General features: G+C 44.1%; 212 protein-coding genes and 1 pseudogene (2 of these 213 only partly in view). 53 read left to right on the top strand and 160 right to left on the bottom strand.

What is annotated here, in order from left to right; genetic code table 11:
- Both gpmA and ACI3E5_RS01335 read left to right on the top strand, forming a co-directional pair.
- Positions 1–233, top strand: partial view of a 2,3-diphosphoglycerate-dependent phosphoglycerate mutase gene (gpmA, locus tag ACI3E5_RS01340; protein WP_005226871.1) — the 3' end only. It extends 454 nt beyond the left edge of the window; 233 of the gene's 687 nt are visible here — the last part of the coding sequence; its start codon lies off the left edge, out of view; it ends in the stop codon at positions 231–233.
- Positions 234–334: 101 nt separating this feature from the next.
- The gene (locus ACI3E5_RS01335; RefSeq protein ID WP_086293742.1) at positions 335–982 is read left to right on the top strand and encodes an SGNH/GDSL hydrolase family protein; all 648 of its coding nucleotides are present in this window, start codon (positions 335–337) and stop codon (positions 980–982) included.
- Between the two features lie 52 nt (positions 983–1,034).
- On the opposite strand, the gene ACI3E5_RS01330 is transcribed toward ACI3E5_RS01335, so the two are convergent.
- From ACI3E5_RS01330 to ACI3E5_RS01270, 13 genes are all read right to left on the bottom strand, one after another.
- Entirely contained in the window at positions 1,035–2,222 is a 1,188-nt protein-coding gene (locus ACI3E5_RS01330; protein WP_086293740.1) for an iron-containing alcohol dehydrogenase, read from the bottom strand.
- A 198-nt stretch (positions 2,223–2,420) separates the two neighbouring features.
- Positions 2,421–3,125 (bottom strand): purine-nucleoside phosphorylase, encoded by a 705-nt coding sequence (gene deoD, locus ACI3E5_RS01325; protein ID WP_086293738.1) that lies wholly within the window; start codon positions 3,123–3,125, stop codon positions 2,421–2,423.
- Positions 3,126–3,150: 25 nt separating this feature from the next.
- Positions 3,151–3,969 (bottom strand): purine-nucleoside phosphorylase, encoded by an 819-nt coding sequence (locus tag ACI3E5_RS01320; protein WP_005226849.1) that lies wholly within the window; start codon positions 3,967–3,969, stop codon positions 3,151–3,153.
- Positions 3,970–3,979: 10 nt separating this feature from the next.
- On the bottom strand, positions 3,980–5,146 hold the full coding sequence (deoB, locus tag ACI3E5_RS01315) for a phosphopentomutase (protein WP_005232555.1): 1,167 nt from the start codon (positions 5,144–5,146) through the stop codon (positions 3,980–3,982).
- Between the two features lie 194 nt (positions 5,147–5,340).
- A complete protein-coding gene (locus tag ACI3E5_RS01310) occupies positions 5,341–6,294 on the bottom strand; it encodes an ABC transporter permease (protein WP_005232556.1) in 954 nt (317 codons plus the stop codon).
- Positions 6,294–7,445, bottom strand: coding sequence for an ABC transporter permease (locus ACI3E5_RS01305; protein WP_242596025.1), 1,152 nt, complete (start codon positions 7,443–7,445; stop codon positions 6,294–6,296). The genes ACI3E5_RS01310 and ACI3E5_RS01305 overlap by 1 nt, the downstream gene beginning before the upstream one ends.
- A complete protein-coding gene (locus ACI3E5_RS01300) occupies positions 7,438–9,048 on the bottom strand; it encodes an ABC transporter ATP-binding protein (protein ID WP_005232559.1) in 1,611 nt (536 codons plus the stop codon). The genes ACI3E5_RS01305 and ACI3E5_RS01300 overlap by 8 nt, the downstream gene beginning before the upstream one ends.
- 136 nt (positions 9,049–9,184) lie before the next feature.
- Positions 9,185–10,303, bottom strand: a complete 1,119-nt coding sequence (locus tag ACI3E5_RS01295; protein ID WP_086293734.1) for a BMP family lipoprotein — start codon at positions 10,301–10,303, stop codon at positions 9,185–9,187.
- Positions 10,304–10,366: 63 nt separating this feature from the next.
- The gene (locus tag ACI3E5_RS01290; protein WP_081118824.1) at positions 10,367–10,765 is read right to left on the bottom strand and encodes a cytidine deaminase; all 399 of its coding nucleotides are present in this window, start codon (positions 10,763–10,765) and stop codon (positions 10,367–10,369) included.
- A gap of 52 nt (positions 10,766–10,817) precedes the next feature.
- Positions 10,818–11,480: a deoxyribose-phosphate aldolase gene (gene deoC / locus ACI3E5_RS01285; RefSeq protein ID WP_005226835.1), complete on the bottom strand. Its 663-nt coding sequence runs from the start codon at positions 11,478–11,480 to the stop codon at positions 10,818–10,820.
- A gap of 13 nt (positions 11,481–11,493) precedes the next feature.
- Positions 11,494–12,795, bottom strand: a complete 1,302-nt coding sequence (locus ACI3E5_RS01280; RefSeq protein ID WP_034878152.1) for a pyrimidine-nucleoside phosphorylase — start codon at positions 12,793–12,795, stop codon at positions 11,494–11,496.
- Positions 12,796–12,918: 123 nt separating this feature from the next.
- Positions 12,919–13,938, bottom strand: a complete 1,020-nt coding sequence (locus ACI3E5_RS01275; RefSeq protein ID WP_005226832.1) for a LacI family DNA-binding transcriptional regulator — start codon at positions 13,936–13,938, stop codon at positions 12,919–12,921.
- Positions 13,939–14,187: 249 nt separating this feature from the next.
- Positions 14,188–14,793 carry a class I SAM-dependent methyltransferase gene (locus ACI3E5_RS01270; RefSeq protein ID WP_086293730.1) on the bottom strand — a complete coding sequence of 202 codons (606 nt, stop codon included), beginning with the start codon at positions 14,791–14,793 and terminating at the stop codon, positions 14,188–14,190.
- Positions 14,794–15,129: 336 nt separating this feature from the next.
- Between ACI3E5_RS01270 and coaA the strand changes: the two genes are divergently transcribed.
- From coaA to ACI3E5_RS01245, 5 genes are all read left to right on the top strand, one after another.
- Positions 15,130–16,053 (top strand): type I pantothenate kinase, encoded by a 924-nt coding sequence (coaA, locus tag ACI3E5_RS01265; protein WP_086293728.1) that lies wholly within the window; start codon positions 15,130–15,132, stop codon positions 16,051–16,053.
- 80 nt (positions 16,054–16,133) lie between these two features.
- A complete protein-coding gene (gene guaA / locus ACI3E5_RS01260) occupies positions 16,134–17,699 on the top strand; it encodes a glutamine-hydrolyzing GMP synthase (RefSeq protein WP_074934454.1) in 1,566 nt (521 codons plus the stop codon).
- A gap of 1,481 nt (positions 17,700–19,180) precedes the next feature.
- Entirely contained in the window at positions 19,181–19,816 is a 636-nt protein-coding gene (locus ACI3E5_RS01255) for an SHOCT domain-containing protein (protein ID WP_498820722.1), read from the top strand.
- A gap of 34 nt (positions 19,817–19,850) precedes the next feature.
- Entirely contained in the window at positions 19,851–20,198 is a 348-nt protein-coding gene (locus ACI3E5_RS01250) for a DUF6176 family protein (RefSeq protein ID WP_498820721.1), read from the top strand.
- Positions 20,199–20,225: 27 nt separating this feature from the next.
- Positions 20,226–20,543: a MazG nucleotide pyrophosphohydrolase domain-containing protein gene (locus ACI3E5_RS01245; protein ID WP_368264357.1), complete on the top strand. Its 318-nt coding sequence runs from the start codon at positions 20,226–20,228 to the stop codon at positions 20,541–20,543.
- A 2,613-nt stretch (positions 20,544–23,156) separates the two neighbouring features.
- Here the strand turns inward: ACI3E5_RS01245 and ACI3E5_RS01240 are convergent.
- Both ACI3E5_RS01240 and ACI3E5_RS01235 read right to left on the bottom strand, forming a co-directional pair.
- Positions 23,157–23,901, bottom strand: a pseudogene (locus ACI3E5_RS01240) (phage antirepressor KilAC domain-containing protein).
- Positions 23,902–23,933: 32 nt separating this feature from the next.
- Positions 23,934–24,401 (bottom strand): hypothetical protein, encoded by a 468-nt coding sequence (locus ACI3E5_RS01235; protein ID WP_498820718.1) that lies wholly within the window; start codon positions 24,399–24,401, stop codon positions 23,934–23,936.
- Between the two features lie 550 nt (positions 24,402–24,951).
- Between ACI3E5_RS01235 and ACI3E5_RS01230 the strand changes: the two genes are divergently transcribed.
- Positions 24,952–25,260 carry a hypothetical protein gene (locus tag ACI3E5_RS01230; protein WP_368265116.1) on the top strand — a complete coding sequence of 103 codons (309 nt, stop codon included), beginning with the start codon at positions 24,952–24,954 and terminating at the stop codon, positions 25,258–25,260.
- Positions 25,261–25,545: 285 nt separating this feature from the next.
- On the opposite strand, the gene ACI3E5_RS01225 is transcribed toward ACI3E5_RS01230, so the two are convergent.
- Both ACI3E5_RS01225 and ACI3E5_RS01220 read right to left on the bottom strand, forming a co-directional pair.
- A complete protein-coding gene (locus ACI3E5_RS01225) occupies positions 25,546–25,872 on the bottom strand; it encodes a hypothetical protein (RefSeq protein WP_498820717.1) in 327 nt (108 codons plus the stop codon).
- A 197-nt stretch (positions 25,873–26,069) separates the two neighbouring features.
- Complete coding sequence (locus tag ACI3E5_RS01220; RefSeq protein WP_498820716.1) at positions 26,070–26,354, bottom strand: hypothetical protein; 285 nt, start codon at positions 26,352–26,354, stop codon at positions 26,070–26,072.
- Between the two features lie 1,488 nt (positions 26,355–27,842).
- Between ACI3E5_RS01220 and ACI3E5_RS01215 the strand changes: the two genes are divergently transcribed.
- Positions 27,843–27,998 (top strand): hypothetical protein, encoded by a 156-nt coding sequence (locus ACI3E5_RS01215; protein WP_498820715.1) that lies wholly within the window; start codon positions 27,843–27,845, stop codon positions 27,996–27,998.
- Between the two features lie 251 nt (positions 27,999–28,249).
- On the opposite strand, the gene ACI3E5_RS01210 is transcribed toward ACI3E5_RS01215, so the two are convergent.
- The 3 genes from ACI3E5_RS01210 to ACI3E5_RS01200 all read right to left on the bottom strand — a co-directional run bounded on the left by ACI3E5_RS01210 (position 28,250) and on the right by ACI3E5_RS01200 (position 33,144).
- A complete protein-coding gene (locus ACI3E5_RS01210) occupies positions 28,250–28,762 on the bottom strand; it encodes a hypothetical protein (protein WP_368265107.1) in 513 nt (170 codons plus the stop codon).
- Positions 28,763–28,780: 18 nt separating this feature from the next.
- Positions 28,781–31,753 (bottom strand): LysM peptidoglycan-binding domain-containing protein, encoded by a 2,973-nt coding sequence (locus tag ACI3E5_RS01205; protein ID WP_498820714.1) that lies wholly within the window; start codon positions 31,751–31,753, stop codon positions 28,781–28,783.
- 527 nt (positions 31,754–32,280) lie between these two features.
- Positions 32,281–33,144, bottom strand: coding sequence for a helix-turn-helix domain-containing protein (locus tag ACI3E5_RS01200; RefSeq protein ID WP_498820713.1), 864 nt, complete (start codon positions 33,142–33,144; stop codon positions 32,281–32,283).
- Between the two features lie 177 nt (positions 33,145–33,321).
- On the opposite strand from ACI3E5_RS01200, the gene ACI3E5_RS01195 reads away from it, so the two are divergent.
- The 4 genes from ACI3E5_RS01195 (at position 33,322) to ACI3E5_RS01180 (ending at position 36,165) form a co-directional block, all read left to right on the top strand.
- A complete protein-coding gene (locus ACI3E5_RS01195; RefSeq protein WP_498820712.1) occupies positions 33,322–33,672 on the top strand; it encodes a hypothetical protein in 351 nt (116 codons plus the stop codon).
- A 205-nt stretch (positions 33,673–33,877) separates the two neighbouring features.
- Complete coding sequence (locus ACI3E5_RS01190) at positions 33,878–34,720, top strand: rolling circle replication-associated protein (RefSeq protein WP_498820711.1); 843 nt, start codon at positions 33,878–33,880, stop codon at positions 34,718–34,720.
- Positions 34,721–34,765: 45 nt separating this feature from the next.
- Complete coding sequence (locus tag ACI3E5_RS01185) at positions 34,766–34,960, top strand: DUF3173 domain-containing protein (protein WP_252704852.1); 195 nt, start codon at positions 34,766–34,768, stop codon at positions 34,958–34,960.
- 2 nt (positions 34,961–34,962) lie between these two features.
- Positions 34,963–36,165: a tyrosine-type recombinase/integrase gene (locus ACI3E5_RS01180; RefSeq protein ID WP_368264840.1), complete on the top strand. Its 1,203-nt coding sequence runs from the start codon at positions 34,963–34,965 to the stop codon at positions 36,163–36,165.
- Positions 36,166–36,524: 359 nt separating this feature from the next.
- Here the strand turns inward: ACI3E5_RS01180 and ACI3E5_RS01175 are convergent, their stop codons facing one another.
- From ACI3E5_RS01175 to ACI3E5_RS01165, 3 genes are all read right to left on the bottom strand, one after another.
- Entirely contained in the window at positions 36,525–37,334 is an 810-nt protein-coding gene (locus ACI3E5_RS01175; RefSeq protein WP_005226799.1) for a PTS system mannose/fructose/sorbose family transporter subunit IID, read from the bottom strand.
- Positions 37,318–38,106: a PTS mannose/fructose/sorbose/N-acetylgalactosamine transporter subunit IIC gene (locus ACI3E5_RS01170; protein WP_005226797.1), complete on the bottom strand. Its 789-nt coding sequence runs from the start codon at positions 38,104–38,106 to the stop codon at positions 37,318–37,320. Before ACI3E5_RS01170 ends, ACI3E5_RS01175 begins: the two co-directional genes overlap by 17 nt.
- A gap of 140 nt (positions 38,107–38,246) precedes the next feature.
- Positions 38,247–39,170 (bottom strand): PTS sugar transporter subunit IIAB, encoded by a 924-nt coding sequence (locus ACI3E5_RS01165; RefSeq protein ID WP_086293705.1) that lies wholly within the window; start codon positions 39,168–39,170, stop codon positions 38,247–38,249.
- A 229-nt stretch (positions 39,171–39,399) separates the two neighbouring features.
- Here ACI3E5_RS01165 and ACI3E5_RS01160 point away from each other — a divergent pair, with 229 nt between their 5' ends.
- The gene (locus ACI3E5_RS01160) at positions 39,400–40,107 is read left to right on the top strand and encodes a GntR family transcriptional regulator (RefSeq protein WP_060791605.1); all 708 of its coding nucleotides are present in this window, start codon (positions 39,400–39,402) and stop codon (positions 40,105–40,107) included.
- A 24-nt stretch (positions 40,108–40,131) separates the two neighbouring features.
- Here the strand turns inward: ACI3E5_RS01160 and ACI3E5_RS01155 are convergent, their stop codons facing one another.
- From ACI3E5_RS01155 to ACI3E5_RS01050, 22 genes are all read right to left on the bottom strand, one after another.
- Complete coding sequence (locus tag ACI3E5_RS01155) at positions 40,132–41,907, bottom strand: glycoside hydrolase family 35 protein (RefSeq protein WP_086293702.1); 1,776 nt, start codon at positions 41,905–41,907, stop codon at positions 40,132–40,134.
- 13 nt (positions 41,908–41,920) lie between these two features.
- Positions 41,921–43,084 carry a glycoside hydrolase family 88 protein gene (locus tag ACI3E5_RS01150; RefSeq protein WP_151195432.1) on the bottom strand — a complete coding sequence of 388 codons (1,164 nt, stop codon included), beginning with the start codon at positions 43,082–43,084 and terminating at the stop codon, positions 41,921–41,923.
- A gap of 149 nt (positions 43,085–43,233) precedes the next feature.
- Positions 43,234–44,061, bottom strand: a complete 828-nt coding sequence (locus ACI3E5_RS01145) for a hypothetical protein (protein ID WP_086293698.1) — start codon at positions 44,059–44,061, stop codon at positions 43,234–43,236.
- Complete coding sequence (locus ACI3E5_RS01140; RefSeq protein ID WP_086293696.1) at positions 44,036–45,802, bottom strand: DUF2264 domain-containing protein; 1,767 nt, start codon at positions 45,800–45,802, stop codon at positions 44,036–44,038. The genes ACI3E5_RS01145 and ACI3E5_RS01140 overlap by 26 nt, the downstream gene beginning before the upstream one ends.
- A gap of 417 nt (positions 45,803–46,219) precedes the next feature.
- On the bottom strand, positions 46,220–47,215 hold the full coding sequence (gene lacD / locus ACI3E5_RS01135; protein ID WP_288307807.1) for a tagatose-bisphosphate aldolase: 996 nt from the start codon (positions 47,213–47,215) through the stop codon (positions 46,220–46,222).
- A gap of 185 nt (positions 47,216–47,400) precedes the next feature.
- Positions 47,401–48,570: an SIS domain-containing protein gene (locus ACI3E5_RS01130; RefSeq protein ID WP_086293693.1), complete on the bottom strand. Its 1,170-nt coding sequence runs from the start codon at positions 48,568–48,570 to the stop codon at positions 47,401–47,403.
- A 179-nt stretch (positions 48,571–48,749) separates the two neighbouring features.
- Positions 48,750–49,484, bottom strand: coding sequence for a GntR family transcriptional regulator (locus tag ACI3E5_RS01125; RefSeq protein ID WP_005226773.1), 735 nt, complete (start codon positions 49,482–49,484; stop codon positions 48,750–48,752).
- A 214-nt stretch (positions 49,485–49,698) separates the two neighbouring features.
- Positions 49,699–50,727 carry a PTS system mannose/fructose/sorbose family transporter subunit IID gene (locus tag ACI3E5_RS01120; protein WP_077453025.1) on the bottom strand — a complete coding sequence of 343 codons (1,029 nt, stop codon included), beginning with the start codon at positions 50,725–50,727 and terminating at the stop codon, positions 49,699–49,701.
- Positions 50,717–51,523, bottom strand: coding sequence for a PTS mannose/fructose/sorbose/N-acetylgalactosamine transporter subunit IIC (locus tag ACI3E5_RS01115; protein ID WP_005226770.1), 807 nt, complete (start codon positions 51,521–51,523; stop codon positions 50,717–50,719). The genes ACI3E5_RS01120 and ACI3E5_RS01115 overlap by 11 nt, the downstream gene beginning before the upstream one ends.
- 26 nt (positions 51,524–51,549) lie before the next feature.
- Complete coding sequence (gene agaV / locus ACI3E5_RS01110; RefSeq protein WP_096742084.1) at positions 51,550–52,032, bottom strand: PTS N-acetylgalactosamine transporter subunit IIB; 483 nt, start codon at positions 52,030–52,032, stop codon at positions 51,550–51,552.
- 19 nt (positions 52,033–52,051) lie between these two features.
- Positions 52,052–52,327, bottom strand: a complete 276-nt coding sequence (gene yajC, locus ACI3E5_RS01105) for a preprotein translocase subunit YajC (RefSeq protein ID WP_194194983.1) — start codon at positions 52,325–52,327, stop codon at positions 52,052–52,054.
- A 2-nt stretch (positions 52,328–52,329) separates the two neighbouring features.
- Entirely contained in the window at positions 52,330–52,761 is a 432-nt protein-coding gene (locus tag ACI3E5_RS01100) for a PTS sugar transporter subunit IIA (protein ID WP_194194984.1), read from the bottom strand.
- A 644-nt stretch (positions 52,762–53,405) separates the two neighbouring features.
- A complete protein-coding gene (locus ACI3E5_RS01095) occupies positions 53,406–54,002 on the bottom strand; it encodes an alpha/beta hydrolase (RefSeq protein WP_086293683.1) in 597 nt (198 codons plus the stop codon).
- A gap of 13 nt (positions 54,003–54,015) precedes the next feature.
- Positions 54,016–54,624 carry a flavin reductase family protein gene (locus tag ACI3E5_RS01090; RefSeq protein WP_081117711.1) on the bottom strand — a complete coding sequence of 203 codons (609 nt, stop codon included), beginning with the start codon at positions 54,622–54,624 and terminating at the stop codon, positions 54,016–54,018.
- Positions 54,625–54,641: 17 nt separating this feature from the next.
- Positions 54,642–55,535 (bottom strand): VOC family protein, encoded by an 894-nt coding sequence (locus ACI3E5_RS01085; protein WP_194194985.1) that lies wholly within the window; start codon positions 55,533–55,535, stop codon positions 54,642–54,644.
- Positions 55,536–55,548: 13 nt separating this feature from the next.
- Positions 55,549–56,511: a ring-cleaving dioxygenase gene (locus ACI3E5_RS01080; protein ID WP_081117709.1), complete on the bottom strand. Its 963-nt coding sequence runs from the start codon at positions 56,509–56,511 to the stop codon at positions 55,549–55,551.
- 10 nt (positions 56,512–56,521) lie between these two features.
- A complete protein-coding gene (locus tag ACI3E5_RS01075) occupies positions 56,522–56,950 on the bottom strand; it encodes a MarR family winged helix-turn-helix transcriptional regulator (protein ID WP_016611544.1) in 429 nt (142 codons plus the stop codon).
- 296 nt (positions 56,951–57,246) lie between these two features.
- The gene (locus tag ACI3E5_RS01070) at positions 57,247–58,311 is read right to left on the bottom strand and encodes a bifunctional transcriptional activator/DNA repair enzyme AdaA (protein ID WP_086293677.1); all 1,065 of its coding nucleotides are present in this window, start codon (positions 58,309–58,311) and stop codon (positions 57,247–57,249) included.
- Between the two features lie 220 nt (positions 58,312–58,531).
- Complete coding sequence (locus ACI3E5_RS01065) at positions 58,532–59,770, bottom strand: PDDEXK-like family protein (RefSeq protein WP_252704672.1); 1,239 nt, start codon at positions 59,768–59,770, stop codon at positions 58,532–58,534.
- Positions 59,771–59,924: 154 nt separating this feature from the next.
- Entirely contained in the window at positions 59,925–60,419 is a 495-nt protein-coding gene (locus ACI3E5_RS01060; protein WP_242596020.1) for a glycosyl-4,4'-diaponeurosporenoate acyltransferase CrtO family protein, read from the bottom strand.
- Between the two features lie 12 nt (positions 60,420–60,431).
- Positions 60,432–61,538: a glycosyltransferase gene (locus ACI3E5_RS01055; RefSeq protein ID WP_270272980.1), complete on the bottom strand. Its 1,107-nt coding sequence runs from the start codon at positions 61,536–61,538 to the stop codon at positions 60,432–60,434.
- A gap of 11 nt (positions 61,539–61,549) precedes the next feature.
- A complete protein-coding gene (locus ACI3E5_RS01050; protein ID WP_081117704.1) occupies positions 61,550–63,037 on the bottom strand; it encodes a phytoene desaturase family protein in 1,488 nt (495 codons plus the stop codon).
- A 310-nt stretch (positions 63,038–63,347) separates the two neighbouring features.
- On the opposite strand from ACI3E5_RS01050, the gene ACI3E5_RS01045 reads away from it, so the two are divergent.
- The 5 genes from ACI3E5_RS01045 to ACI3E5_RS01025 all read left to right on the top strand — a co-directional run bounded on the left by ACI3E5_RS01045 (position 63,348) and on the right by ACI3E5_RS01025 (position 68,135).
- Complete coding sequence (locus tag ACI3E5_RS01045) at positions 63,348–64,754, top strand: ABC transporter permease (RefSeq protein ID WP_086293670.1); 1,407 nt, start codon at positions 63,348–63,350, stop codon at positions 64,752–64,754.
- Positions 64,755–64,837: 83 nt separating this feature from the next.
- Positions 64,838–65,467, top strand: coding sequence for an ABC transporter ATP-binding protein (locus tag ACI3E5_RS01040; RefSeq protein WP_185932300.1), 630 nt, complete (start codon positions 64,838–64,840; stop codon positions 65,465–65,467).
- A gap of 19 nt (positions 65,468–65,486) precedes the next feature.
- A complete protein-coding gene (locus tag ACI3E5_RS01035) occupies positions 65,487–66,155 on the top strand; it encodes a response regulator transcription factor (protein ID WP_081117700.1) in 669 nt (222 codons plus the stop codon).
- A complete protein-coding gene (locus ACI3E5_RS01030) occupies positions 66,136–67,461 on the top strand; it encodes a sensor histidine kinase (RefSeq protein ID WP_081117699.1) in 1,326 nt (441 codons plus the stop codon). The genes ACI3E5_RS01035 and ACI3E5_RS01030 overlap by 20 nt, the downstream gene beginning before the upstream one ends.
- Before the next feature lie 296 nt (positions 67,462–67,757).
- Positions 67,758–68,135, top strand: a complete 378-nt coding sequence (locus ACI3E5_RS01025) for a DUF7006 family protein (RefSeq protein WP_081117698.1) — start codon at positions 67,758–67,760, stop codon at positions 68,133–68,135.
- A gap of 234 nt (positions 68,136–68,369) precedes the next feature.
- Here ACI3E5_RS01025 and ACI3E5_RS01020 read toward each other — a convergent pair whose 3' ends face one another.
- On the bottom strand, positions 68,370–69,863 hold the full coding sequence (locus ACI3E5_RS01020; RefSeq protein ID WP_142962308.1) for an AcpB/EbpR/MafR family transcriptional regulator: 1,494 nt from the start codon (positions 69,861–69,863) through the stop codon (positions 68,370–68,372).
- 452 nt (positions 69,864–70,315) lie between these two features.
- On the opposite strand from ACI3E5_RS01020, the gene ACI3E5_RS01015 reads away from it, so the two are divergent.
- Positions 70,316–71,803: an AcpB/EbpR/MafR family transcriptional regulator gene (locus ACI3E5_RS01015; RefSeq protein ID WP_086293664.1), complete on the top strand. Its 1,488-nt coding sequence runs from the start codon at positions 70,316–70,318 to the stop codon at positions 71,801–71,803.
- 143 nt (positions 71,804–71,946) lie between these two features.
- Here ACI3E5_RS01015 and budA read toward each other — a convergent pair whose 3' ends face one another.
- The 3 genes from budA to ACI3E5_RS01000 form a co-directional block, all read right to left on the bottom strand.
- Positions 71,947–72,663, bottom strand: a complete 717-nt coding sequence (gene budA, locus ACI3E5_RS01010) for an acetolactate decarboxylase (protein ID WP_086293662.1) — start codon at positions 72,661–72,663, stop codon at positions 71,947–71,949.
- Positions 72,664–72,681: 18 nt separating this feature from the next.
- The gene (gene alsS / locus ACI3E5_RS01005) at positions 72,682–74,334 is read right to left on the bottom strand and encodes an acetolactate synthase AlsS (protein ID WP_086293660.1); all 1,653 of its coding nucleotides are present in this window, start codon (positions 74,332–74,334) and stop codon (positions 72,682–72,684) included.
- A gap of 253 nt (positions 74,335–74,587) precedes the next feature.
- On the bottom strand, positions 74,588–75,547 hold the full coding sequence (locus tag ACI3E5_RS01000; protein WP_086293658.1) for an alpha/beta hydrolase: 960 nt from the start codon (positions 75,545–75,547) through the stop codon (positions 74,588–74,590).
- Between the two features lie 217 nt (positions 75,548–75,764).
- On the opposite strand from ACI3E5_RS01000, the gene ACI3E5_RS00995 reads away from it, so the two are divergent.
- A complete protein-coding gene (locus ACI3E5_RS00995; RefSeq protein WP_086293656.1) occupies positions 75,765–76,691 on the top strand; it encodes a methyl-accepting chemotaxis protein in 927 nt (308 codons plus the stop codon).
- A 101-nt stretch (positions 76,692–76,792) separates the two neighbouring features.
- Here the strand turns inward: ACI3E5_RS00995 and ACI3E5_RS00990 are convergent, their stop codons facing one another.
- Together ACI3E5_RS00990 and ACI3E5_RS00985 are read right to left on the bottom strand one after the other, a co-directional pair.
- A complete protein-coding gene (locus ACI3E5_RS00990) occupies positions 76,793–77,545 on the bottom strand; it encodes a hypothetical protein (protein WP_170924055.1) in 753 nt (250 codons plus the stop codon).
- Between the two features lie 4 nt (positions 77,546–77,549).
- Positions 77,550–78,935: a hypothetical protein gene (locus ACI3E5_RS00985; protein WP_086293654.1), complete on the bottom strand. Its 1,386-nt coding sequence runs from the start codon at positions 78,933–78,935 to the stop codon at positions 77,550–77,552.
- Positions 78,936–79,356: 421 nt separating this feature from the next.
- On the opposite strand from ACI3E5_RS00985, the gene ACI3E5_RS00980 reads away from it, so the two are divergent.
- Complete coding sequence (locus tag ACI3E5_RS00980; RefSeq protein WP_086293652.1) at positions 79,357–80,493, top strand: serine protease; 1,137 nt, start codon at positions 79,357–79,359, stop codon at positions 80,491–80,493.
- 109 nt (positions 80,494–80,602) lie between these two features.
- Here the strand turns inward: ACI3E5_RS00980 and ACI3E5_RS00975 are convergent, their stop codons facing one another.
- From ACI3E5_RS00975 to ACI3E5_RS00960, 4 genes are all read right to left on the bottom strand, one after another.
- Positions 80,603–81,103, bottom strand: a complete 501-nt coding sequence (locus ACI3E5_RS00975; protein ID WP_086293650.1) for a hypothetical protein — start codon at positions 81,101–81,103, stop codon at positions 80,603–80,605.
- Positions 81,104–81,346: 243 nt separating this feature from the next.
- Positions 81,347–81,775 (bottom strand): DUF1761 domain-containing protein, encoded by a 429-nt coding sequence (locus tag ACI3E5_RS00970; RefSeq protein ID WP_086293648.1) that lies wholly within the window; start codon positions 81,773–81,775, stop codon positions 81,347–81,349.
- A gap of 107 nt (positions 81,776–81,882) precedes the next feature.
- Positions 81,883–83,229: an amino acid permease gene (locus ACI3E5_RS00965; RefSeq protein WP_086293646.1), complete on the bottom strand. Its 1,347-nt coding sequence runs from the start codon at positions 83,227–83,229 to the stop codon at positions 81,883–81,885.
- Between the two features lie 295 nt (positions 83,230–83,524).
- Positions 83,525–83,893 (bottom strand): YxeA family protein, encoded by a 369-nt coding sequence (locus ACI3E5_RS00960; protein ID WP_016609076.1) that lies wholly within the window; start codon positions 83,891–83,893, stop codon positions 83,525–83,527.
- 320 nt (positions 83,894–84,213) lie between these two features.
- Between ACI3E5_RS00960 and ACI3E5_RS00955 the strand changes: the two genes are divergently transcribed.
- The 6 genes from ACI3E5_RS00955 to ACI3E5_RS00930 all read left to right on the top strand — a co-directional run bounded on the left by ACI3E5_RS00955 (position 84,214) and on the right by ACI3E5_RS00930 (position 90,288).
- Positions 84,214–84,831, top strand: coding sequence for a GNAT family N-acetyltransferase (locus ACI3E5_RS00955; RefSeq protein WP_498820709.1), 618 nt, complete (start codon positions 84,214–84,216; stop codon positions 84,829–84,831).
- 9 nt (positions 84,832–84,840) lie between these two features.
- The gene (locus tag ACI3E5_RS00950; protein ID WP_086293642.1) at positions 84,841–85,767 is read left to right on the top strand and encodes an ROK family protein; all 927 of its coding nucleotides are present in this window, start codon (positions 84,841–84,843) and stop codon (positions 85,765–85,767) included.
- A gap of 57 nt (positions 85,768–85,824) precedes the next feature.
- Complete coding sequence (locus tag ACI3E5_RS00945; RefSeq protein WP_081117684.1) at positions 85,825–86,583, top strand: MurR/RpiR family transcriptional regulator; 759 nt, start codon at positions 85,825–85,827, stop codon at positions 86,581–86,583.
- A gap of 159 nt (positions 86,584–86,742) precedes the next feature.
- Positions 86,743–88,053 (top strand): PTS sugar transporter subunit IIC, encoded by a 1,311-nt coding sequence (locus tag ACI3E5_RS00940; RefSeq protein WP_086293639.1) that lies wholly within the window; start codon positions 86,743–86,745, stop codon positions 88,051–88,053.
- Positions 88,054–88,085: 32 nt separating this feature from the next.
- Positions 88,086–89,525: a 6-phospho-beta-glucosidase gene (locus tag ACI3E5_RS00935; RefSeq protein ID WP_498820708.1), complete on the top strand. Its 1,440-nt coding sequence runs from the start codon at positions 88,086–88,088 to the stop codon at positions 89,523–89,525.
- Between the two features lie 205 nt (positions 89,526–89,730).
- A complete protein-coding gene (locus tag ACI3E5_RS00930; RefSeq protein WP_498820707.1) occupies positions 89,731–90,288 on the top strand; it encodes a GNAT family N-acetyltransferase in 558 nt (185 codons plus the stop codon).
- On the opposite strand, the gene ACI3E5_RS00925 is transcribed toward ACI3E5_RS00930, so the two are convergent.
- Entirely contained in the window at positions 90,214–91,236 is a 1,023-nt protein-coding gene (locus tag ACI3E5_RS00925) for a YeiH family protein (RefSeq protein WP_431394992.1), read from the bottom strand. The two genes, ACI3E5_RS00930 and ACI3E5_RS00925, sit on opposite strands and share 75 nt — an antisense overlap.
- A 65-nt stretch (positions 91,237–91,301) precedes the next feature.
- On the opposite strand from ACI3E5_RS00925, the gene ACI3E5_RS00920 reads away from it, so the two are divergent.
- Together ACI3E5_RS00920 and uvrC are read left to right on the top strand one after the other, a co-directional pair.
- Positions 91,302–92,153, top strand: a complete 852-nt coding sequence (locus ACI3E5_RS00920) for a LysR substrate-binding domain-containing protein (protein WP_142965130.1) — start codon at positions 91,302–91,304, stop codon at positions 92,151–92,153.
- A gap of 231 nt (positions 92,154–92,384) precedes the next feature.
- Entirely contained in the window at positions 92,385–94,175 is a 1,791-nt protein-coding gene (gene uvrC / locus ACI3E5_RS00915) for an excinuclease ABC subunit UvrC (RefSeq protein ID WP_060791643.1), read from the top strand.
- A gap of 74 nt (positions 94,176–94,249) precedes the next feature.
- On the opposite strand, the gene ACI3E5_RS00910 is transcribed toward uvrC, so the two are convergent.
- The 3 genes from ACI3E5_RS00910 to ACI3E5_RS00900 all read right to left on the bottom strand — a co-directional run bounded on the left by ACI3E5_RS00910 (position 94,250) and on the right by ACI3E5_RS00900 (position 98,098).
- Positions 94,250–94,990 (bottom strand): GntR family transcriptional regulator, encoded by a 741-nt coding sequence (locus tag ACI3E5_RS00910; protein WP_008376546.1) that lies wholly within the window; start codon positions 94,988–94,990, stop codon positions 94,250–94,252.
- Positions 94,991–95,181: 191 nt separating this feature from the next.
- On the bottom strand, positions 95,182–96,462 hold the full coding sequence (locus ACI3E5_RS00905) for a PTS sugar transporter subunit IIC (protein ID WP_005232725.1): 1,281 nt from the start codon (positions 96,460–96,462) through the stop codon (positions 95,182–95,184).
- A 247-nt stretch (positions 96,463–96,709) separates the two neighbouring features.
- The gene (locus ACI3E5_RS00900; RefSeq protein ID WP_010748556.1) at positions 96,710–98,098 is read right to left on the bottom strand and encodes a glycoside hydrolase family 1 protein; all 1,389 of its coding nucleotides are present in this window, start codon (positions 98,096–98,098) and stop codon (positions 96,710–96,712) included.
- A 159-nt stretch (positions 98,099–98,257) separates the two neighbouring features.
- On the opposite strand from ACI3E5_RS00900, the gene celB reads away from it, so the two are divergent.
- Both celB and ACI3E5_RS00890 read left to right on the top strand, forming a co-directional pair.
- Positions 98,258–99,529, top strand: a complete 1,272-nt coding sequence (celB, locus tag ACI3E5_RS00895) for a PTS cellobiose transporter subunit IIC (RefSeq protein ID WP_142973439.1) — start codon at positions 98,258–98,260, stop codon at positions 99,527–99,529.
- 108 nt (positions 99,530–99,637) lie between these two features.
- Positions 99,638–100,354 carry a GntR family transcriptional regulator gene (locus ACI3E5_RS00890; protein ID WP_005226669.1) on the top strand — a complete coding sequence of 239 codons (717 nt, stop codon included), beginning with the start codon at positions 99,638–99,640 and terminating at the stop codon, positions 100,352–100,354.
- A gap of 73 nt (positions 100,355–100,427) precedes the next feature.
- Here ACI3E5_RS00890 and ACI3E5_RS00885 read toward each other — a convergent pair whose 3' ends face one another.
- The 50 genes from ACI3E5_RS00885 to flgB form a co-directional block, all read right to left on the bottom strand.
- Entirely contained in the window at positions 100,428–102,890 is a 2,463-nt protein-coding gene (locus ACI3E5_RS00885) for a heavy metal translocating P-type ATPase (protein WP_498820704.1), read from the bottom strand.
- A 262-nt stretch (positions 102,891–103,152) separates the two neighbouring features.
- The gene (locus tag ACI3E5_RS00880) at positions 103,153–104,589 is read right to left on the bottom strand and encodes a glycoside hydrolase family 1 protein (protein WP_431394988.1); all 1,437 of its coding nucleotides are present in this window, start codon (positions 104,587–104,589) and stop codon (positions 103,153–103,155) included.
- 167 nt (positions 104,590–104,756) lie between these two features.
- Positions 104,757–106,523: an ABC transporter ATP-binding protein gene (locus ACI3E5_RS00875; RefSeq protein WP_431394987.1), complete on the bottom strand. Its 1,767-nt coding sequence runs from the start codon at positions 106,521–106,523 to the stop codon at positions 104,757–104,759.
- Positions 106,489–108,231, bottom strand: a complete 1,743-nt coding sequence (locus ACI3E5_RS00870; protein WP_431394986.1) for an ABC transporter ATP-binding protein — start codon at positions 108,229–108,231, stop codon at positions 106,489–106,491. The genes ACI3E5_RS00875 and ACI3E5_RS00870 overlap by 35 nt, the downstream gene beginning before the upstream one ends.
- On the bottom strand, positions 108,228–108,668 hold the full coding sequence (locus ACI3E5_RS00865) for a MarR family winged helix-turn-helix transcriptional regulator (RefSeq protein ID WP_142966969.1): 441 nt from the start codon (positions 108,666–108,668) through the stop codon (positions 108,228–108,230). Before ACI3E5_RS00865 ends, ACI3E5_RS00870 begins: the two co-directional genes overlap by 4 nt.
- Positions 108,669–108,834: 166 nt before the next feature.
- Positions 108,835–110,586, bottom strand: a complete 1,752-nt coding sequence (locus tag ACI3E5_RS00860; RefSeq protein ID WP_081343868.1) for a glycosyltransferase family protein — start codon at positions 110,584–110,586, stop codon at positions 108,835–108,837.
- A 165-nt stretch (positions 110,587–110,751) separates the two neighbouring features.
- Positions 110,752–111,120: a flagellar export chaperone FliS gene (fliS, locus tag ACI3E5_RS00855; RefSeq protein WP_034859136.1), complete on the bottom strand. Its 369-nt coding sequence runs from the start codon at positions 111,118–111,120 to the stop codon at positions 110,752–110,754.
- Positions 111,121–111,133: 13 nt separating this feature from the next.
- On the bottom strand, positions 111,134–111,463 hold the full coding sequence (locus ACI3E5_RS00850; RefSeq protein WP_005232745.1) for a hypothetical protein: 330 nt from the start codon (positions 111,461–111,463) through the stop codon (positions 111,134–111,136).
- 74 nt (positions 111,464–111,537) lie between these two features.
- Positions 111,538–112,959, bottom strand: a complete 1,422-nt coding sequence (gene fliD / locus ACI3E5_RS00845) for a flagellar filament capping protein FliD (protein WP_005226644.1) — start codon at positions 112,957–112,959, stop codon at positions 111,538–111,540.
- 4 nt (positions 112,960–112,963) lie between these two features.
- Positions 112,964–113,377 (bottom strand): flagellar protein FlaG, encoded by a 414-nt coding sequence (locus ACI3E5_RS00840; RefSeq protein ID WP_005226643.1) that lies wholly within the window; start codon positions 113,375–113,377, stop codon positions 112,964–112,966.
- Between the two features lie 102 nt (positions 113,378–113,479).
- The gene (locus ACI3E5_RS00835; RefSeq protein ID WP_005226642.1) at positions 113,480–114,562 is read right to left on the bottom strand and encodes a flagellin N-terminal helical domain-containing protein; all 1,083 of its coding nucleotides are present in this window, start codon (positions 114,560–114,562) and stop codon (positions 113,480–113,482) included.
- Between the two features lie 137 nt (positions 114,563–114,699).
- Positions 114,700–115,620 (bottom strand): flagellar hook-associated protein FlgL, encoded by a 921-nt coding sequence (gene flgL / locus ACI3E5_RS00830; protein ID WP_347482980.1) that lies wholly within the window; start codon positions 115,618–115,620, stop codon positions 114,700–114,702.
- 3 nt (positions 115,621–115,623) lie between these two features.
- Entirely contained in the window at positions 115,624–117,147 is a 1,524-nt protein-coding gene (gene flgK / locus ACI3E5_RS00825; RefSeq protein ID WP_156235318.1) for a flagellar hook-associated protein FlgK, read from the bottom strand.
- 11 nt (positions 117,148–117,158) lie between these two features.
- The gene (locus ACI3E5_RS00820) at positions 117,159–117,515 is read right to left on the bottom strand and encodes a hypothetical protein (protein ID WP_016609029.1); all 357 of its coding nucleotides are present in this window, start codon (positions 117,513–117,515) and stop codon (positions 117,159–117,161) included.
- Positions 117,516–117,791, bottom strand: a complete 276-nt coding sequence (flgM, locus tag ACI3E5_RS00815) for a flagellar biosynthesis anti-sigma factor FlgM (RefSeq protein WP_005226638.1) — start codon at positions 117,789–117,791, stop codon at positions 117,516–117,518.
- 95 nt (positions 117,792–117,886) lie between these two features.
- Positions 117,887–118,945: a flagellar motor switch phosphatase FliY gene (fliY, locus tag ACI3E5_RS00810; protein WP_005226637.1), complete on the bottom strand. Its 1,059-nt coding sequence runs from the start codon at positions 118,943–118,945 to the stop codon at positions 117,887–117,889.
- Complete coding sequence (fliM, locus tag ACI3E5_RS00805) at positions 118,942–119,952, bottom strand: flagellar motor switch protein FliM (protein WP_005232756.1); 1,011 nt, start codon at positions 119,950–119,952, stop codon at positions 118,942–118,944. Before fliM ends, fliY begins: the two co-directional genes overlap by 4 nt.
- Positions 119,953–119,969: 17 nt before the next feature.
- Positions 119,970–120,359 (bottom strand): chemotaxis protein CheW, encoded by a 390-nt coding sequence (locus tag ACI3E5_RS00800; RefSeq protein WP_005226635.1) that lies wholly within the window; start codon positions 120,357–120,359, stop codon positions 119,970–119,972.
- Between the two features lie 19 nt (positions 120,360–120,378).
- Positions 120,379–120,741, bottom strand: coding sequence for a response regulator (locus ACI3E5_RS00795; protein WP_003129084.1), 363 nt, complete (start codon positions 120,739–120,741; stop codon positions 120,379–120,381).
- Between the two features lie 14 nt (positions 120,742–120,755).
- Positions 120,756–121,343: a chemotaxis protein CheC gene (locus ACI3E5_RS00790; RefSeq protein WP_005226634.1), complete on the bottom strand. Its 588-nt coding sequence runs from the start codon at positions 121,341–121,343 to the stop codon at positions 120,756–120,758.
- On the bottom strand, positions 121,340–123,391 hold the full coding sequence (locus ACI3E5_RS00785; protein ID WP_347482977.1) for a chemotaxis protein CheW: 2,052 nt from the start codon (positions 123,389–123,391) through the stop codon (positions 121,340–121,342). The genes ACI3E5_RS00790 and ACI3E5_RS00785 overlap by 4 nt, the downstream gene beginning before the upstream one ends.
- A gap of 21 nt (positions 123,392–123,412) precedes the next feature.
- Positions 123,413–124,186 carry a CheR family methyltransferase gene (locus tag ACI3E5_RS00780; protein ID WP_074934306.1) on the bottom strand — a complete coding sequence of 258 codons (774 nt, stop codon included), beginning with the start codon at positions 124,184–124,186 and terminating at the stop codon, positions 123,413–123,415.
- Positions 124,187–124,191: 5 nt separating this feature from the next.
- A complete protein-coding gene (locus ACI3E5_RS00775; RefSeq protein WP_086338888.1) occupies positions 124,192–125,202 on the bottom strand; it encodes a protein-glutamate methylesterase/protein-glutamine glutaminase in 1,011 nt (336 codons plus the stop codon).
- A 15-nt stretch (positions 125,203–125,217) separates the two neighbouring features.
- Positions 125,218–125,727: a chemotaxis protein CheD gene (locus ACI3E5_RS00770; RefSeq protein WP_005226629.1), complete on the bottom strand. Its 510-nt coding sequence runs from the start codon at positions 125,725–125,727 to the stop codon at positions 125,218–125,220.
- On the bottom strand, positions 125,699–126,202 hold the full coding sequence (locus tag ACI3E5_RS00765; RefSeq protein ID WP_010748543.1) for a chemotaxis protein CheW: 504 nt from the start codon (positions 126,200–126,202) through the stop codon (positions 125,699–125,701). The genes ACI3E5_RS00770 and ACI3E5_RS00765 overlap by 29 nt, the downstream gene beginning before the upstream one ends.
- Positions 126,203–126,220: 18 nt before the next feature.
- A complete protein-coding gene (locus ACI3E5_RS00760) occupies positions 126,221–127,516 on the bottom strand; it encodes a methyl-accepting chemotaxis protein (RefSeq protein WP_005226627.1) in 1,296 nt (431 codons plus the stop codon).
- Between the two features lie 154 nt (positions 127,517–127,670).
- The gene (locus ACI3E5_RS00755; protein ID WP_005226626.1) at positions 127,671–128,381 is read right to left on the bottom strand and encodes a cell division ATP-binding protein FtsE; all 711 of its coding nucleotides are present in this window, start codon (positions 128,379–128,381) and stop codon (positions 127,671–127,673) included.
- A gap of 12 nt (positions 128,382–128,393) precedes the next feature.
- Entirely contained in the window at positions 128,394–129,176 is a 783-nt protein-coding gene (locus tag ACI3E5_RS00750) for a flagellar hook-basal body protein (RefSeq protein ID WP_167822244.1), read from the bottom strand.
- Positions 129,177–129,186: 10 nt separating this feature from the next.
- A complete protein-coding gene (locus ACI3E5_RS00745; RefSeq protein WP_431394984.1) occupies positions 129,187–129,888 on the bottom strand; it encodes a flagellar hook-basal body protein in 702 nt (233 codons plus the stop codon).
- The gene (locus ACI3E5_RS00740) at positions 129,885–130,592 is read right to left on the bottom strand and encodes a sigma-70 family RNA polymerase sigma factor (RefSeq protein WP_005226623.1); all 708 of its coding nucleotides are present in this window, start codon (positions 130,590–130,592) and stop codon (positions 129,885–129,887) included. Before ACI3E5_RS00740 ends, ACI3E5_RS00745 begins: the two co-directional genes overlap by 4 nt.
- Before the next feature lie 30 nt (positions 130,593–130,622).
- Entirely contained in the window at positions 130,623–132,698 is a 2,076-nt protein-coding gene (gene flhA, locus ACI3E5_RS00735) for a flagellar biosynthesis protein FlhA (RefSeq protein ID WP_194187811.1), read from the bottom strand.
- Between the two features lie 19 nt (positions 132,699–132,717).
- Entirely contained in the window at positions 132,718–133,785 is a 1,068-nt protein-coding gene (locus ACI3E5_RS00730) for an EscU/YscU/HrcU family type III secretion system export apparatus switch protein (RefSeq protein ID WP_005232780.1), read from the bottom strand.
- A gap of 30 nt (positions 133,786–133,815) precedes the next feature.
- Positions 133,816–134,565 (bottom strand): flagellar biosynthetic protein FliR, encoded by a 750-nt coding sequence (fliR, locus tag ACI3E5_RS00725; RefSeq protein ID WP_016619533.1) that lies wholly within the window; start codon positions 134,563–134,565, stop codon positions 133,816–133,818.
- A gap of 12 nt (positions 134,566–134,577) precedes the next feature.
- A complete protein-coding gene (gene fliQ, locus ACI3E5_RS00720; protein ID WP_005232782.1) occupies positions 134,578–134,841 on the bottom strand; it encodes a flagellar biosynthesis protein FliQ in 264 nt (87 codons plus the stop codon).
- Between the two features lie 25 nt (positions 134,842–134,866).
- Positions 134,867–135,631: a flagellar type III secretion system pore protein FliP gene (fliP, locus tag ACI3E5_RS00715; protein ID WP_005232783.1), complete on the bottom strand. Its 765-nt coding sequence runs from the start codon at positions 135,629–135,631 to the stop codon at positions 134,867–134,869.
- Complete coding sequence (locus ACI3E5_RS00710; protein ID WP_008376622.1) at positions 135,628–135,993, bottom strand: flagellar biosynthetic protein FliO; 366 nt, start codon at positions 135,991–135,993, stop codon at positions 135,628–135,630. The genes fliP and ACI3E5_RS00710 overlap by 4 nt, the downstream gene beginning before the upstream one ends.
- A 14-nt stretch (positions 135,994–136,007) precedes the next feature.
- On the bottom strand, positions 136,008–136,511 hold the full coding sequence (locus tag ACI3E5_RS00705) for a flagellar basal body-associated FliL family protein (RefSeq protein ID WP_431394983.1): 504 nt from the start codon (positions 136,509–136,511) through the stop codon (positions 136,008–136,010).
- A gap of 11 nt (positions 136,512–136,522) precedes the next feature.
- A complete protein-coding gene (locus ACI3E5_RS00700) occupies positions 136,523–136,720 on the bottom strand; it encodes a flagellar FlbD family protein (protein WP_005226609.1) in 198 nt (65 codons plus the stop codon).
- 35 nt (positions 136,721–136,755) lie between these two features.
- A complete protein-coding gene (locus ACI3E5_RS00695; RefSeq protein ID WP_005232786.1) occupies positions 136,756–137,652 on the bottom strand; it encodes a flagellar hook-basal body complex protein in 897 nt (298 codons plus the stop codon).
- A gap of 78 nt (positions 137,653–137,730) precedes the next feature.
- Positions 137,731–138,093 carry a hypothetical protein gene (locus ACI3E5_RS00690; protein WP_005232787.1) on the bottom strand — a complete coding sequence of 121 codons (363 nt, stop codon included), beginning with the start codon at positions 138,091–138,093 and terminating at the stop codon, positions 137,731–137,733.
- On the bottom strand, positions 138,090–138,521 hold the full coding sequence (locus tag ACI3E5_RS00685; protein ID WP_061053553.1) for a flagellar hook capping FlgD N-terminal domain-containing protein: 432 nt from the start codon (positions 138,519–138,521) through the stop codon (positions 138,090–138,092). Before ACI3E5_RS00685 ends, ACI3E5_RS00690 begins: the two co-directional genes overlap by 4 nt.
- A 12-nt stretch (positions 138,522–138,533) precedes the next feature.
- Positions 138,534–139,871 carry a flagellar hook-length control protein FliK gene (locus ACI3E5_RS00680; protein WP_431394982.1) on the bottom strand — a complete coding sequence of 446 codons (1,338 nt, stop codon included), beginning with the start codon at positions 139,869–139,871 and terminating at the stop codon, positions 138,534–138,536.
- Positions 139,872–139,935: 64 nt separating this feature from the next.
- A complete protein-coding gene (fliJ, locus tag ACI3E5_RS00675; RefSeq protein WP_005232789.1) occupies positions 139,936–140,355 on the bottom strand; it encodes a flagellar export protein FliJ in 420 nt (139 codons plus the stop codon).
- A 22-nt stretch (positions 140,356–140,377) separates the two neighbouring features.
- On the bottom strand, positions 140,378–141,730 hold the full coding sequence (gene fliI, locus ACI3E5_RS00670) for a flagellar protein export ATPase FliI (protein WP_008376625.1): 1,353 nt from the start codon (positions 141,728–141,730) through the stop codon (positions 140,378–140,380).
- Positions 141,727–142,485 carry a FliH/SctL family protein gene (locus tag ACI3E5_RS00665; protein ID WP_005232791.1) on the bottom strand — a complete coding sequence of 253 codons (759 nt, stop codon included), beginning with the start codon at positions 142,483–142,485 and terminating at the stop codon, positions 141,727–141,729. The genes fliI and ACI3E5_RS00665 overlap by 4 nt, the downstream gene beginning before the upstream one ends.
- Positions 142,469–143,473, bottom strand: coding sequence for a flagellar motor switch protein FliG (gene fliG, locus ACI3E5_RS00660; RefSeq protein ID WP_005226586.1), 1,005 nt, complete (start codon positions 143,471–143,473; stop codon positions 142,469–142,471). The genes ACI3E5_RS00665 and fliG overlap by 17 nt, the downstream gene beginning before the upstream one ends.
- 10 nt (positions 143,474–143,483) lie before the next feature.
- Positions 143,484–145,106: a flagellar basal-body MS-ring/collar protein FliF gene (gene fliF / locus ACI3E5_RS00655; protein ID WP_050790974.1), complete on the bottom strand. Its 1,623-nt coding sequence runs from the start codon at positions 145,104–145,106 to the stop codon at positions 143,484–143,486.
- 27 nt (positions 145,107–145,133) lie between these two features.
- Positions 145,134–145,457 carry a flagellar hook-basal body complex protein FliE gene (gene fliE, locus ACI3E5_RS00650; protein ID WP_005232801.1) on the bottom strand — a complete coding sequence of 108 codons (324 nt, stop codon included), beginning with the start codon at positions 145,455–145,457 and terminating at the stop codon, positions 145,134–145,136.
- Between the two features lie 7 nt (positions 145,458–145,464).
- Positions 145,465–145,881: a flagellar basal body rod protein FlgC gene (gene flgC, locus ACI3E5_RS00645; RefSeq protein ID WP_005232807.1), complete on the bottom strand. Its 417-nt coding sequence runs from the start codon at positions 145,879–145,881 to the stop codon at positions 145,465–145,467.
- 21 nt (positions 145,882–145,902) lie between these two features.
- Positions 145,903–146,262, bottom strand: coding sequence for a flagellar basal body rod protein FlgB (gene flgB / locus ACI3E5_RS00640; protein ID WP_034872092.1), 360 nt, complete (start codon positions 146,260–146,262; stop codon positions 145,903–145,905).
- A gap of 620 nt (positions 146,263–146,882) precedes the next feature.
- Here flgB and motA point away from each other — a divergent pair.
- The gene (gene motA / locus ACI3E5_RS00635) at positions 146,883–147,647 is read left to right on the top strand and encodes a flagellar motor stator protein MotA (protein WP_005232810.1); all 765 of its coding nucleotides are present in this window, start codon (positions 146,883–146,885) and stop codon (positions 147,645–147,647) included.
- A 13-nt stretch (positions 147,648–147,660) separates the two neighbouring features.
- Positions 147,661–148,425 carry an OmpA/MotB family protein gene (locus ACI3E5_RS00630; protein WP_008376629.1) on the top strand — a complete coding sequence of 255 codons (765 nt, stop codon included), beginning with the start codon at positions 147,661–147,663 and terminating at the stop codon, positions 148,423–148,425.
- 146 nt (positions 148,426–148,571) lie between these two features.
- Here ACI3E5_RS00630 and ACI3E5_RS00625 read toward each other — a convergent pair whose 3' ends face one another.
- Both ACI3E5_RS00625 and ACI3E5_RS00620 read right to left on the bottom strand, forming a co-directional pair.
- On the bottom strand, positions 148,572–150,617 hold the full coding sequence (locus ACI3E5_RS00625) for a methyl-accepting chemotaxis protein (RefSeq protein WP_005226571.1): 2,046 nt from the start codon (positions 150,615–150,617) through the stop codon (positions 148,572–148,574).
- A gap of 284 nt (positions 150,618–150,901) precedes the next feature.
- On the bottom strand, positions 150,902–151,711 hold the full coding sequence (locus tag ACI3E5_RS00620; RefSeq protein WP_270289968.1) for an aldo/keto reductase family protein: 810 nt from the start codon (positions 151,709–151,711) through the stop codon (positions 150,902–150,904).
- Between the two features lie 172 nt (positions 151,712–151,883).
- Between ACI3E5_RS00620 and ACI3E5_RS00615 the strand changes: the two genes are divergently transcribed.
- Positions 151,884–152,276, top strand: coding sequence for a YbaN family protein (locus ACI3E5_RS00615; RefSeq protein ID WP_005232815.1), 393 nt, complete (start codon positions 151,884–151,886; stop codon positions 152,274–152,276).
- Positions 152,277–152,358: 82 nt separating this feature from the next.
- Here ACI3E5_RS00615 and ppdK read toward each other — a convergent pair whose 3' ends face one another.
- Complete coding sequence (gene ppdK / locus ACI3E5_RS00610) at positions 152,359–154,992, bottom strand: pyruvate, phosphate dikinase (RefSeq protein WP_498820703.1); 2,634 nt, start codon at positions 154,990–154,992, stop codon at positions 152,359–152,361.
- 190 nt (positions 154,993–155,182) lie between these two features.
- Here ppdK and ccpN point away from each other — a divergent pair, with 190 nt between their 5' ends.
- The 3 genes from ccpN to ACI3E5_RS00595 are packed head-to-tail and all read left to right on the top strand — an operon-like array spanning position 155,183 to position 158,510.
- On the top strand, positions 155,183–155,818 hold the full coding sequence (gene ccpN, locus ACI3E5_RS00605) for a transcriptional regulator CcpN (RefSeq protein WP_060791660.1): 636 nt from the start codon (positions 155,183–155,185) through the stop codon (positions 155,816–155,818).
- A 12-nt stretch (positions 155,819–155,830) separates the two neighbouring features.
- Entirely contained in the window at positions 155,831–156,649 is an 819-nt protein-coding gene (locus tag ACI3E5_RS00600) for a pyruvate, water dikinase regulatory protein (protein WP_005226564.1), read from the top strand.
- The gene (locus ACI3E5_RS00595) at positions 156,639–158,510 is read left to right on the top strand and encodes a fructose-1,6-bisphosphatase (RefSeq protein WP_156235304.1); all 1,872 of its coding nucleotides are present in this window, start codon (positions 156,639–156,641) and stop codon (positions 158,508–158,510) included. Before ACI3E5_RS00600 ends, ACI3E5_RS00595 begins: the two co-directional genes overlap by 11 nt.
- 33 nt (positions 158,511–158,543) lie before the next feature.
- On the opposite strand, the gene ACI3E5_RS00590 is transcribed toward ACI3E5_RS00595, so the two are convergent.
- The 7 genes from ACI3E5_RS00590 to ACI3E5_RS00560 all read right to left on the bottom strand — a co-directional run bounded on the left by ACI3E5_RS00590 (position 158,544) and on the right by ACI3E5_RS00560 (position 167,532).
- Complete coding sequence (locus ACI3E5_RS00590; protein ID WP_010748527.1) at positions 158,544–158,957, bottom strand: phosphate-starvation-inducible PsiE family protein; 414 nt, start codon at positions 158,955–158,957, stop codon at positions 158,544–158,546.
- A 300-nt stretch (positions 158,958–159,257) separates the two neighbouring features.
- Complete coding sequence (locus ACI3E5_RS00585) at positions 159,258–159,824, bottom strand: hypothetical protein (RefSeq protein ID WP_015508723.1); 567 nt, start codon at positions 159,822–159,824, stop codon at positions 159,258–159,260.
- 268 nt (positions 159,825–160,092) lie between these two features.
- Positions 160,093–160,596 carry a general stress protein gene (locus ACI3E5_RS00580; RefSeq protein ID WP_005226556.1) on the bottom strand — a complete coding sequence of 168 codons (504 nt, stop codon included), beginning with the start codon at positions 160,594–160,596 and terminating at the stop codon, positions 160,093–160,095.
- Between the two features lie 241 nt (positions 160,597–160,837).
- Positions 160,838–162,940 carry an SH3 domain-containing protein gene (locus ACI3E5_RS00575; RefSeq protein ID WP_431394979.1) on the bottom strand — a complete coding sequence of 701 codons (2,103 nt, stop codon included), beginning with the start codon at positions 162,938–162,940 and terminating at the stop codon, positions 160,838–160,840.
- A gap of 221 nt (positions 162,941–163,161) precedes the next feature.
- Positions 163,162–164,391, bottom strand: coding sequence for an L-lactate MFS transporter (locus ACI3E5_RS00570; protein ID WP_005226552.1), 1,230 nt, complete (start codon positions 164,389–164,391; stop codon positions 163,162–163,164).
- Between the two features lie 90 nt (positions 164,392–164,481).
- Positions 164,482–166,908: a flavocytochrome c gene (locus ACI3E5_RS00565; protein ID WP_275853385.1), complete on the bottom strand. Its 2,427-nt coding sequence runs from the start codon at positions 166,906–166,908 to the stop codon at positions 164,482–164,484.
- A gap of 18 nt (positions 166,909–166,926) precedes the next feature.
- Positions 166,927–167,532, bottom strand: coding sequence for an NADPH-dependent FMN reductase (locus ACI3E5_RS00560; protein ID WP_005226550.1), 606 nt, complete (start codon positions 167,530–167,532; stop codon positions 166,927–166,929).
- Positions 167,533–167,795: 263 nt separating this feature from the next.
- Here ACI3E5_RS00560 and ACI3E5_RS00555 point away from each other — a divergent pair, with 263 nt between their 5' ends.
- Positions 167,796–168,710 carry a LysR family transcriptional regulator gene (locus tag ACI3E5_RS00555; RefSeq protein WP_498820702.1) on the top strand — a complete coding sequence of 305 codons (915 nt, stop codon included), beginning with the start codon at positions 167,796–167,798 and terminating at the stop codon, positions 168,708–168,710.
- 62 nt (positions 168,711–168,772) lie between these two features.
- On the opposite strand, the gene ACI3E5_RS00550 is transcribed toward ACI3E5_RS00555, so the two are convergent.
- The 3 genes from ACI3E5_RS00550 to ACI3E5_RS00540 form a co-directional block, all read right to left on the bottom strand.
- Positions 168,773–169,714: an FAD:protein FMN transferase gene (locus tag ACI3E5_RS00550; RefSeq protein WP_156235301.1), complete on the bottom strand. Its 942-nt coding sequence runs from the start codon at positions 169,712–169,714 to the stop codon at positions 168,773–168,775.
- Positions 169,715–169,850: 136 nt separating this feature from the next.
- Complete coding sequence (locus tag ACI3E5_RS00545) at positions 169,851–171,059, bottom strand: NAD(P)/FAD-dependent oxidoreductase (protein ID WP_005226547.1); 1,209 nt, start codon at positions 171,057–171,059, stop codon at positions 169,851–169,853.
- Positions 171,060–171,090: 31 nt separating this feature from the next.
- On the bottom strand, positions 171,091–171,993 hold the full coding sequence (locus tag ACI3E5_RS00540) for a prenyltransferase (RefSeq protein ID WP_431394978.1): 903 nt from the start codon (positions 171,991–171,993) through the stop codon (positions 171,091–171,093).
- Positions 171,994–172,086: 93 nt separating this feature from the next.
- On the opposite strand from ACI3E5_RS00540, the gene ACI3E5_RS00535 reads away from it, so the two are divergent.
- Positions 172,087–173,067 (top strand): polyprenyl synthetase family protein, encoded by a 981-nt coding sequence (locus tag ACI3E5_RS00535; protein ID WP_005226544.1) that lies wholly within the window; start codon positions 172,087–172,089, stop codon positions 173,065–173,067.
- 54 nt (positions 173,068–173,121) lie between these two features.
- Here the strand turns inward: ACI3E5_RS00535 and cydC are convergent, their stop codons facing one another.
- The 5 genes from cydC to ACI3E5_RS00510 form a co-directional block, all read right to left on the bottom strand.
- Positions 173,122–174,879, bottom strand: a complete 1,758-nt coding sequence (cydC, locus tag ACI3E5_RS00530; protein ID WP_010748518.1) for a thiol reductant ABC exporter subunit CydC — start codon at positions 174,877–174,879, stop codon at positions 173,122–173,124.
- On the bottom strand, positions 174,872–176,593 hold the full coding sequence (cydD, locus tag ACI3E5_RS00525; protein ID WP_498820701.1) for a thiol reductant ABC exporter subunit CydD: 1,722 nt from the start codon (positions 176,591–176,593) through the stop codon (positions 174,872–174,874). The genes cydC and cydD overlap by 8 nt, the downstream gene beginning before the upstream one ends.
- Entirely contained in the window at positions 176,590–177,609 is a 1,020-nt protein-coding gene (gene cydB, locus ACI3E5_RS00520; RefSeq protein ID WP_005226530.1) for a cytochrome d ubiquinol oxidase subunit II, read from the bottom strand. The genes cydD and cydB overlap by 4 nt, the downstream gene beginning before the upstream one ends.
- Positions 177,606–179,036 (bottom strand): cytochrome ubiquinol oxidase subunit I, encoded by a 1,431-nt coding sequence (locus ACI3E5_RS00515; protein ID WP_005226527.1) that lies wholly within the window; start codon positions 179,034–179,036, stop codon positions 177,606–177,608. Before ACI3E5_RS00515 ends, cydB begins: the two co-directional genes overlap by 4 nt.
- Before the next feature lie 182 nt (positions 179,037–179,218).
- The gene (locus ACI3E5_RS00510) at positions 179,219–180,184 is read right to left on the bottom strand and encodes a helix-turn-helix domain-containing protein (protein WP_431394976.1); all 966 of its coding nucleotides are present in this window, start codon (positions 180,182–180,184) and stop codon (positions 179,219–179,221) included.
- Between the two features lie 95 nt (positions 180,185–180,279).
- On the opposite strand from ACI3E5_RS00510, the gene ACI3E5_RS00505 reads away from it, so the two are divergent.
- The 3 genes from ACI3E5_RS00505 to ACI3E5_RS00495 are packed head-to-tail and all read left to right on the top strand — an operon-like array spanning position 180,280 to position 182,387.
- Positions 180,280–181,221, top strand: coding sequence for an ABC transporter ATP-binding protein (locus tag ACI3E5_RS00505; RefSeq protein ID WP_431394975.1), 942 nt, complete (start codon positions 180,280–180,282; stop codon positions 181,219–181,221).
- The gene (locus ACI3E5_RS00500) at positions 181,218–181,970 is read left to right on the top strand and encodes an ABC transporter permease (RefSeq protein ID WP_498820700.1); all 753 of its coding nucleotides are present in this window, start codon (positions 181,218–181,220) and stop codon (positions 181,968–181,970) included. The genes ACI3E5_RS00505 and ACI3E5_RS00500 overlap by 4 nt, the downstream gene beginning before the upstream one ends.
- 60 nt (positions 181,971–182,030) lie before the next feature.
- Positions 182,031–182,387 carry an MmcQ/YjbR family DNA-binding protein gene (locus ACI3E5_RS00495; RefSeq protein WP_010748512.1) on the top strand — a complete coding sequence of 119 codons (357 nt, stop codon included), beginning with the start codon at positions 182,031–182,033 and terminating at the stop codon, positions 182,385–182,387.
- A gap of 108 nt (positions 182,388–182,495) precedes the next feature.
- Here the strand turns inward: ACI3E5_RS00495 and ACI3E5_RS00490 are convergent, their stop codons facing one another.
- The 16 genes from ACI3E5_RS00490 to ACI3E5_RS00415 form a co-directional block, all read right to left on the bottom strand.
- Complete coding sequence (locus ACI3E5_RS00490; RefSeq protein ID WP_005226517.1) at positions 182,496–183,938, bottom strand: glycoside hydrolase family 1 protein; 1,443 nt, start codon at positions 183,936–183,938, stop codon at positions 182,496–182,498.
- 381 nt (positions 183,939–184,319) lie between these two features.
- On the bottom strand, positions 184,320–185,627 hold the full coding sequence (locus ACI3E5_RS00485; RefSeq protein WP_123833485.1) for a PTS sugar transporter subunit IIC: 1,308 nt from the start codon (positions 185,625–185,627) through the stop codon (positions 184,320–184,322).
- A 326-nt stretch (positions 185,628–185,953) separates the two neighbouring features.
- Positions 185,954–187,267 (bottom strand): PTS sugar transporter subunit IIC, encoded by a 1,314-nt coding sequence (locus tag ACI3E5_RS00480; RefSeq protein WP_016608973.1) that lies wholly within the window; start codon positions 187,265–187,267, stop codon positions 185,954–185,956.
- 7 nt (positions 187,268–187,274) lie between these two features.
- Positions 187,275–188,555, bottom strand: a complete 1,281-nt coding sequence (locus ACI3E5_RS00475; RefSeq protein ID WP_010748509.1) for a glycoside hydrolase family 140 protein — start codon at positions 188,553–188,555, stop codon at positions 187,275–187,277.
- Between the two features lie 46 nt (positions 188,556–188,601).
- Positions 188,602–189,459 (bottom strand): alpha/beta hydrolase, encoded by an 858-nt coding sequence (locus ACI3E5_RS00470; protein WP_123833483.1) that lies wholly within the window; start codon positions 189,457–189,459, stop codon positions 188,602–188,604.
- Positions 189,460–189,471: 12 nt separating this feature from the next.
- Positions 189,472–190,920: an FGGY-family carbohydrate kinase gene (locus ACI3E5_RS00465; RefSeq protein WP_428208005.1), complete on the bottom strand. Its 1,449-nt coding sequence runs from the start codon at positions 190,918–190,920 to the stop codon at positions 189,472–189,474.
- A gap of 1 nt (position 190,921) precedes the next feature.
- A complete protein-coding gene (locus tag ACI3E5_RS00460) occupies positions 190,922–191,863 on the bottom strand; it encodes a transketolase family protein (protein ID WP_123833481.1) in 942 nt (313 codons plus the stop codon).
- Positions 191,850–192,686 carry a transketolase gene (locus ACI3E5_RS00455; RefSeq protein ID WP_005231740.1) on the bottom strand — a complete coding sequence of 279 codons (837 nt, stop codon included), beginning with the start codon at positions 192,684–192,686 and terminating at the stop codon, positions 191,850–191,852. The genes ACI3E5_RS00460 and ACI3E5_RS00455 overlap by 14 nt, the downstream gene beginning before the upstream one ends.
- Complete coding sequence (locus ACI3E5_RS00450) at positions 192,677–194,095, bottom strand: L-fucose/L-arabinose isomerase family protein (protein ID WP_010748503.1); 1,419 nt, start codon at positions 194,093–194,095, stop codon at positions 192,677–192,679. The genes ACI3E5_RS00455 and ACI3E5_RS00450 overlap by 10 nt, the downstream gene beginning before the upstream one ends.
- Positions 194,096–194,126: 31 nt before the next feature.
- Positions 194,127–194,414 (bottom strand): hypothetical protein, encoded by a 288-nt coding sequence (locus ACI3E5_RS00445; RefSeq protein WP_498820699.1) that lies wholly within the window; start codon positions 194,412–194,414, stop codon positions 194,127–194,129.
- 169 nt (positions 194,415–194,583) lie between these two features.
- Complete coding sequence (locus tag ACI3E5_RS00440) at positions 194,584–195,591, bottom strand: LacI family DNA-binding transcriptional regulator (protein ID WP_428208003.1); 1,008 nt, start codon at positions 195,589–195,591, stop codon at positions 194,584–194,586.
- Between the two features lie 117 nt (positions 195,592–195,708).
- Positions 195,709–197,730, bottom strand: coding sequence for a type I pullulanase (gene pulA, locus ACI3E5_RS00435; protein ID WP_347482862.1), 2,022 nt, complete (start codon positions 197,728–197,730; stop codon positions 195,709–195,711).
- Between the two features lie 40 nt (positions 197,731–197,770).
- On the bottom strand, positions 197,771–198,409 hold the full coding sequence (locus ACI3E5_RS00430) for a DUF624 domain-containing protein (RefSeq protein WP_142965160.1): 639 nt from the start codon (positions 198,407–198,409) through the stop codon (positions 197,771–197,773).
- 6 nt (positions 198,410–198,415) lie between these two features.
- The gene (locus tag ACI3E5_RS00425) at positions 198,416–199,303 is read right to left on the bottom strand and encodes a carbohydrate ABC transporter permease (RefSeq protein WP_015508704.1); all 888 of its coding nucleotides are present in this window, start codon (positions 199,301–199,303) and stop codon (positions 198,416–198,418) included.
- Between the two features lie 16 nt (positions 199,304–199,319).
- Complete coding sequence (locus ACI3E5_RS00420) at positions 199,320–200,252, bottom strand: ABC transporter permease (protein ID WP_005232878.1); 933 nt, start codon at positions 200,250–200,252, stop codon at positions 199,320–199,322.
- A gap of 148 nt (positions 200,253–200,400) precedes the next feature.
- Complete coding sequence (locus ACI3E5_RS00415; protein ID WP_123833475.1) at positions 200,401–202,071, bottom strand: extracellular solute-binding protein; 1,671 nt, start codon at positions 202,069–202,071, stop codon at positions 200,401–200,403.
- Between the two features lie 204 nt (positions 202,072–202,275).
- On the opposite strand from ACI3E5_RS00415, the gene ACI3E5_RS00410 reads away from it, so the two are divergent.
- The gene (locus ACI3E5_RS00410; protein ID WP_123833474.1) at positions 202,276–203,781 is read left to right on the top strand and encodes a response regulator transcription factor; all 1,506 of its coding nucleotides are present in this window, start codon (positions 202,276–202,278) and stop codon (positions 203,779–203,781) included.
- Positions 203,775–205,490: a sensor histidine kinase gene (locus ACI3E5_RS00405; RefSeq protein ID WP_015508701.1), complete on the top strand. Its 1,716-nt coding sequence runs from the start codon at positions 203,775–203,777 to the stop codon at positions 205,488–205,490. The genes ACI3E5_RS00410 and ACI3E5_RS00405 overlap by 7 nt, the downstream gene beginning before the upstream one ends.
- A gap of 63 nt (positions 205,491–205,553) precedes the next feature.
- Here the strand turns inward: ACI3E5_RS00405 and ACI3E5_RS00400 are convergent, their stop codons facing one another.
- Positions 205,554–206,168, bottom strand: a complete 615-nt coding sequence (locus tag ACI3E5_RS00400; RefSeq protein WP_185953965.1) for a TetR/AcrR family transcriptional regulator — start codon at positions 206,166–206,168, stop codon at positions 205,554–205,556.
- Positions 206,169–206,487: 319 nt separating this feature from the next.
- Here ACI3E5_RS00400 and ACI3E5_RS00395 point away from each other — a divergent pair, with 319 nt between their 5' ends.
- From ACI3E5_RS00395 to ACI3E5_RS00385, 3 genes are read left to right on the top strand one after another with little or no spacing between them, the layout of a single operon-like run.
- Positions 206,488–206,814: a PadR family transcriptional regulator gene (locus ACI3E5_RS00395; protein ID WP_005226473.1), complete on the top strand. Its 327-nt coding sequence runs from the start codon at positions 206,488–206,490 to the stop codon at positions 206,812–206,814.
- Entirely contained in the window at positions 206,801–207,391 is a 591-nt protein-coding gene (locus ACI3E5_RS00390; protein ID WP_010748498.1) for a DUF1700 domain-containing protein, read from the top strand. The genes ACI3E5_RS00395 and ACI3E5_RS00390 overlap by 14 nt, the downstream gene beginning before the upstream one ends.
- Complete coding sequence (locus ACI3E5_RS00385; protein WP_005226470.1) at positions 207,388–207,552, top strand: hypothetical protein; 165 nt, start codon at positions 207,388–207,390, stop codon at positions 207,550–207,552. Before ACI3E5_RS00390 ends, ACI3E5_RS00385 begins: the two co-directional genes overlap by 4 nt.
- A gap of 292 nt (positions 207,553–207,844) precedes the next feature.
- Here the strand turns inward: ACI3E5_RS00385 and ACI3E5_RS00380 are convergent, their stop codons facing one another.
- Positions 207,845–208,330: a DUF2798 domain-containing protein gene (locus ACI3E5_RS00380; protein WP_005226468.1), complete on the bottom strand. Its 486-nt coding sequence runs from the start codon at positions 208,328–208,330 to the stop codon at positions 207,845–207,847.
- Between the two features lie 258 nt (positions 208,331–208,588).
- On the opposite strand from ACI3E5_RS00380, the gene ACI3E5_RS00375 reads away from it, so the two are divergent.
- Positions 208,589–209,962 carry an MFS transporter gene (locus ACI3E5_RS00375; protein ID WP_074934334.1) on the top strand — a complete coding sequence of 458 codons (1,374 nt, stop codon included), beginning with the start codon at positions 208,589–208,591 and terminating at the stop codon, positions 209,960–209,962.
- A gap of 121 nt (positions 209,963–210,083) precedes the next feature.
- Here ACI3E5_RS00375 and treP read toward each other — a convergent pair whose 3' ends face one another.
- Positions 210,084–212,063, bottom strand: coding sequence for a PTS system trehalose-specific EIIBC component (gene treP, locus ACI3E5_RS00370; RefSeq protein ID WP_074934335.1), 1,980 nt, complete (start codon positions 212,061–212,063; stop codon positions 210,084–210,086).
- Positions 212,064–212,399: 336 nt separating this feature from the next.
- Between treP and ACI3E5_RS00365 the strand changes: the two genes are divergently transcribed.
- Genes ACI3E5_RS00365 through treR form a run of 3 tightly spaced genes read left to right on the top strand, consistent with a single transcriptional unit; the run spans position 212,400 to position 216,463 of the window.
- A complete protein-coding gene (locus ACI3E5_RS00365) occupies positions 212,400–215,027 on the top strand; it encodes a glycoside hydrolase family 65 protein (RefSeq protein ID WP_498820698.1) in 2,628 nt (875 codons plus the stop codon).
- 14 nt (positions 215,028–215,041) lie between these two features.
- Positions 215,042–215,692: a beta-phosphoglucomutase gene (pgmB, locus tag ACI3E5_RS00360; protein ID WP_347482858.1), complete on the top strand. Its 651-nt coding sequence runs from the start codon at positions 215,042–215,044 to the stop codon at positions 215,690–215,692.
- A gap of 54 nt (positions 215,693–215,746) precedes the next feature.
- Complete coding sequence (gene treR, locus ACI3E5_RS00355) at positions 215,747–216,463, top strand: trehalose operon repressor (protein WP_005226457.1); 717 nt, start codon at positions 215,747–215,749, stop codon at positions 216,461–216,463.
- Positions 216,464–216,761: 298 nt separating this feature from the next.
- Here treR and rny read toward each other — a convergent pair whose 3' ends face one another.
- The 7 genes from rny to yfmF all read right to left on the bottom strand — a co-directional run bounded on the left by rny (position 216,762) and on the right by yfmF (position 225,747).
- The gene (gene rny, locus ACI3E5_RS00350; RefSeq protein ID WP_005232891.1) at positions 216,762–218,336 is read right to left on the bottom strand and encodes a ribonuclease Y; all 1,575 of its coding nucleotides are present in this window, start codon (positions 218,334–218,336) and stop codon (positions 216,762–216,764) included.
- Positions 218,337–218,579: 243 nt separating this feature from the next.
- Positions 218,580–219,623 carry a recombinase RecA gene (gene recA / locus ACI3E5_RS00345; protein ID WP_005226448.1) on the bottom strand — a complete coding sequence of 348 codons (1,044 nt, stop codon included), beginning with the start codon at positions 219,621–219,623 and terminating at the stop codon, positions 218,580–218,582.
- 102 nt (positions 219,624–219,725) lie between these two features.
- Complete coding sequence (locus ACI3E5_RS00340; RefSeq protein WP_347482857.1) at positions 219,726–220,964, bottom strand: competence/damage-inducible protein A; 1,239 nt, start codon at positions 220,962–220,964, stop codon at positions 219,726–219,728.
- 142 nt (positions 220,965–221,106) lie between these two features.
- Positions 221,107–221,688: a CDP-diacylglycerol--glycerol-3-phosphate 3-phosphatidyltransferase gene (pgsA, locus tag ACI3E5_RS00335; protein WP_034859101.1), complete on the bottom strand. Its 582-nt coding sequence runs from the start codon at positions 221,686–221,688 to the stop codon at positions 221,107–221,109.
- 132 nt (positions 221,689–221,820) lie between these two features.
- Positions 221,821–222,723: a helix-turn-helix domain-containing protein gene (locus tag ACI3E5_RS00330; RefSeq protein ID WP_325844871.1), complete on the bottom strand. Its 903-nt coding sequence runs from the start codon at positions 222,721–222,723 to the stop codon at positions 221,821–221,823.
- Positions 222,724–223,187: 464 nt separating this feature from the next.
- Entirely contained in the window at positions 223,188–224,486 is a 1,299-nt protein-coding gene (gene yfmH, locus ACI3E5_RS00325; RefSeq protein WP_015508691.1) for an EF-P 5-aminopentanol modification-associated protein YfmH, read from the bottom strand.
- Positions 224,479–225,747: an EF-P 5-aminopentanol modification-associated protein YfmF gene (yfmF, locus tag ACI3E5_RS00320; protein ID WP_325844872.1), complete on the bottom strand. Its 1,269-nt coding sequence runs from the start codon at positions 225,745–225,747 to the stop codon at positions 224,479–224,481. Before yfmF ends, yfmH begins: the two co-directional genes overlap by 8 nt.
- Positions 225,748–225,908: 161 nt before the next feature.
- On the opposite strand from yfmF, the gene mscL reads away from it, so the two are divergent.
- Positions 225,909–226,355 carry a large conductance mechanosensitive channel protein MscL gene (mscL, locus tag ACI3E5_RS00315; protein WP_005226421.1) on the top strand — a complete coding sequence of 149 codons (447 nt, stop codon included), beginning with the start codon at positions 225,909–225,911 and terminating at the stop codon, positions 226,353–226,355.
- 95 nt (positions 226,356–226,450) lie between these two features.
- Here the strand turns inward: mscL and ACI3E5_RS00310 are convergent, their stop codons facing one another.
- From ACI3E5_RS00310 to cysS, 7 genes are all read right to left on the bottom strand, one after another.
- On the bottom strand, positions 226,451–226,903 hold the full coding sequence (locus ACI3E5_RS00310; RefSeq protein WP_498820697.1) for a GNAT family N-acetyltransferase: 453 nt from the start codon (positions 226,901–226,903) through the stop codon (positions 226,451–226,453).
- Between the two features lie 61 nt (positions 226,904–226,964).
- Positions 226,965–227,210 (bottom strand): Veg family protein, encoded by a 246-nt coding sequence (locus ACI3E5_RS00305; RefSeq protein WP_005226417.1) that lies wholly within the window; start codon positions 227,208–227,210, stop codon positions 226,965–226,967.
- A gap of 87 nt (positions 227,211–227,297) precedes the next feature.
- A complete protein-coding gene (locus ACI3E5_RS00300; protein ID WP_115231489.1) occupies positions 227,298–227,861 on the bottom strand; it encodes a sigma-70 family RNA polymerase sigma factor in 564 nt (187 codons plus the stop codon).
- A gap of 95 nt (positions 227,862–227,956) precedes the next feature.
- Complete coding sequence (locus ACI3E5_RS00295; RefSeq protein WP_010748486.1) at positions 227,957–228,475, bottom strand: NYN domain-containing protein; 519 nt, start codon at positions 228,473–228,475, stop codon at positions 227,957–227,959.
- Positions 228,472–229,311, bottom strand: a complete 840-nt coding sequence (gene rlmB / locus ACI3E5_RS00290; protein ID WP_325844873.1) for a 23S rRNA (guanosine(2251)-2'-O)-methyltransferase RlmB — start codon at positions 229,309–229,311, stop codon at positions 228,472–228,474. The genes ACI3E5_RS00295 and rlmB overlap by 4 nt, the downstream gene beginning before the upstream one ends.
- Positions 229,277–229,699, bottom strand: coding sequence for a Mini-ribonuclease 3 (locus ACI3E5_RS00285; RefSeq protein ID WP_015508687.1), 423 nt, complete (start codon positions 229,697–229,699; stop codon positions 229,277–229,279). Before ACI3E5_RS00285 ends, rlmB begins: the two co-directional genes overlap by 35 nt.
- Positions 229,696–230,686, bottom strand: the 3' portion of a protein-coding gene (gene cysS / locus ACI3E5_RS00280; RefSeq protein WP_015508686.1) for a cysteine--tRNA ligase. 422 nt of this gene lie beyond the right edge of the window; 991 of the gene's 1,413 nt are visible here — the last part of the coding sequence; its start codon lies beyond the right edge, outside the window; the stop codon is at positions 229,696–229,698. The genes ACI3E5_RS00285 and cysS overlap by 4 nt, the downstream gene beginning before the upstream one ends.

Raw genomic sequence — 230,686 nt, 5'->3', positions numbered from 1 at the left:
TAAAAGTTACTTTAGAACGTGCATTGCCTTTCTGGCAAGATGAAATCGCCCCAGCATTAAAAGACGACAAAACTGTCTTAGTTGCGGCTCACGGAAACTCTCTACGTGCATTAGCAAAACATATCGAAGGTATTTCAGACGAAGATATCATGGATCTTGAGATCCCAACTGGTCAACCACTTGTTTATGAATTGAACGATGATTTGACTGTTGCGAAAAAATACTACTTATAAGCCTCGCTTATCGCTGCCCTTTTTTAAAAAAGGGCAGTTTTTTTATTGGCATTTCCTCCCCCCTCTTTTATAATTGAGGGTGTACTCGAAAGGAGCTTATTATGAAACTAGTCAAAAATGATACCGTTTTATTTTTAGGTGACAGCATCACAGATTGCGATCGTGATCGCCAAGATCCCCACGATTTAGGACATGGGTTTGCCCGTCTCGTTGCCGATCAGCTGGCAGAAACATTCCCCACTGCAGGATTTACCTTTTATAATCGGGGGATCGGCGGCAACAAAGCTGCCGACGTCTTAGCCCGTCTCCAAGAAGATTGCCTTCAATTAGCACCTGACGTCTTGATCTTTATGATTGGGATCAACGACACGTGGCACAATGTCGGTGGTCCCGATTTTGGTTCAGAAGAGGCCGCAACGTCCTTTGAGGCAACCTACCGTAAAATTCTGGAACAAGTGACCCAACAGGGGATCACGCGTATTTTCTTGCTGGAACCTTTTGTTTTGCCATATCCTGAGGATCGCCAAACTTGGCGGATCGATCTTGATCCGAAAATCCAAATCGTTCGTCGCTTAGCTGCCGCCTTTCATTGTCAGCTGCTGTCGCTGGATGGCTTGTTTGCCGAAGCTGCCGTTGCTAGCTCCCCACAGGCACTGACAGGCGATGACGGGGTGCACCCCACTCCTGCTGGACACGCCTTGATTGCGAATCAGCTAATGGCCCGTTTGGCTTTTTCTTCTGAAGGGTAAATAAACAGACCGCTCCGCGACAACCAAGTCGCAGGAACGGTCTGTTTTATGATTAGAGATAGGTTGAAGGAGTTAATGAATCTTGGTAGATTGCAATCACGTCTTCTTCTTGCAGCGGTACATACGCATTTGTTGCAATAGAGCTGAATTGAACTGCTTGAGCCGCCATTTCAGCAAAATGGGTGTCATCGGCGATCCCTACTTCTGGCAAAGTCATCGGAATATCGCAAGAAGCAAAAAAGTCATACAGTTTTTGAATCCCCATTCGGGCAGCTAATTCTGGCACTGCTTCTTGGACACCAAAGACTTCTCTGGCAAACCGCGCAAATTTCGGCGCCGTTTCTTCATTCAATACATGAAGCATCCAGCGTGGGGTCAGAATCGCTAAGCCGATGCCATGGGTAATGTCATAAAACGCACTCAACTCATGCTCCATCGCATGACAAGACCAAGCACCACCCTTGCCGCTTCCAGTCAAACCATTTAAGGCTAAGGTGCTCGCCCACATCAAATTCGCCCGTGCATCATAGTCTGTGGGGTCCTTTAATGCGATGGGCAGATTTTTAATGACTGCTTTTAGCAATCCTTCTGCTACACCGTCTTGGACATCTGTTCCTTCTGTTTTACTGAAATAATTTTCAATCAGATGGCTCATGATATCCGCTGAACCGGCAGCCGTTTGATAGCGACTGACACTAAAGGTCGTTGTTGGATCTAAAAAGGATACTTTCGGTAAAAATTCGGGTCCGTGAACGCCAAGTTTTTGTTTCGTTTCTAGATTAGAGATCACCGCGCCACGATTCATTTCACTACCGGTAGCCGCAAGGGTCAGGATCGTCACTAATGGAATCGCTGGTCCTTGATAGCTTCTGGAAAGTACTAAGTCCCAAGGCTCTTGCTCACTACAAGCTGCCCCAGCGATCACTTTGCTGCAATCAATTACAGAACCGCCGCCAACAGCTAAAATGACGTCGATCTTTTCTGAACGACAAAGAGCGGCTCCTTGACGAACGGTTTCGATTCGTGGATTTGGATCGACACCAGTCAATTCAGTGACTTGATTGCCGTTGGCAGTCAATTGCGCCATGACTGCATCGTACAAACCGTTTGTCTTGATACTGCCGCCACCATAGACTAGCAAGACGTTTTTTCCAAATGTATTCAGTACTTCTGGCAGCTCGTTCAGACGGTCTTTCCCAAAACGAATGTCCGTCGTTACATGAAATGTAAAATTATTCATTGTCTCGTCTCCTTTTTACACCTTTTCTTTTCATTAAACCATTTTCTGGCAAAAGTGCAACGCTTCTTCGTGGCTTTTTGCCAACAAAAAAAGATAACACATTCTCGGTTGCATGCAAACCAATACGATTTGGCTGCTTGCTCTATCAAAAGCAAGCAGCCTTCGCATCGTTCATGCACCGATCCTGCGGTATCGTTTTTACGCGATCGCTGTTTCTAAGCCAACTTTGATCATGTCGTTAAATGTCGTTTGTCTTTCTTCTGGCGTTGTTTCTTCTCCAGTGATGATGTGGTCGCTGACGGTACAGATCGCTAAGGTTTGAACGTGGAATTTCGCCCCTAAATAGTATAAGGCTGCGGCTTCCATCTCAACACCCATCACTCCAAGGTCTGCCAACTGTAAGGTTTCCGTTATGTCATCTTTGTAGAAGGTATCTTCAGATAAGATGTTGCCGACGTGGGTGGTAAATCCTGATTCAATCGCTGTATCATAGGCTTTACGCAGCAGTGCAAAGTCAGCGATTGGTGGGAAATGGAAACTTTGGAAGTTTTTTGCCACCATCGATGAACTTGTTGCTGCTGCTTGGGCAATCACAAGATCACGTACGTGGACATCTTTTGAGATGGCACCACACGTACCGACCCGAATCAATTTCTTCACGCCGTAAGAGTTGATCAATTCATGGGCATAGATGCTCGCTGAAGGCATGCCCATGCCAGTTCCTTGGACAGAGACCCGCTCGCCCTTATAAACGCCTGTATAGCCCAACATCCCCCGAACATTGTTGTAACAGATCGGGTCTTCTAAAAATGTTTCAGCAATATATTTTGCCCGCAGTGGATCACCTGGTAACAAGATTTTGTCTGCGATCTCGCCTGCTTTTGCTTCGATATGAACGCTCATTCGTTTTTCTCCTTTGGTCTGCTTTTTATAGTACTGCTAACGTTTCTTTGATCAACGCTTTAAATTCTGCCTTGACCCGTTCCGTCGTTTCCACGACTTCTTCATGATTCAAGCTCGCTTGCATACCAGCAGCCAAGTTTGTGATGCAAGAAACACCTAAGACTTTCAAGCCACTGTGAACCGCAACGATCACTTCTGGGACAGTCGACATACCGACAGCATCGGCACCGATCGTCCGAGCAAAGCGAATCTCTGCTGGCGTTTCATACGTAGGACCTGAGAAGCCCATATAGACGCCTTCTTTTAAGTGCAATCCTTTTGATGCACCAACTTTTTGTGCCGCTTCCCGGTAAGGCAGATGGTAGGCTTGGCTCATATCTGGGAAACGCGGACCCATTTCTTCTTCGTTTTCACCAATCAGTGGGTTGTCCCCCATAAAGTTGATTTGATCGGTGATCAACATCAAGTCTCCCGGCTGGAAGCTTTCGTTTACGCCGCCACAGGCATTGGTCACGACTAAAGAATGAGCTTTCAATGCCGCCATCACACGGACGGGGTAAGTGACCGTCTGCATCGAATGGCCTTCATAATAATGGAATCGTCCTTGCATCGCTAAGACTTTTTTCCCAGCTAGTGTTCCATAGACCAATTGTCCTGCATGACCGACCACTGTCGAAACAGGAAAATGCGGGATATCGTTGTAAGGCAACACGATTGGATTTTCGATCTCATCGGCTAATTCACCTAAGCCAGAACCTAAAATCAAGCCAAATTCCACTTCACCGACGCCGCTTTCTTGGATAAATGCCGTTGTTTCTTGTAATTTCTCATGTAACGTTGTCATTTCATCACCTCTAGTTTAAATGTTTTAAAAAGCTAGTTCCGTTTTCTGTAGCTGAAACACCAAAGTTTTCAGCGATCGTTGCGGAAATATCTGCATAATAGCCTTGTGGCAATTTACCTTGGCCTTGGAATTTCTTGCTGTAGGCTAGTAATGGCACATATTCTCTCGTGTGATCCGTTCCCGTAAAGGTTGGGTCATTGCCGTGGTCAGCTGTGATCAATAACAGATCCTCATCTCCCATTGCTTCTAAGAGTTCTGGAATACGCAAATCAAAATCTTCAATGGCGTGGGCATACCCTACGACATCGCGACGGTGACCATAAAGCGCATCGAAGTCGACCAAGTTCGTAAAGCTTAGACCCGTAAAGTCTTGTTTCATCACCTTCAGTAATTGATCCACACCGTCCATATTGCTCTTCGTCCGTACAGAATCAGTGATTCCTTGCCCGTTGAAGATATCATTGATCTTCCCAACGGCGATCACGTCTTTTCCAGCTTCTTTCAATGAATCTAACACTGTATGGCCAAATGGATCGAGTGCGTAGTCATGACGATTGCTCGTACGAGTAAAGTTTCCAGGCTCACCGACATACGGACGCGCGATGATGCGGCCGATCATATACGGCTCATCTTTCGTGATATCCCGAACGTACTGACAAATACGATACAATTCTTCTAATGGAATGATTTCCTCATGTGCGGCAATCTGCAACACTGGGTCAGCCGAAGTGTAAACGATCAGATCGCCGGTCTTCATTTGATGTTCGCCGAAGTCATCAATGACTGCTGTCCCTGAGTACGGCGCATTGCAGACGATTTTACGTCCAGAGAACGCTTCGATCTGTTGCAACAATTCATCGGGAAACCCATCGGGAAATACGCGGAAAGGTTTTTGAATATTCAAGCCCATGATCTCCCAGTGCCCTGTCATCGTATCTTTCCCAACGGAAACTTCTTCCAATTTGGTTGCATACCCATCATGGTCAGCTACCGCCTTCACGCCTTCTAAAGGACGGATCGTCCCTAGGCCTAATTGTTCCAAGTGAGGGATCGTTAAGCCTGCTTCTTTTGCAATATGGCCTAATGTATCTGAACCGACATCACCAAAAGCTGCCGCATCAGGTGCTTCACCAATTCCGACTGAATCCATCACGATCAAGTGTACACGTTTAAACATTCTATTCCCTACTTTCTTTATTTTATGCTTTTACAAGCGGATCTACTACCTCTATCATACTAAACTTAAGCAAAAATTGCGCTGGGTTGCTTCGGAAATTTCCTGATGCGTTCCTTTCACCCAGAGGATAGAAAAAGGGCAGGACACAGCAACACATTCATGTCCCATAGCCCCACCCTTTCATACTGAAAAAATTATTTAGATTTAATGTAGTTCTTCCCGTTAGCTTTCGGACCAGCAGCTTTTCCAAGGAAAAGGACAAGCACGATGATCGTCAAGGCATAAGGCGCAGCTTGTAAGTAAACCGCTGGAATCGAAGAGATGATTGGCAGCTGGCCACCTACGATACTGATGTTTTGCGCGAAACCGAAGAAAATCGCTGCTCCCATCGCACCAAGTGGATTCCATTTACCAAAGATCATCGCAGCCATCGAGATAAATCCTTGACCGGCGATCGTTGTCACGGCAAAGCGACCCGCGATCGATTGAGCAAACAAGGCACCGCCCATCCCACCAAGGAATCCAGAGATCAAGACGCCTGAGTAACGCATCACGTAAACATTGATCCCTAAGGTATCCGCTGCTTGAGGATGCTCACCGACAGAACGAAGACGCAACCCAAAGCGTGTTTTGAAAATCACGAACCACGCGATCACTGAGATCAAAATGGCGAAGTACGCCGGTAAGAACGTTTGATTAAAGAAAATCGGGCCAATGATAGGAATATCTTTAAGGATCGGAAAATTGAAATACCCCAATGTCCGTTGGATGTTATCCGTTTGCCCTTTGTTGTAGATCGCTTTGACTAAGAACACGGCCAAAGCTGGTGCCATCAAGTTCATCACCGTACCACTGATGATATGGTCTGCACGGAAGTTGATGGTTGCCACCGCATGCAGCAAGGAGAAAACCACACCGACAAGTCCGCCGACGAGCATCCCTAACCACGGTGTCCACGCACCGAATTGTGACGCAAATTCAATATTGAAAACAATCGAGCTAAAAGCACCCATAACCATGATTCCTTCAAGACCCACGTTAACGATCCCACTGCGCTCTGAGAACACGCCACCTAGCGCCGTCAAAATCAGAGGAGACGCATAAATCAATGTTTGAGTGACGATCGAAGAAATTAAACTAATATCCATTAGATGGTTCCTCCTTCCTGATCTTGATCGTTTGGTTGGGCTTCAATCTCCTGTACGACCAGCGCTTCTTTTTTGCCGTCAAAGATTTTTGCCAACAAGAAACGAATCACAAAACTGATCGCTACGAAGAAAATAATAATTGCGATATTAACATCAACTAATTCAGATGGAATACCTGCAAACTGCATGCCTTGTCCACCTAATTTCAAAATACTGAACAAGAGGGCTGAAAGCAAGATTCCGATCGATGAGCCGCTTCCTAACAAGGATACAGCCATACCGTCAAACCCGATGCTTAATGATGACCCTTGAACGAAGAAGTTTTCAAACGTTCCTAGTCCTTGAACGACTCCACCTAATCCAGCAAGCGTTCCAGAGATGATCATTGAGATAATGATCGTCCGTTTGCTGCTCATCCCCGCATATTCAGAAGCGCATGGGTTCAAGCCCACCGCGCGAATCTCATAACCAAGAGTGGTTTTTTTCATCAAGAACCAAACCAAAACTAAGAAGATCAAGGCTAAGAAGATCCCTAAGTTCAAGCGAGAGTTGCTCGTGATGCTTGCTAGAAACGGCGTCTGCATGGAGGCATTTTCCCCCACCATTTTTGTGACCCCTTTTGTCGTGATCATGGATTCGCTCATCACATTATTGACTAAATGGTTCCCCGTATAAAGCAAGATATAGTTCATCATGATCGTCACGATGACTTCACTTGTTCCAAAGAATGCCCGTAGGAAACCAGGAATCGCAGCTGCGATCGCCCCGCATAAAGCCCCTACGATCACAGCTAATGGCAAGACCACCAACCGAGGCGCATCTGGCATCGCTAGTGCGACCCAGATACTGGCAACCCAACCTGCTAACGCTTGACCAGAAAGACCGATATTGAAGAATCCGGCTGAGTTTGCAACGGCAAACCCCAGAGCGGTAAAGATCAATGGTCCTGCTGTAACAAAAATCTCACCAATGTTGCGGGCATTTAACCCACCTGTTTGTCCGTTGATAAAAACGGTCCGAAACATTTGTGTATACCCTGTGATTGGGCTGTAGCCGAAGGCCGCCATGATGATCCCGCCAAGGACGAATCCCAACAAGACAGCGATGATCGGCACTAATATATTGCGGATCTTTTCTTTGCGGTTATTCAACCGAACCACCTACTTCCTCCATTTGCAGCTCTCGTCTTGCTTCCTCCAAGGAGTACCCTGCCATCAACAAGCCAAGCTCTTTCTCTGATGTTTCTTTCGGATCAACGACCCCAACGATCTCACCAGCATGAATAACAGCAATGCGGTCTGATACATTCAAAATTTCATCTAATTCAAAGCTGACTAACAACACCGCTTTGAATTTATCCCGCTGTTCAATCAAGCGTTTGTGGATAAATTCGATCGCTCCAACATCCAACCCACGGGTCGGATTGGCAACGATCAATAGATCAGGATCGCGGCTGATTTCTCGTGCGATGATCGCTTTTTGTTGATTCCCGCCGGACAATGCCCGTGCTGGTACGATCTCGTTGACTGTTCGTACGTCAAATTCTTGAATCAAGTCACGAGCAAACTCGTTGATCTCTCCGTAATCCAAGACACCTGCATTACTCAAAGGTTTTTTGTAGTAGGTTTGCAAGGCGATGTTTTCTGATAACATCATATCCAAGACAAGTCCGTATTTATGGCGGTCTTCTGGCACATGACCAACGCCGGCTTCGGTGACTTTCCGAGGCTTGAAGTTAGTGATGTCATCACCATTCAGCAAGACCTTGCCGCTTTCGACTTTCCGTAAACCAGTGATGGCTTGTAACAGCTCTGATTGCCCATTGCCATCGATCCCAGCAATCCCCAATACTTCACCTGCACGTACTTCTAAGCTTAAGTTTTTGACTGCTTCTAAGCCACGGTTTTCTTTTACGACTAAGTTTTCAACAGAAAGCACGACTTCTTTTGGTGACGCTTCTTTCTTCGGTGTCTTGAAGGACACAGAACGACCAACCATCATATCGGCCAACTGTTGCGAGCTGACGTCTTTGACATTGACAGTGCCGATCCCTTGTCCCCGACGGATAACTGTACAACGGTCTGCCACCGCTTTGATCTCATCCAGTTTGTGGGTGATCAAGATGATCGATTTGCCTTCACGCACCAATCCGCGCATGATCTCGATCAGCTCTTCGATTTCTTGCGGTGTCAAAACTGCCGTTGGTTCATCAAAAATCAGTACATCTGCGCCGCGGTAAAGAGTCTTCAAGATCTCTACCCGTTGTTCCATCCCGACAGAGATGTCACGCACATAAGCATCTGGATCAACCGATAAACCATATTGTTCAGAAACTTTTTTGATTTCTTTGCGGGCTTTCTTGCGATCTAACACACCGAGATGATGGGGTTCGCTCCCCAAAATGATATTTTCTGTTACAGTAAAGGCGTCTACCAGCATGAAATGCTGATGCACCATCCCGATCCCCAATTTGTTTGCTGCGGTCGGACTCGTGATATTCACTTTTTCACCATTCATCCAGATTTCACCAGATGTTGGTTCCAATAATCCTGACAGCATATTCATCAAGGTCGACTTACCCGCTCCATTTTCACCAAGCAATGCGTGGATTTCTCCTGGCCTTACTTGCAAGTTGACATCGTCATTGGCTTTGAACGTTCCAAACTCTTTGGTGATATGACGCATTTCTACAACATATTTTTCCTCAGCCAAATTACTCACATCCTTACTTTCTAATTCGCTTATACAAACCATTCGTCATGTCAAAAAAATAATTGCTATTGCTTAGGATGATTACTATCCTCATGAAAACCCGTAGCTTTCATCAACATAGTAATCCAACAACGATCATCTTGCCCTAAACTAGGGCAAGATAACCGAAAAAACAACTTTATTTTTCAGGTGTTTCTGGTACTTCTACTTTGCCGTCGATCACGTCTTGTTTCGCTGTTTCGATCGCTGCTTTGGCATCATCTGAAAGGAACCCTTCAGTAATGTCTACACCGCCATCTTTCAAGCCGTAAACAATGTGTTCGCCGCCAGGGAAGTTGTCTTCTAACGCACGAGTTGAGATATCTTGTACCGCTGCGCCAACACCTTTCAATGTTGAAGCCAATGTGAAGTTATCTTCTTTGCCGTCAGCAGTTGTGAATTTTCCTTCGTCTTGTTGATCGCTATCCACACCGATGACCCAAACTTTTTTGTCTTCTAGGTCTGCTTCGTTCAATTGTTCATTGATTGCTTTTGCTTCTTGGAAGACACCTGCACCAGTACCACCAGATGCGTGGAAGATTACGTCAGCGCCGCCTTGATACATTGAAGCTGCCAATGCTTTCCCTTTGGCAGGATCACCAAATGATGCTGCATATTGAGAATCAATTGTAATTTCTTTACCTAATTTTTCAGCTGCGTCTTGAACACCCTTCGTGAAACCAGCTTCGAAACGGTCGATAACGACGCCTTCTTCACCACCGATGAAGCCGACTTTGTTTGTTTTGGTTGTATACGCTGCTGCAACACCAGCTAAGTAAGCTGCTTCATTATCTTTAAATGTTGCTGAAACAACGTTGTCTTTGCCTTCGATCACATCATCGATGATCCCGAATTGTGTATCAGGGTTTTGGTCAGCTGCTGCTGCGATTGAATCTTTCAATAAGTAACCCACACCGAAAATCGTTTTGAAACCATTTTGAACGGCACCATTTACGTTTGTTGTGTATTCTGATGCTTCATTTGATTGCACGTAGTCATAACCACCAGCACCGCGAGCGATCCCGTGTTCTTCACCCCATGCTTCTAAGCCTTCCCACGCTGACTGGTTGAATGAGCGGTCATCCACCCCACCGATATCGGTAACGATTGCGACACTATGCGCTGCATCAGTCGTACCGTCTGCAGAACCGCCGCCTGTTGAATCAGTTGAGCCTGAATTTCCTCCGCCACAAGCACCAAGTAAAGTCAACCCAGCTACTGCAACAATACCGAAACTAAATAATTTTGCTTTTTTCATTGCTGTAAAGCCCCCTAAAAATATAGTTTTTTTCAACAGCCGCATCGACTGAATGAACATGGTTTATAAATCTTTGTTCGTGAAGTAATAAGGCAATAGGCCTTCTACCGTGGTTTCTTTGATGACACCATCATCGCCGACTAAGGTCACCGGCATATCTGGCGCACAAAATTCCACCATGACCTGGCGGCAAGCACCGCAAGGAGAGATCGGTTCTGGCGTATGACCCGCCACAACCAAATGTTGAAACTCTTTTTCGCCTTCAGAAACGGCTTTGAAAAAAGCCGTTCGTTCTGCGCAATTTGTTAAGCCATATGAGGCATTTTCAATGTTGATCCCTTGATATATCGTACCATTTTTGGAAACGAGACAAGCACCGACCGGAAACTTAGAGTACGGCACATATGCTTTATCTAAGGCGGAAACGGCGGTGTCGATCCACTCTTTTTTCGCTATTGTCATTGTCTTCCCCGCTCTTGTATTTAATTTTTGCTACTTTAACTTAATGCTAGGCTTAGTAGCCAGCACCTGTTGAGCCAGTCACGATGGCAACACTCGCGCTTGTTCCTAAGCGGTTTGCGCCCGCTTCGACCATAGCTGCCGCTTCTGCTTCGTTGTGGATACCACCGGAAGCTTTGACACCCATTTCTGGTCCTACTGTTTCACGCATCAAGCGAACATCTTCAACGACTGCCCCACCAGTTGAAAAGCCAGTTGAGGTTTTCACGAAATCTGCACCGGCTGCTTTGGCTAATTCACAGGCTTTGACGATTTCTTCGTTGTCTAATAACGCTGTTTCAATGATTACTTTGACAAGCGCTTTGTCTTTGGCCGCTTCAACGACTGCTTCGATGTCTGCTTGAACTTTTTTGTATTGTTTTGACTTCAAGGCACCTACGTTGATCACCATATCGACTTCATCTGCGCCATTTTTGATCGCATCTGTTGTTTCATAAGCTTTGACCTCAGATGTGTTTGCCCCTAAAGGAAAGCCGATCACGGTACAAACAGCCGTTGGTTCGCCTTGTAATTTTTCTGCTGCCAATGAAACCCACGTTGGATTGATGCAGACAGAATAGAAGTGATAGGTTTTTGCCTCTTCGATGATTCGTAAAACATCTTCCTCCGTTGCGTCTGCTTTCAAAATCGTGTGATCGATCATGCGATTCAATTCCATTTTTATTCGCTCCTTATTCTGTAATAATGTCATGGATCAATGGCGGTTCTGCGCCATCTTCCCCAATTTCAATATTTTGGTCGATCAATGCTTTGACATCCTCGATTGCTTCGGTATTGCTATAGATCGTCAACAGCGATTCTCCTTCAGTTACGGATTCGCCAACTTTCTTATGCAATTTAATACCCACTGCATGGTCGATGTCTTCGTCTTTGGTCTTACGACCCGCTCCTAACATCATCGCCGCGATCCCTAGCTCATTGGCAACTAATTTCGTCACCACGCCACTAGTTTTCGCTGGGACTTCCACTTCATATTTCGCTGTCAAAATCTTGCTCGGGTCATCGATCACTGAAGCGTCTCCACCTTGATCTGTGATCATCTGTCTGAATTTTTCTAACGCTTTGCCTGAATGCAAGGCTTCTTCCAACAGTTGGCGTGCTTCTTCCAATGAATCAGCTTTTTTCGCTAAAACCACCATTTGGCTGCCCAGTGCATAGCACATTTCTTCCAAGTCTTTCGGTCCTTTTCCTTGCAGTGTCTCAATAGCTTCCACCACTTCCAAACTGTTGCCGATCGCTTCCCCTAGAGGCTGTGACATATCAGAAATGACTGCCATCGTTTGGCGATTTGCCAATTTTCCGATGCGGACCATCGTTTGGGCTAAGCGTTTGGCATCCTCCAAGTTTTTCATAAAGGCGCCATCGCCTGTGGTTACATCTAACACGATCGCATCGGCACCTGCCGCGATTTTTTTACTCATGATCGAGCTGGCAATCAATGGGATCGAACTAACCGTTGCCGTCACATCTCGTAAGGCATACAGTTTTTTGTCTGCAGGAGCTAAATCTCCTGATTGACCGATCACGGCCACTTTGCTTTCATTGACTAATCGGATAAAGTCAGCTTCAGAAAGCTCGATTTTAAATCCAGGGATCGCTTCAAGCTTGTCTAACGTCCCACCGGTATAGCCTAAGCCGCGGCCAGACATTTTCGCAACCGGTACACCAACACTAGCTACTAATGGCGCTAAGATCAATGTGGTCGTATCACCAACACCGCCAGTCGAATGCTTATCGACTTTGATTCCTTCAATTGAGGATAGATCGATCACTTCACCAGAATTTGCCATTGCTAGCGTTAAGTTCGTGATCTCTTCATCTGTCATATCTACATAAAAAATAGCCATCAACAAGGCACTCATTTGATAATCTGGAATACTTCCTTCAGTATACGCAGTTACAATGTAGTCAATTTCTTCCTTCGTCAATGACTTGCCGTCACGTTTCTTTTCAATTAAATCCACCATTCGCATCGAAATGACCCTCGCTTCCTTTAACATTATACAATAATTTTTCGTAGGGTAAACCACTTTAGTAAAACAGTTTACTAAATATCGCGAAACTATGAAAACACTTACAAGAAGAAATATACCGCATTATTTCTCGCTTGTCAATGTCTTCACGCTCTCACGAATAATTAATTTTGTATCAAAAATCTTATTTGGAATTCGCCGTGTCGGAAACTCAATGGCGTCCACTAAAAACTTCGCTGCGGTAAAACCGATCTCAAAGGTCGGCTGCATGACCGTGGTAAGCGGTGGTGTGATGTATTCCGATAATTTCAAGGCATCAAAGCCGATCACCGAGTAGTCTTCTGGTACTTTTTTACCAGCCTCATAAATCGCTTGATAACAGCCGATCGCCATGGCGTCGTTGCCGCAGAAAAACGCTGTGATCTCTTTGTACTTCAATAATTCTTTCGTTGCTTCGTACCCGCCGGTAACCGTTAATTCAGCATTTTCTACATATCGGCCTTTAAAAGGGATCTGATGATCCTTTAAGGCATGGCGATAGCCATTGAACCGTTCCTCTAATTGATAGTAGCCGGTGATTTCTTTGAGCATCGCAATATTGCGGTGACCATTTTTGATCAAATAGCTGACGGCTTGGTAGGCGCCTTCGTATTCTTTCACGATCAAACGACCATTGTCCCGCTGATTGATCCCACGATCGACTAAAATAATTGGTCGGTCATCAAAGAACCCGCTCTTCAAGGAATAATCCTCTGGCAGCAAATGCGGCGTCGCTAATAAGATGCCATCTACCGAACGATGAGACAGTTCATTCAAATATTGAACTTCTTTTTCTTGGCTGTGGCGCGAATTGCATAACACTAGCATGTAACCTAGTGGATTGAAATAACTTTCCGCCCCTTCAATGACTTTAGAGAAAAAGAAATCCGTCACATCAGGCACGATCATTCCGATCGTTTTTGAATGGCGGTTGATAAGATTCGAAGCAAAAAAATCCGGCTTATAGTGATATTTATTTACGATATCTAAGACCCGCTTTCGGGTTTCTTCACTAAAACGGCTGCCTTTATTGTTTAGGATCTGCGACACGGTCGTGACAGAGACGCCAGCCATTTCAGCAATCTGTTTAATCGTCAATTTCATCTGCTTCTCTCCTCTCTTGCCTAAAGTGTAGCAAATTTTTCTCAAAAAAAATAGCACACTTTCAACAAGTGTGCGACTTTCTTTTTCGTTGATCAAAAATAGCCCGATGATACAGCCAGCTGTTTTAACGGAGCTGTGATCGTTTGAAAGGCTGCTGGCAATAGGCTTTTTGAGAAACCAACTGCCCAGTTGCTGCTAACCAGCATTTGCCTTGGCGATGCCTTTGATCTGTTGAGAATCAAAGAGCAGCTACGCTTCTTTTACGCTTTGAATGATGTAATAGCCTTTGTCTTTTTTGATGATTTCGGCATTGCCAAAGGTCTCTTGCATTTTCTTTTGAGCACTCGGCGCCCCTTGTTTCTTTTGGATTACGATCGTTAAGGTCCCCCCTGCTTTTAGCAGCGGAAACGCCCCTGTCAAAATCTCATGGACGACTTCTTTTCCTGCCCGAATCGGTGGATTGCTGAGGATCGCCGCATAAGCAGGTTGATTTAATTGGGCATAGATATTGGATTGATGGATATCTACCTGTTCAATGCCGTTACGCTGGGCATTGCCTTTTGCCAAATCCACTGCCCGCTGATTGATATCGATCATCTCGACAGGCCGCTGACTTGCATAAGCCAACGCTAAACCAACAGGACCATAGCCACACCCAACGTCTAGCAGGCTTCCTTCTGGCAGCTCCGCCCACTCAAACGCATCGATCAGCACCCGCGAGCCGTAGTCCACCGTGTCACGGGAAAACACCCCGCTATCTGTCACAAAATGAAACTTCTTTCCTCTTAATTCAAACGACCACTGTTCAAAATCATGGGCCGTATCAGGATTTTCTGTATAGTAATGATTACTCATGTTTATGCTCCTTTCTTCTATTTCCTCTTCGCCTGTTTTTTCTACTGGCTTCTACTGGTTTTTCCTTGTTTCTTCTACTAGAACGAGTGAACGTAGTGAAAACACCAGTAAAAAAGCCGTGCAAGATTTGCCTGCTGTTTCTTTCTAATCATACCGAAAAACAGCCAGAAGTAAACGCCCAGCAAAAAAAACAACGAAAAAACAGTTTTTTGTTGTTTCTGCAAAGGAAATCATGTCTTTTTTCCAAGTTCCGCAGGTTTCTATGGTAAAATACTTTCGAACAGTGGCCTATCGCTTCTAAGAGAAACCGATGATGCCGCAAAAAAGGAGCCTACTATGCAAGAAACCATGAATTTTTATCAAATTCCTCGTGAGCAATGGCAAGGGTTTTATACGAACGGCATGATGCCTTTCACTCAAGAAGAATTGGATAATATCAAAAGTTTGAACGACCGGATCTCGGTCCAAGATGTGGAAGATGTTTACGTGCCTTTGTGCCATCTGATCCATCTTTATATGAAAGAGTTTGAATCATTGACCCTCAGCAAGGGACTCTTTTTACACCGCTACGTCAAAATGCCGCCTTTTATCATCGGCATCGCCGGAAGTGTCGCCGTCGGCAAAAGCACCACCGCACGACTCGTCCAAAATTTGTTGGCCCGTTTGTTTCCCCGTAGAACTGTCCAACTAATCACCACTGACGGCTTTTTGTACCCGAACGAAGTCTTGGAAGAACGTGGCAGCTTGAATCGCAAAGGATTTCCAGAAAGTTATGACATGGAAGCCTTGATCAACTTTTTGAATGCGGTCAAATCAGGAGAACCAGACATTCAGATCCCCGTCTACTCCCATGAAGTCTACAATATTATTTCTGATACGTATGAAACGATCAGTCAACCAGATATCTTGATCGTGGAAGGCATCAATACCCTGCAGCTGCCTGCCAACCAACAAATCTATATCAGTGACTTTTTTGATTTTTCAATTTTCGTGGATGCCCAACCAGCACTGATCGAAAAATGGTATTTGGAACGATTTGAATCATTACTAGACACTGCCTTTCAAGATCCCAGCAATTATTATTACCAATATGCGATTGGGGATCGCAAGGAAGCGATTAAAATGGCAAAAGAAGTATGGAAAAATGTGAATTTAAAGAATTTACACGAGTATATCTTGCCTACACGCAGCAGAGCCGATATAATTCTTCATAAAACAAAGCACCATTTGATCGATGAAGTGTTCTTGCGCAAGTATTGACCGCTTCATTTTTATAATTATGCTGTTGAAAAGGCCCAGCCTTTTTTCAATAAAAACTAAAAGAATTGAGGTAATTTATTGTGACAAACGTTGACACTTTGCCAAACGTCGAAAAAATTATCGTACTTGATTACGGTAGTCAGTATAACCAGCTGATTACACGCCGTATTCGTGAGTTCGGTGTTTTCTCAGAATTATTGAGCCACCGCATTACCGCTGAAGAAGTAAAAGCGATGAATCCAAAAGGGATCATCTTATCTGGCGGACCAAACAGCGTCTACGACGAGAACTCTTTCGGCATCGACGAGAAAATTTTTGATTTAGGCATCCCAGTTTTAGGGATCTGTTACGGCATGCAGTTGATTACTTATAAATTAGGCGGAACAGTTGAACCAGCCAAAAACCGTGAATACGGCAAAGCAGAATTGGAAGTCACTTCTGATGCAGCGGCCCTTTTCCAAAACACGCCCGCAACCCAAACCGTGTGGATGAGCCACGGGGATTTGGTCACTCAAGCACCTGCAGGCTTCGACGTTGTGGCGACGAGCAAAGATTGCCCGATTGCTTCTATCCAAGATGCCGAACGCAAAATGTACGGTATCCAATTCCACGCAGAAGTTCGCCATTCAGAATACGGCAACGACTTATTGCGTCACTTTGCCATTGACGTTTGTCAATGTACAGGTGATTGGACAATGGACAACTTCATCGATATGGAAATCGCAAAAATCCGCGAACAAGTGGGCGACAAAAAAGTCTTGCTTGGTCTTTCCGGCGGGGTCGATTCTTCTGTCGTTGGTGTTCTTTTACAAAAAGCGATTGGCGATCAACTGACTTGTATTTTTGTTGACCACGGTCTCTTGCGTAAAGGCGAAGCCGAGCAAGTAATGGAAAGCTTAGGTGGCAAATTCGGCTTGAACATCATCAAAGTTGATGCCAAAGAACGTTTCCTATCAAAACTTGCTGGGGTATCTGATCCTGAAGAAAAACGCAAGATTATCGGAAATGAATTCGTTTATGTCTTCGATGATGAAGCAACGAAACTAGCTGGCGAAGAAGGCGTTTCTTTCCTTGCCCAAGGAACCCTTTATACCGACGTCATCGAATCAGGAACCGAGACTGCTCAAACCATCAAATCTCACCACAATGTAGGTGGTTTACCTGAAGACATGCAATTCAAATTGATCGAACCATTGAACACCTTGTTCAAAGACGAAGTCCGTGAATTAGGGACCCAGCTTGGTATGCCAGACAGCATCGTATGGCGCCAACCATTTCCTGGACCAGGTCTAGGCATTCGTGTCCTTGGCGAATTAACAGAAGAAAAACTAACGATCGTCCGCGACTCGGACGCAATCTTGCGGGAAGAAATCGCAAATGCCGGCTTAGACCGCGACATTTGGCAGTATTTCACCGTCTTACCAGGCATCCGCTCCGTCGGTGTCATGGGTGATGGCCGGACCTACGATTATACCGTCGGCATCCGTGCAGTCACTTCAATCGATGGCATGACTGCTGACTTTGCCCGCATCCCATGGGAAGTCCTACAAAAAATCAGCGTCCGCATCGTCAACGAAGTCGCACACGTCAATCGGATCGTGTATGATATTACGAGCAAACCACCTGCTACTGTGGAGTGGGAATAAAGAGCCAACATAATATGGATGGGGAATGCCTATAAATCAACATTCTTCAGTTGCTAAAAAGCTTAATTTTCATTAAAAATGATATCATTCCCTACCATTTTCCCTACCAAAAATCCCTTGTCAGATTAACGTTTGACAAGGGATTTTTCTTTTTTCACTACTTTTTTTAAATGGATTCTATACTCCACAAATTTATTCGAATACTTTTCCATACCTTTCAACGTATCTTTTTTCTAATTCATCTTCCAGTACGTACATCTGCTAATTCCATATTTACTAATCACTACGTTTTCAAAATTCTTCATATTGTGGATCATTTTACATTTTTTTCAATTACACCACCATACATATGGCAAGATGTAGACCAGAATGGTGTCAACAAATAAAGACGCTTCACATACAGTGTTGTGAAACGTCCGAAACATTGATATATAGAAGATATTAACGGTTGAACTGAGAATCCTTACGGGCCTTTTTGAGACCTGATTAGCCCAACTATTTTTTTCAATCAGCTCAAAATACTTTACTAATAACAATTTAAAGAGTTTAAAAATGAAAAATTTTATTGACTTTCAATTTATTTGAAAGCAATAGTGTCAATTACTTGCAAGCCCAAACCGATACTGTTGAATACATACACATAAAGCATTGACTGGGAATAAAGAGCTAACATATTATGAATGGAGAACCCCTATAAGCCAGTATTGAGTGGCTCTTTTAAATTCGATGGTATCTGATTTAACACAAAACGCTTTACATCAGTATTTTTGAGTTTGTTAAAAAGCTGATAATTGTTAATTAAACTTGTTCGAGAAGGTCAAAAGTATGGTCAAAAAAATACTTGCCAGTGTATCATCTCTCAATAATCATCACTTCTATAGTTCATCGTTACTTTCTAAATTAGTAGAATAGACATATACTGACCATCTTAACGCAAAACATAGCATTGCATTTTCTAATGAAATTTGCTTATTGACATACACTATGGGTGGCTCACTTGGATTAATATCACTTCTTTTTAGGAGGTGATTTGAATGACAGATAAAATCAAAGGCAAAGCGAAAAAAGTTGCTGGTGATGAAAAAAAACAAAAGAAGTAGTTGAAGACATAAAAGATAAACTAGACAAAAATAGTTTATAGTAGTCCTATTCTTAAGGGTAGGACTTTCATTATCAATAATTGTGTTTAAACTGAATAAAGTATAACCACATTGAACCTCACGTGACTTTAGTCATGTGAGGTTCAATAAAATGAATTAAACGAACACATTAAAACATAATGCTCTATAGATAAGTTTCATTAAACACAACTTACCTATCTACAAAAAATAAAGATATTTGATAAGATAAAAGAAACAAAGAAACGAGGGGTTACGATGGGATAGTTTGATAAGGCAAAAGACAAAGCTACAAAGGTTGTATCTGAACAATTTGACAACCTAAAAACAAAAGATATTGCTGGTAAAAACATTGGGAATATGATGAAGCCAATTGAAAATGTAGCTAATACCGCTCTTTCTAATTACCAAGAAAATAAAAAAGAACAAAAGATAATCCTGCCTGTGAAGAAATCTTTTACAATACAATTAGATTCAATCACTTTAAGACGAGATGGTAATGATTATTTTTATGTTTCCAAAAAATATGATCCAAATCCCATCAAATACAAATTCGAACGATTGGAATGGGGGAGTACAATTGTCCAAAAAACAAAAACTACGGGGAATATAAATACAAAAGGTCGAACAGGAAAAACTATTGCCGGGGCGGCACTATTAGGGCCTACAGGAGCCATTATTAGCAGTTCTGGAAAACGGAAAAGTAAAGTTAATACTAAATCAATCACAACGACAAAAGACATCGGTAGCGAGGGAAAATTATTTTTACGAAATTTAGAAGATAACTCTATAAAAGAAGTAAAAATCTTTCTTTATTCTTCACAAGTAAGCAATCTAGAACGTTTTATTGCAAATGTAAATTACAGAGAAGATACTACTGTCGGAAGATCAAATGAACATTCTTCTACACAACAATTAAAAGAACTGAAAGAATTACTTGATTTAGGGATTATTACACAAGAAGAATTTGAATCAAAGAAAAAAATTTTAGGAATTTAACTATATCCTAAAATGATGAAAGAGAAGTGACATAATGATCCAAACCGAACTTACAAGATTCAAAGTAAAAACAGGAAAAACTGCTACAGTTGATGAATGGATGACTTTTTTAAATGATCATATGAAAGAAACTCTGTTAACATTAGAGAATGAAAAAATGTTTATTGAAACTGTCTTTAGAGAGCAACTTGATGGCATAGAATATCTTTACTGGTATTCAGTTCAAAGAAATGGCGGAAATCGTGTTGAGAATTCAGAAAATTGGATTGATAAAAAACATTTAGAGTATTGGGACGAGTGTATAGATTCATCATATAAACCAATTGACTTGACTGCAGAAGTTGTAATGATACCTGATAAAATACGTATTAATATGAACTAAAAATTTAAACTTAAAGAGGAGACTTTTATGGTAAAGTTGGCAATAGAAGATATTCAAGATTATCTATTCAATAAATATAAAGATAAAGTGTCACCCGAGAGTCTATTCATGAAATTAGTCGAAGAGATTGGAGAAGTAGCTGAAGCACTAAATCAGTTAAATGGAAGAAAAAATGGAAATAATACATCTCTCGAGAAAGAACTTGCTGATGTTGTTCACTACACTATCGCTATTGCAAGTGTTAGTAACATAGATTTATCAGCAGTAATCTTAGAAAAAGACAAGAAAGCAGCTATAAAATATGACAGCACAAGCAATCTTGAAGATTTTATTTCAAACAAATAAAACAACCACTCCCGGGGAGGAGTGGCATAGTTAAATGAAAAAGTTTTTATAAAGTAGTTTAATTATATTAACTAATTGCAAATCATTCAAATCATTTGGTCAAAAATAACCCACCCTCAAGGAGGGTGAGCCTGAAAAAAAGATATAAAATGAAATAGCCCCGGTCAAGGCTATGCTTCTATTCTACAAAATATCTTTTATTAATTCAACAAAAAGCCACCCTACTACTAAAACATAAAAATGAAACAAAAAATATTGATCGGGTATGAACCCACACTGCACCTTTTATTAACCAAACCCAACCGATTATGACGATTTTCTAATCAATAATATCTATTGAATAAAAATGATGATAAAATAAATAGGAAGAGTATCAGGCACACTTCCCCAAGCTTCCCCCACCTGATACTCTTCATTGACGATATAATATCGCCATAAAAATTTTATAATAGAAGCTTTTTATAAGCAAGTAAAGAGAATACTCGTATATATTATGTATAAGCCCGCAGAAGTGGGCTATTTATATATACCCAAACTACCCACTCCAAAGAGTGGGAGATTTTGAAAGAAGAATAAAGTTTTTGGATGTCATTATTTTAAAATACAAAATAAATTTTTTAATAGAAACTGGAATCGTTTTTATATTTTTTAGTTTCATTGAAAGGGAATTCATAAAATCAGTTATTAGGTGTATAATATAAAATATTTTAAATTAATTAAAAAATTAAAGGTGGCATAATATGTTAGAGTTAACAAAGTCAGAATATTAAATCTTATCTTATTTTTTCAAATTTGACCAGACATTAACTAAGACAGAATTAGTAGAAAAAGCACCTAATTTAAACGTCAATACCACTGCTATTATACTTTCTAGTCTATTAAAAAAAGGATATTTAGAGGTAAAGAAAGTAAAGTACTCTCACACGGTTTTAGCTAGAGCTTATACACCTAGTATTTCTCTTGTTGAATTTTTAAAAGATCATTATGGAGAAAAAGCACTAAAAAATTTAATCACTTTTACGATAAACTCGATAGAAGATAAAGAATGTTTAGATCAATTTCTGCAGCTTATAAAAGAAAGAAAAAGTATTGTTAAAAAATATTAGATCTCATCATAAATAAGCAAATACCGTTTATCTCAATCATTTAGAAAAGTTATAAATAGAAAGAACCCCACCCGTTCAAAGGGTAGGGTTCTTTCATATGAAAAAAATTAAAAAATATTAATATTTCGGTAAACTAATTTTAACAAAGCTTCCCCAACAGTCAACTCGTCTTCCATCAGATACCTTTTCATATTCTTTTTATTTTTTTGACTTTGATACAACTTGGAGTTGTATTAAAGTTACAATAACTAATCCTAGCAATCCTTCAAAACGAATATTCTTATTGACTAAATACTCAATTGATATTCCTAAAACACTACCAAGTACCACAGCAATCAAAATGCTGACAATTGGATGTTCTCATGTATAAGTAACCCATTTTCTATACAATAGTCTTCCCCTACTTGCTATTTGGTTTTATATTCTGTTGCCACATGCTTACCGTTAGCATTGTAACCTTTTCTCATATAGAAACCAACCCATCGTTTTTGTTCATATCCCATTTTTTGGCAATTTCTCTTCCTGGAGATGAGCCAAACTCCGCCCAACTTGTTACACCCAACAAGCCTGCAATTGCCCACCCAGGAATACCAAACATAGAGATAGCAGTCGCAACACCAAAAAAAAAGCAGCATTTATTGTATTAGCTAAAACATCTGTGGATACTGCAATATTCGTATATTGCCAACTACCCCATTTTGTTACACTTGTACTAGCTCTTGCAAAAGTAGTGGGACTATTATAGTATTCATCTTCATAACTGTTTTAAAACAGCCATTGCATTTACATTAGTCTGTTTGATATCAGCCTCTTTTATCATTCCAATCACTCCAAAATATGTTTTAATTAGAAATGATAAGTTGATACTATTCAATATGTTAATGAAGGCAGTCAGTAGTCGGCTGTCTTTTTTATCAAATAATCTTGACAAATAATGATGATTTTATATCATAAAATAAAAGGCTAAATCTCTAACTTAAAACAATATATCCAGTCTATTTTTGATAGTACCTTTTAAAGTTTTTAGCCTTTTCCGAATCTCTATGTGGCCTAACCTGCTCTATCCATAGTAGATTCGGTTTTTTTATAAAAAAATAAAATAGCATTGACAATTTTATAAAACTTATTATTCTAATAAAAAAGGCTATTCTCCAAACACAGTACACAAAACTAAAGTATTCTTCTTTTTAGCTATAGCCTTTTTCGAGCTTTCTAAAGTCCTTTTCTACTTCATGTAGAAAGCCCATTTTTTCATTTCAAACCTATTGACTTTTTATGAAAACCTATTATTCTAGTAAAAAAAGGCTAACTAGCAAGTTTTATTTTTAAAAAGCTCTCACTTGCTGTATCCACTTCTTAGTCTTTTCGAATCCTTTGCTCTCCAAGTCTTGAAGTAGAGGATTCGTTTTTTATTTTAATTATAAAATAGTATTTGTTTTCTTATAAAACCATTTATTCTAGTAAAAAAGGTTAGTTTTATATCCATAATCCTGATAAGGTTCGTTTTTTATGCCGTTTCCAATAAATCCGTCTCAGGATAATAACCTTGTTCGTTCAACAAATCACAAATAAACAACTTTCCTTTTTATGTTCACTTGGTACTCATCACAGTTTTCTTCGTTCCATCCGTTTGAAGAATTTCGCTCGTATGAGATTTTGTATATCCGCAATTCATATGCTTCTTGTAAAGTAACCACTGACCGACTACTCTTCTATGTATACCCAATTGATGCAGCAGCTTATTCAGTTTGACTGCTGACATTCCATAATCAGCTGCGATTTGTGATATAGTCATTGCATCTTTCGATGCCAGAATTGTATCAAGATAGGTGATTTTCGGTTCATATTCAGCGACTTTCTGTTCAAGCATCATTTTTTCTTCAATCAGCTGCTAAACGCAAAGCTTCCGCAAATGAGCGAGGTACATTCATATAACTGCCTGCTTTTCTGATGATAGGTAATACTTCACTTGTTACCCATCGCTTGAATTTCTTTGCAGATGGCAATTTTGATTTAAGAATGAGGGTGTAAAGACCGGATTCGTTGAAAATTATTTCCTCTCTAGTTTGATCTGCCATAACGATTCGTTCGGTCAGTTTATATTCTTCATCTACATAGTCCCTCATCGCTTTCGGACCATTTGCATACCCTAAAATATCTGCCACATCTTCTCCTACAAAATATGGTTCATCATTCACTAAAATCGTTCTAAATTGATTATTTTCAAAGCTAAAAATTTGCGGTGTTTCCATTTGATAACTTTTCCTTCTATAGATATTTGTTGCTAATCGTCCCGTTCATTTTGGCTTTCTCTAATAATTTGTTTTTTTTCTTTTTGATTTTTGATCTCTTCTTTCCCAATCAACTCTTCCTCTCTTTTATCAATTGCCTTACCAACCACAACGCCAACGAATATAATCCCAACGACTGTCACGAATCCTAACACTATAAAAGCCATTAATTCCCCTCCTGCTTCCATCGCATTCCGAGCTAACGGATCTTTTTTGATAATTTCATACATCCTTTGCACTTCTTGTAATTGTTGTTCTAACTGGTTGATTTTTTTCTGTTGGTCAATAATTGTATATGTTAAGCAACTAAGTGCTACCACAACCATAATCAGTATGATGATAAATTGACTACGCACCGATACTGCAAACTGTTTGATTTCTGAAAAATACTTATATAGTTCTTTTTTAGTAAACTTCTGAGCGTTCCCTTGACGATACGAAACTTTCCCATTCTTATCCATGCAATAATGAACAGGATACGTTACATATGGTACTGGTATTAGAAATATGGGATTTTTCTATTTCATAGCCTTCTAACATTCTAACAAGTATTTTGTATGGTTTGTTTGAAGCATACTGGATCTAATGACGCATCTCGCACTTGTTCTTCGTATAATAAATGTTCGAATCGATAGTTAGCTTCCAAATAGCAAATTCTAAATCATTCTTATTCTCTTCAAACCAATCAGCCACAAACTATTTAACAACTGGCTTTTGTGGTTGTCCACGTTTTTCCGCCAAATTTAATGCAACAGTATAGGCGCCATGTCTCCCTCGACTATAACTATCTGTATTTTTTGATATCATTCTTTATATTCGTTCAATTCATTAATCAATTCCTGTTTATTCATGCATATCCTCCATTCATTTATCGCTAACGATTGCAGATTTATTTACTTTTTTTATAATCTAAAGATTTTTAATTGTCAAAAAATCAAATACCAATATTTTCAATTCATTTACATTAATTCAATTAACTGGTATATAATCTAACTGAAAGGTGGTTTATCTATGAAAAAAATTTGTTTTGTCTTAGTTCTCAATAATGTATTGTCGTATACGCCATTGTCTCCAGGACTTCTTTCTAAAAAAGATACAAGCCTTAAAGATTATTTCTCTCAGTTTTATGATGTTTCAGTAAATTATCTCAGGGACAAAGATAATGTTGACTACTTGGTTCTTCCTGAGCCATTCGCTCCTTTTGATAATGAAAATAACCTTCCGATTATAAAAGTTCCTTCTAAATTTTTTCTGACTAAAGATTTTGAAAAAATTAAAGAGTACATTGATAACTACTTTAAAGAAAACGATGACAAGTAATACTATCCTCGATCGTTTATATCCCTTGCTGATTGATACCAGTATCAATCAGTTTTTTATTTCGTCAAATTACTGACTATGCCCGAAATCCATCGCATTAACTGCGGGTGTTAAATAAGCGTTCCGATTAAGCGCTGATTAAAACCTTATAACTAATAAAGTTCCGTCGCTATGTACAATTTCATGCGATGTTAAACTATTCGAAAATTTATCTAGCTCTCTTCCACTGAATATTCCAACACATCTCTTAACTATTCTGTCATTTTCATTCACTCTTAATTTATTTTAATTTTTTTGTTTTTTTTCTGTTTCTTCAACTTCTTTAACCAGCGTTCCCGTATCATCTTCCAATTCGGAATCTTCGGAATCGAAATACATTTGCCCTCTTTGTCCGCTTTTCAACTCATTCGCAAGAGGTTTTCCTTTTTCTTCTTGACCAATGATGACTTTTGGTGTCAATGAATCTATAGCAACTAGCTTAGATTTCACCTGATAATCAATGAGGATATCTTCTCGATATTCATCAGGAATAATCGTTAAATCAATAGTGATTTTTCGTTTCTTTGTTGGGTCTGTGTTGGGATCATGAATGTTATTGATTACTTGAGCCAATTCAAAATCAAATCATCTTGGAATGCTCCGTCACTGACACCGTTCAAAAGAACATTAATTTTTTTGACATTTTGATTTTTTCCTCCTAGCTGTGCTATAATTTTTTTACCTTTTTCATTTTTCATTTTTTTGTTGAACTTACGCTGGCGGAAAACGGTGTAAGTTCTTTTTATTCTCTCAGTTCAAGCAATGCTGCGTCATAAATCATCATCAACCACATGACGGCTGTTGGATAGCCGATTGGAACCTACATAAGCATTTGTTCTGTGATTAGTACTCCTATTGCGAAAATCGTTAGTACAAATGCGGTTCGCAGAACCCAGTAGATTTTTTTCATTCAAACTACGTCTCCGTAGCTCATAGCCTACTTTTTGTTGCGCTTGTCCAAATAACTTTTCTAAGTTATCTTCTGTCACAAATGGTATTATCTTTTCAACATTCGGGAATACCATTTTGATAAAATTTAATTTCTCTTTTAACATTTTTCATTTTCCTTTCTGGGTTTATAATTCCTTATGAAAGTGAGGTGAATTAAATGAGTAAACTTTACAAACCTGGCGGGAATAAAGAGCCAACATAATATGGATGGGGAATGCCTATAAATCAACATTCTTCAGTTGCTAAAAAGCTTGATTTTCATTAAAAATGATATGATTCCCTACCATTTTCTCTACCAAAAATCCCTTGTCAGATTAACGTTTGACAAGGGATTTTTCTTTTTTCACTACTTTTCTTAAAGGGATTCTATACTCCACAAATTTATTCGAATACTTTTCCATACCTTTCAACGTATCTTTTTTCTAATTCATCTTCCAGTACGTACATCTGCTAATTCCATATTTACTAATCACTACGTTTTCAAAATTCTTCATATTGTGGATCATTTTACATTTTTTTCAATTACACCACCATACATATGGCAAGATGTAGACCAGAATGGTGTCAACAAATAAAGACGCTTCACATACAGTGTTGTGAAACGTCCGAAACATTGATATATAGAAGATATTAACGGTTGAACTGAGAATCCTTACGAGCCTTTTTGAGACCTGATTAGCCCAACTATTTTTTCAATCATTTCTTGACACTTCATTTCCTACTCTTTCATACACTCTAATTCCAAGTAGTCAAAAATGACTTTCTTCTATAAACTATTTAGTCTTATCTTTTTTAAAGAAAGATGAATTCTATAATTGACTCAAAAACTTATTTAAAAAAATTAGACTAATCCATAAACAATTTAAGTGTTGATCATCATAAACAACAGCAATTACATTAGTGATGAACTCTATACATGTATCACTACTATTCACCAAAACACAACCAGTCCTGTTCTATATTATAATGAGTAAGCCGCATTTTCTTTTTGCCAAATCTTCACGTTCATAATTTATAATCCTATACTAGTTCTAATTTTTCCTTGTATATTTCAGAAGATAAATGTAACTTTTCTTCACGCTAACTACTTTTCACTGTAAATCCCCATACTTTATTAGTAAACATTAAAATAGAATCAAAGCCTATATTTATATGGATTAGTAAGTAGCGCAATGTCTGAACTTGATTTCTGGATAAAAAAATAGATTTACCTCATCACTATCGTAATTTACATGATTATGAATTATTTCATCATTACACTTTACATTTAATTTTATCATATTAGAACCTAATTATTTCACCAACCATGCGGAAAAATACTTTTTATTTATTATACTATTATTGATTTTCAATACTTATGGAAAGCATTCTTCCAAAACAAAGACTGATAATTGTATTATTCTATCTTAAAACTCTCAAATACATATCTTCCTTTTTTCAGTTCAGTAATATTATAAAAATCTCCATAAAAAGTATCTTTTTCTTTATAGGTCAAGAACACACTAATTCTGGGTAATTCTAATATTAACCTTTTAGATGCCTCTAAAGAAAATATTCAGAATTTAACATAAAAGGAACTATCGGGTTCACTAATGGAAAATATGAACACTATTTTTGAAGTTGGAAAAGAGAAGTTTAATATAACAGAGGCCAAAATGGCAACTATGAAAGCACTTGTCATAAAACAATTTATAAAAGAAATGGAAGAAAGTGAGAAAAATACTCTTCTAATCCGTAAAACATTATAAAAAAGTCAATAGACCGCTAGGCTCTTCTAACGTCGCTATTGACTTTACTTATTGAGCATGTCTGCTTGTTAGTGCCCGATGAACTCACGAAATAGTTAACACATCGTCTTGTTCCTCGAGTTATCTTAGCATAACATGCCCACCGTTTATTTTAGTATTTTAATTTGTTCTTTCAAAATTCTTTTGTTTCACCCTCAGAATCTAGCAAAATAGCTTTTGAAAATCCTACCTTCTTCTCATTTAAAATTAAATCAATTGGTAGATTTTATACTTTCATTGAGTTCTGCCCATTCATTATCTGAAAAGCTAGAAAACTCTAAACCAATAATCTCACTGTCTTCATTTAGAAATAAAGATACATGATTAGACATCTTTACAACAGAATCTATCTTTTCTTTATCTAATTTAAAACATAATTTTTTGTGTTCTCTAGATATTTTAAACCCAGATTCTTTAGTTATAATCGAATTTTCATCAAAAATATCTGTTTGGATCACTGGATTTTTTTCTGCATACTCTTCAATAAATAAATTGGAATCTTCAATATCATTGATGGATGTGAATACTACTTCTACAATTTTCTGTGTAACAGAATTGATTTTAAACTCAACAAATGATTCATATTCATTAACAAATCTATAATAATAAAATTCTCCTAGGCTATACTTATCATCATTTTCTGGAAATGATACTGTGATTGGGACATAATAGTCAACTTCTATATCATCTTTGACTAATTTATCCTCATAACTTTTAATTTTCATAATTTGCTCCTTTTATAGTTAAGGTAGATATACAGCATGTTTAATAACTGGTAATTGTCCTACTTCTCTAGCTGGACTAAATATTAATTCCCAATTATCTATTATTATTTTAGTTTCAAATTTTATCCCTGTAGAAATAGCTTGTTCTACAGCACCTTGAAAACTCCTTAACAATTGTTGTTCGGTAAGTTTTTGTCCATGAGATAGATTTCGAGTTGAATATTCTACCATGTGCTTGGTTCCATTTGGATTTACCCACAACTTTTCCCCATTAACATTTATTTCAAACGATTTAGGAATAGTAGTTCCTTCTCTTGGAGGTTGTGTACCTTTAATATCATCCCAGACTGTACCTGTAGACCCACTGGCTTTCTCAACTAATACTTCTGATTCAGTCTTAGGAACGGTTGTGATAACAGGTTGTTCTTCTACTTTTGGGGTTGTTGTAATTGCTGGTTTCTCGTCCACCTTTGGCGTGGTAGTTACTCCAGGTTGTGATTCCAATTTTGGTGTCGTCGTGATCGCTGGTTTTACTTCTACTTTTGGGGTTGTCGTGATCGCAGGTTTTGTCGGTGTAGAGACGATCGTTTGGATCGTTAAGACTTGACCCGGATGGATCGTATAATTTTTGATCTTGTTCCATTTCATTAGATCATCCATGCTCACGCCGTATCGATTGGCGATCAACCAAACAGAATCACCTGCTTTTACGGTATAGCTGATTCCGCTTTTCCCTGCAGGGTTTGAATGACTCGTGGTCGTACCTTTTTTGATGACTAATACTTGGCCCGGGTGAATCAAATCGCCTTTGAGCCCGTTCTGTTTGCGCAATTCGTCGACGGTCACACCATATTTACTACTAATGAGCCATAAAGATTCGCCATAAGAGACTTTGTGGGTCACTGGATTTGTGGAAGTGGGTAGTTTTGTCGTTGGTTTTCCTGATGAAACAGGTTGTTTGACTGTTAGTTTTTGGCCCGGATGGATCGTATTATTCTTGATCTTATTCCACTTCACCAGATCATTCATACTGATCCCATGCATATTAGCGATCAACCAGACCGAATCCCCTGCTTTTACCGTATATGTCGTGTTAGTCGTAGGAGCAGTTTTTAGTGCTGGTTTTGATGCCGGCTTCGGCTCTTGCAAATGCATCACTTGTCCTGGATGGATCGTATTGTTTTTGATCTTATTCCATTGGACAAATTTTGAGACGGATAACCCATACTTCTCACAGATCCCCCAAACCGAATCGCCTGCTTTTACTTTGTAAGTGGCTGGCGTACTTGGTTTTGGTGCTGGCTTTGATGTACTTGCCGGTTGTTTGATGATGACTTGCTGGCCAGGATGGATCAGATTATTTTTGATTTTGTTCCATTTGATGAAGTCATTCATACTGATGCCATACTTATGCGAAATAGACCAAACAGATTCTCCTGCACGTACTTGATGCATCGTATTTTTTGGGGTCGTCGTTGGCTTCGGTTTCGCTGGAGAAGTTGGTTTCGTTACTGGCTTGGCAACAGGTTTTGCAGGTGCTTTGGGTTTGGCTTTGATCACTGGTTTCGGACGAGTTACCGGAGGAACATAGGACGCATTTGACTTTCTTCGTGCACTTGCGGCCGTCTGTGCGCGAGCTCGAGCGGCGGCTTGTTGTTTGGCCCAATTCTGTGCTTGTTTTCTCGCTTTTGCTACGGCTTGGGCACGAGCTCGTTGTGTGGCTTGCGCTTTGGCGCGGGCTGCTGCTTGTAGTTTAGCACGGGCAACGGCTTTTGCGTGGGCTTGTTGTGCGGCTTGATGTCGTTTTTGTGCTTGTTGTTCATGATAACGCCAACGTTCGACCATTCGTTTTTTTTCCGCACGACGTGCTTCTAATGTCGTATATATTTTATGGCTTGAATAAGCAGCTGTTCCTAGTCCAATCACCCATGCAGCACCTTTGACAAGTAATGGAATGGCTAGAGGCAAGGCGCGTTTTTTTCGTGATCCGCTTGTTTGACTATTCCGAGAAGCACTGATTTCAGAAATCACTTGTTCCAATGCTTGTTCATCTTTTGCCTCTAACATCCGATTGATTTCCTCATCGGTACTTGCTAGAAAGAAGTCACTAAATGCTGCTCCTTCTTCCAATTTCTGTTCTCGATCATTATAGTATTGCGTAAGCAGTTGTTCAAATGTCTCTAACGACGATTCATTTTCCAATCGTTCAATCTCATCGGCAGTAAGAAACTTCTTTAGTTCATCGAGTTCTTCTACACCAAAGGACTCATCCAATTGATTCAACAAGAGATATTCTAAAGCATCGGCCAATTCTTTTTCATTACTTGAATCTATGACTAACCCTAATTCTTCTTCTGTTGCATGATCAATGTATTGATCGATTGCGGCATCAAAGGCTTTTTCATCAAAAGCGACCACCGGTTCCTCTTCTGGCTGATTTGAAGAAACGGCGGAAAGATCTCGGCGGCTTCGCCGTGAAACAACTGCTTCTTCGCTTGAAGAGACTGGTTCGTCTATTTTTTCGCTAGGTTCATCAATACTTGGAGAGGTATGTCCACCGAATGATTCAGAAGGTTGTGTTCCTTCAGAATCACTCGTTGATGAATCAACCGCTTCCTTCGTTACTTCTTCATGAGAAATCGTTTGGTCCTGAGGATCCGAAGACTTTTCTGTAGACTCATCGACTTCTTCTGGCCCAGTTTCTTCGCTAGACTGGATGAGATCACTTGATTGTGTACGATCGCTTGATCCTTCCAAACTACTTGATACCATCGTTTGCCTATCCTCAGTTGTTTCTTCTACTTTTTCAGTTTGTCCATCTGATGAATCGTCCGAGCGTTTTGTTAGATCCTCTTTCTTGTTACCGTCAGATATCATCGCTTCTTGAGACTCCATCGAATCGGCCACAGCGACCACACTTGGCACAAGAGTCGAAGATACTACCAACAATATACTTGCAAAAATACCGAAGCGAAACACTTTTTTCAACATACTGCTTCTTCCTCTCTTATTTTTTTACACCCAATAAAATAACGACAAATATTTTAATAACAATCATCAAGATACTTATACACGGGTGTTGAAAAAATAATATCATCATTTTTTACGATGATAAATAACGAGAAAGTAAGATTCATCTTCCAATTTTGTCACATGATCAAACCGAAAGAGTGTGTTCCCCTTACAAAAGGCAAAGATTATACAAACGCCTAAAAAAAGATTTTCAAAACTTTTATAGCGAAACCACTAAATGTTCGTATACGAGTTTCCTCCTATATTTAAATCGCTATAATTAGTAGTTGATTTAGTGAACTTTGTACAAATTTGGAAAGTTATTCCTAATCTTTATGCACATATAAACAATAGTAAAAATCTCTTTGTATAAAATGTACCCACTATTTAGTGATTTGAGGATGAATTTATACTAAAGCAATCAATAGGAGTGATTTCTAAATCTAAATAGGCCCGCAGTTCAAAATGTCCTGTGATGAACGATTAATGTAACTTCCTTTTTGCTTTTACTTCTCAAACCAATCATAAAATTCATCTGGTGTTTTCTCCCGATAGAGTTTGATTAACGCTGGTCGTATTGATTGAAATATTTCGACTAATTCTTCTCCACCAAATCGAGTGGAAAAATGCTTATCAGTAAATATCATTGATAAAGAAGAAAGAAACAGCTCTGTATCTTCTTCTGTACCAAGAATATTGATCAATCTTCCAATCAAATAAGAATCATTAAATGTCAGGTCTTGTTTTACATCAAAGTTTTTTATTGATTCTTTCACCATTTTCGCAATGCGATCTTTCTCTCCATACTTGATCTCACCACTCATCTCGATATAGTCAATGATCCCAGATGAAAGAATCGTGACAGCTTCTTCTTTTGCTTTTGATGATAGTTTGTTTAGTGTTTTGGATCCTTCAAGGACCTCTTTCGTGATCTCTACGACATAGTCCTTCATGATTTCACTCGAATATTCTACAAAACATTCTTGGATAAATTCCTCCAAAGGATAGCCTAGCTCATTCTCCCAAGCAGGATTTTTGAACTCGCCCGTATAAAATTCTTGCTTTATTTTCTCAATGATTTCAGGATGATCGTCCACTATTTGTTTCTGACCAATGAGAAACAAATACTCTCGAATATAGTCTTCCACATGCCCAAAATAAAACCAGCCTACTGGTTTTCCGCTAATACTCGATAATTGATTGATCACACTTTCAGGAGCCAATGCATAGCCTTGAACGTAGGAACTGATCGTCGGCTTTTTTAAACCTAATCGATTCCCTAATTCTGTAAAAGAGAGAGACATTCCGTCTTTTATTTCTTTGATTCGTTGACCCACCTTCACTTTATCAGGTTGTACTAAACCAAACATATTCAAATTCCTCCTTATCATTTTTTTTCATTATAACACTCGTATAAAAAAACGTATATATATTTTTAGAAAATCTCTTGACTTCGTATAATTTTTCGTATAAAATTCAAGGCGTAGATGGCCATCTATATTTTTTAATCAAATCGTATAAACTTTCGTATAAAAAGGAGAAATATGATGCCAATAAAAATTACCGATCTCAGTTTACCAAAAGAAACACTCGAAAAAGAATACCAAGTCGTCAATGTCACTCGCTGGCAAAAAGATGGGGAAATTCTAGGGTGGAGCTACGAATGCATTCTACCAAAACTTCGCTACGAAAAAATCAGTGTCAAAGTCAAATCTGAACATCCTGTGATCACGTCGGAAGAGCTTACCCAACAAGGTTTAGCCATAGTTACATTTACCAATTTGGTGATCGTACCTTGGGGGCGCTCAAATGGACAATTTGTCAGTTATGGGTTATCGGCAACCGCTGATACGGCAACTTTGATTCCCAAAAAACAAGGTGTCACTACACAAAACTAATTTTCCTATGCGTTTGTTGGGTGGTTAGGACGAAACGGCGAGGCAGCGCCCACAGAGCCGTTTCTGTCCGTTAAGACCGCCCAATAAACCCATAGGTTGGAAGGACTGCCGCGCAGGCCTTCCCCTTAACTTGATTTATAGAACAACATCAGGAGAAAATGGCTGGTTCTTTGACAATCGAATACAAACCAAGGAGTGGGGATTATTGAAACCTTATAATCAGAAGATCATTGAAACTCCCACGTACCTTGAAATTTATGATTATGAAACCATCATTACTCCTAAAAAAAGAAATGAAGAAACAGAACCAAATCCAAACCGAAAAAAAGAATTAGCTTGGCTTTATACAGAGGATATTCCCACGGAAACAAAAAGAACTTATGACGAACTCTCTGCTCAAGAACAATACGATAGCTTAAAACGAAAACAAAAATACTACAAAAATATGCGTTTTGAAATCGCCCGACTCGTGGATATGAACTTTGATGATCAGACAAAATTTTTAACCCTCACTTTTAGAGAAAACATACAAAACATTGCCTATGCGAATAATGAATTCAAAAAATTTATCAAGCGACTAAACTACGAACTCTATCATACAAAAAAAGCAAACCTAAAATATCTCGCCACGTGGGAAAAACAAAAACGAGGTGCGATCCATTACCACATCATCTTATTTGACTTCCCTTTTCTTTCTGTCGATCGTCTTACCACGACCTGGGGACATGGATTTGTCAAAATCAATAGGATCGATGTGGATCGTATCGAAAATCGCGGACGCTATATCAGTAAATATTTCGATAAGGACTTGGATATGAAAGAACATAAGAAAAAAGCGTTCTTCAGATCGCGCAATCTCAAAGTACCTACTGTCACAAAAAAACTCGTGGATCAACCCTATGATCCCACCAATCAAGACGTGCTTTATACCCATGAGTATCTCGTAAGACGCCCGATATTTTACAGGGATATAAATGAAATTGGAAATCCTGAACAAATAATGGATTTTCAAGAAAGCATTGTGCGCTATACCAAAATAAAGAAATAGCACTATAATCAATTGTGTGCTTTCTATGAAAGTGAGTTAAAAAAAATGAAAAATATGATTTGTCGAAAAGATTTAGAACAACTTGGATTTAAAACACATCAAGCAGCTACCATAATTCGTCAGGCAAAAATAAGAATGGTAAATCAGGGATACCCATATTATAATAATAAAAGAGTCGGGGTTGTACCCCGACAAGTAATTGAAGAAATTATAGGCATTCCTCTTGTGCAGGAGGAATAGTTATGAAAACAAAATATCCATGTGTTTATCAAGACAAAAACGGCCGTATATATTATCTTGTAGAATTAGGTACAGACCAAATAACTGGAAAAAGAATCCAGAAAAAAGGAACAAAAGATTCTTTAGGAAAACGATTTTCATCTGTTCGTGAAGCCCATAAAGAAGTTATGCGCATTAAAAATGAGTATATGATAGCAAATGGATTTGCAAATTATGATTTAACCTACAAAGAATTTATGGAGCAGTCTTATGTCCCTCACTACAAAGCTTGTGTTCAAAAAAGCACTTGGAGTTCTCGTGAATGTGGACTTACTCAAATTATTGAATACTTTGGTGATAAAAAACTACGTGATATCAGGGTACTTGATTGTGAGCATTATCGAATCTGGCTGTTAAACGAAAGTGGGTATTCTCAAGCATACAGTTCCCTTTTATACGGTATGTTTCGCAAATCACTTGATTATGCTGTTACTCTTCAATTCCTAAATGAAAACATCTCCAAGCGGACAAAAGCAATTCCAAAAGGGAAAGCAATTGTTCCATACTGGACGAAAGAAGATTTTGAAAGGGTTTTATCAAAAATCTATAAAAATGACTTCTATGAACATATGTGTTTTGTTCTGATTTGGTTGTACTATATGACTGGAATTCGAGTAAGTGAAGGACTGGCATTAAATTGGAATGATATAGACTTCAAAAGAAAAAAACTCAGGGTTCATCATACCTTAGAAATGACCAATCAAAAAGATTTCATTAGAAAACCCTATACCAAAACCGAAAGTGGTCTAAGAATCATTTCTTTGGATGATGATACAATTCAAGTTCTTCAAGAGTGGAAAAACGTTCAAAAAAATCATGGAGTAAAACAATTTATTCTTAGTTACACTGACCTCCCCCTCTATCGTTCAACTGTTCAAAGAATTATACAGCGATATGCCAAGTTAGCGAAAGTACCATTGATTCAAGGAAAGGGTTTACGCCATTCTCATGTTAGTTACTTAATCAATGAATTTAATGCTGATATTCTTGTTGTATCACAACGGTTAGGACACTCTAGTCCTGAAATCACATTGAGACACTACGCTCATCTTTGGAGTCGTAATGATGAAAATATTGCTAAACAGATGACTGGTAATATTAATTTCACCTACGCAACAGAATCAAGTGTTGCAAACTTTAATGGAAATCAAGCAGTAAAGATCTAACCCTACCATTTTCCTACTCAAATGTAGATTACAATGAAAGAGTGCTGCTATATAAACATTTCTATGAAGCTACACATATTGAGTGGGAATAATCTTCAACAAGACAGAAACCTTATGTATCATTGGTTTCTGTCTTTTTTTATTTTGATTCTGACCAATAGATATTCAATACACATCAAAATATTAGTAGACGAGCAAAAAGGGAATGACCAAATTTATTTTTTTCTATGTTTCCGATTGAATTAAATTCTTTACGAGTAAAAACGTACAAATTATTTTATAAAAAAAGAGTGCGGAAAAATATTCCACACTCTTTATTATATTTACATATTCTTATCTATCAGTTGGTACTGATAATCCTAACCCAAAATACCAAACGCACTCAAAACGATCGACAAGATCAAGATGATCCAAATTACTCGAGTGGAATTTAGTTTCTTTTGGCCTAACATCCAGTAGGTCAGCAAGACGAGCAAGATAGGTACAAGGGATGGCAAGATGGCATCCAACGTGTCTTGGATCACTAATTCGACGCCGTCTTTTTTATAGACAAAAGGAACGGTCGCTTTAACGACAGAGGGAATCAAAGCACCAATCACTGTGACCCCTAAAACGGTTGCGGCATTGGTGAAGGCAGATAATTTGTCTTTCAAGGTCGTCACTAATTTGACCCCTTGTTTGTAACCTAGGGGAAGCAACGCTGCCCGACCGAAAAGTAACGCGATGTTGGCGATGATCCAGATGACACAACCAACAACGGAACCATTTTGCGCCAATGTGCCAGCAACAGAGCCAAAGATCGTTCCCCAAATCACGTGGAACAAGGAGTCACCGACACCTGCCAAGGAACCCATCAAGGCCGTTTTCAAGGCGATGATCGTTTCTTTGGCTTTGTGTCCGTCTTGTTCTTCAATCGCGACATCGATCCCCATGATTAAGTTCCCAAAGATCGCATTAGTATTAAAAAACTGATTGTGGGTCCGCAGCATATCTTGCAGCTGGGTTTCATCATGGCCATAGAATTTTTTCAAGACGGGCAGGATGCCGTAAAGGTAGCCTGAACTCATCATTCGCTCATAGTTCCAGTTTAATTGGCTTGCCAAAATATAACGCCAGCTAATGGTATTCAACTCTTTTTTTGTCAGTTTTTGATCACTCATCGCCATCATATCCTCCTTCAAAATCTCCGGCAGCTGCCGTTGCAACCGTGCCTTTTTCGCTATCACGTTTAAAGACTAACATTGCTGCTACGAGCCCAATGATGGAAACACCGAGCATTGGCACTTGCAGGTACGCAGCTAAAAAGAAGCCTAATAACAAATAAGGAATGTAGTGCTTTGTTGGCAAGTAGCGTAATAAGATCGCTACGCCGACGACTGGCAAGACGCCACCAGCGGTTTTTAGTCCAGTCATCAGCCATTCTGGCGTGTTATCGGTAATCGTCGTAACGACTGCATCTCCAGCTAAAAGCATCAATAAAATCGGAATCGCCCGTGACAATCCCCATAAGAAAGAACCCGATAAAACTAACCGTGGGATTCGTTTGACTTGCATGTTGTCGATGGCTCTATCGATCCGGTGTAGTAGAAATACGTTACAAAAACGAGCCACGACATCCAGTTGCAGCATCAGCAAGGACACTGGAACTGCTAAGCCGATGCCATATTCCGCGCCGTTTCCTGAGATCACGGCAAACGCCGTTCCCAGTACTGCGCCGGTAAAATAATCTGGGACGGATGCACCACCAAATGCGGCGATCCCTAAACGCATCAACTGCAAGGTCCCACCGACCATCAAACCGGTCTTTAAGTCCCCCATGATCATTCCAGAAATCATTCCGGCGATCGCTGGTTGGGTCAACGTATTGGAAATAAGTGAATCATTAATAGCAATAAAAGCATAAACAGTAATAAGAATGATTTGATACGCTGCTAAATGCATGAATTTTCCTCCTAATTGTATGAACGAGTCTTAACTGGCTGGTTATCGATCGTTATGTCGCCTCAGATAAATTGTGAAAAATACTCGTTTTTTGACAAATCTTCCGCTACATATTCTCCTCGATTCAATCCCTGCCTGGTTTATCCTCGTAATTTCTTCATAAAGTCGATCGATGGTTCATTGGGTACAAGCTGTGCCGTGACGGTGATGCCTTTTGCGGCGATCGCTTCAAAGATTGGTTCTTCTTCTGGCAGCACTTGAATACTTTTGGTTACTTCCCGTGCACCATCTTTGTAGCTCATGTTGCCGACGTTGATCGCTTTGATCGGTCCATCTGCTTCAATATAACGCAAAACATCTTGGGGATTTTTGAAAAGCAAAAACAACCGTTGCTTGCCATAACGACCGGCACGAATATTTTTGGCTGCCGTTGCCACTGGAAGGACGGAAAGTCGCATCGAAGTTGGCGCTGCCATTCGTAAAGAAGATTTTTGTAATGGGTCTGCGGCGGCTTCATCATTGGCCACGATGATCCGTTGCGTGTTTAAACTGGTGGACCAGATACCGGCGACTTGTCCGTGGATCAAGCGCTCATCGATCCGACTATTGACGATATTTTCTTGCCCAGCATACGCACTGTAATCCCCTAATTCCTCTTGCTTTTCTTCTAAAATTTCTTGTTCTGCCTGGTTCATCCCTGCTTTGACATCAACGATGTTTTCTTTGGCTAAGCAAAGCAGCTCGTTGATCGTCGCTCGTTGATTGACGACTGCCTCGATCACTACGGACAATGTCATTCCAGCGAAAATCGCCACTTCGTCATCCTCTAAATAATTCTTGACTGCAACGTTGCACGGGGTTCCTCCTAATAGATCCGCAATAATCAATGTTGAACCGTTAAGGGCTTTCATTTTCTCGTTCAATTCTTTTTCAAACTGCAGATTGTCACTATCTGGTCGTAATGAAACGGTGTGAACGTTTGCTTGCTGGCCTACGATCATCTCGAGACTACTTTTGACCCCTTCTGCCATGCCGCCATGACTGATCAATACAATGTTTTCCACTAATTTCCCTCCTACTCCGTAGGTCGCCCCACTTAACATGTTATGTTCCTTATAAGCATACTATACCACATGGCAAGCCATCCGTAAACCTAATATCTTAACATATTGAATTTTATTTTTAAGGCATGTACAGACTGGAAAACAACATATTTTCTACAATAATTAAGTGGCAGGAAAGGATTTAACATGTTATGCTTGATGTATTCATATGGAATGGAGGGAAACCACTGTGCTGCCAAAGTATGAGCAGATCAAGCAAGATCTTTTACAAGAAATCAAAGACCATAAATTCATTCCCGGCGATAAGTTTTATTCAGAGGCGGATATCAAGCGAATGTATTCTGTTAGTTCGATCACGGCAGTCAAAGCGTTGAATGAATTGACGAGTGCTGGCTATCTGTATCGCATCCAAGGCAAAGGGACCTTTGTTTCAAAAGCAAAAGTATCTCAAAGTGTGAAGTTTTCCGACATTGAGCTGCATTCACTGGACCAAGAAAAGGTCAAGGTCCTTGCGGTGGAAGAAGGAAATGACCCGGAGATTTTGAAAGAATTAGGGTTGGCTGCCAGTGCTTCCTACTACCGAATCAAACGAGTCCGCTATTTTGGCGATGTTCCTTTCTTGGTTCACATCACTCATCTACCGAAGAAACTGATGAAAGAACCGATCGCCAAAAACCTCAACCGATATGCTAGTGTTTATGAGCGGGTCCGAAAAGACTTTGCGATCGACCTTTTCTCATTGGCTTCTGTTGAAACCAACGAAATCGTCTTTCCTGATGACGCTGAATTGTTGAACTTATTGCAACTGAGCTTCCGAGAGCCTGCGGTCAAACAAGTCAAGCACTCCTATTTAGCAGATGGAAGTGTCGCTGAATACATCGTCAGCTACAAGCACTGGAAATATTTCAAAACAAAAATAGAAGTAGAGCCCGCGTAAATTTGGGTCTCTACTTCTATTTTTTTATTCTACGACAGGTTGATCACAGAAAACGAGTTCCTTGATCTCAACGCCATCGGTTTCAAATACCACGACTTCGTTGCTGCCTTTTTTCAAAAATTCTTTCGGACAGTATAAGGAATGCACGGGGCCACGTTGCCAATAGCGACCAAGATTGATGCCATTGACGATAACGACGCCTTTGCCATACCCACGGCAATCGATAAACGTATCTCCTACCTCTGTCAGCCTGAAGGTCGTTTGATAAAAGGAGGGGTGTGTCGGATTTTTTCCTGCTTGATAATCGATGGCTTGTAGCTGCTCTGCGGAAAGCGTCACTGGGTAATGACGATAGCCTTGGTGGAAATGAATATCTTGCATGATGCCCCCACGGATGCCTTTGGTTTGCGTAGGCCCATTCAATTTAAACCCGTAATTCACACGCCCCATGTTTTCCACTAAGACATCTAGCTCGATGATTTCTTTATCTGGTGCCCCTTGGATCAACAGCTCCTCGCCTAGCGTCTCTTGGTATTGGATCGCCTGTAATTGGCCGTCGGTAAAAATATGCAGCCGATCGCTAGCTTCTACCACTTTTAGTTTGTTTTCTCGATGATAGTTTTTTAACTGAACCGAATAGAGCAAATAGCCGTAGCCTGTGCTGACAGTTTCCATTGTTAGTGGATACATGTTTTCTTGCGGTGCCATCAGCTGATCTTTGATAGCCAATAATGAGACACTGTTTTCGATGGGAAAGGTTCCTAATGCCGCTAATTGCTTGGTCCGTGGTTTGGCTTGCCACACTTCGGGACAGGCTTCTTTTATGGCTTTTTGTACCTGATAGTATTTGTCGGTAGGTTCTCCTGCTTCTGTCAGTAAAGCATCGTAATCATAGCTGGACACTTGTGGTAGATCCAGCGCTCCCCGAGCGGAACAGCCATTGTAAAAGCCAAAGTTCGTGCCTCCATGGAACATGTAGAGATTCAAGGAGCCGACCGCTAACATCTCTTTGACTTCATTAGCTAAGTCTTGACCGTCTCGCTTGATGATCGGCTCGCCCCAGCGGTTGAACCAGCCATCCCAGTATTCCATGCACATGATGGGCCAATTTTTGCCATGTTTTGCCATAAACTCTTTCATCACAGCCGCATTTTCCTTGGAACGACTGCCGAAATTGCCTGTGACAAAGATGTCGTCTTCAATCAATGTCCCAGCGTCCAGTACTTCTTCCCATGCCCCATCTGAAGTAAACAAGGGTACATCGATGCCGTATTCTTCCATCAACTCCTTGGTCTGGCGCAAATACGCTTTTTCCATTCCATAAGAGCCGTACTCATTTTCCACCTGCATCATGATCACTGGTCCCCCATGGGTGATTTGCAACGGCACAAGTTTTGGCAGCAAGACCTGGAAATAGTTACGCACCTTTGCCATGAAGCGTGGGTCGGTTGAGCGCAACCGCATCGGTTCGTTTAACAGCCAAGCTGGCAACCCGCCAAATTCCCATTCAGCACAAATGTAGACGGAAGGCCGCAAAATGACCATCAAGCCTAGCACTTGGGCTTGCTTTACAAAAGCACAGATGTCTTTCATTCCTTCAAAGTCGTAGACTCCTTCACGAGGTTCGTGGAGATTCCAAGGAATGTAGGTCTCAACTGTGTTGGCTCCCAGTGCTTTTAGATTGTAGAGGCTATCTGTCCATTGCGCCGGTGTCATGCGGAAATAATGGATCGCTCCGCTGATCAATTTGATTGGTTTTCCATCTAACAAAAAATCTTCTTTTATCTCAAACGTTCGCATGTCGTCTTCCCCTTTACCAGTATCTTTGCCAATTAGGCAATGCCAATCGGATCAATCCTTCTAAATAGAAATAGTCCCCCCAAAGATTGGGTTCATCGATGCCTTTGCCTTCCGCATGAGCATACACACCATGCAGCAATAAGCCCTCATTTTCTGGCACTTGGCTCGCTGCATACTGCTCGCCTAATTGGTAAAGCATCCCTTTAGCGATTTTTTTAGCATCAGGATACGCCCCCATTTTCTCTGCTTCCAACAAGCCACAAGCCGCAATCGCTAAAGCAGAGCTGTCTTTTTCAGCAGGATGTTGGTCGTTAAAATCAAAGTCCCAATACGGCACGAGATCTGCGGGTAAATGTGCTAAGAACACCTCCACGATCTGCGGATAATTTTCTGGAAAAGGCTGGCTATGCAAGTAGCTTTCATTCAAAGGGAGCCCTAAAATCGCCCAGCTTTGCCCTCGTGCCCAAATCGATTGGTCGCTGTTTCCTTGATGCGTCGCCCCGTGACTTGGCTGCCCCGTTTCAGGATCGAAATAATACGTATGAAAGGTGGTGGCGTCATTTTTGATGACAGTCTTTCGCACTGTCTGATAATGCTTACTCGCGGCCTCTGCGTAACGAGGCTCTCCCGACAATTGGGTTGCTGCAAATAAAAGCGGCAAGTTCAGTAGCGAATCAATAATCAAGCGGTATTCTTGTGGGTCGCCATAAGTGCCCCAAGCTTGAATAAATTCCCCCTTTTCTTGAAAACGTGCCAACAAAACATCTGCTGCTTGAATGACTTCTTGCTTGCAGTGTTCATCGCCAGTGATCTTGTAGCCAGCACCGGCGGATAAGCTATATAAAAACCCGATATCATGATGATCTAATACAAAATGGTCGTCTAAGCGCGTTTGAAAACTGTCGATATTCTCCATAGCTCGAGTCAAAAAGTTCTTTTCTTTGGTCCACTCATAGGCGAGCCACAACATCCCCGTCCAAAAGCCATTGGTCCAATCATCGTTGCCTTTCAGCCGATATTTGCCATTGGTGGCACAGGCTGAAGGAAACTGTGTGCCAAAGCGCTGACTATTTTTTTCGATCTGTTGGATGCACGCGGTGATTTTATCCGCTAACCACACATCGGTCACTTTTTCTCCTAACAGGATCAAGCGTTGTTTGTTCTCTTGCAGACGCATGTTTGCCCTCCTCTTAACTTGTTAACATATTAACTGAAATCATTATAACGTAAACGAACAAAAAAAGCGACCTTCCTTCATTGATTCCTAAAAAAAGAGCATGACAGCTGCCCACAAATGCAGACCTGTCATGCTCTTGTCCTCTTTTTTTAACAGTTCCAACCAAATACTTCGATTTGTGTAAGAGCTGGAAATGGGGAATCATCCTCTGCTTTTTGCAGCTCTTTATAGGTTAGCTTAGTCGTTTCTTTTTTCGGAAAACGAACTTCTTGAAATGACGCCGTATTTGTCGTTCCCACCAACAGCTCTTCTCCATCAGCAAAGACCAAGGTCCCTTTGGTCCAATAGCTATCATGGGGATAATCTGCCCGTAATAGGAAGCGAACCCGATCGATCAAGACAGGACGACCAAAATCAATGGTCAATGCAGCATCGGCTTGCTGATTGATGCCCCAAGAAGCAAACGGATACGAACCGTGGGATCGGTTGCCATATTTTCCATCGATCGCATTCTTGGCAAAAAAGACGGAATCATCTCGCGTCTCCACATTCGCTGAAGCATGAGGATACGCCCCTGTCGCTGACTTTTGATCATGGGCATTGAAAGATAAATTTTGATAATTCGTGATCTCAAACGCATGGGCTTTACGCACCATCAGGTGATGGCGCTGCGAGGCAAAGGCCGTTTCCACCGAGGACTTTCGATGAGATTCCGTCCAAGGGATCTGATATTCCCAAGTGGATTGGGAAAGATAGATCAGTGATGGTGCTAAGGTTTCATCAAGCTGAAGGACATAATACGGATTTTCCCCCGTCACCTCAACGACGATCTTATCCCCTTCCTCATAGGGATAGTTTTTAATGGCTAATACGGCCAAATCATCACCAGAAACTTGAAACGGCGCGGGTTCTTTTTCATGGTCGATGCGACCGACGATCACCTGGTCCTGCTTATTTTTTATTGCTAGCGTAATCATTTGGATCGCTCCTTTCTTTTTCTACGATACCACCGACTAAACAAATCAAACGGTGCTTCCCTGGTGGAATATGTTGTGCTAAGTATGGAAAACTAGTTCTTGGAAAAAAGACGGAGGTATTGGCTTCTGGCTGAACAATACTGGCTTGTTGATAGCCTTCGATGTTGATGATTTGAGAACAAAAGCCTCCTTCACTGACTCGACTCCAGGTCGGTCCTGTTTGGGCCTGAGGCAACCGTCCAGTCAGCGGTACACTAAACCCGCCCTCACGGAGGTCCAACGAAATCGTCGTCGTCAACTCGTGCACGCGCACATGCCACTGACCAAAGGGATAAATCTCAGTTTCAATCACTACCTCCTCAAAGGGTGCCCATTGGTAAAAGACCCCTTTTTCCGTCACTCGATAATCCCTGACTGCGCCCTTCGTGCGAAAATAGCTGCCATCTCGAGCAATAGCTAATGTGCTATCGAAGGCGCCTTCGGCATACGTGACGCCAGCTTTCGGCACACTGAAACCAAGTTTGCTCGAATAGACGAATTTGCTGTATTTTGCTTGAGCATGGGCTTGCTGTTCAAGCATCAAGCCTGCAGGATACCCCAACAGATGATGGCTTTTTTCATTGTGCACCAGCAACATATTGCCTTTTTCAATCCGTTTTTGCGGCTCTCTTTTGATTGGCTCAGGTTCAGCCCGCCAAAAAGGATGCGTTTCTGCGACCGCTAAAAGCAAAAAGGTCTTCAGCCCCCAATAAGGCGAGCCTGGTGCATTATACCCTTCTGCCATTACATGATTTTCATAGTGGTACCCGATGGACAAGCGACCATCGAAAGTGAAAATTTCTTGTGCCATCCAATTGCGCAAGTGCTTCGCCAGTAGTCCTCGCATCTGTCCCCATGGGATCGCTTCGACGTCTGCGAAAACCAGTGCCGAGAAAAACGCCCCTTGCGCAAACCGATAAGTCAGGCTGCGGCCATAGGGCAAGGCTTCGCCATCTTCATCAAAATAATAGACGAAGTCTTGGGCAAATCGGGTGGCTCGTTCTTTAAAACGCTGTGCCCATTCTGGGTCTTCGTCTTGCATAAATGTAGCGTAAATCAAGCCATAATAATGAAACGCAAAAGGAATATAGTAATCTCGCTGCGTCGTTTTCCCATCTACGTACCAACCATCGCCAATGTACATGGAATCGATCAATGCCAACTCTTGGGACAATGCTTCTTTTGCCAACGGTTCCCCACAGTGAAACAAGGCAACGCGTATCAACACTTTGAAGAATGTCCAGTTGTTCTTAGGAATCTTGCACTCAAGTGCTTGGGAAAGCCAAGCCACTAGCTTTCGCTGGTTCTTCTGCGGCAACGCTGTCCAAAAAGCGTCCTTCTGCAACAATAGGGTCAATGACAATGCGGCTGCTTCCACGATGTATTGATCATAATCCGTGATCCTTCCCCAGTAAAACGCGTGTTCAGGATCTGTCCCTGCTATCACTTTTTCTACGTAAGCTGCTCGTAACGGATCATCTGGGCAAACCCTCCAATAAGGCGCCAGCCCCCACAAAGGACGCACAAGCGCTTCCATCTCAGCCCGTGTTCGATCATATACGGCCCCACTGCTACCTAGATTCAATCCTGGATAGTCATCTGCCAAGATCGCTTCTCGCAAAGGAGCGATCATGTCTTCCAATGCCCGCTGATAATCCAGACGCGTCAAAAATGGATTCTCTTTGATTGCCATTTGCTTCATACGCCATCTCCTTCTGTCAATTTACAGAACAGAATAGCAAGCAACGGCTTTTTTATCAAGCGATCTTCTACTGGCAATACTGCTGAAAAATGAGAAAAGATTTTGAGGGATTTTTGACTTAACCTGTTAACAAATCTTTTAGGATTGATTTTCTTCCCTTCTTTTTCTTTTAACTAGCAAAGTTAACTTAGTCTATATGAAAAAATTATGATAAATCATCCATAGTGCTCTGACTTTTTTTCATAATTTTTTGCTAACCCTTTTTTGTCTAGATGAGGGCAGCGTCCGTTATACTATCAACCTTTTTTCACTAGAAAAAGACACCCTAAAGCCTTAAGTCAGAAGCCTACCACTTCTTCTCAAAAGCCCTTAAGATGTCTGATTACTGGCCATTTCTCTTGTCAAACAGCGAAAAAACTATTCTTCGACCGCGACTTTGTCCCACCAAGAAGTGGCGGTCTTTTGGATCACTTCATTCAAGTCTTCGATGTGCTGTTTTCCAGTACTTGCTAGCCATTCTTGTGCTGCTTCTGTTCCTTGTTTTACAAAGGATTCAACACCATCTTTCCACGTTGCCCGGCCGCACAAGACGCCATTGAAGGTGGAGCCAGCTTCTTTGGCAAAAACCAGCGTTTCTTGGAATAAGCTGGCTGATACGCCTGCACTGAGAAAAATAAACGGCAGATGTGTCGCGTCGCTTTGCGCTTTGAAATACGCGGCAGCTTCTTCCTTGGTATGCACGGCTTCTTCCTTGGCAAAACCTGCCACATAATTCATATTGACTGGTACTTCCACTTTTAACACATCGACTTTGTACTGTGGTTTTGAAAATTCCTTCATCAATCCGATGACTTTTTCTGGTTTGCGTTGCGCATATGCTTTTGAGTCGACTTCAGGCAACTTAGCATCATAGGAAAGAACTTCTAAAAAGAAGGGCAGATCAGCGGCTTGGCATTCGCTGCCGAGTCGTTCCACAAAGACGTGTTTCAACTGATTGATCTGGGTAGCTTCATCTACATCATAATAAAGCAAAAATTTGATGGCATCGGCGCCTGCTGCTTTTAATCGCTCAACCGACCATTCCCCTAATAAATCAGGCAAACGTCCCGGCGTAGTCGCATCATAGCCGGTTTTTTCATACGCCAGCAAAAGCCCCGCCTCTGGATCACGGCTTTGCGCAGCTGCCAACCCATATTCTGGATCTAATAAAATAGAAGACGCGTAAGGGGTCAATTCTTGTGAGACTAGCGTTTTAAACTGGCTGATTTTCTCTGCATCAGCCTCCACGCCAAGTGCTGCCATCATTTTTTTCAAGGCACCTCGTTGGTCGATCGCTAAAGCTGCGATCACTCCTTCTTTCGTTGACAGGCGATCCATCGCTGCTTTTTTGGCTTTCGTTACGGTTGCTTTCATTAAAATTCCTCCTTTTTTGTCCATGCCAAAGAATCAACCGCTTTCACTTTTTTCAGCGTTGGCGAAACGGTTGTCAGCACGTATAAAAATGTCTATTGATGAAGCCGTTCGACTGATTGACCACCGCACGTATCGACTTCGTACAAGAAAAGATACGTGCTCGTGGTGGGCTTTCTCAGTCATCGTTAGTTGTTATACGGATGAATCGTCACGCCTTTGACCACCCGATTGACGGTACGCGTTGGCGAAGGGGTGTCGGGTGTATTCCCGACTTTGATCGATGCCAGCAGTGCGATCGTTTGTGCAAAGACAATGTCTGCTAAGGTTAGATAACCGTCTGGCAATGATGTGTCATCTGGAAAGAAAAAGTTTGTTCCTGAAAAATTCACAGCGGTTGGCTGTCCGATAGCAGTCACTGCGGCGGCGATGCCGTCACTCTTTAATTCTTCCAACATATCAAGATCATACTTCCGCGTGTAGGACGTATTGCTGACAAAGACAAAGACGAGGGTTTGATCATCTACGAATGATTTCGGTCCATGACGGAAGCCCATCGAAGAATCGAACACGGTGGCGATTTTTCCCGCAGTCAGTTCCAATACTTTTAGCTGTGCTTCCCTGGTCAACCCCGACAACGTGCCTGAGCCCAGGTAAACGATCCGCTTAAAGGAACGGTCCGTCAGTACTTGGAGTTCTGTTTCTCTGTCGATCACTTCTTGCCCCAATCGGCTGAGGGTTTCAACATAATGCCCCTTTTCTGTCAGAGGCGTCTGGTCAAAAATCAGCAGTGCGGAAAGAGCCATGCAAGAAAAACTTCCCGTCATTGCAAAGCCAGCATCATTTGACCTCTTAGGCATCAATAACAGATAGCTCGTTTCATCAGCGGCAGCTTGTTGTGCCAAAGATCCGTCGGCTGCACAAGTGATCGCCAAATGATAGCTGTCGGCAACGAATTGGTCGACGATTTTGACCGCCGCCAAACTTTCTGGTGAATTGCCGCTTCTAGCAAAAGAAACGAGCAGTGTTGGTTCATCCGCAAATAAAACTTGTTCTGGAGCAGCGACGATATCCGTCGTAGCAATACTTTCAAAAAGATAATCCGCAGTTGCGCCCGTCTTATTCAAGTAAGGAACGATCGTATCTCCAACATATTGCGACGTCCCCGCTCCCGTGAAGACCACCCGGATTCGTTTGTCCGTCTTTTGCTTGATGGTACGTAAGAAAGTCGCGATCGCCTCTTGCTTTTCTTGATAGATCGTCAAGGTTTCTTGCCAAAGTTCTGGCTGTTGTTTGATTTCTCTTGTTGTAATCTCCGCACCTAATTCTGCTAATTCCTTTGTTGACAGTTGAAACATCTTTCTTCCTCCTAGCTACTGTTTTTCCAGTATGTATTCCCAGTGACGGTGCGAGGAACGCTTGTCTTGGATGAATGCTTAGCGATCACCCAAAGGGCAAACTTCCCCGACCTCACTGGTTTTGAATACACGCCTTTTCTTTGCTCGAGTGGATCATTTCAGACTGTCTAGGAAATGCGCTACTCGTCGTTACGCAAGTGGCGGACTTTGTATCTAAATTGGTCTGCTCGGGCAACACTCAAGGTGTATTCGATCACTTCATTTTCAATATTGAACGTGCTGCGTACCAGGTTCAACACTGGCGCACCTTCGTGGATTTTCAGCAATGCCGCATCTTTCGCACTGGCAATGCTGGCAAAAAATTCTTCGTCCGCGAGGCGGATCACTTGATGAAAGTCTTCATGGAAGATGTCGTACAATGGTTTTTGCTCGATCATCTCACTCGTTAAATGCATGAAGCGTTTGACCGGCAGATAAGAACGCTCGATCATCATCGGTTGCCCATCAGCAAGACGCAATCGTTTTAACTTGTAGATCGGCTCGCCGATGGAAACTTGCAACTGAGTGGCAAAATATTTTGTCGCTTCCATTTTTTTGAATGCCAATACTCTAGTTTCTGGTTGTTTCCCTAGTGCTTTCATCTGTTCGGTAAAACTATAGGAACCTGATAAATTGGTTGCCTGTTTGCGGATATCCGAGACAAAGGTGCCTTTGCCATGTTGGCGATAAATATAGCCTAATTTTTCTAGCTCCTGTAGAGCCAAGCGAACGGTGGTCCGACTTAATCCGTAGCGCTTTGACAGCTCTCTTTCTGAGGGAAGCATTGTGTCTGCTTCCATTTCATTTTCGATTTTTTCAATCAGTAAATTTAACAATTGATCGTATAATGGTTGTCGATTTTTATTGATATTCATAAGCCCCTCCAAACTGGTTACTACCACATAACGAGTGTACTATTTCCCGATAGGCGTGTCAAACAATCGTCTACAGGGGCTCTGTTTCCTGAATTTGCGTCTTTTCACGCAGGAAAATGAACCAATGGCCAGCACGAGCTAAGCTGAAAAGTCAGCTGTTGCTTGCTTAGCAAAACTCCTCCTGCGTGTTGCGCCGTTTCTTCTGCTAGCTTGCTTATTGCGGCCAAATGGATGGATACAGACCAAAGCCAGAACCGATCAAGCCGATCACTAGCAGCAAAGCGATACATTTCAACGGCGTCCAGCCGCGTTTTGATAAGAAGAAATACAGCATCAGTGTGATGGTCAATGGAATCACTTGTGGCAAGATCCCATCGAGGATTTTTTGAATATCGATCGTCACGGGCACTTCGTTGACTTTGTTAAACGTCAATTCATATTTGCCGTTAGCCAGTTCGTTGACCGCTGCATTTTCTTGCAGTGTGTCGGTCAATTGACCATTCTCATCCGTGGTATACAGCATATCTCCATAAGCGGCAATGGCTGCTTGATCATCCACGATCGTCGTCGCTTGCGTCACTTCATTGGTAGTGCCGTTAGGGATCTGAATATCCAAAGACGTCGCCCCATACACGCAGGTCAAGGAACCGACAACAAAAATTCCTAAAATACTCGCTGCTCGGGTAAACTCTTTGGCATTTTCCGTTAAGATCCCAATGGCATCTGTCCCTAAACGATAGGACCAATGCATCAAGAAGAACCGTAAGCCGAATTGGGCCGCATTGAATACCAGTAAGAAAATAAACGGTGCAGCGATGTTTCCATTGATCGCCATATTTGCTGTGATACCAGCTGTTATCGGTACCAGAGTGAACCAGAATAACGCGTCACCGATCCCGCCTAGCGGTCCCATCGCGGCGACTCGCACTGCCCGAATCATGGGAATGTCGGCTTTGTTTTGTTCCATCGATAGAATGATCCCCATCACAAAGTTCACCAAAAATGGATGGGTATTGAAAAACTCTAAGTTATGGCTCATTGAAGCAGCCAAGTCCTTTTCATTTTTATGGATCTTTTTCAATCCCGGTAAAATACTGAATAACCAGCCTCCTGCCTGCATTCGCTCATAGTTGAAAGAGGCTTGTAGAAATAAGGAACGCCAAACCATATTGTTCAAGGTCTTTTTATCCAGTTGTTCTGCTGGCGCTTGTTCGCTATAAGAATCGGGAATATTATATGCCATCTTCGTCGCCTCCGAAATCATAGGTATTGGCTGCTGCTACTTTAAATTTGGACTGGATTTGATAATCCCAAAAGGCTAATGCAAAACCGATAAAGGCTAGAATGATCAAGGCTGGTCCTTGCAAAGAAGGTGCCGCCATTACGATCGTGGCTAAACCAAACCCCATAAAGAAGAAGCCCCACATTTCTTTGGAAACCATCACTTTTAGTAAAATCGCAAAACCGACATACCGCATCATGCCCCCAGCTGCGCCAAGCCCACCCATCAACCATTGAGGGATCGCTGCGACCGCCTGATTCCCGAAGGCAGCACCGCCGATAAAGAATAAGACCACGATCAAGCCAAAGATCGTTCCAAGACCCGCCATCGCTAAATAATTGATTCGATCAATGCCCTTCGTATTGGCATCATGGGCGTAGCTGTCGGCTTTTGACATCACTGGTGACATTAGTGAGAAGATAATCGTCACCCCATATTGCCCCAGCAAAGAAAACGGAATCGCCGTAGCAACCGCTACTGTTGGTTCTAGCTGCAGCGTGATTGCTAAGATTGCTGCCATAATTCCGCCAATCACCGCATTTGGCGGTTGCGCGCCGCCCACCGGCATATTGCCGATCGTCATTAACTGATACGTTCCGCCAACGATCAAGCCGGTTTGAAGATCTCCAAGAATAAGTCCGATAACCATCCCGGTAACAATGGGTTGGTACAATGATTCTAAAAAACTAAATTGATCGATTGCGGCAATGAATGTAACTATGAAGACTAAAATGATTTGAAAAATCGTGTAATCCATTTTCTTTCTCCTTCCTTACCTCTGCATTACTGAAATAATTTCTTTTCATCTTCAACAGGTGTCGTTGGAACCCGCTGAATCACTAATTGCACCCCCATTTCCTTCAGTTTTTTAAAGGCATCGACATCTGCTTCATCGACGGCAACTGTTGTAGCAACCTGTCTTTTCCCTTCTGACATATGCATATTCCCAATGTTCAGTTTCTTGATTGGTACTCCACCTTCAGCCAATTTCAACGCATCTTGAGGACTTTCAACCACCATGAAAATCTTTTGTTTTGGCGATGCTTTATGAATGATCTCGATGGTTTTTTGAATCGAGAAATACCTCGTTTGGACGCCAGCTGGCGCCGCCATATCCATCAACCCTTGTCTGACTTTGTCTTTGGCGACCTTATCGTTTGCCACTAAAATTAGATTTGCCCCCAACGTACCGTTCCATTGGGTGGCAACTTGCCCATGAATCAACCGATTGTCGATTCGCGTCAACAAAATATTTGGTTCTCCCATAAATATATCCTCCTTCTATCTACTGCATGATTTCTGCAACCGCACTACGTTCTACTTCGATCACCGTTCCCGATTTCACCCTTAGATCCACTGTCTCTTTCCCAAGTGCTTGAATCTCCCCAATAATGCCGCCGTACAATTTGATCTTCTGTCCCTTTTTCAAAGACTGCTGCAATTCAGCGAAATAGCCCTTCTGCCTTTTCAGATTTTTCCCATTCAGGAAAGACGAGACCGCCAAAAAGAGAAAGAGAAAAACAAGCACCACGATTGAGGCTGCTAAGATCATTTCCCACATGTTTAAATTCCTTCTTCCTCATTGATTTCCTCATGGCCTTTGATCTTTCCGTGAAAAATACCGCTCTTGCCAATCTCTGCCAGTTCTTGGCAAAAACCCTCTGGATCGGCTGCCGTATATCTAGTCAACGAACCTTCCACTAGCATCAGTAGATTGATGCCGCCGATGACCTCGACTTGCGGGTCCTCATTGGTAGCGGTCATCGCAACATTAAAAGGGGTCCCGCCCACAAGGTCTGCACAAATCACGACCCCATCACAGGTTTCCTTTAATTGATCGATTGCTCCTTGCAACTCTTTTTCAAAGTCAGCTAACGGATTTTCCTCTAAAAACGGCACTGCTAGAAATTGTTCTTGGGGTCCTGCAATCATCGCAAGCGCATTTTCCATCCCTTGCGCAAATCCTCCATGACCTGTTAAAACCAAACCAAGCATCTTATGTCCTCCCCTCATTCTCAACTGGTAGTAACCACACATCCAATATAAACGCTTTCATTTTGTCTGTCAATAAAATTTTTGTTTTTATATAAAAATATCTTTGTTATCTTTAAATACGCAAAAAAGCGCCAAAACAATGATTATCAAACAAAAAACTAACTGCAAAAAGTATTGAAATCCATCAACAGAATGTGTACAACGTTATTTTAAACAAATAAACACATTCGTTTTCGATTTCTGGTATCTAAAGAACCACAAGTCACTCACTATTCACCGATACAACAATCAACGTTGTTAAATAAAGGAACTATCAACAAATTTGCTTCCTTACTAAAAAAACCAGCTAGGTATAATCCCTAACTGGTTTTGATCATCACCAAACTCATTTTCCATTATGCGTTTTATTAAATTTTATCGCCATTTTTTTAAGAAAAATTCATGTTATTAACTTAAACAGGTTAGAGATAACAAGCTACCGTATAATCCAGAAGCTTTAAGAATATAAAAACCACCCATACTAACAGAACTAATGCAAAGCATATCTTGGTGGAGCTGATGTACTCTCTGTTCAATGTTTTCACGTGAAACAAAAAAACCTAACCAACCAGCAGGATCGCTGATTGATTAGGAGATAGACTGCTTTATTGTTCGGTCAACCACGTGCGCGAGTGTTCAACTTCTTCATACGTTAACTGATGACTCGGGGTCCAAACGGTTGAAAGGACTGCGCCCCGCGAGGTAAAGATCTCTTGGACGTAAGCACTGTCAGCTAGGGAAACGATCGGGTCGTTTCTGCCAAAACTCAGAAACACATGAGTGTCACTCAAGGAATTCGTCGGTACATTCTCGACTGGATACATGGCGTGGTAGAGGATCGCTTTTTTGAAGTGGTCACTATCATTTAGTAATAAGCGAATGGCAATGTTGGCGCCATTGGAATAACCCACCAGTACCACTTGGGCTAACGAAAAGTGGTATTCTTTGGCGGCTTGCCGAATGAACTCGGCTAATTCGTCGCCGCGAAGTGCTAAGTCGGCTTCATCATACACCCCTTCAGCCAGGCGTTTGAAGTAACGGGGCATGCCGTTTTCTAAGACATTGCCGCGAATACCTAATAGTGACGCTTGGGGATCAAGGGCTTTGCCTACTTCTAGCAGCGACTGTTCGTCGCCACCGGTGCCGTGGAGCAGTACCAAAACTGGTGCGTCAGCTGCTCCTTGTTGGTAGATTGCTTTCATCGAAGTTCCTCCTTTAACTTGGTCGTTTGATATCGAAAATCTCCCCAATCGTTGCGTAAGAATTTCCCGCTAGCCGGCTGACTGCTTGTAAGGCACGGGGATCGATCTTGCCATCTTGATAGACATCCTCTGCAATCTGGTAGCCGACGACTTCCAACAATAAGAGATCGGCAGTGGTCTGCTGGTCTTTTTTGATGGGTACGTGTTGATGCAGAGTCGTTTCTAAGCGTACATTGGCTTCTTTCAAACCAGGAACGGCAATTGTTTTCGATGTCGTTGTGGTAAATCCAGAAACCGTCAACTCGCTTTGGTCTGCGGGCAATAATGCCGCGGTTTTATTGGCCTCTTGGACATTTGTTTGATCTAAAATATGCACGACGGCTTCTTTCGTCGCCAACAGATTGCGAGCGGTGTCTTTCAGTTCCCCCTCTTTGCGCTGAATAGCCAACGAGAGGATCACGGGTTCTGAGCTGACGATGTTAAAAAAACTGAATGGAGCGATGTTGACGATACCGTCGGCTGATTGCGTACTGACCACTGCCACTGGCCGTGGGATGATGGAGCCGATCAGTAGTTTATAATTTTCTCGTTGGGTCAAATCCTTGGGATCTAAATAGTGCATACAGCGTCTCCTTTTTTCTAAACCGATAAATCTGGCAAGCGATCCTCGATCTCTGCACGACGACTTTCAAATTGGGCTGGCAACATCAACTGCTGGCCTAACGTTTCCAACGGTTCATCAACGAAAAAGCCCGGGGTTTCTGTTGCGATCTCAAAGACGATATTGCCCCGCTCTTGGAAATAGACGGCTTTGAAATAGTTACGGTCCTTGATTTCAGTGACGCCGTATCTTTGATCGTACAAGTATTCTTGCCACTCTTTTTGCACTGCTTCCGTTGGCACAGACCACGCGATGTGATGGACGGTGCCGACACCCCAGCGCCCTGCTGGCATTGCTTCATGGGGCACGACGATCTCATGAGCGAGGGTGCCTGCGGTATGAAGATGGCTGCTTTTCTCTGTTTTGTTAAAAATGTTCAGTCCTAGATCATCTGCCAACGTTTGAATGGTCGCTTCTGGTTGTGCCGAAAGCAAGACGGCCCCATGAAAGCCTAAAATTGCTGGTGTTTCTGCCGATTCTTCGGCTTCGACTAACGCCAAAGACAGGTCATGCTGATCATGAAGTTCTAACGTTGGCCGATCAAACAATGTACTTTCTTGAACAGTTACTTGATGTTTCGCCAGATAATCTTGCCAATAGGCACTGCTGTCTTTTGGAATGCGAAACGCGATCGTGCCGACTTGTCCGCTTCCTACTCGGCCAGGATGGGCATTTGCCCAAGGGAAGAAGGTGATGATGGTCCCATTTTCTAACGCTTGATTGCTGTAATAAAGATGATACGTGTAGGGATCATCAAAGTTGACGGTTTGTTTGACGAGGCGCAACCCCAACACGTCGCGGTAAAAGGCAACGTTCGTTTGCGGATCGCCTACGATAGCTGAAATATGGTGGATCTGTTGAATGGGTTGCATACTATGTGCCTCCTTAGGCGCGTTTTGTATTGAAGGGTTTGATGACTCCTTCGATGTATTCACGGCGATTTTCTAAAAATGGTGCCAATGATAAGGACTCACCCAATGTTTCGTATGGCTCATCCCCCATGAACCCTGGTTCATCTGTTGCTAGTTCAAAAAGAATATGGCCGATGCGCACATACAAGGATTCAAAATAGTAGCGATCCACATAGCCGGAGTTGGCCAATCCCAAGTTATCAAAGATTTCTTGCCAAACTGCTAATGAGTCGTGGTGAGCTAAACGAAAAGCGACATGATGCACTTCGCCATCGCCTTGTTGTGCTTGCGGGCTCGTGGTATCTTCCACTAAAACGACTTGAGCGCCATTGCCGCCTTCACCGACTTCTAGCAAATAGCGATTGTCTACTTGATCAATGGTTTTGAAATCAAAAACGGATTCCAGCAGCCCTTTGAAATCTGCCAAGTAAGAAACAGACATTTCGACAGGACCTAAGCCATAAATCGCAAATTCAGTAGGAACCGGTCCTTTTTTCCAAGGGGTACCAGCTTTCACGCCAGTATTGTGTTCATCAGAGATCAATTGATAGGCTTGCGTATCAAAATCCCAAAAGCGCAACACTTTTTTCCCAAATTCGGTGGTGATTGCTTCGTGTTTTACCTCAAATTCATCAAAGCGTGCGGCATAATAATCAAGGGCAGCATCACTGGGTACTCGGAAACTGGTGCGGGTGATCGAGTTGGTTCCTTTGCTGCCGCGAGCGGTATTGGGAAAATCAAAGAACGTCATGGTCGTTCCCGGTGACCCTAAATCATCCGCAAAGTAGGTATGGTACGTATAAATGTCATCTTGATTGACGGTTTTTTTCACTAAACGCATCCCTAACACATCCGTAAAGAAATGGTAATTCCGTTCCACATCACTTGTCATGGCCGTCACATGGTGTACCCCTAATAATTGATCTTGTTTTCTCATTTTCTTTTCCTCATTTCTGATCGTAAGTTATTTTTCGTAAAATTGTTTTTAATTGTTGCAATTCTTCACTGCTGAGTTCGGAAAAACTCGCCGCAATCTTTTGTGCATGACTGGGAAAAATTTTCTCCATCAATGCCCTGCCTGCTTCCGTAATACTGACGTAAGTTACCCGTTGATCTTCTTGGCTAGGTTCCCGGCGCACGCAGCCTTTTTTGACTAATTGATCGACTACATAGGTTGTCGAGCTGCTGGCGATCAAAATTTTTTCCTTGATGGCTTGCGTCGTATGGGTGCCTTTATGGTAAAGCAATTCCAGTACAGAAAACTCTGTAATATTTAAGCCATAACAACGAACATCCTTTTTTGCCACTTGTTCCAAACGACTCGCCGTACGCAGCAAACCGATGTACGCTTTGAGCGCTTCTTCTTGATGCGCCATTTTCCTCACCTCTTTATTTCGAATTCGAGATAATCATAACTTACTTTTTGTAAGTTGTAAAAAGATATGCTTTGGTTGTTTAAGAAAATCATTCAATGCTTATTTTTATAGAGGTTAAGAACGGTTAGACACTAACGAAGGTCCACCTTTTCTCTACGTCCCCTTCAAATCTAATAAAAAACGGAACTCATGAAAGATTCCATAAGTTCCGTTAAATATATATTTTACTGAAGAGGATTCGATCCATTCCATGTACTGATCGATGAAGCGCTGATTCCGACGCATACTTGTCCTTTTTAGATCATTGTGGTCGGCTGCACCTGCTTTTCCAAAGCCAGCAACCACTTTTTGCGTTCGACACCGCCGCCATAGCCGCCGATGCTGCCATCGCTATTGATGACGCGGTGGCATGGAACAATCAACGCCAATTGATTTTTTCCGTTGGCATTGGCAACAGCTCGGGTGGCTTTTTCATTGCCGATTCGCTGTGCCAATTGTTTGTAAGAGTATGTTTCTCCGATCTTCATCGCCAACAGCTGCTGCCAGACGGCTTTCTGAAAATCAGAGCCGATCAATGCGATGGGTACCGTGAAGGCAGTTCGATTCCCTGCAAAATATTCCGTCAATTCTTGCTTGAGTTGCTGAATGATTGCCGTTTGCTGGGGAATAATCACTGCATTCAAGCGGCTTCTCAAAACAGCAATCTCCGTTTCTAGCCCTCTGCGATCCACGAATTCTAACAAGTAAAGCTGCTGCTGGTCGCTGATCGCCAACATCGACCCAAGCTTGGTCTCAAGCCAAGCAGAAGAAAGAATCGTTTTTTCGCGGCTGTTGGAAGGCAGCTCCCCCATAATCCGAGAAAACGCATCTCGAAAGCCGTTGCCAGAATCGAAACCGGCTTCTAATTGCGCTTGTATCAGCGGTTCTCCTTCACGAATCTGCTTAAACGCTAACCCTAAACGGCGGGCACGGGAATATTCGATAAAGGTCATGCCAAAATATTTTTTAAATTGTCGACGCGCGGTATTGGGATGGATCGCTAGCGCTTCAAAATCTTTGTCGGTCCACTTTTTCTCTGGGTTACTCTCCACCGCTTCCACTAGGCTTTTCACGTCAGGAGATAAGTGGCTAGGTGAGCTGAGCGGGCGACATCGTTTACAGGGACGATACGCCGCCAGCAACGCTTCTTGTGCCGTCTGAAAAAACTCGCAATTTTTTTTGAGCGGTTTTTTCGCTGGGCAGGTGGGACGGCAAAAGACGCCGGTGGTTTTTACCCCAACGTAAAAGATCCCTTCATATTGGGAATTTTTTTCAATCAGCATGTCGTAATAGTGGTCCCGTTGTCGGCTATCTTCAATCATCTTGCGCACCCTCCTTCCTTTCTACACTTACAAAAATACTTCGTGCCTGTCCAAACACACGATCAACCAATGCAACAGCCTGCATTGGCAGTTCGAAAATTTGCCCACATCCTTCTGATGACATACGATCACCCTTTCCTCTGAATGACCTTAGTGTACAAAGAATGGTCTTGACGCATCCCATAAAAATTAACACCAATTTTTTAGGAAATGAAACACATCATTTAAGACGTGTATTTTCTGCGATACCCTCTATCCTATCTACGAACTGATCAATTTGAATAAGCGTTTTTTCTAAGTTATTCTTAATTTTACTTACTATCTTTTCTCTACCCTCTTCAGCAACAATTATAAAAATATCTTCTACAAACTTGTTATTGATACCAGCAATTTTCCAATTCCCTGTTCCCCACCACTCCCAAGTATCTTTTCTTTTTCTACCACCATCTACTTCTGTAAGAATACGCTCTAATCTTTGACGTCCATCAGGATCAATTTTTCCTGTAAATGCTATCTTAATTCTTCCAGAAATAGATTCAGATTTATTGTACAATTCAATACCGTAAGGCTTGTGGTTATTCCATCCACCGGGGAAATTTTCTGGCAAGTCTGGAAACAATTGATTCAGCCTCTTTGTTTGGAATCGAATCATTGTTTTGCTAGTAGAAATAATCTTTATTTCCTCATTCTTTTCGTTAGCTAATTCCGCCAAGGCCTCAACATATAATTCACTCATCAAACTTAAATTATCAGGGCGGTTTTCAAAAATTAAATCTAATGCATCTTGATGTTCTGCATATATTTTCCGACATATCTCTCTAAGTTTTTCATCCACTAAAAGATCACTCCTTAATACGTTTAAATAGTCGTTTATTATGTAGCTTATTTTTGATTCTAGCTGATTCAGCTTTAATAATCGCTCCAAAATAAGTGCGATATCATAGTAAGAAACTATACACCATTCTTCGTCAGAGGGCTCTATTCCTTCTGGAGTTAAAAAAACAAAAATCCGATTATATTCTTTATAGTTTTCTTCTACATAGCTCTTATATTTATTTAATTGATGTTTTGATTCGAGTGATATCGTTTTATTTTCTATACACAATACCATCTTATTCTTTTGTGATATCAAAAGAAGATCAATATCCTTATGCTCACGAAATATCTCTATATCTTCATAATCCGCTAACACAATATCAAAATAATCTAATCCAATAAAATCATACTGGTCCATTTTTAAACATATTTTTAAAAATGATTTCAGAAAATAGTCCTTCATTCCATGACCTTCTTTTGGATTAAACAAGTAAGCTAAAAAGTTACTATGTCGAATTTCTGTTCGAGATAACTTTAATATCTGAAAAATGTTTTCTTCTTTTAACCAGGGAGCTAGTTGATCACTTATCATGTCAAAATCTTTCAACAGATAATAAAGTTTTTCTTTATCGGTATTCTTCACATCGTTCACTTTCTTCCCACAATTTTTTTCCACAAAGTTTATTCAACCACTGTCAGACTAAAAATACAATGAGTATTTGGTTTACAAACAGTAGTAGTTATATACAAAAAAGCTTAGAGCGACAAATCCGTCTAAGCTTTAATTCAAATATCTTTTAACCAAAAAGTTTTTCTTTTTTCCGCAAGACTCGCTCTAAACGGGGGCGATTGTAGCGTTGGATCATGATGAATGGGCAGTTAGCCAATAACGCATAGACGATCATCACCCAGCCCGCCCACGCAGGATTCCAGAGGAAAAAGAACGGTGCTGGAACCATCAGCAGCCAATGGGTCAGCTCTGCTCGGCGTGTCTCGATGACGAATTTTTCCAGATAGTCCTTTTGTTGCTGAGCCAAGCGAGATTTGTCAAAGCCTTTTTTGGCAATCACAGTGCCGTCGGGCAATTTGTCTTTCCACTGACGAATACGAAATACCTCCGCCCAGATCCTACCGCCTTTTTCAAAGGCAAAAGAACGGAACCAGTTGGCATGACGTTCAAAAAAAGCATCACTGACTTTGCGCAAGCCAAAGGAGATGCCTAGATGAAACAGCAGCCAAGCCAAGCTGTCTGTAATGAGCAAGAGCAGTGGGGATAAGGTGATCAACGGCATGTGCATCGCCTCCTATAAATTGATTTTGCGTCCTTTCCAGGTCACGGATTTCAACAAATGGGTTTGGATCCATGACCAACCAAATAAGCCTAGGAAAAAAAGAAAGTAACACGGGAAAAAAAGCAGCAAGACTCGGTTGAAGTTGCCGACACGGCGGGCAAAGCACAGAGTTTGTCCAAAATAAGCAGCATAAAAAAGCAGGCCTAACCAAAGCGGTTTCATCAGAAACGGTGCCGCCAGTACCTCAATGCCGCCGCTGATCCACAAGATGACACCCGCCATAATCAAAGGGTGAGTGAATTGCGAAGCAGTGGCAAAGTCCTTCGTCCAGCCTTGAACAAGTTGACGAACACCAGCTGGATACATCCGAAAGGCCAACAGGTCTTTTCCACCATACAAGGCGATCGGCAAGCGTTTTTTCTTAAAACGTCTCGCTAGTGCTAGATCATCTAAGATTCCTTCTGGCATGTCCTGATGTCCATTGGCTTGAAGGTACGCAGTTTTGCTACACAAAATACACGGACCAAAGGCGCCGCCAGCTGAGAGTTTTTCGCCTACGATAGAAAAGCGGTTCAACCCGACAGGTAAGACGACATTAAAGACGGCAGACAGTTGTTCATACAGGCGCTTCGTTTGATGATAGGGCTGCACCGAGAGCAGGCCTTGTCCCAATCGCTCCTCAAACGCAACGAAAAGACGCTCTAAGCCATCTTCTGCTAGAAAGAAGGTATCGGCATCCAAAAATAATAGATACTTGCCCACCGCTTGTGAGGCGCCTAACCAGCAAGCCGCCGCTTTCCCAGCAGAATCAGCAGCGGTTTGCAAGACCGTCGCACCGAAGCCCTTGGCACAGGCGGTCGTCTCGTCTTCCGATCCGTCATCAACCACCAAAATCTCCACAGGATGGAGGGTTTGCTGCTGCAAGGATGCCAACAATTGCGGCAAATTTTCTGCTTCATTGCGGGCGGGGATGATGATCGACAATTCTGCCCTCTCCTTCAAGTCTTTGGATGCGGCTGTCTCCTTGCGGGTGGGTATCGTCGGCAGACGGAAAAAAATCAGCCAGCCTGCCAGCCAAGCAGCGCAAATACCAGCGAGCAGCAGGTACACAGTCATCATCCTTTCTTGTCTTAGTGTTCTCTTTTGGTGATCATCTCACTGACTTGCTGGCCACTAAGGGTCACCATCGGCATGCCGGCACCGGGATTGACCGTACCGCCAACGAAGTATAGATTGTCGTAGCGTTCGCTGTGTTTCGGGTGTTTAAAGCCATGATTTTTCTTGCGATTAGAGACCGTGCCGTAGATGGCACCGCGATGTGACAAATAATTCTTTTGGATGTCTTCGGGTGTCCAGCGGTCTTCATACACGATGTGCTTACGTAGATCCGTTAAGCCCATGTTTTCCAGCTTGATCAAGATCCGTTCACGAAAAGCATCGTATTCCGCTTCCGTAAAGGGTTTATCCTGCAAATAAGGGATATGAGGCAAGATTTTGATGTTCTCATGCCCTGCCACTGTTTGCGAAGGATCGGTTTTGTTGGCATTGACCAAGTAGATCGTTGGGTCTTCCGGCAGCTGATGCTGATGGAAATTTTGATCAAAGTTTTCTTTTGAGGCATTGGAAAAGAAAAAGTTGTGGTGCGCCAGTTGCGGATAGGAGGTTTTGACCCCTAAGTGCAAGACAAAACCAGAACTTGCTGGTTCAAATTTTTCTTCCAGTTTTTGAGTAAAGGTCGGCGCTTCTTCTAACAGCTCTTCATAGGCCGGGATCACTTCCATGTTGGAAACAAAATAGTCGGCTTCGATCAGCGTACCATCATCCAAACGAGCGGCACGGATCTGTTCTTGTTCAACGATCAATTTTTCCACTTTGTGTCCCGTGTGGAAAGTGACCCCGATCTCTTTTGCTAAGCGAACGATGCCCTCGGCTAAACGATGCATCCCGCCTGGCACGTACCAGACACCTTGGGCATGCTGCATATAGATCATCATGTTCAAGACGGCTGGGGCGTCATAAGGAGACGAGCCGACATACTTGATAAAATAGCTCAGCATGTCTTGCAGCTGCGGATTGCTGACACGTTTTTGAATAGCATCATGCATCGAAGAGAAATAATCAAAACCTTTCAACGCTTTGATCACGCCATGATACTTCAAGATTTCTTTCGTGGTATCTAAGCCTTTCTCGAAATAGCCTTTTTCCGTGATTGCATAAATCTTTTGCGCATAGTCCAAAAAGTCTTGGTACTCGGCCATGTCTTTTTCCGACAAGTGCGGGTTTTCCTTTGCCATGCGGGCAAGATCGCCATAGAGATCGATCTTGGTGCCGTCAGGAAAAAAGGAGCGCCATTCCAATGGCAATCGGCGAATCGCAACATAATCCGCCATATCGCGATTGCTGCCAGTAAATAATTTTTCGAAAATCTGCGGCATCGTCAAAATCGAAGGACCTAAGTCAAAGCCGAAGCCGTTTGTTTCCAGTCGGTTCAACTTGCCGCCTAAATGGTGATTTTTTTCATATAATGATACATCAAAGCCATTTTGGGCTAATGAGACCGCCGCTGATAGACCACCAAGTCCGCCACCGATCACTACAACTGTTTTTTTCTCTTTCATTGAATTGCTCCTCGTTTGCTTTAATGAACGTCCCTATTTAGCCAAACCTTCTCGTCAAAACAGACGGTTGTGTCTCACTGCAACTGCGTGTCTGGACACTGTTTTGGTATTGACGACTTAAATCAAAGGATCGTTTTTCTAGATAATTCTATAGTATCACACCTTTGAAAAAATGACGGGGATGAGCCTAGCGCCCATGGGATGACAGGAAAGCCTTCAAGCGTTCGCCAACTTCACACGAAACACATATTGGCCACATATTCGGCTAACCTTCTTCCTGTATACTTTCGCATATCAAAGGAGGAATTTTATGAACTTTTTTACTCGTATCATCAAAAGTATCATCAGTCTCAAAAAACGGACCGCAATCATTGGCGGGTTGTTTCTGGTCGTCTCAACGTTTTTGATCACGGCGAGGCTGACCCAATACGAACTGCAAAAAGTATTGGAAAATGTCCAAAAAGACTTGAATTCAATAGTAACCATCGAGCTGGATTATGAGAAGATCCTTCAGTCCATGTATTCCGGCGATCTGCAATCTGGTACCGATGTGTTGAATGAAGAATTGCTGGAGAAAATTGAAAAATCCAGTTATGTCGAAGATTTTTCCGTCAGCGCTGCGACCCAGCTATTCACCCAGTATGCTGACCGGACACCAAAACATGAAGACAAGGTGCCGGGAGGTATAATCGAACCTTCCAATGAAATCGAAATTTATGACAGCAACGATCCTGAATTGGCAAAATACAATCTGCAGATCATTGAGGGCGATCTTACTACCAATAACAAAGAGACTTATCCAATCATGGTCTCGAAAAAGTATGCGGAAAAACACAAACTAAGCATTGGTGACCCTTTAACGTTGGATTTCAATTCGGGTTTCGATGAAGAACAAGAAGCTTTGAAAAAAAGCGGAGTTATCACTGGTATTTATGAGTTAGCTGCCAATAGTCCTCGCCCCCACAAAGATAATGAAGAGCGGTTATTTTTTTCGACACGAAGGGTTCTCAAAGAAGTCAAAGAACTGCAATTTGGTGAAAACACTCCTTTGATGGCGGGTTATGACAAAATCAAAGTCAGCTTGAAAGATCCGATGGATACTCAAAAGTTCTTGAATGAATTAGATGCTGAAAACAGCAAATACCAGCAGGTCGCATTCAAAAGCTCCTACGAGCAATACAAAACGATCCAATCAATGATTACAGATTTTTCTTCGATCTTGAACTTCATTCAGCTTTTCTTGATCCTTTTTGCCTTGATCGTCATCGGGTTGATTATGATGCTCTCGTTACGAGAGCGTAAATACGAAGTCGGCTTGTTACTGTCATTGGGAGAAACAAAAATCAACATCCTTTTGCAGATGTTCTTAGAAGTCGCAATCGTTTTTGTCGTCAGCTTCGGTATCAGTTTCGCCTTATCCACCACAGTGATCGCACCTCAAGCAAGTGCAGTCGTCAATGAACAAATGCAAGCTTCTATGGGGGAACTTAGTGCCAATAGTAGCTTGAGCATGCCGCGAGGAGACAATTATGTGGAAGATGAAAGCACCAAACTCAACACCGAGGTCTCTATCCAGCAAACCGATTTCAAAGAGTCGCTCATTTTTTCTTCAGTCATCTTTTCATTATTGGCAGTCATCACTTGTGTCACAACGATCCTGCCAACTATGAAGATCATTAAGAGAAGTCCCAAAGAGATCTTGTCCAATAACGAATAAGCAAAATGTTAAAAAAAGTTAAAAATACCTATTTTTTTAAAGAAACCTTCACAGATTTGATGAATACTAAAGGAGAAGATCAAATGCTCAAAATTACAGATATCAGTTACTCATACAAAGATGAGACTATTTTGCAAAATGTCAGTCAAGTGTTTGACGCTGGCAAGATCCACACGATTATTGGTCAATCTGGTGTCGGAAAAAGCACTTTTTTGTCTTTGATTTCCGGTCTTGAATTTTTGCAAAGCGGTTCAATCGAGTTCAATGGCCAGTCAATGACGAATTTAGTCTCCTACCGCCGGCAAATCAGTTACATTTTCCAGTCCCTCAACTTGATCCCTTATTTGTCACCGTTGGAAAACATCACGATCGCCACAAATATCCACAAAGTTAAAAACCCTCAGTCTCCCAGCAGCTATTTAAACAAAGTAGGGATTTGTGGCGATATACAGCACAAAAAATGTCACCAGTTGTCTGGGGGACAACAGCAGCGGGTGGCAATCGCCCGAGCTCTCGCCTTAGATTCTGATCTGATCATCGCCGACGAGCCGACTGGCAGCTTGGATCTGGCAAACAGTGAAAATGTCATGACGATCTTTAAAGACTTGCGGGATGCAGGCAAGTGTATCATCATCGTCAGCCATGACTTAACTTTTAAAGAAATCTCAGACTATGTATATACGATCAAAAACGGACGATTGACCCTTCTTTAGTAATAGAAAGGAGTAATCCATGGCCACAGAAATTCTTCTTATTGAAGATACCGATGAAATCAGAAGAGGCATCCAGTTGAGTTTACAAAAAGAAGGCTATCAAGTCACAGCCTTTGATGAAGCGGAAGCTGCTTTGAACGCCCTAGAGACAAAAACTTTCGCTTTGATTTTACTCGATTTGATGTTACCTAAAATGAGCGGAGAAACGTTTTTAAATGAGTTAGGCGAAAACAACCCGATCCCGGTGATCGTGATCAGCGCATTGAACGATGAATTCACTCAGATCAACCTTTACAGCAAGCGGATCGATGATTATGTAATCAAACCTTTTTCTACCAACATCCTCGCTTTAAAAATCGATGCGATTTTGCGCAGAGTCGGTCACAAAGAAAATGCGGCGGTCACGTATAACGACTTGACATTGGAGATCAATAACTATCAAGTTCACAGGCAAGGCCAGCCGATCGAATTGACTTCAAAAGAATTTGAGCTCTTGCAAATGATGCTCTTAAGTCAAGGAAAAGTCTTTTCCCGTGAAGAATTTTTAGACACAATTTGGGGCTATGACTCCTTTGTCGACTCTAGGGCGATCGATGTTCACATTAAAAACCTCCGTAGCAAATTAGGCAAAGACATCATCCAAACTGTTAAAGGGATCGGGTACCGAATTGAAAAAGAAACGAATTAAATGGAAAACGACTCGCATCATCTGCTTCTTTACATTGACAATGTCATTCGTGACTTTTGTGAGCGTGATAGGTTTTTTCTTACTAAATATCGGTCCTCGGATCGAAATGAAACAACAAGCGGTCTTTGACACTGTAGTCCGGGAAATTTTTGATATTGTCAATGACGATGAACTTTCTTTCCAACGTTTGGACAGTTATCGAATCGATGGCTATACCATAATCATTTTTGATGCCCAGCAAAATACCATCTATCCCATCCAGCAACCCATCACCGCGAAAAATGGTGAGCTGATCCATCTCACCAATGGTTATCAATCGACGTTTGACACTAATGGCTACAAAGTTTACGTTAGTTACCCTGTCCAAATCAGTGCCGTCGATGTAAAAGAGATCATTTGGCTAGCAACGCCTTTTGTTTTGCTGCTAGTTAGCCTATTGACCTTGGCTGGAAGCGGCTTGTATACCTACTTATATCGAAACGAAAAGAGCAAACTGGCGTCTGTCTTCCACATGATGGAAAAAAATATTCCGTATGAGGAGATTCATGACGTAAATACCATGATCAAATTGCATGATTATCTAGTGATCGAAACTCAAGTAACTGCCCTATATCAACAACTCCAATGTGCCCAGCGGGCCGCCTTGGAACAAGTTCAGCAGATCAAACAGCTGGAGTTAGAGAAAAAAACATTGCTAGAAGGATTCACCCATGAGATGAAAACACCGATCATGGCAAGCCAACTGCTATTAGCGAATGTCAGAGATGACTCTTTATCTGAAGAACAGCAAGAGTCCCTTCTAGCCACAGAAAATGAATTGAAAAAGCTGCAGCAGTTGATCAAAGAAATCCTGTTCGTTTTTCACAACCAACAGGCCCATGACGACCAACCACTTTCTGTGCGGGAAATGATCGATCACTTGATCGAAGAATATGAAGTTTTATGGAGTGATAAAGGTTTGCGGATCGAAATTGATCAACAACAAGAGCTGACGTTTTTCTACCACCCGAAATTGGCAAAGAAAATTTTCTCAAACCTTTTGAGCAATGCGATTTTTCATTCCCCACCCAACAGCGTCGTCACGATCATTCTTACTAACAAACAATTAACGATCAAAAACCCTATCAAAAAAACTGGGCCGCTGAAACACTCAGATTTGGCCAAACCCTTCTTCTCTTATGGAGAAGAGGCTGGTACAGGTTTAGGTCTGTATATCGTCAAAACAATGCTAAAACACTCGCACTATGGTTTTACATTTGATTGTCAAAAAGATTTCACCGTATCCATATATAAAAAACAGGACTAAGCCGCTGTACATGTCCTCTTTTATTTTTTATAACAAAAGATATTGTATATTCTCGACTTTATTGACTGATTCATCAACGAAAAAAAGTTCTTCGTATGGATGCGAAAAAACGCGTTTGAGACTCCATGAGAAATCAAGTACATTGGATGTAACGAAAGTCCTCGTTGATACTGCGACTGCAAAACGCTCCTGTAAATACGAGTGCCTCCTGTCAGATACCCAGTTGCCGCAAATGCTTTCGATGATCGAATCAAATAGGTTTCACTACAAGTCAACTATAATGAAGGAGTATCGATATGAACTTAAAAACGATTCAATCAGCTGAAGAATATTTAAACTTTTTCGATGAAGAATTTATTCATTCTAGCTGTTCTAGCGAAGACCCTAAGATCTTTAACTTTTATTTATCCTTGCGCCAACGTTTTCTAAACATCTACAACGACTCCGATAATAGTTTTTTCCAAAAGATGTCGTTGTTGCTGGACATTGATGCTCAGTTGCAGATCTTAAAAGAGCTGTACAACTTAAAAAAAAGTGCTTTAAACGAATACACGCAAGAAGAGATCATTCAGCTGACTGTCAAAGACAAAACCTGTTTTTATCGGGAATTGACCGGAATTCAACTGAATCAAAAAGCTCCTTGGAGCTTGATTTATTTAAGCGAAGCACAGTAAATAGCTAAACTGGTTCTCCCTAACTCATTTGTTTTAAAAGGCTTGTACTCACTATCATTGACACTTCCCCATCCCCAAAATCGATGTTTTTTGTGTAAAAACAAGCCTTTAAAACCAAAGCCCAATTCCTTGACTGCTAGATAGTTTGAAGGAACTGGGCTTTGCTTATGCTATTCGTATAGAATTGGAATAGACCTTTTCTAGCGACTCTTCATAATTGCAGATGAAGAGAAATTAGAAGAGGTCTTTTAGCGCGAACTGTCGCGTGACATCCGGGTTGATTCTTTCCAATAGCCGATTCCAATCAGAGGAAGAAGGAATCGTTTTGAAGACAATGCATTCGATGGTATCGCGAAAAGCGGACGCATGCTCTGCATAGTTCGTTACTATCAGGTCGATCTGATTTTGCTTCAAATAGTGGGGGGTGACTTCGCCAGAATCCGGATAAAATACTCGGTGAGAGCAGCTGAAATACCGATTGGACCACCCTTCAATGTACTGAACGATATGGTGATTGCCCTCGAAAATAAAGGCAATGTTTTTTCGGGGAAACCAATAGCGCTCACGAACAGACTCGATATAAATAACTAAATTCGCGCAAAAATCCGGCAAATATTGAGGAGAATACAACTCTTGATAAAAAGGATTGTTCTCTAAGAATCGTTGATAAAAAGCAAATTCTTTCGGAAATGTTTTACGAATAAAAGTATTGACGTCCCAAATATTGCGATTCGCTGAAGTCGATAAGCATTCCCTCAATTTAGCAGTAGTAAAAAAAGATTCAATCAAAATCAAATCATTTTTTTGGTTTGGACTGGTGACATTCAAGAGTTGATAAAAACTGTTGGTCAATTCGCGAATTTTTGGCCAGTGATTATACGAGAGACAGAATTTTTGCTCTACGATGACATTTTGCAATTTCCTTTTAGTGATAATACTCACAAACAAAAAGACCAACTCATCGTGAGGAAACTGAAACTCAAAATACTTGTCTATCACTTCATTGATCCGTTGAAAGTGCATCAGTTGGATACTATGTCTCAAAGCATGGTATAACTCTTCTTTTACCTGAATCCTTTGCCCTTGTAAAAATCGCTCGATCGAAATATGCAGCAGATAACTGTATTGAGAAAATGAGGCGGTATGATAGCTATTTTTTTCAAACATCCCACTGATTTCAGTGACTGCCTGTTGAACCGCTACCGTCGGAAAAACCGTGTGAGGGGTAATGTCTGTCTCGTAGAAAAAGGTACAGAAGAAATTCCGAATATCTGCTTCCTCGCCTACGATATTCACAGGATCCAGTGTTAAGGTCAAATCAAAATGAGTAAGCTGTTGATGGATACGCCGCAAATATTTCGATAAGGTGCTTTTAGATAGAAAAAGACAGTCGGTCCACTCATCAATAGATTTCAACTCACCCATAAAAATATTTTCCAGCATAAGAAACAAGGGCTCATTCGCTAGCAGGGATGCTTTTTTCTTTTCATAACTTGGGTAGTTGTTCAATTCAAATAAATACCCTTGATTCGTCGAAGAGATTTGCAATAAGCCAGCAAAGTACTCATTGATTCCGCCAATATCTTTTCCAATCGTTCTTGTAGTACTTTCTGTGACTTCTGCCAAGCTACTCGCACTGCAGATCTCACTTTTTTCAAAGGCATTGAGAATCTGGAACCATCTAGCCGTTGATTTATTTGTGACAAAACTTAACTGGAAATTCTTCAAAAATAAGCTCCTTACTGAAAAACATCGTTTTTACTGATTTGCGCAAGAAGGCGCCTAGGAGATGTCATTATACCGGGTTTTCTTTCAGCTAAAAAATTTGTTTTTTCATAGACGGGTGAAAAAAGTTGCTTTCCCCCATTCTGTTGTACAACAATAATTGTAACTATTGATTAAAATAGTGCAAGGAATTTGCGTTTATTTAAGAAAAATAGTAAATTTCAGGATGGTTCTTTGATTTGACAGTCAAAACTCTTTCAGTTGATACATATCTGACAACAAAGGAGGCAACTTTTGGCTATCATGGAAATTGCATGAAAGCTCCGTTTTAGCGTCAGATTGCTTCCAAGAGTTGCTTTGCGTTATTCTTGCTAAAAGGCCATCGATGACCGACACAAACCAAAGGATTGCACACCTTTTTTATAAATGGCTATTTTATATGATGGGAGACTACTATGAAAACATTTCAATTAAAATTCATGAAAAATCGTTCTCTTGTTCGTTGGTTACAATTATTAGATGAATTTGAAAAAAATCCCACTTGTACTCTTAACGACTTGGCTAAAATAACCAAAAGTAGTACGCGGACGGTTATCTCAGATATCGCTAGTATTCGGAACTATTTTAGTGACTCAATCGAAATCCATGCGGCTAAAGTCGGGTATTTCTTCGAAGAGCTTGATCACGAATCTTATCGCAGAAAAAAACAAGCCATGGTCAAGGATGAACCAATTTTTTTGATTTTCGAAAGTATCTTTTTTAATGAGGTCCAATCATTGATGGATTGGAGCCTTTCACTCAACCTTTCTGAGCAGTCATTGCTTAGTTATTTTAAAAAAATCGAAATTTACTTACATCCTTTTAACCTTCGTCTTAAGACTAATCCAGTGACATTTGCAGGATCTGAAATTGATATCCGTAAATTTTTTTGTCTTTTTTACTATGAGTCTGACATCAACATCAACACGATATTTCCTTCAATCAATGTACAAGAAGCGATCAAGGAGATCACTGCTCTTCTGCAAGCAAAACAAATGCAGTCTTCTTCCTTCTCCTATTTTGCCTATGTTCTTTACATCAGCATCGAGCGCAGCAAACGAGGTCTTTTGGCAAAACCATCTTCTGAGCTCTATGAACTGATCAAGAAAAATAATTTGTTATCACAATATCAAGAGTTGCAAAAAATCATGCAACGACATTTTAATTATGAACTTCCTAAGGCAGAAGCTGTTTATATTTTCACCTGTATTATTTGCCGTCGTAAAATCAATAGTCCTTCTTGCGAAGAATTTTGTCGAACATATAACTATTGGCCTGAAATTAAACAGATCGTCAGCGATTTTTATGCAGAAAACCAAGGCAACAGTCTCGATGAACGAAAAGACTTCCTTTGGCTTGAGTCTTTTTTCATCGTAGTAAAGTTACGAGAATTGCTCTCTTTGACTATGAACATAAACATTGATGATTTAAATCAATTTGTCAAAGAGAAGTTCGCAAAAGAGTATCAAAAAAATTATGATTTCCTCTTTACACACACCTTAGTGAAAAAGCTCTATTCTCGAAAATACTTAAATGACTTTTGTGCCAGTCTCACTATGTACATGGAATCCATCAAGGAAGCAAACTGGGGCTCCCCACGGACGATTGCCGTGATTTTTGAAGGCAATGAATATGTCTGCGAGTATGCTGAAAATATTATTCGTCGCTACCTAGGTGCCTATCATACGATGTACTATCCTGATTCGAATGAACTGTCACACGAATATTTGAAGGAAAAAAATATTGAGCTTTTGATTACTAATTACTCTGAATATGCTACAGAGTATTTATTGGACGTCGAAAGCATCTTGCTAAAACCGATCCCCGATGCCTCCGACTGGAATCGATTATTGAATAAAATCAACACACGAATATTACGCTTAGTCGTATTAGATAACAATTGATTTGCGATTTCTGAATCAAAGGAGATCTCAAGGGAACACGGGTAGCTTGTCATGCTACAAAAAACCGTCCATAACAAAAAGCAAGCTAGAATGCGATTCTAGCTTGCTTTTTATCGTTTGTCTATTAAGAAATCTACCGTTGCTTATTCCGCTGATTCAATATCTTTGGCGATTTTTGCAACATCGATCTCCCGCTGCAAGTAATCTTGATTATCAATAGGAAAATGCTGACGAAATTCAGCTAGTTCCATCAATTCGACTTCGCCTGCCGCCACTTCAAAGTCCAAGACATGACCAGCAAATGTGCGGTCATCACTAATAAAATGCAGGTGGAAACCGGCGGCCGCAGCACCGTGGAACAACAACGGGGTAAAGAACCCGACGATCGTACCACTGATATCTTCTGCTTGAAATTCCGGCTGATGCTGGATGATCTCAATGAATTTTGGGTACGGTTTTTCTTGCTTTGGGGCAACGCGGACGTGCATCTTGGCAAATACCCCATGGATTTTGACAGCGGAAAACAAATTCGGACTGACTTCTGTCAGGACGTGATTTTTCACTTCTTCATCGGTCATCTCTTGGCTGACCTGTAGGTGCTTCGCCGCAGAAAAATCAACGACTGCCGCATAAGGGGTTCCTTCATTTCCTTGGAGCACTTGCACCTTGCCCGATTCGTCTACATGGTAGATTTCACCATCTAAAATAATTACTTCCCCATTGGAACCAGCCAACGTACCGATCCCAAAATTACCATATTCAAGCATTTTGCCGATTTGCTCCGTGCCATCCATTAAATCCTGCATCAACCCACCTAGGGTACCATGCTGATATAAATAACTTTTGTTTTTCACTTTCATCTTGCTGCTCCTTTGGTCTTAATAAAATTGATCAGGTAGGATCGTTTTGCCCAGATCGGCATTATCTGAATAATCCACAGGGATGTCAATGATCACTGGACCATCCGTGGCAAAGCCTTCTTCGATGGCTGCCATCAATTCTTGTTTAGTGGTTGCCCGCAAACCTTTGGCACCAAATGCTTCGGCATATTTTACGAAATCAACTGGTCCAAAATCAACCCCAGAAGCACGATCATATTTCATTTCTTCTTGGAATTTCACCATATTGTAGGTACCGTCATTCCAAATCAAGTGAATGATGTTTTGTTTCAAACGGACGGCTGTTTCTAACTCTTGGGCAGAAAACAAGAAGCCACCATCGCCAGATACAGAGATCACTTGAGTATTTGGTCGCACGAGCGCTGCAGCGATCGCCCATGGCAAAGCGACTCCTAAGGTCTGCATGCCATTACTAAAGAGCAGGTGTCGTGGCTCATAGCTGCGGAAATGACGGGCCATCCAAATGTAGTGGCTGCCGACATCCACCGTCACCGTCATGTCATCGGTCACTTCTTGTTGCAAAGCATCGATGATTTCTAGGGGATGTAAGGTATTGTTGCTGCCTTCGACATCCGCTGGTTTTTCATTGAGTTTGGTTTGCAGCGTCGTTAAATAGTTGCGAGCGTCTTCGCTCAAGTGATACTGATCGATGGCTTTTGATAGCTGTTCAATAATTTTCGCGATACTGCCCATCAGTTCAACTTCGGGCTGCATAAATGGATCGATCTCCATCGGTACTTCATCGATGACGATCACGCGGGCATCTTTTTCCGCATTCCAGTTGCGAGCTTCGTATTCGATCGGGTCGTACCCCACAGCGATCACTAAGTCGCTGCGTTTCAACAGCATATCACCGGGCTGATTGCGGAACAAGCCGACGCGGCCAAAGAAATGCTCTTCTAATTCACGAGAAATGATCCCAGCGCCTTGGAAGGTCTCTACGACAGGCAACCCAGTTTTTGCAACTAAATGACGAATCGCTTGTGTTTCTTTGACGCCTGAAGCCCGCATCCCTAAGAGTAAGACGGGCAGTTTGGCTTCTTTGATCCGATCGACGAGTGCCTGGATATCTTCTGCATCGGCACTGCCTAATTTAGGCGAAGATAGTGGTTTGATCGCTGCCCCTTGGACAGTTCCGTCTGTCACATCTTGAGGAATGGATAAAAAGCTCGCCCCTTTTTTCGCTGTTTTTGCGATGCGAAAAGCGTTGGCAATACTTTCAGAAAGGGTTTCAGGATCTTGGACTTCACTGCTGAATTTCGTGATCGGCGCAAACAACGCCGCATTATTCATGCTTTGGTGGGTCAATTTTGAAAGGTCAGAACGCTTCACTTGGCCTGCTAGTGCCAAGACGGGATCGCCTTCGGCAGTTGCCGTGACCAACCCAGTCGCTAAATTACTGGCTCCTGGTCCACTTGTTGCAATGACGACTCCTGGCTCTCCTGTCAGGCGACCGATTGCCTGTGCCATAAATGCCGCGTTTTGTTCATGTCGTGCCAAAACCAACTCTGGTCCCCGTTCACTCAACACGTCAAAGACGCCATCGATTTTTGCACCAGGAATCCCAAAGATATAAGGCACCCGATGATTTTCTAAACTTTCAACAATGATTTCTGATCCTTTTGCACTCACTGTATTACCTCTTTTCAAAAACTGTATTAATCACAATACATATAATAGCACTTTTTATTTATTTATCAACGAAAAACACTTATTAATATCTGTACTATAAAAACGCGGTTTTTTAGAGAGCGTTTGCATTTGCTTCAGACTGCAGGTGTATGTCTTTCCATTTTTCCGACAAAAAAAGGAGTGGATCGCTCCACTCCATACATCCTTTTCTGTATCAGAACACCGCTTAAAAAGAAGTTCTTTCGTCGGTTTCTTATTCTGCGGGGACATTTTTTTCCGTCAACCAACCGACAGCCAGTATCATGGCAGCTCGTGCGGCTTGGGTCTGATCCATCGCATTGACCATCACAAAATCATGGATGATCCCTTGCATCCGTGCTTGGGTGACTTCCACGCCAGCTGCTCGTAAATGCTGCGCATAGGCTTCCCCTTCATCCCGCAAGACATCTGCTTCGCCTGTAATGATCAACGCTGGCGGCAGATCGGCTAACTCCTCTTTGGTCGCGCGTAGAGGAGAAGCGGTAATTTGATTCCGCTGTGTTTCATCCGTCGTGTATTGATCCCAGAACCATTGCATCCCTTCTTTGGTCAGAAAATAATTTTCACCGAATGCTTCATACGAAGGCGTATCAAAGCGGGCATCTGTCACCGGATAGAACAATAATTGTTGTGCGATCGGAATGCCACCACGGGCTTTCGTTAACAAGGTCATAACGGTCGCCATGTTCCCACCTACGGAATCGCCAGCCACGGTCAAACGGCTAAGGTCTAAGCCTTTGACATCGACAAATCCCGGTAATTGCTGCAAGACCGCATAATTTTGTTCGATTGCCGTTGGGTATTTTGCTTCTGGTGAACGACTATATTCAGGAAAAATGACGATCGAGTTGGTTCGTACCGCCAATTCACGGATCAATTTATCATGAGTCGCGGCACTGCCGAAGACCCAACCCGCGCCATGGAGATAATAAATGACAGGGAGAATCGCATGATTTCCTTCAGGACGAACAAAACGAACATTGATGGTCCCCCATTCGCCTGTATCAACGGTCTGATCTTCTATCTCAACCGCCAATTTATTGACGGGTGACTCTTGGACTTGTTCCAATAATGCGCGCCCTTCTTCTGGCGGTAATTCATAGATCCGTGGGTGCGGTGCATTTGCCTCACTAAATTCAACGGCTGCTTTTTCCAACGAAATTCTATCTGTCATACGATTCTCTCCTTTTGTTTGAAATCGTTCATGTTGACCTTAAGGGTACCACCAAGTCATTCTGATGCAAAGAATCTTGCTTTCTTCTGTTTCCAGGCATTTTGTTCGACAAAAAAGGTGGTTTTTGCACTCTTAACTGCCTTGCCTTCATGACCGATAACTGTAAGACACTCGCTGTGTAAACTTCCCAAAAACTGAAAGGCGTAGGTAAGTACGTATGAAATTCACATTAGATGAAACACAAAATAACCGTCTGCTCGCTGCTATTTTTCAAGAACTCGCTGTCATAGTCTTTGATCCGCAAAAAGAAGTTGTTTTCGCCAATGCCAACATGACTGATATCCTAGGGTACAGCCAAGAAGAAATCATTGGCTTACCGCATCGGACCTTTTGTTTTGACCATTATGCTGTCAGTACGGATTACCAAGCTTTCTGGAATCAACTGCTTTACTCAAAGCAACGGTTTCAAGACAAAATCATTCGGAAAAACAAACAAGGAGAAAAACTGATTTTAGAAGGGAGCTACTTCCCTGTCCTCGATGAGCAGCAAGAAGTCGTCAACGTCGTCAAAATCGCTTTTGACATTACCCAAAGAGAACAAGCCTTAGCGGTCACTATCAAAAAAGTGCAAGAAAGTGCTGCCTCCCTGACACGACTTTCTGCCAACGGGCACCAGCAAGTCGATCATTTGTCAGAGAACTTGGCGCAAGTCAAACGGCTGTCTGATCAAAATCAAGCAACGACCCATGCCTTAGAAATGGATAGCCAACAGGTGACAGCGGTGCTGCATGACATCGACCGCATTGCACAACAAACCAAACTGCTATCCTTCAACGCTTCCATCGAAACAGCACGAATCGGCGAACAGGCAGCTGGTTTTCGGGTAGTTGCCGATGAAATGCAAAAATTAGCCGAACAGACCAAGCAGTTGACCCAAACCATTGCCGCAACCATGCAAGCCATCAACCAACAAGCCTTAGTCGTGTTAGATAGTGCCGATTCGACGACCATGAAAATCAGTGATTCACAAAAAAGCCTCGCTGCCGTTTTGCATTCTTACGACACGCTGCGAACGACGGCCAGTCTTTTAAACGATGAAGCCGAGTATTTATCAGAAACCAACGACGCTGAGTTGGAAACCTAGAAACCAAATGAATAAAAAAAGAGCGCCGCTGTTTGCGACGCTCTCTTTGTTTTTTTTGACCAATAAATTGATCCGTTATTTGATTTTATTGATACTCAGCACTAGCCAGCCTCCCACTCTTGCAACAACTGCTGTAATTCTTGCAAAAATGATTGGGTCGTAAAGCCCAATGCTTGGAGAGGAACACGATATTCCTGTTGAACCACCAAAAAACTGCCAAAGATTTTATGTTGGAACGAAAAGGAAAGAGTTTTCCAAATACTCCACGAAAAACTGGCTATTCGTTTTTCTTTCTTTTCGTACGTGCACAAATACACTCGCTCGATACCAAAAAGTAGCCCCGCATTCGCTTTCTTGCCAGTCATCTTTGCCGTTAGCAGCGCCAGAGGTGTCTCCGTTTCAGGCACTTGAAAACTAGCAAGGACTTGGCTTTGCCATTGCCGTGGCAGCACTTGTCTTTCTCCAGAGAAATAGAACAAAAAATTTTGTTTTTGAAAAAAGGCAGTCAAACGGTTTTGTCGCTGGTTGTGCTGATGGATGGGCGCCCTTTGAATCGGAGACGCCTGGTTTCCTGACGTTGGTTTTGGCTGCTCCCGTCCAACGAAAACGTCGGCTGATGGTGCGTTTTCCCTAGGAGCAACAGATGACAGACTGATTTTCTTCAGGAGAGCTGCCAGCTGGGTCAGCGCAAGCTGTTTGTCCGTCAGGGAACTGGACTGGTCAATTTTGGCGTGGTCAAAGGGCAATTTGATGACCATTTTGCCTCGGCAATACAGACAGACTGCCGTGCCAACACCCCAGTTTACTTCTAGTTCCCCTAAACAATGGGGACATTGAATGGGAATGATATCCATGAGATCATCCTTTCGTTTTGATACAGGTATCGGAGCTATTCGTTGTAAAAATACGGATCGTATTCCAGCTGACAAACGCCAGCAGCACTAGAAGCGATAAGCCATAAAAACCGAAATACCAAATCAGGAATGCTAAAAAAAGGATCAAGGCGAATTCAAACGCCATATTTTCGAGACTGCTGTAAAATACTGTTTTCCGGACGAGTTTCTTCCTACGCGCATCAAAAGCTTTCTTCACGGCAGCTGTTGATGCATCCGGCTGACTCAATGCTTGAGAAAGTTCCGCTTTGAATCTGCCGTATTCTGAGAAAAACTTGACCTCTGGTACGAGCAAGAAATACCAAGTCGCAAGACAAGCAATCAGCAAGATGACCGCTGAAGCGAGCAGACTAAAGGCAACAGCCGGTAATAAAAACCCATCAAATAGAAGATTCGAAGTAATTCCAGAAAAAAATCCCACAAAAAAGAAGGTATAGCAGAACCGCCAAAGAACACTGCTGGTCCTAGAAAAACTTTTCTTGACTTGCACCAGCTGTTCACATTCAGGAAGCTCGGTTGGAAAGAGCTGTTCAGCATCGGTACCATCAGCCACGAAAGAATAGGTTTGGTTTCCGTACCTGAATTCGCCGATGTAATAAGGAAAATACAGTTTTTCCGTATCACAATGCTTAGGAAAAAGGGTTAGTTGAAGCTCGCTTGGGGTTTCTGTTCCAATCAAATAGTCTCTCGCTCCCGCTTCAAAGGCTTCCAATAAATGGGGATCAGCGAGTGCCGTTTCTCTAGAAATATCAAAAGGTAGCACTTGGACGTCTTGGTTATGTGCCGAAAACTGCTGCATCTCTGTGCAATAAGCGGCTCCTTTTTTAATATGCAGCGGCAGTTTGCCATTGATACTGTAGTCAGCCTCTTTTTGGGCATCCGTCGGAAACACTTCACTGAAAACCGTGGTGTTGCCACTGCTATGTAAATGAATACTGGCACTGATACGCCCCTGTCCCCTCTGCTGTTCCTGATGCACATAAGCCCCTCTTACTTGGGCTTCATAGTCGATCTGAAAATAATACAGGGGGATAAATACACGTTTCAGCTGAACTAATTCGAGCTCAAAAAAGACACTTTCCGAAATGGTGTCCTGCCAAGCCAGCTGCTTTTTCAAGGCCTGGAGACACCCCTCTTCGTCATAGGCAAAGGGATAGAAGCCTTCTTTGACTGATCCTTGAATGTGCGCTAAATCTTTGAGTGTGGCCTCTGGTTTCTTTTGTTCCGTTTTTCGAAGTTCCGGTTTGATCAGCAACTCGTTCAAACAATACTGACAGACAGCTTTTCCTGAGTCCCAATCAACTTCTAGACGTCCCAAACAGCTGGGACATTGAATTTGGGTGATTTTCATTTTTACTCCTTTTTTTGAATACATATTTTCTTGTTGATAACCTAGTTGATTTTTTAGAGGGGAGAACCGTCTATTTTTATGGCGGCTTTTGGGGGAAGATACCACAGGAACCTGCTGATTTACAGATGTTTGCTCGTTTCATTATGTATGATCTTAACGTCTTTTTTCAGTGATGAAGTAAAAAAACGTACTAAAACTAAGTGCCCTTTCGAAAAAGACAATACAGATAAAACACCCAGTTACGTATCATATTATAACAAAAAATAAAGTAAATCTATTTTTTATTGATAAAAATAGACATTGATTTGCGATTGCTCCTCCCTTCTACTCTTATCAGCATTGATTACCGGTTATGGATGGCTTATAAGTTAGGAAAAATGTTATAATTGAAATATTCACAAGAAAGGAAATGAAGAAAGTTATGGGGATGTTTATTTTTTTTATTGGTTTTTTGACAATGGTTGTAAGCGGAATCTTTTTTATTCTTGGGTTGATCAAGAAAAAGCCGCTTCGCAACAAGATCGTTATTTTTATGGGTGGTTTTCTCTTATTGATTGGCGGGGCATTAATGACTCCTGCAGCAACACCGGAGCTTCACGTAGATGAAGCAGAACTGGTTACCAACGAGCAAGGCGAAGCGGCGATTACGGGTCAAACCAACCCAGAAGCGCAACTGACGATCAACGGGGTGGAGGTTTCGCTGGCGGACGAAACATTTTCTTACACCGTGCAACTTGAAGATGAAGAGGAACAGGAATTTACTCTCCAAGCCTCAATGGGTGGAAGCACCAAAGAAGAAGTCGTCAACGTCAAACCTTCTCGCGCATTTCTAGCAAATTTACAAGCTGAAAGACAAGAACAAGCAGCACTGGAAAAAGCTGAGACGGCACTGGCTCTTGCCGAAACCCAGCCAAACCAAAAGAATTATGACGAAGCCGTGACGCTGATTCATGCTTTAAGTAAAACCTACGAAGATCTCGCTACTCGGCTAGCTGTAGTTGAAGAACACCTTGCCATCGGCAAAGCCCTTGATACCGCTGAAGCTTCTCTTGAGCGCAGGGATTTCGATCAGGCAAAAGAATTGGTCGCACAAGCGGTTTTGAACAAGGAAACGTTTGAAGGTCGGTTATCCACTGTAGAAACTAAGATTTCTGAGAAAGAAGCAGAAGCACTCGTTGCAGAAGCTGTCCAAGCGGTGGAAGCGGCAGAGGCGGAGCCGACAAAAGATACCCTTGCTCGTGCAAAAGATGCTGTCGCTCGTCTCAAGACCCCCGATGAGGAATTAGCTGCTCGAACGAAAACAGTGGCGCAAACGATCACTGCCAACGAACAAGCAGCCGCACAAGCTAAGGCGGAGGAAGAACGGCAGGCAGCCGCCGCTGTGCCAGAACAAAGTCAGCCAGCCGCTGCTAGCAATCAAGCCCAAACGTCGGTCCTCGTTACACCAACAGGTTCGAAATATCATACGAGAAAATGCGGCAACGGTACCTACACGCCTGCCACTTTAGCAGAAGCGCAAAGTCGCGGACTTACTCCTTGCGCAAAATGTTTTCCGTAATAGTCACTAATATTTTGCAACGAAAAAAAACAAACCTCATTTTTGCCTAAGGTTTGTCCACAGTCTGAAGCGGTTGTCTCTTCGGAGACAGCCGCTTTTTTATCACTTGCTATTTCTCATCGTAAGAAAACTCGTACTCGTTTTGTTCGTCATCGATTAGACGCTTGTCATTGTTGTCCGCCATTTTGAATACTTTCTCAAAATCATCACCAGTCATGCGCACTTCCTTTTTCTCTTGATCAATGATCACATGGGCATTTGTCACTTCAAAAGTGTGCATAGGACCAATGTCTGCCGCAGTCAGTGCTTTGCTTTTGGGAAACTCTGCTTGCAGATGTTCATTGATCTGCGCTAACTGTTCTTCTTGTTTCTCCGCGATATCCGCAGGTGATTGATTCGGATTGGTAAAAAAAGTCAGCGTTTTATTGACAGTGATCTTTCCATCTTCAAATAGATACAAAGCATATTGTTGATGACTGTTGCTATTGGTCAATACTTGATTCGCAGCTGCAGAGTCAACCCCTGAGCGACTGCAGCTTGCCAAAAAAAATAACGCCGCTAAACAAACGGTAGCAAATATTCCTCTACCTAACTTGCTTTTCACTTTCATTTCCCCCTCCTCGTTGTGCCTCAGTTTCCTTCTTTCATGATTTTTCGCGTGGTTTGGTTTATCCTATTCGATTCAGTTGCTTTCAGTATAGCACAAATTATTTGCTTACATAGCTGTTTTTTGTAGTTACGTTAATTTTACACAAAAAACCAACCTTATTAAAAAGATTGGTTTTCTACATTTATTAGGATTACTTGCTTCATTTGATGTCGTTGAAAGCCCGTTCCGTAGTATGATCGCTGCCTATTGTCCAATTAGTCCGACAACAAGTCCTAAAACGATCACTCCTAGAAACCCATTCACAAGGTGCAACCCGACTAATTTGCGGGACTGTCCCGAGTAAACAGCCATCACGAAGGTGGCGACCCCATAAACCCCTAACCACAATAAGCAAGCGACTTGCAAGGAGGTCATCAGCCAACCATCATGATCGAATGTGGCAAACCAATAGACGACTTGATAGGTCGCTGCCGATAAGAGAATCCCACCAACGATCGTTCCGCCAAAGGTAAAGAGCATGTCTCCGGTCGTCATCTGTTGACCGTTCATCTTCTCTGCCATTCCTGATTCTTTCGCCCAAAACTTGCCCCACTTATGCATCGGATTGTAAAGCAGACTTTCCACCACGACCCAGCTGAGGGTACCGAAAATCAATGTCCAAAAATTAACCATTATCGTTTTCTCCTACACTTTATTTTATCGTCACATTCCTGAGAACCGAAGAAACAACCGAACGCGGGGTTCCTTCTCCATCAGTTTATGTCTTAAGGGATGTTTCTTCAACTTTTTTCACTGGTTTCCCCTATTTTTCGATGGTTCCAATAAAAACTAAGAAAAATGATCGTATACAGCAATGCGGTGAAACCTGTGACCGCTAATGGGTTAGTGATCAAGATACCGGCAAACAGCAAAAGCAACGCAAGGATCGCCCCACCCAAAAAAATCGTATAGCCCATTTTCTGCTGCTTGCGTACCAAAACAAACGCCGCCACACTGATCAACAACCAAATCAGCAATACAGTATAAGACAGGGAGCCTGCTAGATAATTGAAGAGTTTGTCGCCTAAAAAGTAAGAAAGAACGACTCCAAGATATAAAGTACCGCTGCAAAACATGATCGCTCGTTGGGGCACGCTGTTTTTATTCAGCATCGTAAAGCGGCTTTTTTTCTGGCCATTGTTGCTTAATCGGAAAAACAACGTTCTTGAAGAAGCATAGACTCCAGAATTGATTGACGAAAACAAAGCCAAAATAATCACTAAATTGACGATGTCGGAGGCAAACGGGACATGGATTTTTTGAAACACCATCACAAAAGGACTGACATTTGGATCGGCTAATTGATTCCACGGATAAATGATCAGTAAAAGAAACAAGGGAATGATGTAAAAAGCGGCAATCCGAGTCATCACTCCTTTGATTGCTTGCGGGATCGCTTTTTTGGGATTTTCTGCTTCACTGATCGTAATGGCTACTAATTCAGAACCGCCGTACGAATAGATTACGACCAATAACGAATTGATAAATCCTTTGAGACCATGAGGGGCAAAACCACCATAGTCTGTCATTTGGCTCATCGTCGGGAAAAAGCCCAAATCAAAGATTTGCGTGGCAACCAGATAGAGACCCACCAAGATCAACGCGATCACCACACTGATTTTGGCCCAGGAAAGCCAGTATTCCGTTTCCGCAAACAAGCGAACCGAAAACAAATTGATGATGGTCGTGAGTAGTGCCAAAATCAACACAAAGATCCAAGCTGGAATATTGGGAAACCACAACTGCAAAAAACTTGCGGCAGCAACTGCTTCGGCGATGATGTTGATCATCCACATCGACCAGTAGATCCAGTCGATGAAATCGGCTGTATGCACGCCAAGATATGGCTGGACTAAGCCCGAAAGGCCATGTTGTTTTTGGTCAGATAAGACCAACTGTCCCAGTCCTGTCATGACGACAAATAAGATCAGCCCGCAAAAAATAAACGCCAGCAAGACCGCAGGTCCCGCTAACTGGATCGCTTCACCGCTGCCTTTGAATAGGCCAGCACCGATGGCGCCACCTAGTGCCAACATAGTGATATGTCTGGTTTTCATCTGCTTTTTTAATTGATTTTTTTCTGTCATAGGTTCCTCCTTGAAAACCGTTGATCCTCCATACAAGGTGATTCTCTCACTGTTGCTATTTTTAATTATATAAATGATTTTTTTAAACTACCTCATAGAGAATACCAGACGCTTCTGCTATTGCAACTAAGAATTGAAAAAATTATCTATTTTTTCTGAAAATTCTATCATCCTCTAATCTTTTTCACCTAAATCAAATCTTGGCGAGCTTTTCTCTAAGTGAATGCACGAAAAAAGCCATCTCCCAACTTGCGGGAAATGACTTCCTGTCCTTTTTTTCAAGCAGGCTTGATGATCAATGAGTCGTAACCAACTCGTCTTTGACGGCGTCAGGGAGATCTTGCTCGGTCACCTCTTGATACGACTCCACATGTTTGCCCTTTGCATCAAGCTCTAGGTAGGCATTTTCTTTTAGCTTTTGTGGTGCCCAAAACGTGATTTTGATCTTTTGCCCATCTTCATTGACTCCTTCTTGTGTATATTCGTAGGAATCGTGTTCTTGCAACACGCCATACTCGTCGGATGTTTTGACATAGACCTTTTTCTCCGGTACGAACGGATTGAAACGATCCACCAGCTGAACCAGTTCGCTGGAATCATCTTTCGTAAAATAAGACCATGTAACCAATGTTACGGTCCCGATCGTTAACACGAGCAGGATCATACTAATTGCTTTCTTCAAGTGATTGTCCTCCGTTTTTTCTATCTACCTTCAGTATAAAAAAACAAGCGATAAATATAATCAAACTTAAGGCGTATTTTTCCGTCGGTCATTGTGACTAAGGTATCAATGGAATATTTCTGCTTTTTCCAACCTCAACGTATAGACAAACAACTAAGTTCTCCTACAAAATCGTCCCTTCTCACAGGAAGACTAGACTGTTTAATAAGTATCGTGATTTTTCATTCTTTGTAGTAAACTAAACTGCAACAACTTACTTTTAAATACTCATGATTGAAATCTATAGAAAATCGAGGTGCCCCATGCTAGAAATCAAACGGATCGATCAAGAACACCAAGCTGATATCCGCTTGAAAAACGAACCCTTCTCCTTATGGGGGAAAATGCTGCCGTCTTATAATGAGGGCAGCTGGCAGTACACGATCTGTAAATTTGCACCTGAAGACATTCAGACGATGCGTTTCCCAGATGAAAATTATTGCTATGATGAAATGAGCCGAAACAGTCTGTTTATCGGTGCTTATGATGATGGAAAATGCATCGGCTTAGCAATCGTTCAAGACGCTTTTTTCAAGTATCTGTACCTCTATGACTTAAAAGTCAACACAGACTACCGCCAGCAAGGAGTCGGTCAACTGCTGATCCAACAGGCACTGAAAGCGGCCCTTGCCAAGGGCTATCGCGGCATCTACACGCAAGCGCAGGACAACAATCCTTCTGCCTGTCTGTTCTACTTGCGGGCAGGCTTTCGCATCGGAGGTCTGGATACGGAGGTATACAAAGGCACCAATCAGGAAGGCAAAAGTGACATTTTGTTTTATTTGGATGCAGCGGAAACGGCAGGCAAAAAATATCTGAAAAAAGAAAAAAATTCCTCCTGCCAGATGGTACACTTAAGGCAACAATGTTTTAGAAGGTGAGGAAGAAGAATGTACGTAGGATTTGATATTGGCGGAACAAGTATTAAATATGGTGTTTTGGATGAAACCGGCGTGATCCTTGAAAAATCAGCGATCCCCACAAGTTATGAGCCAGCGCAGTTTTATCAGGATCTACTCACGATCATCGAAGATGCCCAGAGCCGCCACACGATTGATGGTATTGGGATCAGTGCCCCAGGGATCGTTCAAAAAGACGGGTTTATGTTAACGGCGGGCGCTATCAAATCGTTGTATGGTGAAAATTTTAAAGCAGCCTTGGAAGCGCGTACAGGATTGCCTGTGGCGGTGGAAAATGATGCCAATGCAGCAGCGATTGCTGAAAAATGGATCGGCAATGCGCAAGAGGCTGCCAACTATTTGTGTCTTGTCCTAGGCACTGGTGTAGGCGGTGGGATCGTGATCAATAACCAAGTCTACCGAGGTGCTCATGGCATGGCTGGTGAATTTGGCTGGATGGTGATCGATCAGCTGCCAGAAGAAGGCAATATCGAGGAAAGTTCCATCAATAAAAAAACTGCCGTCGTGGGCGGCTTGATTCGCCTCTACAATTTAGCTGGCGCAGCAGTTCCTGGCTTTGAACCCACCCAAGACGCCAAAGAAATTTTTGACCGCGCGCAGCAAGGCGAAGCGTTGGCGCTGAAGCTGACGGACCAATTTCTAACGGATTTATCTGTAGGACTGATCAATTTGATTAGCTGTTTTGACCCAGAATTGGTGTTGATCGGCGGCGGCATCAGCGCCAATCCTTATTTCTGGGAACGCCTGCAGGCTCGCTTGACGATCACGGAAACACGGCATGAAGCGATCAATTATTTGCGCGGACAAACCATCGCGCCTGTTCGTCCAGCGAAGCTAAAAAACGATGCCGGCTTGATCGGCGCAGTCTATCAGATCCACCAACAGCTGCACCGTTAAAAGTTCGAATATGCTATACTGGTGTAAATTGATTATCTAGGACAGCGAGGAACCAGCATGGCGCTTTTTGAACAATTAAACTTGAACAAGCTCTCTGCGGTAGAACAAGAAATCTACCGTTTTATCGTCAATCACTTAGAAAAGATCCCGTATATGCGCGTACGCGACATTGCCGATGATGCTCATGTCTCTTCGACTTCGGTCTTTCGTTTTATTCAAAAAGTCGGCTTTCAGTCGTTTCCAGAATTTCGCTTCTATATCAAAAATCATTTAGAAAAAGCTCATTTTGATGCGCATCCGGAACACTTAGGTTTAGAAGCGCGCATCAAAGGCTTGAATATGCAGATCTTCCACCCTGATGCGGAATACCAAATACGAAAACTTGCCGAAGCGATGCGGGATGCTGATTTGATCTTATTTATGGGGATGGGGGCATCCGGTGCGATCGCGCAATACGTTGCCCGCAAGTTGGCCAGTCTCGGGTACTTTAGTATCAGCATAGACGAGCTGACCTACCCGATCAAAAGTTTTTTGCGTAAAGATCAAAAAAATGTTTTGGTTTTTCTGAGTGTCTCTGGTGAAACCAAAGAACTGATCGAAGTCATTACTGGCTTAGAGAATCAGGCAATCGTGCAAAAATATTGCATTACCCCCAATCGGGAAAGTACGTTGGCACGCCTGTGCGATTATTCGATCGAGTATGCGATCAAAGAGGAACGCAAAGACATCTTTCTTGATTTGACTAGTCAATTGCCTTCAGTAGCGATTTTAGAAACACTGATCGGTTATTTGCAAGATTATCGTTCCAACCCTTGATGGTTCTGTTTACTGAACCATCTTTTTTTGTAACACTGTGTTCCGGCTGCGGAATTTTTTTCATTTCTTGAGAGATATGTACGGAATCCGTATCCGCTTACTTTTAGCCGCTTTCATTCGCTATAATGATGGCATCAATTAAGGAAAGGTGTTATTATTATGCAAAAATTCAATGACCTGTTAGACCGCTCGTTGGTACCAATCGCAACAAAGTTGAACAATCAACGCCACGTAGCAGCGATCCGGGATGCGTTCATGCTGATTTTCCCACTGACCATCGCTTCTTCTCTCGTTATTTTGGTCAACAATATTTTATTTTCCAATGAAAGTTTCATCGTGCAATTATTTCAACTGAATCGACTTTTCCCAAATCTGGAAAGTGCCCAGCAAGTCCTAGCTTCCGTGGCGAACGGGACCATCAACATCATGAGTTTATTCATTGCGTTTCTTGTTGCCCAACTTTTAGCCAAACATTTCCAAGCAGATGCTACGCTAGTTGGTTTGACAAGTGTCGCTGCCTTTATGATCTTGTACCCGACCTCCTTTGCAGTAGAAGATGTCAATGTGATCTCCACACAATATTTAGGCGCCCAAGGGTTGTTCGTAGCTATGATCGTGGCTTGTTTGGTCGGTGAATTCTTGCCGAAGCTTTTCAAAGTCAAACGACTGCAGATCAAAATGCCTGAAATGGTACCGCCAGCAGTTTCTCGTTCCTTTTCTGGCATGATTCCGATCGTGATCATCGTGGCAGTCACTGCTTTGATCAATTTCTTAGTTTTGATGATCGCACCAGAAGGCATCAATGAACTGATTTATAATGGGATCCAAAGTCCATTGCGGGATCTGGGGGGCAATGTCGTCGGTGTCTTGATCTTGGCGTTCTTGCAAACTACGTTGTTTGCGATCGGGATCCATGGACCAAATACTTTGAATGCGGTTCGTTCAGCGATTTTTACCGAACAGGACCTAGCTAACCTAGACTTTATCAACCAAGGCGGCTCCTTGTGGGACGTTCCTTACAAAGAAACTTGGGGCGTTTTAAATGATATGTTCGCAAATATGGGCGGAACTGGTATGACATTGGGCTTGATCATTGCGATTTTCATCGCCTCAAAACGTCCAGAACAACGTGAGATCGCTAAGATGTCCTTAGTTCCAGGGATTTTCCAAATCAATGAGCCGATGATCTTCGGTCTACCGATCGTCTTGAACCCAATCATGATCATTCCGTTTATTTTAACGCCAATGGTCAATATTTTAGTGGGTTATTTTGTCACTGTTGTCTGGCCGATCATGCCGACCCCAGCGATTGGGGTACCATGGACGACCCCCGGAATCATTAATCTCTTTTTAGGAACTGGAGGAAATGCGATCGCTGCGGTTGTCGGTGTCGTTTGTCTTGCGATTTCGGTCTTGATCTATTTGCCATTCGTGATCGCCTCTAACCGTTCCCAAAAAGTAGAATTATAAGCAAACGAATGAGTCGAGGAGGAATGAAATTTATGTCCGCAAAAATGCCAAAAGATTTTTTATGGGGCGGCGCGATCGCTGCCCATCAAGCGGAAGGCGCTTGGAATGTTGCTGGTCGTGGAATGAGTACCGCCGATGTCATGACGGCCGGCGGCAACGGTATTCCCCGTAAAATCACCAAAGGCGTCATTGAAGGGGAATATTACCCGAACCATGAAGCCATTGACTTTTATCACCGCTACAAAGAAGATATCCAGTTATTCAAAGAACTGGGCTTGAAATGTCTACGGACATCGATTTCTTGGAGCCGGATCTATCCAACTGGAACAGAAGAAGAACCAAATGAAGCCGGTCTCCAATATTACGATGATCTTTTCGAAGAATTGCAGGCAAATGGCATCGAACCCGTGATCACTTTGTCCCACTTTGAAATGCCCTGCGCCCTCTATGAAGAATTTGGTGGGTTTGCTAACAAAGAAGTGATTCCCCTCTTTGTCAAATTCGCTAAGACTGTCTTTCAACGGTATCGTGACAAAGTGACGTATTGGATGACTTTCAATGAGATCAATAATCAAGCAGATGGGCAAGAGCCGCTGCACGTTTGGACCAATTCTGCCATGATCATCGAGGATGACAGTCAAAAAGAAGCACTCGTCTTTCAAGCGGGCGTCAATGAGTTGATTGCCAGTGCGGCAGCCGTGATCGAAGGCAAAAAAATCAATCCAGAGTTTCAGATTGGCTGTATGATGGCCTATGTCCCGGTCTACCCCTACTCTTGTGCGCCAGCTGATTTGATGGCATCCGTCAAAGCCAATGAACGGCGCTATTTTTACAGCGACGTCCACGTACGAGGCAAGATCCCAACCTATGTGCAAAAATATTGGGCAAAAAAAGGCATCACGATTGAGATCACGCCCGAGGAACAAGCGCTATTAAAAGGGGGAACCGTTGATTATATTGGGTTCAGCTATTACATGTCAGGAACGATCTCAACCCTTGATGAAGTGGCTGGCACACCAACTGAGGATATCCCGGGAGCAAAAATCGTGAGGAATCCTTATATTAGTGCTTCTGATTGGGGCTGGCCTATCGATCCAGTCGGGTTGCGCTATGTGTTAAATACGATCTATCAACGCTATGACTTGCCGCTATTTATCGTAGAAAATGGCTTTGGTGCTTACGATCAATTAACCGATGAACAGCAAGTCCATGATGACTACCGCATCACTTACCTGAAAGAGCATATCGAACAGATGGAAAAAGCGGTGGTTGAAGATGGTGTACCGCTATTAGGCTATACGCCTTGGGGGATCATTGACATCGTCAGCTTCGGCAGCGGCGAAATGGAAAAACGCTATGGCATGATCTATGTCGACAAAGACAATACCGGCAAAGGAACCTTGAATCGTTTGAAAAAAGATTCCTTTGCGTGGTACCAGCAAGTGATCGCCTCTAATGGTGAAACGCTCTAATTACTGCTTCCATGACGAACACAAAAACCGCCCCCTCGTTGCGCCATCCTCCTTTTCACATTAGGAGCCTGGCAACGAGGGGGCGGTTTTCTTATTAAAGAGGGGCGCCATTGCGAGGATGGCTTTTCTTATCATCACTAAACACTACCTCGATGCTGTGGTACACTATAGCTATTCATTTACTTTTACGTTAAGGAGGAACTGCATGAAGCCGATATTTCGTCCGATCCAATCTCAAGATGATGCGCCCTTAGCCGCTATCATTCGCAAAAGCTTGACCGACCACCAGTTGGCGGTTCCAGGAACTGCCTATTTTGATCCCGAGTTAGACCACTTAAGTGAATTTTATGCAGCGGATCCTGCTACCCGCCATTATTTTGTCGTCACCGATGAATCGGGTACCCTTTTAGGTGGCGGTGGTCTTGCCGCTTATGATTCAGAAGGGAAAATCGCCGAGCTGCAAAAATTTTATCTCAGTGATGCCGCCAAAGGGCAGCGCCTCAGCTATCCCCTGCTGGCGAAGATCGAGGCCAAAGCTTTTGAACTAGACTATCGGCAACTCTATTTAGAATCCCATCATTCTTTAGAAGCTGCCTTGCATGTCTATCAAAAAGCCGGCTTTCGCGCATTGTCCCAACCACTACTGGCGGCACAGCATACCACGATGGATCGCTTTTATGTGAAAACATTAGAGCCGCAGCAACCAAATCAATGCAACAGCACCCACGGTTTGGACAGCACCAACGGAAAGACCATAGAATAAAAAGCGCGGGCCTTCTTTTAAAAACTTGCGGAAATCCAAGCGCAAACCAATGGCTGCCAACGCCGTCGTTTCAAACCACGTACTGATAAAATGAGCGCCCTCATTCAACCAGCTAGGCAGCGGCAAGAAGCTGTTCAAGATACAGATGGTCAAGAAGCCCAACACATACCAAGGGATCGGCAGCCGCCGATTGCCTTTGGCTTTGGTTTTGGTGGGGGTCTTTGTCGTCATTCGTTCAAAAACAATGACGACGACTGCCAACATGATGATGCGTGCGATTTTAAAGAGCATCGCGTATTTGACGGTGTCGGCATCAATCAAACTAGCCCCCGCCACGACTTGTCCGACGGATTGCAGCGTGCCACCAAGTAAGGCGCTTTTTTGCAACAGATCATCGCCGTATAAGGCCAAGCCTAAAAACGGCAGCGTCAGCATCAGCACTGTTCCTAAAAGATTGACCAAGGTGATGATCTGCCCTTTTTCTTCATCATCGGCATCAATGGCTGGTGCGATCGCCGCAATCGCAGAGGACCCGCAGACAGCGTTGCCGCCTGCCATCATCAGGCTCATCTTTTGATTAAAGCCCATTTTTTTCCCTATCAAATAAGCAGCGGTAATGACCAAACTCATCATCAGCAATATAAAGAGAAAGCCCCGAAGGCCCATTTCACTGATGGTCTGGAAAGTGACGGTAAAGCCCAGCAAAACCACCGAATATTCCAAGAGCCGACTTTCCGCAACCTTCGTTCCGACTTGATAGCGTTCTTGCTTGAACAGTGTATTTCCTAAAATGATTCCTAATAAAATAGCAAGGGTTGCTCCCCCTAATTTTGGCACAGCCAAAGCCATGATTCGGGCGATGACGGCTACCGAAAAGGATAGGAACAAACCGGGAAGTATCAAAGCTGTTTGTCGTTGCTTCATTGCTTTCATCCTTTCATATAACATCCATTATACACAGATTGACCGATCAGTAGGATTTATTGGTATAATAGTTATGATTGAATTTTCTAATGGAAGGGATTGCAATGTTAAAATTACTGGAGACCTTCAAGATGGTCTATGAAACGAAAAATTTTTCGAAAGCTGCCGAATTGCTGTTTATTTCGCAGCCCACGGTTTCTGCTCAGATCAAGCAGTTGGAACAAGACCTGGATACACCGCTTTTTTTACGCAATGGTCGCAAAAACGTGATCGCCACGCCCCAAGCAGAGTACCTTTACGAAAAGGCACTGAATTTATTGGATGAGTGGTCGACGATCGCCAGCGAGATCCATACCAACACGCAGCATCAAAGCCACTGTGCCCTAGGCATCTCTCATACCTATGCGATGGCCTTGATGCCTGACTTGATGATTGCTTTATACAACGCCTTTCCCACGGTGCGTTTTCGGGTATCGATGATGAACTCCGCTGAAGTCTTAACAGCGCTTGAGCAACATCAACTAGATTTAGGGATCATTGAAAAACCCTTATCTGCACCAAGTATTTTGCGTTTCCCGATTTTGAAAGATCAGCTCGTCTTAGCTGGCGATCCCCAAGTCGGTCCTTGGCTCGTCCGAGAAGCGAGTTCTGGTGTCTACTATTACACTAAGCGCTATCTAGAGGAACAAAATATTCAAGGACCGATCATTGAGATCGCCAGCAATGAATTGATCGTCGCTTTACTGAAACAAGGCTTCGGCTGTTCGATCCTTTCCAAGCGAGCCGCCCACGGCATTGGCTATCAACTGCTGGATAAAAATTTTGAGCGGCAATTTTACCTCATCCAGCGCAAAGCCGTCACAGAACCAGCCATCGAGGGATTGCGGACCTTCATTCAGGAGTGGTCGCAAGAGGATTCCTTGCAAGCAGAAAGCAAATAAATTCACTTGTTTTTAAGGGAGGAAACCACCGCCTCGTGGGATTTCTTAACCTTTTCTTACGATTACGCTTCCTCGCTGCCGATCTGGTCCGTTTGATTGTTTCTTAAGAAATTTGTGCTAAAATGAAGAGTACTGGCTATGGGCTCTAATGTTCCCCTTTTCGGTGGATCTTAGACCGCCCTTTGACTACTTTTGCAGTTCGTGAGCAAACCAGTAAGAAAGGATCTTGAAATGAACGAACAAATCAAGAACAAATTAGCGCTGCTTCCTGACCAACCCGGTTGTTATTTAATGAAAGATAAAAATAACAAAATCATCTATGTTGGGAAAGCCAAAATTTTAAAAAATCGTGTCCGTTCGTACTTTACCGGCAGTCACGATACGAAAACCGAACGGCTCGTTCAAGAAATCAATGATTTTGAGTACGTCGTTACCGAATCAAATACGGAAGCCTTATTGCTGGAAATCAATTTGATTCAAAAGAACAAACCGAAATACAATATCATGCTAAAGGACGACAAGTCGTATCCTTTTATTAAAGTGACCAAAGAGCGCTATCCGCGTCTGATCATCACTCGTAAAGTTTTAAAAGACGGGGCTTTATATTTTGGCCCCTATCCTGATGCACGAGCAGCCAACGAAACCAAACGGGTGCTGGATCGCCTCTTTCCTTTACGAAAATGCGGTCCTTCTCAAAAGCGGCCTTGTCTTTATTATCATTTGGGTCAATGTGTCTGTCCTTATGTCAACAATGTAGATCCCAAGGATTATCAGAAGATCGTTGATCAAGTCAAACACTTTTTCCACGGCGGTCACGTTGATATTTTGAAAGACCTGAAAGAGAAGATGGGCGAAGCCATTGAAACGTTAGAGTTTGAACGAGCGGCTGAGCTGCGGGATCAGATCCAAGCGATCGATACCGTCATGACGCGACAAAAAATGACCCTGACCGACCTGATGGACCGTGATGTCTTTGGCTACAGTGTCGACAAAGGCTGGATGTGTGTCCAAGTCTTCTTTATCCGTCAAGGAAAGCTGATCGAACGAGAAGTCTCTTTGTTTCCTTTCTACAATGAAGCGGATGAAGATTTCTTGACCTTCGTCGGCCAGTTTTACCAAAAGAATGAACACTTCATTCCCAAAGAAGTCTTTGTTCCGCAAAATGTCGATGCTGCCCCATTAGAAGCGCTGTTGGAAACCAAAGTCCTGCAGCCCCAACGAGGCGACAAAAAGAAATTGGTCGATTTGGCCAATAAAAATGCCCGCATTGCCTTGGCCCAAAAATTTGCGTTGATCGAGCGTACTGAAGAACGGACGATCGGTGCTGTGGATCGTCTAGGCGATGCCATGGGGATCGCGACACCTTATCGGATCGAAGCCTTCGATAACTCCCACATCATGGGGACCGATCCGGTTTCTGCAATGGTGGTTTTTGTCGACGGGAAGCCGTTTAAAGATGATTATCGGAAATATAAGATTCGTACTGCACAAGGCGGCGACGATTATGGTTCTATGCAAGAAGTCATCTATCGCCGATACTCTCGTGTCCTAAAAGAAAACCTGCCTTTTCCTGATCTGATCATCATCGATGGTGGGAAAGCCCAAGTCGGTGCTGCCCAAGAAGTGCTGCATAACCAGCTAGGTTTAGATATTCCCGTTGCAGGTTTAGTGAAGAACAACAAACACAAAACCAGCGAGTTGATTTTCGGGGAATTTTTAGATCCGATCCAACTGGAACGCAATTCTGTCGAATTCTTTTTGCTGCAACGGATCCAAGATGAGGTCCATCGTTTTGCGATCACCTTCCATCGCCAACTGCGCAGTAAAAACAGCTTTTCTTCCAAGCTGGATGAAATTCCTGGCTTAGGACCAAAACGCAAGCAACAGCTGATGAAAACCTTCAAGTCGTTAAAAAACATCCAAGCAGCTTCCGTGGAAGAGATCCAGCAAGCTGGCATCCCCAAAGCCGTTGCGGAAACTATCTTAGCCAAACTAGGTGATCAAAACCAACCCACTTCTTAAGTCAAAACAAAAACGCTCCATAGCCAACAGTAGCTATGAAGCGTTTTTTCGTTGAAGAAGCATTTTGTAAGCCGTTACTTTTTGCGGTGTTGCAACAGATCAGGCTTCATGTCTAACATGGAATAGCCACGAACATCATACCGATTGCGGCTGCAGGAATAGTCCACTGGACGTCCCGATTCTAAATAGATGATCTGTTCTAATTCCAATACTGGGTCATCTGCTTGGCACGCTAAATAGGTTTGATCGTATTCATCGCTTTTGGCAGCCTGAAAAGTCCGATAAGCACCAGCAAATTTGTAGCCTAAATCTTGCAGTAGATAGTCATAGACGGATTCTTCCAAGATCTCTTTCGTCAAACCGCTGACCAGATCCAACGGCATATAGGAATGCTCGAGTATGTATGGATTGCCTTCTAAGATCCGCAAACGGATCACATGATAGATTGGTTGTTCGGCAGTGATCTGAAGCATCTCTTGAATTCTTGTTGTAGGAAAACAGACTTCAAAGGTGATGACTTGGCTAGTCAATGTCCGTTTTTCTTGTTTCATCTGATAGCTCAGGCCTTTGTATTCTGTCACCGATGAGGTATCTTTGCCCCAAAAGGAATGATTCAAAACTTTGGTCCCTAAGCCGCGCTTTGTCAGCAGCAAACCTTCCATAATCAGGATATTCACCGCATTTTTAATCGTCATTCGGCTGACGCCAAACTCTTCCACTAACTCTGTTTGATAAGGTAAAAGACTGTCTTTCGGATAAGTTCCGTCCTTGATTCTTTTACGCAGAACATCTGCGATCTCCATATATTTGGGCATTTTGCCACCTCCAAAACGTGTGTTGTATTGTATTGATTGAAAAACGAGAAAAGAACCGGCCAAACGAAAAGAGTGTCATCACACCACTGCACCTTCCAATGAAGCAGTGTGATAAGGGGTATTGCACTCTGATCGCGGCCGGATAAGGTCTATTACGTTTGGCGCTTGTTTCTAATCGACTCGATCAGACATTACGCATTTTTTAAACGGCGTGTTTCTTGAATTTGCGCCATTTTCACGAACGGCAAGTAGATAACGATCGACAAGATCAAGTTAACAGCTGCCAAGATTCCGCCAGCAATACTTTGTGTCGACAAAATACCGCCGATGATTGGTGGCGTCGTCCATGGTGCGATGACGGTACTTGCAGGAACTAAGCCAGTTGCGGTTGCAAAATAAGCAGTCGTTACTAAAACAAGTGGGGTCAACACATATGGGATGAACAAGATTGGGTTCAAGACAACTGGTAACCCAAACATCACTGGTTCATTGATCATGAACACACCTGGTGCAACGGATAGTTTTGCGACAGTCATATACGCTTTATGATGACGAGCAACTAAAAAGATCGCAATCAAAAGACCTAGTGTCGCACCTGTTCCGCCGATGTTCACGAAAGAATCAAAGAATGGTTTGTTCACGATATAAGGCAAATCTGTTCCTGCTTCTAATGCTCGTGCATTTGCTTCAATCGCTGGCACATTGATCGTTTGCATGAACGGGTCGATGATGTTGGCACCATGTAAACCAAAGAACCATAAGAATGCAGAGATAAAACCTAATAGCAAAGCAGCTGGGTAAGAGTTTGCCAAGCCCATGAATGGTTGTTGCACCAATTCATAGAAGGACAATACGATACTTGTCACACCAAATGCTTGGAAAATTGCTGTAAACAAAGCAAAGATCGATACGGTGATCATTGCTGGGAATAACGCAGCAAATGAACGTGAAACTGCTGGTGGTACTCCATCAGGCATGTTGATGACTAAGCGTGGGTTGCCAGCTAGACGACGGAAGATCTCAGTAGAAATGATCGATACGATTAATGCTAAAAATAATCCTTGAGAACCAAGTCCGGCAGCTGTTAACAAACCATCTGGGCCTGTCGCCATTGCACCTAATGCGAAGAAACTTGCAACTGAGATCGCCCCAGCACCTAATGCGTCTTGATTGTAGCTTTTAGCTAAATTATACGCTACTGTGAAAGCGATTAACAGACCAAGTATTGAAAAAGTACCTGCTGACAAGTTGTTCCCAAAGGCTTGCCATGTTCCTTCACCAAAAATGCCATTCATAAAATCAATATAGGCAGGGATTGGTAAGTTGTTGATCAATACCCCAAAAGAGCCTAAGATCATCAACGGCATCGTTACGATAAATCCGTCACGAATGGCCACTAGATGTCTTTGAGAGCCTATTTTAGAAGCGATGGGAATAAAGTGCTTCTCCATAAATCCAATAAATTTATCCATTGTTTTTTCTCCTTTCAAACCCTAAACAAAATAATGAAACCGATTTCTACTAAAGAATACCACGAGAACGTTTCCATGTCTAGTCTTTTCTTTATCAAAACTGTGCTTTTATTTAACCCAGCTTATCATTTGCAAAAACAGGTGGTTTTTTAATAGAATCCCCCCTTTGAAATTAGCTAGAAAAAATCCGCGATTTTACAAAAAAAAAGCAATGCTGATTCCTACAGCATTGCTTTTTTCATTGTTATTAAAAGCCGTTATTATCTGAAACTTCTTTAAACCAACGACCTGATTTTTTCACCGTTCGTTTAGCATCATTTGCTAAGTCAACGGAGATAAATCCGTAACGGTTCTTGTAAGCATTGGTCCATGACCAGTTGTCCATGCAGGTCCACATATGGTAGCCAACACAATTGGTTCCTTCTTGGATCGCTTGGTGGACGTACTTCAAGTGGTCAGAGACAAATTCGATGCGGTAATCATCTTCGATCACGCCATCAGCATTGACGAAACGTTCTTCTCCTTCGACACCCATGCCATTTTCAGAAATGTAGCACTTGATATTGCCATAGTTTTCTCGCGTGTTCGTCAAAATATCATAGATCCCTTTTTCATAGATTTCCCACCCACGATACGGGTTCATTTTCTTGTTCGGCATATCATAGTTATCAAAGTAATCATCAGGCATTGGACTTTTCGCTTCATCGATCGGTGATTCTTTCTTCATGATACGACGAGGTTGGTAATAATTGATCCCCAACAAGTCGATCGTATTTTCGCGAATCGTTTGTAAATCATCGGCTTCCATCGCTGGTACCATATCCAATTCCTTGACGATGGTCACTAATTCTTCTGGGAACGTGCCTTTGACCGCAGGGTCTAAGAAAGAACGATTAAAGAAGGCATCCGCGATTTGCGCTGCTTTGACATCCTCTGGATCGTTCTCATCTCTTGGATAGCTTGGCGTCAAGTTCAAGATGATGCCGATCTCCCCATCAAGGTTCATCTCATGATAGACTTTGATGGCTTTAGCACTCGCCAACGTTTCGTGGAACCCAACTTGGACTGCATGTTTCATGTTGATCTCATTCGGATAATGGAATTGGTAAAGATAGCCGCCTTCAACAGGGACGATCGGTTCATTATGAGTGAACCATTTCTTGACACGATCACCAAATAATGTAAAGCAGGTTTGCGCAAATGCGACATAGGCATCCACGGTCTCTCGGTTCAACCAGCCGCCTTTTTCTTGCAGCGCCATCGGCATATCGAAGTGGTAAAGGTTCATGAAAGGTTCGATCCCGTTGGCGATCAACTCATCAATGTAGGCATTGTAAAAATCAACGGCTTTTTGATTGACTTCTCCTTTGCCTTGCGGGAAGAGACGACTCCATTGGATCGACGTCCGAAACGTCGTATGGCCGGTTTCTTTCATGAGTTGAATATCTTCTTGATAGCGTGTATAGACTTGCGAGGTTTTTTCAGGACCTACCCCATTGAAAAATTTCTCTGGTTCCTGCTGATACCAGTAATCCCAGATGCTTGCCCCTTTGCCATCGCCTTCAAATACACCTTCTGTTTGTGGGCCACTAGCGGCTGACCCCCACCAAAAGCCTGCTGGAAATTGATAATCCATCTTCATTCACTCCTCATTTTTTCTTTGCTGCCCTAATCATAAAGGAAGCAGTTACAAAAATCAATCTTTTTTAAAATAAATGTATAGACATTTAAAATAAAACATGATACATTATCAATGTAATCGATTGCAAAAAGAAATTTAAGGAGTGAAATAATAATGAATGGTTTTATGGACAAGTTATCTGAAAAGATTTTGCCCTTGGCGAATGCCTTAGGACAAAATCGCTACCTGACCGTCTTGCGGGACGCGTTTATGCTTTCGTTCCCAATCACTATGTTTGGATCGATCGTGGTCGTTTTAAACAATCTGCCCTTCTTCAGTGATGCCACTAAAGGAACATTAGGAACACTGTTTGGCAATGGGCAAAATGCAACAATGAGTATCATGACTGTTTTCGTTACTTTCGGTATTGGCTATTATTTATCAAAATCATATGATGTGGAAGGGATTTTTGGTGGTGCCGTTTCGTTTGCCAGCTTTTTGATCTTGACTCCTTTCTTTATGACTACTGAATCTGGCGAAACGATCACCGGTGTGCTGTCTCTTGATCGTCTTGGCGCAAAAGGGATGTTTATCGGGATGATCGCAGCATTTTTGGCAGCTGAAATCTATTGCCGCATCACAAAACGCGGCTGGCAGATCAAAATGCCTGATGGGGTGCCACCAGCAGTTTCTAAATCTTTTGCCGCTTTGATTCCAGCAATTATCACCTTAACGGTATTCTTAGTGATCAATGCCATCATGACGGGTGTCTTCAATGCCAACTTGCATGACTTGGTTTATGAATTGATCCAAAAACCATTGACTGGACTAGGCAGCAGCTTGCCAGCAACTCTATTGGCTTTGTTCTTTGTTCAATTCCTTTGGTTCTTCGGTCTACATGGTCAAATCATCGTCAACTCTGTGATGGACCCGATTTGGAATACATTGATGTTAGACAACTTAGAAGCGTATCAAAATGGGGATGCACTGCCGCATATCGTCACAAAACCATTTATGGAAACCTTTACTGTTGGATTAGGCGGTTCTGGTATGACGTTAGCCGTTGTTATCTTGATGGCTTTCGTATTGAAGAAAAAACAATACCGCGATGTGGGTCGTTTGGCTTTAGCACCAGGGATCTTTAACGTTAACGAACCAGCCATCTTCGGTATGCCGATCGTCTTGAATGCGACGATCCTGATTCCTTGGGTCGTGGCACCTCTTGTGGTAACGACCTTCAACTACTTAGTGATGGCGGCTGGACTTGTTCCTGCACCAACTGGTGTTTCTGTTCCTTGGACCGTTCCAGTGGTCTTCAGTGGTGTCTTAGCAACCAACTCTTGGTTAGGTGGTTTGCTGCAAGTCATTGACGTGGTGATCGTCGGCTTGATCTGGTATCCATTCTTACGTGTGTTAGATCGTCAAGCAGAACCATCGATCGATTAAGCGCAACGGCTGGCTGAATTTTTTCAGTCAGCCGTTCTTTTTATAAAAAAACCAAGGTTTGATTGTCGAAACCGCTTTTTTCAGCTATACTTCTTGCGAGGTGATCAGATGCCAAAATACCAAGAAATTGCCAATATTTTACGCACACGTATCAAAAACAAAACGTATCCGCCTGACAGCTTACTGCCGAATCAAACTGATTTAGTCGAGGAATTCGGAGTCAGCCGGATGACCGTCAAAAAAGCCATCGGTATTTTAGCCATGGAAGGACTGGTTTATTCTCAGCGGGGCGCTGGAACAAAAATATTAAACCACCCATTCTTAAAAAAAGACACCACTGCTTTAACGGTCTATGAAGGCTTGTCAACGGAAATGGGCAAAGCTGGCCGCAAGCTAGTCAGTCAGGTCATCGATTTTCAAGTCGAATTTCCTGACCAAACGATCCAAGAAAAGTTGATGTTGACGGAAGAACAGCCGATCTATAGTATTGTCCGCTTGCGGATTCTTGAAGACCAACCGTTTATTTTAGAATATACCTATATGCCCGTCCATTTGGTGCCCAATTTAACTCGTGGCCATTTAGAAAGTTCTATCTACCGTTATGTCAAAGAGGAACTAGGGGTCCAGTTTGCTGGCGCCTACCGCACCATCGCCGCTGATAAAAGTACCGCGTACGATCAACAGTATTTGGACTGTAAAGCCGATGATCCGGTCTTAGAGATCGAACAGATCGTCTATCAGAAAAATGGCTCACCTATCGAATTTTCCCGTAGTCGCAACCGTTATGACGTGCGGGCCTACTCTTATTTAGATGTCCAGCACTAAAAAGACCTGCCCACGGTTTTCTTCCATCAGAAACCGTAGGCAGGTCTTTTTGTTGGTACATTCGTTGCTTCGTTTATTTTTTCGCTGAGGGTTGGAATCGTTTCAGCCGCAAGGCATTTAATAAAACGGATACCGAACTGAAGCTCATGGCCGCCCCAGCGATCATTGGATTGAGCAAGGGGCCACCGAAAAGATGCAGCACACCCATTGCGACAGGGATGCCTAAGACGTTATAAGCAAAAGCCCAGAAAAGATTTTCTTTGATGTTTTTGATGGTTGCCCGACTTAACTCGATCGCTGATGGGACGTCCATCAGATCGCTGCGCATCAGTACGATGTCTGCCGATTCGATGGCGACATCGGTACCGGAGCCGATCGCGATCCCTACATCGGCTTGGGCTAACGCGGGCGCATCATTGATCCCGTCACCTACCATCGCAACCTTTTGGCCTTTGGCTTGCAGGCCAGCTACTTTGGCGGCTTTATCTTCTGGCAAGACGTCACTGATCACTTCATCGATACCGACTTGTTTGGCGATGGCTTGGGCCGTTCGGGCATTGTCGCCCGTGATCATTGCTACGTACAAGCCCATTTGATGCAACCGTTCAATGGCTTTTCGACTGCTTTCTTTGATAGTATCTGCCACAGCGATGATCCCGATCGCTTCGCCGTCTTTGGCAACATACATCGGTGTTTTCCCTTCGTGAGCCAATTGTTGGGCTTGCTCGATCAGGCCATCGATGGCAACGTTTTGTTTTTCCAACCATTTCTGGTTGCCTAATAGGACTGGACTGCCAGCGATCGTTCCTTGAATTCCATGACCTGGAATCGCTTCAAACCCGTCAACTTCTTGTAGGGCGAGGGCTTGCGTACGGGCTTCGATCACAATCGCTTCGCCTAATGGATGTTCTGAGCCTTTTTCTACAGAAGCCGCCAGTTGCAGCAATTCCGTCGGCGTGTGATTACCTGCAGGCAGGAGATCGGTTACGACTGGTTTGCCTTCTGTGATCGTGCCGGTTTTATCAAAGACGATCGTCCTCACATTTCTAGCTGTTTCTAACGCATCGCCGCTTTTGATCAAGACGCCATTTTCTGCCCCTTTGCCCGCACCCACCATGATGGCGGTCGGTGTCGCTAATCCTAAGGCACACGGACAGGCAATCACTAATACAGAGATCGTAATGGTCAATGAGAAGATCCAGGTTTCTTGTCCTAAGAAAAACCAGGCAAGTCCTGCAAAAACCGCCAAGACCATGACGATCGGGACAAACACACCCGAAACTTTGTCAGCCATGCGGGCAATCGGCGCTTTGGAGCCTTGGGCATTTTCTACTAACTGAATGATTTGCGCTAACGTTGAATCTTCTCCCACATTGGTGGCTTCATATTGAAAGGAGCCGTTTTTGTTGATGCTGGCGCCGATCACCCGATCACCGACTTGTTTTTCGATAGGTAAGCTTTCTCCAGTGATCATTGATTCATCGATGGCAGAGCGCCCTTGGGTAACGATCCCATCCACAGGAATCTTCTCACCAGGTCGTACGACTAAGATATCGCCAGCTGCGACTTCTTCAATACCCACTTCGACTTCTTCGACTTGATTCCCGCTGCCGCGAAGCACGCGGGCTTTTTTCGGTGCGAGATCCAACAACTTCTTGATGGCTTCGGAGGTTTTGCCCTTCGAGACCGACTCAAGGTATTTTCCTAAAGTAACTAATGCCAAAATAACGGCGGCCGTTTCATAGTACAAGTGCATCGCATAGTGGGTCGTGCCCAGGTAGACCATCACGGTCCCATAAATACTATAAAAGAAGGCAGCACTGGTTCCCAATGCGACGAGGGAATCCATGTTGGGATGGCCTTTCCAAAGCGCTTTGAAACCAGCAATGTAAAAGGCGCGACCGAGGACCATCACCGGTAAGACCAAAAGCAATTGAGTGGTAACGAAATTGACTGGATAGGCCATCGGATCTAAAAAGCCAGGGATCGGCAAACCGATCATTTCCCCCATCGTCAAATAGAACAAGGGGATCGTAAAGAGCGCTGAAAGCCAAAACCGTTGCCATAAAGCACGAATCTCTGCCTGTTTTGAATCCACCTTGTCGGCAGAAGCGGTCGGCAGCTGTGCATCATAGCCCGCCTCTTTCACGGCAGCTGCGATCTTCGCGGCGGTCACTTGATCTTGTTGATAGCTGACCGTCAGTTTTTCTGTTGCCAGATTGACGGAGGCTTGCTCCACACCCGCTAATTTTTGGACGGCTTTTTCTACTGTTTGGGCACAAGACGCACAGGTCATGCCCGAGATGGCAAAGGTCTCTTGTCTTTGGGAGCCGATCAGTTGATAGCCCGCTGCTTTGATGGCCGCAGCGAGTGTTTCTTCGGTGAGCTGCTGCTCATCATAACGAATATGTAATTTTTCAGTAGCCAAATTGACAGCTGCTTGGTCGACCCCCGCCAGCTTGCTGACTGTTTTTTCGACGGTCTGGGAACAAGACGCACAGGTCATCCCTCTTACCCCATAATTCTTTTCGATCATTGTTTCCTTCCTCCTTGCTTGCTATGCAAACCCATTAACCTTTTATGTTTACAGTTGTAATCTTCTTCTACTTTACAATTATCGTTTACACTTGTCAACGATAATACTCAAAAAAAGGACGTTCTCCTTTGAAGCGGCCCAAAACGCGAGACTTTTGGTCTACCTTTGGGCGGTCGCTACAGGTGGAACGTACTTTTTTCTAAGAAACGATCACTGCCGTTGCAGGGGTCGTTTCGCTTATTCAGGTATTGGTCTTAGGAGGCTAGCACTCTTGCCCGTTGGTTTTGATCAGCTCTTGGTACCAGTAGAAGCTGTCTTTCTTGTAGCGTGCCAAAGATCCTTCTTGCGTTTCATCTTGGTCGACATAGACAAAGCCATAGCGTTTTTGGTAGCCGTTCAACCAGCTTAGCAAATCAGTGAAGGACCAGGTGCAATAGCCAAGAACTTCCGCGCCGTCGCTGATCGCTTCTTTAATGGCATGGACATGCCCTGCTAAATAATCGATGCGGTATTGGTCATGGATTTGATGATCGTCGGTTAGTTTGTCGTATTCACCAAGTCCGTTTTCTGTAATGATCACAGGCACCCGATAACGGCTAGTGATTCGTCGTAAAGCGATCCGCAGCCCTTGAGGATCGATCTCCCAATCCCAATTCGTCCGTTCCACAAATGGATTTTCGGCTTTTTTGAACATTCCTGGTGTCCCGGTTTCTTCGGAGCTGCCTTTTTTCCCAGTGGTGTTCATTTTCCCCGCACCGACACCATCTAATGGATTGTAGGCATTTGTTGCTGTTTGGTAATAGTTGATCCCTAAGAAATCTGGTTTTGCTGAACGCAGCAAGTCCATATCTCCTGGTTCGATCGTTGGTGCGGTCCCTTGCTCTTTCAAGTAATTCATTGCAGCAATCGGGTATTCGCCCCATAGATAGACGTCTAACCAATAATGCGCCATCAAGTCTTCCGCGTTTTCAGCCGCCAAAATATTTTTCGGGTCGCTGTTGATTGGGTAGTTTGGTGAGTAGGCGAAACTTGGTCCGATTTTCCCTGGAATTTTCATCTCATGGAACTTGTTGATCACCGAAGCATTCGCCAAGTTAGCGATATGATTGACTTCATACATCCGTTTAGGATCGGTCACTCCTGGTGGATGGGCAGCTAAAAGATAGCCTAACGAAGTAAAGATATTTTGTTCATTCAAGCTGACCCAATAGTGGACTTTGTCGCGAAAGGCTTCAAACAATACGGCTGCATAGTTGGTGAAATCTTCAATGATTTTGCGAGATTCCCAGCCACCGTATTCTTCTTGCAAAGCTCGTGGCAGATCCCAATGGTACAAGGTCACCATCGGCTCGATCCCTGCTTTTATCAGTTCATCGATCAATGCTAAATAAAAGTCTAACCCTGCTTGATTGACTTCTCCTCGTCCTTCTGGAAAAATCCGTGTCCAAGCAATGGAAAAACGATAGGTTTTCAATCCTTGTTCTTTCATCAAGGCAACATCTTCTTTGAAGCGGTGGTAATGGTCGACTGCGACATCTCCGTTCGTTGCTTTAAAGGTTTTTCCGGGAATGCGGACAAAATCGTCCCAAACCGAAGCGCCTTTGCCGTCTTCTTGCCATGCGCCTTCTACTTGATAGGCTGCTGATGCTGAACCCCATAAAAAATCATTGGGGAATTCTTTTAGTTGTTTATGATCCAATTGTTTCCCTTCTTTCTGTTTGATGATACCCCTTTCTTAAGTATACCGATAATTGCCTGATTTGTCATAAGAAGATTTTGTACCTATGCCAAGAAAGCCGATGGCACGCAAAAAACATCCTTGCAAGCAGTGGCGTTCTCCTTGCAAGGATGTGGACTAGCTATGGATCATGCATCAAATTGTGCCTGATAGAGTGCGGCGTAACGCCCCTCTTTGGCTACTAATTCTTCGTGGGTCCCTTGCTCTACGATATTCCCCTGTTCCACTACGAGGATCGTATCGGCATGTCGAATCGTGGACAAGCGATGGGCGATCACAAAGGAGGTTTTGCCTTTCATCAATTTGGTCATCGCTGCTTGGATCAGCAGCTCTGTTTGCGTGTCGACATTCGATGTGGCTTCATCAAGAATCAACAGATCGGCATCCAACAGCATTGCTCGTGCAATCGTCAACAGCTGTTTTTGCCCTTGTGAGATACCGGTTCCGTCTTCTGAGATCAAAGTATCATAGCCTTTTGGCAGGCTCATAATAAAGTCATGGATATGGGCGGCTTGTGCAGCAGCTTGGACTTCTGCCAACGTCGCATTCGCCTTGCCGTAGGCCAAATTGTCGAAAACCGTTCCCGTGAACAACCAGGTATCTTGCAGCACCATCGCATAGCTTTGCCGTAAGCTGCGGCGTGTCGCTTGGCGGATATTTTTACCGTCTAACCGAATCGCTCCTTGGTCAGGGTCATAAAACCGCATCAAGAGGTTCACGATGGTGGTTTTCCCGGCTCCGGTCGGTCCGACGATCGCGACCAAGCTGCCAGCTGGTACTTGTAGCGAAAGGTCTTTGATGATGGGCTGCTGTGCTTGATAGCCGAAGGTCACATGGTCAAAGGCGACATCACCAGACACCTCGTGGTATTCGTAGGCTCCGGGAACATCAGAAACTTCAGGTTCTTCATCCAGCAAACGGAAGATCCGTTCTGCCGCCGCCAATGCCGATTGCAAATCGCTGAAGATGTTGGCTAACTCATTGATTGGTCCTGAGAATTTTCTGGAGTAAAGAACAAAGGAAGAAACATCCCCTAATGTCAGATGACCGAACAAAAACAGCAAGGCGCCAAACATACTGATCAAGGACAACGACAGATTGTTGATAAAGTTGATGGAAGGACCAGTCATACTGCCGTAGTACTCGGCATTGTAATAGGCATCCACCGCTTCTTGGTTTTTTTCTTCAAAACGGCTGATGATCGCTTCTTCTTGGTTATACAGCTTGATCGTTTGCTGACCAGAAATAATCTCTTCCACAAAGCCGTTCAGTTCGCCTAATTTGCGAGAACGACGGCGAAACAATGGTTGAAATTTGCTCATCAAAAAGCGGGTCAAAAAGATCGAAGCGGGAACCGTTACGACAAAAATCAGCACCAGCAGCGGCGAAATCAAAACCATCATCACAAACGAACCAATGATCGTCACAAGACTGCTGAGGACTTGAATGGCATCGCTGGCCAATGACGTATTGATGGTATCGACATCATAACTGATGCGGCTGATGATATCCCCAGTGGCGACTCGGTCAAAATACCCCACCGGCAGTTCGGTGATTTTATCAAAAATCGCCTTGCGCATCGCTGCCACCACCCGCTGGCTCAAGCGGATCATCATGAGCGAAATCAGATAACTAAGAAGGGAAGACGCAAGATAAAACAGCAGCATCAGCCCACAATAAAAGAAGACTCGGTCAAAAATGACCTTGCCGGGACCCGGTTGAATGGCATCAATGGCGTACCCTGAAAGCAACGGTCCCACCAAGGCGAAAATATTGCTGGCCATCATCAATACAGCGGCTGCCAGCAGGAGACCTTTGTACTCGTAAAGATAGCCCCACAAACGCCGTAGTGTTTTCTTACTATCCTGCGGTTTTTCCGTTTTTTTCTTCGGCATCGTCGGCACCTCCTGTCTGACCTTGATAAATGGCTTGGTAGATCGCATTTTCTGCTAGTAATTCTTGGTGACTGCCAAAGCCGTTCATTTGCCCGTTTTCCAATACCAAAATTTTGTCAGCATGCTGGATCGAGCTGATCCGCTGCGCGATCAAGACCGTCGTCGTCTGTTGAAACTGCTGTCTCAGGACCTTGCGCAACTGAGCGTCGGTTCGATAATCCAGCGCACTGGCAGAATCATCCAAAATCAAAATCTCTGGATCCCCCGCCAAGGCCCGCGATAACAAGACCCGCTGCTTTTGACCCCCGCTTAAATTGCTGCCTTTAGCATGCAGTGGATGAGCTAAGCGCTTGGGTAGTTGATTGATAAACTCCTTGGCTTGGGCGCGAGCCGCCGCTTCTTCGATCTGCTCTTTGGAAAACCGCCGGCCAAAGGCGATATTTTCTTCGATCGTTTCCGCAAAAAGCACGTCTTTTTGTAAGACGACACCGAATAACTGATGCAGCTCAGTCGGATCGATGGAGCGAATGTCGCGACCAGCGATGCGAATCATGCCCTTCGTTGGGTCATAGAGCCGCAGCAGTAGTTTGACGATCGTTGATTTTCCACTACCAGTCGCACCGATGATCCCTAAGGTTTCTCCCGGCTGCAAGGAAAAATCGATGTCTTTCAGCACCTGGGTACCGTTAGGATAGGTGAAGGAAACTTTTTCAAAAACGATATGCGCAGACTCTTCTTTGACAGGCGCCTCAATGACTTGCATATTTTGCGGCAGGCGCAAGACGGATTGGATCCGATCGGCAGAAGCCAGCCCCTTCGACACGATCACAAAGATGCGCGTGATACTGAGCATGGCATTCAAAATGATCGTAAAATAAGTCAAAAAGGCGATGATGACGCCTGGTTGGGTCAATCCTTGATTGACGCGAAAGGCACTGACGACGATCACTAGCGTCAGTCCGATATTCAAAAATAGGTCCATCAGTGGCGGTGTTGCAGCCATCGTTCGATTAGCGGTGGTTTCCGCAGCTACTACGTCTTGATTGACGTGGTCAAAGCGCTTTTTCTCGTAATCTGCTTTGGACAAGGCCTTGATCACCCGAGCCCCAGTCACATTTTCACGGACAGTTCGCACCAACACATCCACTTGCTTTTGCAATGAGGCAAACAAGGGAATCCCCCGTTTCGAGATCGTGACTGCCGCCACTAAAGTGAAGGGCAAGACGCCCACTAAGACCAGCGTCAACACGGGATCTAATGTGGCAGTGATCATGATCCCCCCTAATAACAGAATCGGGGCACGAATCCCCATCCGTTGGATCATGCCTACCGTTTGATGGATGTTGTAAGTGTCTGTCGTCAAGCGAGACACCAAGGAAGGGATCCCGACTTCTTCGACTTGCGGAATCGACAGATAGGAAACTTTTTCAAATAAGTCATGGCGTATACTGCCGGTGGTATCGCGAGCAACACTGGAGGCCATCCGATTGGCGATGATATTGGTGACGACTGCGATGATGGAGCAGACCACCATCGCCCCACCCCAAGCAAAAATCGCAGATACCAGCTTCGTGGGAATCACAGAATCGATGATATACGCCAAAATCCAAGGCAATAGCAAGTCCATCAGGGAGCCGAAGAATTTGATACTGACGCCAAGGGAGATGCGGCCGATATAGGGTTTTAAATATTGAGTCAAAAGATTCATTCCATCGCCTCATCTTTCGCTAAAAGCCGCTGGGAATTTTCTTTGACGATTTCCAGATCGGCGATCAACTGCTGCTGTTGGGCAGCAGAAAAACCTGCTACGACTTGTTCATTCCAGCTTTGAAGCAGCTGTTGGATCGCTGGTTGGACGGCGAGTGCTTTTTCGGTTGGATAAACCAGTAATTGTCGTTTGTCGGTGGGACTGCTGGTTCTAGTGACAAATCCTCGTTCTTCTAGGATTGCTAGTTGGCGGGCAACATTGCTTTTATTCACAAAAATCTTCTTGGCTAAGGCTTCTTGACTGATCCCCGGTTGGCGGCAAATGTTTAAGATATAGGTATGATGCATCCCGCCTAAACCAAATTTTTTCAGTTCTTGTTCCCGATAAAGGGTGGCGAGACGGGCAATATGATTGATTGAGCGGATAATGGCTTCCATGAGCACTCCTGCCTTTCTTAGTTCTTCAAAGTGTCTAATCTATTATAAGGAATAATCGTTGCGTGCGCAACGATTATTGTTTCTGACGAAAAGCAACAGGTACACTGTTGTTGATCAGCAAAAAAAGAACTTCAGCCCTCTCGCTGAAGTTCTTTTCTGATTCATTTTATTCAGATTCTTTCAATAAAGCTTGTACGACCTTACGACGACGGTACAGCTGTCTTGTTTTCCAGCTGATAAAGCCGATGAGTAAAGCGAGCCAAGAAATGATCGTCAGCCATAAAGCTCCGTCGAAAAACCAAGGCGCGTCGTAATCAACGACTAAGACATTCTCCCCTGCTTGCTGTTGGACAGAAACGGCACCAATGGCACTCAAAGAGACATCTTTTTCAGTTAGTGGCTGCTGATTGAGGGTCAATTCAGTATATCGGTAATTGATGATCGGTAACGCCTTCCACGTCTCTTGATCACCTTGCCAACGTAAAGTAAGCTTCCCGTTTTCTACGGTTTTTGCCACGGTATCATTCTTTTCAATGATTTCTTCCCCGTACAAATTGTACTTGTTCTTCTTGGTCTCTTGATAGAGGGGCAGATAATCTGGCGTAGAACGTTGATACAGCGCTAATGCTAAGGACTTGTCTTTACTAAAATAGGCTTCCTTCAATTGCGCTTCAGATTCCGCCGACAGATAGGTGTGGTTTCGCAGTGAAACCGCAGCTTCATCGGAGTGCCAGTCCTGCATTTTGACCGTGTTTTGGATCAGGATTTGACCAACACTCAAGACTAAAACGAGGACAAACCAACGCGGATTTGCCAATGGCTTGCCCCGATAATAAGGAACTAGCAGGCACAAACCGACTAAGATCAAAATCGTGGCAGGAACAAAGAACCGAAAAGGAAATTGCAGTAAATTGATCACACCATTGTCCAGACTGCCTAGCCATTGCCAAGGAACAGCGTTCGATGATAAAACGAAAAAGACTGCTGCAGCTGCCGTCATTAATTTGAAGCCGCCAGATAGACGTGGCCATACACGGATCGCACCGCAAAAGAACAAAGCACATAAGATGGGCAGCAGGTACGGAGTCGTCCACCAATAGCTGCTGGTTCCAGTAATGGTATTGTTCTGCATGTTGCGATTCACAAAAGGCGCGATCAACGTGTTACTCGTATAAAGATCCAACATCCCTAACCAAATATTGGCGGTCAGTAGCAAGAAGATCCCGATCGCTCCTGCTAAGCGCAGCACCAATTGTCGTTTTTCTTCGCCAGAAGTCCCAACAAAAAAGGCGCGTAAGAAAAAGGGCACGTATAAGAACACTAACAAGATGCTTGAAAACACATGGATTTGAAATAAGACCGCCACGGAAACCCCTACCGCAAAAGGCCGTAACCGTTTATGTTCCCCTAGTGCGATCAGTGGGATCAGGCACAGTGGCAGCACAGCCGCCCCCCAAGCAGAAAAGCCCTGCCGCTCAATCCAATACTGGACAGAATAGGTCGCCATAAACAGGACGCTCATCCCCACTGACAGCCAACCATTGACTCGTAATTTCTTTAATAAGCCAAACATCGAAAACCCTGCTAACAAATAGAGCAGCCCGTTGGCGAGCAGCTGGTAGGAAAACCACGAAGGACTCAGCAAGACCAGCAATCCTTGGAAATAGGCAAAAAAGGGCCCGTATAATGCATTGACGATACGAGCAGATTGCTGAAACCCGTAGATAGAAAGAAAATATTGAAAATTGCCCTCTTTGATCTGCTGGCTGGTCTCATAAAAACGATTGAAGTGAAAGACCACATCAGAGCCCAAAATCATGCCTTGGCCTAAGATCTGCGGTAATAAAAAAACACCACTCATTGCAATCAGAATCACCACTTGCCAGAAAAGCGGCTTTTGTACTATTTTTTGTTTCAAAAAAAAACCTCCTTGCACCTTTTCGGTACGCTCATAAAAAGAGTACCAGATAGGGACGAGGAGGGGAAAAAGAAAGCTTAGTGAAAAGGGATACATGGTAAAAATTTAACCAATTACTAAACTTTTCTAGGTTTTAGGTGGTCGTTTCTGTGCTTTTTCTCAAATTTATTGGGTGATCGTTTGCCAGCTTTCCAGTAGTTCGCTTAAAAGCGGGACGACCGTTTCTGCAGGGGCTGCCTCTTTTTGGACATTGGCACTGACTAGCTGATCGTACATATAGCCATACAGAGAATCGAGATCTTCAGCGATAGCGCCACCTTGCTCACGGTCTAAAGAGACCCGTAATTCCAATAAAATATTCTGCGCCTTGACAAATTGCTGATGAGCTTGGCTCAACTCTTCTTTTTCCAATGCGATCACTGCTAATTTGATATTTTTGATCGCTGCTTGCAACAGCATTTCAATCAGTTTGTTGGGGGAAGCACTCATTACTTGGTTCTGCAAATAGTTGTTTTGCATTTTTTGATAATTCATCTTTTTTTCCTCACTATAAATCAAATTCGACGAAGGCGGCACTGTCTTCTTGCTGCAAATACGTTTTGACAAGATTGTTTTTGCGGTTCAAACGCCCCAATTCTTGTTTGATCTCTTGCTGCTGGGCTTTGACCTGGTCTAAGAACGCTTGATACGCTTGGATCACTTGTTGCGCCAATGCACTGGTTTGTGGACTATGGCTCTGTGCTTCTGCTTGCATGGCTGCTATGACCGCTGCATTGGCTGCCATCAAACGACTGGCTTCTTCGCTGTCGCCGCGCCATTGGGCAAAACCAGTTAAAATCTGATTCAAACGTTCATCTAATGATACGTGTGGCTCCATCGGTTGTTTCCTTTCATGTTGACGAGGGTTTCTTATGCGAATGAAAAAATGACTGCTTTAATCGGCTATCCTGCCTAGTTTGACGTATTGGCAAACTGATTGCTTAGGTAGCTCAGCTGATTTTCAGCCTCCATCATCACGGAGTCTAACTTGGTAAACATTGTGATGTAACGCTCTTTTTTCATTGCTAAAATATCATCAAACCGTGTGATCTGCTTGTTTAAATCCTTGATGGTACTGTCATAGGTCGCAGATTTGGTGGCAATGATCCCTTTATTGGCTGAAGTATTGACGACATAGCTGTTGGCTAATTCTTTTAGGGCTAGTGTATAGCCAGTCTCTTTCGTGCTCGCAGTGCCATCGGCTTCTTTAGTTTTCGTACTTGCATAAAAGAAAGACTTCACAGCAGCGGGATCTTCCGCTAAGGCTTCTTTTAACTTTGTCGTATCCAATCCCAATGTACCATCATTATCAACGGTGGAGATGCCTAGCTTATTGGCGGTCAGCTTTGAGCCGCTGACGGCTGGAATGGTGATCAAATTTCGCAATTGGGTCTGTAGACGGGTCAATGCACTGTCTCCCACCAAGGTCCCCGTCTTGTTGTTTTCACTACTAGGATCTCCCACGGTCAAATTGTCGCCGATAAAACTCATCAAGCTATTGTATTGATCCACTAATCCTTGCACTGCATCAACGACTTTCGAGGTATCATTGGCTAAAGAAAGCGTCACATGCTCCTCGCTTTTTTTCGCTAACGTCAGCGTGACACCATCGATAACATCCGTCACACTGTTGCTGTCGCGAGTGATCTTCATGCCGTCTAGCTCAAAAATAGCCGGTTGGCCTTGCGTCGTTGTCGCAGTTGAACCGATCCCTAACCCTTCGGCAGCATTGCCGTCGATCAAGAAATTTTTGTCGCCCATTTTGGTATTTGTTAAAATCAAACGGTTATCCACGATGCTCGCCGCGACGAAGGTCGTCTTGCTTTGGCTATTGATCTTGGCTGCCACATCTTTTAAGCTGTCTTCGGCCGTGATCTCGATCGAAGCGGTGATTGGTTTGCCATCTTCATCGACTTCCGAACTGGTCAATGACAGCTGACCACTGACATTTAGGGCCGTTTTGCTGCTTTGAGCTACTTGACTCCCCGTCACCTTCGTGGCTGTTGCTAGTTGGTTGACTTTTAGATCATAGGTGCCTTCTGGAGCTTCCGTTGTTCCTGCAATTGAAGCGATGCTGCTATTGGTGGTCGTCGCTTTTTTCGTTTGATAAGCATCATCTTTTTGTAATGCATCGACTTTTGACAAAAAGTTAGTCAAGCGAGTGCTGATATCACTCCACGCCGTTTTTTGTGCTTTTAGCGACGTGATTTTATTCTCAGCGCGGGTCTTGTTGATCGCATCTGCCGCCAATAATTTTTCAATATCTTCTGAAGTCACGCCAGAATAACTCCCTAGCGTTGTACTGATTCCTGAACTGCTGGTTACACTTGCCATGTTTTCATCCCTTTCGATCGACCGCGATGCCCATGTCATCCCATATTTTCCCAATCACGTCTAGCATGTTGGCGGGCGGGATCTCTTTGATCACTTCGTTGGTCTGCATATCCACTAAACGCACCATCGTACGCCCTGTGCGCTCATGTACTTCATAAGCCAATTTCATATCTTTGCCAAGTAGTCGCTGATTCACTTCCTCCACGGAGGCTGCGATCTTGTGCTGATCGGCTACTGAAAAATAGTGGATCGGCGGTTCAGTGGCCACTGTCTGTTCCTTTTTCTCCGCCAGTTTCCCCTCTTGGTGTTGCGGCTGAAGGTTGGCGTTCTCTTGATCTAGGGATTCGATCGGACGTGCTTTAGCGACCGACGCAACGGCTTCGATCGGGTGTATTCCTGACATTGGCTGAATATCCATCAGAGCTTCCTCATTTCTAAGCGTTTTTGTGCTGCTATGTAAAACACAAGAACTGCGCTTCCCCTAGGCAGTCCTTGTGTCATTGGTTCACTTGATCAAAAATTATCCTTGTAACAAGCTCAATACGCTGTTAGGCATTGAGTTTGCTTGTGCCAACATTGAAGTTGCTGCTTGAGAAAGGATGTTGCTCTTCGTAAAGCTCATCATTTCTTGCGCCATATCAACGTCACGGATACGTGAGTTTGCTTCAGATAGGTTTTCTTGTGTTGTACCTAAGTTGTTGATTGTGTGTTCTAGACGGTTTTGCGCCGCACCAAGATCCGCACGTTGTGCAGAAACTGCTTTGATCGCTTCATCGATTTTTGTGATTGGATTGTTTTCAACGCTGACAGTTGCCGCTGCTGCTTTGCCTTCATCAGAAGCGGTAAATGTTGCTAAAGCATCATCGTATGTTTTTTGAGCTGTTGCTTTTGCTGTATCATCAGCAGCTGTATCGATGGCTGTTTGTAATTCAGCAACTGTTTTACCAGCAGCCGCATCAACTGTGCCGTCCGCTGCATATTTTGTTGTAGCATCTGCTTTGAAGGCAGTCGCTACTGCTTTATCTTTTGCTGCAGCAACAGCTTTAGCATCGCTTGTATCAATGGCTTGTGTTAAATCTAAGCCTTTTACTTTCAATGCAGATGAGCTCATGTTGTTGATTGAAACGCTCATTGTTTGGTTTGCGTTGGCACCGATTTGGAAAGTGAATGATTTCGCATCATCGCCTTCACCAGTTAACAAGCTTTTTGTATTGAATTCAGTGGTATTGCTGATACGGTCGATTTCATCAGACAATGCGGTGTATTCTTTGTTGATCGCACTGCGGTCGTCATCACTTAACGTACCATTTGAACTTTGAACCGCAAGATCACGCATACGGCCTAAGATGCTGTGGGTTTCATTTAATGCACCTTCTGCTGTTTGGATCAATGAAATACCATCTTGTGCGTTGCTTTTTGCTTGTGACAAACCGCCGATTTGGCCTTTCATTTTTTCAGAAATTGCTAAGCCAGCTGCGTCGTCCCCAGCTTTGTTGATGCGTAAGCCTGAAGATAATTTAGACAAAGAATTGCTTTTAGAAGCATTTGCTGCCGTTAGGCGTGAGTAAGTATTCAATGCTGAAACGTTTGTATTGATTCTCATGTGTAGTTCCTCCTAATTTTTATTCGCTAAGGTTTCCCTCTGCTACTATTTATCGGAAGAAACCGTTCAGGGTTAAGCCTTTTTTCTAAAAAAAAATAAAAAACTTTTGCTCTCAGCAAAGAACAAAAGTTTTTGGGTTAATTTAAATAATCTAGAATGGACATCTGCATGATCTTTGTTCCCATCGCTAATGTTGAACGGTAGGCAGTCATTTGATTTTGATATTCCATATACTTTTCCGCAATATCGACGTCTTGTTTGTTGGACAGTGTTTCGGTCAAGTTCAGCTTTTCCGTCTCATTTCGATCAGCTGCCGCCTCCAAGCGATTGTAGAGGGTGCCGATCTGCGCCCGTACATTCACCACATTAGTGGCATGCTGGTCATGAGCGGTTAAAAGCTCGCCCCCTAAGGCATCTTTATCATCACTGCGCAATGCAGACAACAAATCATTGAAATAGGTGCTTAAATTTTGGGGATCCGCAGCGGTGCCCGTCTCGTTCATCAGACGATCACCGCTGGCTAACAGATCCACCGAGACCCCATTTGCGATTTCTCGCGGCAAGTCTTCGCTCATGCCATTGTATTTGATACCGACGATGGCGTCATTTTCTTTGACGATCTCAAAAGGCGCCGTCGTCGTATTCGTTCCGCTAAATAGATAGCGGCCATCAAAGTTGGTGTTTAATGATTCAACGATGCCTTCGATCTCTTGCTCGATCTCTGAACGATTTGCCCCTAATTCCTCACTGCCAGCTGTCGCATTGGCAGAAGATTGAACCAACGAGCGAATCCGCAGCATCGAGGTACTGACGCTTTCTAAAGCAGAATCTTGGGCTTTTGTCCAAGAAATACTGTCTTTGATCGTATTGTTGTAAGTTTTGTTTTGATTTAACGACACATTGAGATCCATGATTTTTGAAACCAGCAGCGGATTATCCGAGGACTTGCTGACTTCTTTTAAGCTCGATAGCTGATTCAACGTGGATTGGACTTTGGAGGCGTTGGTTCCTAGATTTCGTAAAAAATCATTGTAGGTGATTGAATTGGAAATACGCATGGTCTACACTCCTGTTCGATTGATCAATGTGTCTAACATTTCAGAAACGACCGATAATATGCGGGCATTGGCCTGAAATCCTTGTTGGAAACGAATCACATCGGACATTTCTTCATTTAATGAAACCCCAGACACCGATTGATTTTTGTATTCTAGTTGATTCAGCAGCGACAATTGGGCACTGACTGTATTGTCGGCTTGCTGTTTTGAGATCCCGTTTTTGGTGACGATGCTGTTAAAATAGCTGCTGACACTCATGCCAGATGCTGCATTGGCAAACGTCAATGTCTCAGAATCAAAAGAAGCGATCGTCTTTTCTGACAACGGGAAGTCCAATTTGGCACTGCTGAGTTTCGCCATTGCAGCAGCTCTTGAACCATCTCCTGCTGCATTGCTCGTTCCGCCGGTCACCAGACTTGGGTTATCTAACAGTGCTTGGCTGACCCGAATCGTCGTCGCTGTACCAGTATCATCTTGGCCGATCTCAAATAGACCGCTAGTATGAGAAGCGCCGCCGGTAAAGACCATGTTCATGGCTTGCGCGATCGTCGTCGTAAAGTTGTTCAATTCCGTCAAGCGGCTGCCGATCTCCCCAGATGATGCTTGCAGGCCTCCGATCGCGCCTTCTTTGATCGGCAATTCTGTATAGGCGGTTTCGCCATTGTCGGTGGTTTTCGTCAACAAGACGGTTCCAGCTGGATAAGACCCTGTGATGGTTTCGGCAGGATTCAAGGCGTTGCCGTCTTTGGAAACCAAGGCGCCCGTGTCGCTTTGTCCCACCACCACACTAAGGGTATTGCGTTCCTCCGCACTTAAAATCGTCTGTCCGCTCATGGATACAAACCCACGACCATACTGATCGGTCTTGGTTTCGATCCCTGCTAGACCCGAGAGATCTTTCAACAGACTGTCTCGACGATCTAAAAGATCATTGGGTGTCTCACCACTCGTCGTCAACCCATAGATCTGTTCATTCAAGGATTGCAGCTGTTTGACCTTCTCATTGAAGTCCAGCGCGGATTTTTCGATGGTATCCAGCGTATCGCTTTGCAGCTGCGTCATTTGTTTGCCCATTTGGTTGATGGTATCGGCAAACGTACTGCTGTTTTCTAGCACTAGGGTCTTAGACGTATCCAGTTCAGGATTGTTGGCTAATGCGGTCCAAGAATCAAACATCGTTGCCAGCTGTTTGGACAGTCCGTTGTCAGAAGGCTCATTCATTAAACTTTCCAGCTGTCCTAATATGTCTGCTTTTTGTTCATAATATGTATAGGTAGAATTGGCATTGCGTACTTGTCCAATGACAAAATCATCGACGATCCGTTCGACACTGCCGACTTTCACACCCATACCGATGCTGCCGACACCCGCTAAATGATAAGACGCTTCGGCTTGCAAGTTGACTCGTTGTCTTGAGTAGCCGTCTGTATTGGTATTTGCAATGTTATGGCTGCTGGTTTGCAACGCTGCTTGATTGGCGGTCATGCCCCGGGTTGCGGTGCCTAATGAACCAAATAGTCCTGTCATAGAAGTACTCCTTACATTTTTTGATCGATGATCGCTGTTGAGACAGCTTGTTTTTCTTGGTATTTCGAATACGTATTTGCCGGTGTCTTGATATTTTCTTTGACTGCATCCATCAAAACAGTTTGGAAACTAATGGCTTGCTCCGTCAGCAGGAGATTTTCGGCTTGCTGCACTTGGATTTGGCGGATGAGTTCTTTGATCGCCACTGAAAGAGTTCCTTCATACGTGGAAAAAACGGGTACGAAGGCGGTTTTTTTCTCGACGAGTTCTGGTAATTTTTCTGCTTGATTTTTGATCAAGCAGGTCTTTTCTTTTTGCAGCAACCGCAAGAACTGCTGAAGCTGACGCTCAAATTCCCGTTCTGTCATCTAGTCGACCTGCTTTTCATCTTGTTGCAGCATTTTATCTGCGATCGTTTCGGCAGATACTTGGTAGGTGCCTTCTTTGATCGCTCGTTTCAATTCTGCCACTCGCTCACTGCGACTGGCTGTTTGATTGGCACTCTTTTGAATGGCTTGAGCTGTTTCGGACAATTGAACATCGACGGTTTTTTCTGTCTGAGCAGCAGATGGCTTTTCTTGTTTGACCGCTTCACGTTTGATGGCCTTGTCGCTGTATTCTGCGTAACCTCTTTCGATTTTCATAGGTTCTCCTCCGTTCTCATTCTTCTACCCTCTACTATCGGTCAAATCACAAAAAAGTTAAACCCATATGTTTAACTTTTTGCGATTTCTTCAAATTAATGCAAATTGTGGATGCGTTGTTTTTGCGAAAGAATGTTGGTGATCCGCACACCAAAGTTTTCATTGATGACCACGACTTCTCCAGTGGCGATCAGTTTGCCGTTCAACAAAATCTCTAGCGGTTCATCCGTCAGTTTTTCCAGCTCGATGACGGACCCCGTATTGAAAGATAAAATATCCTTAATGGTTTTTTTGCTGCGGCCTAACACGACACTTAGATCCAATGGCACATCAAGAATCAAGTCCAAATTATCCCCATCGCTCACTCCGCTGGAGGCCAATGTTTGAAACGCAGGTTTGCTGACTTCCACGGGCTTTGATGCAGCCGCTGGTTCTGGCGTAGGTGCAGCAACGGGTGCCGTTGGCTGCGGTGTTGGTGTTTCCCGAGTAACGACAGTCGCTTCATCGGACAGCATCGCACTGGCGATATCGTTGACCACAGGATCGGTAAAGATCTGCATGATTTTGCTTTCGATCAAACCTTCGACGCGCAAAGAAAATGAGATACAGTAAATCTCTTCCTCTGCCTCGATCCCGCTATACTCAATGTTTTCTGGTGTCTCCCATAGTTTGACGATCGGCGGCAAGATATCCACTTTGCGGCTGATCATCGTCGCCATCGAAGTCGAGGCAGTCCCAATCATTTGGTTCATAGCTTCTGCCACAGCACTTAGCTCTAATTCCGTAAATTGAGTGTTGCTGGTTTCACCAGTTCCACCCATCATTAAATCGGCGATCACGATGGCATCTTTGACTTCTAATAGCATCAAATTACTGCCTAAAAGGCCTTCTTTAAATTCAACTGTCGTCGCTACTTTTGGTGCAACGAGGTCGTTTAAGATCTCACCAAATTTGATTTTAGACACCCGGGGAGTCGTGATGCTGACCCGACGATCAAGAATGGAAGACAACGTCGTCGCCGCTTGCGACATGGAGATATTGCCAACTTCGCCGATAATGTCGACTTTGACTTGCTCTTCTAATCCTTGCGGCTGGGCTGGGGCACTTTGATTCAACAATGCATCGATTTCTGCTTGGGATAAACGTTCACTCATAGTTCTTGCTCCTCTTCTAACTTGTCTAATAATTCAATGGCTAAACGGTCCTCTTGCTTCCCAGGTTTTGCTCGGAAGTAAGGTTTTCCATCGATGAAGGTCTCCAATGGTTCAGTAATTTTTTTGTCTAGTTTGATGACATCGCCTTCTTCTAAGTGGAGAAACTCGGAAAGACTCATTTGAGCATGGCCCAGCAGAACTTCTAAATTCAATCCGACGCCATTCAAACTTTTTTGCAACTCGCGGCTATCGTCTTGGTTGACTGGCTGATTGCTATCAAACCAATTGCGGAAACTTAATTTATCAATGATCCCTTCAAAGAAGACATAAGGGATACATAGATTGATAAAATGTTTCACTTCAAAAATTTTGATAGTAAAGGTCACTAACACGACGGGTTCGTTGGGCGACATGTTTTGCATCAATTGCGGATTCGTATCGATTCCATCCAAAACCGAATCCAAGGCAACGATGTCCTTCCAAACATTTTGGTAGACCCGTACAAATTGTGCCACCACTTCTTCCAAGATTGCTGTTTCAATATCAGTAAAACTTTTTTTCTCGCTAAAATCCATTTCGATCGGCTTGTTTTGATAGACATCCAAGCCGCCGCACAACAACTCCACCAACATCATACACAGTTGTGGGTTCATCTCGATCATTTGAATCCCGCTCAAAGGCTGCGAATGAAAGAGCCCCAACAAAGTAAATTTTGGTATCGAATGGATAAATTCGTCATAACTGACTTGTTCGATAGCTGCCAACTGCAAAGAAACATTGGTCCGCAGTTGGGTAGAAAGCATGCTGCTGCTCATCTTCGAGAAATCCTCGAAGATCATGTGCAGGGTATTGACGTATTCTTTCGACAGCTTTGTTGGTCGGCGAAAATCGTAGGCTTTCACTTTGGCTTGTTTGTCTTCTATCTCAATAATTTCTTGATCGATCTCTCCGCTGCTCATCGCATTCAACAATAAATCAATCTCTTGCTGCGTCAATACCTGATCCACACTAATCCCCCATTTTTTTAAAAAATCATGTGATCGATTTGAATCACACTGGCTACTTTTTCACCGATCGTCACGACCCCAACGGCATGTTCTGTCTCTTGATTGCTCAGTTGGATATCGTCTTCGGTGATATCAAGAACTTCAATTACTTCTTCTACAAGGACTCCTTTGGTCTCCTCTTGCTTCTTCATGATCAATATGTTTTTTTCGTAGGCTGGTTCCATGATGGGAATCAATTTTGCCAAACGAATCACCGTTACGACAGACCCCCGCAGATTGATCAGCCCTTCCACCCACTCTGGTGCTAAGGGCACCTTCGTAAAGGAAGGGGCATCAATGACCTCGTCCACCGAGTCCGCTGAGATCAAATAGTACTGCTGAGCCATTTTGAAAAGAATCATCTGCATGTCGCTATCCTCCTAGGCATTAGGCAAAGGCTTTGTCGATGGCAGTGATTACGCGGTCCGTGTCAAAGGGCTTCACGATAAAGTCCACCGCACCGGCGCGAATCGCATCCATCACCATTCCTTGTTGTCCCATGGCACTGCACATTACGACTTTGGCCTGCGCATCAAACGTGCGGATCATTTTTAATGCCTCTAAGCCATCCACTTCTGGCATCGTGATATCCATGGTCACTAAGTCTGGTGTCGTTGCTTGGTATTTTTCAAAAGCCTCTTGGCCATTTTGGGCTTCCCCCACGACTTCATAGCCGTTTTTTTCTAAAATATCCTTTAATTTCATGCGCATAAATACCGCATCATCCACAATCAATACTTTTTTTGACATTGTATTTGCCCCTTTCAAATTCCTAATGAATCAAATATGTTTTCTAGTACACCGATTTCTGGAATCAAAAATAACGATGCCTCTAATGTTTCTTTGGCGTAGACGAACTCATTACGGATCACCATCACCTGCTCATCATACTGGGCCATCGCCAAATAGATGGAGCTGATCGCTGCGCCAAAGAAATCATAGCTGGCGCTTGGTAAAGACGCACTCAGTTGGGTTTCCAACAGTTGCCCGATCGCGATCAAAAAAGAATTGGTAAGGATGTTGGTCAATTCGTTGATGACCGATTGCTTCAATTCTTCAGACGGATCGCTTTCTTGGATCATCAACTGACGCAATTTTGCGGCGGATTCATCCGTTAAGACAAACAAGAAGATCCCTCGAAATGCCCCTTCGATCTGGCTCATCACCACATGAACTTCTTTGTCTTCCGCCATGATCTGCTGATACAGGTCCTCATACGCTAGAATCTCGACTTCCGGTACCCGCATATCGATCGGTTGTTGGACGAGCTTTGATAAACTAGTCGCAGCGTGACCACCGCCGATATTGATCAGTTCTTTTAGGCCATCGATCTGCAGCGCTGTATAGCTCATAAGCGGTCATCCTTTTTTTCCTGACAGATGGCATGAATGTCTAGGATCAGTGCGATCGAGCCGTTGCCCATAATCGTTGCCCCTTGATAGCGATTCAGCTTTTGCAGCAGCGGATCAATTTTCTTAATGACGATTTCTTGCTGGCCGATCAGCTCATCTGCCAAAATGCCGTGAAACTGCTGGTCATTGTTGACAATGATGGCGAATTTTTTCTCAGATGGATCGCCTTCGATCGCTAAGAGTTGATCGGTCCGAACCAAGGGAATCAACTCCTCTTGAAAACGATAGACCTCATCTGAGACCGTCTGGATGATCTCTTCTTCTTTGACCATCACCACGCGTTCGACGAGATTTAGTGGGATCGCAAAGGTTTCTGCTCCGACGCGAACCATCAACGCTTGAATGATCGACAGAGTCAATGGCAATTTGATCACAAACTGCGTGCCTTTATTTGGCTGGCTCTTCATTTCGATCGTACCCCCTAGTTGGGTGATCTTGGATTGCACGGCATCCATCCCGACACCGCGCCCAGAAATGTTAGTCACTTCTTGTGCCGTTGAAAAACCAGGATGGAAAATCAGCTGCTGCAACGCTTCATCGGAAAGACCTTCCGTTGCTAAGCCTTTCTTTTCAGCACTTACTTTGATTACTTGCGGATCAAGGCCTTTGCCATCATCCTCTAAAGTAATGATCACGCGATTGCCTTCTTGGTAGGCCGCCAAGCGAATCGTGCCCTTGCGCGGTTTGCCCAGTTTTTCCCGAACATCGGGTGCTTCGATGCCGTGATCGACAGAATTACGCAATAGATGGACCAGAGGTTCACTCAACTCAGAAACCACTGTTTTATCCAATTCCGTTTCTTCCCCAAAAATGACAAGTTCCATTTCCTTTTGCAGTTCATTGGATAAGTCCCGAACCATTCGCGGAAAGCGACTAAAGACGACATTGACTTGCTGCATGCGGATCCGCAAGACCAAATCTTGCAGCTCAGAAGTCAATCGCGAAACTTGCTCTAAGGGGTCTTTGACTGCTTCGATGTTTTCCCGCTCACTGACATCTTCCAATTGATTGCGATAGACCACCAATTCGGACACGAGATCCAAGAATGAATCTAAGCGATTCAAGTCGACTCGGATCGATTGATTTTGGGCGGACGCATGATGCGCGGGCGCCGGCGATTTTTCTTTCGTTTCTGTTGTCGCTTGCTGAAGAGCAGAAGTCTCTGACTCTGGCGTCGGCACTGGTTGAAGCAGCTCTTCTGCCTCCTCCAACACAGCAGCTGAAGGATCAAACGGTGCCACCACGAAGGCTTCGATCTCACTATTGCTGGCGATGTTTTGCTCGACATCAGCCAGTGTTTGCTGCGTCAAATACAGCAGTGAAAAATCTGATTCAAAGGTGCCTTCTTCGAGTGTTTGGGCATCTGGTTCTGTATAGAGAACATCCCCTGCTTGGCCAAGCTTTTCCATGATCAAGAAGGCACGAGCACCTTTTAACATGGATTGGGCATCTAAGCGAACAGCAATTTGGACCGCTTGATAGCCATCTCCAGCCGCTTGCTCGATCACATACAGATCAGAAGGATCGATCTGTTGAAGCTGTGGGGTTAACGCGCCCACTGCGGTGGGGTTTTGGCTTGCTTCTGTCTCGGTTGATATACCGCCAGAATGTTCCGTTTGGTCAAGCTCGGCCAATAAATCGGCAATTTGAGCTGGCTGCAGGTCGCGTTCTTCCCGCAAGTCCTCCACAAGTTCTGACAGGCGATCCAAACATTTGAAAATCAATGAGATCGATTGCTGGGTCACTTGCAAGGTCCCAGTTTTAAATAGCTCAAAAATATTTTCCATTTTATGGGTCAACTGCGTCATGACGTCATAGCCCATCGTTGCCGCCATCCCTTTAAGGGTATGGGCAGAACGGAAAATATCATTCAGCAAGGCGCTATCTTTTGGATCGTTTTCCAATTGCAAGACATGATCATTCAACTGCGCTAAATGATCGTCTGTTTCTTCAAAGAAAAGGGTACGATAGACACTATTGTCATCCAAATGGGTCCCTCCTTTACAAAATTATACTTTTTGATAGATAAACGAATCGATTTTCTTGAGACCGAATTGCTCCGCAAAATTGATCGTTTCTGTCGCTCCCGTAAACAAAATGCCCCCTGGGACCAATGCATCGCTGAATTTTTGATAGACGGCATCCCGAGCATCACTTTTGAAATAAATCGTCACATTGCGGCAAACGATCACATCAAAAGGCCCATTGTACGGGTCTTTCAAAAGATCGTGTTGCTTAAAATGAACCCGCCGTTTGATTTCCGCTTTGATCTGAAATTGGTTCTTTTCTTTTGCATCAAAAAAACGGGTACGTTCTGCCGCTGAGACATTCCGCAATTCGTGGTCTCGATAGAGTCCTTGCTTGGCTTTTGCCAAAATTTGCGTATCGATATCGGTAGCCAAAACATTGGCTGTGGCAATTTGGTTTTTTTCTAGCAGCATCGCGATCGTATAGGGTTCTGCCCCAATCGAACATGCGGCACTCCAAATTTTGGGCAGCGTGGTTTTCGGGAGAACAATGGTTTTCAAGACGCGTTCAAAGGCGTCAAACAGTTCTTTGTTGCGATAAAATTCCGTTACGTTAATGGTGATATGGGCTAAAAAAGCCGCCCGCACCCCGTCATCGCCTTCGATCAATTGCTGGTATTCCCTCAACGTTTTTGCCCCGCTGTTTTCCATGATCGTAAGGATGCGGCGCTGCATTTGATTTTCTTTGTATGCGGCTAAGGGAATCCCTAATCGGCGATCCACCCACGCATTAAATAAGGCAAATTCTTCTTCCATCTTCTTCACCTGACCATCTGTGCAATTTTTGCTTCAATGCCCTGCAATGGCAGGACTTCATCCACGACTCCTTGTTCAATGGCATACCGCGGCATCCCAAAGACTGTACACGTTTCTTTGTCTTGAACGATCGTATAGCCCCCAGCCGCTTGGATCTGTCGTAAGCCAGCGGTGCCGTCTTTTCCCATCCCCGTCAAAACCACTGCCGCTAGTTGCGGGCCATAGTAGTCAGCTGCTGAGGAAAAAAGATAATCGACGGTTGGCCGCGTCCCATGCCGTTTTTCTCGCTGGTCCAGCTGCAGGTGCCCTTGTTGGACCGTCATGTGGTAATCCCCTGGACAAAGATACACTTGATTTTCGATCCGCATGCCGTTGACTGCTTCTTGTACTCGGACGGTTGTCTCTGTGTCTAAGCGTTTTGCAAAGGAAGCCGTGAAGCCCGCTGGCATATGCTGAACGATCAAAATCGGGCAACGTAAACGTGCAGGCAGACGGCGAATAATTCCCAGCAAAGCACGGGGTCCGCCTGTTGAAGCACCAATGACTAGCGCATCAAGTGATACCGGCAAGCTGTTTTGTGTCAGCTTAGTGGGCTGGGCAATCGTTGGTACTGGCGGGTGAACCGTACCGACTTCATGATCCATCGCCAAAATCTTTTGATGAAATTCAGCGATCCATTCTTTTTCGATCATCGATAGACTGACGGGTTTTTCCACAAAATCTCGGGCGCCAAGCGCCAAAGCCTCAATCGTGGTTTCTTGATTGGTTAATGAACTAAGCATGATGACGGGAATGGCTGATTGCTGTTTCATCCTCCGCAAGGTCTCTAATCCGTTCATCACTGGCATCTCCACATCCATTACTACCAAATCGATCGCTTCTTTGGTCAGATAGTCCAATGCTTGTTTGCCATTGCGGGCAGCGACGGTCACCTCGATATCAGGCAGCTGATTCAATAAATCTGTCACTACTTTCCGCATGAATGCCGAATCATCGACGATCATTACTTTTTTCATGTCCCTGTACTCCTTTTACAAATAAACGATTTCTTGTTTGACTTGCCGAACCATGGTCTTGAAATCCTGAAGATCCACGATCATCGTTCGACCAGCGCTGCCGCCAACATGTTTGGCTACGATCGGAATGTTTAGCCGAGCCAAGACTTCCTCGACGGCTTCAATATTGCGCTGACCAATATTGCTGGCAGCGTTAAGCGTCTGGAACTGAAACATATTGGCGCCGCCAACGATTTTCGCTTGAAAGCGAGGCCGACGGATCTTTTGTTCCAGCTCAGCCACCATCGCTGGCAATGCCAAGTCCGCAAACTTCTCGGGCTTGATTTCCCGCTTGTGCAAAAAAGGCTGACTATCTGGCAGCATAATATGACTCAAGCCGCCGATATGACTGGCTTCATCGTAAATGATCGTGCCGATGCAAGAACCTAAACCCACCGTGATCAAACGCGTCGGCGCTTGGGCGATCTTATACTCCGAGATCCCCACATGCAATTCCTCATTCACGGTCATCATTGTCATGGTCATTGGCGGCTGCCAATTCCTCTGTCTGATAGGCGTCTAACTCCGCCGTCATCTCAGCGGCTTGTTCATAGCTGAAGAGAAACGGCAGCTCCAATGCCAGCACAAGTTCATCGTCTTTTTTCAGAAAGGCTTCGATATAGTTTTGCTTGAGTCCTGATGTATTTAGTTCCGCATTGCTAGGACTTTCAACAAGCGGTAAAATGCCGACGATCTCTTCCACGTAAAGGCCGATCGCCTGCTCTTGCCAGTGACACAACAAGACCACATTTTGCCCAGTTTCCGGTGTAAATTCATCAAACAGCTTTTTGCGGATGTCAATGATCGGCACCATTGCCTCTTCAAAAGGCTGGATCCCCAGCACGAAATCCGCCACTTCCGGCAGCTGGGTAAAAGAAGCAGCCTCAATGACCCGTACCACATAGTCGATACGCAAGGCAAAGAGTTGTTGATGACTTTTAAATACAACGTATTGTTCCATTGGCGTCACTGCTCCTTTTTAGAATTTGAAACTATCCACTTGGAATTTAAGGATAGTGGCGATCGTTTCGATCTCTTGCACATTCCGTTCAAAGTCTTCGATGACTAAGTAGAAGTCTTCTAAGTTTGCCGTTACTTCTTGGGTGCCGGCAGAGGTTTCCGAAACAGCAGCCGAAATGTTGCTGACGGAAACTTGAACCATGTCTTTTTTCTCAACGATCCCGGTAATATGGGCTTCCACGGCTTGAATACTTGAAACCAATTTTTCAACAATATCAGAGATCTCATTGGCTGATTCGATCGCTTTGTTGATATTGTTGGTTTGTTTTTCGCCGCTTTCAAAGGAATCCGTCACTGCAGAGACCACTTTTTCCGATTTTTTGCGGATCGTTTCAATGATCGAACGAATGCTTTTCGTTGATTGACTGCTTTGTTCCGCCAAGCTGCGGACTTCTTCCGCAACGATGGCAAACCCTCGGCCCGCTTCTCCAGCTCGAGCTGCTTCGATGGATGCATTCAATGCCAGTAAGTTGGTCTGATCAGAAATGTCATTGATCAGCTGAACGATCTTACCGATGCTTTGGACATCTTCGTTCATGTCGTTCATGCTTTCTACTAATTCTGCTTGGTTTTGCCGTTCGATCTCCCAGCTTTCAAATACATGGAACATCATTTCCGAATTGTGGACATTGCTGCTTTGGGATTGACCGACATAGCCATTCATCAATTCGATCTCTTTGTGGATCTCTTCGATACTTAAGGCTAGCTCGTCCATATCAAAGGAGGTTTGTTCCGCTTCGGAGGCTTGTGAACTAGTGGCATCTGCGATGGCATTCATCGTCTGACGCACATTTTCAATTGAATTTTTGGCATTTTTTGAGGTTGTCGTTAGGCCGCCTACCATTTTTTCCATTCGGCTGCTTTCTTCGTGCATACCAACGATCACCGCTTTGAAGGTGTTTAAAACCCCTTGAAAACGATTTTGAACTTGCCCAAAAAGAGAAGTCTGGTCGCTGCTGCCGATCTCATCGATATGCGACAGATCGCCAGAACCGACTGCTTCTAGTTCTGTCAATAACGTATCCATGCCCGAGTGGGTCTCTTTTTTTACCAAATAGGTCATTCCTACTAACACTGCGATTTCTAGCAGCAGTACGATTACTGAAAAAATAAAGAAACTTTTTGCTGCTTGTCCGTCTCCGTGGGTGCGGATCACGAAGAAATAGCATCCTAATAATACGATCAGGGTAAATCCTAGCGGAATCAACGCCGCCAAGCGGATTTTTTTGATGATAGCTTGTACCTTCTTCTTCATAACAGTATCCTTTCCTATGCAAAATGATCAGTCGTGCTGTTTATCAAGATTCGCTCTTCACTTGATAATCGTTGAGTCACTCCTTCTTTATCCGATTATGAAAACAATCTTCTAGTTCTTTAATCGGATCTTTTGCTAGAAAAGTTAAGCATCTTCACCAGACATATGTATCTTTTGGATCAGCAAAGCGCGTATAGCCGCCTTGATATTCATCACGAACCAAACGACCGTTTTGCAGCTCGACTACTCGATTACGGACCGTATTGACCATCGTACTGTCGTGGGTCGCCAAGAGGATCGTGGCACCGACTTGATTGATCCGCAAGAGTAGTTTCATGACTTCAACGGCTGATTTGGCATCCAGATTGGCGGTGGGCTCATCGGCGATCAAGACTGCTGGCTCTGTGACGATCGCCCGCGCGATCGCTACTTTTTTGCGCTGTCCCACGGAAAGCTCTTCAGGATAGTGATCCTTTTGAGGAAACATGCCTACCAGTTGCAGCGCTTTGGCGGTTTTTTCCTGACGCAGCTTGCGGGGAGTGCCTAGTACTTGCAGCGCATAATCGACGTTTTTGGCAACCGTCAGATAAGGAAGCAAAAGGTCTTCTTGTCCGACGATACCGACTTGTCGTCGAACCATATAGAGATGACGGTCTTTGAGTTGTTCCAACAAGACATTGCCGACTTGGATAGAACCAGCCGAAAGCTCTTCTTCTTTCAAGAGCAATTTGAATAAGGTCGATTTGCCCGCACCGCTGGGACCCACCACATAGATAAATTCTCCTTGAGGGATCGCAACAGAAATATCGGCCAATGCCAACGTGCCATTGCTGAATTTTTTACTGACCTTGGTTAAGCGAATCATGTTCTTTCTCCTCTAATCTGTAAAACGATTGATCACGGACCACATCTCATCGGCTGTCTGCATGGCTTTCGTATTCAATCCATACGCACGCTGGGTCGTTAACAAGTCTGTCATGGACGTCGCTAGATCCACCGTCGACTGTTCTAACTGACCTTGCAAGACGCTGCCAAAGGCTGCTGGATTGGTTTGCGAAGTAAGCAACGCTTGATCACCAGCACGGTACAGTTGGTTGCCCACTGGCGTGATGTTTTCTGTATTCGTCGGCTGATAAAGGGTCAGCTGCCCCAACACGCGAGTCTGACCATTTTCTTCCGTCGTCAGCTGACCGCTGGCATCTATTGCGATTTGCTGCGCATCTGGCCACTGAGGGGTTGGTACGTTTGTGGTCATTGCCACAGGGTACCCTTCACTATTGACTAATTGCTTGTTCTCAGTTAAATGAAAATTGCCTGCTCGACTCAGCAGCAATTGACCAGTTTGGTCCCGGACCCCGAAAAAGCCGTTGCCTTGGATCGCGAGATCTAATGGCTGAGCAGTGCCCGCCAGATTGCCTTGGGCAAAACTGGTAGTCGTAGTCGCTTTTGCCCCCATTGACGCACCATATTGGGCGGCGTTGCCATTAAATAGCGTTTCTTCTGCACCGATGGCATTTTCCATCAATGCTTGAAAATGGGTCGTTTGTGCTTGGTAGCCATTGGTATTGACGTTGGCGATGTTGTTGGCTGTCGTGTCTAAGTTTGTCTGCAAATGATTCAACCCAGAACGGCTGATTCCTAATAATCCACTGATATTCATTGACTCATCCTCAAATCTTTCCTAATTCGTTGACCGCTTTTTGCAATGTCTGATTCGTTGAACTCAAGGCTTTCTGATTGGCTTCAAATTCGCGAGAAGTCTGGATCATCGCCACCATTTCATCGGCAACCGCTACATTGGCTTGTTCTAAGGCACCTTGCTGGATCACGGGTGCATTCACCGTGGTTCCTGCTGCGTTGCTAGTCACATAGTTTTGACCAGCTGTAGTCAATGCTTCTGGGGGAAATGTTTGGATCTGAAAGTTCGCTGGTCCCAAGGCGCTGACTGCTTGTCCATTGGCACCTAAGACAAGATAGCCTTCTTGTGTCACGTATTGATTCTGCTGATTGACGCTAAAGTCGCCATTTCTCGTATACAACCGCTGCCCCGCATTGTTTTGAACGACAAAGTAGCCTTCGGAAAGCAGTGCAAAATCACTGGCTTGTCCCGTCTGTTTGACAGCACCTTGGTCTTGACTGATCGTACTGCCTGCTAATTGCGTCCCTAAAGACAATCCACCGATGTCACGGCGGGTATCCGCATTGGGCCCGCTTTGGTAATTATGCAATGCCACTTCGTCTAGCGTCGACTGGAATAAGGTTTTTGCTTGATACCCTGTTGTATTGACATTGGCAATATTGCCGCTCGTCGTCTCTTGTCGCTTTTGTAATAATGAAATGTTCCGTGATAAGACATCCAGTCCTCGAATCATGCCAGTTCCTCCTCAATCAATGTGCGCAATTTGGCAATCGTTTTGCCATGAATTTGTGAAACTCGCGGAATCGAGACTTCTAAGATTTCAGCGATTTCTTTTAACGTCAGTTCTTCGGTATAGTACAAACTTAAAATCAATTGTTCCCGTTCCCCTAATTTTTTGATGCACGCAACCAAAGCGGTGCGTTTTTCTTCAGCGACCAAGGTCTCTTCGACATTCTCGGCAGGATCTCGAACCATATCTTTTAACGTCATGCCTTCTTCTTGGTAAGCAAACAAGGTATCTTCCAAAGAGACGCTGGCTAAGTAGTGCAGACTCTCATAAATATCCGCTAGTTGACTTTGGTTGATTCCCAACTGTTTGCAGATCTCGGTGTCGGTCGCTTCTCTTTTGAGGCTTTGCTCCAACTCTTGCCGCGCTTGATAAAACTGATTGACTGCCGCCATTTTGTAACGGGAGATTTTGGCGTGCTTGCGTACTTCATCAATGATAGCCCCTTTGATGCGAATCGCTGCATAGCTTTCAAAAGGAACTTTTTTTGAGGGATCGAATTTCCGCAAGGCATCCATCAGCCCAATCACCCCAATATTGTAGAGATCGCCTGATTCATAATCGGCGGTTTTGATAGACAGGCGCTGAACCACCCGTTCCACTAGCGGCAGATACTTGATGATCTCCGCTTCTCGATCGACTTCATACATCGGCGATGCCCCTTCCTAAGAAAATTCTGCTTAAATGTCAATACTGCCCACCGTTTCGATCGCAATTTCATTGGGAATCTCATTCAGAGAAAGAACGGCGATATCTGGGAAATTAAAAACGATCATTTTTTTGAATGCTAACCGGATCTTAGGCGATGCCAGAATCACGAAATTGATATTTTGAGCGATCGCTGCATGTTGGATCCCACTGATGGAATCCAACAGCTTGGTCACGGTATCTGGTTTTAAGACCGGGTACGAGCCAGTTGCGGTTTTTTGGATACTTTGAGCGATGATTTCTTCTAGTTTCGGCTGGATCACCGCCACTTGCAGCTCGTGGTTCTCATTGGCATACTTGGCAGCGATCGTCCGTTTCAATGCTTGGCGGACATATTCTGTCAAAACTTCTACGTCTTTCGTGACAACGCCGTAATCGGCTAAAGTTTCTAAGATCGTTGCTAAGTCATTGATGGGAATTTGCTCATCCAATAAATTTTGTAAAACTTTTTGGACCTCGCCGAGCCGTAAAATATCGGGGATCAATTCATCGATCACGACATTGTACTGCTCTTTGATGCCCTCCAATAATTTCTTGACTTCTTGGCGACCTAACAGCTCTGGTGCATGGGCATAGATGATTTCTTTTAAGTGTGTTGCGATCACGGTCAACGGCTCGATAATCGTAAACCCTTGCAGATCCGCCATCTCCTTATCGGATTCATCGATCCACATAGCATCCAGATGAAAGGCTGGTTCTTTTGTTGCGATTCCTTGAAAAGGAAACGGCTCTTCATTCGGACTGATCACCATGACTTTATTCGGGTAAATATCGCCGCGGCCGACTTCGTTGCCGCGGATCTTGATCACGTAATCGTTGGCATCCAAATAGAGATTGTCGCGAATACGAACGGGACTGACTAAGATCCCTAATTCTCTAGCACTCTGTTTACGGATCGCCACGATGCGGTTCATCAAGCTGTTGTCGATCGAACTATCCACGATAGGGATCAGACCATAACCGATTTCCACTGAGATTGGTTCCACTTGGAAGGAAGCCACGGAATCGTCTTCTTCCTGTGCTTCTTTTTTGCGTTCCAGTGCCAATTTTTGTTCCCATTGTTTTTGTTCCACTCGCTGCTTTTCTTCTTTTTGCGTCACCAGAAAGCTGGCTGCGAAAAGGCCTAAGCCAATCAACACAAAAGGCACAAAAGGAAACCCGGGAACTAAGGCTAAAACGAAGAGAATCGCCCCCACGATCCGAAACAGTTGGGGATTACGCATCACATCTGCCGCAATATCCAAACCAAAGGAACTATCGTTATCGGAACGAGTCACGATCACCCCAGAAGCAATCGAAATCAGTAAAGAGGGAATCGAGCTGACCAAGCCATCCCCGATCGCCAGTTTCCCGAATTGGGCGAAGGCTTCCATGACGGTCATTTGTCCGCCCATGGAGAAAATGATCGCCCCACCAACTAAATTGATGACAGTGATCAAGATCCCTGCGATCGCATCTCCTTTGACAAACTTGCTGGCACCATCCATCGAACCAAAGAAATCAGCTTCTCGCTGCAGATCTTTTCGTCGTTTGCGGGCATCCGCTTCCGTGATCAAACCGGCATTTAGGTCGGAATCGATCGCCATTTGCTTGCCGGGCATCGCATCCAATGTGAATCGAGCAGTCACCTCTGAGACACGCCCTGCACCATTGGTCACGACGACTAGCTGAACCACCATGATGATCACGAACAAAATGATCCCCACGATATAATTGCTGCCGGCAACGACATTGGCAAAGGCATCGATCACGTGTCCGCCATTTCCTTGGGTCAAGATCAAACGAGTGGAAGATAGGTTCAAACCTAAACGAAACATCGTTGTGATCAGCAGCAAGGTTGGAAACGTAGTGAATTCCAACACTGATTTGGTAAACAGAGTGATCAGTAAAATGTTGATCGCAATCGTCAAATTGATAATGATCAAAATATCTAATAATGCACTCGGTAATGGAATAATAATCAAACCAATAATAGCTAGGATGATCACCGAGATTAAGATATCCGCCAGACCAATGCCTTTTTTCGGTTTTGAGGCAGCCTCATTCATTTTTGTTCCTCCTGTTTCCTTAAATCTTGCCGCGTTGGCTTTCTTCTAACTGATAGACCAAAGCGATGATTTCGGCAATGGCTTCATACATTTCAACAGGGATCAGATCCCCGGGTTCTACTTGACGATAAAGGGCCCGTGCCACTTCACGGTTTTCGATCTGTGGGATATTTTCTTTCAGGGCTTCTGCTTTCATCCGCTGCGCCAGCTGATCTGCCCCTTTGGCCAAGACCCGAGGCACCCCTTCACTGCTGGCATCGTAACGAATCGCAATGGCGAAATGGGTCGGATTGGTGATCAAAACCGTCGCTTCTTTGACGTTGGCGATGGCATTTTGGGTCATCGCACGGTACTTCGCTTTGCGCTGTGCTTTGACTTGCGGATCACCTTCCATTTGCTTGAACTCTTCTTTGACTTCCTGCTTGCTCATCATCAAGTTCTTACGATGGCTATAGCGCTGGTAGCCGTAGTCGACTACGGCTAAAATGATCAAGAAAATCGAAATCTGTAAAAACAATTCTTTGGCCCGCAGCAGCATGAACAGGATCGTTTTTTCCAACCCCACTTCACTCAAACCCAGTAAAACAGGGACGGCGGCTAAAAATTGTTGATAGCACAAGTAGACGATCACGCCGAATTTCGCCAATGTTTTGCCTAAATTCATCAACGAGCGCAAACTGAATTGCTGCTTGATCCCGCTGATGGGGTTCAGCTTTTTAAAATCTGGTTTGATGGCCTTGCCGGAAAACAACAGACCGACTTGGGCATAATTCGTGATAAGCCCGACTCCGAGCGCAACCAGAAAGACGGGCGCACACAACAAAAGCAGCAGCAAGATACTCTGCACCCCCAGTTTTGGCAGATCCGCCAAACTGGTTTGATAATCAGCCAGCTGCGCCAAACTTTGGGAAAAATAAGGCAAAAAAGAAGCGGCGAAAAACTGCCATAAAGACAGGATCAAAAATGAGAAGACCAGCAGCGAAACAGCAGCTGCTAATTCCTGGGTCTTAGGTACCTCCCCGCGTTTGCGGGCATCCCGCAGCCGCTTGGCACTGGGTAGCTCGGTTTTGCCATCTTTTTCTGCCATCTTCTCACCTCCTGCTGGCTGCCTGTTACTTTATTGAAAGGACTCGATAAACTCCTGCAAGTAGCGGACCGTATCTGGCAAGTGTTTGCCTAAGTACGAAAGGACATTGGGTAATAGCAAGAGAAACACCACAAAACTGATGGCAGTTTTCATCGAGAGACTCATCATCAAAATATTGATCTGGGGGATCGAACGAGAGATCACACCTAGCACGAGGTCCACCAACAGCAGCGCAATGATCATTGGTGCCGCAAGATTGACTGCCATCACCATCATTTGGCTGAAAAGTTTGACGATGCCTTCAACCGTCGTGCCTTGGATCACCACAGAGCCTAAGGGCACGATCCGAAAAGACAACAGCAGTGCTGTGATCAGTCGATGATGCAGATCAAGACCAAAAAACACAGCGATCGTCAGCCAATAGTACGTTTTGCCATACTGGGAAGAGGCGATTTGCAACGTCGGATCATAGGCTTGCGCCATCGAAAAGCCTACTTGAAAGTCGATCAATTGGCCCGCAATTTCCACACCGGTAAAGACCAGCTGGCTCAAATAGCCCATCGCCATCCCAAACAGTACTTCTTTGATGACGAAAACCGTCAGCATAAAGAGGGAAAGCTCGGGAATCGCAGGTGCCGTCGGCAGACATAGGACCGTCAACGCCATGCCAATCACGATTTTTGCCAGTGACGGAAAATTTTGCTGTGAGAAGATCGGACAAAGGACGACAAACGCCAATATTCGACAAAAAATCAACACCGTCGCTTGAATCGTCGCCATCAGGTTTCCTCCTTACATTGCCGCAATCATTTTGAAGATCATTTCGGTAAAATTCAACAAGAGATTCAGCATAAAATTTCCCGCTAAGATCAAAGTCAAAAAAATCGCTAATAGTTTCGGCACAAAGCTCAACGTTTGTTCTTGGATTTGGGTAGTGGCTTGAAAAATACTGATCACCAATCCAACGAGCATGCCGACCAATAAGGCGGGGCCAGATATCGCTAGAATTCGAAGAAAGGCTTCCCTTAGCACATCAAGTACCATTTCTACTGTCATTTCCTCTTGGCTCCTTTCTTAGCGGCTATTGAAAGCTCTTGATCAGCGACTCCACGATCAGATACCAGCCATCCACTAAAACAAAAAGTAAGATCTTGAAGGGCAGTGAGATCATGATCGGCGACAGCATCATCATCCCCATCGACATCAAGATACTAGAGACGACCAGATCAATGATCAAAAAGGGGATAAAAATCAAAAAGCCGATACTGAAAGCCGTTCGTAACTCACTGATAATAAACGCCGGTACCATAACGGTCAGAGGAACATCGTCAGAAGAATGATACTTTTCGGTCTCCCCATCAGCTTCCGCAAACAAGGCAATGTCTTTTTCCCGTGTCTGTACCATCATAAAGGCCTTGATCCGTTTTTCTGAGCGGTCAAAGGCTTCGGCTTGGCTGATCTCTTGTCGATCAAACGGTTCAATCGCTTGCTGATAGACGTCGGTATACACAGGTTTCATAATAAAAAATGTCAAGAATAAGGCCAACCCGATCAACACTTGATTGGGCGGGTTTTGCTGTGTACCTAACGAACTGCGCACAAAGGACAAAACCATGATGATACGAGTAAAAGAAGTCATCATGATCAGCAAGACTGGTAAAAGGGAAAGCAGCGTCAGCAACAAGAAAGTATTGATCGTATCACTTGAGCCATTCCCATTCGACAATAAATTGTTGATGGTGGAACTGACGTCTTCCGTGTCTAGCGCAAATGCCGTCTGCGGAAGCATCAGACTGCTGAAAAGGACCGCAGCCATGATCTTGATATCTCTGCCTTTGATCTTCATTTTTGCTTGCCTCGTTTTCCAGCAATTTCCGCCTTGGCTTTGTTTAGCCATTCAGAAAAATCTTTGCCAGCTTGCACTTGGGTGCTTTCTAGGCTTTGCTGTAAAAAAGCGGCCGTTTCTTCTTGCGTCAACTCTTTGATGATCTGATTTTGCTGTTCAGAAAAGCTCATGACGTAACATTTGTCCATGATTTGGACGATCCCGATCGAAGACGACTTGCTGACGGCGATTTTTTGCAAAATACGCAACTGGTGATTGTGCTGGTTCGTGTAACGATTCAAATATTTCAAACTAATGTTGATCAAATAAAGAATAAGCAGCAAAAACCCAATCATTTTGACCAGCGATAAAAATGTTTCCATCAACATGCCTCTTTCTATTGGATCACTAAATCCGTCACATAAACATCCTTGGCGATTTCTGATCCGTATTCCTGATTAATTGTTTCTTTCAATGCTTTTTTTAAATTCGGTACACTTTCGGCGGAGCTCAAAATACCGCTGGCCTTTTGTTGGCGCAATAAGTTTACGACGCTGTCACGAATGACAGCCACATTTTTCGTGGCTTCCGCGCTTTTTTCCTCATCCGCCACTAAAATCGATAAATTGACCTTCATGTATTGCTGCTCTTGGTTGTCTTCTTTTGCCAGATTGACTAAAAATTCATCCAATGCCACGATCGCTTCGTCTGAGGAGATTTTGCTGCTGTCTTTTGCTGTTTCAGCAGCTGCTGTTTTTTCCCCCGTCAAAAAGTGATTCGTCACTAAGGTTCCGCCGATACTGCCGCCGACTACCACGATCAAGAGGATCGGCAGTAAAACAACCATGTTCAAGCCTTTTTTCCCTTTTTCTGCTTTTGGTACTTTTTCTTCTTTTGCCATCTTTCCCACCCTTACGTTTTCACTTGGTTCGAATGGATCACCGTATGATACTCGATCACCCGCTGCGCAACTTCTTGCGCAGCTTCCGTCACCACTAAGGTTTTGCCGTCTGTCAGTGTGATCAATGTATCCGGCATTTCTTCGATCCGATAAATCAATGTTGGATTTAAATAGAATGGCTTGCCATTCAATGCGGTCACTAGAATCATGGTCAAACTCCTCTCAACGATGAAGCGTCACGTTCTTAACGTTTTAGATTCAATAATTCTTGCAGCATTTCATCAGAAGTCGTAATACTTCTTGAATTTGCTTGATAGGCACGGCTCGCAATGATCATTTCGGTAAATTCTGTCGAAAGATCGACATTCGACATTTCCAAGGCACCTGCTTGCAGCGTTCCCGCTCCATTATTGCCGGGGCCTGCAACGATCGCATTTCCTGAGTTGCTGGTTTGGATATAGTTGTTGCCGCCGACTTTTTCTAAGCCTTCTGGGTTATTGAAGGTTGCGACACCGACTTTTCCCATCACAAAGGTTTGATTGCCGTATTTTGCCAACACTAAGCCATTGGCATCGATTGCCATGGAGTTATAGGTCAAGGTTTCCCCATTGACGGTCAGTGTGCTTGGGATCGACAAGGGAGATACCGCACCCTGTCCGCTCAATGCCGTGTTTTCATCAAAGTTGTCATCATAGACAACTGGTTGACCGCCATTGACTGAACGACCTAAGACTTGCATCCCATCACTATTGGTCAAGGTTCCGTTGCTGTCGCGAACAAATGCGCCATCTCGTGTGTAATAGGTTTCGCCATTTGCTCCTGGTCCTTGTACCATAAAGTAGCCTTGTCCGCTGATATAAAAATCCATGCTGCGGCCAGTCGATTGCGGGGCACCGACTGTATTGATGGTATCGATGGAGCCCGTCTGAACCCCTAAACCGATCTGCGTTGCATTGATCCCACCTAAGCCGTTGCCTGGTGCAGTTGCGTTAGACATCGTTTGGCTCATCATGTCTTGGAAAAGGACTCGACTTGATTTGAACCCGACCGTATTGACGTTGGCGATATTATTTGAAACCACGTCCATTTTCGTTTGAAGATTTTTCATTCCACTGACACCTGAATATAATGATCGTAACATGCTTATTTTCCTCCTTATGGTTGGCGTATTTTCCTCTGTCATTCAGAAAATACTTGCAGCCCCTTTTCAGTCCAGCTGCTATTTGATAAATGTGGCGCTGTCAATATTGGTGACGGTGTGAAGCTCATTCATCCCCATCGCCGTAATGATGGTTCGTGAATGGACATCGGCGATCAAGCCCATATCTTTGTAAACAAGCAGTGATTCTTTGCTGCCTTTTTCCGCTAGCTCGCTAAGCGCCGTTGAAAGGGATTGGTAATCATCGTCTTGTAAGGTCAATTCCCTTGCGGTCAAACGCTTTTGCGCATGGTGCGAGACTTTGATGTCGTTTTGTTTTTGTTCAAGCATTGAAGAGAAGGCTTGTTTGTCCACGGCTTTGCGGGGATTTTGATAAGGCTCCCCGGCAACTTTTTGCAGCCCCTGTTGAATCGTCAAACTCATTTTGCTTCGCCGCCAATCTCTTGGATCGCACTCATACTGTATTCTTTGCCATTTACGACGATCGTGGCGTAGCCATTGGCAAAGCGGACCTTTTCGATGGTTCCTGACAATGTTTCTGTGCCGTCCATCAGAGTGACTTGTTTATTGATCAAGCTAAAAGCTTGCTGCTGTTGCTGTAAAATCACCGAGGTCGTCAACGTTTCGCTCAATTCATTCAAGCTCTCTAAGGTCGTAAATTGAACCAGTTGCGAGATATAGTCGGTGCTACCACTACCAGAAGAATCGCTGCCTCCCATCGATGGGTTGCTCATAGATGCTGCTAAGATCTTCAAAAAATCATCCATGGAGATATCTGAAGATTTTTTTGTTTGCGTTAATGCCGATGTATTGGCAATACCGGCCGCAGCTGCTGTAATTTCATCTGCCATAGGTCTCCTCCTTTACACTAAAATACTGATCGCATGATCGATCGGTGCTAATTGCTGCTCTTCTTCAACCGTATTGCTTTGATGAAATGGCTTTTTGCTTTGTCCTTTTTGAGCCTGTAAAAAACGCTGTTGGTTTAACTGACTGTCACTTGCCATCATACTGCCGGCAAAGGATTGATTTGACAGCGGACCAGCCTGCTGGACAGAAGCTAACGTAGGTTCTTTGATTGCTAGGATCGGCTGCTCTTGCTTTTGCAAAACTTGCTCTAGCTCATGCTTGATGGACAGCAATAATTCTTTGGCTTGCGGCTGCTGAACGGTCAGTTCTAAGCGGCTGCCTTGGGCATTCGTTTCTAGAGAAAGCTGGATCGTGCCTAATTTCTCGGGAACGAATTGCAACGTGATTTTTTTCTCGCTTGACGTGCTGCTCGTTTGGACGAGTTGGGCAGTCGCTTTTGCTAAGGGCAGAGCCGCTTGCTCCATACTCGCTTTTGTTGGCGCTAGTCCTTGCTTGCTCAAAAGGGGAGAAACATCAAGCAGTTGCAGTGCTGGTGTCGCCATTTCATTGTCGGTTACTGCCGAAAAAGCAATGGCTTGTGCAGAAACAGCTTCCGTATTTTTGGCGACTGTTTCCTTCATGCTTTGCAAGGTGCTAGTCGTATCCGTCGCTTGGTGGGTCACTGGCGACACTTGATCCAATGGTCCCGTTTGGCCCAATTGAGCGGTCCCTTCGGTGGACTGTTTCAGCTGTGCTTCTGTCGTCTGCGCAATCGCGGCTTTTGTTACTGAATCGATTTCCTTGAAAGTCGCGATCCCTTTTGCCGTGGACTGCTCTTCGCCTACTAAGTCTTCTGGCAAAGGCGTTTCAAGCGTTGGTGCTGCGGCTTCACTTCTGTCATTTGTCATCAAATCCAGACCTTCAAGCGTAGACTCGGAGGGGTCGATGACTGTGGTGGCTACGTCTATTGGTGCTAAAGCTGCTGTGGCGCTTGTTTGGTTCTGCTCCGTCGTTACCATTGATGCCTGTGCCGCTTCCTGAACCAAGCCTGCAAAAGGTGTCTGGCTGATCTGGCTCATTTCTGGCGCTTGCGTCGTTGCAGATTGTTCAGCTGCTGAAGTGATTTCTGACTCCTGCGGCAGATGTTCCATACTGCTGGCCGTACCCATTTCTGGTGCGGCGGCGATTTGCTCCGTCATCCCTGATGTTTCGATAGGGGCTGGCAGGTTGCTGCCTGCTTGAACTGTCAGCTGTCGCATCATCAAACTGAAGACCTCTGGTGACGCCTCCATCTTTTTTGATTTGCTACCGACAGGTACAGCGGTTGCGGCACTTGTTGTGATCTCTTTCATTGTTCACCTCCTCTCAGCTGATGCTTTAAAACCAAGGTCATCTCATCACTAAAACATTAGTTCTTTAAGAAAATAAGGCGCGATTGCCGAACTCATCCAATTGTTTTTGCTCTTCCAATTGCTGTTCATAGGTGTATTCAGCAAATTGTTTTTCTCGCAGTTTTTCCACGATCTTGCGTTCCTGCTGCGCTTCTACCACTACCGATAAAGACTCTGCCAATTCTTGCTTCACGTGAAACATTTTGTTCTGAACCTCATCGATGGTGGCATTCAAAGCAAGCAAATAGCGTTGCTGCACTTGCATCCGCCCAATGGTCATTTCATTGACATCAAAAAGCTGGGCTTTTTCCTGTGCCAGCGTGTTCAGGTGCTGTTCTTGCTGAATCAACAATTGCTGTTTTTGGGCGTACGCTCGTTTGGCTTCTTGCTCAATGGTTTTTCGGTGATCCAATACTTTTTCTAAGGAAAAGTGAAATGCTTGCATGGTTGCTCCTTTATGATCTGTTTTACATGGTCGAACGCTGGCGCTCGATCAGCGCTTCTTCACTGAACAAATGCGCCAATTCAAAAATCGTTTGTTCAAATGGGATCCGCTCATCCACTTTTTGCTGTAAAAACCGTAGGATGGGGTGATGCAACGCGATCGCTTGGTCGGTCAACGCATTACTGCCGCTTTTGTAAGCACCGATATCGATCAAATCCTTGGCCTCTGCATAAACGGCCATGTTTTCTTTTAGTTCCCCCGCATGTTCATGCTGTTCCTCAGAAACGAGGGTCTTCATCAAACGGCTGAGGCTGTTTTGAATATCGATGGCAGGATAATGATTTTGAGCGGCGATTTTCCGTGACAACAGAATATGACCGTCAAGAATCCCCCGCACCGCATCAGCGATCGGTTCATTCATGTCATCACCTTCTACCAAGACGGTATAAAAGGCAGTGATCGAGCCTTTGTCAGACATCCCACTGCGCTCTAACAACTTCGGTAAAGCTGTAAACACAGAAGGGGTATAGCCTTTGGTCGTCGGTGGTTCACCTGTTGATAAACCGATCTCCCGCTGCGCCATCGCAAAACGGGTCACCGAATCCATCATCAATACGACTTTCTTGCCTTGATCGCGGTAATACTCAGCGATCGCCGTTGCCACATGAGCCCCTTTTAGTCGTACAAGGGGTGGCATATCGGAGGTAGCACAGACAACGACCGACTTGCGGTAGCCTTCTGGGCCTAGATCATTTTCAATAAATTCTTTGACTTCTCGTCCTCGCTCGCCGATCAAGCCGATCACGATGACATCTGCTTCGCAATAACGAGCCAGCATCCCCAATAAGGTACTCTTACCGACCCCGCTGCCAGCAAAAATGCCGATCCGTTGGCCAAGGCCGACGGTCAAGAGACCATCGATCGCCCGGACACCTGTCGGCATGATCTCAGCGATTTTTTGACGACGAAAGGGGTCAGGAGAATCTTGACTAACTGGATATTCTGACGCAGTTTCCAGATCCAGCGCCATATCTAACGGTCGCCCTAGTCCATCTAAGGTGTGCCCTAGCAGCGTATCATCGATTTTTACCGTCAACGATTTGCCAGTTGGCCGCACTAAACAGCCCGGTCCGATGCCTTCTAGCTGATCAAGGGGCATCAGGAGCACGGTTTTTTTCACAAAGCCCACGACTTCGGCTAAAGCTGTATGTGTCTTGTTTTGCAGTGCGACTTCACAGATTTCTCCTATGAAAACCGACAACCCTTCGACTTTGATCAGCAGACCTACGACTTCGCTGACTTTGCCGTAAGTGGTAAAGAACGGCTGTGCTTGCGCTGTTTTGCGCAGCGCTGTGATCGGTAATTCAAACGTCATTCCTTCACACTGCTTTCTAAAAATTGGCTCAAAAAGCGAGCGATTTCTTCCCTCAGTTCAAAAACCACCAAGGCATTTTCAGATTCGATACAAAAATCGTGTTCCGCCAAGCCGTCATCTGCCATGAGTAAATAGCGAAACCCGCTGATCGTCTGTTTTTTGGTTTCCAACAATTCTCGCAACCCTGCAAGATGCTGCTCTTGGCTGCGAATAGTCACAAATTGATCGGGTTGTTCAAATTGCCATAGCACAGACTCCACAAAAGGCAGGAAGCCTGCTTGCTCGTCTGTAAAACGTTGATTGATCAAGGCTTCGGCGATTGCCGTGCCGTAAGCGATCATTTCTTGCTTTTTCTCTGAGCGAAAGGTGTTGATTTCAGAAACGGCTTCAGCGACATTGGCTTGGGCTTGTGTCATCAATGCTTGCGCGGCTTCTTTGCTGGCATTGAGTCCTTCTTGATAGCCTTGTTGAAAACCGTCTGCTTGTCCTGCTTGAAAGCCTTCCGTTCTCGCTTCTGCTAGAATTTGCGCCGCTTGCGCTTGTGCATCGGTCAAGATTTGCTGTTTCAAGGCTTCCATTTGCTGCAGATGCCGTTCCTGCTCCAACTGGCGTGCACGTCTAGCCGCTTGCAGTTCTGGGTCTAAGCTCGGTTTCTCAATCGGCGCTTTGATGGTCGTATCCGTCAAAATACTGCGAGCAGCTTCAGTCGTTTTGACCGCCTGCTGCTTCAATAAACTGCTATTTGACCACTGCATCTTGGTCGCCCCTTCCGATGTAGATCTCACCGGTTTCATCTAGCCGTCGAATCACAGCCACCACACTTTGTTGGGCTTCTTCTACAGCAGACAAGCGGGTAGGACCCATAAATTGAATTTCTTCTTGCAGATTTTCCACCGCCCGTGATGAGAGGTTGGAGAAAATAAAGTTCTTGATGTCGTCGGTCGTGCCTTTAAGCGCTAAGACTAAGACATCGTTTTGAACATCTCGCAAGACTTTTTGAACATCCAAGCGATCGAGGGTCACGATATCCTCGAAAGTAAACAAGCTTGATTTCACTTCGTTGGATAGTTCCGGTTGCCGCTTTTCCAAGTCGTTCAAAATGTTCTTTTCAGTACTGCGGCTGACTGAGTTCAAGATTTCTACCAGTGTATGCACACCACCGACATTTTCCGTATCGTTCTCAATGTAATTCGAGAATTTGTTCTCGATCACTTTTTCAATCCGTTCGATCACCAAAGGCGACGTACTGGAGATCGTCCCGATCCGTTCAGCGATCTCCACTTGCAAATGATCGGGAAACTGTGACAAGACGCTGGCCGCTTTGTCCGGCTGCATGTAGCACAAAATCAACGCTACCGTTTGTGGATGTTCGCCGATCAACAGATTGGTCAACTGTTGAACATCGGCTTTGCGAGCGATATTAAAGGGCCGTTCCCGCAGCTGAATCTGAGTCAATACGTCAATGACTTCTTTGGCTTTTTGAGGGCCTAATGCTTGGTTCAGCAAATTTTTGGCATAATCGATCCCGCCGTCTAAGACATATTTGCGGGCCGTTGCGGTATGAGAAAATTCCTCCAACACTTGATCCCGCTCTTCGGGACTGACAAAGTCGATGTTGGCGATCTCATAGCTCACTTTTTGTATAAATGATTCTGGCAGCAGCTTCATGATCTTTGCAGAGGTATCTGATCCTAGAGAAATCAGAAGAATCGCTGCTTTTTTTACCCCGTCTATTGTATCCATGGCTGCCCCCTTATTTTTCTTTCATCCAAGCTTTGATCAATTCCGCCGCTACTTCAGGATTGCTTTCGGCATAATTTCTAGCCGTTTGATCCAATGTTGGTTCTCCTGTATGTTCTGCTGTGGCTTCTTGTGTGGATGCTTCTGGCACCGCTGGTTTCGTTTCAGCAGACCGGTTACCGACACCGCCAAAAACGACTTCTTGTGCAACTGGGTTACTCGCTCCGATGCTAGCAGCGGACGGTTGTGCAAAAGTGACCATTTCATCCGTCACATCCACTTCCAACTCGTCTTCTTTGCGTCGGCGTCGGATCACGCCAACGATCATTAAGATCACCAAGAACAAGGTCAACACGATACCGCCGATGATGGCATACTTGACATAACCTTTGGCAGCTGCAATCTGTTCATTCCCTTGAGGATCAGCGGCTGGATCAACCTCTGCTTGGGCAAAGTCAAACCCTTGGATCGCAATTTGATCGCCACGGTCATTGTCATAGCCGACGGCGCTAGCAATCAACTGCTGCAATTCTGCTTGATCCGCTTGCGAAAGGTTCGCATTGATCACGATTGAGCTGGTCATTCGCTCGATCATGCCAGGAGCCGTAATGGTCGTAGTGGTCTCGGTATCCAATTCATTTTCAACGGAGCGACTGTAGGAATTGTTCCCCTCTCCGTCCGTGCCCGTCACATTGGAGACATTGTCATCCACAGTCCCTGTTTGGGCTTCTTGGACGGTCCCTTGCGAACCAGCAGCCTGCACTGTTTCACTCTTGATCTCTGGGTCATCATAAGTGACTTTCTTCCGCTCGATCGAATCAAAATTCAAGTCTAAATTGATCGACACTTGGAATTTGTCTGCACCATAGATCGGTGTCAGCAACTTCGCTACTTTTTCTTCTAGCGTTTTTTCATAGGAATCTTTGATGGCAATGTATTTATTGTTTAAGCCACTTAATTGACTGGCTTCATCTTCGGTTCTAGTCAACGTATTGCCCGCGCTATCAACGACTTTTACATTTTCAGGCTTCAGCTTTTCCACTGCGCCGGAAGTCAAGGTAACGATCCCTTGCACGGACTCGTCTGAGATTTGCTGATTTTTCAAGGACAACACGATAGAGGCCGTCGGCGCACTTTCCTCCGAAGAAAAGACACTTTCTTCTGGCATCACGAGTAAAACTTTGGCGGATTTGACCGCATCGATCGACTCGATTGCTCGCTGTAGTTCGCCCGTTACTGCCCGCTGATACATGATTTTGCGGTCTTCATCCGTTGTCATCATGTTGGCATCATCAAATAATTCAAAGCCTGTACTGGTATTTGGTAACTTATTGTCCACGGCAAGATTGATGCGGTATTCATCGACTTGGTCCTTATCGATCAAAATAGTCGTCCCATTGTCGGCTAATTTGTAGGCGATCTGCTGTTCATCCAAATCCTTGCTGATCGTTCCCGCATCGGCATCGCTTAGATCCGTAAACAAGATACCGTATTCAATTCGCGTATTTAAATAATAAACAGCTGCTGTGATTCCGAGAACGCTGATAACGGAAAGAACAACGATCATTTTCTTTAAAGAGCTTTGCATTTGCCAACGGTCTTTGAGTTGTTCTGTCCATTCTTTCACTTTATCCATCATTTATTCTTATTCCCTCACCCACTGCTAAAACTGCATATTTTTCACGTCATTGTAAGCTTCTAAACACTTGTTTCGTACTTGAACGGCTGTTTGTAGCGCCAATTGCGCCTCCGTCATGCGAATCATCACATTGCCTAGATCGCTTTCATCGCCGGTGATCAAATTGACAGTATCTTGATCCATGACCGCCGTTTTTTGATTCAACTGATCGACCGCATTGGTCAAGTAGGAAGAAAACTGGTTTTCCTTGGTGCCCACAACACTAGTCTCGTTTGAAGCAGCCCCCGTGCCTAGTGTCCGCAAAACGTTTTGGTAGTCTGTTAATCCTGTCGTTAAAAGTCCATCCATTTTCTCGTTACCCCTTTGATATTTCTAATGCTTTTTTCAAGATTGTTTTATTCATTTCTGAAGCAGAAACATTGGCTTCGTACGTTCGAACCGCTTGCAACATTGCCACCATTTCATCGGCAATATCCACATTTGATTGACCGACATATCCCTCAGCGTTGGCAGCGGGATTGGTAGGATCATAGGTCAGTTTTTCCGTCTCATCGGCAGCGATCCCCGTCACTTTGACACCGTATGTAGCCGGTGTTCCTTCACGACTATTTTTTAAATTTTCTGAAAAAAGAATACTCTTTTTTTGATAAGCCGCGGTTGTTTGTGTTTGATTTGTATTTACATTTGCGATATTGCTGGAGATTGTATCTAGTTTTAACCGTTCCAATGCTAGACCGCTCGCGTTGATCGTTAGTCCGTTAAATATACCCATTTGTTTTTCCTGCGCTTTCTATCAATTACTCAAGACAAGGTTCATCATTTGCAAGCGTCCGTTGACTTGTGCGGTCAATGCACTGTAATACAACCCATTGGCTGCTTGATCCAACATCTCTACCTCAAGATCCACGTTATTGCCGTTGTCTTTGATACTGGTAGTTGCATTTTCAGTGATTTTCGGTTTTACTTGAGAAACTGACGCTTCTGTTACAGCGTCGGTCCCTGACGAAGCGAGTGCCTGCTTTAATTCGCTTTCAAACACGATGCGTTTTGCTTTGTACCCATCCGTGTTGACATTAGCGATATTAGACGAAATCAATTCTGCGCGTTGTGCAGAAACGTTCATAGCTGTTTTTAATAAATCATAGGTATCCAACAATAATTGCTCCTTCCACCTTCTGTACCAAACGTTTTTTTCATCGATGGAACAGAAACAAATATATTTATTTATTTTTTTGTTATAGATTAAAAAAACAAGAAGACGTGATGTCATTATAGTAGAATTATTTTTATTTTACAATTTGATTTTTGCAACTTTACGGATATGACATTTAAGTTACAGACGTGTTATGTTATTTGTTAAACACTGTTTCATCGCAATTTCGTCCCCAGTTATAAAAAGCAAACGATCGATATAAAGCGTTTTACAAGCATATCTATGCCTTTTGATCAAAATCAGTTTTTTGATAAAAAAACAAGCATTATTCGAAAAATTGATTAAAATATTTTCATTTGTGCCTGATGACATGACAAACCCTGAGAAGCGCTTCACGAAAAAAAACGGTACCATCTATAAATATTCACAAAAATTGCAAGCTGTACCATTTCAACAATTTGACGAAACTTGTCAAAAAAAGAACAAAAAAAGGAGAAACAGAAAATTTATTTTAGTTATTTTTTGGATTATTTTTTTTTGCTATTAAGAATGATTTTAATTCACCGATAAAATAAATGAGGGTTTAAAACCTGGAAATAGAATTTAGGAGGACGCAACAAATGGATTTTTTCTTGCTGATCGGTATTATTTTAGGATTGATATCTGTGGTGGTTGGGATGATTGTAAAAGGTGCCAATGTGGCCGTTTTGATCAATCCGGCAGCCGCGATTATCATTTTCGTCGGTGTGATCGCAGCCGTTATCAATTCATTTCCCAGCAGTGATATCAAAAAAATCCCGAAGATCTTCGGCGTTCTGCTGAAAAATAAAGAATACGACTTAAAAACAACCATCAATACCATCGTTGAATTAGCTAACCAAGCTCGGCGCGATGGCCTACTATCTCTTGAAGGTGCTATCCAAAACTTAGAAGATCCTTTTTTAAAAAAGGGCTTGGAAATGGTGGTGGATGGCATCGCTGCCGAACAGATCCAAGAAATCATGGAAAATGAGATCTATGGGATCGAAGAACGGCATCGCATCGGCTCGGCTATTTTTAAAACCGCCGGCACGAGTTCCCCGACCTTAGGGGTGTTAGGAGCCGTGATCGGGCTGATAGGGGCGCTAGGCAATTTAGAGGATGTAGAAGCACTGGGTCATATGATCTCGGCGGCTTTTGTGGCGACCCTTTATGGTATTTTCTTCGGTTATGTGCTGTTCATTCCTTTTAGCTCACGATTAACTTTGAAATCGGAGCAAGAAGTCCAAATGATGTCGATCATCGTTGAAGGGGTCTTAGCGATCCAAGCCGGACAATCGCCGAAAAGTATTGAGAAAAAATTATACAGCTTGATCGATCCGAAAAAACGGCAAGAACAATTATAAAGGGTGAAGCGACATGAAGCGAAAAAAGAAACATGAAGAACATGTAGACGAAGCGTGGCTTTTGCCTTACTCGGATATGTTGACCTTGCTGCTGGCCTTATTCATCGTCATGTTTGCCATGGCGAAAGTCGATGATGAGAAGTTTCAAGAAATCCGAAGCGAATTCGGCACCATCCTTTCCAGCCACCACAGCAACGCCTCCGTCATCGGGTCAGTGATCGATATGGGCGAGACCACGCCGCGAAAAAAAGCCGCCACTTCTGCCGAAGCACAAGCGCAAGAAGCAGCGGTCCGGACCCAACTGGAAAATCAGCAGCTAGAAAAAATCAGCGACCAGCTGTCACAAGAACTCGCCGCTTCTGGCTTAAAAGACCAGACAGAAGTCCGCTTGGAATCCGATGGCTTGCATATCACGCTAGCCAGCAGCATCTTGTTTGCCTCTGGTAGCGCCGAGATCACGGACACCACTCGTCAGTCACTGGATCTACTATCGGACTCACTGAAAAAACTAAAAGCCAACAAAATCGTGATCGCCGGGCATACCGATAACGTACCGGAAAAAGGCAATGGCCGCTACCAATCTAACTGGGATCTTAGTTCCGCTCGTGCGATTACCGTTATGGAATACTTCATCAGCAAAGGCGCCGTTTTAGAAAAAAATGCTGCCATCCAAGCCTTTGCCGATACCGAACCGAAAGCCGATAACAACACCCCACAAGGCCGCTCGGAAAACCGCCGCGTGGAGATGATCATCCAGCGGACCGAAACGACACAATAGCCCGTAATACGGTTTTATAAATATCATTATGAAAAGCCAAGATGAGCAACATTCGTCTTGGCTTTTTTGTAGTCTCCTCCTCAACAAACAAAAATCACTCATCAGCCATTCTTGCGAATAGCTGATGAGTGATTTTTTTGCTTGATTTATTTTTCCACTTCAAACCGATTGGTCAATCGCTTCAACTCTTCTGCAATGTCTCTGAGATCGGCCACATGGTTGGTAAATTCATCCATGGTTGCCAAGACTTCTTCTGCATTTGCGGAAACTTCTTGTGTACCAGCGGCATTTTCTTCCGTTGATGCGGAAATGTTTTCTAAGTTTTCCAGTACACTGTTTTGAATGTTTTCGATACGGGCACTGGCTGCTTCAATATGATGGATACCTTCGATCATATAGCTGCTGCGTTGGAAAACTTCTTTTGAAGACGAGATCGCTTCTTTGATCAAGTTGGTTTGGCGAACGCCGCCTTTGACAGATGCCGACGTTTGTTTGACCATTTGACTAGACTGCTCACGAATTTCTTCAATGATCGCTTCGATCTCTTTGGTAGAAGCCTTGCTTTGTTCCGCCAATTTACGGATCTCAGCAGCCACGACGGCAAAGCCTTTGCCCGACTCACCTGCACTTGCGGCTTCGATCGATGCATTCAAGGCTAGCAAGTTGGTTTGGTAAGAAATATCGTTGATGACCCCAATGATCGAGTTGATGTTTTGGATACTATCATTCATTCCCGTCATGTTCGACATCAAACGCTCCATCTGTGCCAACTCTTGTCGCCAGCTGTCATCGACTTGATCCATGATCGTTAAGTTTTCTTGATTGATCTTCGTAGATTCTTGTGACTTGCTGCTCATGCCGCCAACATTTTCTCGTAATTCTTTCACGACCTGCGACAGATTTTGCATTTGGGACACGCTGTATTCTGTTTCTTGGGCTTGCGCACCGGTCACTTCAGCTATCCCTGTAATGGTTTGAGAGACTTCTTCTGTCGCAATATTGGTTTGTTTTGACAATTCTAATAAAGAATCCGACATTCCTGCGACACTGTTGCTTTCTTTTTGTACTTTTTGGATCAATGCACCCGTGCCTTCGATCATCACATTGTAATTGTCCGCCATTTGCTGGATCTCATTGCCTGCTTTGTCTGGATATACAACTCGGCGTGCCAATTGATCCCATGTCCATTTTTCGCCTTTGGCTCTTTTGGTTTTGCTCATCTTCTCTAGTTTGCCTTCACCGACTTTTCTAAAGTAACGATTGAAGCAATCGATGATTGCTGCGACTACTTTGATCGCGGCATAAGAAACCAGTCCTACAAAGAGCAGCATCAAGATCGTAACGATAATGGTGGTACGGACTAACGCCCCTAACTCTTTGTCTAGATCACTAGCTTTGACTTCGGAGTACGCCCAAACATTGGAATCAGCAGACTTGTCATACAACACATCGTTGACTTTATTCGAGTCGCCTAAACCAACCATGCCTGTCGGGTTTTTAGCTTCTTTGATTTTTTGGAATACTTCTTCTTCTTTGATATTCTTACCGATTTGTTTGGTGTTTTTTGAGGTCACGATGACCCCAGATTCTGAAACTAAGGTGACATTCCCAGTCCGCCCTACGGTAAAAGAAGACAAGATGTTTTGAATGCTTTCATAGGAAACATCGACGCTTAAAACCCCCACTTGATTATGGGAATTTTTGACCCTGATCGAAGCCGACGTCACAAATTGATTCGACACTGTATCTAAATAAGGTGCTGTCCAATACACTTCTCCTTCGGCTTTTACGGCCCCTTTGTACCATGGCCGAATCGTAGGCTTATAATCATCTGGTAAGGGATTGAAGGTTACATATTCATCATCTTCTGTTCCAAAAGTCACCGCTAAGAAGCTGTTGCTTCCAGCAATCGCTAAAGAAAGATCTGAACGGATGCGTCCCATGCTGAATTCTGTTTTCATCGCTGGCAGTTCAGCCATTGATTTCAATTTGCTTTCCGTCGATCGGCGCAAACTCTTTTCTTCCGCCAAGATCAAATTGACGGCACTTTCTTTGTTCAAATCATTTCGTTCAATCAATAAGTTCTTGGTGGTTAAATAGGAACTTGTCAGCATGACAATGATCGGGATCCCCGCAACCAGCATCAAGGTGATCATCACATAAATTCCTATCGTCTTTTTTCTTTTTTTCACAACTGTGCCACTCCTTCATTTCCAATTTCACACGATCCAATGAAGACTCGTCCGTAGACGACCCTTAGTAAGGATAATCGGTTATTTCTTTGAATGATTAAGAGGGTTCATTGGCAGAAACGGCTGCAAGCGCATTTTCTTTTTTGCTAAGGCTTACGGTTGCTGATCTAACGAATAGAAAAGCTCCTCAGTCATGAAGGAGCGTTGCGACTGCATAAAAATAGCCAGCACGGAAGTTTCCGCACTGGCTTCAGGTTCCCTTTAATGGGACTGCTTTTTATTGCCTATAATTCTTTGATGACGGCTTTTTCTTCCGCAGTCAAAGCGAAATCAAAGAGCGCTAAATTTTCGGCTTGATGTTTTTCTGAATGGGATTTCGGAATCACGATCATCCCACGCTCGATTTGGTAACGCAAGACCACTTGGCTCCAGGTTTTTTGATACGCTTCACCGATTTGGGTCAAGGTTTCCCGAGCCGCTTCTGAAATCCGTGAAAGTGGCCCCCAGGCTTCTGGAACTACCTGATTGGCTAAGGAATAGGCGATGATCGCATCGTTCCACTTGCCTGGATGCGATTCGATCTGATTGACCGCTGGTTTGATCCGACTGTTTGCCAATAAATAGCTAAGTTCTTCTTCTTGGAAATTGGACACCCCGATCGCTTTTAAGACTCCTTTATCGACATAAGCCTCAAGAACCGCCCAGACAGCGGCGATCTCTGCCAAGTTGTCCCACGGATGATGGATCAAATAAAGATCGATCGATTCCGTCTGCAAGGCTGCTAAACTCGCTTCGACAGACGCTTTCACGGCAGCTGCATCTTGCGTATGCTCTGGTTTGCCAGGAATCTTAGAAGTCAGGAAAAATTCGCTGCGGTCGATCCCGCTTTCCTTGATGGCTTTGCCTACCACGGCTTCGTTGCGGTAAGAAATCGCCGTATCAAAATGCCGATACCCAAGCTTGATGGCAGTCAACAGCTCTGTCGTATCATCATTGATCGCACCTTGGTATTCTCGGTTTTCTTTCCCAAATGTATTCGTCCCACTGCCGATCACTGGAATCTGAATGCCGGTATTCAATTCAATCGTTTCCATGCTGCTTCCCCCTTTGTGTTGTTTCTAGTCTATCAAAAAAGCAGGAGTATGGGGAAGAAAAACTCTTATTGCCGCTAAAAAACGGGGAAAAACACAAAACGCATGTTCAAGCTGCCCCTCCTCCGTTATACTGAGGGTAAGACACGAAACACCCAAATAAGGAGGGTTACTTTTGAAAAAAACACTATTTTTTCTTTGTGGATCACTGACATTCGGTCTAGGTACTTTAGGAATCTTTTTACCTTTCTTACCCACAACGGTCTTTTACTTGCTGACGGCTTATTTCTGGCTGCGGAGTTCCGATACCTATTATCAACGCTTGGTACAATCAGAAAATTATCAAAAATACATTGAAAAACCACTCGTACAAAAACAGCTGAGCACCAAGGCAATGGTTCGGATGTTTGCCATGATGCTGGTAGTCTTTGCAATTCCTGCACTATTGATCCCTAATCTGCTGGTACGTTTCGTCCTCGCTGCCATCTACCTCGCCCATGTCATTGGGATCACTTGGTATTTAAAAGGACGCAAACCCGCGATTCAAAAAACGGATCAGCCCCTGTAAGAACGACGCTGCACGAACACACCGTAATCCACCAAGCAGGCGAGCCTTGCTGGTGGACTGCGGTGTATTTTTTTCTCCTATTTTAGCGGGAGCCCACTGACGCCTCTTCGATGATGGGGGCGGATTGGGCGATCGCTAACCAGGCAGCAGGGATTCGGTATGGGGAGCAAGAAACATAGTCGATGCCGATCTCTCGCAAAAATGCAATGGAATAGGGATCACTACCGACTTCGCCACAAACACCGATCGAGTGCTCTGGCTGACGATCTCTTACGCCAGTGATCGCTTGGCGCATCAAGGTGCCAACACCCGCCTGATCTAAGTGCTGGTAAGGATCTTCTTGTAAGATCCCCGACTGCAAATAGGCTTGAATAAAGCTGCCTGCATCGTCCCGCGAAAAGCCAAACGTCATTTGGGTCAAGTCATTGGTACCAAAACTAAAGAACGCAGCATCTTCAGCACACTCCCCAGCGATCAAGCACGCTCTAGGTGTCTCGATCATCATGCCGATCTCGATGTGCAATGGTTGCTGCAGGGTTGCTTCTGCTTGAGCGATCACCTGCGTCAACGTCGCTTTCAACACCTGCAGCTCTGCGGGCAAACTGATCAGGGGCAATAAGATCGCCGCCTCTACCTCGACTCCTTGCTGCCGCAATTCCACAGCCGCTTCACAAATCGCCGCTGTTTGCATTTCATAAATTTCTGGATAGCTCAGTCCTAAACGGCTGCCGCGATGCCCCATCATGGGATTGACCTCTTGCAGCTCGTCAATTCGCCGCTCGATCACTGCCAATGATTTTTGACTACGGCGAGCCATTTCAAGGCGTTCATGCTCATGGGGCAAAAATTCATGAAGTGGTGGATCTAATAAACGAATCGTGCACTTCTTTCCTTGCGCGGCCTGCAGCATTTCTTGGAAATCGGCTTTTTGATAAGCCTTGATCTCAGCCAACGCCTTCAATCGTTCCGCCTTCGTTTCTGCCAAAATGACTTCCCGCATTTTCCACAAACGCTCTTCCCCAAAAAACATATGCTCCGTCCGTGCCAGACCGATGCCCGCTGCCCCAAAGGCCAGCGCAGCCTCAATGTCATTTTTTGTTTCCGCATTTGCGTAAACCTTTAGATCTGCCTGGGCTTGTGCCCACGTCAAAAGCTGATCCAGCAAGACCCGCTCCTGGACACTGGTCATAGGCAGCTGCCCTTGATACAGTTTGCCAGTGCTGCCGTCTACCGAAAGCACGTCACCTTCTTCAATCAGCAGCTCGCCGCAGCGAGCCTGCTTCAAAAATACATCGACACTTAATGCCTCGCACCCTACCACACAGCAGACCCCCAGACCACGGGCGACCACCGCTGCATGCGAAGTCATCCCCCCACGAGCGGTAATGATCGCTTCACTCACCACCATGCCTTCAATATCTTCAGGTGAGGTTTCCTGCCGCAGCAACAGGACTTTTTCTCCTGCGCGGCTGGCTTTTTCCGCCGCCTCTGCAGTGAAATAGACATGTCCTGAAGCTGCTCCTGGACTATCCGGCAAGCCCTGCGCAAAGGCTTTGGCTTGCTGTAAGGCTTCGGGGGCAAATAACGGGTGCAGCAATTGATCGATCATTTCTGGTGTGATGCGATCTAGTGCTTGCCTGATAGTGATCCGACCTTCTGCGACCATATCCGTTGCGATTTGCGCTGCGGCAGCGGCGGTTCGTTTGCCGTTTCTCGTTTGCAAGACAAACAGCTGGCCGTCATCGATGGTAAACTCAATGTCTTGCATGTCTTGATAGTGATCCTCCAAACGCTCAGCCAGTTGCTTTAATTCCTGATAGATCATGGGATGCTGCTGTGCCAACGCTTGGATCGGTTGCGGTGTACGAATCCCTGCAACCACATCTTCCCCTTGGGCACACACTAAAAATTCGCCGAAAAGTCCCGGTTCCCCGGTTGCTGGATTGCGGGTGAAGGCGACACCCGTCCCGCTATTTATCCCGCTGTTACCAAAAACCATTTCTTGAATCGTTACGGCAGTCCCTAGATCGTCAGGGATGCGATGGAGAGATCGGTAGGTCTTTGCCCGTGGGTTGTTCCATGAGCGAAAAACCGCCGTGATGGCTGCCAACAATTGCTGAAACGGGTCTTGCGGAAACGCTTCTTGAGTATGTTCCATATAAATACTTTGAAACACGCGGCAGATCATTTGCCAATCATTGCCGGTCATCATTTGGTCTGACGCATAATTCTGCTGTTTCTTATAATCTGTCAAGTAGGCTTCAAAGTGCTCTTTTGCTACACCTTTCACCACATCCCCATACATTTGGATCAAACGGCGGTAACAATCATAAGCAAAAACGGGGTCCCCCGTCTGCTGAGCCAAGCCTTGGACGGTTTCATCATTCAACCCAAGGTTTAAGATCGTATCCATCATCCCTGGCATGGAAAACTTAGCCCCACTGCGGACAGAAACCAACAACGGCGACTGCAGTCCGCCAAATGTTTTGTTCCTGCGCACTGCCAATTCTCCGATGGCAGCTTTGACTTGCTTGATGATCGCCTCAGGAAGAACCTGTTCTTCTAAATAGGTCAGGCAAATAGTCGCAGGGACGATAAATCCCTGGGGAACAGGCAAACCCAAATTGGTCATCTCCGCAAGATTTGCCCCTTTCCCGCCTAATAGTGCTTTTTGCTCTTTTGTGCCTTCTGAAAACCATACGACTGCTTTTTCCATCATGTTCCTCCTTTTAAATGTTATATACTATTTCGATTAATTAGCAGTATATAGTATGACACATTTAATCGTCAAGCTGAAAAAAGAAAACTTTTAAGGGATTTATCCTTTTTAAAAGAGAAGGATTGCCTTTTTATTCGGAAAATCATATAATCAATAGCATAGCACATAAAAGAAAGAAGGTGACACATTGGAATTAAGCCAAAGACAAATGAAAATCATTGAGATCGTCAAAGAGCATCAGCCGATCAGTGGGGAGACCATTGCGAAGCAGTTGGGCTTGAGCCGCGCAACCTTGCGGAATGACTTATCGATTTTGACCATGACCGGTTTATTAGACGCCCGACCGAAAGTCGGCTATTTCTATACAGGACAAACCGTTGAGCCTTTGCTTTTCGAAAAACTCTATCATACCAAAGTTGCAGAAATCATGATCCCACCGTTGCTGATCTCACAAACGGTCTCCGTTTATGAAGCGGTCACGACTTTGTTTATGTACGATGTCGGTTCCCTCTATGTCAAAAATGACCAAGACGAGCTGATTGGGGTCCTCTCCCGCAAAGACCTACTGCGCTTTGCGATCAGCAATGCCGCACCAGAAAAAACACCTGTAGCGATGATCATGACTCGCATGCCAAACATCGTGACCATCACAGCCGAAGAAACAATTTTGACGGCTGGTACGTTGTTAGGGCGACATGAAGTCGATACCTTGCCTGTGGTCGATCCGCAGGAACCAAAAAAAGTCATCGGCAAAATCACGAAGACACGGCTGATGAATTACTTTATTCAAGCAGGCAATGACAGTGACAACACACACTTTTAGGGGGCAAAAACAATGAAGAACGTTCGAATATATTTGATTTCAGATTCCGTAGGCGAAACGGCACAAAAGCTGATCGCAGCCGTTTCCGCGCAGTTTCCCACGATCGACCTTTCAGACATCCAGCTCTTTCCCTTTACTAATGATGAAGAGAGCTTAGGCGAGATCCTCAAAGATGCCTTGCTAGACAAATCGATCGTCGTTACCACCTTAGTCAATAAAGAATTAGTCGCCTTTGTTGATGCCTTTGCCAAGCGGACTGGTTTGCAATATGTCGACTTTATGTCGCCCTTGACCACGATGCTGGAAAAAACATTCGGTGTAGAGGCCGTCCAAGAGCCTGGTGCCTTGCATCGCTTGAACCAAGCATATTTCAGCCGGGTGGCAGCGATGGAATTTGCCGTAAAATACGACGACGGCAAAGACCCACGGGGATTTCTCGATGCTGACTTTGTCCTCTTAGGGGTTTCGCGAACCTCGAAGACACCATTGAGTTTATACATGGCAAACCGCGGCTACAAAGTGGCAAATCTGCCTTTGATTCCTGAAGTTGCTTTGCCAGCCGAAGTGCACCAAGTCGACCCGCGAAAAATGGTCGGTTTGACCACGAATCCAGAATCTCTGACCGAGATTCGGCGATCCCGAATGCATTCATTGGGCTTAAAAGAAGAGACCCATTACACCAATTGTGAACGAATCGAAGCAGAATTAGCTTACGCGAATGAATGGTTCAAAAAGCTGAACATTCCGGTGATCGATGTCAGCAAACGTTCCATTGAAGAAAGCGCGATGCTGATTGAAGAACAAGCCAAAGAACAGGCCCATGTTCAATAAAGACGCCTTGGCAAACCTGACCGAGATCATCAACTTGGAAGCCATCCAGCAGCTGCCGAAAGCCACCGAGCACTTTGTCAGCGATCTGCATGGTGAATACGATGCCTTTGACCATATTTTGCGGAATGGTTCTGGCAGTATCCGAGAAAAAGTCGAGATTTTGTTTACTGGCGTCTTGACGAAAGAAGAACAGACCGAACTTTGTTTTGTCATTTATTATCCAGAGGAGCTATTACAAGAACAGGCATGGACCCCTGCCGATTGGCGCTTAAAGATGGCACAGCTAGTGAAAGTTGCCCGCTTTACTTCCAGTAAATACACACGCTCCAAGGTACGCAAAGCACTGCCGTCTTCTTTTGCTTATATCTTAGAAGAACTGTTGTACCAATATGATGCTGACTTCAATAAAGAAGCTTACTATCGGGCGATTTTTGATAAGATCATTGAATTAGAGGCAGCCCCGCTTTTTTGCCAAGAACTGGCGTACTTGATTCAGCGCTTCGTAGTGGATCATCTCCACGTCTTAGGCGATATTTATGATCGCGGACCAGCGCCAGACAAAATCGTCGATCGCTTGATGACTTTGCCCTCACTGGATATTCAGCTAGGCAACCATGATATTTTGTGGATCGGCAGCTTTTGCGGCTCGCTGCCCTGTTTGGCCAATACGATCCGCATCGCTGCTCGCTACGGCAATCTGGCATTATTACAAGATGATTATGGCATCGATCTATCAAAAGCACTGGCTTTTAGCCAAAAATATTACACAGAAAATGAAGGCTTTTATCCGCAAAAAACAGTGGACCCTTTATCAAGCCAGCAAAAAAAAGCAGCCATGCTTTTGCAACAGGCGTTTGCCATCATCCAATTCAAAGTCGAAGCAGCCGTGATCCAGCGGCGACCAGCATTTGCGATGGCAGAGCGCTGCTTGTTGCATCGCTTGTCTCAAGATCGGCAACAAATCCAGCTAGACCAGACCTATCCTTTGATCAACGGCTGTTTTCAACTAGTAGATCCCGATGATCCTTACCGTTTGACAGCAGAAGAACATGAGGTACTGCAAGATTTGCTGAGCCAATTTCAACGCTCGCCCCGTTTAGCTGCGCATATGCGCTTTTTAGTTGAGCATGGCACCTTGTACCAGCGCTTCAACGACAACCTGCTGTATCACGGCTGCCTGCCTTGTCAGGAAAACGGCGATTTCCTGGCCTTTACTTTCCAGCAGCAGCCCTTAGCAGGCAAAGCGTTGATGGACTTTTTTCAGCAATGTTTGCAGGAAAGCTTTGCCCAACCAGAAAAACAAACAGACCTTGCCACCGATATGATCTGGTATCTTTGGTGCGGCGAAGGCTCTTCCCTCTTCGGCAAAAAAGCCATGAAAACCTTTGAGCGCTACTTTATAGCAGATCGCAACACCCATACGGAACAAAAAAATGCCTATTATTCTTTAAGGGAAAACGAAGACTTCTGCTGCCGTGTCCTAGCTGCCTTCGGTCTGCCGCCGACAGGCCACATCATCAATGGCCACACCCCTGTCAAAGTCCGTAAAGGCGAGACGCCCATCAAGGCAAATGGTCGTTTATTGGTGATCGATGGCGGACTCTCTCGCTCCTACCAATCCGTCACAGGCATTGCCGGTTACACGCTGTTGTCAAATTCCTTCGGCATGACCTTAGCAGCCCATCAACCCTTTACAGATCGCCAGCAAGCCATCCAGCAGCGACGTGACATCGTCACTCAGAAAAAAATCGTCGTGCGGCAAACGGAAAGAACAACGGTAGGGCAAACAGATATCGGCAAGCGGCTGCAGCAAGAAAGCCGAGTGCTTTTTGAAGAATTAAAAAATCATCCGATCCCTTGACGAGTCATTCGTCAACCAATCGGATGATTTTTTTTACAGTCCTTTAGAACTATGAAAGGCTTTGAGTTTTTCCAACGCCTGCAGCACAATGATCAAGACCAAGATCGCTAAGGCCAAAAAGAGCGTTTCTAACCCTTTTCCTTGTGCCAAAAGCAGCTCTCTTAAAATTGCTGTAATACTGATCAAAATCAAGTAACGCACCGGAATATGGTGACCTTCTTTTACGTAACGCAATAACATCAAAATAATTTCCAGTAAAATAAACAATGTCGCGATCTCTTCGATCAATAAGGAAAGATCACTGACTTCATGCAGCGGGATCACATGGACAACGATTTTGTAGATCGCTTCCGCCATCACCACCAAAACCAACAGAACCAACAGTCCTAACATAATATCAACAATCACACTAATCATTTTTTCGAAGTGCTTAAAATACTTTCCCATAACACCCCTCCTCGCACTTATTATAGCGAAACTGTTCAAAATCACTTTACGATATGCTTGCAAGTGCAGCTTTTTTTAGGAAGGAAGGAAATAAACACGCAGGACTGAGGGTAGTCGCTTTTTTCACTAGTCAAAAGGGATAGCTGCTTTCTGCGACTTTACGGCAACACAGCCACGAAAAAGCCTGTTTATGGCAATGGCCGGGCGTGACTCCTTCACGCAAGCAAATAAAAAAGCTAGGCATAAAGCCTAGCTGAAATGGTGCCTTTGGATTGGACTGGTTTTCCTTATAAACTGGAATCAGTTGACCCCTTCGACTGTTAGATCAACGTTTTCACTCGTATCTTCCGCAGCTTCGTCATCGCTATTGGAGGTTTCCGAAGACGGTTCAGTCGTTTCACTGCTGGAGCTGCTTGTTGTAGTACTGGTCGAACTCGTAGACGAAGAGCTTGAAGAACTGCTGCTAGCGCTACTGCTGGAGGTATCGCTGGTGGTCGTTGAGCCGCCACTCGGCGCGGTACTCGAACTGCTTTCGCTACTTGCAGAAGTACTGACGCTAGGCTCTGTCTCTACTTCGCTTACAGAAACAGACGTGCCTTCATTTGTCGACGCTTCGATCGAGCGACTAGTCGTTGAAGACGGTGTATACGAACTAACACTGGCTTCATAAAAAATCTGACTGGAATCAGAGGTTTCTTCGATACTGCTGCTTGCGGTCTGGTAAGGTGGCTCGGAGGAACTACTGGAAGAATCTCGAACAAAGGGCGCGGCAACAAAGGCATTGGCATCTTGATTGATCGCCACACTCAAAAAAACCGCAACAAAACAACTGACTAATGCCGACTGCATATTGAACTTGAATTTCATCGCACTCCCCATCCTTTCCCAAAAATATGGTTGGACCTTCCGTCAATGATCTATCTCATTCTTATATTATACAAAAAAAAGCAATCGTCAACAAATTAAGTTTTATTTTCAAAGATGACAAAGACATGAATGCCCGTTGCGCAACAAAAAAAGCCCGAGGGCGACGGTCGATCACCTGCGGGCCCATCCCTTCACTAAGGGTTGGCAGGTGCGACGGATGCTCGTTCCTCTGGCTTTAATGGTTCCTTTACTTAAGAAATTCTTTTACTTATAAGTTTCGCAGATGATTCGGGTCATGGATCGGTGCTTCAATATCACTGTCTCCCATGCGCGGTGTTGGATGAACGGACTCATCGGGCATCGCTGTTTCACCTGGTAACGGTTGATCGATGATTGGCTCAGTATCTGCATCACGATCCGTTATTTTGTCCATCGGCTGATAATCGTAGACGCCGACAACGAGTTTGTCTCGTTCGATGTCATCTCGGTAGCCGTATAATGGATCATGTTCATCGTCTCTGTGATCTGAATCGCCAAAAGAAAACGCATCTTTGATTTTTTCCCAAAGCGAACGATCTTCGTCTTCACTAGCAGCATGCTCCACTTCCACATCATCGATGGATTCTAACCCAAATTGATCGATGACTGTTTGATTCGCATACAGCACGATATCGTCTTTGCCATAGCCTTCGTTTGTCAATTGCTCAATAACCGGTAATACTTCTGTTCGAGTGTCGTAACTGCCAATAATCGTTAGGTTTCTGTTGTGCATGTGAAATCCTCCTTATTTTGTGTACGCTTCGATTGTTCTGGTTCTGAAGCAATTCTTTTAAAACTAGCAATTTCTATTGCTTCTTTCATTCTAACGCAGGGTTCCCTGATTGACCAAATAGTTTGATTGCGCTTACGAAAAACAAGTAGTTTCTTGATAAACCGCTAGCAGCTTAGTGAACGCTTGATCCAGCATAAAAAACCGCGTGAGCCAATGGCATACACGCGGTTGCTTTTGCTTATTATTTGGAAACGATCAACTTTTGCCCGACATAGATCGTATAGCTGCTGTTGATCTTGTTCCATGATGCGATTTGGCTGATGCTGGTGTTGTATTTTTGTGCCAGTGACCATAGGCTGTCACCTGATTTCACCGTGTGCGTCTTCGTTGAACTGCTGCTGGTATTCGTATTAGAAGACCCACTGCTAGCAGCTGTCAAGTAGGCACCGCTGACCCAGCCTTTGCCAGAAACATAATACCATTTGTTCGTGCCATTGACGGTCGTCCCGGTTTTTGTTGCGGTAACCGTGACGGTTGCCCCTTTACTTAAAGAACCAGTAATACTGCTGCTGGTAGAAGCATCGGAACGAACATTTAAAATATCGGTGGTTTTCATTTTCTGATTTGTCGTCGTTGAACCGCTGTTATTGGAAGAGCTGCTGGTTGTTGTCAAGTAGGCACCACTGACCCAACCTTTGCCAGAAACGTAGTACCACGTTTTATTGCCTTCCACTGAAGTGCCGTTCTTTTTCGCTGTCACGGTAACGGTCACCCCTTGACCAAGCGTCGTCACGACACGGCTGCTGGTAGAAGCATCCGAGCGGACATTCAATGCGGCCGTCGTCTTCATTTTTTGATTGATGCTTGAACTGTTGTCTTCTTTTTCTGCTTCAGAAGCATTATTGTTGGTCACTTCAGTAAGGTAGGCACCGCTGACCCAACCTTTGCTAGAGACATAGTACCAATTTTTGTTGCCGTTGACTGATGTGCCGGTTTTCATAGAAGTGGCTGTAAAGGTCGTGCCTTTGCTAAGTGATCCTACCACTGATCCGCTAGTAGAAGCGCTGGAACGAATATTCATCGCTTCCGTCGTCTTCATTTTTTTGTTGATCGTCGTGCCAGAATTGCTATTGTCAGAACCGGTGTTGCCTGATCCGCTATTGTTATTTGAAGAATCGGTCGAAACCTTCGTCAAATATGCACCGCTGACCCAGCCTTTGCCAGAAATTTTATACCACGTGGTGTTGCCGTTGACGCTGGTGCCCGTTTTGGTCGCCGTTGCCGTAAACGTCGTATTGGCTGCTAACGAACCAGTAATAGAGGCACTGGTGGAGGCATCCGAACGAATATTCATGGATGACGTGGTTTTCATTTGCTGATTGATCGCTGTTTCATCACTGACGATCGTTTCATTGCTATTGCCGCCGCCTGCATTTGAGCTGCCAGTGTCATATTGCGTTAAATTATACGTACTGATCAAATTGTTTAATTTGCTGGCATAAGAAGTATCGGTTGCATACCGCCCTTGCAGCCAAGCGGTCGCTTGCGTGTAAGAGGTCGTATTGCTTTTCCACGCACCGCTGTAATAGTAGTTGCCGCTAGAAAAACTCGTGTTGCGCAACACATACGCATTGTCTTCAAAAGACTCTTTTAATGATGGGTATTTCCGAAACTTGGCGCTGATCAAATAATAATTGCCTGAACCATCATCTTCATACGTATCCATTGTCACGTATTGGCCATTATAGCTACCTTTGATCCCAAACATATTGTTGGCCGTGGTCGTCAAAGTTGATGCGCCCCAGCCAGATTCCAAAATCGCTTGTGCCATCATGACAGAGGCATACAGATCGTTTGCTGCCGCTACTTCCGTTGCATAGCCGCAAATCTGACTGATAAAGGCAGCCGGATCGATCGTTGCCCGTGAAAATAATGCCCGACTGGTCAAATCCGAAAGGGCTGATGGTACTTCATCTGCTTCTAAGACTTCATCACTAGCGACTGTTGTGCTTTCTGTCGTCGCTGTTTCTGATCCCTCAGTGACTACTTCCGTCCCTGACTCCTCCGTCGTTTCCGAAGTTTCTTCGGTCACAACAGGTGCTGTCGTCGATGCTGTCGTTTCCTCAACCGGTGTGCTGTCGGTTTCTGGTGTCGTGTTTGTTGTTTGTTCAACGACCTTGAGGTCATTGCTAGTTTCTGTCGTTGCCGTTTCAGCCGCATGCCCTAAGGTCGGGATAAACGTTGATCCCGCTACTAAAGTAGTAGCCATCGTAATACTTTTTTGGGTATATTGTGTGCGCTTCAAGCGCTTTTCTAAGCGGCGTCGTTCTTTACGAATTGTCATTTAATCCCTCCGTCGTATTAGCCTTTTTTTATTGTAACACGATTTATTAAAAAATGGGGGGTTAAGATGAAAAAACAGTGAAATCAACGAGATAATTTCTTGCTATGAAACAGTTCTCTCTTTTGCTTCATCAGTCAATCCTCTGTTTTAAAAAAAGAAAAAAGAGTGGTTTTGGCACCAAAAAAGCAGCCTTTATCAAAAAGACTGCTTTGGTTGAATTGTTATTTAATAACAGGTGCGGGCTTTTTGGCTTTTTTCAGCATCGCATAGCCAATGTTGAGAACGAGCCCAAAAACCGCCAAGAAAATTGCCGTATAAAAGGCTTTTGTATAATCTCCTTGGTTACTTTCAGCGATTGCTGCTGCCACTCTAGGCCCAAAGAATGCCGCCGTAGAATAACCAATAAAGACGATTCCATAGTTGACTCCTTGATTGATCGGTCCGTAATTTTCCATAACGATCGATGGGAAAACCCCCATCACGCCCCCGAAGCACAGTCCTAAACCGATGATCCCGACAGTGAAGATCACGGTTGTCTGACCAAGTGTCAATAGGAATAAGGACAATGCCACCACGCCATAGATGATCATCAACGTATTCGTCCGACCAATTTTATCAGAAACGGTGCCCCAAAGGACACGACCAAAACAGTTGCTCAATGAGTACAAGCTGACATAAAAAGCAGCGGCGGCTGCCGTCAAACCGAACATACTTTGCCCGATCACTGATGCGTTAGAAGCAATCATCAAACCTGAGAAAGCCCCTGCACCTAACATAACGATAATCAAGTAGAAGGTTGGGGTCTTTAGCATGTCCAACCAATTCAGATTGATTTGTGGGCCATTTTTCCCTTGCGCAGCTGGTTGCCAACCTGCTGGGCGATAATCTTCTGGTGCCTTGCGAATAAACAGACTAGCCACTAAGACGATCACGATATAGGCGATCCCTAAAATCCGAAACGCTGCTAGTACATCTTGTGATTCGATCAAACGATTTGCAATCGGTGCGGCAATAATCGCTGCCCCACCCATACCTGCTGTGATCAAGCCCGACGCCAGTCCCCGTTTATCCGGGAATAGCCGAATCGTATTGCTTAAACAAGCCGAATAGGCAAAGCCTTGCCCTAAACCAGCAAAGACTCCATAAGTCAGGTACAACATGGCGGGTGAGTTGACCAATCCCGTCAGGAAGAAGCCCGCTCCGAACAACACGCCTCCACCAGCGATGACCCATCTAGCGGCTCCGCGGTCTGTCAGCAAACCACCCAAAATCATGGTAATCGGGCCAACTGCGGCATTGATGGTAAAGGCTAACATGATCTCTTCCATGGACCAGCCTTTTAATTGACTAAGAGGTCCTGCAAAAACACTAAAGGCGTAAACAGCGCCCGTACACAGCAATACCGCGGTCGAAGCGATCAGAATCAGCCAGCGATTGATTTTTGTTTCCATTTTTTCTCTCCTTTGCTTTAAGCATGTTACTTTATTCACATGTTTTTTCAAAAGCTAGCGCGCGTGTCGAGACACAACGCGCAAGGCTTTTTATTCGAGATGTTCTGCGACTGCTGTTTTTCCAGCAATTCGGCCAAAAGTAAAGATGTCTGTCAACGAGTTGCCGCCTAAGCGATTGCCAGCATGGATCCCCCCAGCAACTTCCCCTGCTGCATACAGCCCTTCAATGATTTGATCTTCCTTCGTCAACACATGGGTTTGCGGATCGATCTTCAATCCCCCCATCGTGTGGTGAACCGCTGGTTTTCTTGGTGTGGCATAGAAAGGTGCTTTTTCCACTTTCAAGTCGAAGACATCCTTGCCAAACTCTGGATCCTTCCCAGCATCCACATAGCTGTTGTATTTCGCAACGGTCGTCTCTAAGACGGCTGGATCAACATTGATCTGCTCTGCCAGGCCAGCCAAGGTCTCACTGCGGAACAGCGTACCAGCAGCTACTTGCTTATCGATTTTTTCTTGGCTCGTGTTATAAGCGGTTTTCTTGATCTCTTCATCCGCGATCAAATAGAACAATCCGCCATTATCGATCGCCGCTTGGGTCAATACATCGCGGCTTTCGTATTCATTGACAAAGCGTTCACCCTTTTGATTGACCATCACAAAGTTAGCAGGTGGCACTTGCAGGCCACTGAACAAAGCCCCTGTGTTTGGATCAGATACGGGCATCATTTGCGAAAAGCCCATGCCAACAAGGTCCGCGCCAGCACTTTCCCCTAGTTTGATCCCGTCACCAGTGATCGCTGGTGAATTTGACGTTTTGATATCGTCTTCGATCTCTGTCCAATACGTATTGTATTGTTTCAACATTTTCGTATTCGCTCCGAACCCACCAGAAGCTAAAATCACTGCTTTGGCATGGATCGTGACTTTTTGACCGTTACGGCCTTCCCCGATGATTCCAGTAACCTTGCCATCTTCGATCAATAATTCTTTGACAGGCGTATCGGTTAAGATCGTTCCCCCATGTTCTTTCACGAATTGATGCAAAGCAGAGACAAAGGCATACCCTTCGTTTTTGACTGGTTTATGTCCTCGGCGCCATTTCGCTCCTACTGGCATATCGACATTGTTCATATCAAATTCTACGCCGATTTCTTCTAGCCATTTCACTGAGTCCAATGCTTGATCCGTCAAGATCTTCACTAGCTCGTATTTCCCATAGATCGGTTGACCATTCAAATCTTTGCGTTTTCCGCCTAAATAGGTTTGAATTCGATGCCACAAAGCAGAATCAAACAAGTATTCTTTTTCTGGCGTCGTTTCTGAAAGATACGCAGTGATTTGTGCCTTCAAAGCTTTGAAGTCTGGTAAGTATTCTGCATCGATCTCTTGCTCATCGATCGTCAGCACTTCTTCTAAAGCACTGCGTTCGCCAGGCAATGCGGAAAAGCCGTTTTGCCATTTTGGATCCGCGGCATTCATCGGTCCGCCAGTACGTACAGTATTGCCACCGATCGCTGGGAATTTTTCTACTAAGATCACATCTTTATTGGCTTGCAGCACACTGGCAGCTGCACTCAGACCCGCGCCGCCACCACCTACGACAACGACATCGGTGGTATACGTTTCATCTTCTGTTTGCAAAGCACTGGCGGCTTTTGGCCGTTTGCGCAAGACATCTGGGTTCGCACCAGCCATTTTCACGGCTTTTGCTACGCCATCAACGACACCGTTACTAGTAACCGAAGCACCAGAGATCGCATCGACATTTAAGGTTTGCCCTTCAATGATCTCTTGAGGAATCCGTACGAAAACGACATCAGCGATCCCTTCGGATTCACCAGAAGTATCGATATCGATAGCTTCGATCCGTTCTTCGCTCAATTTGACGACCATTGGTAGATCCCCGTTATGTCCTGGTGCTGTGACGGTGTATTCGCCAGGCTCATAAACGACTTCTTCTGGTACGTTCAACAAATTAGCGACTTCCGTAAACCGAACGAACTTGCGGAAACAGCTTTCCAAAAAATCGACCGTTCGTTGATCTTTTAAATTGCCTTGTTCATCAAAGGCTTGATGGGCACGTCCCAGCAAGAACTCATTTCCTGGCATGACTGTCGCATTGACACCCGGTGCATCAAGGATTTGGCGCAAATGAAGCTGTGCTCGCGAAGAGCCTTGTACATCGTAGGATGCACCGACGATCATTACCGGTTTGCCATCAAAGGGATGGAGATTGAAGGAGAGCCATTCCAAGACGCTTTTCAATGCGGAAGGAATCGAATGGTTATGCTCTGGTGTCGCAATGATCACCCCATCGGCTGCTAAAATCTTGCTATTTAACCGTTGGATCACTTCACTATTGGTTTGATCTTGTGTTTCATTGAACATTGGGACATCCTTGATTTCCAGTAGTTCAATTTCTGCTAGAGCAGCAAATTCTCGCTGCATAAACGCCACTAATTGGCGATTGGTGGATTTTTTGGCGTTCGTTCCGATTAGGCCGACAAATTTCATGACTGGTTCCTCTCTTTCTTATGCTTGTTCCCACGAAAATTTCTTTGCTCGTTCTTTAGCCGTTGAATATTCACTGACCAGACGGTTCGTGATTTCGACAAACAAGACAAATTCATTGAAACAATCTTCTAGTTCGGCAACTTTTTCGCTATCGATCAAGTTTCCTTGTTCATCGAAGGCTTGCATGGAGTGCCCTAATAAAAATTCCGCACTCGGCATGATTCGGGCTTTTACTTCTGGTGCATCTAAGATCTGACGCAAGTGGGCTTGGGCTCTCGATGAACCTAATGCACCAAGAGAAGCACCTGTGATCATCACTGGTTTATCAATCAAAGGCCGCGTCGTATAAGAAAGCCATTCAATCATGCTTTTTAGCACCGCTGGGATCGAGTGATCGTATTCTGGTGTACTGATGATCACCCCATCGGCTGCTTCGATCTTCTCTGACAAGGCTTGGACTGCCGCTGGTGCCGTCCGATCTTCTGGTTCATTAAATGCCGGCAGATCACTGATTTCGCAAAGTTCGATCTCCGCTTGGTCACTAAAATGGCTTTGAATAAATTGCAGTAAGCGACGGTTGGTCGAACGCGTCGAGTTGGTTCCTACGATTCCAATCAATTTCATTATCATCTCTCCTAATTGTGAATAATTTAACATTTAACAATAAATAAAAAGTTTTTGACCATTGGCTTTGATTTCTTTTTTCAATCGTTTCTCAAGTTGGTTTTTAAGACCTACTGAGATGAAAGGCTTCTTCCTAAACAAAAAAATCTTCCCCAAGTACCCATTTAGTGTACGACTGATTTCTTTATTTGTGAAATATTTATTTAACTATCTATCGATAACAAATTTGTTATAATGAGAAAAATGACTAGGAGGACCACGCAATGGCACTTAAAGATTCCCATCTGATGCTGCAATACCTCGATACCTTGTTAAAGCATAGCAACTATACCAAAGCCGCCAAAGACCTCTACATCTCACAGCCTTACTTGACACAAACCGTGAAACGTGCCGAACAAGAGCTAGGGACCCCCATCATCAATCGGCAGCCGGGTCATTTTCAACTGACGGAAGCTGGTAAAATCTATTATCAATATCTGGAAACCTTGGAAACAGAGTCTGCCAAATTGAAAAGTCGGCTGTCTTGGTATACCGCGACCGAGAAGCGTTCTTTGCGCTTAGGCATCTTGCCCAGCCTTGGTTCCTATCTGCTGCCACTCTTTTTGCCTGCATATTATGAACACTATCCCAACGTACACTTTTTCTTACGGGAAGACCTGCCGAAGCACAATGAAAAACGACTGTTGAATGGGCAGCTGGACTTTTTTATCGGACAAAATCCTGAGACGATCGCACCGAATCTAACAGTCCACAGTACCAATCAAGAACGGTATCTAGCGATCATTCCGCCTTGTTCTCCCCTGTATCAACCAGAGAAGCGGTATTTAGCACCTGATTCATTGGCAGTCAAAGACTTGCTGCAAAGTCCGTTGATTTTGACTGCCAGTGGCTCGGCGATTCGGCGCCAAATCGATCAATTGCTGCAAAAATACAAAGTAGAGGCGACCGTTCTCATAGAAAGCAGCAATATTTATACAGCAGCAGCATTAGCAGAAAACAATCTTGGGATTGCGATCGTACCCGAAAGCGTGCTGCAAGCAGCGACTGCGACCCCTTTTAATCTTTATCCGATGCCAGAGGAACTCTTGTCCCTCACCTATTTTATTGCCCATCAAGCCGAACGGGCATTGTCAAACAACGAAGCCGACTTGATCGAGACCTTTTTGCAACACGTCTAGCTTTCTTTTTACAAAAAAACAAGCAGCCACCACCTATATTCCTAGGTGATCGCTGCTTGTTTTCATTCTGCTGTTGGCGTTTCGATCAAACGGGCTAATTCTTGCGGATAGATCAACTCTCCATGTTTGGTAATGATTAACCCAGTGATTCCTTCTAACGGCGCCAGCTCCTGCAAGATGGCTTGTGGCTCTTTGCCGAACAAGCGGGTCGTCCAAATCTCTCCATCAACCGATTGGTCGGAGAGAATCGTGACACTGGCAATGGCTGACTCTAACGGATAGCCCGTATCTCGATCAAAAATATGATGATAGGTCTTGCCCGCTACCTGATAGGTTCGTTCATAGATCCCTGATGTAACGACTGATTGATTACGAACCTTCAACGCTGCGACAAAATTCCCTCTTGGTAAGAAAGGGTTTTGGATCCCGATCCGCCAATAGCCATCTTGATGGCTTGGGGCATCGCCGTAAGTCACCACATTGCCTCCAAGATCGATCAAAGCGGCTGTAACACCAACCTGTTTGAAATAGGTCATCAACAAATCAGCAAAATATCCTTTTGCCACAGCCCCTAGATCAAGCTTCATGCCAGCAGCTAATCCGACGGTCTGCAGCGTTTCATCCAAAATGATCTTGGCAGGATCAGTCTTTGGCAGCAGCTCCGCGATTTTCTCAGGCGTTGGTAGATGAGCATCTTGGAACCCGATCCGCCATTCCTGCACCAAAGGACCGATGGCAATATTTAAGTAGCTATCTTTGGGTACGCTATGGGCTTTCCCTAGTGCGATCAATTCAAACAATTCCTGTGTGGCAGCGATCGCTCCTTGTCCTGCCTGCTGATTGATCTGCATCAACTCCGACGTCGGGTCATTGGCACTAAAACGCTGTTCAAAGGCCGCAGCTCTTTTGGCTGCTTCCTCTAAAATCACTTCTGGGGTTTCATGCTGCACCCAAATCGTGATCACTGTTCCCATTCCCTGTAACACTCGTTGGCCTTCTGGCATTGTCCTTGCTCCTTTGTTCTGTTCTTTTGGCTATCATAGCAGTTTCTGGGAGAAAAAAGTAGTCTGCGGGATACCGCTGCTGCTTTTTTTGAAAAAAAACTGCGAGGTCACCCTCGCAGTCTGCTGTTTCTATTGCTCAATGATAAAAGTCGAAGCGGCCTTTCGCCAATACTTCTTTGACCCCACCGGTTTGGTACAAGGAACGGTCCATAATGGCTTTTTTCACCACGGAAGCGGGATAGCCTTTGATGCCCATTTTCCCTACTAAGCCAAAGGCATGGGTATTGCCGATCGATGCCACTGAACCTAATGATTCAAAGTGGAAATCTGCTGGTTTTTCCCCGTTCATTTGACGTAAGATGTTTTTACCCGCATGCTGCCCCATCTTCAAAGCGATTTGAGCCGTTGTTGGATACGGGCGATTGGTCGCTGGGTCCATGACTGCTGAAACATCACCGACAACATAGACGTTACTATGATCAGGGTCTGTTAGGTCTTGATTGACCATCACGCGACCACGACGAGCAGAAAAGTCTGATTCAGCCATCACATGGCTGCCGCTGACGCCTGTGGTCCAAACGATGGTTTTGGCTGATAGTTCTGCTGTTGCTCCTGTATCGGCATCATTTTGATAGACAACGACACCTGGTTTGATTGCTTTGATGGGTTTACCAGTCAGGAAGTTTACGCCCCATTTAACGAGATTTTTGATCCCGTAATCCGATAGTTTTTCATCAAACATCGGTAATAAACGAGTCACTGCTTCGACACAGTACAGTTTGATGTCTTCTGGTTTGACACCTGCTGCTTTCGCGAAGGTTTTACGGTTTTCCACCAATGAACCTAGCAATTCGATTCCAGTGAAACCAGCACCGCAGACAACGATTTTTAGGTAGTCAGGATTTTGTGTTTCTTTGTATGCCTTCATTTGTTTCAACAAATGATGATAGATGTTTTCTGCGGAGTCGACATCCACCATTTCCAACGCATGCTCCTCGACACCAGGGATCCCAAATGATTCTGATTCAAAGCCTAATGCCACGATCAAATAATCATAGGTGCACGTGGATTGATCTTTAAAAACGATCACTTGCTGGTTACGATCGATCGACGCCACTTCCTTTTGAACAAAGGTGGTCTTTTGGGGACGAACGACATCATTGATGGGATAGCAAATGCGGTCTCTTGGTTGCGTACCGGCCGCAACTTCATGAAGATCGGTTGCCTCATAATGATAATCGTTTTTGTCGATCAATGTGATGTGAAACGCTTCTTTTGCTCCTTGCAGTACGTGCAATGCTCGCAATCCAGCATACCCTGCTCCTAAAATGACAACTTCCTTCATGTTTCCTTACTTCCTTTCTTTGCTGTAAAAATTATAAAATCAAACCAATCGCAAAACTCAGCACTTGTACGCATGCTCCGACCGCAAGGATCCGAACGGCACAAATGAAGGTCTCTCTTTTGATTTGTTTTTGCATAAATCGTTTTGTCTGTTGCCAGACAAAGGGCGCCGCGAAAAAGGTCAGAACCAGTGACCAAGGCGCAATGTTGAGGACAACTGAGGCAATGATCGCAACAAACGCCAAGACGTTCATCGTGATAAATAATTTCAACGCACGGGCTTTACCAAGGTAATGCACCAGCGTATAGCGCTCATTTTTTTCATCCTCTTCCAGATCACAAATATTGTTTGCCAGCATCAAGTTGGCGATCCATAATGTGTTGGGTAATGAGATCAAGAAAATACTGCCAATCGTGGCAATGTTCCATTCAAAGGTTTGATAGGCATTAAGGTAGACACAGATCAATGAGATCATAAAGCCCATCGTAAAGCCAGAAAAGAACTCGCCTAAAGGCAAACTAGAAAGCGGCCGTGGACCAGAGGAATAAAAGATCCCGACTAGGTAACAATACAGTCCCATCCAAAAGAGCGGCCAACCAACTACCATTGCCAAGGCGATTCCCATGGCGGCGGAAACGATGATCATGGAGACCATCAACCAAAAAACCAATTTGACAGACAACTGTTCCCGACCAATGATATTGGTTTTTTCTTTGTAATCATGCCCTTCTGTGGCATGATGGTAATCGTTGTAGTTATCTAAAATATCCACCGCCATATTGAAGATCAGCATGGCAATGAAATACAATAGGACATAGCCAAGATGAATCGTTTGATAATTGTACCAGCTGTAGCAGACACCAATGAAAAATGGCAAAATACTGGCGGTTTTTGCTTTAAATTCGACAAGTTCTAAAAATACAGGTAGCGTCACAACTTCACCTCCTTTAGTGAGTGCATTAAACTAGTCAATCACGCCCCTTTACGCTAGAATAAGGGCTGAATGACTGTTAGAAAGGGTTATACTATGTTTGACTTTTGGATCGATTATCCGACGATCGAACAACGATTGAAAACCGTATGTTCCATCATTGAAGAACACGTTACTGTTCGTAACAAAGAGATACAAGATGTTTTGATCGACTTTACTTATTCAGGTGGAAAAATGCTGCGGCCAGCGCTCTTTTTTTTGTTTGCTGACTTAGGCGATCCCCATTATAAAAAAACCGACCAATTAACAAAAATTGCTGCTTCTCTAGAAATTTTACACATGGCCACTTTGATCCACGACGACATCATTGACGATTCGCCGCTGCGGCGCAGTCAAGTCACTGTTCAAGCCAAATACGGCAAGGATATCGCGGTCTACACGGGTGATCTTTTGTTCACCCAATTTTTTGAGCTTTTGATCGAAAGTATGAATGGCTCCCCGTTTTTAAAAACCAACGCACAAGCCATGAAACGACTCCTTTTAGGTGAACTTGATCAAATGCACACTCGCTACAACATCCATGAATCGATTGACGACTATCTGCAAAGCATCAACGGCAAAACCGCTGAACTGTTTTGGCTCGCTTGTCTCGAAGGCGCTCATTTTGGCGGCCTCGACACAGAAAACCAAGAGCGGGCGGGTGAGATCGGTCGCAACATCGGGATCGCCTTTCAAGTATTCGACGATATTCTCGACTACACCTCTGATAGTGGCACCTTGAAAAAACCGATTCTAGAAGATTTGGCACAAGGAGTCTATACCTTACCGCTGCTATTTGCCAAAGAACAGGCACCTGCAGCATTCGCTCCTTATTTGAATAAAAAAGCAGCACTCTCCTTGGCAGAAGCCCAAGAAGTTGCGGATCTTGTCGTCCGTTACGGCGGTGTCGAAAAAGCGCGCGCTTTCGCGGTCACCTACACGCAAAAAGCCTTAGACGACATCGATCTGCTGCCCGAAGCACCTAGCAAAGCCAAAATTCGTTCATTAACTGAACTGCTCTTGCAGCGCAATTACTGAGCCATAGAGCAATGAGAAGAAAAGCGTCCATCACTGATTGATGGACGCTCTTTTTTATCGTCGTCCTTGGTCAATGGCCAATAAGTGTTGAAAATGTTTGTTTTCTGCTGCCAATTCGGCAGGTGTTCCGCTCATGGTCAACTGACCATCTTCAATAAAGAGCACACGGTCCATCATCGAAATTCCTTGCAAGTGGTGGGTGATCCAAATGATCGTTTTGTTCTCCAGCACTTGGAAAAAGGTTTCGAGCACGCCTTGCTCCGTGATCGGGTCTAAGCCGACGGTTGGCTCATCCAATAAGATGATCGGGGTGTCTTTTAGCAAGATCCGCGCCAATGCCAAACGATGGCGTTCTCCACCAGAAAAACGCAAGCCGGCTTCATCCACCATCGTCGCCAAGCCGTTAGGCAAAGCTGCCACCATTTCTTTCAACCCGACTTGCTCCAGTACACGCCAGACTTCTTCTTCCGAAGCCGACTCATTGCCTAGCCGAATATTATTCAAGACGGTCGTATGGAAAAGATAGGGACTTTGATTGATGACACCGATCAAGTCACTGATCGACTCACTCAATGCCGTCACAGGCACGTCGTTTAAGGTGATCGACCCTTGCGTCGGTTGCAGATCGCCTCGCAACAAGGAGGCAAATGTACTTTTCCCAGAACCGCTGCGACCAAGGATCGCTAGTTTTTGATGCGCAGGAATCGTTAGATCCAACCCATGAAGCACTTCTTTGCCTTCAGGATACTGAAAATGCAAGTCCTTGACTGTGATCGACACGAGGCCCGTCACTTCAGGGACTGACGGTTGCTCCATGGAGACTTGGCGATTTTCTTCTGGCAATGCATTGAAGCGATCGATAGAGTCTTTGTAGCGATTGGTTTCTTGAGCAGCTGACGGTAATGGCGCAAATGCATCAACTAAAGGAAAGACACACAGGACAAAGGCAGCGATCCAGTTGGCTGCTCCTCCGTGGTTACCTGGAAAGCGAATGCTGGTCCAAAGCAGCAATGCGACAGCGATCACTCCAAAGATGCTTTGTAAAAGAAAATCACGCCGGCGATCAAAGGACAGCATCTGTTCATCCACCGCCCGCAACTGTGTTTCCAGTTCCTTATGGGCAGCCACGTACTCGCTGCCTCTTTGAGAGAAGACCCAATCAGAAACCCCTAATACATTATCCGTCAGTGTCGTATACAAGTTGTTTTTCATGTGTTTTTGTTTTTCTTGCCGCGCGCCGTTGATGATCACCGACCAAAGCGGCAAGACAAAGACGATGATCCCTAATAGTAGCAGCATCACCAAAGCAAACCACCAAGAAAAATAGCCGAGTCCAATGATCAAGAACGCATACAAGATCCAAGCGATCACGGTAGGAAAGATCGTCCGCAAATACAGGTTTTGAATATGGTTGATATCTTCTGCCAATAAGCCCAAGATATCCCCTGTGCGATGCGCTTGCTTAAAGAAGATCGCATCTTTTTCTACTACGTTGTACAATTTCAATCGTAAATTAGAGGTCATGCGCAAGACCCAGCTATGACTGGTCAACCGTTCCAAATAGCGAAAGACTGGACGGCCGATCCCAAACGCTCTGGTCAGTACGATGGGGATGTAAACCAATAGAATGTTTTCTGGGATCGATGCCGAGCGGCTGATCAGGTACCCAGAATTAAACATCAGTGCCCCACCACAGAAAAAGGTCAAGAAGCCTAGGAATAAGGCCAGCGCCAAAACGTTTTTGTATTTTGACAAGAAAGGCTTGACCCACGTATCAGTTTTCAATGAGCGCAATAAGCCGATTTTATTCAAGCTGTTCCCTCCTCATTCCATTGACTAGTTCTGTAAAAGCACCTTGCTTTTGCTGCAGTTGTGCCAAGGTTCCTTGTTCCACGATTCTTCCTTGATCCATCACGATGATTTCATCCATTTCTTCCATCCAGTGCAAGCGATGAGTTGCAAAAAAGACTAAACGGTTTTCCATCAGCGGTAGCATCCGTTCCTTTAAAGCAACTTCGGTTTCAATATCCAAATGAGCCGTTGGTTCATCAAACAAAAGAATCTTTCGTTGCTGGTCTAAAAAGGCACGGGCTAGAGCGATCCGTTGGGCTTGTCCGCCACTTAGATGCCGTTCCCCTTCTCCTAACATCGTGTCCAACCCTTGCGGCAGCTCCGCCAAAAGCTCAGTCAAGCCTGCCACTTCAATGGCTTTCAGTACGGCTTCTTTGGTAGCTGTCGGCTGATAAAACGCGACATTTTCCTGCAAGGTCAACCGATAGATATAAGGATTTTGCGGAATATAGATCAGCTGTTCTTGCCAGCTTGCTTGGCGAAAGGCCGTGGTCTTCGCCCCTCCGAGAGTGATCTCGCCACTGTCTGGCACGAGAAAGCCACTCAAGGTATTGATCAAGGTAGACTTGCCAGAACCGCTCAAACCGATGATCCCGATCTTTTTGAAGCCAGTCACGTTCAAGTTGATATCCGTCAAAGCCGCTTTTTCCTCGTAGGAAAACGCCAGCTGATCGATCGTTAACTGGGCGTCTTCCTGCCAACGAGGCACCGTTACTGCCGGTACTTGGGCTTCGGACTGATGCAAGATCTCCGTCACCGCAGTCATCGCATTTTTTCCGTCTAAGGTTGCATGGTAATCACTGGAAAAGTCGCGGATCGGCAAGAAGTATTCTGGTGCTAAAATCAAGATGGTTAACGCTGGAAACAGCAAGATTCCTTCATTGATCAGCCGCAAGCCTAGCAAGACTGCCACGACGGCAATCGATAAGGTCGTGAAAAAGTCTAAGGCGAAGGTCGATAAAATACCGACTTTTAATGAAGCCATCGTCGCTTTCCGAAACCGTTCGCTGGAAGCAAAGATACTCTTGCCATATTTTTTACTGACCCCAAACAATTTCAGCGTGTCGATCCCTCGAAGGGAGTCGATGAAATGATTGGACAGTAATTGAAACGTTCGGTATTGTTTTTCCGCTTTGCTTTGCGCGGCATAGCCCAAGATGATCATAAAAATGATGATCAAGGGGAACACCAACAGCAAGACCAAGCCCGACTCCCAATCCAGATAAAAAACGAGTGCCAAAATGACCCAAGGAATGATCGACATATTCATGATTTTGGCAAGAATCAATTTCAAGTAGTTTTCGACTTGGTTGATCCCTTCCAAGACCATCGTTGTTACATTCCCCGTCCCTTGCTGTTGTGCGATCTGAGGACCGACCCGAAACAATTTCTCCAACAATTGATCCCGCAGATCGGCGGCTTGCTGGTAACTGTAATCATCGAGTCTTTTGGAACGGAAATAGATAACGGCTTGTCGGGCGATAAACGAACAAAAGAACAGCAGAATCCAGCCCCACTGTTCCTCTAATGGTCGTCCTTCCCATAAGCCAGTGATGGCACGTGCCAATCCATACGCCTGCCCAATAATGAAGAGCGCCTGCAGGAACGAAAGTCCCGCAAGCAGCCCTAAAAGTTGTTTCATTCCTGGGAGCTTCATGATTTGTTTATCAATCATTTATACCCCTCCAACGCCTCCGTATGACTGATCCGTTTACGGAAGATATAGTAACTCCAAGCCGTATAGGCCAAGACGAAAGGTAAGATCGTCAGTGAAAGATAACTCATGATCTTCAATGTGTAGCGGCTTGAAGACGCATCAGCGATCAACAGGTCATAGCTTGAATCGATCGAACTGATCAAGACTCTTGGGAATAACCCTGTGAAGATCAATGCCACCAAAGCGATCAACGTCAAGCCGCTCGCAATGAAAGCCATCATTTCTTTGCCTTTAAAGACGCCGATATTTGCAATCAGTGTCAGGACAACGATCACGAGCAACAAACCAAGCGTTGTCGCAAAATGATTCTCGAAGAAATCCGTTTGGAAGTAAAGCATCACAGCAAAGACGACTAAGCCTGCATATAAGATGCCATAAAAAATACTTGCATAGTTGCGTGCCCGTGCCCGAATCGGACCTTCCGTTTTCAAAGCGATATAGTTTAATCCGTGCAAGTAGCACAACAAAGTCAACGCGATCCCGCCAACGATTGAAAAGGGATTGACGTAATCCGTAAAGGTTGCCGTCATGTTGCCATCTTCACCCAAAGGCATTCCTTGGATCATGCTGACAAACATCAGACCGAAGAAAAACGGTACGATCGTACTGCCGATCGTCAACGTCCAGTTCCAAATGTTTTTGTGCTCTTTCGGGAAGTTCGCTCGAAACTCAAAGGAGACACCACGAATGATCAACCCAACTAAGATCAACAGCAAAATCAAATAAAACCCGCTGAACAAAGAAGCATACCAGTATGGAAATGAGGCGAACATCGCTCCGCCGGCGGTCAATAGCCACACTTCATTGCCATCCCAGACAGGCCCGATCGTTTTAACGATCTGGTCTTTTTCCTCTTCATTGTGAGCCAATGTCTGCACAGACATCCCCACACCAAAGTCAAACCCTTCTAAGAAGAAGAATCCGGAAAATAAAAGCCCAATCAACGTGAACCATAGTAATTGCAGACCGGTCATCCTTCAAACGCCTCCTTATCAAATGGGTCTTCGTACCCTTCTTGGTTGTCTCCTTGGCTGATTTCGCCGAAGGCTTCTTTTTCAGGTCCATGATCCATTTCCCGTTTCACCAGATAGACCATCGTTCCGCCTAAGCCAGAGAATAAGAGGAAGTAAACGATATTTGAGATCAAGAGAGAGGTCACGGAAACGTTTGGTGACACACTATCTTCGATCGTAAACAAGCCGTAAACCGTCCATGGGTAACGCCCTAACTCCGTGATCAGCCAACCAGCTGTATTGGCAATAAATGGGGTGAACAAAGTGATTGCCACTACCCAAAGTAACCAGCGTTTTTCAAAGAGCCATGGTTTCTTCTTACGCGTAAAATACAACCCCAGACCAGAAACCAACAGCATCAAGGCACCAAAACCAGCCATGATCCGAAAGCTCCAAAAGAGTGTGTTGACCGGCGGGTAGTAATTACGGTCGCCGTAGGTTTCAATCAATTGCTGATTGACCGTATCCATCCCATCGATTGAGCCGAAGGGTTCATTGAAGGCTAAGATACTCAACATATATGGAATCGAAATACCGAAGACTTGGTGATGTTCCGCTTCATTCGCCCAAGCAACGACGGTCCAAGCCGCAGGACTCCCGGTATCTTCATAAGTTCCTTCCATTGCGGCAAATTTCATTGGTTGTTCTTCAACCAAGTATTTCATTTGTTCATCCCCGGCTAGCAAGACGGTGAATGAACCGAACAATGCCACCGCAAAACCGATCCGCATTGATTTTTTGAAGAAATCGCGGTCAATGTCTTTGTCTTTCTTCAATAGACGAAAGGCTGATAAACCAGCAACAATGATCCCACCCATCGTGATGGCAGCGGTGATCACGTGTAAAAACTCATACCACACCTGTGGATTTGCCAATAATGCACCGAAGTCAGTCATTTCTGCCCGGCCATTGTTCAAGGTATACCCCACTGGATGCTGCATAAAACTATTGGCAGCTAAGATCCAAAACGCCGATAGCATCGAACCAAGCGTCACCAACCAGAAAAAGGTGGCGTGCAGCTTGGGACTGACCCGATCCCATGTAAAGATCCACAGTCCTAAGAACGTCGATTCTAAGAAGAACGCCAACAAAGCTTCTAAAGCCAAGGGCGCACCAAAAATATCCCCGACAAAACGAGAATAGTCTGACCAGTTCATCCCAAATTGAAATTCTTGAATGATCCCTGTCACGACCCCGACAGCAAAACTCAATAGAAAAATATTCCCCCAAAACTTCGTCATCCGGCGATATTTTTCATCTTTTTTGATCACATAAAGTGTCTCCATAATTGCAACGACGACACCAGTTCCGATCGAAAACGGTACAAAGAAAAAGTGAAAAATCGTCGTCATCGCAAACTGGATTCGCGCTAGTGTCACAATATCCATCCTACATCCTCCTATTTCATAAAAAAGTGCATTAAAATAATTCTAAAGAAAGAAAAATTCCAACTTCGAATATACTCCTCTAATCAGTAAAAAAGAAGCAAATTGCTTGCATTTACTGATTTTTAATCACTTCCTCTCCGATTCTTAAACATAAGGCGCTTTCATCAGCGGAATATAGCTTTTTAAGGCTCTTCCCAACCGTAACGAGTTCCCTCAGAAAGCAAAGGATCACTCAATAAAATTCCCGGGAAATCCTCATTTAAAACAAACGTGCTTAATGACTGATACATGGAAAACGTGTTCTTCATCCCTAATCTTTCCAGCTGATCTAACGTTTGCTGCATCAAGTCCGCCGCTTGTGCCTTGTTTTGTTTTAATAGATGCGTCCAGCCTTCAAAAAATGGCATAAAGACCGCTTGTTCAATGTGCTCTTTTTCATAAACATGATCTCGCCATAAATGAAAGGTCTTTTCCGCATAATCCACCTCATCAAAAACAGCAAAGACAGAAAATACCGTCTCAAACGTGTTGTACAAAATATCTTCATTGCCAGGAATTTTTGCAAAGCGCTGACTCTTTTTGATGGCGATCGTCAAGCAGCGCCAAAGCAAAGCTGGCTCCATCGAAATTGCTACGCGGGCAAACAGCCGCAGCTCATAAACACCCCATGTATCGGTATTCAGCAAGTAATGCTTGGCAGAGTCCAAACAATAATTGTGTTTCGGGTACGCCTCCTGGATGGGCACCCCTTTAAAAAGCTCCTCTTTCATCAAGTAGTCAAAACGGATCAGTTGTAAGAAGTGGTCCAGCTCCAAGGAGTAATGTCGTTGAAAGTAGGTGGTCAGCTTTTGATATTTCTTTTTTAGTTTAGGTACTTCATCAATGGATTCGATCCCCATCGAACGGACATAGTCAACCATTAGCTTTTGAGCCTCCGAATGATGCTCCCCCGTATGCAGCAGTTGAAATTCGGCAAAACTCACTTCTAGTTTATCTAGCAAACGATGAAATCGTTCGCAGGAAATCGTCGTTTTGCCATTTTCAAATTGCGATAACAAAGACATCGACAATTGTTCGTCCACTAATTCCTTCATTAGTAAGCCTTTGCTTTTGCGAAGCTCTTTCACTGTCGCACCATAATTGTTCATTTTTTCACCTTCTTTTTCAATATATTGAAATAAGCAGTTGCTTTTCCCGAAGAGCCTTTATAGTTGAATTATCTTATAGAAACGAGGGAAAAGCTATGGATACCCATATAAAAAAGAAAATGCTTCACGTGAAACATTTACAAAAAAGCTTCAAAGACAAAACCGTTTTGAAAGAGGTCACTTTTGACGTCACTCCTGGCGAAGTATTTGTCTTACTAGGATCAAACGGCGCTGGAAAAACCACATTAGTCAAAATTTTGTCCACTATCCTACCTTTTGACCAAGGAACCGCGCTGATCGACGGGATCGACTTGACCAAAGATCCAGCAGCGATTCGCGACAAAATCAGTCTGACGGGGCAATTTTCCGCCGTCGATCAAGAACTGACCGGTCGAGAAAACTTGCTGATGATTGCTGCCTTGCGCCATGTCAAAAACAAACAGTTTATCGTCCAACATTTGTTAGAGCGTTTTGATTTGGTGGATGCCAGCAACCGACTAGTCAAAAATTATTCTGGTGGCATGCGACGACGCTTAGACATCGCCATGAGTTTTATCGGCGAACCTGACCTGCTCTTTTTGGATGAACCAACGACCGGGTTAGACCCGCAAAACCGCTTAGCCACATGGCACATGATCAAAGAGATCGCCGCTCAAGGACGAACGATTTTCCTGACGACCCAATACCTCGAAGAAGCTGAATTTTTAGCAGACCAAGTCGCCATCTTGCATGAAGGGAAAATCATCTTGCAAGGAACACCAACGGAAGTCAAAGCACTGCATCCTTCACAAACGATGGAAATCAGCGTATTGACGAAAGAACACTTGCAGACCGTGCGTCAGCATCTGTCTGATTTTCCGCTGCAAGTCAATGAGTCCAGTCTCTCTCTGGCATTTCCCGTCAGTCAAGACTTCCAGCATTCCTTCACGCTGTTGCAGGAACTCAATCAACTACCGATCACCATCACTAGTTTTAATCAAAAGAATGCTTCGTTAGAAGATATTTTTCTAACACTTGTCCAAGGAGGAAACCAATGAAAGCAATTATAGAAACCAACACCTTATTCAAACGCAACCTCTTGCTATCGATTCGCAGTATGGAGACTTTGCTAAGTGGGATTTTGACCCCAGCGATTTTAATGATCCTCTTCGTCTATGTTTTCGGGGGAGCCATGAACGTCGGCGATACCTCTTATGTCGATTTTGTCGTTCCTGGTGTTCTCGTCCAATGTATCGCCCAAAGCGCCTCCTCCGTTGGGGTAACGGTGACGGAAGATTTGAAATCCGGCATGGTGGAACGGCTGATGACCTTGAACATCTCTAACTCAGCCTTTTTAAACGGGCATGTCTTCGCCGCGACCCTTCGGAGCTTGATCAGCACCTTGGTCGTGTTGATCGTTGCCATGGTCATCGGTTTTCGCCCTCAAGCCACAGTTGCTGGCTGGGGAATCGCTTTCCTATTGATCTTTTGCTTCACCTTCGCCTTTACTTGGGTCTCCGTTCTGGTTGGTCTCATCGCCAAAAGCCCCGAGACAGCTACCTTGTTTACTGTCTTGATCACCCTTTTTCCCTACTTAAGCTCTGGTTTCGTCCCTACGGAAACCATGCCGCGCCCATTAGCCATTTTTGCTGAATACCAACCAATGTCGCCGATCATCCATTCTTTGCGCGGGCTTTTGTTAAACTTGAAAGATACCACCTTTATCAGTGCCTTTAGCTGGTGTGGCGGTATCGTAGTGGTGAGCTGGTTCTTGGCACGAATGCTTTATCAGAAACGGTTACGCTAGGTAAAAGGAATCAGTGGTATAATATAAGTAGTTTTCTATTATAAAAAGGCAGGGATACCCATGGATCTTAAAAACCGGCTGATCGCCTTCGCTCAGACCTTCAATGATGTTCAGATCGACCATCCATTTGCAAAGTTTCCCGAGTACCAAGTCTTGCGGCACCGTAAAAGCGGTAAATGGTTTGGCTTGCTGATGACTGTAGAAAAGCAAAAATTAGGCTTGGAAGGAACGGAAATGATCGAAATTTTAGATGTCAAAGCAGCGCCCGAAATGGTTTCGATCATCAATCAAAGTCGCGGCTATTTACCCGCTTATCACATGAATAAAAACCATTGGCTCACCGCATTACTAGATGGCTCTGTATCAGAAAAACAACTCCAATCTTTGTTACGAGACAGCTATGAACGTACCCGTTAAAACCAAATATCAAAAAAAAACCGATCAACGATGCGCCTGTATAGGAGCACCGTTGATCGGTTTTCTTTTATAACGGATCCTGTGTCATCCGTGAGTCTAACGAAACACTTAGGCCAACTCTTCTCCGTTTGTTGCAATGACTTGCTTGTACCAATCGAAGGATTTTTTCTTGGAACGATCCATCGTGCCGTTGCCTTCGTCATCAAAGTCAACATAAATAAAGCCATAGCGTTTGCTCATTTCGCCTGTTGAAGCACTGACAAGGTCGATACAGCCCCATGGCGTGTAACCGATCAAGTCTACGCCATCAGCGATCGCTTCCCCCATTGCTTCAATGTGGCGGCGCAAGTAATCGATACGATAGTCATCTTCGATCTTACCTTCTTCGTTAAAGGTATCAATGGCTCCTAAGCCGTTTTCCACGATAAACAACGGTTTTTGATAACGATCATACAATTCATTCAACGCGATGCGCAGCCCTTCTGGGTCGATTTGCCAGCCCCATTCACTTGCTTCTAAGAATGGATTGCGGACGCCGCCTAACAAGTTTCCTTGCACTTCATCGGCTTCTTCTGTGGTGATATCCACGGCAGAAGACATGTAGTAGCTGAAGCCAACATAGTCAACAGTATGTTCAGCAATCAAGGCTAAGTCTTCTTCGGTAATCTCAAGATCCTCTTTATTGACGCCGTGTTCTTTGTACAAACGATCCGTAAAGGATGGGTATTTTCCACGTACCTGCACGTCGGCACAGTAGTAGTTGAAGGCTTGATTATGGATCATCGTCGCCACTTGGTTGACTGGGTTCGCATCAATGCTGTAAGTCGTTGCATAAATGATCATACAACCGATCTGTAACTCTGGGTTTAATTCATGGCCGATTTTGACTGCTTTACTGCTGGCAACAAATTGGTTGTGCCACGCTTGGATCACATTTGTAAAGTCGCTGGCACCCGTGCTGTTGACCATTCCTTGACTCAATGCGGAGAAATGGAAAGCAGAGTTGATCTCATTGAAGGTCATCCAGTATTTGACTTTGCTGTGGAACCGTTCCAAGACAACTTTTGCAAAACGTTCATAGAAATCGATCAATGCTCGGTTTTTCCAGCCACCGTATTCTTTGGCTAAATGCAAAGGCATTTCATAGTGAGAGATCGTAACCACTGGCTCGATCCCGTATTTCAAACATTCATCGATCAGCGCATCGTAAAATGCTAGCCCAGCTTCGTTTGGTGTCGTTTCATCGCCTTTTGGAAAAATACGTGTCCATGCGATGGAAAAACGATAGCTCTTGAAGCCCATTTCTGCAAACAACGCAATGTCTTCTTTGAAACGGTCATAATGGTCGATCCCGCGATGATTTGGGTAGGTGTATTTGTCCTCATCGATCGTCCAATCAAACGTATCACTGCCTAAAATCGCTAAACGCTGTTTGCCGCCAGGCATTGCATCCGCCACTGACAAGCCTTTGCCATCGCGATCGAACGCCCCTTCTAATTGATTCGCTGCGGTCGCGCCGCCCCATAAGAAATTTTCTGGAAATTTTGCCATTTGCTCGTTCTCCTTTTGTTTTCTTTTGATAAACCTACCTAGCTGATTACTGAAAAATCCCCGATAAAAAACAAAAAACCTAAATAAGAGCCGCTGCTAAAACGAGAAGAGCGCTTTCTTATTTAGGTCTTGCCTGATCGAGTCAGTAACAATCCACGTGGGTTTTCTTTCTTTAACTATAGCACTAACTCATTGGCTTGTCACCATAAAATCGGTTTCTTTTAACCAGCGATCTTTTGAAAAAAGGGGAAATTTAACCAGTAATCCCTGTCAAATTAGCTTCTTTTAAAGAGTTTTTTATGAGTAGCCATTAAACAATTTCCTAACAATTACTGTTGACCCTTTCTATACGTTTAAGCAACTCCCTTTGATCTTCAACCATCAAGAAATCACTCGATCCATGCTTTGTTCTGCTGCTTTTTCTTGCGTTTCTTGCGCCAATTCTTGTTCGGCATTTTTCTTATCCAAAATGCGGACAAATGGGTAATAGATCAAGGCACACAAAGGAATCATCAGTAACTGAGCTACCCCGAGTTTCCAACTTCCTTGCAGAATACCTGAGAGAACGATGGGGGCACCAAAAGGCACTTGCATCCCGATAGGAATTGGTAAAATATTCGTGATGGTTAAGATATAGCCAATCACCACGCAAACAACTGGGCTTAAAATGTAGGGAATCGCCAGAATCGGGTTCATTACGATCGGTAATCCGAAGATCAGCGGTTCATGAATCCCGAAAAGTGCTCCTGGTGCTCCCAGCTTCCCGATAATTTTGAATTGTTTACTCTTTGACAAAAAGAGTAAAACTACTACTAGACCAAGCATGGCGGAAAAATTAGCATAAATACTCCAAAAAGAACCAGTCACTAAGTTAGGCATCGGTTCTCCTGCTTGATAAGCAGCCAAATTCTCAAGATCCAGAGCAGTCATTATTGGACGAATAACCGCTAATACAACGATTGCTCCGTGAATCCCAAAGACCCACAACAACTGCATGATCAATAAGGCGATACAAATCGACCAAATCGAACCTCCGAGACTTTGCAGTGGAATTTGTAGAATCGTGTATACAAATTGATGGAAACTACCGAATTCCGTCATCTTCCACAAACCGGCTGTTATCGTAAATAAGACTGCTACTAACACTGCTGGAACCAGTCCCGAAAATGTTTTGGCAATCGTTGGTGGTACACCCTCCGGCATCGTGATAACCAAGTTTTTATCGACAAAAAACACATACAAACGGGCAGTTAAGACACCCACGATCATCGCCGCAAACAACCCTCTAGCCCCCAGCCAGTCAAAGGTCAAGGCATTGATCACAAGCTCTCCATCTTCAAAAACACTGATTGGTGTTAAGACTAAAAAGGAAAATAAGGAAACAAAACCAGGGATCAAGCCTTCTTTTCCATACAAGCCTGCCAATTTGTAAGCGATGGAAAAAGCGGCATAAATAGCTAATGCATTTGTCGTAAATTGTGCCGGTAAGGCGATAATATCGCGAAACGGGGCAATCATTGATTGATAGACTTCGATTTGCATGGAAGACAACAGTGTACTGAATGCGCCGATGATCATGATCGGCAATAGCGACATCAATCCATTAGAGATTGCTTGCATATACTTATTTTGCTGAATCTTACTTGCGTAGTACTGGCCTTTTTCGGTGAACTTCTCTGCGAAAGTCATATAATACACTCCTTTTTGATCTGTGTCCGAGAAACAAAACGTCTTGATAGCAATTGTGGGGGAGCAGCTGGTATCTTTTTTAAAAAGACCCACACTGAGTAAAATCAAAAATCAGAAAATCTATTTGTGTCACATTTGCATTAGGATCATCGGCGTTTCCCCGAACCATTCGATTACTAAATAGATCAATCAGAGCCTATCTGCTTTCGGGAATGGCCGATCATTGACTGGATTCACCGTCTTAAGAAATCAAGTGTGCAAAAATTCACCTTGTCCCTTGTTGAAGAAGAACAAGGTCCTGCCTTTTACGCATTGTTCCCCTGAAGTCAGACGGTTTCTCCAGCTGGATCGATACTTTCAGTTTGACCCTCCGCTTGCGCAGCTTCTGCTTCGGTTTTTAATTTTCCTTTATCTAATATTTTGACAAAAGGAATGTACAGCAAGCAGCCTGCCAAAACGCAAACGACTTGTAGAACTGCGACCTGCCAGCCTCCAGCTAGAAACCCATTTAGAAAAATCGGTGTGCCAAAGGGAACTTGTACGCCACTAAGTCGTGGGACGATCCCACTCCAGATCGCTAGGTACGCCACAAGCACTTGAACCAATGGTGTTAATATGAACGGAATCGCCATGATTGGATTCAAAATCAGCGGTAAGCCAAAAATCACCGGCTCATTAATGGTGAACAATCCAGGAACGGCACTCAGGTTAGCGACTGTCCGTGATTGTTTTGATTTCGCCAACAGCAAAATAACGATAATCAATGACAATGTTCCCCCAGCCCCACCAATACCAGCAAACAAATCATAAAACGACTTGCTCAAAATATTCGGCAACTCGGAACGAGCAACGCCGCTAGCCAAAGCATCCATATTTTCCACATCCATTGGTAAGTACAAAGCGGTGACAAAGCTACCCACCACCAACGAACCATGGATACCGAAGAACCATAGCACCATTTGGATCAGTACAATAAATAACAACGAACCTACACTAGAAGACAAGCTTTGCAGCGGCATTGCCAAGATTTGATAGATGAAATCTGAGAATGAGCCATAAGAAGTAAAACTGAATGCCCAGCTAATGACGATCGCGGTAAACCCAGAAATAATTGCTGGAATCAAACCGGCAAAGGTATCCGTCACAAATTGCGGCACGCCTGCTGGCATTTTGATGGCGATATTTTTTTCTAAAATAAAGCAGTACAAACGAGCAAAGACTAAGCCACAGATCATAGCGGTAAACAAGCCTTGAGCACCGAGTTTGCTCATGTCGAGGGTCGTTGTTTCCTCTAAGGTAACCATTGGCGTCATCATCAAAAAGGCAAACAGTGAAACGATGCCGGCAGGAACCGCCGATTGCTTAAATTCTGTCGCTAAACGGTGACCGACCAGAAAGGAAGCGTACACTGAGATAACCCCGACGGTCATACTGTAACCGACGGAAAAATAGCCGCCAATATTGATCGAATTGATAAAGTCTGTCCATCCTTGAATCGGCAAAACTGCTAACAATAAGGCGATCGAACCAATAATGTTGATCGGCAGCGTCGCCATCAACCCGTTTGAAATTGCCTTTAAATACCGATTGTTGGAGATTTTATCTGCAAATACTAACACCTTATCCATATATTTATCCATTTTCTTTTCACTCCTTTATTTGGATGACAAACAATACATCTTCATGACAATTGTGGGGATGGAAAACAGTGATACCATCGGTAACTGTCAGTTTTGGTTTCAAGAAACGATTGGTATTCAAATCGATCAATGTGACAGTCGCTGTAGAAAGATCTCCTTGCAGGCGAACTGTTGTATTGCTTGGCAAGTAAAGCAACGCATCCTTCGATCCTGCGATGGCTGCCATACGAATCTGTTCATCTGCATCGATCAAGCGCTCTTGGCAAGGCACAAGCTCCTGAATATTTAATAATTCGAATAATTGCTTGATAAAGCCATAGTCATCTGCCCCAGGAAAAGATAAAGCTTCTGGCCAAATCATCGGACGATCAAACGCTTCCCCGATTTCTTCCGCAAAAGTCGCCGTCGGGGTTTGCCAACTCCAGATGCCGTGGGCACCGTACGTGATCCCAGCCGCGCCGCCGGCTAACAGTGATTGCCATGCCGCTTTGCGGACATCCTTTTGACCAAATCGGCCGTATACGTGACGGGCATAGCCCATTTGTTCATAACAAGGTTCTGAGTTGATGATCGGCAGCTGCGGTTGTCTTTGATAAAAACGCTCTGCCAAATAATAAGGCATATTCAAAAAGGCGCTGTTATGACCTGATTGGTATAAAAATAAGTCCAAATGTTCGACGATCGTTGCGGGAATCTCTTCAAAACGTCCCTTGATATGAATCGTTTTCAGGGTATTGGGCGAATGCTTTTCAAAGAAAGCAAAGGCTTCTAGATACGTATCGATGGTTGGCTGTGTTGGGAAATCCGTATCGCCACCAATAAAATAGATCGGATGGAAGGCATCAAAAGTCGCAATCACTTTTTGATAGTAGGCCTGGCGGCAATCCTCCGGCAACACGTTGCGTTCTTTGTCCAACTGGCTAGCCCACGTGCCTGCGACATAGTTTGACCACAAGACGACCAACGCTAAAGTAAAGCCTTTCTCGTCGGCAATTTTACAAAGACGCTGAGCCCGTTCGAAATAGGCATCCTCCCAAACAGTAAAATCAAAGACGCCCGCATCAAGAGGAAACGGCAAGCAGTCAAATTGACCACGGCTGCGATCCCATTGCGGTAACACATTGATTTGAAGGGTATTGAAGCCCTGCTCTTTGCGTTTGTCTAAGTAGGTGATCCAGTCATTTTCTTGAATACTAGTAAAGGCACTCCAGCAAGTATCGGCTAAATAAAAGAAATGCTGTCCGTCTCGCAATAAGGTGCGTTTGTTTTGGCTTACGGTGATTTTCACAGTGGTGCTCTCCTTTCATCGGCACAAGTTGTGCACCGACGATTTTTTAATCAATATAACTACTGAGCCAGCCTTCGCACAGCTCAAACCATTTAGCGACATGGGCATTGTGGTGACTTGGCTTGCGTGCCGTTGTTCGATCCGCTAATGCCAGTCCGTGTTCGCCTTTTTCAAAAATATGCAGTTCGAATGGAATCTTGGCTTCTCTTAATTTGACCGCCAGCTTCAACGAGTGCGCCACATCAACTAAGACGTCTTCCGTCGTATGCCAGAGAAACATCGGAGGTGTCCACTGATCGACATGATGCAAAATGTTCATGGATTGAATGGCTTCTTCCGTCGGTTGTTTACTCCCAAAAAAGCGTTCGTTGGCAGTTAAAGGTGTTTCGATCAGACTAGCAGCAAAGCCTAGCTCATCGATTGGGAAGGCATGCTCTTGATAAACCAATGGGTAGCCGGCGATCGCCAAATTCACTTTCAGTAAGTCACTGCTAACGCCCAACGCTTCTGCCAGCTCAGCATCGTGCCAGCGCGTCGCTAACTGCAACGCTAGATGTCCGCCTGCTGAAAAACCGCAAACGATGATTTGCTCCTCATCCACCAACCATTCTTGAGCATGCGCACGAATGGTTTTGACGGTTTGGGCGGCTTCCATCAAGGCATTGTGGGGAACGTTTTTCACTTGGTCACCGGTGGTGTACCATAAAACAACACTATTTAGCCCGATACTATTGAATTTCAAGGCAATGACTTCCGCCTCTCGATCACTGGTAAATGCGTAGCCGCCGCCTGGACAGACGATCACTAGCGGTCGTTTCTTGCCGACATTGTACTCTTTGGATTGGTGCAATAAATAGGTATCCACGTAAGCCGTTTGATTCAATTGGATTCGTTGGGTCTCCATATAGTTCCTCCTTTATCCTTCACTAAAAGCAGCTGATTTCTCAATGAACCGTTTCCATTTTTCATATTTCAAACGGATCACGGCCTGTTCGGCTTGCGGAACGATCGTGGTTTGCTGAATAGCTGGTTCATTCATGATTGAATTGGCAACAAGCATCGTGCCGATGGCTGAAAATTCTTCGACTTCGCTGACGATGACGGGTTTATTGATTAAAGTCGCCAATAAGCTCATCAAGGCGCGGTTTTTCGAAACACCGCCATCGATCATTACCTGATTGATCAGTCGTTCCGCGACTTCTTCCATCACATCGATCACTGCTTTAATTTGAAAAATGATGCTTTCTAGAACGGCTTTCAACAGCTCATGAGTCGTCGTCGTGCGTTTCATGCCGACAAAGCTGGCAGTCATCGTATTATCCCAAAAAGGGGCACCCATTCCTTGCAATGCTGGGATAAAATAGATGTCTTCTTGACTGTCATTGGTCAGCACTTCTTGACAGATCTCAGCTACATCTGGCAGCGGAGCCACTTGCTCACTGAACCAGTTGATGGCGTCACCACAGGAACGGATGATGCCTTCTAGCGCAAACGCTGTTTCCTGGCTAGTTTGCCAGCCGACCGTCGTCAAAATGCGGCGATCTCGCAACATCTGCTCCTGCTGCACTTGCATCATGATCGAACAACCAGTGCCCATCGTGATTTTTACATCCCCAAGGCTTTGACAACCTTCCCCGAATAATGCCGCTTGTGAATCGGCTAAGATCCCTTTGATAGGGATTCCGTGATAGCTACCGAAAACCGTATCAGCAGGTTTGATCGCTGGCAAGTCTGCTAGATGGATGCCAAAAAGTTTGACGAGTTCTGCATCCCAACGGCCCTCTTCAACATTGTAAAACAATGTTCGGCACGCGTTGCTGGCTTCGGTCGCAAATACTGTCCCTTGCGTTAAATTCCACAACAGCCAGCTGTCCATCGTACCGATCGCCAACTCGCCAGTTCCCGACTTTTCCTTGATGGCCGATAATTCTTGTGCCAGCCATTTCACTTTGGTGCCAGAAAAATACGGGTCTAAGCGTAAACCGGTCTTTTGATTGATCGTCCTTTCCCAGCCTTGTGCCGTCAATTCTTCACAAATCGCGGCGCTGCGGTTGCATTGCCACACGATCGCATTGTACAAGGGATTACCAGTCAATCGGTCCCATGCAACGATCGTTTCTCGCTGATTGGTCAAGGACAAGGAAACGATTTGACCTGCAGTGATCGCTTGTTCTTGAAACACTTGTGCCAGCAATTCTTGGACATTTTGCCAAATCTCGAGGGGATCATGTTCGACCCACCCGACTTTTGGATAAATTTGGCGATGTTTTTTATCGTAACGCTGCAGGATTTTCCCTTCTTGAAACAGTAAGAGCTTGGTACCGGATGTACTCTGATCTAAAACCAGCTGATAGGTCTTGTCCATCTTAAGCTCCTAGAAACGCAACCGCTGTTTTCGCTATGGAGGCACCGTCTAAGCCATAATGGGCAAACAGTTCTGACGAAGAACCAGTAATCAAGGCTTCATCCGGAAAAGCAATGATTTTTTGTCGAATGTCCGTTTCTTCTGTCAGTGTTTCCGCCACGGCAGCTCCTAAGCCGTTGTATTGGCTGTGTTCTTCCACAGTGATCACGGTGCCTGTTTCTTTCGCCACTCGTTTGACCGTTTCTGAATCAAAGGGCTTCAAGGAATGAACATTTAAAACGGTAGCAGTGATGCCTTGTTTTTCCAATAGCTCAGCAGCATCCAACGCTTGGCGCACGGTTTCGCCGGTGGCGATCAATGCGACATCTTGGCCGCTTCTCAGCTCAATGGCTTTGCCGATCTCAAAAGGATAATCTGCAGAATCATAACAATCTTCAACAGGATTGCGACCGAGACGGATATAGGCTGGTTCATTTGATGCCGCTAAGGCTTTAAACATTTGGATCGTTTCAAAGCGATCTGCTGGCAACAGCACTTGCAAATTAGGGATCGCTCGTGCCACTGCGATGTCTTGCAAGGAATGATGACTCATGCCTAATGCCCCATAACTGACACCGCCGCTGATGCCTACGAGTTTGACATTCTTATTCGAATACGCGACATCGACTTTGATCTGCTCGATACTGCGCATGCTGAGAAAACAAGCTGGAGATGCAACGAAAGGGCGTTTGCCCATATGGGCTAAGCCAGCCGCAATACTGACGATGTTTTGCTCTGCGATCCCTACTTCCACCAATTGTGTCGGTAATTCCTTGGCAAAAGGTGCTAACGAAGCGGAACCACGAGAATCACTGGTCAACACCGTGATCGCAGGATTCTTTTTTCCTTCTTCAATCAATACGTCGCACATCGCTTGGCGATTGGCAATATTATTTTTTCCCATGAGTCAAAACCTCCATTTGCTGATCAAGTTCGGCAATGGCTTGTGCAAGCTCTTCTGCCGTGGGCACTTTATGATGCCATTGCGCTTGATTTTCGGCTGCAGAATAGCCTTTGCCTTTGATGGTTTTAGCAATGATCAGCTTCGGTTGATTGGGCTGATGCGGTTTTTCTAATGCAGCCACCAAGGCAGCCATATCATTGCCATCAACGATATGCACATCCCAACCAAAGGCACGCCATTTTTCATCTAGCGGCTCCACTGCCATCACATCTTCCGAGGCTCCAGTGATCTGCAAGCCGTTGCGATCAATGATGGCGGTCAAATTGTCCAGCTGGTAGTTGGCAGCTGCCATGGCTCCTTCCCATACCGAGCCTTCTGCTAGTTCGCCATCTCCCAACAACGTATAGGTTTGATACGTGCGGTGATCCAGTTTGCCTGCCAAGGCGATCCCTACTGCGACAGGTAAGCCGTGGCCTAGCGAACCAGTATTCATCTCAACACCAGCTACTTTATTGTTTGGATGACCGATCAGTCGTGAACCAAATTGCGAAAAGGTGGCTAATTCTTCTTTCGGCAAAAAACCTTTGTCCGCTAAAACGGCCCATAGTACTTCTGCCGCATGTCCTTTACTTTGGATATACTGGTCACGATCTTGCTTTTGAGGATCTTTCGCATCGACATTCATTATCCGATAATACAAGGCCACTAAAATATCGGTACAAGAAAGATCCGAACCAGTATGACCCGTTTTTGCTTGATAGATCAGCTCTAACACGGATTTTCGAATCGTTAAAGCCTTCATCTCCAGCTCGTTTATTTCCATGATTGATCCCCTCTCAAGTATGCTTTGACGTCTTCTTCGATTGGATCATAAAAATCTGGCTGCACGCCGATGTATTTGCACGCTTCATACAAGATCGGCACCACATTTTTTCTGACCGCCGCAACATGATGAATATAAGGGCCTTCAACGAGTTTGAATTCCAAGCGATTCAAATTTGCAAATTCCAGATAGAGATAGGTCCCTTGATTGTATGGGCCATCGATCCCTTTACCAGTACCCATCAGTAGGGAGTACTCGCCGTTGTCCCCATCAAAGCGACACAGCGTATACTCGTCTTTGATTGCCCGAAAAGCGACTGATCCTGGATAGTCAAAAACAAAATGTCGTTGCGGCAAGATCGGTTTGGTCTCTGCGGTGGAATAAGCAAAAACTCCTAAGTGCTGCAGCAATTCGCCATTCTCATTTTCTGGATGGCGGCAGTTGACATCCGCAAAGATTGCTCGGTGTTCCCCCAACGAAGCGGCTTCGACCAACAGTTCCGAGATCGCCCCATGGACATCCGTCTCACAGACAAAAGGCAAACCTTCTTCTTGTAACAGCGACAAGGAGGCATACGGTAAAATACCGATTTCGTCTTGTAAGGCCGTCCAACACTGGATGACTCCTGCATTGCAGCCGTAGCTTTCACATAAGTTTTGCAAAGCCACTTTAAGGGCTGCCACCATCTCCAAATCTTTCGCCGAAATTTGGACTTCCGTATTGGTTTCGAAATAATCAATGACTGCTTGCACTTTATCTGGCTGCTGTTCTTTGACTTTCTTGATTTCTTGCACCACTTCTTGGATCGGTACTGGTGATAGCGAAATATTGAAACGCTCCAATAGTTCTCCTTCGTTGCAGATCACAGTCCAAAAATCAAAGGGGCGTGGGCCAACTTGCAAGATTCGTGTTTGTTTGAAGGTCTTGACGACATTGCAGACTTTAATAAAGTCTTGCAAGCCGCGGGCAAATTCTGGTGAATCAATATCAGAATTTTTGACATAGGTGAAAGGTACCTTGAAACGGCGCAAGACTTTCCCAATAGCGAAAAGACCGCATTGCGTATCCCGCAAACGTGAACCGTCGGCGGCTGGCGTCTCATCTTTAGGTCCCCACAGTAAGACGGGGACATCTAGTTTTTTGGCTAGACGAGCACAGGCATATTCCGTACCAAAGTTTTCATTGGCTAGAAAAAGACCGTCGATCTTCGCTGCTTTGAATTTTTCGGCGATTTTTTCAACCCCTTCATCATCGTATAGTAAGCCGTCTTCGTTGATATCTAAAATATCTACATAATCAATGGCGAGTTCGTCCATTTTTTGTCGTGTCAGATTGGCGTACTCAATGGCTGCTTCTGCACTAAACAAATTTCTTCTAGTCGGGGCGAACCCGATGGTTACTTTATCCATAAAACCACCCTTTGCGTTTTAGTATATTTAGCTAAATTTTTATTTCTTCGACGATTCGTGCTACATTTTTGCTCAGAAATTCCTCATCCGTCAGTAAAACGATTTTTTTATCAGGAAAGGCTGCTGCGACTTTCGCTTGATTGAAGCGGGTTTGAGGAGCTAAAATCAAAAAATCATAGTCATTCTCCACCATAAATATTTCTGAAAAAGGCGCGGAATTGACTTGGTAATGCTGTTCATCCGCTAGTTGCTCTTTGAGCGCTTTGACGAGCAGTGCACTGGAGAGCCCAGTGGCACAAAAGAGACCGATCTGTGTCATCTATTCACTTCCTCAAAATGTAATCCCTTACTTTTTACACCTTAAATATAGCACAAGCTAAATATTTTGCAATAGTTTTAGATAAATATTTTTGTTTAATAACTAAAAAAGGACAAAACGCTTGCTAAACGTTTTGTCCTTCTTCTTATTTTTCATATTATTTTTACTCTTAATTGATGCTTTCGCGTTCGACGATCGTCGTGGCGACCAGCATTTTCAGATGGTTTTCATCTTCACTCGTGATTTTCTCGATCAAGCGTCGCACGGCTTGGCGACCAAGGTACACTTTATCTACTTTGACGGTGGTCAGTGGTGGGTTGCAAAATTCCGCCAAAGGAATATCATCGAACCCAACAATGGTCAACGGATGATCGAGAAACACTTCGCGAATGGCTTTCATGGCACCGATGGCGATATTGTCATTGACCGCAAAAAAGGCGCTTGGCAACGGTCGCTGATCGGCACGCAAGGATTCCAAATAGACCTTCATGTCTTGATAGGAGCCTTCCAAGGTGGGTTCTACTAAGGCTTCCGTCTCTTCATAATGGATCAGATCATGCTCTTGGATCGCTTGGATGAACCCTTGCTTGCGTTCACGGAAGTTGTTGATTTGAAAGGTAGAATTGATAATGCCGATGTCACGGTGGCCTTTTTCGATCATCTTTTCAACGATCTCATAGGCACTGTCACGATTATTGATGGCGACAAAATCAAAGTCCTGCGAATTAAACACCGTATCTAAAATCACTAACGGTACTTCCAAATGGCGAAAGACTGCTAAATCTTGTTTTTCCAATTCCGTTCCTAACAATAGCAAACCATCTGCTAATTCTGGACGAATCTTTTCGATCGGGTCTTCTTCTGGTGCCAGTGTGATATGGGAAATGACCAGTTCATAGCCTAACGCACTGCACTCCATTTCGATTCCTCGGATCAATTCAGAAAAGAAAGGCGTATCCCCTACGACATTTCCTTGTTTGTTCATTATGACAAATTTGATTTTTTGGCTTTCCGTTTTTTTATTTTCTCGCTGATCAAAATACCCCATCTCACGAGCGATCTTCAAGATCGCTTGCCGTTTTTGTTCACTGATCCCCTTACGATTGTTGATCGCATTAGAGACTGTTCCGCTGGAAACGCCAGCTTTTCGGGCAATATCAGAGATCACAACTTTCATTTGCTCACCGCTTTCTGCTTCTCATTCTGTTAAAAGTATAGCAAAAGAATTGTTTTTTTACTACCAAAAAAGCTAAAACAAACTAAAATTTTTAGTTTGTTTTAGCTTCTACTTTGATTAGTTACTTTGTTCCGCCAAAATGCAGAAGGACAATGGGTCGATGGTTATCCTTGGGGCTGCTACGCCGCGAGAAGCGATCCCAGCTCCTTTGGGGTCAGCAACGAGGTGCCAAGAAGTATTTTCTGTTGCCGTCGGTAAGTCAAAGGACCAGCTTTCTTCCGTGCTGTTGAGTAAAACGAACAAGGAACGCCATGGATGCTGTTCGTCACGATTGGGTACTTGATACGCCAAGCGATTTTCATCCTTTGTCTCATAAAAGACCATGCTTTCAGCCGTTTGGATCGTGGCATCTCTCAATGGTGCATAGGACTGTCGCAATGCCCACAAGCCCCGATACAGCTCGCGCAATTCTTTGAAGGTTTTGGCACGTGCCCAATCCAGCTGATTGACTGTCAGTGGCGAACGGAAGGAGTTTTCATCGCCTTCTTTGGTACGGCCAAATTCTTCCCCAGCTTGGGTTAGCACGGCTCCTTGGCTAGTAAACAAAATGGCTGCTGCTAGTTTGTTACGAGCTAAAAGCTCAGGATCAAAATCATAATTTCTTTCCTTCGCTGAAGCCTGCATGGTTGCCACCAGTTTGTCCCATAAGGTCAAATTATCATGGACTGACGCATAGGCGATCACTTGACGGGGCGATTTTGCCCAGCGCTCGGCGCCTTCTTGTCCAGCAACTTTCGTATTTCCTTGAATCGCCGTTGCCAAATTTGCTGCATAAAAGGTTTGCTTGACTTGCGGTTGACCATTCATTCCTTGAATAAACGCGCCGTCTGTTTCTTCAAAGACATCGCCTTTGATACTGTCTCTTAAATCATTGCTAAAAACCGCAACGCCTTCTGACAGTGCCCAAACATTGCTTTTGTTCGCTGGGATATTCGGCTGAATAATTTGATTGCTGCCGGCATCCCATGGCTCGCCGTATAAAATCACATGGCTGAAGCCGGCATCATCTAGGCGTTGCCGCAACTGGTTCATGGTTTCCACATCGATCAAGCCCATCAAATCAAAACGAAAGCCGTCGATTTTGTATTCTTGCGCCCAATATAAAACTGAATCAATGATAAATTTGCGCATCATTTTCCGTTCAGAAGCCACTTCATTGCCGCAAGCAGAACCGTCCGCAAAATTCCCCGCATCATCTTGGCGGTAGTAATAATCAGGCACCGTCAAATTAAACCATGATTCTTCTGTGATCGCAGTGTGATTGAAGACCACATCCATTACAACGCCGATGGCTTCTTCATGCAGCGATTGGATCATTTGCTTGCATTCACGAATCCGCGCCTTGGGATCACTAGGATCAGAAGCGTATCGTCCTTCAGGGACATTGTAATTTTTCGGATCATAGCCCCAGTTGTAGGCAGACGAAGTTTCATCATTGTCAAAATCGAAGATCGGCAGCAGATGAACATAATTGATCCCCAGCTCTTTTAAATAAGCCATGCCAGTTGGTTGACTTTCATCCCCCACCAGATGGGTCTTTTTTTCAGTAAAGGCTAAATATTTCCCGCGATTTTCTGGTGAAATCCCGCTGTTTTCGGCGCCGCTGAAATCTTCGACATGCAATTCCCAAATATAGGCATCTGTGATCGATTGCTGACCGATGCCGTGAGTCTCCTGCCAGCCTTCAGGATCTGTTTCCTTTAAATCAATGATGGCCCCACGGTTCCCGTTGATCCCTACTGCCTTGGCATAAAGATCCACCGCTTCGACTTTTTGACCGTCTCGTTGAAATTCAAACGTATAAAACAGCTCTTTGACGGTTTCTTCCGTCGTGACTTGCCAACAGTTGTCTTCTTGGACCATTGGCAGTGTCAGCAGGCGATCGTCAGTCCCAGCGACACCGCTTTGATAAATCAATACTGAAACAGCCTCTGCCTCTGGTGACCAGCATTTGAACGTGGTTTGCTGTCCTTGAAAAGTCACACCAAGATCATTCCCGTGATACGTATGTTCTTCTAAAAAACCGATCCTGCGATCGATCGCAATCTTTTTTTCTCCATACTGCGTGTTTTGTCCCATCAAAATTCCTCCATTCAACGTTGCTAACCATAAAACCCAGTTACTTTTCTGCTATTTCTACCTTCTCATATTTCTTGAAAATTGCCAACAATAACTGACAGCGTACATACAAAAAACAGCTAAGACCAAAAAAGCAGGCAATGTACATGCTGAAAACCAGCGCATAGGGTGAAAGAAGCATGATGACAATAGGGGCTACAGTCAGAAGATGAAGACTAAGTATTTTAAAAGGGTGCTTTGCGGCGACTTTGATGCTGTTCAAAAGGATCGTTTTGATTTCGCTATCGTAACGTGCGAGTAAGAAAAACGAAACTTGGAAAAACTGAAGCCACATGAACGTACAAATTACTAAGCCTACGGTAAAAAGATCAGGAGTCCCTTTTAGTTGGAAATAATACAACCAATCAGCAGTCAAAAGCCACAAAGAAAAAAGTAGACTAAGCCAGATGAGAGTGCTCTTTCGAAAGCTTTGGCAAAAGACCGACCAAAACTGCTGAACAACAGTCGGTGCTTTTCCTTCTATCAGATCAGTCGCCACTTTAGAACCCGCAGTGATGGCTGCGCCGATCGTGAAGAGCGGCAAACTAAAAAACAAGAGCAGTACATTCAATAGGAGCAACTGGCTGAATTTCCAAGCGATTCGTGCGAAGAAGTTTTCTGAATGAAAAAAGTGTATCATGTGGGTTTACTCCTTTACTGATCCGACAACGATTCCTTGAACGAAATATTTTTGTAGAAGCGGATAAATAATCAATAACGGCACCACTGCCACCACGATCTTCGCTGCATTCAAGTTTCGATCAGAGACCGCTAGTAGACTTTGTAGCTGCTCGGAAGTCAAATTTCCGGCTTGTTGCATTGTTTCAGCAATGTTGACTGATAGTGTTTGGATATAGGTCATTAAAGGATAGTTTTCAGTCTTGGTCATATAGATCAGTCCACTGAAAAAATCATTCCAACTGCCGACAATACTGAATAGAGAAACTGTTGCCAAACAAGGCAATGACATTGGGATATAGATTCGTCCCAAAATCTGCAGTGGGTTGGCACCATCGATCCGAGCAGATTCTTCCAATGATTTGGGGATTCCCCGAAAGAAATTCATCACCAAGATCACACTGCCGATAGGGACTGCACTAGGTAAAATCAGGGACCAAATCGTATTCAATAACCCTAGATTGCGAACGACTAAATACGTTGGGATCATGCCGCCGCTGAAGAGCATAGCAAAAACCATCACGCCCATGAATAATTTTCTCGTTCGAAATACTTTTTTTGATTTAGACAGCGGGTAAGCCATCGTTACGATCATCAAAAGGTTCAACAGCAGCGAAACGATCACACGAATGACCGAGATTCCAAAGGAACGCCAAAATTGCTGATCGCTCATGATGCGCTCATAAGCTGCTAAGGTCAGATCCACTGGCCATAGCCCCACAGCATTTGCCGCGACCGCACTGCTGCTGCTTAAAGAAAGTGCCACGACATTCAACATCGGTACTAAACAAGAAAGAGCTAAAACAATGACGATCAAATAAATTACTGCATGCCGTATACTAAATTTTTCTTTCATCTCTTTTTTCCTTTCCTTAAAACATCACTCTGTCAGTCTTCTTCTCCGCAATTTTGTTGGAAGACCAAATCAAGAATAGACCGATCACCGATTTGACCAGACCAACGGCAGTCCCTAAGCTGTAGTCTCTACCGATCAGACCGATTCGGTAGACATAGGTATCGATAATATCACCGCTTTGATACACAACCGGAGAATACAGGTTATAAATTTGGTCGAAGCCGGCATTTAAGATATTAGGCAGCGACAAAATCGTCATCAGTAAAATAAAAGGCATCATCCCAGGCAGGGTTACATGCCAGACTTTTTTTGACCAAGAAGCACCATCCATCGTGGCTGCTTCATATAACCCTGGATCAATCGAGGTAATGGCAGCAAGGTACACGATCGAACTGTAACCGAAACTTTTCCAAACATCGGTCCCGATCAGCAAACGCGGAAACAACTGATTACTACCCAAAAAGTTTAATGGTTCTACACCAAAGTTTTGTAAAATCTGATTCACCGTTCCATCAAGGCTGAATAAATTGACCACTACTGAAGCCAGTATGACCCATGAAAGAAAATGGGGCAAATAAACGATGGTCTGAATGGAGCGTTTCATCCACTTTACACGTACTTCATTTAATAGAATCGCAAAAAGAATCGGTACGATCGTATTAAAGATAATTTTCCAAAAAGCGATAAAAATCGTGTTTTTAGTCACTAAGAAAATATCTGGTAAACTGAACAAATAGCGAAAGTGCTCGAATCCCACAAATTCAGAACCTAATACACCTTTCGCTGGCACATAATCTTGAAATGCCATCAACAGCCCAAACATAGGACCATAAGAAAAAATCAAAATAAAAATGATGCCTGGTAAAATCATCCCTAAAAAGAAAAGCTGGTCTCGAGAAAACCACTTTTTCTTTTCTTTTTTGCTTTCTTTTTCAACAGAAAGTTCCATTTACTTACTCCTCCATAAATTTTTTGCCTCACCAGCCGCTTGATGAAAAAATTCGAACAAAGAAAAGGCACCTGCAGTCGATTTCCCTGCATACAACCTTGCTTTTCTTTGTTCGAAAGACGAGTGTCAGAACCGCTGGAGTGGCCGCTTAATTATCTGCTCGCTGATCTACTACTTCTTGCATTTCTTCAAGTATGGCTGTTCCACCTTGGCTATTCCAGGTTTCAACATAGTTATCGAAGTTTTCCAGGGGTTCTTCTCCAGTGATAAACTTAATGAAGGTCTCTTCCTCCAGTTTCCCTACTTGTGCGCCGTTTCGTTCATTGGCTTTGATCGAATCAAAACGCGGTGGTTTCACTTCATTCAAGCGTCCTTGCTCTCTGATACCGCCCATCACATTATTGACGGCTAAATAGCGGGAAGCATAGCGGGTCCAGTCCACCGGATCAGTTTCTTCAGGGCTATCCAGATATTGCTTGATTTTTTCGGCATTTTCTTTGATGAAGAAGTTAGAGATATCATCGATAGATGTTTCACCAACCGCCGCCTTGGAAGCTTCTACAGCATCATCAATCTCACTATAGGCTTTTAAGAAAACAACATTCCATGGACGAACCGTCCCATCGACATCCACTTTCGCATAGTCATAAATTTCCGGAAACTCGGTTTCAATATCTTCCGAGTTGGCAACTTCACCATAAATCAGATTGATCATCTCCATGATTTTTTCCGGCTCAGAAAAACCTTTGCGCACCACGATGTATTGCCCAGTGCCACGGTTAGCCACGGCATTGACCTCGCCATCGCCGTTAGCATTTTCAAGCGCATAAGGAACAAATTCAGCATTCGGATCATTTTGTTTAGCTTGTACTAACCCCCAGTCAGGCATGTGCCAAGGACCAAAAGCGATGCCCGTTTCTCCATTAACCATCATGGCATGGATATCGTCATACGTCCGGGTACCAAATTGCGGATCCATGAACCCTTCATCTTGCCATTCCTTCAACAGCGTTAGTGCTTCTTTCATTTCTGGCGTATTGGATCCATAAAACATCTGTCCATTCTCATCTTGGAGATACGATTTTGGGTAGGCTCCAAACGCATTCATAATGGCTGTCCCTGTATATGCCGTGCCGCCATGATTTGGCGAGGACAACCAGAAGGCCAATGGCAAACCAACCGCTTTTCCGGTGTTGGCTAAATCATTTTCTTGAAAAGCAATCGCTGTTTCCTTCAACTCATCCAATGTAATTGAGCGATTGCCATCTTTATCCAGTTCAATCCCCAGCTCATCTAGCCAGTCCTGGCGCAACCAGACAAGATTGGGCCCGAAGTCATCGCTAGTAGATGGGATCGCCATCAAGCGATCATCAAACGTAGCTGCTTCTAACTGAATCCCATCAAACGAATCATAGATGTCTTTTAGAAAATCGTCGGCATGCTCCTCAAATACTTCGGTCAAGTCTTCCACTAAATCATTGTTAACTAATTCTTCCAATTCATCTCTTGATCCGACGATCATTGTATCCGGTAATTCCCCTGAAGCGATCGCTAGCGATACTTGCCGATCGTAATCTTCCCCGTGGGCTTCAAAGGCACTCTCCAGTTCGATGCCCAAGCGTTCTTGAATCAATCGAGTATACGCGTTGTTGCTGTAAGAGTCCCCCTCCGGCAGTTTTGAGTTCGGTGCGGTTTGGCGTCCGATCGTAATCACGGTATCCCCATTTTCATTGGTCTTTACTTCTTCTGAACTGCATCCTGTCATAATAAGTGCTGAAGCCATGGCTGTTAAAATTGCTGTTCCCCGCCTGAATTTCATTGTTTTCCTCCTCAAACTTTTTTGATATCCTTATTATACGCAATCGCTTCCATAGAAAATATAGCACTTTTTTCAGATTTATAGCACGATTTCCAGAAAATAAAACGTTTACAAATTTGCTCTGTTGCTTTTTTTGTTTATCGCTTACTATAGAAAGAAGAAGCGACTGTGTAATTTTCTCTATACGAAAGGACGGCGAAAACCATGTACCGACTGCTGCTTGCTGATGACAGCTACGATCAAAGAGAAGTGATCAAATACTTCTTGAGTCAGCATGAAAAAGAATGGCGGATCGAAGAAGCCAAAAATGGCCGCGAAGCCTGGCAACTTTTTCAGAAACAGCCCTTTGACTTGATAATTACCGACGTAAAGATGCCCTTTATGGATGGACATGCCCTCGTAGCGAGAATCAAAGAAGCAGTTCCTGAAATTCCTGTGATGTTTATCAGCGGCTTTGAAGATTTTCATTATGTAAAAAAAGCCATACAGTTACAAGCGGTTGACTACCTCTTAAAACCAATCGACCCTGATGATTTTTATGAACAAATAAATAAAATCATTCTTTTTATTGATCAACAAAAGCAGCGCTCTTACACAAAAACAATCGCACAAACCCATTACTTGAAAGAGATTTTGAGTAAACTTTTTTATGGCTATCCTTGGCATTCACTGCCGAAAGAAGAGCAATCGGTTGCACAAGATTTTTTTAAGACTCATCCCTCTTTTTTTCTCGTTACTTGGCCGCTGGATTCTTGGAATGCGCCGGATTTTGTTCCTTCGCTGTCTGCTGCATTTCCTGAAATGTTCAGTTTGTTTTTAGCTCCAGCACAACTGCTCTTTTTTAACGAACCTTTGCCAAAAAGGGAAATCGAGGAGCGAAAAAACAACTTGACTACCTATTTTTCCGAGCAGTTTCAGCAAAAAATAACACTTTTTGACAGCGGACCAGTTCCCCATCATTCCGGGGTGTACGGCACCTATCATGACTTACTGAAGACCAGTCAGCGGTCTTTTTATCAGCAAAACAAAGGGAAAATCTGCCAGCTGCTTCCGGGAGATCACTACATCGTCAAGAAAGCTCTTTTTGAAAAAACCGTTTCGTATGTGAATCAATACGAAAGTAAAAAAGCACACGCGCTTGTGAAAACAGTTTTCGACTGCTTTGAAACAAATGGACGTGAGGAACCAACCAATACCAAATTTTATTTTGCGACCTTTTATCAAACCATCATCGATCAGTGCACGATCGCCTTTGATGCGGAGCATGGCGCTAATCAGATCGGAAAAATACTGGAAGCGCCAAGTCTACAATTAATTGCGGATATTTTTGATGCCCTCTTCCGTTATATCCATGATGCACTGCTTCAAATCAACGGGAGTCAGTCAAATGACTATGTGCGCCAAGTAAAATCCTATATATTCGCTCATTTTCACCAAGAGTTGAGCTTGGAGCGCTTAGCAAAGGAAGTCAATATCAATCCTAACTACCTAAGCGAATTATTCAGTACTTCTGAAGGCATGGGTATCACCAAATACATCAAGTCTTACCGTATCAAACAGGCTCAGAAGCGTTTAAAGAACTCGAACTGCAGCATTCGAACTATCTCCAAACAAGTTGGCTTTAATCATTATTCCTATTTTTGCAAAACGTTCCGAGAAATTGTCGGAATGACGCCGGATGCCTATAGAAAGAGAGGTCCCTCTTGTTAAGAAAAGTCCACGATTGTTTTAAAAATTTTCGTTTTCAAAAAAAGATCGCCCTTATTTCGATTCTTTCAAGCATTGTTCCTCTGATCGTTTTGACCTTTGTCGGGGTATCTATCATCCGAGCCTTTATCCAACAGCAGGAAAAAAGTGCTTACTCCGATAATCTCAAAAGTATCAGCTATCAGTTAGAAAGCAAGATCCATACCTATCGGGACAGCCTGCTTTTCTTAGCCAACAATACCGCCTTGACGCAAGAACTTTCTAGTCAACGCTTCTCAAACTTTGATCAATACAATCTCTTTCAAAATACGATCGTGCCTTTGTTTCACAGTGTTCGTTTTCCGCAAGCAGATATCAAAGGCATCACGCTATACACCACGATCGATCTTTATGATCATGGGCAATATGTCAAAAAAATCACTGCTGACACGGCGCTACCTTTTCTCAAAGAGAAACCCTCGACTGAAATTCGCACGTATTTTGACAAAGAACGGGAGGAACTTTCTTTTTATACCAACCTTTTTTTAAAAGGCCATACCGCAGATTCCCTAAACTACATCGTTTTGACCATCGATCGAGCAGCATTGTTCACGAATCTTGATGCAGTCACTGAAGAACCTTACGATTTGACGATCCAGTCAGAGACCGGGCAGACGCTTTACCGCATTGATTATTTGACGAAGCAGCAGCGTACTCAAAAACAGTGGTTGGTTGGAAGCGCAGTTATTGAAGAAGCCCCTGTACTGCTGGATAATCATTGGCAAATCGTTTTTGTTAAAACCGCACAGTCATTTTTCAGCAGTCTACTGTATCTAGTTGGTGCGGCACTCATTATCTTTGGTTTTGTATTAGTGATATTGGTTTTATCCAGCTGGTGGCTAGCAAAAACAGTGGTACAGCCGATCAATTCTTTGGCCCAGCAAATGGCTTCTTTATCAATGGATCAATTCAAAATCGAGCATAGTTATTCTTCAGAAGATGAAGTTGGACAGTTATACACCAATTTTCAAAAAATGCTAGATAAAATCGCTGAGCTGATCAATGAAGTGTATGAAGCCGAACTGAAACAAAAAGAATACGAATTGCGAGCTCTGCAAGCCCAGATCAATCCGCATTTCTTTTATAATTCCTTAGCATTGATCAGCAATACTGCCACACTAAACGGCAACCACGAAATCCGTGAGATGGCTCAGCTGCTGTCTCGATTCTACCGTCTCAGCCTAAACCAAGGATCCAATCGGTTATCCGTCAGCAAAGAACTCGATCTGACGATCACCTATGCTAAAATTCAGCAAAAAATGCATCACCATTCCTTTGATTTAGTCCTCGAAATTGACTCAAATATCGATGAATATCCGATGATCAATCTACTCTTGCAGCCGTTTGTCGAAAATGCCGTCTTTCATGGGCTGGATCATATTGAAGATGACCGCAGAGGTGTATTGACGATCCGCTGCCTCAAAGAAGGACAATGGCTGCGGTTTGAGATTCAAGACAATGGTCCCGGGATTGATCCTGAACAGCTAAAACAACTGGAGCAACCTTCTGATCAACATTATGGTATCAACAATGTACGCCAGCGGCTAGCACTGTACTATGGCACGCAAGCTTCCTTAGCGATTCAATCAGTAAAAGGTGAAAAAACCACAATTGTTCTACTCATACCGCAAGACTTGCCTCCTCAAAAAAAACCGTTAGTGAAGAATGTTTGATCACTAACGGTTTTTTGGTGTCGAAATATTCAGATATTTATTTTAATGCTTGATTTCAAGTACCTATTCTTCTACAGCAAACGCACCAGCCTCTAACAATGCTTGCGGTCCCCGATCACGTGGCGCGCTTTTTGGTTCCTTTAACATTCGTTCCCAATACTCAATGGTATCTTTCATAAAATCATTCTTGCTGTCACTACACCCTTCACGAATAAACAGCAATACCAACCCACTAAAAAAGATCAAGGCTTCTTCATGATATTTTCTCAGATCGCTTTTATGCGCACATTGAAAAACAGCTGATTCAGCAATTGCTTCTTGAAAATAAGCAAAAGAACGCTCTTTTATGTAAGGACCACAGCCAATATCATTTAAAAAAAGTGCGAAAAAGAGGTTACGATTGCGGCTGGCAAATACGTAATAGTCCTGCCAAAAGCTGTATAAGGAATCGAGTGTCTCTTCTGACTCTTTTTTTGTTTCGTGAATGTCGCGAAACACATCATCAACCATCGCCTGTTTATAATTTTGCATGTTTGAAAAATTTAAATAGATCGGTTGGGTCGATGTTCGTGCATATTTAGCAATGTCGCGGACAGTGATTGGTCGATAAAGATATTCCACCAGATATTTTTTTAAGCAATTGATCAAATATTTTTTCGTAATCGTTGCTTTTCTCATAATACCCCTTCCTTTCTGGACGTCACCAATTCTTGCTGATGTTCGTCTCATTCACTTTGACTACTTGCAGCTTTTAGAAGCACAACCAACGCCCATTTTCTTACTGAAAGTAATCTTTATACTTCTACTTTAACAAAAAAGAGCACGTTAACCTATACTTTCCGCCGATTTTCTTAATTTTATTTTTTATTTTTGACCATTTTATTAAAGAAACTCTTGTTGTCTTATGGTGCTCAGACTTAAGGCTGATTTTGACTGGTGCTGCTTGTGGAATGATACTATGTAATGTATAGTATGAGTATGAACAGGAGGAGAGCCTTTGGATGCCCAATTAAAAAAAGGATTATTGGAAATTTGTGTGTTGGCTTATTTGCAGCATGGTGACTCTTATGGCTATGAATTAGTCAAAAACATATCTCCTTTACTGCCAATCTCAGAATCAACGCTCTATCCTATCTTGAAGCGCTTAGAAGCCAGCCGAGCGGTTGAGACTTATAATAAAAGCCATCAAGGACGGACCCGAAAATATTACCGCTTGACCAAAATCGGAAAACAGCGGATCGACGATTTTTTAACCAACGACTGGCCCCAATTGACATTGATCCAGCGATTTATTAAAGGAGGAACATTAGATGAACAGAGTTGATTTTATCAAGGCATTGGCTGCGGAATTATCTGAAAAAGTCAGACCTAGCGAGATTCATCAGCTGATCAACTATTATGACGAGATGATCGAAGATTTGATGGAAGAAGGATACACCGAAGAAGAAGCCGTGGCACGCCTTGGCTCCCCAAAAGAACTGATCCAAGCAGTTACCGAAACGGAAGAGGTCGTAGTAGAGATTCCCCGCCGCTTTCATCCCTTTTTGCTCTTGATTTTAGTACTGGGCTTCCCATTGTGGGGCAGCCTCTTGTTAAGTGCCGCTTTGCTGATCCTAAGCTTTTTAATAATCATCTGGTGTGTGCCTTTCACCACTGGCATGATTGGTGTCACTACGTTTATCGGTGGGATCGCCAGCGTTGTCTTAAGTCCCATGCTGATGGCGGATGGTTTCTATCTCTTTTTAAGTCAGTTAGGCATGGGGATTTTCTTATTTGGTTTAGGGCTGCTTTGCCTGATCGCCACTTATAGTATGAGCCGACCTTTTTCACGTCTTACCCACTCCCTTGTTGTTTGGCCGAAATCATTTGTTCAAAACTATCGAAAGAAGGCAGTCCTATGATCAAAATCAATAAGCGCTTTTTCGTTTTTCTCAGTCTGTTGTTTATTATTCTCGGACTGGTCATCACCTTTATCGGTTTTTCAATGTCAGGCTACTCACCTGATGCCTACCATATTGAGCATCGTCGCTGGTATCAACTCGTTGGTTTCTATACGGAATAACAGACGGAAAATAATTATAAGTTGATTTTTTCGTCAGAAAAACTATCAATTTGCATTAATTTCATGTATCGGTGAAAAAATTGAACTTCTCTTTTTGACGGAACCATATTACTATATAGGTACATCCTGTATCCTATTTCATAGGGTAACCAGAAAAACCCATACCATCCTATGGGTTTTTTTGCTGTCTATAAAAGCAAAAAAACGTGCCGCAAGTCCAGGTATCGCCAAGCCAGCTGTTTTAGCTAACCTTGGCAGAACCTGTCTGCAGTACGTTTTTTCTAATGATCGATTATTCCCCTAGTACTGGCTGTTCTTGCACAGTGCCAATAGGAAACAAGGCGCGAAACACTCGGCGAACGATTGGACCTGCAATGAACAATTGCAACGGCAATGCGACGATCACATTTTTCCCAATGTTGCTTAGCCAATTGACGAACACCGAGTGATCAGGGTTTGGGTGCATCAACGCACCAAAGAGTGACATACAGATCACCATGCCGGCGATCATCAATGAAGAAATCAACCCGATTTTTTTCCAAGTAGCTGATTGATGGTCCAAAAATCGAAACGCCAAACCTTTTGCCGGACCAGAAACAATGAACCAATCCAAAATAAAGGCCACACAAAGGGCTAATGGCAATTCATTCCACGCCAATTGGAATGCCAATGCAGAAACACCGACTTGAAACATGAGGTTATAAACACTCATAAAATACACCATAAAAATACACATAAGTGTCGTATAGATCAAACTTTCTTTTTTGTTGATGGGCATGTAACAACTTCCTTTCTCTTTTTCGTACTCGACTATTCTAGCAGAAGAAAATTTTTCGTGTAAGTAAAAGTTTGAAAACTTTCAAAAAAGTTTTTTGCTATTTTTTTATCCACTTCTCTTGACACTTTCTTATGAAGTCAGTAGAATAGCGATAGATTAAATCGTACAGATAACAAGCGGGTTCGCTTGTCGAGAGAGAGGCGGTTTCTATGAGAATAGAAACGGTCTCTTTTTTTGCGAATTTTTAGAGGTGAGAATATGGAAAACAACAAAAAACTCGTGGGGGCGATCCTCGCAACCGGATTGATGTCATTTGCAGGTGTGCTGATTGAAACAGCCATGAATGTAACGTTTCCGACATTGATCGATCAATTTACGCTTTCAACATCCGATGTTCAATGGGTGACGACCATCTACTTACTTGTCATCTCCATCATTGTCCCAATATCGACCTACCTTTTGAAACGCTTCTCATTGAGAACCTTGTTTCTAGCTGCCAATGCCTTTTTCCTTGTTGGCTTGGTGATCGACTTTTTATCGCCGACGTTTGCCGTTTTGCTGATTGGCCGCTTTTTCCAAGGTGCCAGCACAGGGATCGCACTGCCTTTGATGTTCCACATCATTTTGACTTACTCCCCCTTTGAAAAACGGGGAGCGACAATCGGCTTAGGGAATTTGACCACTTCCATCGCTCCAGCGATCGGACCGACATATGGGGGCTTATTGACCGCCCATTGGTCTTGGAATGCGATCTTTCTTTTCTTGATCCCAGTCTTGCTGATCTCCCTAGTACTCGGCCTTTACTCGATCCCTAAAACGGCTGGGGCAAAAGACACTTCCCTGGATTTACTGAGTGTATTAGGAATCGTCTTGATGTTCAGCGGCTTCTTATTGTTCTTGAATCAAGTAGGCACCTTAGCGAGTCTACTGCCGCTGCTTTTCGGTTTCATTGGTGCTGGCTTGTTTTATCAACGCTCAAAAGGCCCGAACCCTTTGATTCGTTTGGCTGTTTTGAAAAACCGTAGCTTCAGTTTGTTTCTGTTTGGCTTTCTTGTTTGTCAGTTCCTTTTACTGGGCATTTCCTTTGTCTTGCCGAACTTTGTCCAACTCGTCTTGGGAAAAGATGCCTTTACTGCAGGATTAGTTATGCTTCCTGGGGCGGCGATCGGGGCGATCCTTGCGCCGATCTCTGGTCGGTTGCTGGATAAAGTTGGACCGAAAAAACCGATCCTGTCTGGTTTGACGTTGATTGCCATCGGTTGGCTTTCCTTAGCCCTCGTTTTGCGTTCGCCTTTCATTTGGAGCCTAGTTGCTGGACATGTCTTTTACATGATCGGGATCGGCTTAGCCTACAGCAATATGATGACCACCGGCTTAAACAAGCTGACTCCTGCGTTGTACGCGGACGGTAATGCGATCTTTAATACGCTACAGCAATTTTCTGGTGCAGTGGCGACGGCTGTGGTGGCGACCATCATCAATTTGGCACAAAATGCGGCGACCGATTACACCCAAGGGACGGTCATCGGCTCTCAAATCGCCTTATTCTTTTTGTGGGCCTTAGTCTTACTGACTTTCCTATTAACGATCAACTACTTCCGTAAAAGCACCGACAAAAAAGCCGTCAGCTAACTGCGGCTTTACCCATTGAAAACCAAGACAAAAGCCGCTCTCCCTTGAGGGCGGCCATAAAAAAATCCGCTTCCGATCCCCCTTCTTAGTCAAAGGGCGCTCTCGGAAACGGATTATTTTTTTAGTTTAATTCAGCGGAACCAACCGCTGTTTTGGCTGTCACTGTGCCTGTGGTCGTCAATGAAAGCTGACGCACTTTTTCGGCATTCGTGATGACTGTTAAAACATCTGTCTGTTTGCCAGCAGCGGTCACTGCATCTAGATCCATCACTGCAATCTTCGTTTCTGGTGTGACCGTGTCACCTTCAGAAACAAGGACCTCAAATGGCGCACCTTTTAATTCCACAGTATCTAAGCCCATATGAACAAGAACTTCCGCGCCACCAGACGTTAAAATCCCAATTGCATGCTTTGTTTCAAAAATGCTAGAGATCGTACCTGCAACAGGAGCATAAATCGTTCCATTCGTTGGCTGAACAGCAAAGCCGTCACCCATCATTTTTTGAGAAAAGACAGGATCAGAAACTTCAGTGATGGCAACTACTTTCCCATCAGCTGGGGCATAAAGGGTTTCTTCTGAAACTTGTGCCGCTTCTGGGGCTGCAGTTGTCGGTGCAGCCGTCGTTGGTGCAACAGCCGCTGCTGCAGCTGTATCAGCAGCCAATTGCGGTTCTAATTTATTTAAGAAGGTAACTTTTCTAAAGATGATGGTGCAAACAAACGTGATGGCAATCGTCACCGCCATTGAGATGAAGACCATTGGATAGTTTTCAATTTTAAATGATAAGAAGCCAGGCAGTCCCCCTACACCAATACCTAATGCACGGGTATTCGTTGCAGTGATCAGCATTCCACCAAAGGCAGAACCTACCATTGCTGCGACAAATGGGTAAACATATTTCAAATTGATCCCGAACATCGCTGGTTCAGTAACCCCCATGTAAGCAGAAATCGTTGCTGGAACAGAGACTTGTTCTTCTTTTTTATTGCCACGGTGAAGGAACCAAATCGCCAATACTGCCGTACCTTGCGCAATATTTGACAGCATGATCATTGGCCAAAGGTTGGTTGTCCCAAAATCCGCTACTAATTGAGAGTCGATCGCTAGCGTTGTATGATGCAATCCGGTAATAACCAAAGGCGCATACAAGCCACCGAAAATGAAACCAAATAACCAGTTTAATGGTGAGGTCAAGCCAGCATTTACGACCCAAGAAATGCCTGATCCGATTTGCCAACCGATTGGACCTAACACCATGTGGGCTGCTAAAATAGTTGGCAGCAATGAGAACAATGGAACGAAGATCATTGAAACCGCTTCTGGAATCCATTTCCGGAAGAATCTTTCAAGATAAACCAATAAGAAACCTGCCAGCATTGCTGGGATCACTTGTGCTTGATACCCAATTTTATCAATAGTGAAGAACCCGAAGTCCCACGTATAATTTTGAGCAATTTCTGCAGCAGAAGTTGAACTTACTGAATAAGCATTTAATAATTGCGGTGAAACCAATGTAATCCCTAAAACAATCCCTAATATTTGCGTGGTTCCCATCTTACGTGTAATACTCCAAGTAATCCCTACTGGTAGAAAGTGAAAGATGGCTTCACAGGGCAGCCATAAAAAGCCGTTGACACCGTTCCAAAAAGTAGAAGCTTGTGTAATGGTTTGTCCACCTAGAGCTTCTAGCGGTACACCTTCTAAGAAATTTCTCAGCCCTAGCATCAAACCACCGACAATAATCGCTGGTAATAACGGGGTAAAGATCTCAGCTAACGTAGCGATCGCTCGTTGCACGATATTTTGATTGTTTTTTGCAATCGCTTTACTTTGTTCTTTAGAAACACCTTCTATTCCTGATACATCGGTAAAATCATTGTAAAACGTTGAGACATCATTGCCGATAATGACTTGGAATTGTCCCGCATTGGTAAACATTCCTTTGACACTTGGAATTTCTTCAATTGCCTTTTCGTTTGCTTTTGACTGATCGTTCAAAACAAAACGCATCCGTGTCGCGCAATGTGTTACTGCGGCGATATTTTCTTTGCCGCCAACATATTCCAGCAGCTTCTCAGCATCATCACGATACTTTCCCATAATTAATAAACCCCTTTCATCTCCACTTGTATATATATGTTTTGATTACGCACTAATCATAACTTGATAATTTTGATATTGCAAGCGTTTCAAACCATTTTTTTTTACTTTTTCTATAAACAATACAAGCAAATAGCAAAGGTACCATATAAAAACCTTGATAAATAAACGTTTTTTAAAATGTTTCATTAATATAAAATAATATTGCCAACAACTTTATTTACTGTTTATTTGACAAAAAAGAATAAAAAAACAGGCTAGATAAATTGAAATAGCTTACAATTTACGTTATAATCATTTTGCATGTATAGACAAGTTTAAAGGAGGACAACTACTGTGAATACGATTATATTGTCTAAGGAACAATGGCTGTTAACGGATCAAACTGGTACGACCTATCCGTTTTCTGGGACTGACAGTGAGCGCGTTGCCGTACTGACCGCGCAGCTGCAACAAATGGAAGGTGGCGGGATCGTCTCTGAATCGCTGGTGTTTACAAATGAAGAAGGGACTTTTTCACTGGACCAATGGTTGACAGAAAAATTGAATCGTCCCTTTGTTTGCACTACGAAAGAACAGTATGAAGAAAAAACTGCTGAAATTCCTTGGCGCCTCGAATACTATGGCTACACCCCTGGTAAAGATGAATACTCGGTGGAGTCACTTTTAACCGTCGGTAACGGCTATTTAGGGCTGCGAGGCACAACGCCTGAGATGACCATTTGTGAAGCGAACTATCCAGGACTGTATTTAGCAAGTCTTTACAATACGGTGGAATCGGATGTTTCTGGTCATACCATCAGCAATGAAGACTTCGTCAATGCACCGAATCTGCAAAAAATGTACGTAAAGATCGATGATGAAGTGATCGATATCGCCAACAATCAGCTCCTTTCCTTTAAACGGACATTGGATTTGAAGACCGGCTTGTTCCAATCAGTGGCAGAAATTGAAACCAAAAAACAAAAGCGTCTGCGAATCGAAACGAAGAAGATCGCCAATATGCAAGACGTTCACCAATACAGTTTGGTCTATCAGTTTACTCCGCTGAACTTTTCTGGCACCCTTACCTTCGTCAGTGAAGCCGACGGATCGGTCTATAACTATAACGTCGCTCGTTACCGTAGTTTAACTAACCAGCATTTGACCGTGAAAGAGGCAGCAGCTGAACAAAACAAAGCGCATTTAGTGGTCACCACTAACCAATCACAGATTACCGTTGTCCAATCCTCTGAACTGTTTTCACAGGACCTACCATTGGCTGAGCTGCAAGCTGAAACAAATGACCAGGTCGTCCGTCAACAAGTAACCCTTGAGGTGACGGAAGGACAAACTTATCGGGTCGAAAAATCAGTTACTGTTGCCGCTTATCGCCAAGAAGAGCCGCAACCGGCATTTACGTTTTCTTCCTTAGCATTACCTGATTTTGCGACGATGTATACCGCCTCAAAACAAGCCTGGGCTGAATTATGGGCAAAAGCGGCCATCGAAATCACTGGTGACTTGATGTCGCAAAAAATGCTGAATCTGCATACGTATCATCTGCTGGTCTCCGCAGCACCGAATGCTTATCAGGAGTCCTTAGATGCCAGTATCACTGCCCGTGGCCTACATGGTGAAGCCTATCGCGGTCATATTTTCTGGGATGAACTGTTTATCTTACCGTTTTACATTCTACATTTTCCTGACACCGCCAAAGAAATTCTGCTGTATCGCTACCGCCGCTTAGCTGCTGCCAAAAAAGATGCCCAAAAAGCTGGCTACCAAGGCGCCATGTTCCCATGGCAATCAGGATTGGATGGCAGTGAGCAATCCCAAGAACTGCATTTGAACCCTATCAGCGGCGAATGGAAAGAAGATCACAGTCGCTTGCAACGCCATGTCTCCTTAGCGATCGCTTATAACATTTGGCAATACTGGCACAACACGCAAGATCGAGTCTTCATGGAACAATATGGGTTAGAATTGATGTTAGAAGTCGCTCATTTCTGGCAAAGTGCTGCCACCTGGGATGATGCTGCTCAACGTTACTTTATCGATAAAGTCATGGGACCAGATGAATTTCATGAAAGCTACCCAAATAGTGAACAAGGCGGCTTGAAAAACAACGCCTATACCAATATGATGGTAGTATGGTTGTTTGAAGAGATCGAGAACCTTCAACAACAACTTTCCGCAGAGAGCTTCCAAGCGGTATTAGAGAAAACGGCTTTAACCCCTGCAGATATTGCTGCTATGGCAGATATTCGTACCAAGCTGGGCTTAGAGATTGATCCAGAAGGCATCATTGCACAATTTGAAGGGTACTTCCAGCTGGAAGATCTGGATTGGGCTCACTACAAAGAGAAATATGGCAACATCTATCGGATGGACCGCATCTTGAACGCTGAAGGCAAGAGTGCTGACAGCTACAAAGTCGCGAAACAAGCGGATAGTTTGATGATTTTCTACAATTTCTCAAAAGAGCAAGTCAATCAGATTTTGGCAGATCTTTCTTACCAGCTGCCAACAGACTATATTGAAAAAAATCTCCATTATTACTTGGCTCGTACCTCCCACGGCTCGACGTTGTCACGCATCGTTCATGCCCAGTTGGCGGCAATGGTAGATGATCAGGAGTTGGCTTGGTCGTTATACCAAGAAGCCCTCTCTTCTGATTACCGTGATATCCAAGGCGGGACTACAGCAGAAGGCATTCACGCCGGTGTCATGGCTGCTACGTTGTTTATTCCATTAACCACTTTTGCTGGGATCGATATTCGAGAAGAGCAGCTGCAGATCACGCCAAACTTGCCGAAAGCTTGGGACAGCTTAGCCTTTCAGCTAGAAGTTCGCGGCACCCGCTTTGCAATGAATGTTACACATGAAACATTGACGATTACCGCTGATCAGCCAGTCACGATCTTAGTGAATGGGCAACAAGTTTCTCTAGAAGCAAAGAAAGAAGCAACGATTACTTACTAAAAGGAGTGTTACACATGAAAAAAGGATTTGTTTTTGATTTAGACGGCGTTATCACGGATACGGCCAAATACCACTACATTGCATGGAAAGAATTAGCTGCGGAGATCGGGATCGAGATCGATTTGAAGTTCAACGAGCAGTTAAAAGGCATCAGCCGCATGGACTCTTTAGAGCGAATCTTAACCCTAGGCAACAAAAATGATGCCTACACAGAAGTCGAAAAAGAAGCGTTAGCGACGAAGAAAAATACCCACTATGTACAATTGTTACAAAGCTTGACTCCTGATGATCTATTGCCAGGGGTGAAGACATTCCTTGATGAAGCCAAAGCAAAAAACATTCCTTGTGCGATCGCTTCGGCATCCAAAAATGCACCGTTTATTTTGGACAAACTTGGGGTCATGCAAGACTTTGATACGATCGTTGACCCAGCAACCTTGAAAAAAGGCAAACCAGATCCAGAAATCTTTATCCAAGCAGCGCTGGCACTAGGCATTGAACCGGCAGAAGCAGTTGGCTTTGAAGATGCTCAAGCAGGGATCGACGGCATCAAAGCTGCTGGTATGTATGCGGTAGGTGTTTATTCAGGAGAAGAATTACACGGTACAGATGTGATCGTTGAAAAATTAACGGACCTAAACATTGACGAACTTTTGGCGAAATAGTCGATTGCATTTCCAAATTGGCCTCGCTATAATAGCCAAAGAGGGGGCAATCCGATGAACAAGTTCAAAGAAATATTTTTAGATTTAGAACAAAAAATTCTAGCAAACGAATACCCTCCGCATTCTTTGCTGCCTAGCGAAAACCAATTGATCAAAACTTATGGTGTCTCCCGCGAGACTGTCCGTAAGGCATTGAATTTATTGCGGGATGCTGGTTATATCCAAAAGAAACAAGGGAAAGGTTCAATCGTTTTAGACTTGAATCGCTTTGATTTCCCGATTTCTGGCTTGACGAGTTTTCGAGAGCTGCAAGATACCCAACGCATTCCTAGTGAAACAAAGGTTGTCGAGATCCGCAAGATCGCCGTTTCGCCAAAGCTGCACGAGACCACTGGTTGGCCTGTTGCTTCTGAGGCATGGAAACTGATCCGTCAGCGGAGAATTGATGGAGAAGTGGTGATTTTGGATAAAGATTACCTTGATGCTTCTATCATCGAAGAGTTGCCAGAAAACCGAGCGAAAGTATCGATTTTTGATTACTTTGAAAATGATCTTGGCCTTGAGATCGCTTATGCACAAAAAGAAATCACTGTTGACCCCGTCAACAAAGAATTGCGGGATCTAATGGATCTGCGTCCTGAAGATCAGCATGTCGTTACGGTTCGCAGCCTCGTGTATCTAGAAGACACGCGCTGTTTTGAATACACCGAATCGATCCACCGACTGGATAAATTCCGCTTTGTGGACTTTGCCCGCCGACGCAAGATTTGATGGACGTATAGACGTGAAACACATGAAACAGACCTGGACTTCCCCGAGAAGTCTGGGTCTGTTTTGTTTTTCAATAGCCCCCCAATCGATAATACTGGATCGATCCTCCCATTTTTCGCCTCTGTCGCTATCGAGCCATCCTTTTGCTTGTTCGTTGTTCTGTTGCCGACGAATAAAAAAGGCACGATCATTTATGGGACTGATGAAATAGAGTCGATTTTGCACAACTCAGCCGTCCTTATTGACAATCAGCTACACAAAAAAGCAGTATCCTCTGAGAGGATACTGCTTTTGCTTGCTATTTGGCGTAATCCGTTGCGCGGGTCTCGCGAATAACGGTTACTTTGATATGACCTGGGTAATCCAAATCGTCTTCGATCTTCTTGCGGATGTCGCGAACCAATCGTACAGCATCCAAATCAGAAATCTCTTCTGGTTTGACCATTACACGGACTTCACGTCCGGCTTGGACTGCAAAACTGGAATCGACCCCTTTGAAGCCGTTGGCGATATTTTCTAGGTTTTGCAAGCGGCGAATATAATTTTCCAATGATTCGCTGCGGGCACCTGGACGGGCTGCTGACAAGGCATCTGCGGCTGCAACTAAAACAGAGATAACCGATGTTGCTTCAACATCTCCATGGTGAGAAGCAATCGCATTGATCACCACACCATTTTCTTTGTATTTGGCAGCTAACTCAGCCCCGATCTCAACGTGAGAGCCTTCAATTTCATGGTCAAGGGCTTTCCCGATATCATGCAAGAGTCCAGCACGTTTGGCTAACTGGATATCTTCGCCTAATTCTGCGGCAAGAACACCGGTTAGTTTTGCGACTTCGATCGAGTGGTTCAAGACGTTTTGTCCGTAGCTGGTACGGAAACGCAAACGACCTAAAATCTTGATCAAGTCTGGATGAAGGGTGTGGGCGCCGACTTCAAAGGCTGCTTGTTCCCCATATTCACGAATATGCTCATCCATTTCTTTCCGAGATTTTTCGACCATTTCTTCAATTCGAGCTGGATGGATCCGGCCGTCTTGAATCAGTTTTTCAAGGGTCATACGAGCAATTTCACGGCGAATCGGATCAAATCCTGATAAGACGACTGCTTCTGGCGTGTCATCAATGATCAAATCGATCCCTGTCAATGTTTCAAGGGTGCGAATGTTCCGACCTTCTCTTCCGATGATTCGACCTTTCATCTCATCGTTTGGCAATGATACGACCGATACCGTGGTTTCAGACACTTGGTCTGCGGCACAACGTTGGATTGCTAAGGACAAGAGATTTTTTGCTTTTCGATCTGCTTCTTCCTTCGCACGCTGTTCAGATTCTTTGACCATGATCGTTAATTCATGGTTCAATTCCTCTTCCGTTGATTTCATGATCAACTCTTTTGCTTCATCTCTAGACAGCGCAGCGATGCGCTCTAATTCTTTCTGTTGTCCATCGATTAAGTTTTCTACTTCTTTTTCTCGCTCGTCAATTAATTGTTGTTTCTCACTAAGTCTGCCTTCTTTATCTTCAAGTGAGCGTTCTCGTTTTTCCAAAGAATCGTCCTTACGATCAAGAACTTGTTCTCTTTGGAGTAAACGATTTTCTTGTGATTTTAAATCAAGTTTGCTTTCTTTCAACTCACTTTCAATCTCTGACCGATACTTCTGATTTTCTTCCTTAGCTTCTAACAATGCTTCTTTTTTAAGAGTTTCTGCTTCTTTCTTAGCGCTTTCGATAATTCCAGCTGCAGAATTTTGGGCGCCGTTGATTTCTTTCTCATGACGAGATTTCGTCACATAAACTCCTAATCCAAGACCGACAATTAAACCGATGATAGCGAGGAGAATGTAAAGTAGTTCCAATGAATCCACCTCCATACTATCTTTTTAAATATTTTGTAATTTTGATTAACAAAGGATAACAAAATTATCAATTCGCTACTTCTTATGTGGAAATCCACATACGTTTATTCTAATGTTTGAACACAAGAGTGTCAACTTTAAATAATAAAGTAAACTTTCGCAACCCTTCCTTTTTACGGATGTTTTTTCAACAATGGACGAATCTAGCAAAAAGCCACAAAAAAGCCAAACAACGAGGTTGTTTGGCTTTTTCAAGACTTAGTCGTCTAATGGTAATTCTTCTTGCGCTTCCTCAAGGGTTACGGTCTCTCCTGTTCCAATCCCGTAAGCATCGCGGACGCGAGCAGAAACTTCTAACATCATTTCTTGGTGTTCACGCATGTAGTTTTTGGCGTTTTCACGACCTTGACCGATACGATCCCCTTTATAGGCATACCACGCACCGCTTTTATCGACGATGTCTTGTTCCACGGCCATATCCAGCAGTTCGCCTTCTTGGGAAATCCCTTGACCATACATCATGTCGACTTCTGCTACTTTAAATGGTGGCGCTACTTTGTTTTTGACTACTTTGATCTTCGTACGGTTCCCGATGATATCTGTACCGGATTTCAATTGCTCAGCACGACGTACTTCCAAACGGATGGTTGAATAGAATTTCAACGCACGTCCACCAGGTGTCGTTTCTGGATTCCCGAACATGATCCCAACTTTTTCGCGAATTTGGTTGATAAAGATCGCGATCGTTTTCGTTTTGTTGATGGAACCAGAAAGTTTCCGTAATGCTTGTGACATCAAACGTGCTTGCAAACCAACGTGGGTATCACCCATTTCACCGTCGATCTCCGCCCGTGGGACTAAAGCTGCTACCGAGTCAATGACCACGATATCAACCGCACCACTTGAAACTAAGGCGTCAGCGATCTCTAATCCTTGTTCCCCTGTATCTGGTTGTGATAACAAAAGATCATCGATATTTACGCCTAATTTTTGCGCATATTGAGGATCTAACGCATGTTCGGCATCGATAAATGCTGCTGTTCCGCCATTTTTTTGGACTTCCGCAATGGCATGTAAAGCAACTGTCGTTTTACCAGAACTTTCTGGGCCGTAAACTTCTACGATCCGTCCTCGTGGGTAACCACCTACACCTAATGCAACATCCAAGGCCAATGAACCACTTGGGATCGTTGAAATTTGTTGATCAACTTTTTCGCCAAGCTTCATGATGGCACCTTTACCATAGTTCTTTTCAATCTTCTTTAGTGCAGCATCTAAGGCTGCTTTACGATCATCTGCCAAACGGATAATCCTCCTTATATTCATCACTTTCGTGTGTCGTTCATAAGATAATAATAGTCCTTCTGACGGGAAATTGCAAGAAAAAACGAACAAACATTCGCATTAATTTAAAAATTCCTTACGTATTTGATTTAAGCCCGCCATGACGGCACTATGCCGAATATAGGCGCGGTCGCGGTTGAAGTGATACAGCTGGCTCGAGACGCCTTTGTCAGAAGCTAAGGCGATCCAAACGGTGCCTTTAGGCTGACCTTCTAACTCGTCTGGACCAGCAACACCAGTAAACGCCACCGCATAATCAGTCTCGGCTTGTTTGCGGGCATAGACGGCCATTGCTTCTGCACATTCCTGGCTAACAGTTCCATAACTTTCCAAAAGCCCTGGATCGATGCCTAAGAGCTTGCTTTTTGTTGCAGCAGAATATGTCACGAACCCACCGGGAAACACCTCAGAGACGCCAGGAATCCCTCCTAGTGTCGCTTGGAACAAACCAGCGGTCAAACTTTCCGCTGCGGTGACGGTTTTCTTTTTCTCGATCAGTCGCTCGACGACTGTTTCTGCCAGCGAATTTTGTTCCCCATACCCATAGAAATACGCACCGACCCGTGCTTGGACGGTTTCTTCTAACGCATCCAATTGTTTGATCCCTTGCGCCTCGTCTGCAGTTTTGACCGTCAGACGCAGCGTGACCTCATTGGGTTTGGCATAAGGAGCGATGGTGGGATTGACTTGATTCTCGATCAAATCGGCCAATTCTGTGACCAATGCCGATTCCCCGATCCCGTAATAGCGCAAAACGCGAGACAGCAAGACCTCTTCTTGGGGAAACTGCTCTAACAGAAGTGGTTTTGCGTGGGTAAGAAACATCGCCTGTAGTTCACTTGGTGGTCCTGGCAGCAGCAAATAACTGGTAGCGGCTGTCTGATAAAAGATCCCGATCGCTAGTCCATTGGGATTTGGCAAAGACACACCGTCCTTAAAAACGAGGGTCTGCCGCAAATTGTTTTCCGTCATCCTCCGTTGACTGTTTTCAAAGAAGGCTTTCAATTGGTGATAACCTGGTTCATCTCTGACTAACTCTTGTCCCACATGACGGGCAGTGACTTGTTTCGTCAAGTCATCGTCGGTGGGCCCTAAGCCGCCGCACAATACGATCAAGTCGCTGCGTTTGTCGGCGATCGTCAGCAATTCTTCTAAGCGATTGGGGTTGTCCCCGACAACACTATGATAAAAAACATCGATCCCAAGACTTGCCAGTTCTTCTGACAAGAAGGTCGCGTTCGTATTCACCACCTGTCCTAAAAGTAATTCGGTCCCGACTGCAATAATTTCTGCTTTCATTCGTTTACTCCTTCATTTATCAGATACGTAAAAGTCTTTCATATTGACAAAAAAAGTCCAGAAAACTTCTGAACTTTCGTGACTTGTATCCTTGTTTTTATCGCTTCTTTATCTAGATCTAGAAAATCTAGATCTAGAAATTTTACATAGAATTTTTAAAAACATTCGTATTTTTTATGAAATAATCGACCCCGGAATAGATCGTGAAGATCAAACATAGATACAACATGATTTGATCGATAGGCAAACCGATCATTGAAAAGGGAATGTTGTTCAAGAACAAGAAAATGATCGCAACCATTTGTGTCGCGGTTTTGATTTTCCCTGGCCACGCAGCAGCCATGACTTCCCCGCTTTGTTCCACTAACAACAAGCGTAAACCCGTCACTGCCAACTCGCGGCAAACGATGATCGAAACTACCCAGCCTGGGGCTTTGTCTAATTCAACCAGCATGATAAAAGCCGTCATGACGAGCATTTTATCTGCTAACGGGTCAGCAAACTTCCCGAAGTTGGTAACAAGGCCTCTGGAACGAGCGATCTTGCCATCTAGCCAGTCTGTAATGCTGGCTGCCGCAAAAAGGATCGCTGCAATAAGGTGCGTGTTTTCTAATTGTGTCGTACCAACGGTCAGCGTACCAAGATCGATTGGCAAAACCAAGACCAAAATAAAGATGGGGATCATAATGATCCGTAATACAGTTAATTGATTGGGTAAATTCACGAAATAGACTCCTCTCTGCCGACTATTGTACGAAATAACGGCAAATCATGCCACTACTTCTGCTTTTCAATGGTCGGATGCAACAGATAACTTTTTAGCTAATGATACCTCAATAAGGCGCATTTGTCAGATTTATGCCGCATCGTCTTGGTATTCAATCACGAGGCGGACTGTCTTTTGTAACAATTCAAATTGCGGATCAGAAAAGTCCACGTCCTGACCATTGGCAGTGATGGAGATGTTTTGGCTCGCGCCCAGGGTCAAAGTCGCATTCGTGGCGCCTTCTGGCAGCATCATCGATTGCGTTTCTCCCGCTTGAACAGTGTATTGGTACACATAAGCGTTGTCGACTTGTACACCGACCCAACAAGAAGCATCTAGCCCAGTAAATGCTAATTCAATAGGATTTTCCGCATCTTTCATCGTGATCGTGATCGACGATTGCGTCGAATCACTGGCAGTCATCGTCATTTTCGCTTCGCTGGATTCCGTCGTACTTGAAGACTCCGTCACTTCACTCGAAGTACTGGTTTCTTCCGTACTTGACGTGGTGGAAGCGGTAGACGCTGAATTTTCTACCACAAGAGAAGAGCTTCCTTGGATCATCGGCGTTGTATTCCGGTCTTGCCAAGCCATGTAGCCCACGATACTCACGATCGTAATGGCCACCAGACCTAATAGAATCATCGGCAAATAGCGGACGACAAATGAGCCGCTTTTTTCTTCTACGTGCTGTGCTTTTCGTGAGCCGCTGACGGTTTCAGGCTGCGGTCTTTTTGGTAAGGGGGCGTCTAACGTATCTTTGCCATCAAAAACGGCTACCAATTTGTCGCCGTCTTCTCCAACCGCTGCTGCATATTGGCGAATAAACGCACGGACATAAAAAGTGCCTGGCAATTGATCAAATCGCTCTGCTTCAATTGCTTCTAAATAGCGTTTTTGGATCTTTGTCATTTGTTGTAATTCAATCAATGAAATGTTTTTATCTAAACGGGCTTGCCGTAATTTTGCTCCAATCGTTGTTTCGTTGGCCACTCGATCATCTACTCCAGTCTTTTATTCATCTTTAAAAAAAGCCCTAAAATCGCTTCGCTGCTTGTCGTAAGATCAGCAAAGCTGCTCTATCATTTTAAAACAGGGGTTCCCTGTATACGTCAATAAAAAAAACTCCGTCACGCCGATTGCCATCTGAGCGCGCCGTCTACTAAATATAACATTTTTTCCGTGATTTTTTGTAAAAAAACAAAAAAAGATTTTGCTTCAATAATTAAAGAATACCATAAAAGAAAAAGTCTGAGGATAGCCTAACCACAACTCGCAAACAAATTTTAATACTTTTCGCCAAATTGGCATCAAATTGCAAGAAAAAACCACCCTTTGACGCAAAAAGAAAACACTGAATGACTCAGGAGTTGGCCAGCCCTTGTTCTGTTGGGTGTTCCTCCTTGAATCAGTCAGTGTCGCTTAGATGACAGCTGTTTGACAAAACCAGCCTTCGCTTAGGCTTTTTCTGTTGGATACATGTAAAAACGACTAAACGCTTTGGGATCGATAAAGGAACGAGCCGCTTGCTGGACATCTTCCAAAGTAATCGATTGGATCACTTCTGGCAGATCAAAGAGCGTCGTTTCACCGAATAAACTTTGGGTAAACTGGTTTGCGATAAACTCCAGTGAGTTCAGTGATTGGAAATATTTTCCTAGCATTTTCTTCTTCAATAACGTCAAGTTTTCTTCATTGATCTCTGGATCTTGCGGGAAATTCATTACGATCGCTTCGATCTCTGCCAACATTTTTTCTGGCTCTTCAGAATCCCCCGAGAAGTCGGCAAAGTAAAAGCCGCGATCCAAGTTCACTTCAAACCCAAATGTGTCGTCGATGATGCCTTGATCATACAAACGCAAATAATTGGCGGAAGTATTGCCTAACACCAATTGGCAGAAAAGATTCAACGCATTTTTGAAGCGTAAGAGCTCTCTTCCTGATTTCGGCAGTTTGTTCAAGTCCCCTTTAATCCCTAATACGCCTTTGGCACGTGTTACTGGCATGGTAAGACTTGATTCTGCTTGAATATCGGCAACGGTTTCTTCAGGAAACTGGCGAATGATCGCCTGCGTTTCTGGAAAGGTCTTGGCCGCTTGATTGGTCCGAATCCACGCCATCGTTTCTTCAGGATCGATATTGCCTACCACAAAAAGCGTCATGTTGCTTGGGTGATAGAAAGTATTGTAGCAAAGATACAAGTCTTCTGCGGTGATCTGCGCAATGCTTTCCACCGTACCAGCGATATCGATATGCAAGGGGTGCTTCGGATACAGATTTTTGATGATGCCGAAAAACTGCTGCCAGTTCGGATCGTCATCATACATTTGGATTTCTTGACCAATGATCCCTTTTTCTTTTTCGACGGTTTCTTCTGTGAAATACGGGGCTTGAACGAAATCGATCAACGTTTCAAGGTTCAGCTTGATTTGATCGGTTGCCGAAAAAAGGTAGCTGGTTTTCGTGAAACTGGTAAAGGCATTGGCAGACGCCCCCTGCTGACCAAAGGTTTGAAAGACATCGCCGTCTTCTTTTTCAAACAGTTTGTGCTCTAGAAAATGGGCAATGCCATCAGGGACTTGATGCAATGCTTCGGGTGAAAACCCGAAATGATTGTCGACAGAGCCATAGTTCGTACTGAAAAGTCCGTAAGTTTTATGGAAATCGGCTTTTGGCAGCAAATAAACTTTCAAGCCGTTTGGCAATACTTCTTCATAAAGGGTCTCATTGATTTGCTGATAGACTTTTTTATTCATGGGTCGTCTCCTTATCCAGGAAGAATACAGCTTGCAAGGACACGTTTTGAGCCAATGCTTGGACATCTGCCACGGTCACTTGTGCCAATTTCTGCATAAATTCATCTTCCGTCATTTTCGTATTCGGTACCCACTGATTCAGATAGGCTGTTTCGATCAGTGCTTGTGGGTTATCCAATGAAAGCAAGTACTGGTTTTTCAACATCGCTTTTGTTTGTGCCAGTTCTTCTGCGGTGACTTCGCCACGCTGCAAGCTTTGCAGCTGCTGTTCGATCAATTTGAAGACCTTGTCGCGGTTTTTGCCATCGATCCCTGTTTGGACCGACAAGTACCCACGAAATGTATCGATACTGCTGGAAGCATAATACGCCAAACTTTCTTTCTCTCGGACATTCATAAACAGTTTTGAATGAGGGAATCCGCCAAACAACCCGTTGAAGACCATAAAGGCGATCCGCTCGGCTTGGTCATAATACACGCCAGTATGATAGCCTAAGTTCAATTTGGCTTGGATGATTGGTTCTCGCAAGATTTTCTCGCGAATGATATTTTCCGCCGCTTGCTGATAAAAGACCGGCATTGCTTGGTCTGGCCGATCGGTAAAGGCCATGTTTTGGAAGAGAGCTGCAACTTCTGCTTCAACCACATCGCCGATCACGAAAATATCGATTTGGTCATTGTCCATCATTGAGCGATAGGTTTGGTAAAGCTCTTTTGCGGTCACAGCTTCTAAGTCTTGGGGACGGCCAAAGCTCGGATACTTCTGATTCTGATTCTTTTCGAAATACAACTCTTGCAGCCCTAAAGAAGCCAATGCTTGCTTATCTTCTGCCACGCTGTTCATATAGGCGATCAAGTTGTGCTTTTCGATGGTGAAGTTCTTTTCTTCAAATTGCTCCTCGTGGGCATTCGGATGGAACAAAACTTCTGCTAAAAAAGCGGCTGCTTGCGGCAATACTGCTTCATCTGACACGTACTTCCCGTTGACAAAGGACATCGCTGCATTGATCTGATGCAGATTGCCCCGTTTGTTGACATTCATACCAAAGCTGGCACCGTAAAGCTCTGCCAGCTGGCTGCTAAATGCGGTCTGTGTCGGATAAGCCAAACTAGTCGTTTCTAATAAACTGGTCAATAAGGTCCGTTTGGCGGTCATTTCAGCCTGCAATGGTGCAGTAAACCGAACGAAAAAACGGATCGTTTTATACTTTTTGGTCGGTAGCACCGTTAACCGAACACCTTTTTTTAATTCAATAGACATGTGACACCCCTTCTAGAAGCAAAATTATCTCTTCAATTATAGCATAGCTGACAAACTTTCTCCTCGGCTCGCTGATCAAACCTGTTGCAGCGAGCGTTTTTTTTTATAAATCCCGCGTTTTTCGCTATACTGTCAGTAAGATTTAGAAGGGAGGATACAGGATGATTAAAGAATTTAAAGAATTTATTTTACGAGGAAACGTCATTGACTTGGCGATCGGGGTCGTGATCGGGAGTGCCTTCACCGCAATCGTCACGAGTTTAGTTGAAGGATTGCTGACACCATTGGTTTCATGGATCTTATCACTCTTTGGTAACGCAGATGCCTTTTCTGGCTTGGTCTTTGAACCAGCCAAAAATGTGGTCTTTGATTTCGGCCGCGTAATTACTGCCATTATTACGTTCTTGATTACCGCATTTGTCTTGTTCTTGATTGTCAAAGCAGTCAACAAACTACGCAATCTGAAACAACAACCTGAGGAAGAAGAAGTACCAGAAGTCACTGCAGAGGATTATTTAGAAGAGATTCGAGACCTTCTAAAAGCGCAAACGCCTCCTGCCAACACTGTGGATCCACGTCCAACATCATTGGATGATACGATCCGATAAAAAAACAGCTCTTAGTCAATAAGGTCGAAAGAAGCGATTCGGATTCATCCGATCCATCAATCATAGCGCTAAAAGAAGCAAGCACGCGAACCTCGCTAGAGAGTCGCTGTGCTTGCTTCTTTTTTCATCCCGACATGCAGGATCCCGTCTTCATAAAAAGGCGGTGTAATGGTTTTAAAGCCATACTGGCCGTAGAATTTTTCTAAGTGGGCTTGTGCTTCGATCTCAATAGGCAAAGCTGGATAACACTGCTCAATGCGATGCAAAACTTCTTTGATCAGACGATGGCCTTCTTTTTGCCCACGGTATGCTGGTGCCACAATGACCCGACCAAAATGCACCGTTTGTTCCTGCTGGAAAATACGGGCGTACGATACGATCTGCCCTTCCTCATCAAGGGCCCATAAATGTTTGGCTTGTGCATCGATCGCATCGATCTCTTGATACGCACACGCTTGTTCCACCACAAAAACCGCTGTACGCAAACAGGCAAGCTGATAAAACTCCACCCCAGTCATTTCCCCTAACTCTTTTAGAAAAAACGCCATCCCATCACTCCTTATCTTATTGAACCAAAAAAGAGTCAACAAAGTGTCAACTCTTCTTGTTTCAAACAGCTTCTGATAAAAATTCAATCTCAACAGTTCTAGTTAAAATATCTGAATAACTATAAGAAACCCGCTCGAATGAATTCTCATTTGGATCCAAATCTACAACAAAAACTGAAGGATAAGTTTCTGTCAAAACGCCGCGACGTTCAGTTTGACGCTTACGTCCAGTCTGAGCAACTAGCATAATCTCACTACCGATACGGCCTTCTAAATCTTTCTTGATCGTAGCTAAAGTTGTTGGCATCGCATTCACCTCGAGCATCATCATACCACGAAAAGCAGAAAATTTCAAGTTTACCATAAAATAATTCTACTTTCAATAAGATTTTTGTTAAACACCCTTGATAAGCGCTATCAACTTTGTCCGACCGCGACTGAAAGCGCTTTTTATTTTTTCATAAGGCAGCTTTTCTTGAACGGCAATCTGATCAAGTTCTAATCCTTTTAAATAATTCATTATAACCATTCGTTCTAAAGACGATAAACTTTTCGGATACTCTGCCAACGATTCATTAACGAACAAGTAGGTCTCTGCAGTTTCCGCACAGCGATTATGATCGGTCAAAAACCGATTGCCTTCTTGTAAAAGCTTTTCTTCCAGCGAGCAGGCATCGACTTGAGCTTTGCGTTTTTGGGCATGCTGCGCCCGCAACAGGCTGCAGATACGGTTCTCAAAGGAACGCTTAAACAAGATACCGATCGTCGTTCCTTTGTCCTTATCGTAAGTCTTTAGACACTTATTAAAAACGATCCTGCCTTCTTGCAGCCAATCATCTAAGTCATAATCCCGCAGATAATATTTTTTATGCAAAATCTCAACGATCGGTCGATATTTTCTGAACAACTCTTCAAATCTATCTGAACGGTGCGATACTTGTCTTTCCTTTGTGCGCATCGAGATCACTCCTTTTGTTTTTGGTTCATTTGCTACAAAAGGAGCGTATCATAAATGGCTGGGACATCTTCTAATTTACCAGACCAACTTTGTCCCTAACTAAGGTCTTGCAATTTCTTTTCAAGTTCGGCTAATTGTTCAGGTGACCAAGGGGAATTGCGTCGGAAATTTTCAAACCGCAAGTCGGTTTGATGCTCGTGGATGTCTTTTTCCGTTTTTTCCACGCTTTTGTACAATTCCCGTGCCGAAGTTCGCAAAGCACCTTGAGAGAAGATCACCCACTGTTCGGCTAAATCGCTGGTAGCGACGGTGACTTGGGTCAATCGATTGTTTAATTCACCAGCGATTCGTTCGATGTAGCTGTCGGCGGTCTCTCCTTCTTCGGTAAAAATAACTTCCAGCTGATATTTGGTGTAACTTTGGGTCACACCAGGCACCAGTTGAGCATCAAAAACAACGATGATTTTCAACCCTTCATATTTTGCATAATTCGACAGCCGATTCAGTAAGGCTTCTCGGGCATCTTCTAAACGGTCCTGATTTTTCAAAAGAACCAGCTCCGGCCAAGCGCCAATCATATTGTAGCCATCCACGATCAGCAAAGGGGTTTTCATTGGGACGCCCCATTTCGGCTAGTAAAGGCCTGATACATCAACAAACCTGCCGCCACACTGGCATTTAAGCTCTGCACGTGCCCAGTCATTGGGATCGTCAGCATTTGATCCACTTCTTTTTTCAAACCTTCCCCCATGCCGCGACCTTCGTTGCCGATGATCAAACCGACCGCCCCTTGGGCATTCCATGTGCGGTAATCACTGCCACTCATATCCGTACCGAAGATCCAAAAACCAGCTTTTTTCAGTTGCTGGACTGCTTGGGTCAAGTTGGTCACACGGGCCACAGGGATATGTTCCACTGCACCGGTCGACGTTTTCACCACGATCGGCGTGATCCCCACCGCACGGTGTTTTGGAATGATGATCCCGTCTACGCCGCTGGCATCAGCGGTTCGCATGATGGAGCCGAAATTATGGGGATCTTCTAGATTATCTAAAATCAGATACAGCGGCTGTTCTTTCGTTTGGGCCAACAATTCATCCAAGGTCAAATACTGATAAGGGGTGATCGCCAAGATCATGCCTTGATGGACCCCTTGGTCACTCATCTTATCCAGCTTTTGTTTTGGCACCCATTTGACCGGAACCGCCTGTTCCCGCGCCATTTCTTTCAAACGATCGATTTTTTCTCCCCGTGCTTCTTCGGAAAGAAACAGCTTGTTGCCTCGCCCTTCTTTCAAGGCTTCAGCAACCGCATGATAGCCGAAGACAAAATTATCTTCGATGGCTTCTCCAGCGGCTTCTTTGCGGCGATCCGGTCTATTTTCTTGTCTGGCTTCTGATCGGCCAGCTGTTTTTTTATTTGGACGCTTTCTTTGCGGTTTTTCTCGCATCTTCTTCTCCTACTTTCTTTATACACCAGTCTATTAGCTCGTCTAAGCGTTCTTTTTGCTGCGTGAGGTGCAAATACCCGATCAGCGATTCAAAGCCAGTAGCGATACGATACGTCGTGACATCGGCATTTTTGGCGCCCGTATGGCTTTTACTATTGCGGCCGCGGCGGTAAAAATCATGTTCTTCTTCGGTCAGGATCTCTTCATCCAACATCTTTTGGATCAATGCCGCTTGGGCTTTGGCCGACACATAGTGGGTCGCCATATGGTGCAGTTGGTTCGGGCGGGTTTGGCCTTGGGCGACTAAATAATCGCGAATATAGACTTCATAGACCGCATCCCCCACATAGGCCAATGCCAAACCATTCAATTGTTTATAATCTCTCATGCTTCTCGTCTCCATCGGGTTCCTTGCGGGGTATCTTCTAAGATGATCCCTTGTTCTTTCAACTCATCACGGATTTGGTCGCTGCGGGCAAAATCTTTGGCTTTGCGGGCGGCGATCCGTTCATTGATCAGCTGTTCGATTTCTTCATCCAGCAATTCTTCGGATACAAAATAAATCCCGAAAATCGTCAGCCATTCGCTGAATTTGGCTAATCCAGCCGCTAATAAAGCCAAATCTGTTTCTGGGTCTTCGCTAGCTAAGTTCAGCCACTTCGCCAATTCATAGACCACAGTGATCCCGTTAGCCGCATTGAAATCGTCGTCCATTTCTTTGACGAAACGTTCTTCAAATTCTTCCAGAACCGCTGCATTGACTTCCTCATCGCTGGCTTGATAATGACTGCTATTCAAGCGGAATTTGGCATTTTCATAGGTCGTCCGCAATTTTTGCAGGTTGGTTTGTGCTTCATGCAAGGTAGTCTCACTGTATTTGATTGGTCGGCGGTACTGGGTCGTTGCCAAAAAGAAACGCAGCACCTGCGGATCAACTTTTTTGACCATCTCATGCACCGTGACGAAGTTGCCCAGTGACTTACTCATTTTTTCTTCGTCTTCACCGATCGTCACATAGCCGTTATGCATCCAATAGTTGGCAAAGGTCTTGCCAGTTTTCGCCTCGCTTTGGGCGATCTCATTTTCATGATGCGGGAAGGTCAAGTCTTGTCCGCCTCCATGAATATCGATGGTCTCGCCTAGGTGTTTGGTCGCCATCACCGAGCATTCGATATGCCAGCCAGGACGACCGGCTCCCCAAGGAGATTCCCAAGCGATCTCATCGCCTTTTGCCGCTTTCCACAAAGCAAAATCCAACGGATCTTCCTTGATTTTTTGTTCTTCACCGGTCCGCTGGCTTGCGCCGACTTCCAGCTCATCGATGGATTGGTCGCTTAATTGCCCATAGTGAGCAAATTTACGGGTACGGTAATAA

This window comes from Candidatus Enterococcus avicola (assembly GCF_047470845.1).
GTDB classification, from domain to species: Bacteria; Bacillota; Bacilli; order Lactobacillales; family Enterococcaceae; genus Enterococcus_D; species Enterococcus_D casseliflavus.
The sequence above is the reverse complement of the archived record's forward strand: the minus strand, read 5'-3'. Positions and strand labels throughout refer to the sequence as shown.

Bases quoted from the DNA above. Each gene is read 5' to 3' on its own strand.
- pulA (WP_347482862.1), bottom strand. From the start codon at position 197,730: ATGGGACAAAACACGCAGTATGGAGAAAAAAAGATTGCGATCGATCGC.
- ACI3E5_RS00450 (WP_010748503.1), bottom strand. From the start codon at position 194,095: ATGGATAAAGTAACCATCGGGTTCGCCCCGACTAGAAGAAATTTGTTT.
- ACI3E5_RS00665 (WP_005232791.1), bottom strand. From the start codon at position 142,485: ATGCAGTGGTCAAATAGCAGTTTATTGAAGCAGCAGGCGGTCAAAACG.
- ACI3E5_RS01050 (WP_081117704.1), bottom strand. From the start codon at position 63,037: ATGAAAGAGAAAAAAACAGTTGTAGTGATCGGTGGCGGACTTGGTGGT.
- ACI3E5_RS00445 (WP_498820699.1), bottom strand. From the start codon at position 194,414: ATGACACAGATCGGTCTCTTTTGTGCCACTGGGCTCTCCAGTGCACTG.
- ACI3E5_RS01060 (WP_242596020.1), bottom strand. From the start codon at position 60,419: ATGCCGTTGATCACCTTATCCCCACTGCTCTTGCTCATTACAGACAGC.
- ACI3E5_RS00495 (WP_010748512.1), top strand. From the start codon at position 182,031: ATGGATCTTAAAAACCGGCTGATCGCCTTCGCTCAGACCTTCAATGAT.
- ACI3E5_RS00695 (WP_005232786.1), bottom strand. From the start codon at position 137,652: ATGTTACGATCATTATATTCAGGTGTCAGTGGAATGAAAAATCTTCAA.
- ACI3E5_RS00390 (WP_010748498.1), top strand. From the start codon at position 206,801: ATGAACAGAGTTGATTTTATCAAGGCATTGGCTGCGGAATTATCTGAA.
- ACI3E5_RS00980 (WP_086293652.1), top strand. From the start codon at position 79,357: ATGGGGATGTTTATTTTTTTTATTGGTTTTTTGACAATGGTTGTAAGC.
- ACI3E5_RS00750 (WP_167822244.1), bottom strand. From the start codon at position 129,176: ATGAATATCAGTGGATTATTAGGAATCAGCCGTTCTGGGTTGAATCAT.
- ACI3E5_RS00545 (WP_005226547.1), bottom strand. From the start codon at position 171,059: ATGAAGGAAGTTGTCATTTTAGGAGCAGGGTATGCTGGATTGCGAGCA.
- ACI3E5_RS00945 (WP_081117684.1), top strand. From the start codon at position 85,825: ATGGCGCTTTTTGAACAATTAAACTTGAACAAGCTCTCTGCGGTAGAA.
- ACI3E5_RS00690 (WP_005232787.1), bottom strand. From the start codon at position 138,093: ATGAGTTTGACGATTCAACAGGGGCTGCAAAAAGTTGCCGGGGAGCCT.
- ACI3E5_RS01335 (WP_086293742.1), top strand. From the start codon at position 335: ATGAAACTAGTCAAAAATGATACCGTTTTATTTTTAGGTGACAGCATC.
- ACI3E5_RS00965 (WP_086293646.1), bottom strand. From the start codon at position 83,229: ATGACAGAAAAAAATCAATTAAAAAAGCAGATGAAAACCAGACATATC.
- flgM (WP_005226638.1), bottom strand. From the start codon at position 117,791: ATGAAAATCGAAAGAGGTTACGCAGAATACAGCGACAAGGCCATCAAA.
- ACI3E5_RS01280 (WP_034878152.1), bottom strand. From the start codon at position 12,795: ATGCGAATGGTGGATTTAATTGAAAAGAAACGTGACGGCAAGTCATTG.
- ACI3E5_RS00970 (WP_086293648.1), bottom strand. From the start codon at position 81,775: ATGGTTAATTTTTGGACATTGATTTTCGGTACCCTCAGCTGGGTCGTG.
- ACI3E5_RS00795 (WP_003129084.1), bottom strand. From the start codon at position 120,741: ATGTCAAAAAAAGTATTGATTGTGGATGATGCGGTATTTATGCGCATG.
- ACI3E5_RS00310 (WP_498820697.1), bottom strand. From the start codon at position 226,903: ATGGCGTTTTTTCTAAAAGAGTTAGGGGAAATGACTGGGGTGGAGTTT.
- ACI3E5_RS01220 (WP_498820716.1), bottom strand. From the start codon at position 26,354: ATGTTAAAAGAGAAATTAAATTTTATCAAAATGGTATTCCCGAATGTT.
- ACI3E5_RS00415 (WP_123833475.1), bottom strand. From the start codon at position 202,071: ATGAAATTCAGGCGGGGAACAGCAATTTTAACAGCCATGGCTTCAGCA.
- ACI3E5_RS01245 (WP_368264357.1), top strand. From the start codon at position 20,226: ATGGTAAAGTTGGCAATAGAAGATATTCAAGATTATCTATTCAATAAA.
- ACI3E5_RS01180 (WP_368264840.1), top strand. From the start codon at position 34,963: ATGAAAACAAAATATCCATGTGTTTATCAAGACAAAAACGGCCGTATA.
- fliY (WP_005226637.1), bottom strand. From the start codon at position 118,945: ATGAGTGAACGTTTATCCCAAGCAGAAATCGATGCATTGTTGAATCAA.
- pgmB (WP_347482858.1), top strand. From the start codon at position 215,042: ATGAAAAAAGGATTTGTTTTTGATTTAGACGGCGTTATCACGGATACG.
- fliR (WP_016619533.1), bottom strand. From the start codon at position 134,565: ATGGCGACGATTCAAGCGACGGTGTTGATTTTTTGTCGAATATTGGCG.
- flhA (WP_194187811.1), bottom strand. From the start codon at position 132,698: ATGAATGAGGCTGCCTCAAAACCGAAAAAAGGCATTGGTCTGGCGGAT.
- ACI3E5_RS00955 (WP_498820709.1), top strand. From the start codon at position 84,214: ATGCTAGAAATCAAACGGATCGATCAAGAACACCAAGCTGATATCCGC.
- ACI3E5_RS00790 (WP_005226634.1), bottom strand. From the start codon at position 121,343: ATGAGCTATACAGCGCTGCAGATCGATGGCCTAAAAGAACTGATCAAT.
- ACI3E5_RS00680 (WP_431394982.1), bottom strand. From the start codon at position 139,871: ATGAAAGAGATCACAACAAGTGCCGCAACCGCTGTACCTGTCGGTAGC.
- ACI3E5_RS00740 (WP_005226623.1), bottom strand. From the start codon at position 130,592: ATGTATGAAGTCGATCGAGAAGCGGAGATCATCAAGTATCTGCCGCTA.
- ACI3E5_RS00425 (WP_015508704.1), bottom strand. From the start codon at position 199,303: ATGAAAGAAAAATTTAGTATACGGCATGCAGTAATTTATTTGATCGTC.
- lacD (WP_288307807.1), bottom strand. From the start codon at position 47,215: ATGAAAGCAACCGTAACGAAAGCCAAAAAAGCAGCGATGGATCGCCTG.
- ACI3E5_RS00995 (WP_086293656.1), top strand. From the start codon at position 75,765: ATGAAATTCACATTAGATGAAACACAAAATAACCGTCTGCTCGCTGCT.
- cydB (WP_005226530.1), bottom strand. From the start codon at position 177,609: ATGACCGGTCTGCAATTACTATGGTTCACGTTGATTGGGCTTTTATTT.
- ACI3E5_RS00285 (WP_015508687.1), bottom strand. From the start codon at position 229,699: ATGAGAGATTATAAACAATTGAATGGTTTGGCATTGGCCTATGTGGGG.
- flgC (WP_005232807.1), bottom strand. From the start codon at position 145,881: ATGGGTATATTTAACGGACTAACGATCAACGCGAGCGGTCTAGCATTG.
- flgL (WP_347482980.1), bottom strand. From the start codon at position 115,620: ATGCGTATTTCCAATTCAATCACCTACAATGATTTTTTACGAAATCTA.
- ACI3E5_RS00910 (WP_008376546.1), bottom strand. From the start codon at position 94,990: ATGCCCAAATATATGGAGATCGCAGATGTTCTGCGTAAAAGAATCAAG.
- ACI3E5_RS00950 (WP_086293642.1), top strand. From the start codon at position 84,841: ATGTACGTAGGATTTGATATTGGCGGAACAAGTATTAAATATGGTGTT.
- ACI3E5_RS00440 (WP_428208003.1), bottom strand. From the start codon at position 195,591: ATGAAAGTTGTGATCTCTGATATTGCCCGAAAAGCTGGCGTTTCCAGC.
- ACI3E5_RS01255 (WP_498820722.1), top strand. From the start codon at position 19,181: ATGAAGCCAATTGAAAATGTAGCTAATACCGCTCTTTCTAATTACCAA.
- ACI3E5_RS01150 (WP_151195432.1), bottom strand. From the start codon at position 43,084: ATGCGTCTGCAAGAGAACAAACAACGCTTGATCCTGTTAGGAGAAAAA.
- ACI3E5_RS00780 (WP_074934306.1), bottom strand. From the start codon at position 124,186: ATGGAAGAAGAATTTGCCTTATTTAATGCGTGGGTGGATCGCCGATTA.
- ACI3E5_RS00960 (WP_016609076.1), bottom strand. From the start codon at position 83,893: ATGATCCTGCTCGTGTTAACGATCGGGACCGTAACATTGGTTACATGG.
- yfmH (WP_015508691.1), bottom strand. From the start codon at position 224,486: ATGAATAAAAAAGTCTATCAGCAAATCAATGAGACCCTTTATGAAGAA.
- ACI3E5_RS00295 (WP_010748486.1), bottom strand. From the start codon at position 228,475: ATGAAAACCCCTTTGCTGATCGTGGATGGCTACAATATGATTGGCGCT.
- fliI (WP_008376625.1), bottom strand. From the start codon at position 141,730: ATGACGTTTGAATTACCGATCACAGCGCTGCGCAAAACAGCGCAAGCA.
- ACI3E5_RS01130 (WP_086293693.1), bottom strand. From the start codon at position 48,570: ATGTTTCAACTGTCAACAAAGGAATTAGCAGAATTAGGTGCGGAGATT.
- ACI3E5_RS01115 (WP_005226770.1), bottom strand. From the start codon at position 51,523: ATGGATTACACGATTTTTCAAATCATTTTAGTCTTCATAGTTACATTC.
- ACI3E5_RS01090 (WP_081117711.1), bottom strand. From the start codon at position 54,624: ATGCACTATTTAGATCCCAAGGATTTGACCCAACGAGAAAATTATAAA.
- ACI3E5_RS00755 (WP_005226626.1), bottom strand. From the start codon at position 128,381: ATGATTCGCTTAACCAAGGTCAGTAAAAAATTCAGCAATGGCACGTTG.
- ACI3E5_RS00760 (WP_005226627.1), bottom strand. From the start codon at position 127,516: ATGAAGAAGAAGGTACAAGCTATCATCAAAAAAATCCGCTTGGCGGCG.
- ACI3E5_RS00745 (WP_431394984.1), bottom strand. From the start codon at position 129,888: ATGATTCGAGGACTGGATGTCTTATCACGGAACATTTCATTATTACAA.
- ACI3E5_RS01235 (WP_498820718.1), bottom strand. From the start codon at position 24,401: ATGGATAAGAATGGGAAAGTTTCGTATCGTCAAGGGAACGCTCAGAAG.
- ACI3E5_RS00935 (WP_498820708.1), top strand. From the start codon at position 88,086: ATGTCCGCAAAAATGCCAAAAGATTTTTTATGGGGCGGCGCGATCGCT.
- ACI3E5_RS00505 (WP_431394975.1), top strand. From the start codon at position 180,280: ATGGATACCCATATAAAAAAGAAAATGCTTCACGTGAAACATTTACAA.
- fliS (WP_034859136.1), bottom strand. From the start codon at position 111,120: ATGAATTATCAAAAAATGCAAAACAACTATTTGCAGAACCAAGTAATG.
- ACI3E5_RS01250 (WP_498820721.1), top strand. From the start codon at position 19,851: ATGATCCAAACCGAACTTACAAGATTCAAAGTAAAAACAGGAAAAACT.
- ACI3E5_RS00375 (WP_074934334.1), top strand. From the start codon at position 208,589: ATGGAAAACAACAAAAAACTCGTGGGGGCGATCCTCGCAACCGGATTG.
- ACI3E5_RS00560 (WP_005226550.1), bottom strand. From the start codon at position 167,532: ATGAAATTGATTGGAATCGTAGGAACCAACTCGACGCGTTCGACCAAC.
- ACI3E5_RS01185 (WP_252704852.1), top strand. From the start codon at position 34,766: ATGAAAAATATGATTTGTCGAAAAGATTTAGAACAACTTGGATTTAAA.
- ACI3E5_RS01175 (WP_005226799.1), bottom strand. From the start codon at position 37,334: ATGATGGCGATGAGTGATCAAAAACTGACAAAAAAAGAGTTGAATACC.
- ACI3E5_RS00600 (WP_005226564.1), top strand. From the start codon at position 155,831: ATGAAGAACGTTCGAATATATTTGATTTCAGATTCCGTAGGCGAAACG.
- ACI3E5_RS01205 (WP_498820714.1), bottom strand. From the start codon at position 31,753: ATGTTGAAAAAAGTGTTTCGCTTCGGTATTTTTGCAAGTATATTGTTG.
- ACI3E5_RS01310 (WP_005232556.1), bottom strand. From the start codon at position 6,294: ATGGATATTAGTTTAATTTCTTCGATCGTCACTCAAACATTGATTTAT.
- yfmF (WP_325844872.1), bottom strand. From the start codon at position 225,747: ATGTCTATTGAATTAAAAAAAGGTGTTCGGTTAACGGTGCTACCGACC.
- ACI3E5_RS00865 (WP_142966969.1), bottom strand. From the start codon at position 108,668: ATGGAAGCCATTATCCGCTCAATCAATCATATTGCCCGTCTCGCCACC.
- ACI3E5_RS00975 (WP_086293650.1), bottom strand. From the start codon at position 81,103: ATGAAAGTGAAAAGCAAGTTAGGTAGAGGAATATTTGCTACCGTTTGT.
- fliD (WP_005226644.1), bottom strand. From the start codon at position 112,959: ATGGCAAGTGTAACCAGCAGTTCAGGAATCAGTACAACGCTAGGGAGT.
- ACI3E5_RS00565 (WP_275853385.1), bottom strand. From the start codon at position 166,908: ATGAAATTTGTCGGCCTAATCGGAACGAACGCCAAAAAATCCACCAAT.
- ACI3E5_RS00420 (WP_005232878.1), bottom strand. From the start codon at position 200,252: ATGGAACTTTCTGTTGAAAAAGAAAGCAAAAAAGAAAAGAAAAAGTGG.
- ACI3E5_RS00775 (WP_086338888.1), bottom strand. From the start codon at position 125,202: ATGAAAAAAGTAATGATCGTCGATGATTCGGCATTCATGCGGAAAGTA.
- ppdK (WP_498820703.1), bottom strand. From the start codon at position 154,992: ATGGAAAAAGCAGTCGTATGGTTTTCAGAAGGCACAAAAGAGCAAAAA.
- ACI3E5_RS01210 (WP_368265107.1), bottom strand. From the start codon at position 28,762: ATGAAAATTAAAAGTTATGAGGATAAATTAGTCAAAGATGATATAGAA.
- ACI3E5_RS00890 (WP_005226669.1), top strand. From the start codon at position 99,638: ATGCCAAAATACCAAGAAATTGCCAATATTTTACGCACACGTATCAAA.
- ACI3E5_RS00900 (WP_010748556.1), bottom strand. From the start codon at position 98,098: ATGGATTATCAATTTCCAGCAGGCTTTTGGTGGGGGTCAGCCGCTAGT.
- ACI3E5_RS00850 (WP_005232745.1), bottom strand. From the start codon at position 111,463: ATGGAGCCACACGTATCATTAGATGAACGTTTGAATCAGATTTTAACT.
- ACI3E5_RS00570 (WP_005226552.1), bottom strand. From the start codon at position 164,391: ATGGAAACAAAAATCAATCGCTGGCTGATTCTGATCGCTTCGACCGCG.
- ACI3E5_RS00990 (WP_170924055.1), bottom strand. From the start codon at position 77,545: ATGGATATCATTCCCATTCAATGTCCCCATTGTTTAGGGGAACTAGAA.
- ACI3E5_RS00770 (WP_005226629.1), bottom strand. From the start codon at position 125,727: ATGACCATGACAATGATGACCGTGAATGAGGAATTGCATGTGGGGATC.
- ACI3E5_RS00705 (WP_431394983.1), bottom strand. From the start codon at position 136,511: ATGGCAAAAGAAGAAAAAGTACCAAAAGCAGAAAAAGGGAAAAAAGGC.
- deoB (WP_005232555.1), bottom strand. From the start codon at position 5,146: ATGTTTAAACGTGTACACTTGATCGTGATGGATTCAGTCGGAATTGGT.
- deoC (WP_005226835.1), bottom strand. From the start codon at position 11,480: ATGGAATTGAATCGCATGATCGATCACACGATTTTGAAAGCAGACGCA.
- ACI3E5_RS00410 (WP_123833474.1), top strand. From the start codon at position 202,276: ATGTACCGACTGCTGCTTGCTGATGACAGCTACGATCAAAGAGAAGTG.
- ACI3E5_RS00340 (WP_347482857.1), bottom strand. From the start codon at position 220,964: ATGAAAGCAGAAATTATTGCAGTCGGGACCGAATTACTTTTAGGACAG.
- ACI3E5_RS00730 (WP_005232780.1), bottom strand. From the start codon at position 133,785: ATGGCAGAAAAAGATGGCAAAACCGAGCTACCCAGTGCCAAGCGGCTG.
- ACI3E5_RS00575 (WP_431394979.1), bottom strand. From the start codon at position 162,940: ATGACAATTCGTAAAGAACGACGCCGCTTAGAAAAGCGCTTGAAGCGC.
- ACI3E5_RS01140 (WP_086293696.1), bottom strand. From the start codon at position 45,802: ATGAAGCAAATGGCAATCAAAGAGAATCCATTTTTGACGCGTCTGGAT.
- ACI3E5_RS00820 (WP_016609029.1), bottom strand. From the start codon at position 117,515: ATGACAGAACGGGAATTTGAGCGTCAGCTTCAGCAGTTCTTGCGGTTG.
- deoD (WP_086293738.1), bottom strand. From the start codon at position 3,125: ATGAGCGTTCATATCGAAGCAAAAGCAGGCGAGATCGCAGACAAAATC.
- ACI3E5_RS00985 (WP_086293654.1), bottom strand. From the start codon at position 78,935: ATGAAAATCACCCAAATTCAATGTCCCAGCTGTTTGGGACGTCTAGAA.
- ACI3E5_RS00580 (WP_005226556.1), bottom strand. From the start codon at position 160,596: ATGCACAACAGAAACCTAACGATTATTGGCAGTTACGACACTCGAACA.
- fliQ (WP_005232782.1), bottom strand. From the start codon at position 134,841: ATGACAGTAGAAATGGTACTTGATGTGCTAAGGGAAGCCTTTCTTCGA.
- coaA (WP_086293728.1), top strand. From the start codon at position 15,130: ATGCAAGAAACCATGAATTTTTATCAAATTCCTCGTGAGCAATGGCAA.
- ACI3E5_RS01085 (WP_194194985.1), bottom strand. From the start codon at position 55,535: ATGCAACCCATTCAACAGATCCACCATATTTCAGCTATCGTAGGCGAT.
- ACI3E5_RS01055 (WP_270272980.1), bottom strand. From the start codon at position 61,538: ATGATGACTGTGTACCTGCTGCTCGCTGGTATTTGCGCTGCTTGGCTG.
- ACI3E5_RS00515 (WP_005226527.1), bottom strand. From the start codon at position 179,036: ATGGATATTGTGACACTAGCGCGAATCCAGTTTGCGATGACGACGATT.
- ACI3E5_RS01170 (WP_005226797.1), bottom strand. From the start codon at position 38,106: ATGCATTTAGCAGCGTATCAAATCATTCTTATTACTGTTTATGCTTTT.
- ACI3E5_RS00380 (WP_005226468.1), bottom strand. From the start codon at position 208,330: ATGCCCATCAACAAAAAAGAAAGTTTGATCTATACGACACTTATGTGT.
- ACI3E5_RS00550 (WP_156235301.1), bottom strand. From the start codon at position 169,714: ATGCCAGAAGGCCAACGAGTGTTACAGGGAATGGGAACAGTGATCACG.
- ACI3E5_RS01000 (WP_086293658.1), bottom strand. From the start codon at position 75,547: ATGACAGATAGAATTTCGTTGGAAAAAGCAGCCGTTGAATTTAGTGAG.
- fliE (WP_005232801.1), bottom strand. From the start codon at position 145,457: ATGGATGGACTTTTAACGACAGGATTAACAGACTACCAAAACGTTTTG.
- ACI3E5_RS01070 (WP_086293677.1), bottom strand. From the start codon at position 58,311: ATGATTGAAGATAGCCGACAACGGGACCACTATTACGACATGCTGATT.
- rlmB (WP_325844873.1), bottom strand. From the start codon at position 229,311: ATGCGAGAAAAACCGCAAAGAAAGCGTCCAAATAAAAAAACAGCTGGC.
- ACI3E5_RS00555 (WP_498820702.1), top strand. From the start codon at position 167,796: ATGGCACTTAAAGATTCCCATCTGATGCTGCAATACCTCGATACCTTG.
- ACI3E5_RS00840 (WP_005226643.1), bottom strand. From the start codon at position 113,377: ATGGATATTCAGCCAATGTCAGGAATACACCCGATCGAAGCCGTTGCG.
- ACI3E5_RS00920 (WP_142965130.1), top strand. From the start codon at position 91,302: ATGGAAGGGATTGCAATGTTAAAATTACTGGAGACCTTCAAGATGGTC.
- motA (WP_005232810.1), top strand. From the start codon at position 146,883: ATGGATTTTTTCTTGCTGATCGGTATTATTTTAGGATTGATATCTGTG.
- ACI3E5_RS00925 (WP_431394992.1), bottom strand. From the start codon at position 91,236: ATGTTATATGAAAGGATGAAAGCAATGAAGCAACGACAAACAGCTTTG.
- ACI3E5_RS01200 (WP_498820713.1), bottom strand. From the start codon at position 33,144: ATGTTTGGTTTAGTACAACCTGATAAAGTGAAGGTGGGTCAACGAATC.
- ACI3E5_RS01230 (WP_368265116.1), top strand. From the start codon at position 24,952: ATGAAAAAAATTTGTTTTGTCTTAGTTCTCAATAATGTATTGTCGTAT.
- fliF (WP_050790974.1), bottom strand. From the start codon at position 145,106: ATGGATAAAGTGAAAGAATGGACAGAACAACTCAAAGACCGTTGGCAA.
- ACI3E5_RS00300 (WP_115231489.1), bottom strand. From the start codon at position 227,861: ATGCGCACAAAGGAAAGACAAGTATCGCACCGTTCAGATAGATTTGAA.
- ACI3E5_RS01075 (WP_016611544.1), bottom strand. From the start codon at position 56,950: ATGGCGCATCAAGAAGAAGCGCTCAAAGCGTACATCGGTTTGCTGCGT.
- ACI3E5_RS00905 (WP_005232725.1), bottom strand. From the start codon at position 96,462: ATGGATAAATTTATTGGATTTATGGAGAAGCACTTTATTCCCATCGCT.
- fliJ (WP_005232789.1), bottom strand. From the start codon at position 140,355: ATGCAAGCATTTCACTTTTCCTTAGAAAAAGTATTGGATCACCGAAAA.
- ACI3E5_RS01045 (WP_086293670.1), top strand. From the start codon at position 63,348: ATGAACTTTTTTACTCGTATCATCAAAAGTATCATCAGTCTCAAAAAA.
- ACI3E5_RS01015 (WP_086293664.1), top strand. From the start codon at position 70,316: ATGAAAACATTTCAATTAAAATTCATGAAAAATCGTTCTCTTGTTCGT.
- ACI3E5_RS00510 (WP_431394976.1), bottom strand. From the start codon at position 180,184: ATGAACAATTATGGTGCGACAGTGAAAGAGCTTCGCAAAAGCAAAGGC.
- ACI3E5_RS00465 (WP_428208005.1), bottom strand. From the start codon at position 190,920: ATGGACAAGACCTATCAGCTGGTTTTAGATCAGAGTACATCCGGTACC.
- uvrC (WP_060791643.1), top strand. From the start codon at position 92,385: ATGAACGAACAAATCAAGAACAAATTAGCGCTGCTTCCTGACCAACCC.
- ACI3E5_RS00430 (WP_142965160.1), bottom strand. From the start codon at position 198,409: ATGATACACTTTTTTCATTCAGAAAACTTCTTCGCACGAATCGCTTGG.
- ACI3E5_RS00480 (WP_016608973.1), bottom strand. From the start codon at position 187,267: ATGGATAAATATATGGATAAGGTGTTAGTATTTGCAGATAAAATCTCC.
- fliG (WP_005226586.1), bottom strand. From the start codon at position 143,473: ATGGATACAATAGACGGGGTAAAAAAAGCAGCGATTCTTCTGATTTCT.
- ACI3E5_RS01145 (WP_086293698.1), bottom strand. From the start codon at position 44,061: ATGATTACGCTAGCAATAAAAAATAAGCAGGACCAGGTGATCGTCGGT.
- ACI3E5_RS01275 (WP_005226832.1), bottom strand. From the start codon at position 13,938: ATGAAATTGACGATTAAACAGATTGCTGAAATGGCTGGCGTCTCTGTC.
- mscL (WP_005226421.1), top strand. From the start codon at position 225,909: ATGATTAAAGAATTTAAAGAATTTATTTTACGAGGAAACGTCATTGAC.
- budA (WP_086293662.1), bottom strand. From the start codon at position 72,663: ATGAAAGTGAAAAACAAAAGTTATTTATATCAGCATGGTACCCTAGGT.
- ACI3E5_RS00870 (WP_431394986.1), bottom strand. From the start codon at position 108,231: ATGAATCTTTTGACTCAATATTTAAAACCCTATATCGGCCGCATCTCC.
- ACI3E5_RS00765 (WP_010748543.1), bottom strand. From the start codon at position 126,202: ATGGAACAATACGTTGTATTTAAAAGTCATCAACAACTCTTTGCCTTG.
- rny (WP_005232891.1), bottom strand. From the start codon at position 218,336: ATGGAGGTGGATTCATTGGAACTACTTTACATTCTCCTCGCTATCATC.
- ACI3E5_RS01120 (WP_077453025.1), bottom strand. From the start codon at position 50,727: ATGGCATATAATATTCCCGATTCTTATAGCGAACAAGCGCCAGCAGAA.
- yajC (WP_194194983.1), bottom strand. From the start codon at position 52,327: ATGTGGGAAATGATCTTAGCAGCCTCAATCGTGGTGCTTGTTTTTCTC.
- celB (WP_142973439.1), top strand. From the start codon at position 98,258: ATGAATGGTTTTATGGACAAGTTATCTGAAAAGATTTTGCCCTTGGCG.
- ACI3E5_RS01125 (WP_005226773.1), bottom strand. From the start codon at position 49,484: ATGAATATCAATAAAAATCGACAACCATTATACGATCAATTGTTAAAT.
- ACI3E5_RS01330 (WP_086293740.1), bottom strand. From the start codon at position 2,222: ATGAATAATTTTACATTTCATGTAACGACGGACATTCGTTTTGGGAAA.
- ACI3E5_RS00455 (WP_005231740.1), bottom strand. From the start codon at position 192,686: ATGGAAATAAACGAGCTGGAGATGAAGGCTTTAACGATTCGAAAATCC.
- fliP (WP_005232783.1), bottom strand. From the start codon at position 135,631: ATGAAGATCAAAGGCAGAGATATCAAGATCATGGCTGCGGTCCTTTTC.
- ACI3E5_RS01155 (WP_086293702.1), bottom strand. From the start codon at position 41,907: ATGCGAACGTTTGAGATAAAAGAAGATTTTTTGTTAGATGGAAAACCA.
- treP (WP_074934335.1), bottom strand. From the start codon at position 212,063: ATGGGAAAGTATCGTGATGATGCTGAGAAGCTGCTGGAATATGTTGGC.
- ACI3E5_RS01025 (WP_081117698.1), top strand. From the start codon at position 67,758: ATGAACTTAAAAACGATTCAATCAGCTGAAGAATATTTAAACTTTTTC.
- ACI3E5_RS00470 (WP_123833483.1), bottom strand. From the start codon at position 189,459: ATGGAGACCCAACGAATCCAATTGAATCAAACGGCTTACGTGGATACC.
- ACI3E5_RS00460 (WP_123833481.1), bottom strand. From the start codon at position 191,863: ATGGGAAAAAATAATATTGCCAATCGCCAAGCGATGTGCGACGTATTG.
- ACI3E5_RS00710 (WP_008376622.1), bottom strand. From the start codon at position 135,993: ATGGAAACATTTTTATCGCTGGTCAAAATGATTGGGTTTTTGCTGCTT.
- ACI3E5_RS00700 (WP_005226609.1), bottom strand. From the start codon at position 136,720: ATGATTCTAGTGACCGCATTGAATGGCAAGCCATTCTATTTAAATCCA.
- ACI3E5_RS00940 (WP_086293639.1), top strand. From the start codon at position 86,743: ATGCAAAAATTCAATGACCTGTTAGACCGCTCGTTGGTACCAATCGCA.
- ACI3E5_RS01270 (WP_086293730.1), bottom strand. From the start codon at position 14,793: ATGAGTAATCATTACTATACAGAAAATCCTGATACGGCCCATGATTTT.
- ACI3E5_RS01035 (WP_081117700.1), top strand. From the start codon at position 65,487: ATGGCCACAGAAATTCTTCTTATTGAAGATACCGATGAAATCAGAAGA.
- ACI3E5_RS00500 (WP_498820700.1), top strand. From the start codon at position 181,218: ATGAAAGCAATTATAGAAACCAACACCTTATTCAAACGCAACCTCTTG.
- ACI3E5_RS00305 (WP_005226417.1), bottom strand. From the start codon at position 227,210: ATGCCAACAACTTTAGCTACGATCAAGAAAGATTTAGAAGGCCGTATC.
- ACI3E5_RS01100 (WP_194194984.1), bottom strand. From the start codon at position 52,761: ATGCTTGGTTTGGTTTTAACAGGTCATGGAGGATTTGCGCAAGGGATG.
- ACI3E5_RS01320 (WP_005226849.1), bottom strand. From the start codon at position 3,969: ATGACAACGTTACATGAGAAATTACAAGAAACAACGGCATTTATCCAA.
- flgK (WP_156235318.1), bottom strand. From the start codon at position 117,147: ATGACAGGACTATTTGGTTCATTAGGCACCGCAACCCGGGGCATGACC.
- treR (WP_005226457.1), top strand. From the start codon at position 215,747: ATGAACAAGTTCAAAGAAATATTTTTAGATTTAGAACAAAAAATTCTA.
- ACI3E5_RS00400 (WP_185953965.1), bottom strand. From the start codon at position 206,168: ATGAGAAAAGCAACGATTACGAAAAAATATTTGATCAATTGCTTAAAA.
- ACI3E5_RS01295 (WP_086293734.1), bottom strand. From the start codon at position 10,303: ATGAAAAAAGCAAAATTATTTAGTTTCGGTATTGTTGCAGTAGCTGGG.
- ACI3E5_RS00595 (WP_156235304.1), top strand. From the start codon at position 156,639: ATGTTCAATAAAGACGCCTTGGCAAACCTGACCGAGATCATCAACTTG.
- ACI3E5_RS01195 (WP_498820712.1), top strand. From the start codon at position 33,322: ATGCCAATAAAAATTACCGATCTCAGTTTACCAAAAGAAACACTCGAA.
- ACI3E5_RS00630 (WP_008376629.1), top strand. From the start codon at position 147,661: ATGAAGCGAAAAAAGAAACATGAAGAACATGTAGACGAAGCGTGGCTT.
- ACI3E5_RS00585 (WP_015508723.1), bottom strand. From the start codon at position 159,824: ATGAAATTCAAGTTCAATATGCAGTCGGCATTAGTCAGTTGTTTTGTT.
- ACI3E5_RS01215 (WP_498820715.1), top strand. From the start codon at position 27,843: ATGGAAAATATGAACACTATTTTTGAAGTTGGAAAAGAGAAGTTTAAT.
- ACI3E5_RS01300 (WP_005232559.1), bottom strand. From the start codon at position 9,048: ATGGTTTGTATAAGCGAATTAGAAAGTAAGGATGTGAGTAATTTGGCT.
- ACI3E5_RS01095 (WP_086293683.1), bottom strand. From the start codon at position 54,002: ATGAAAGCAATCTACCAACAAGGAGCAGCTGACGCACCAGTTTTGGTA.
- ACI3E5_RS00930 (WP_498820707.1), top strand. From the start codon at position 89,731: ATGAAGCCGATATTTCGTCCGATCCAATCTCAAGATGATGCGCCCTTA.
- ACI3E5_RS00885 (WP_498820704.1), bottom strand. From the start codon at position 102,890: ATGATCGAAAAGAATTATGGGGTAAGAGGGATGACCTGTGCGTCTTGT.
- ACI3E5_RS00490 (WP_005226517.1), bottom strand. From the start codon at position 183,938: ATGGCAAAATTTCCAGAAAATTTCTTATGGGGCGGCGCGACCGCAGCG.
- ACI3E5_RS01080 (WP_081117709.1), bottom strand. From the start codon at position 56,511: ATGAGAAAACAAGATCAATTATTAGGGGTACACCATGTGACGGCCATG.
- ACI3E5_RS00875 (WP_431394987.1), bottom strand. From the start codon at position 106,523: ATGCCGAAGAAAAAAACGGAAAAACCGCAGGATAGTAAGAAAACACTA.
- ACI3E5_RS01290 (WP_081118824.1), bottom strand. From the start codon at position 10,765: ATGACAATAGCGAAAAAAGAGTGGATCGACACCGCCGTTTCCGCCTTA.
- ACI3E5_RS00620 (WP_270289968.1), bottom strand. From the start codon at position 151,711: ATGGAAACGATTGAATTGAATACCGGCATTCAGATTCCAGTGATCGGC.
- ACI3E5_RS00535 (WP_005226544.1), top strand. From the start codon at position 172,087: ATGTTTGACTTTTGGATCGATTATCCGACGATCGAACAACGATTGAAA.
- ACI3E5_RS00590 (WP_010748527.1), bottom strand. From the start codon at position 158,957: ATGGGAAAGTATTTTAAGCACTTCGAAAAAATGATTAGTGTGATTGTT.
- agaV (WP_096742084.1), bottom strand. From the start codon at position 52,032: ATGGGAGAACCAAATATTTTGTTGACGCGAATCGACAATCGGTTGATT.
- ACI3E5_RS00835 (WP_005226642.1), bottom strand. From the start codon at position 114,562: ATGAGAATCAATACAAACGTTTCAGCATTGAATACTTACTCACGCCTA.
- cydD (WP_498820701.1), bottom strand. From the start codon at position 176,593: ATGATTGATAAACAAATCATGAAGCTCCCAGGAATGAAACAACTTTTA.
- ACI3E5_RS00485 (WP_123833485.1), bottom strand. From the start codon at position 185,627: ATGACTTTCGCAGAGAAGTTCACCGAAAAAGGCCAGTACTACGCAAGT.
- ACI3E5_RS00685 (WP_061053553.1), bottom strand. From the start codon at position 138,521: ATGGCAGATGAAATTACAGCAGCTGCGGCCGGTATTGCCAATACATCG.
- ACI3E5_RS00800 (WP_005226635.1), bottom strand. From the start codon at position 120,359: ATGCAGATGATTCTTTTCAAAATGGCTCAGCAGTACTATTTGATCTCA.
- ACI3E5_RS00385 (WP_005226470.1), top strand. From the start codon at position 207,388: ATGATCAAAATCAATAAGCGCTTTTTCGTTTTTCTCAGTCTGTTGTTT.
- ACI3E5_RS01040 (WP_185932300.1), top strand. From the start codon at position 64,838: ATGCTCAAAATTACAGATATCAGTTACTCATACAAAGATGAGACTATT.